Annotated in this window: 202 protein-coding genes and 1 riboswitch (2 of these 203 only partly in view); of the genes, 94 read left to right on the plus strand and 108 right to left on the minus strand. The window is 53.5% G+C overall.

Annotated elements, in window-relative coordinates; translation table 11 throughout:
* Positions 1-309: the final stretch of a 23S rRNA pseudouridine(2605) synthase RluB gene (rluB, locus tag AC2FCQ_RS01670; RefSeq protein WP_490307419.1), read on the plus strand. It extends 588 nt beyond the left edge of the window; 309 of the gene's 897 nt are visible here — the last part of the coding sequence; its start codon lies beyond the left edge, outside the window; its stop codon occupies positions 307-309.
* Between the two features lie 38 nt (positions 310-347).
* Here the strand turns inward: rluB and cobO are convergent, their stop codons facing one another.
* On the minus strand, positions 348-938 hold the full coding sequence (cobO, locus tag AC2FCQ_RS01675; RefSeq protein ID WP_209633826.1) for a cob(I)yrinic acid a,c-diamide adenosyltransferase: 591 nt from the start codon (positions 936-938) through the stop codon (positions 348-350).
* 12 nt (positions 939-950) lie between these two features.
* Positions 951-1,712 (minus strand): YciK family oxidoreductase, encoded by a 762-nt coding sequence (locus AC2FCQ_RS01680; RefSeq protein WP_265553511.1) that lies wholly within the window; start codon positions 1,710-1,712, stop codon positions 951-953.
* 361 nt (positions 1,713-2,073) lie between these two features.
* On the opposite strand from AC2FCQ_RS01680, the gene sohB reads away from it, so the two are divergent.
* On the plus strand, positions 2,074-3,120 hold the full coding sequence (gene sohB, locus AC2FCQ_RS01685) for a protease SohB (RefSeq protein ID WP_209633822.1): 1,047 nt from the start codon (positions 2,074-2,076) through the stop codon (positions 3,118-3,120).
* Between the two features lie 46 nt (positions 3,121-3,166).
* Here the strand turns inward: sohB and AC2FCQ_RS01690 are convergent, their stop codons facing one another.
* A complete protein-coding gene (locus AC2FCQ_RS01690; protein WP_490307420.1) occupies positions 3,167-3,418 on the minus strand; it encodes a YciN family protein in 252 nt (83 codons plus the stop codon).
* 426 nt (positions 3,419-3,844) lie between these two features.
* On the opposite strand from AC2FCQ_RS01690, the gene topA reads away from it, so the two are divergent.
* Together topA and cysB are read left to right on the plus strand one after the other, a co-directional pair.
* Positions 3,845-6,448, plus strand: coding sequence for a type I DNA topoisomerase (gene topA / locus AC2FCQ_RS01695; RefSeq protein ID WP_265553507.1), 2,604 nt, complete (start codon positions 3,845-3,847; stop codon positions 6,446-6,448).
* A 359-nt stretch (positions 6,449-6,807) separates the two neighbouring features.
* On the plus strand, positions 6,808-7,782 hold the full coding sequence (cysB, locus tag AC2FCQ_RS01700) for an HTH-type transcriptional regulator CysB (RefSeq protein WP_209633818.1): 975 nt from the start codon (positions 6,808-6,810) through the stop codon (positions 7,780-7,782).
* A 156-nt stretch (positions 7,783-7,938) separates the two neighbouring features.
* Here the strand turns inward: cysB and AC2FCQ_RS01705 are convergent, their stop codons facing one another.
* Positions 7,939-8,544, minus strand: coding sequence for a hypothetical protein (locus tag AC2FCQ_RS01705; RefSeq protein WP_490307421.1), 606 nt, complete (start codon positions 8,542-8,544; stop codon positions 7,939-7,941).
* A 438-nt stretch (positions 8,545-8,982) separates the two neighbouring features.
* Between AC2FCQ_RS01705 and acnA the strand changes: the two genes are divergently transcribed.
* Positions 8,983-11,655: an aconitate hydratase AcnA gene (gene acnA / locus AC2FCQ_RS01710; protein ID WP_265553505.1), complete on the plus strand. Its 2,673-nt coding sequence runs from the start codon at positions 8,983-8,985 to the stop codon at positions 11,653-11,655.
* A gap of 46 nt (positions 11,656-11,701) precedes the next feature.
* Here the strand turns inward: acnA and ribA are convergent, their stop codons facing one another.
* A complete protein-coding gene (gene ribA, locus AC2FCQ_RS01715) occupies positions 11,702-12,295 on the minus strand; it encodes a GTP cyclohydrolase II (RefSeq protein WP_209633811.1) in 594 nt (197 codons plus the stop codon).
* A gap of 278 nt (positions 12,296-12,573) precedes the next feature.
* On the opposite strand from ribA, the gene pgpB reads away from it, so the two are divergent.
* From pgpB to lapB, 3 genes are all read left to right on the plus strand, one after another.
* Positions 12,574-13,338: a phosphatidylglycerophosphatase B gene (pgpB, locus tag AC2FCQ_RS01720; protein WP_490307422.1), complete on the plus strand. Its 765-nt coding sequence runs from the start codon at positions 12,574-12,576 to the stop codon at positions 13,336-13,338.
* 294 nt (positions 13,339-13,632) lie between these two features.
* Positions 13,633-13,935, plus strand: coding sequence for a LapA family protein (locus tag AC2FCQ_RS01725; protein WP_209633807.1), 303 nt, complete (start codon positions 13,633-13,635; stop codon positions 13,933-13,935).
* Between the two features lie 6 nt (positions 13,936-13,941).
* A complete protein-coding gene (lapB, locus tag AC2FCQ_RS01730; protein ID WP_209633805.1) occupies positions 13,942-15,111 on the plus strand; it encodes a lipopolysaccharide assembly protein LapB in 1,170 nt (389 codons plus the stop codon).
* Between the two features lie 55 nt (positions 15,112-15,166).
* On the opposite strand, the gene AC2FCQ_RS01735 is transcribed toward lapB, so the two are convergent.
* The gene (locus AC2FCQ_RS01735; RefSeq protein WP_209634223.1) at positions 15,167-15,463 is read right to left on the minus strand and encodes an Arc family DNA-binding protein; all 297 of its coding nucleotides are present in this window, start codon (positions 15,461-15,463) and stop codon (positions 15,167-15,169) included.
* Positions 15,464-15,633: 170 nt separating this feature from the next.
* The gene (gene bhsA / locus AC2FCQ_RS01740; protein ID WP_209633803.1) at positions 15,634-15,894 is read right to left on the minus strand and encodes a multiple stress resistance protein BhsA; all 261 of its coding nucleotides are present in this window, start codon (positions 15,892-15,894) and stop codon (positions 15,634-15,636) included.
* 327 nt (positions 15,895-16,221) lie between these two features.
* On the opposite strand from bhsA, the gene pyrF reads away from it, so the two are divergent.
* Together pyrF and yciH are read left to right on the plus strand one after the other, a co-directional pair.
* On the plus strand, positions 16,222-16,950 hold the full coding sequence (pyrF, locus tag AC2FCQ_RS01745; protein WP_265553499.1) for an orotidine-5'-phosphate decarboxylase: 729 nt from the start codon (positions 16,222-16,224) through the stop codon (positions 16,948-16,950).
* A gap of 10 nt (positions 16,951-16,960) precedes the next feature.
* On the plus strand, positions 16,961-17,287 hold the full coding sequence (yciH, locus tag AC2FCQ_RS01750) for a stress response translation initiation inhibitor YciH (RefSeq protein WP_404759457.1): 327 nt from the start codon (positions 16,961-16,963) through the stop codon (positions 17,285-17,287).
* Positions 17,288-17,492: 205 nt separating this feature from the next.
* Here yciH and osmB read toward each other — a convergent pair whose 3' ends face one another.
* Entirely contained in the window at positions 17,493-17,711 is a 219-nt protein-coding gene (osmB, locus tag AC2FCQ_RS01755) for an osmotically-inducible lipoprotein OsmB (protein WP_004945176.1), read from the minus strand.
* A 364-nt stretch (positions 17,712-18,075) separates the two neighbouring features.
* On the opposite strand from osmB, the gene araD reads away from it, so the two are divergent.
* Entirely contained in the window at positions 18,076-18,771 is a 696-nt protein-coding gene (gene araD, locus AC2FCQ_RS01760) for an L-ribulose-5-phosphate 4-epimerase (RefSeq protein WP_404759458.1), read from the plus strand.
* A gap of 47 nt (positions 18,772-18,818) precedes the next feature.
* On the opposite strand, the gene AC2FCQ_RS01765 is transcribed toward araD, so the two are convergent.
* The 3 genes from AC2FCQ_RS01765 to AC2FCQ_RS01775 are packed head-to-tail and all read right to left on the minus strand — an operon-like array spanning position 18,819 to position 22,950.
* Positions 18,819-19,565 carry a DeoR family transcriptional regulator gene (locus AC2FCQ_RS01765; RefSeq protein ID WP_490307423.1) on the minus strand — a complete coding sequence of 249 codons (747 nt, stop codon included), beginning with the start codon at positions 19,563-19,565 and terminating at the stop codon, positions 18,819-18,821.
* Between the two features lie 48 nt (positions 19,566-19,613).
* Complete coding sequence (locus AC2FCQ_RS01770; protein WP_490307424.1) at positions 19,614-22,046, minus strand: formate C-acetyltransferase/glycerol dehydratase family glycyl radical enzyme; 2,433 nt, start codon at positions 22,044-22,046, stop codon at positions 19,614-19,616.
* Between the two features lie 4 nt (positions 22,047-22,050).
* Positions 22,051-22,950, minus strand: a complete 900-nt coding sequence (locus tag AC2FCQ_RS01775; protein WP_490307426.1) for a glycyl-radical enzyme activating protein — start codon at positions 22,948-22,950, stop codon at positions 22,051-22,053.
* 146 nt (positions 22,951-23,096) lie between these two features.
* On the opposite strand from AC2FCQ_RS01775, the gene fsa reads away from it, so the two are divergent.
* On the plus strand, positions 23,097-23,762 hold the full coding sequence (fsa, locus tag AC2FCQ_RS01780) for a fructose-6-phosphate aldolase (RefSeq protein WP_265553487.1): 666 nt from the start codon (positions 23,097-23,099) through the stop codon (positions 23,760-23,762).
* A 59-nt stretch (positions 23,763-23,821) separates the two neighbouring features.
* Here the strand turns inward: fsa and AC2FCQ_RS01785 are convergent, their stop codons facing one another.
* The 4 genes from AC2FCQ_RS01785 to gloA form a co-directional block, all read right to left on the minus strand.
* Positions 23,822-25,879 (minus strand): carbon starvation CstA family protein, encoded by a 2,058-nt coding sequence (locus AC2FCQ_RS01785; RefSeq protein ID WP_265553485.1) that lies wholly within the window; start codon positions 25,877-25,879, stop codon positions 23,822-23,824.
* Between the two features lie 225 nt (positions 25,880-26,104).
* Entirely contained in the window at positions 26,105-26,770 is a 666-nt protein-coding gene (locus tag AC2FCQ_RS01790; protein WP_209633785.1) for a CPBP family intramembrane glutamic endopeptidase, read from the minus strand.
* Positions 26,771-26,942: 172 nt separating this feature from the next.
* Complete coding sequence (locus AC2FCQ_RS01795) at positions 26,943-28,877, minus strand: exoribonuclease II (RefSeq protein WP_490307427.1); 1,935 nt, start codon at positions 28,875-28,877, stop codon at positions 26,943-26,945.
* Positions 28,878-29,061: 184 nt separating this feature from the next.
* Positions 29,062-29,589, minus strand: coding sequence for a lactoylglutathione lyase (gene gloA / locus AC2FCQ_RS01800; protein ID WP_265553482.1), 528 nt, complete (start codon positions 29,587-29,589; stop codon positions 29,062-29,064).
* Positions 29,590-29,688: 99 nt separating this feature from the next.
* Here gloA and AC2FCQ_RS01805 point away from each other — a divergent pair, with 99 nt between their 5' ends.
* On the plus strand, positions 29,689-30,543 hold the full coding sequence (locus AC2FCQ_RS01805) for a LysR family transcriptional regulator (protein WP_209633781.1): 855 nt from the start codon (positions 29,689-29,691) through the stop codon (positions 30,541-30,543).
* Positions 30,544-30,558: 15 nt separating this feature from the next.
* Here the strand turns inward: AC2FCQ_RS01805 and AC2FCQ_RS01810 are convergent, their stop codons facing one another.
* Positions 30,559-32,865, minus strand: a complete 2,307-nt coding sequence (locus AC2FCQ_RS01810) for an FdhF/YdeP family oxidoreductase (protein WP_490307428.1) — start codon at positions 32,863-32,865, stop codon at positions 30,559-30,561.
* Between the two features lie 281 nt (positions 32,866-33,146).
* Between AC2FCQ_RS01810 and dacD the strand changes: the two genes are divergently transcribed.
* Both dacD and AC2FCQ_RS01820 read left to right on the plus strand, forming a co-directional pair.
* Positions 33,147-34,316, plus strand: a complete 1,170-nt coding sequence (gene dacD, locus AC2FCQ_RS01815) for a serine-type D-Ala-D-Ala carboxypeptidase DacD (RefSeq protein ID WP_209633777.1) — start codon at positions 33,147-33,149, stop codon at positions 34,314-34,316.
* A gap of 80 nt (positions 34,317-34,396) precedes the next feature.
* Positions 34,397-35,293 (plus strand): LysR family transcriptional regulator, encoded by an 897-nt coding sequence (locus AC2FCQ_RS01820; RefSeq protein WP_490307429.1) that lies wholly within the window; start codon positions 34,397-34,399, stop codon positions 35,291-35,293.
* Here AC2FCQ_RS01820 and AC2FCQ_RS01825 read toward each other — a convergent pair.
* The 6 genes from AC2FCQ_RS01825 to sapA form a co-directional block, all read right to left on the minus strand.
* Complete coding sequence (locus tag AC2FCQ_RS01825) at positions 35,285-36,484, minus strand: CMD domain-containing protein (RefSeq protein WP_490307430.1); 1,200 nt, start codon at positions 36,482-36,484, stop codon at positions 35,285-35,287. The genes AC2FCQ_RS01820 and AC2FCQ_RS01825 overlap by 9 nt on opposite strands.
* A gap of 427 nt (positions 36,485-36,911) precedes the next feature.
* Positions 36,912-37,724 carry a putrescine export ABC transporter ATP-binding protein SapF gene (gene sapF / locus AC2FCQ_RS01830; protein WP_209633770.1) on the minus strand — a complete coding sequence of 271 codons (813 nt, stop codon included), beginning with the start codon at positions 37,722-37,724 and terminating at the stop codon, positions 36,912-36,914.
* A 1-nt stretch (position 37,725) separates the two neighbouring features.
* Entirely contained in the window at positions 37,726-38,718 is a 993-nt protein-coding gene (gene sapD, locus AC2FCQ_RS01835) for a putrescine export ABC transporter ATP-binding protein SapD (protein ID WP_209633768.1), read from the minus strand.
* A complete protein-coding gene (gene sapC, locus AC2FCQ_RS01840) occupies positions 38,718-39,608 on the minus strand; it encodes a putrescine export ABC transporter permease SapC (RefSeq protein WP_209633765.1) in 891 nt (296 codons plus the stop codon). Before sapC ends, sapD begins: the two co-directional genes overlap by 1 nt.
* Positions 39,595-40,560 carry a putrescine export ABC transporter permease SapB gene (gene sapB, locus AC2FCQ_RS01845; RefSeq protein WP_209633762.1) on the minus strand — a complete coding sequence of 322 codons (966 nt, stop codon included), beginning with the start codon at positions 40,558-40,560 and terminating at the stop codon, positions 39,595-39,597. Before sapB ends, sapC begins: the two co-directional genes overlap by 14 nt.
* Positions 40,557-42,206 (minus strand): ABC transporter substrate-binding protein SapA, encoded by a 1,650-nt coding sequence (gene sapA / locus AC2FCQ_RS01850; protein ID WP_209633760.1) that lies wholly within the window; start codon positions 42,204-42,206, stop codon positions 40,557-40,559. Before sapA ends, sapB begins: the two co-directional genes overlap by 4 nt.
* Before the next feature lie 205 nt (positions 42,207-42,411).
* Between sapA and folE2 the strand changes: the two genes are divergently transcribed.
* From folE2 to zigA, 3 genes are read left to right on the plus strand one after another with little or no spacing between them, the layout of a single operon-like run.
* Positions 42,412-43,341 carry a GTP cyclohydrolase FolE2 gene (gene folE2, locus AC2FCQ_RS01855; RefSeq protein ID WP_209633758.1) on the plus strand — a complete coding sequence of 310 codons (930 nt, stop codon included), beginning with the start codon at positions 42,412-42,414 and terminating at the stop codon, positions 43,339-43,341.
* Positions 43,331-43,891, plus strand: coding sequence for a gamma carbonic anhydrase family protein (locus tag AC2FCQ_RS01860; protein WP_265553463.1), 561 nt, complete (start codon positions 43,331-43,333; stop codon positions 43,889-43,891). Before folE2 ends, AC2FCQ_RS01860 begins: the two co-directional genes overlap by 11 nt.
* A gap of 12 nt (positions 43,892-43,903) precedes the next feature.
* Positions 43,904-45,091: a zinc metallochaperone GTPase ZigA gene (zigA, locus tag AC2FCQ_RS01865; protein ID WP_209633754.1), complete on the plus strand. Its 1,188-nt coding sequence runs from the start codon at positions 43,904-43,906 to the stop codon at positions 45,089-45,091.
* Positions 45,092-45,285: 194 nt separating this feature from the next.
* Here zigA and pspF read toward each other — a convergent pair whose 3' ends face one another.
* Positions 45,286-46,293, minus strand: a complete 1,008-nt coding sequence (pspF, locus tag AC2FCQ_RS01870) for a phage shock protein operon transcriptional activator (protein ID WP_490307431.1) — start codon at positions 46,291-46,293, stop codon at positions 45,286-45,288.
* A gap of 184 nt (positions 46,294-46,477) precedes the next feature.
* On the opposite strand from pspF, the gene pspA reads away from it, so the two are divergent.
* From pspA to tyrR, 7 genes are all read left to right on the plus strand, one after another.
* A complete protein-coding gene (pspA, locus tag AC2FCQ_RS01875) occupies positions 46,478-47,143 on the plus strand; it encodes a phage shock protein PspA (protein ID WP_037415723.1) in 666 nt (221 codons plus the stop codon).
* A 59-nt stretch (positions 47,144-47,202) separates the two neighbouring features.
* Positions 47,203-47,430: an envelope stress response membrane protein PspB gene (pspB, locus tag AC2FCQ_RS01880; protein ID WP_012145351.1), complete on the plus strand. Its 228-nt coding sequence runs from the start codon at positions 47,203-47,205 to the stop codon at positions 47,428-47,430.
* Complete coding sequence (pspC, locus tag AC2FCQ_RS01885; protein ID WP_209633750.1) at positions 47,430-47,789, plus strand: envelope stress response membrane protein PspC; 360 nt, start codon at positions 47,430-47,432, stop codon at positions 47,787-47,789. Before pspB ends, pspC begins: the two co-directional genes overlap by 1 nt.
* 84 nt (positions 47,790-47,873) lie before the next feature.
* Positions 47,874-48,140, plus strand: a complete 267-nt coding sequence (pspD, locus tag AC2FCQ_RS01890; RefSeq protein WP_265553456.1) for a phage shock protein PspD — start codon at positions 47,874-47,876, stop codon at positions 48,138-48,140.
* Positions 48,121-49,518: a YcjX family GTP-binding protein gene (locus AC2FCQ_RS01895; protein WP_209633746.1), complete on the plus strand. Its 1,398-nt coding sequence runs from the start codon at positions 48,121-48,123 to the stop codon at positions 49,516-49,518. The genes pspD and AC2FCQ_RS01895 overlap by 20 nt, the downstream gene beginning before the upstream one ends.
* Positions 49,515-50,576, plus strand: a complete 1,062-nt coding sequence (locus tag AC2FCQ_RS01900; protein ID WP_404759529.1) for a TIGR01620 family protein — start codon at positions 49,515-49,517, stop codon at positions 50,574-50,576. Before AC2FCQ_RS01895 ends, AC2FCQ_RS01900 begins: the two co-directional genes overlap by 4 nt.
* A 329-nt stretch (positions 50,577-50,905) precedes the next feature.
* Entirely contained in the window at positions 50,906-52,477 is a 1,572-nt protein-coding gene (tyrR, locus tag AC2FCQ_RS01905) for a transcriptional regulator TyrR (RefSeq protein WP_490307432.1), read from the plus strand.
* A gap of 64 nt (positions 52,478-52,541) precedes the next feature.
* On the opposite strand, the gene tpx is transcribed toward tyrR, so the two are convergent.
* Positions 52,542-53,045 carry a thiol peroxidase gene (gene tpx / locus AC2FCQ_RS01910; RefSeq protein WP_037415704.1) on the minus strand — a complete coding sequence of 168 codons (504 nt, stop codon included), beginning with the start codon at positions 53,043-53,045 and terminating at the stop codon, positions 52,542-52,544.
* A gap of 224 nt (positions 53,046-53,269) precedes the next feature.
* On the opposite strand from tpx, the gene ycjG reads away from it, so the two are divergent.
* Positions 53,270-54,241 (plus strand): L-Ala-D/L-Glu epimerase, encoded by a 972-nt coding sequence (gene ycjG, locus AC2FCQ_RS01915; RefSeq protein ID WP_490307433.1) that lies wholly within the window; start codon positions 53,270-53,272, stop codon positions 54,239-54,241.
* A 5-nt stretch (positions 54,242-54,246) separates the two neighbouring features.
* On the opposite strand, the gene mpaA is transcribed toward ycjG, so the two are convergent.
* Positions 54,247-54,954, minus strand: a complete 708-nt coding sequence (gene mpaA / locus AC2FCQ_RS01920; protein WP_209633738.1) for a murein tripeptide amidase MpaA — start codon at positions 54,952-54,954, stop codon at positions 54,247-54,249.
* A 332-nt stretch (positions 54,955-55,286) separates the two neighbouring features.
* Between mpaA and AC2FCQ_RS01925 the strand changes: the two genes are divergently transcribed.
* Both AC2FCQ_RS01925 and AC2FCQ_RS01930 read left to right on the plus strand, forming a co-directional pair.
* Positions 55,287-55,637 carry a hypothetical protein gene (locus AC2FCQ_RS01925; protein WP_265553442.1) on the plus strand — a complete coding sequence of 117 codons (351 nt, stop codon included), beginning with the start codon at positions 55,287-55,289 and terminating at the stop codon, positions 55,635-55,637.
* A gap of 159 nt (positions 55,638-55,796) precedes the next feature.
* Positions 55,797-57,431 (plus strand): peptide ABC transporter substrate-binding protein, encoded by a 1,635-nt coding sequence (locus tag AC2FCQ_RS01930; RefSeq protein WP_490307434.1) that lies wholly within the window; start codon positions 55,797-55,799, stop codon positions 57,429-57,431.
* Between the two features lie 171 nt (positions 57,432-57,602).
* On the opposite strand, the gene AC2FCQ_RS01935 is transcribed toward AC2FCQ_RS01930, so the two are convergent.
* Both AC2FCQ_RS01935 and AC2FCQ_RS01940 read right to left on the minus strand, forming a co-directional pair.
* A complete protein-coding gene (locus AC2FCQ_RS01935; protein WP_209633732.1) occupies positions 57,603-57,851 on the minus strand; it encodes a hypothetical protein in 249 nt (82 codons plus the stop codon).
* A 193-nt stretch (positions 57,852-58,044) separates the two neighbouring features.
* Positions 58,045-59,118, minus strand: coding sequence for a hypothetical protein (locus AC2FCQ_RS01940; protein ID WP_245209712.1), 1,074 nt, complete (start codon positions 59,116-59,118; stop codon positions 58,045-58,047).
* A 193-nt stretch (positions 59,119-59,311) separates the two neighbouring features.
* Between AC2FCQ_RS01940 and zntB the strand changes: the two genes are divergently transcribed.
* Positions 59,312-60,295, plus strand: coding sequence for a zinc transporter ZntB (gene zntB, locus AC2FCQ_RS01945; protein WP_209633728.1), 984 nt, complete (start codon positions 59,312-59,314; stop codon positions 60,293-60,295).
* A 217-nt stretch (positions 60,296-60,512) separates the two neighbouring features.
* Here the strand turns inward: zntB and AC2FCQ_RS01950 are convergent, their stop codons facing one another.
* From AC2FCQ_RS01950 to umuD, 4 genes are all read right to left on the minus strand, one after another.
* The gene (locus AC2FCQ_RS01950) at positions 60,513-60,911 is read right to left on the minus strand and encodes a VOC family protein (protein ID WP_209633726.1); all 399 of its coding nucleotides are present in this window, start codon (positions 60,909-60,911) and stop codon (positions 60,513-60,515) included.
* A 139-nt stretch (positions 60,912-61,050) separates the two neighbouring features.
* Complete coding sequence (gene ttcA, locus AC2FCQ_RS01955; protein WP_490307435.1) at positions 61,051-61,983, minus strand: tRNA 2-thiocytidine(32) synthetase TtcA; 933 nt, start codon at positions 61,981-61,983, stop codon at positions 61,051-61,053.
* 127 nt (positions 61,984-62,110) lie between these two features.
* A complete protein-coding gene (gene umuC / locus AC2FCQ_RS01960; protein WP_490307436.1) occupies positions 62,111-63,379 on the minus strand; it encodes a translesion error-prone DNA polymerase V subunit UmuC in 1,269 nt (422 codons plus the stop codon).
* Positions 63,379-63,801 carry a translesion error-prone DNA polymerase V autoproteolytic subunit gene (gene umuD / locus AC2FCQ_RS01965; protein ID WP_209633720.1) on the minus strand — a complete coding sequence of 141 codons (423 nt, stop codon included), beginning with the start codon at positions 63,799-63,801 and terminating at the stop codon, positions 63,379-63,381. Before umuD ends, umuC begins: the two co-directional genes overlap by 1 nt.
* A 263-nt stretch (positions 63,802-64,064) precedes the next feature.
* Here umuD and AC2FCQ_RS01970 point away from each other — a divergent pair, with 263 nt between their 5' ends.
* Complete coding sequence (locus tag AC2FCQ_RS01970; RefSeq protein WP_404760271.1) at positions 64,065-65,309, plus strand: alginate lyase family protein; 1,245 nt, start codon at positions 64,065-64,067, stop codon at positions 65,307-65,309.
* A gap of 1 nt (position 65,310) precedes the next feature.
* Here the strand turns inward: AC2FCQ_RS01970 and nifJ are convergent, their stop codons facing one another.
* Positions 65,311-68,844, minus strand: coding sequence for a pyruvate:ferredoxin (flavodoxin) oxidoreductase (gene nifJ, locus AC2FCQ_RS01975; protein ID WP_404759535.1), 3,534 nt, complete (start codon positions 68,842-68,844; stop codon positions 65,311-65,313).
* Between the two features lie 251 nt (positions 68,845-69,095).
* Between nifJ and AC2FCQ_RS01980 the strand changes: the two genes are divergently transcribed.
* Both AC2FCQ_RS01980 and AC2FCQ_RS01985 read left to right on the plus strand, forming a co-directional pair.
* Entirely contained in the window at positions 69,096-69,428 is a 333-nt protein-coding gene (locus tag AC2FCQ_RS01980) for an SMR family transporter (protein ID WP_209633715.1), read from the plus strand.
* Positions 69,429-69,931: 503 nt separating this feature from the next.
* On the plus strand, positions 69,932-70,192 hold the full coding sequence (locus tag AC2FCQ_RS01985) for a DUF333 domain-containing protein (protein WP_209633713.1): 261 nt from the start codon (positions 69,932-69,934) through the stop codon (positions 70,190-70,192).
* Between the two features lie 43 nt (positions 70,193-70,235).
* Here the strand turns inward: AC2FCQ_RS01985 and hslJ are convergent, their stop codons facing one another.
* A complete protein-coding gene (gene hslJ / locus AC2FCQ_RS01990) occupies positions 70,236-70,664 on the minus strand; it encodes a heat shock protein HslJ (protein WP_490307437.1) in 429 nt (142 codons plus the stop codon).
* 144 nt (positions 70,665-70,808) lie between these two features.
* Positions 70,809-71,801 (minus strand): 2-hydroxyacid dehydrogenase, encoded by a 993-nt coding sequence (locus tag AC2FCQ_RS01995; RefSeq protein ID WP_209633709.1) that lies wholly within the window; start codon positions 71,799-71,801, stop codon positions 70,809-70,811.
* Positions 71,802-72,337: 536 nt separating this feature from the next.
* On the opposite strand from AC2FCQ_RS01995, the gene AC2FCQ_RS02000 reads away from it, so the two are divergent.
* The 3 genes from AC2FCQ_RS02000 to AC2FCQ_RS02010 are packed head-to-tail and all read left to right on the plus strand — an operon-like array spanning position 72,338 to position 75,476.
* Positions 72,338-74,950, plus strand: a complete 2,613-nt coding sequence (locus tag AC2FCQ_RS02000; RefSeq protein ID WP_490307438.1) for a YdbH family protein — start codon at positions 72,338-72,340, stop codon at positions 74,948-74,950.
* Positions 74,947-75,144, plus strand: coding sequence for a YnbE family lipoprotein (locus AC2FCQ_RS02005; protein ID WP_209633704.1), 198 nt, complete (start codon positions 74,947-74,949; stop codon positions 75,142-75,144). Before AC2FCQ_RS02000 ends, AC2FCQ_RS02005 begins: the two co-directional genes overlap by 4 nt.
* A gap of 8 nt (positions 75,145-75,152) precedes the next feature.
* Complete coding sequence (locus AC2FCQ_RS02010; RefSeq protein WP_209633702.1) at positions 75,153-75,476, plus strand: YdbL family probable chaperone protein; 324 nt, start codon at positions 75,153-75,155, stop codon at positions 75,474-75,476.
* 127 nt (positions 75,477-75,603) lie between these two features.
* Here AC2FCQ_RS02010 and azoR read toward each other — a convergent pair whose 3' ends face one another.
* The gene (gene azoR / locus AC2FCQ_RS02015) at positions 75,604-76,209 is read right to left on the minus strand and encodes an FMN-dependent NADH-azoreductase (RefSeq protein ID WP_037415646.1); all 606 of its coding nucleotides are present in this window, start codon (positions 76,207-76,209) and stop codon (positions 75,604-75,606) included.
* Between the two features lie 269 nt (positions 76,210-76,478).
* On the opposite strand from azoR, the gene hrpA reads away from it, so the two are divergent.
* Positions 76,479-80,366 carry an ATP-dependent RNA helicase HrpA gene (gene hrpA / locus AC2FCQ_RS02020; protein ID WP_490307439.1) on the plus strand — a complete coding sequence of 1,296 codons (3,888 nt, stop codon included), beginning with the start codon at positions 76,479-76,481 and terminating at the stop codon, positions 80,364-80,366.
* On the opposite strand, the gene AC2FCQ_RS02025 is transcribed toward hrpA, so the two are convergent.
* Positions 80,344-81,489 (minus strand): MFS transporter, encoded by a 1,146-nt coding sequence (locus AC2FCQ_RS02025; RefSeq protein WP_490307440.1) that lies wholly within the window; start codon positions 81,487-81,489, stop codon positions 80,344-80,346. The two genes, hrpA and AC2FCQ_RS02025, sit on opposite strands and share 23 nt — an antisense overlap.
* A gap of 102 nt (positions 81,490-81,591) precedes the next feature.
* On the opposite strand from AC2FCQ_RS02025, the gene AC2FCQ_RS02030 reads away from it, so the two are divergent.
* Positions 81,592-82,410, plus strand: coding sequence for an AraC family transcriptional regulator (locus AC2FCQ_RS02030; RefSeq protein WP_490307441.1), 819 nt, complete (start codon positions 81,592-81,594; stop codon positions 82,408-82,410).
* A gap of 1 nt (position 82,411) precedes the next feature.
* Here the strand turns inward: AC2FCQ_RS02030 and AC2FCQ_RS02035 are convergent, their stop codons facing one another.
* From AC2FCQ_RS02035 to folM, 7 genes are all read right to left on the minus strand, one after another.
* Entirely contained in the window at positions 82,412-83,233 is an 822-nt protein-coding gene (locus AC2FCQ_RS02035; RefSeq protein WP_061806348.1) for a trypsin-like serine peptidase, read from the minus strand.
* Positions 83,234-83,362: 129 nt separating this feature from the next.
* Positions 83,363-83,443, minus strand: a complete 81-nt coding sequence (ydgU, locus tag AC2FCQ_RS02040; protein ID WP_490307730.1) for a small membrane protein YdgU — start codon at positions 83,441-83,443, stop codon at positions 83,363-83,365.
* 92 nt (positions 83,444-83,535) lie between these two features.
* Positions 83,536-83,826, minus strand: a complete 291-nt coding sequence (gene asr, locus AC2FCQ_RS02045) for an acid resistance repetitive basic protein Asr (RefSeq protein ID WP_265553419.1) — start codon at positions 83,824-83,826, stop codon at positions 83,536-83,538.
* A 382-nt stretch (positions 83,827-84,208) separates the two neighbouring features.
* The gene (locus AC2FCQ_RS02050) at positions 84,209-85,708 is read right to left on the minus strand and encodes a carboxypeptidase M32 (protein ID WP_209633690.1); all 1,500 of its coding nucleotides are present in this window, start codon (positions 85,706-85,708) and stop codon (positions 84,209-84,211) included.
* 67 nt (positions 85,709-85,775) lie between these two features.
* Positions 85,776-87,080 carry a two-component system sensor histidine kinase RstB gene (gene rstB, locus AC2FCQ_RS02055; protein WP_404759541.1) on the minus strand — a complete coding sequence of 435 codons (1,305 nt, stop codon included), beginning with the start codon at positions 87,078-87,080 and terminating at the stop codon, positions 85,776-85,778.
* Entirely contained in the window at positions 87,077-87,802 is a 726-nt protein-coding gene (gene rstA / locus AC2FCQ_RS02060; RefSeq protein WP_037415986.1) for a two-component system response regulator RstA, read from the minus strand. Before rstA ends, rstB begins: the two co-directional genes overlap by 4 nt.
* A 74-nt stretch (positions 87,803-87,876) precedes the next feature.
* Positions 87,877-88,599, minus strand: a complete 723-nt coding sequence (folM, locus tag AC2FCQ_RS02065; protein WP_490307442.1) for a dihydromonapterin reductase — start codon at positions 88,597-88,599, stop codon at positions 87,877-87,879.
* A gap of 126 nt (positions 88,600-88,725) precedes the next feature.
* Here folM and AC2FCQ_RS02070 point away from each other — a divergent pair, with 126 nt between their 5' ends.
* The gene (locus tag AC2FCQ_RS02070; protein ID WP_037415624.1) at positions 88,726-89,142 is read left to right on the plus strand and encodes a hypothetical protein; all 417 of its coding nucleotides are present in this window, start codon (positions 88,726-88,728) and stop codon (positions 89,140-89,142) included.
* A gap of 29 nt (positions 89,143-89,171) precedes the next feature.
* Here AC2FCQ_RS02070 and AC2FCQ_RS02075 read toward each other — a convergent pair whose 3' ends face one another.
* Both AC2FCQ_RS02075 and ydgH read right to left on the minus strand, forming a co-directional pair.
* Positions 89,172-90,563: an amino acid permease gene (locus AC2FCQ_RS02075; protein ID WP_265553413.1), complete on the minus strand. Its 1,392-nt coding sequence runs from the start codon at positions 90,561-90,563 to the stop codon at positions 89,172-89,174.
* A 244-nt stretch (positions 90,564-90,807) separates the two neighbouring features.
* Positions 90,808-91,758: a DUF1471 family protein YdgH gene (gene ydgH, locus AC2FCQ_RS02080; protein WP_209633682.1), complete on the minus strand. Its 951-nt coding sequence runs from the start codon at positions 91,756-91,758 to the stop codon at positions 90,808-90,810.
* A 539-nt stretch (positions 91,759-92,297) separates the two neighbouring features.
* Here ydgH and pntA point away from each other — a divergent pair.
* Both pntA and pntB read left to right on the plus strand, forming a co-directional pair.
* The gene (pntA, locus tag AC2FCQ_RS02085) at positions 92,298-93,827 is read left to right on the plus strand and encodes a Re/Si-specific NAD(P)(+) transhydrogenase subunit alpha (RefSeq protein WP_209633680.1); all 1,530 of its coding nucleotides are present in this window, start codon (positions 92,298-92,300) and stop codon (positions 93,825-93,827) included.
* Positions 93,828-93,837: 10 nt separating this feature from the next.
* A complete protein-coding gene (gene pntB / locus AC2FCQ_RS02090) occupies positions 93,838-95,232 on the plus strand; it encodes a Re/Si-specific NAD(P)(+) transhydrogenase subunit beta (protein WP_209633678.1) in 1,395 nt (464 codons plus the stop codon).
* A gap of 52 nt (positions 95,233-95,284) precedes the next feature.
* Here pntB and uspE read toward each other — a convergent pair whose 3' ends face one another.
* A complete protein-coding gene (gene uspE / locus AC2FCQ_RS02095; protein WP_209633676.1) occupies positions 95,285-96,247 on the minus strand; it encodes a universal stress protein UspE in 963 nt (320 codons plus the stop codon).
* Between the two features lie 127 nt (positions 96,248-96,374).
* Positions 96,375-97,139 (minus strand): fumarate/nitrate reduction transcriptional regulator Fnr, encoded by a 765-nt coding sequence (gene fnr, locus AC2FCQ_RS02100; protein ID WP_012145310.1) that lies wholly within the window; start codon positions 97,137-97,139, stop codon positions 96,375-96,377.
* A 415-nt stretch (positions 97,140-97,554) separates the two neighbouring features.
* Between fnr and AC2FCQ_RS02105 the strand changes: the two genes are divergently transcribed.
* Positions 97,555-97,899 (plus strand): hypothetical protein, encoded by a 345-nt coding sequence (locus AC2FCQ_RS02105; protein WP_490307443.1) that lies wholly within the window; start codon positions 97,555-97,557, stop codon positions 97,897-97,899.
* Between the two features lie 18 nt (positions 97,900-97,917).
* Positions 97,918-98,454, plus strand: a complete 537-nt coding sequence (locus tag AC2FCQ_RS02110; protein WP_404759543.1) for a glycine zipper family protein — start codon at positions 97,918-97,920, stop codon at positions 98,452-98,454.
* Positions 98,455-98,502: 48 nt separating this feature from the next.
* Here AC2FCQ_RS02110 and ogt read toward each other — a convergent pair whose 3' ends face one another.
* The 11 genes from ogt to AC2FCQ_RS02165 form a co-directional block, all read right to left on the minus strand.
* Entirely contained in the window at positions 98,503-99,027 is a 525-nt protein-coding gene (gene ogt, locus AC2FCQ_RS02115; RefSeq protein ID WP_209633670.1) for a methylated-DNA--[protein]-cysteine S-methyltransferase, read from the minus strand.
* Between the two features lie 218 nt (positions 99,028-99,245).
* Entirely contained in the window at positions 99,246-99,557 is a 312-nt protein-coding gene (locus AC2FCQ_RS02120; protein WP_490307444.1) for a hypothetical protein, read from the minus strand.
* Positions 99,558-99,874: 317 nt separating this feature from the next.
* Entirely contained in the window at positions 99,875-100,729 is an 855-nt protein-coding gene (locus AC2FCQ_RS02125; protein WP_209633666.1) for a tagatose bisphosphate family class II aldolase, read from the minus strand.
* Positions 100,730-100,738: 9 nt separating this feature from the next.
* Positions 100,739-101,905, minus strand: coding sequence for an SIS domain-containing protein (locus tag AC2FCQ_RS02130; protein ID WP_490307445.1), 1,167 nt, complete (start codon positions 101,903-101,905; stop codon positions 100,739-100,741).
* A 26-nt stretch (positions 101,906-101,931) separates the two neighbouring features.
* Complete coding sequence (gene agaR / locus AC2FCQ_RS02135) at positions 101,932-102,702, minus strand: transcriptional repressor AgaR (protein WP_209633661.1); 771 nt, start codon at positions 102,700-102,702, stop codon at positions 101,932-101,934.
* Between the two features lie 332 nt (positions 102,703-103,034).
* Complete coding sequence (locus AC2FCQ_RS02140) at positions 103,035-103,943, minus strand: ROK family protein (RefSeq protein WP_209634215.1); 909 nt, start codon at positions 103,941-103,943, stop codon at positions 103,035-103,037.
* Between the two features lie 18 nt (positions 103,944-103,961).
* Positions 103,962-105,245, minus strand: coding sequence for a Gfo/Idh/MocA family protein (locus tag AC2FCQ_RS02145; protein WP_209633659.1), 1,284 nt, complete (start codon positions 105,243-105,245; stop codon positions 103,962-103,964).
* Positions 105,246-105,264: 19 nt separating this feature from the next.
* Positions 105,265-106,377 carry an ABC transporter ATP-binding protein gene (locus AC2FCQ_RS02150; RefSeq protein WP_490307446.1) on the minus strand — a complete coding sequence of 371 codons (1,113 nt, stop codon included), beginning with the start codon at positions 106,375-106,377 and terminating at the stop codon, positions 105,265-105,267.
* A 22-nt stretch (positions 106,378-106,399) separates the two neighbouring features.
* Positions 106,400-107,218 (minus strand): carbohydrate ABC transporter permease, encoded by an 819-nt coding sequence (locus tag AC2FCQ_RS02155; RefSeq protein WP_209633654.1) that lies wholly within the window; start codon positions 107,216-107,218, stop codon positions 106,400-106,402.
* A gap of 12 nt (positions 107,219-107,230) precedes the next feature.
* Positions 107,231-108,172, minus strand: a complete 942-nt coding sequence (locus AC2FCQ_RS02160) for a carbohydrate ABC transporter permease (RefSeq protein ID WP_490307447.1) — start codon at positions 108,170-108,172, stop codon at positions 107,231-107,233.
* An 80-nt stretch (positions 108,173-108,252) separates the two neighbouring features.
* A complete protein-coding gene (locus tag AC2FCQ_RS02165) occupies positions 108,253-109,506 on the minus strand; it encodes an ABC transporter substrate-binding protein (protein WP_490307448.1) in 1,254 nt (417 codons plus the stop codon).
* Between the two features lie 464 nt (positions 109,507-109,970).
* Here AC2FCQ_RS02165 and AC2FCQ_RS02170 point away from each other — a divergent pair, with 464 nt between their 5' ends.
* From AC2FCQ_RS02170 to AC2FCQ_RS02185, 4 genes are all read left to right on the plus strand, one after another.
* Positions 109,971-111,632 carry a DUF4091 domain-containing protein gene (locus tag AC2FCQ_RS02170; RefSeq protein ID WP_490307449.1) on the plus strand — a complete coding sequence of 554 codons (1,662 nt, stop codon included), beginning with the start codon at positions 109,971-109,973 and terminating at the stop codon, positions 111,630-111,632.
* A gap of 172 nt (positions 111,633-111,804) precedes the next feature.
* Positions 111,805-113,526, plus strand: coding sequence for an ornithine lipid synthase OlsF (olsF, locus tag AC2FCQ_RS02175; RefSeq protein WP_209633647.1), 1,722 nt, complete (start codon positions 111,805-111,807; stop codon positions 113,524-113,526).
* A gap of 99 nt (positions 113,527-113,625) precedes the next feature.
* On the plus strand, positions 113,626-114,408 hold the full coding sequence (locus AC2FCQ_RS02180) for an N-formylglutamate amidohydrolase (RefSeq protein ID WP_490307450.1): 783 nt from the start codon (positions 113,626-113,628) through the stop codon (positions 114,406-114,408).
* 74 nt (positions 114,409-114,482) lie between these two features.
* Positions 114,483-115,196 (plus strand): flagellar brake protein, encoded by a 714-nt coding sequence (locus AC2FCQ_RS02185; RefSeq protein WP_209633641.1) that lies wholly within the window; start codon positions 114,483-114,485, stop codon positions 115,194-115,196.
* Positions 115,197-115,236: 40 nt separating this feature from the next.
* Here the strand turns inward: AC2FCQ_RS02185 and AC2FCQ_RS02190 are convergent, their stop codons facing one another.
* From AC2FCQ_RS02190 to AC2FCQ_RS02200, 3 genes are read right to left on the minus strand one after another with little or no spacing between them, the layout of a single operon-like run.
* Complete coding sequence (locus AC2FCQ_RS02190) at positions 115,237-116,076, minus strand: PfkB family carbohydrate kinase (protein ID WP_490307451.1); 840 nt, start codon at positions 116,074-116,076, stop codon at positions 115,237-115,239.
* Complete coding sequence (locus AC2FCQ_RS02195; protein ID WP_490307452.1) at positions 116,077-116,793, minus strand: glutamine amidotransferase; 717 nt, start codon at positions 116,791-116,793, stop codon at positions 116,077-116,079.
* On the minus strand, positions 116,790-117,044 hold the full coding sequence (locus AC2FCQ_RS02200) for a hypothetical protein (RefSeq protein WP_209633635.1): 255 nt from the start codon (positions 117,042-117,044) through the stop codon (positions 116,790-116,792). The genes AC2FCQ_RS02195 and AC2FCQ_RS02200 overlap by 4 nt, the downstream gene beginning before the upstream one ends.
* Positions 117,045-117,112: 68 nt before the next feature.
* Between AC2FCQ_RS02200 and AC2FCQ_RS02205 the strand changes: the two genes are divergently transcribed.
* Positions 117,113-118,417: an aminotransferase class I/II-fold pyridoxal phosphate-dependent enzyme gene (locus tag AC2FCQ_RS02205; protein WP_490307453.1), complete on the plus strand. Its 1,305-nt coding sequence runs from the start codon at positions 117,113-117,115 to the stop codon at positions 118,415-118,417.
* Between the two features lie 8 nt (positions 118,418-118,425).
* On the opposite strand, the gene AC2FCQ_RS02210 is transcribed toward AC2FCQ_RS02205, so the two are convergent.
* The 4 genes from AC2FCQ_RS02210 to AC2FCQ_RS02225 form a co-directional block, all read right to left on the minus strand.
* Positions 118,426-119,397: an LLM class flavin-dependent oxidoreductase gene (locus AC2FCQ_RS02210; protein ID WP_490307454.1), complete on the minus strand. Its 972-nt coding sequence runs from the start codon at positions 119,395-119,397 to the stop codon at positions 118,426-118,428.
* A 155-nt stretch (positions 119,398-119,552) separates the two neighbouring features.
* Positions 119,553-120,386 (minus strand): D-alanyl-D-alanine endopeptidase, encoded by an 834-nt coding sequence (gene pbpG, locus AC2FCQ_RS02215; protein ID WP_404759553.1) that lies wholly within the window; start codon positions 120,384-120,386, stop codon positions 119,553-119,555.
* Between the two features lie 160 nt (positions 120,387-120,546).
* The gene (gene ppk2, locus AC2FCQ_RS02220; protein WP_209633627.1) at positions 120,547-121,461 is read right to left on the minus strand and encodes a polyphosphate kinase 2; all 915 of its coding nucleotides are present in this window, start codon (positions 121,459-121,461) and stop codon (positions 120,547-120,549) included.
* Positions 121,462-121,487: 26 nt separating this feature from the next.
* Positions 121,488-123,098: an inorganic phosphate transporter gene (locus tag AC2FCQ_RS02225; protein WP_490307456.1), complete on the minus strand. Its 1,611-nt coding sequence runs from the start codon at positions 123,096-123,098 to the stop codon at positions 121,488-121,490.
* 204 nt (positions 123,099-123,302) lie between these two features.
* Here AC2FCQ_RS02225 and AC2FCQ_RS02230 point away from each other — a divergent pair, with 204 nt between their 5' ends.
* Entirely contained in the window at positions 123,303-124,331 is a 1,029-nt protein-coding gene (locus AC2FCQ_RS02230; RefSeq protein ID WP_209633623.1) for a transporter, read from the plus strand.
* Here AC2FCQ_RS02230 and AC2FCQ_RS02235 read toward each other — a convergent pair whose 3' ends face one another.
* From AC2FCQ_RS02235 to AC2FCQ_RS02275, 9 genes are all read right to left on the minus strand, one after another.
* Positions 124,332-124,865 carry an SRPBCC family protein gene (locus AC2FCQ_RS02235; RefSeq protein ID WP_490307457.1) on the minus strand — a complete coding sequence of 178 codons (534 nt, stop codon included), beginning with the start codon at positions 124,863-124,865 and terminating at the stop codon, positions 124,332-124,334.
* Between the two features lie 3 nt (positions 124,866-124,868).
* The gene (locus AC2FCQ_RS02240; RefSeq protein WP_209633619.1) at positions 124,869-125,216 is read right to left on the minus strand and encodes an ArsR/SmtB family transcription factor; all 348 of its coding nucleotides are present in this window, start codon (positions 125,214-125,216) and stop codon (positions 124,869-124,871) included.
* Positions 125,217-125,304: 88 nt separating this feature from the next.
* Positions 125,305-126,531, minus strand: a complete 1,227-nt coding sequence (locus AC2FCQ_RS02245) for a Zn-dependent hydrolase (RefSeq protein ID WP_209633617.1) — start codon at positions 126,529-126,531, stop codon at positions 125,305-125,307.
* Entirely contained in the window at positions 126,528-127,019 is a 492-nt protein-coding gene (locus tag AC2FCQ_RS02250; protein ID WP_209633615.1) for an L-2-amino-thiazoline-4-carboxylic acid hydrolase, read from the minus strand. Before AC2FCQ_RS02250 ends, AC2FCQ_RS02245 begins: the two co-directional genes overlap by 4 nt.
* A 30-nt stretch (positions 127,020-127,049) precedes the next feature.
* Positions 127,050-128,210 (minus strand): branched-chain amino acid ABC transporter substrate-binding protein, encoded by a 1,161-nt coding sequence (locus tag AC2FCQ_RS02255; protein ID WP_490307458.1) that lies wholly within the window; start codon positions 128,208-128,210, stop codon positions 127,050-127,052.
* Between the two features lie 33 nt (positions 128,211-128,243).
* The gene (locus tag AC2FCQ_RS02260) at positions 128,244-128,957 is read right to left on the minus strand and encodes an ABC transporter ATP-binding protein (protein WP_404759555.1); all 714 of its coding nucleotides are present in this window, start codon (positions 128,955-128,957) and stop codon (positions 128,244-128,246) included.
* Positions 128,950-129,720 carry an ABC transporter ATP-binding protein gene (locus AC2FCQ_RS02265; RefSeq protein ID WP_490307459.1) on the minus strand — a complete coding sequence of 257 codons (771 nt, stop codon included), beginning with the start codon at positions 129,718-129,720 and terminating at the stop codon, positions 128,950-128,952. The genes AC2FCQ_RS02260 and AC2FCQ_RS02265 overlap by 8 nt, the downstream gene beginning before the upstream one ends.
* Positions 129,717-130,829 (minus strand): ABC transporter permease subunit, encoded by a 1,113-nt coding sequence (locus AC2FCQ_RS02270; protein WP_490307460.1) that lies wholly within the window; start codon positions 130,827-130,829, stop codon positions 129,717-129,719. Before AC2FCQ_RS02270 ends, AC2FCQ_RS02265 begins: the two co-directional genes overlap by 4 nt.
* Before the next feature lie 8 nt (positions 130,830-130,837).
* The gene (locus tag AC2FCQ_RS02275) at positions 130,838-131,788 is read right to left on the minus strand and encodes a branched-chain amino acid ABC transporter permease (protein ID WP_490307461.1); all 951 of its coding nucleotides are present in this window, start codon (positions 131,786-131,788) and stop codon (positions 130,838-130,840) included.
* 172 nt (positions 131,789-131,960) lie between these two features.
* Between AC2FCQ_RS02275 and AC2FCQ_RS02280 the strand changes: the two genes are divergently transcribed.
* The gene (locus AC2FCQ_RS02280) at positions 131,961-132,869 is read left to right on the plus strand and encodes a LysR substrate-binding domain-containing protein (RefSeq protein WP_490307462.1); all 909 of its coding nucleotides are present in this window, start codon (positions 131,961-131,963) and stop codon (positions 132,867-132,869) included.
* 21 nt (positions 132,870-132,890) lie between these two features.
* Here the strand turns inward: AC2FCQ_RS02280 and AC2FCQ_RS02285 are convergent, their stop codons facing one another.
* Complete coding sequence (locus tag AC2FCQ_RS02285; RefSeq protein WP_490307463.1) at positions 132,891-134,207, minus strand: ABC transporter ATP-binding protein; 1,317 nt, start codon at positions 134,205-134,207, stop codon at positions 132,891-132,893.
* 12 nt (positions 134,208-134,219) lie between these two features.
* The gene (locus AC2FCQ_RS02290) at positions 134,220-135,959 is read right to left on the minus strand and encodes an ABC transporter permease (RefSeq protein ID WP_265553357.1); all 1,740 of its coding nucleotides are present in this window, start codon (positions 135,957-135,959) and stop codon (positions 134,220-134,222) included.
* A 253-nt stretch (positions 135,960-136,212) separates the two neighbouring features.
* On the opposite strand from AC2FCQ_RS02290, the gene AC2FCQ_RS02295 reads away from it, so the two are divergent.
* The gene (locus AC2FCQ_RS02295) at positions 136,213-138,093 is read left to right on the plus strand and encodes a potassium transporter Kup (RefSeq protein WP_209633598.1); all 1,881 of its coding nucleotides are present in this window, start codon (positions 136,213-136,215) and stop codon (positions 138,091-138,093) included.
* A gap of 102 nt (positions 138,094-138,195) precedes the next feature.
* Positions 138,196-138,501: a cupin domain-containing protein gene (locus AC2FCQ_RS02300; protein WP_404759561.1), complete on the plus strand. Its 306-nt coding sequence runs from the start codon at positions 138,196-138,198 to the stop codon at positions 138,499-138,501.
* Between the two features lie 180 nt (positions 138,502-138,681).
* On the opposite strand, the gene AC2FCQ_RS02305 is transcribed toward AC2FCQ_RS02300, so the two are convergent.
* Positions 138,682-139,836, minus strand: a complete 1,155-nt coding sequence (locus AC2FCQ_RS02305; protein WP_490307464.1) for an alpha/beta hydrolase — start codon at positions 139,834-139,836, stop codon at positions 138,682-138,684.
* Positions 139,837-139,900: 64 nt separating this feature from the next.
* Between AC2FCQ_RS02305 and AC2FCQ_RS02310 the strand changes: the two genes are divergently transcribed.
* Complete coding sequence (locus tag AC2FCQ_RS02310) at positions 139,901-140,791, plus strand: LysR family transcriptional regulator (protein ID WP_490307465.1); 891 nt, start codon at positions 139,901-139,903, stop codon at positions 140,789-140,791.
* Between the two features lie 8 nt (positions 140,792-140,799).
* Here the strand turns inward: AC2FCQ_RS02310 and AC2FCQ_RS02315 are convergent, their stop codons facing one another.
* Positions 140,800-141,393: a TetR/AcrR family transcriptional regulator gene (locus AC2FCQ_RS02315; protein ID WP_490307466.1), complete on the minus strand. Its 594-nt coding sequence runs from the start codon at positions 141,391-141,393 to the stop codon at positions 140,800-140,802.
* Positions 141,394-141,534: 141 nt separating this feature from the next.
* Here AC2FCQ_RS02315 and AC2FCQ_RS02320 point away from each other — a divergent pair, with 141 nt between their 5' ends.
* The 3 genes from AC2FCQ_RS02320 to AC2FCQ_RS02330 are packed head-to-tail and all read left to right on the plus strand — an operon-like array spanning position 141,535 to position 144,414.
* Positions 141,535-142,590, plus strand: a complete 1,056-nt coding sequence (locus AC2FCQ_RS02320) for a sugar phosphate isomerase/epimerase family protein (RefSeq protein ID WP_490307467.1) — start codon at positions 141,535-141,537, stop codon at positions 142,588-142,590.
* 29 nt (positions 142,591-142,619) lie between these two features.
* Positions 142,620-143,516 carry an alpha/beta fold hydrolase gene (locus tag AC2FCQ_RS02325; protein ID WP_490307468.1) on the plus strand — a complete coding sequence of 299 codons (897 nt, stop codon included), beginning with the start codon at positions 142,620-142,622 and terminating at the stop codon, positions 143,514-143,516.
* Entirely contained in the window at positions 143,506-144,414 is a 909-nt protein-coding gene (locus tag AC2FCQ_RS02330; RefSeq protein ID WP_490307469.1) for an alpha/beta hydrolase, read from the plus strand. Before AC2FCQ_RS02325 ends, AC2FCQ_RS02330 begins: the two co-directional genes overlap by 11 nt.
* A 44-nt stretch (positions 144,415-144,458) precedes the next feature.
* Here the strand turns inward: AC2FCQ_RS02330 and AC2FCQ_RS02335 are convergent, their stop codons facing one another.
* A complete protein-coding gene (locus AC2FCQ_RS02335) occupies positions 144,459-145,892 on the minus strand; it encodes an NAD-dependent succinate-semialdehyde dehydrogenase (RefSeq protein ID WP_404759568.1) in 1,434 nt (477 codons plus the stop codon).
* Between the two features lie 213 nt (positions 145,893-146,105).
* On the opposite strand from AC2FCQ_RS02335, the gene AC2FCQ_RS02340 reads away from it, so the two are divergent.
* The 3 genes from AC2FCQ_RS02340 to AC2FCQ_RS02350 all read left to right on the plus strand — a co-directional run bounded on the left by AC2FCQ_RS02340 (position 146,106) and on the right by AC2FCQ_RS02350 (position 149,661).
* Positions 146,106-146,933: an AraC family transcriptional regulator gene (locus tag AC2FCQ_RS02340; protein ID WP_209634212.1), complete on the plus strand. Its 828-nt coding sequence runs from the start codon at positions 146,106-146,108 to the stop codon at positions 146,931-146,933.
* 376 nt (positions 146,934-147,309) lie between these two features.
* Positions 147,310-148,416 carry an ABC transporter substrate-binding protein gene (locus AC2FCQ_RS02345; RefSeq protein ID WP_490307470.1) on the plus strand — a complete coding sequence of 369 codons (1,107 nt, stop codon included), beginning with the start codon at positions 147,310-147,312 and terminating at the stop codon, positions 148,414-148,416.
* Positions 148,417-148,695: 279 nt separating this feature from the next.
* The gene (locus AC2FCQ_RS02350; RefSeq protein ID WP_209633580.1) at positions 148,696-149,661 is read left to right on the plus strand and encodes a DMT family transporter; all 966 of its coding nucleotides are present in this window, start codon (positions 148,696-148,698) and stop codon (positions 149,659-149,661) included.
* Positions 149,662-149,693: 32 nt separating this feature from the next.
* Here the strand turns inward: AC2FCQ_RS02350 and fusA are convergent, their stop codons facing one another.
* The 4 genes from fusA to AC2FCQ_RS02370 form a co-directional block, all read right to left on the minus strand.
* Positions 149,694-151,799 carry an elongation factor G gene (gene fusA, locus AC2FCQ_RS02355; protein ID WP_209633578.1) on the minus strand — a complete coding sequence of 702 codons (2,106 nt, stop codon included), beginning with the start codon at positions 151,797-151,799 and terminating at the stop codon, positions 149,694-149,696.
* Positions 151,800-152,068: 269 nt separating this feature from the next.
* Positions 152,069-153,106, minus strand: a complete 1,038-nt coding sequence (locus tag AC2FCQ_RS02360; RefSeq protein WP_490307471.1) for an ABC transporter ATP-binding protein — start codon at positions 153,104-153,106, stop codon at positions 152,069-152,071.
* A complete protein-coding gene (locus AC2FCQ_RS02365) occupies positions 153,103-154,686 on the minus strand; it encodes an ABC transporter permease (RefSeq protein WP_490307472.1) in 1,584 nt (527 codons plus the stop codon). The genes AC2FCQ_RS02360 and AC2FCQ_RS02365 overlap by 4 nt, the downstream gene beginning before the upstream one ends.
* 33 nt (positions 154,687-154,719) lie before the next feature.
* The gene (locus AC2FCQ_RS02370; protein WP_490307473.1) at positions 154,720-155,736 is read right to left on the minus strand and encodes an iron ABC transporter substrate-binding protein; all 1,017 of its coding nucleotides are present in this window, start codon (positions 155,734-155,736) and stop codon (positions 154,720-154,722) included.
* 522 nt (positions 155,737-156,258) lie between these two features.
* Here AC2FCQ_RS02370 and AC2FCQ_RS02375 point away from each other — a divergent pair.
* The 7 genes from AC2FCQ_RS02375 (at position 156,259) to AC2FCQ_RS02405 (ending at position 165,331) form a co-directional block, all read left to right on the plus strand.
* On the plus strand, positions 156,259-157,881 hold the full coding sequence (locus AC2FCQ_RS02375; RefSeq protein WP_490307474.1) for an ABC transporter substrate-binding protein: 1,623 nt from the start codon (positions 156,259-156,261) through the stop codon (positions 157,879-157,881).
* Positions 157,882-158,027: 146 nt separating this feature from the next.
* A riboswitch (M-box (ykoK) riboswitch) is annotated at positions 158,028-158,201 on the plus strand.
* A 30-nt stretch (positions 158,202-158,231) separates the two neighbouring features.
* Positions 158,232-159,296, plus strand: coding sequence for a magnesium transporter (mgtE, locus tag AC2FCQ_RS02380; protein WP_209633571.1), 1,065 nt, complete (start codon positions 158,232-158,234; stop codon positions 159,294-159,296).
* 142 nt (positions 159,297-159,438) lie between these two features.
* A complete protein-coding gene (gene mgtS / locus AC2FCQ_RS02385) occupies positions 159,439-159,531 on the plus strand; it encodes a protein MgtS (RefSeq protein ID WP_147284273.1) in 93 nt (30 codons plus the stop codon).
* A 111-nt stretch (positions 159,532-159,642) separates the two neighbouring features.
* A complete protein-coding gene (locus AC2FCQ_RS02390; RefSeq protein ID WP_037415475.1) occupies positions 159,643-159,822 on the plus strand; it encodes a hypothetical protein in 180 nt (59 codons plus the stop codon).
* A 27-nt stretch (positions 159,823-159,849) separates the two neighbouring features.
* Positions 159,850-161,232: a cation diffusion facilitator family transporter gene (locus AC2FCQ_RS02395; protein ID WP_404759571.1), complete on the plus strand. Its 1,383-nt coding sequence runs from the start codon at positions 159,850-159,852 to the stop codon at positions 161,230-161,232.
* Between the two features lie 305 nt (positions 161,233-161,537).
* Positions 161,538-164,642: an efflux RND transporter permease subunit gene (locus AC2FCQ_RS02400; RefSeq protein WP_490307475.1), complete on the plus strand. Its 3,105-nt coding sequence runs from the start codon at positions 161,538-161,540 to the stop codon at positions 164,640-164,642.
* A gap of 41 nt (positions 164,643-164,683) precedes the next feature.
* Positions 164,684-165,331, plus strand: coding sequence for a TetR/AcrR family transcriptional regulator (locus AC2FCQ_RS02405; RefSeq protein ID WP_490307476.1), 648 nt, complete (start codon positions 164,684-164,686; stop codon positions 165,329-165,331).
* On the opposite strand, the gene AC2FCQ_RS02410 is transcribed toward AC2FCQ_RS02405, so the two are convergent.
* Complete coding sequence (locus tag AC2FCQ_RS02410) at positions 165,292-165,744, minus strand: GNAT family N-acetyltransferase (RefSeq protein WP_490307477.1); 453 nt, start codon at positions 165,742-165,744, stop codon at positions 165,292-165,294. The two genes, AC2FCQ_RS02405 and AC2FCQ_RS02410, sit on opposite strands and share 40 nt — an antisense overlap.
* 46 nt (positions 165,745-165,790) lie before the next feature.
* Positions 165,791-167,518, minus strand: coding sequence for an ABC-F family ATP-binding cassette domain-containing protein (locus AC2FCQ_RS02415; protein ID WP_490307478.1), 1,728 nt, complete (start codon positions 167,516-167,518; stop codon positions 165,791-165,793).
* A 501-nt stretch (positions 167,519-168,019) separates the two neighbouring features.
* Between AC2FCQ_RS02415 and AC2FCQ_RS02420 the strand changes: the two genes are divergently transcribed.
* Positions 168,020-170,446 (plus strand): DUF3772 domain-containing protein, encoded by a 2,427-nt coding sequence (locus AC2FCQ_RS02420; protein ID WP_209633567.1) that lies wholly within the window; start codon positions 168,020-168,022, stop codon positions 170,444-170,446.
* Between the two features lie 47 nt (positions 170,447-170,493).
* Here the strand turns inward: AC2FCQ_RS02420 and AC2FCQ_RS02425 are convergent, their stop codons facing one another.
* The gene (locus AC2FCQ_RS02425) at positions 170,494-170,667 is read right to left on the minus strand and encodes a hypothetical protein (RefSeq protein ID WP_490307479.1); all 174 of its coding nucleotides are present in this window, start codon (positions 170,665-170,667) and stop codon (positions 170,494-170,496) included.
* A 175-nt stretch (positions 170,668-170,842) separates the two neighbouring features.
* On the opposite strand from AC2FCQ_RS02425, the gene AC2FCQ_RS02430 reads away from it, so the two are divergent.
* Entirely contained in the window at positions 170,843-171,112 is a 270-nt protein-coding gene (locus AC2FCQ_RS02430; protein WP_490307480.1) for a PTS sugar transporter subunit IIB, read from the plus strand.
* Here AC2FCQ_RS02430 and AC2FCQ_RS02435 read toward each other — a convergent pair whose 3' ends face one another.
* Entirely contained in the window at positions 171,113-172,048 is a 936-nt protein-coding gene (locus AC2FCQ_RS02435; RefSeq protein ID WP_209633562.1) for a LysR family transcriptional regulator, read from the minus strand.
* Positions 172,049-172,297: 249 nt separating this feature from the next.
* On the opposite strand from AC2FCQ_RS02435, the gene AC2FCQ_RS02440 reads away from it, so the two are divergent.
* From AC2FCQ_RS02440 to AC2FCQ_RS02475, 8 genes are all read left to right on the plus strand, one after another.
* Positions 172,298-173,563, plus strand: a complete 1,266-nt coding sequence (locus AC2FCQ_RS02440; protein WP_490307481.1) for an ABC transporter substrate-binding protein — start codon at positions 172,298-172,300, stop codon at positions 173,561-173,563.
* Between the two features lie 38 nt (positions 173,564-173,601).
* Complete coding sequence (locus tag AC2FCQ_RS02445; protein WP_490307482.1) at positions 173,602-174,594, plus strand: carbohydrate ABC transporter permease; 993 nt, start codon at positions 173,602-173,604, stop codon at positions 174,592-174,594.
* Entirely contained in the window at positions 174,591-175,436 is an 846-nt protein-coding gene (locus tag AC2FCQ_RS02450) for a carbohydrate ABC transporter permease (RefSeq protein WP_209633556.1), read from the plus strand. Before AC2FCQ_RS02445 ends, AC2FCQ_RS02450 begins: the two co-directional genes overlap by 4 nt.
* Before the next feature lie 32 nt (positions 175,437-175,468).
* Complete coding sequence (locus AC2FCQ_RS02455) at positions 175,469-176,830, plus strand: family 4 glycosyl hydrolase (RefSeq protein ID WP_490307483.1); 1,362 nt, start codon at positions 175,469-175,471, stop codon at positions 176,828-176,830.
* A gap of 63 nt (positions 176,831-176,893) precedes the next feature.
* Positions 176,894-178,009, plus strand: a complete 1,116-nt coding sequence (locus AC2FCQ_RS02460; protein WP_209633552.1) for an ABC transporter ATP-binding protein — start codon at positions 176,894-176,896, stop codon at positions 178,007-178,009.
* A 20-nt stretch (positions 178,010-178,029) separates the two neighbouring features.
* The gene (locus AC2FCQ_RS02465) at positions 178,030-179,724 is read left to right on the plus strand and encodes a glycoside hydrolase family 13 protein (protein ID WP_490307484.1); all 1,695 of its coding nucleotides are present in this window, start codon (positions 178,030-178,032) and stop codon (positions 179,722-179,724) included.
* A gap of 1,052 nt (positions 179,725-180,776) precedes the next feature.
* The gene (locus AC2FCQ_RS02470; RefSeq protein ID WP_490307485.1) at positions 180,777-182,054 is read left to right on the plus strand and encodes a lysine N(6)-hydroxylase/L-ornithine N(5)-oxygenase family protein; all 1,278 of its coding nucleotides are present in this window, start codon (positions 180,777-180,779) and stop codon (positions 182,052-182,054) included.
* A gap of 69 nt (positions 182,055-182,123) precedes the next feature.
* A complete protein-coding gene (locus AC2FCQ_RS02475; RefSeq protein WP_209633545.1) occupies positions 182,124-183,002 on the plus strand; it encodes an ATP-grasp fold amidoligase family protein in 879 nt (292 codons plus the stop codon).
* 105 nt (positions 183,003-183,107) lie between these two features.
* Here AC2FCQ_RS02475 and AC2FCQ_RS02480 read toward each other — a convergent pair whose 3' ends face one another.
* The gene (locus AC2FCQ_RS02480) at positions 183,108-185,240 is read right to left on the minus strand and encodes a TonB-dependent siderophore receptor (protein WP_490307486.1); all 2,133 of its coding nucleotides are present in this window, start codon (positions 185,238-185,240) and stop codon (positions 183,108-183,110) included.
* Between the two features lie 414 nt (positions 185,241-185,654).
* Between AC2FCQ_RS02480 and AC2FCQ_RS02485 the strand changes: the two genes are divergently transcribed.
* The 4 genes from AC2FCQ_RS02485 (at position 185,655) to dsdA (ending at position 189,591) form a co-directional block, all read left to right on the plus strand.
* Positions 185,655-187,097 (plus strand): GGDEF domain-containing protein, encoded by a 1,443-nt coding sequence (locus AC2FCQ_RS02485; RefSeq protein ID WP_209633541.1) that lies wholly within the window; start codon positions 185,655-185,657, stop codon positions 187,095-187,097.
* Between the two features lie 111 nt (positions 187,098-187,208).
* On the plus strand, positions 187,209-187,562 hold the full coding sequence (locus tag AC2FCQ_RS02490; protein ID WP_209633539.1) for a DUF1428 domain-containing protein: 354 nt from the start codon (positions 187,209-187,211) through the stop codon (positions 187,560-187,562).
* Positions 187,563-187,575: 13 nt separating this feature from the next.
* Positions 187,576-188,046 carry a VOC family protein gene (locus tag AC2FCQ_RS02495; protein ID WP_209633537.1) on the plus strand — a complete coding sequence of 157 codons (471 nt, stop codon included), beginning with the start codon at positions 187,576-187,578 and terminating at the stop codon, positions 188,044-188,046.
* Between the two features lie 207 nt (positions 188,047-188,253).
* Entirely contained in the window at positions 188,254-189,591 is a 1,338-nt protein-coding gene (gene dsdA / locus AC2FCQ_RS02500; RefSeq protein WP_490307487.1) for a D-serine ammonia-lyase, read from the plus strand.
* A 72-nt stretch (positions 189,592-189,663) separates the two neighbouring features.
* On the opposite strand, the gene AC2FCQ_RS02505 is transcribed toward dsdA, so the two are convergent.
* Entirely contained in the window at positions 189,664-190,314 is a 651-nt protein-coding gene (locus AC2FCQ_RS02505) for a TetR/AcrR family transcriptional regulator (protein WP_209634210.1), read from the minus strand.
* A 414-nt stretch (positions 190,315-190,728) separates the two neighbouring features.
* On the opposite strand from AC2FCQ_RS02505, the gene AC2FCQ_RS02510 reads away from it, so the two are divergent.
* Positions 190,729-192,090, plus strand: a complete 1,362-nt coding sequence (locus AC2FCQ_RS02510) for an MFS transporter (RefSeq protein ID WP_490307733.1) — start codon at positions 190,729-190,731, stop codon at positions 192,088-192,090.
* A gap of 102 nt (positions 192,091-192,192) precedes the next feature.
* Here AC2FCQ_RS02510 and AC2FCQ_RS02515 read toward each other — a convergent pair whose 3' ends face one another.
* From AC2FCQ_RS02515 to AC2FCQ_RS02540, 6 genes are all read right to left on the minus strand, one after another.
* Positions 192,193-193,080 carry a PhzF family phenazine biosynthesis protein gene (locus tag AC2FCQ_RS02515; RefSeq protein ID WP_490307488.1) on the minus strand — a complete coding sequence of 296 codons (888 nt, stop codon included), beginning with the start codon at positions 193,078-193,080 and terminating at the stop codon, positions 192,193-192,195.
* Between the two features lie 158 nt (positions 193,081-193,238).
* Positions 193,239-194,675 (minus strand): 6-phospho-beta-glucosidase, encoded by a 1,437-nt coding sequence (locus AC2FCQ_RS02520; protein ID WP_265553306.1) that lies wholly within the window; start codon positions 194,673-194,675, stop codon positions 193,239-193,241.
* A 128-nt stretch (positions 194,676-194,803) separates the two neighbouring features.
* Complete coding sequence (locus AC2FCQ_RS02525; protein ID WP_265553304.1) at positions 194,804-195,538, minus strand: MurR/RpiR family transcriptional regulator; 735 nt, start codon at positions 195,536-195,538, stop codon at positions 194,804-194,806.
* An 87-nt stretch (positions 195,539-195,625) separates the two neighbouring features.
* Entirely contained in the window at positions 195,626-196,933 is a 1,308-nt protein-coding gene (locus tag AC2FCQ_RS02530) for an MFS transporter (RefSeq protein WP_490307489.1), read from the minus strand.
* Between the two features lie 90 nt (positions 196,934-197,023).
* On the minus strand, positions 197,024-197,974 hold the full coding sequence (locus AC2FCQ_RS02535; protein WP_490307490.1) for a 2-hydroxyacid dehydrogenase: 951 nt from the start codon (positions 197,972-197,974) through the stop codon (positions 197,024-197,026).
* A gap of 200 nt (positions 197,975-198,174) precedes the next feature.
* Complete coding sequence (locus AC2FCQ_RS02540) at positions 198,175-199,080, minus strand: DMT family transporter (protein WP_490307491.1); 906 nt, start codon at positions 199,078-199,080, stop codon at positions 198,175-198,177.
* 128 nt (positions 199,081-199,208) lie between these two features.
* On the opposite strand from AC2FCQ_RS02540, the gene AC2FCQ_RS02545 reads away from it, so the two are divergent.
* Positions 199,209-199,778 (plus strand): helix-turn-helix domain-containing protein, encoded by a 570-nt coding sequence (locus tag AC2FCQ_RS02545; protein WP_209633518.1) that lies wholly within the window; start codon positions 199,209-199,211, stop codon positions 199,776-199,778.
* Positions 199,779-199,913: 135 nt separating this feature from the next.
* Positions 199,914-201,851: a DUF3857 domain-containing protein gene (locus AC2FCQ_RS02550; RefSeq protein WP_404759584.1), complete on the plus strand. Its 1,938-nt coding sequence runs from the start codon at positions 199,914-199,916 to the stop codon at positions 201,849-201,851.
* A 67-nt stretch (positions 201,852-201,918) separates the two neighbouring features.
* Here the strand turns inward: AC2FCQ_RS02550 and ggt are convergent, their stop codons facing one another.
* Positions 201,919-203,592 (minus strand): gamma-glutamyltransferase, encoded by a 1,674-nt coding sequence (gene ggt, locus AC2FCQ_RS02555; RefSeq protein ID WP_490307492.1) that lies wholly within the window; start codon positions 203,590-203,592, stop codon positions 201,919-201,921.
* Between the two features lie 152 nt (positions 203,593-203,744).
* Entirely contained in the window at positions 203,745-204,608 is an 864-nt protein-coding gene (locus AC2FCQ_RS02560) for a LysR family transcriptional regulator (RefSeq protein ID WP_490307493.1), read from the minus strand.
* A gap of 148 nt (positions 204,609-204,756) precedes the next feature.
* Between AC2FCQ_RS02560 and AC2FCQ_RS02565 the strand changes: the two genes are divergently transcribed.
* The gene (locus AC2FCQ_RS02565; RefSeq protein WP_209633510.1) at positions 204,757-205,884 is read left to right on the plus strand and encodes an agmatine deiminase family protein; all 1,128 of its coding nucleotides are present in this window, start codon (positions 204,757-204,759) and stop codon (positions 205,882-205,884) included.
* A 95-nt stretch (positions 205,885-205,979) separates the two neighbouring features.
* On the opposite strand, the gene AC2FCQ_RS02570 is transcribed toward AC2FCQ_RS02565, so the two are convergent.
* Complete coding sequence (locus tag AC2FCQ_RS02570) at positions 205,980-206,183, minus strand: hypothetical protein (RefSeq protein WP_490307494.1); 204 nt, start codon at positions 206,181-206,183, stop codon at positions 205,980-205,982.
* Between the two features lie 98 nt (positions 206,184-206,281).
* On the minus strand, positions 206,282-206,980 hold the full coding sequence (locus AC2FCQ_RS02575) for a TetR/AcrR family transcriptional regulator (protein ID WP_404759588.1): 699 nt from the start codon (positions 206,978-206,980) through the stop codon (positions 206,282-206,284).
* Positions 206,981-207,023: 43 nt separating this feature from the next.
* Between AC2FCQ_RS02575 and AC2FCQ_RS02580 the strand changes: the two genes are divergently transcribed.
* The 5 genes from AC2FCQ_RS02580 (at position 207,024) to AC2FCQ_RS02600 (ending at position 215,015) form a co-directional block, all read left to right on the plus strand.
* Positions 207,024-208,538, plus strand: coding sequence for an MDR family MFS transporter (locus AC2FCQ_RS02580; protein ID WP_490307495.1), 1,515 nt, complete (start codon positions 207,024-207,026; stop codon positions 208,536-208,538).
* Positions 208,539-208,684: 146 nt separating this feature from the next.
* Positions 208,685-209,839, plus strand: coding sequence for an efflux RND transporter periplasmic adaptor subunit (locus AC2FCQ_RS02585; protein ID WP_490307496.1), 1,155 nt, complete (start codon positions 208,685-208,687; stop codon positions 209,837-209,839).
* 2 nt (positions 209,840-209,841) lie between these two features.
* Positions 209,842-212,997 (plus strand): efflux RND transporter permease subunit, encoded by a 3,156-nt coding sequence (locus tag AC2FCQ_RS02590; RefSeq protein ID WP_265553286.1) that lies wholly within the window; start codon positions 209,842-209,844, stop codon positions 212,995-212,997.
* A 1-nt stretch (position 212,998) separates the two neighbouring features.
* On the plus strand, positions 212,999-214,453 hold the full coding sequence (locus AC2FCQ_RS02595; protein ID WP_490307497.1) for an efflux transporter outer membrane subunit: 1,455 nt from the start codon (positions 212,999-213,001) through the stop codon (positions 214,451-214,453).
* 184 nt (positions 214,454-214,637) lie between these two features.
* The gene (locus AC2FCQ_RS02600; protein WP_209633498.1) at positions 214,638-215,015 is read left to right on the plus strand and encodes a DUF1493 family protein; all 378 of its coding nucleotides are present in this window, start codon (positions 214,638-214,640) and stop codon (positions 215,013-215,015) included.
* Positions 215,016-215,125: 110 nt separating this feature from the next.
* Here AC2FCQ_RS02600 and AC2FCQ_RS02605 read toward each other — a convergent pair whose 3' ends face one another.
* Positions 215,126-215,695 (minus strand): DJ-1/PfpI family protein, encoded by a 570-nt coding sequence (locus AC2FCQ_RS02605; RefSeq protein WP_265553282.1) that lies wholly within the window; start codon positions 215,693-215,695, stop codon positions 215,126-215,128.
* 215 nt (positions 215,696-215,910) lie between these two features.
* Here AC2FCQ_RS02605 and AC2FCQ_RS02610 point away from each other — a divergent pair, with 215 nt between their 5' ends.
* Positions 215,911-217,449: a long-chain-fatty-acid--CoA ligase gene (locus AC2FCQ_RS02610; protein WP_490307498.1), complete on the plus strand. Its 1,539-nt coding sequence runs from the start codon at positions 215,911-215,913 to the stop codon at positions 217,447-217,449.
* Positions 217,450-217,504: 55 nt separating this feature from the next.
* Here the strand turns inward: AC2FCQ_RS02610 and AC2FCQ_RS02615 are convergent, their stop codons facing one another.
* Positions 217,505-218,779: a Glu/Leu/Phe/Val family dehydrogenase gene (locus AC2FCQ_RS02615; protein WP_209633491.1), complete on the minus strand. Its 1,275-nt coding sequence runs from the start codon at positions 218,777-218,779 to the stop codon at positions 217,505-217,507.
* Between the two features lie 619 nt (positions 218,780-219,398).
* Between AC2FCQ_RS02615 and AC2FCQ_RS02620 the strand changes: the two genes are divergently transcribed.
* The 3 genes from AC2FCQ_RS02620 to AC2FCQ_RS02630 all read left to right on the plus strand — a co-directional run bounded on the left by AC2FCQ_RS02620 (position 219,399) and on the right by AC2FCQ_RS02630 (position 222,775).
* Positions 219,399-220,856 (plus strand): amino acid permease, encoded by a 1,458-nt coding sequence (locus tag AC2FCQ_RS02620; RefSeq protein WP_265553278.1) that lies wholly within the window; start codon positions 219,399-219,401, stop codon positions 220,854-220,856.
* Between the two features lie 131 nt (positions 220,857-220,987).
* Positions 220,988-221,620: a helix-turn-helix transcriptional regulator gene (locus AC2FCQ_RS02625; RefSeq protein ID WP_209633487.1), complete on the plus strand. Its 633-nt coding sequence runs from the start codon at positions 220,988-220,990 to the stop codon at positions 221,618-221,620.
* A gap of 156 nt (positions 221,621-221,776) precedes the next feature.
* Positions 221,777-222,775: a bifunctional helix-turn-helix transcriptional regulator/GNAT family N-acetyltransferase gene (locus AC2FCQ_RS02630; protein ID WP_490307499.1), complete on the plus strand. Its 999-nt coding sequence runs from the start codon at positions 221,777-221,779 to the stop codon at positions 222,773-222,775.
* Here AC2FCQ_RS02630 and AC2FCQ_RS02635 read toward each other — a convergent pair.
* A complete protein-coding gene (locus tag AC2FCQ_RS02635) occupies positions 222,714-223,076 on the minus strand; it encodes a winged helix-turn-helix transcriptional regulator (RefSeq protein ID WP_209633483.1) in 363 nt (120 codons plus the stop codon). The two genes, AC2FCQ_RS02630 and AC2FCQ_RS02635, sit on opposite strands and share 62 nt — an antisense overlap.
* Positions 223,077-223,182: 106 nt before the next feature.
* Between AC2FCQ_RS02635 and AC2FCQ_RS02640 the strand changes: the two genes are divergently transcribed.
* Complete coding sequence (locus AC2FCQ_RS02640; protein ID WP_265553272.1) at positions 223,183-223,737, plus strand: NAD(P)H-dependent oxidoreductase; 555 nt, start codon at positions 223,183-223,185, stop codon at positions 223,735-223,737.
* A 37-nt stretch (positions 223,738-223,774) separates the two neighbouring features.
* Here the strand turns inward: AC2FCQ_RS02640 and AC2FCQ_RS02645 are convergent, their stop codons facing one another.
* Positions 223,775-224,551 carry an NAD(P)H-dependent oxidoreductase gene (locus AC2FCQ_RS02645; RefSeq protein ID WP_490307500.1) on the minus strand — a complete coding sequence of 259 codons (777 nt, stop codon included), beginning with the start codon at positions 224,549-224,551 and terminating at the stop codon, positions 223,775-223,777.
* An 86-nt stretch (positions 224,552-224,637) separates the two neighbouring features.
* Between AC2FCQ_RS02645 and AC2FCQ_RS02650 the strand changes: the two genes are divergently transcribed.
* Complete coding sequence (locus AC2FCQ_RS02650) at positions 224,638-225,534, plus strand: LysR family transcriptional regulator (RefSeq protein WP_490307501.1); 897 nt, start codon at positions 224,638-224,640, stop codon at positions 225,532-225,534.
* Between the two features lie 22 nt (positions 225,535-225,556).
* Here the strand turns inward: AC2FCQ_RS02650 and tehA are convergent, their stop codons facing one another.
* The 5 genes from tehA to AC2FCQ_RS02675 all read right to left on the minus strand — a co-directional run.
* The gene (gene tehA, locus AC2FCQ_RS02655) at positions 225,557-226,540 is read right to left on the minus strand and encodes a dicarboxylate transporter/tellurite-resistance protein TehA (RefSeq protein ID WP_490307502.1); all 984 of its coding nucleotides are present in this window, start codon (positions 226,538-226,540) and stop codon (positions 225,557-225,559) included.
* A gap of 297 nt (positions 226,541-226,837) precedes the next feature.
* The gene (locus AC2FCQ_RS02660) at positions 226,838-227,584 is read right to left on the minus strand and encodes a helix-turn-helix transcriptional regulator (protein ID WP_490307503.1); all 747 of its coding nucleotides are present in this window, start codon (positions 227,582-227,584) and stop codon (positions 226,838-226,840) included.
* A 65-nt stretch (positions 227,585-227,649) separates the two neighbouring features.
* The gene (locus tag AC2FCQ_RS02665) at positions 227,650-228,162 is read right to left on the minus strand and encodes a Csu type fimbrial protein (RefSeq protein WP_265553263.1); all 513 of its coding nucleotides are present in this window, start codon (positions 228,160-228,162) and stop codon (positions 227,650-227,652) included.
* A 50-nt stretch (positions 228,163-228,212) separates the two neighbouring features.
* Positions 228,213-229,226, minus strand: coding sequence for a Csu type fimbrial protein (locus AC2FCQ_RS02670; RefSeq protein WP_490307504.1), 1,014 nt, complete (start codon positions 229,224-229,226; stop codon positions 228,213-228,215).
* 89 nt (positions 229,227-229,315) lie between these two features.
* On the minus strand, positions 229,316-230,686 hold the 3' portion of the coding sequence (locus AC2FCQ_RS02675) for a fimbria/pilus outer membrane usher protein (RefSeq protein ID WP_490307505.1). The gene runs 1,038 nt beyond the window's last position; 1,371 of the gene's 2,409 nt are visible here — the last part of the coding sequence; its start codon lies beyond the right edge, outside the window — the gene reads right to left on this strand; its stop codon occupies positions 229,316-229,318.

Genomic DNA, 230,686 nt, shown 5'->3' on the forward strand with positions numbered 1-230,686 from the left:
CGTCGCCTTTGGGAAGCCGTTGGTGTCCAGGTTAGCCGTTTGATCCGCGTGCGTTATGGTGATATCGATTTGCCGAAGGGCCTGCCTCGTGGCGGTTGGACCGAGCTCGAACTGCCGGCGATTAACTATCTGCGTGAACTGGTTGAGTTGAAGCCGGAAACCGTCAGCAAGATGCCGGTTGAGCGTGAACGCCGCCGAGTGAAGGCCAATCAGATCCGTCGTGCCGTCAAGCGTCACACACAGGTTGCTGGCAGCGGTCGCCGTAGTGCACCGGGCAGCAAACCGGGCAAACCAAGCAAGCGCAGTTAATCAGCACGCCGCAGCCTCCAGGACTGCGGCGTTTTCTATTACCAGTCAATACCCTGTTGTGCTTTGATACCCGCATCAAAGGCGTGTTTTACCGGCCGCATTTCCGTAACCGTATCCGCTAACGCTAAAATATCGCGATGGCAGCCACGTCCGGTGATAATCACCGTTTGGTGCACAGGACGTTGCCGAAGCGCCTCCAGCAGTTCATCCAGCTCAAGATAGCCGTAGCTGACCATATAGGTCAGTTCGTCCAGTAGCACCAGATCCAGGCTGTTGTCGGCCAGCATGCGCTTACCCTGTTGCCATACGGCCTGACAAGCGGCGGTGTCTTCTGCTTTATTCTGCGTTTCCCAAGTAAAGCCGGTCGCCATTACCTGGAATTCAACACCATGCTGTTGCAGCAGGTTTTTTTCTCCGTTTGGCCATTCACCTTTAATGAATTGGATAACGGCGGCTTTCATACCGTGACCAACGGCCCGCGTTACTGTGCCAAATGCCGCAGTGGTTTTGCCTTTACCATTACCGGTGAACACCAGCAGTAAACCCCGAGCGTCCTGCGCAGCAGCAATGCGGGCGTCGACCTGTTCTTTCAAACGTTGTTGCCGTTGTTGGTGACGATCTTCAGCCATGATAAAGCCCCTTTATTCGGCTGCGCCGGGTTTGCGGTTCGGTTGGGCATCGAAGCTCATGCCGGTTTTACGACGGCTGTCATCCCCCATCAGATAGAGATAAAGCGGCATGATATCCGCCGGGGTTTTCAGCTTGCTTTTGTCTTCATTCGGGAAGGCAGATGCACGCATTTGGGTACGAGTTCCGCCAGGATTGATGCAATTTGCCCGCAAGTTGCGATTTTTGTATTCATCGGCGAATACCTGCATCATCCCTTCGGTTGCGAACTTTGAAACGGCATAAGCGCCCCAGTTTGCGCGCCCGGTACGGCCGACGCTGGAGCTGGTAAATACCAGCGAACCCGAATTGGATTTCAGCAGCAGCGGCAAGAGTGCTTGAGTGAGCATAAATGTTGCGTTGACGTTGACCTGCATGACGTCCTCCCACATCGCCATCGACAGGTCCGCCATGGGGGCGATATCGCCGAGCAGGCCTGCATTATGCAGCACGCCGTCTAGCCGCGGGACATGCGTCGCCAGTTCGTCTGCCACCTGTTTGCACTGTTCTTGGTTGGTATGCAACAGGTCAAGTGTGATGATGTAGGTTGGCGCGCTGCTGAATTTGGCAATCTCGGCCTGCACGGCTTGCAGCTTACTTTCGGTACGGCCCAGCAGCACCAATTGCGCGCCAAATCTGGCGTAGGTGAGTGCAGCTTCGCGACCAATACCGTCTCCGGCACCAGTGACTAAAATGATACGGTTTTCCAGTAAATCCTGCTTGGGTTGGTAGTGCACAATAATTCCTCGCGCCTGGGTGGCTGGTCTCCCACTTACATCGGGGAGCGGGTGTGGATTGAGAGGCCATAGCAGGAGCAACGGCTCAACTGCATATATGGGCCCACAGCGAATTTGGCTCATCATGTTGATGAATAATCCGTGTTATATGCCTCAAATGGATCGTATTTTCAATGATTAGGCGGCAGAATCGGCATTCTTTTGTAACAAAAATGGAACTGTGCCGCCTTGGGTAAGCCCAAATGCGCCCACATAGTAAAGAAGCAGCACAAGGAATTTTTATTTAGCCGCGACAGCCACCGCGTCGGTTGGCTAGAATGAATGAAGTCATACTAACAACCTGTTAATAAAGGCGGAATCTGTGGAGTTTATATCTGTTTATGGCCTATTTCTGGCCAAAGTCGCGACGGTAGTGATTGCCATCGCTGCGCTGGCCTTGCTGGCGGTCAGCCTGGGGCAACGTAAGAACCGACAGAAAGGGGAACTGCAGCTTACTGACCTTGGAGAGCAGTACCGCGATATGCAGCGCGACATGCGTCTGGCACGTATGGGCGAGGCGGAACAAAAGGCGTGGCTCAAGCAGTTTAAAAAGCAGACCAAAGCCGACGATAAACTGAAGAAACAGCGGGCTAAAGCTGGGGCCGTTGAAGCCGCCAAACCTTGCCTGTATGTGCTGGATTTCAAAGGCAGCATGGATGCCCATGAAGTCACCTCATTGCGCGAGGAGGTCTCGGCCGTGCTGGCGGTAGCGACACCGAAGGACGAAGTTCTGCTACGACTGGAAAGCCCGGGTGGTGTGGTGCACGGATACGGGTTGGCCTCATCGCAGTTGGCGCGTTTGCGTACCGGCGGGATTCGTCTCACGGTGGCTGTAGATAAGGTCGCGGCCAGTGGCGGCTATATGATGGCATGTGTGGCGGATCGTATTGTGGCCGCACCCTTTGCAATTATCGGTTCAATCGGCGTTGTGGCGCAGATCCCTAACTTCCACCGCTTGTTGAAAAAGAATGATATTGATGTTGAATTGCACACCGCAGGCGAGTTCAAACGCACGCTGACGTTGTTTGGCGAAAATACAGAGCAGGGGCGCGAGAAGTTCCGTGAAGATCTGAACGAAACTCATGTGCTGTTTAAAGAGTTCGTTCACCAGCAGCGCCCATCACTGGATATTGACAGCGTAGCGACCGGTGAGCATTGGTTCGGTACGCAAGCGAAAGAGAAGGGACTCATCGACGCGATTGGTACCAGTGACGATTTGCTGATTGCTGAAATGGAAAACCATGAGGTGATCGGGGTGCGTTATGCACGCCGTAAACGCATGATGGACCGTTTTACCGGCAGTGCGGCGGAAAGTGTCGACCGTCTGTTATTGCGCTGGTGGCAACGGGGCGAAAAGCCGTTGCTTTAAGCGAAACGATTAAACCGCAGGGGGCTTAAAGCCCCCTTTTTTATGACTAATCGACCAGATGATATTTATCAGAGAACATGTGGGCCAAGTGTTTAAACATATTAAATACGGCGGTAGTTTTTGCCGTTGGCAATCCATCTTGGTCCAAAAAGAATTCACCACGGAAAACTAAAACGCTGCCTTTTTGTTCAACCTCAGTGGCAATCATGCCATGCATATAATCATCATGGTGACGAATAAGATTATTTGCTTCTTGCAGTAAGGTTTCGCGATCAATGGGTGAGGTATTAGTGCGCATTTATTACACTCCAATCATAAATTCTGGACATATTCTAACGCCAGTTCGCATTTATCCGCAAACAGACTAAGGTTTATTTGCCGTCTGGATGTCTAGCGGTATCTGTCGATTGGCGAAATCTGCCTTTCCGTGCTAATTAGGTTGCGTGACGCTTTTTATCAGGTACAGTGTGGGATTTTGCGGCGTCAGGTGGAAGGTTTTGTTTACGCCATGAATGAGTCTCACACAGCCATACTTCTGGGGCATGGGTGAATTGCAGGCAGGATCAACAACTTGCGTTCAGGTTGAGCAGTTAAGCAACCAATAGAAAAAAACATGTTGATCTCTTGCCAGACTGCCGCAATATAAAAAAGAGATATGAACCGCTGCGGCACGGCGAGATAAAAGACTTCTTTTTAGAAGAAATAAAATTAGGTAAAGGTAAATATGGGTAAAGCTCTCGTAATAGTTGAGTCCCCGGCAAAAGCCAAAACTATTAATAAATATTTAGGTAATGACTACGTGGTGAAGTCCAGCGTCGGTCATATCCGTGATTTGCCGACCAGTGGCTCAGCCAGCAAAAAGAGCGCTGACTCAACCGAAGACAAAGCCAAGAAGAAAGTTAAAGTTAAAAAGGATGAGAAGGCGGCGCTGGTAAATCGTATGGGCGTCGATCCTTACCATGGTTGGGCTGCGCAATACGAAATCCTGCCGGGTAAAGAAAAAGTTGTCGCCGAGTTAAAGTCGTTAGCGGAAAACGCCGACCACATTTATCTCGCAACGGACCTTGACCGCGAAGGGGAAGCCATTGCCTGGCACCTGCGGGAAGTTATCGGGGGTGACGACAAACGCTTTAGCCGGGTGGTATTTAACGAAATCACCAAGAACGCGATCCAAAACGCGTTCAAACAGCCGGGTGAGCTGAATATTGACCGTGTTAACGCACAGCAGGCGCGCCGCTTTATGGACCGCGTTGTGGGTTATATGGTTTCGCCACTGCTGTGGAAAAAAATTGCCCGTGGCCTGTCTGCCGGGCGAGTGCAATCCGTTGCTGTTCGGTTGGTGGTGGAGCGTGAGCGCGACATCAAAGCCTTCGTACCGGAAGAGTACTGGGAGCTGCACGCAGATCTGTTAGCGAAGGGTGACACCACGTTGCAGATGGAAGTGACGCATGCCCACGACAAACCGTTCAAGCCGGTTAATCGTGAGCAGACGCATGCAGCACTTAAACTGCTGGAAAAAGCCCGCTACACCGTACTGGATCGCGAAGATAAGCCGACCAGCAGCAAACCGGGTGCACCTTACATTACGTCCACGTTGCAGCAAGCGGCCAGTACCCGTTTGAGCTTTGGCGTGAAGAAAACCATGATGATGGCCCAGCGCCTGTATGAAGCAGGTCACATCACCTATATGCGTACCGACTCCACCAACCTGAGCCAGGATGCGCTCAACATGGTGCGTGGTTATATCGGTGATAACTTCGGTGACAAATACTTGCCGAAGGCACCGAACCAGTACAGCAGCAAAGAAAACTCGCAGGAAGCGCATGAGGCCATCCGTCCGTCGGATGTCAATGTGCTGGCTGAACAGTTGAAAGATATGGAAGCGGATGCGCAAAAGCTGTATCAGCTGATTTGGCGGCAGTTTGTGGCCTGTCAGATGACGCCAGCGCAGTACGATTCCACCACGCTGTCGGTAAAAGCCGGTGATTTCCAGCTGCGCGCCAAGGGCCGTACGCTGCGTTTCGACGGTTGGACCAAAGTGATGCCTGCTCTGCGTAAGGGTGATGAAGATCGTACCTTGCCGTTTGTTGAGGTAGGCAGCGAACTTGAACTGCAAAAACTGATCCCAAGTCAGCACTTCACCAAGCCGCCAGCGCGTTACAGCGAAGCGTCATTGGTAAAAGAGTTGGAAAAACGGGGTATCGGTCGTCCATCGACCTACGCGTCAATCATTTCAACCATTCAGGATCGTGGCTATGTGCGTGTTGAAAACCGCCGTTTCTACGCAGAAAAAATGGGCGAGATCGTGACTGACCGTCTGGAAGAAAACTTCCGCGAGCTGATGAACTATGACTTCACCGCCCGCATGGAAGACGGCCTGGATCAGGTAGCGAACAACCACGCAGAATGGAAAGCGGTACTGGATGAGTTCTTTGCCGAGTTCAGCGAGCAGCTAGACACGGCAGAAAAAGATCCTGAAGAAGGCGGCATGCGCCCGAATCAGATGGTAATGACCAGTATTGACTGCCCAACCTGTGGCCGTCAGATGGGTATTCGCACGGCAAGTACGGGCGTGTTCCTGGGGTGTTCTGGTTATGCGTTGCCGCCGAAAGAACGCTGTAAGACCACCATTAACCTGGTGCCGGAAACCGAAGTACTGAACATTCTTGAAGGGGATGACGCGGAAACCAACGCGTTGCGTGCCCGCCGTCGCTGCCAGAAATGTGGCACGGCAATGGACAGCTACCTGATTGATAACCAGCGTAAATTGCATGTGTGCGGTAACAACCCGGCGTGTGATGGTTATGAGATCGAAGAGGGCGAGTTCCGCCTGAAAGGGTATGATGGTCCAGTCGTTGAGTGCGATAAATGTGGCTCTGAAATGCACCTGAAAATGGGGCGTTTTGGTAAGTACATGGGTTGTACCAACGAGACATGCAAAAATACGCGCAAGATCCTGCGTAACGGCGATGTAGCACCACCCAAGGAAGATCCGGTTCCATTACCGGAGCTGCCATGCGAAAAGTCGGATGCTTACTTTGTTCTGCGTGACGGTGCAGCCGGCGTCTTCCTGGCTGCCAACACGTTCCCTAAATCGCGCGAAACCCGTGCGCCTTTGGTCGAAGAGTTGGCCCGCTTCAAGGACCGCTTGCCTGAAAAATTGCGTTATCTGGCCGATGCGCCCGTAGCGGATGCCGAAGGCAACAAGACTATGGTGCGCTTTAGCCGTAAGACCAAGCAACAGTATGTCTCTTCTGAGAAAGACGGAAAAGCCACCGGCTGGTCTGCTTTCTACATAGATGGCAAATGGGTTGAAGGTAAAAAGTAAACTTGCAGCCTGAATGCAATATAAAAACCAGCCCCTGTGGCTGGTTTTTTTTATTGGCTAAAGCTGAGAACGGATCTATCCTTTGCTGTTTTTTCCCTCCTGGGCCGGGGATTTCATATTGATCGCAATGCAAAATAATCGTTACCAGAGTGTGACGCGGATCTATACTTGAAGCTGTGGCATGATATAATGGTTATATAAAAAGTTTTTTTATGATTAAAGCTTATTAATAACGGCGGTTTATTCATCACTTGGATGAGGCACTGTGTTTAAGGCTTGTTACTTTTCAGCATACCGGGGCGACACCGATATACCTGGCTGCGGCTCAACGCAGTGTTTAACCTAGGATGGTATAAGATATGAAATTGCAGCAGCTTCGTTACATCGTGGAAGTGGTTAACCACAACCTGAATGTCTCCTCGACGGCAGAAGGGCTTTATACCTCGCAACCCGGTATCAGCAAGCAGGTGCGGATGCTGGAAGATGAACTGGGCATTCAGATTTTCGCGCGTAGCGGAAAACATCTGACTCAGGTGACGCCAGCAGGCCTGGAAATCATCCGTATTGCACGTGAAGTGTTGTCCAAGGTGGATGCGATTAAAGCCGTCGCCGGCGAGCATACCTACCCGGATAAAGGCTCATTGTACGTTGCGACCACGCATACCCAAGCGCGGTATGCATTGCCTAACGTGATCAAAGGCTTTATTGAACGCTATCCGCGTGTTTCGTTGCATATGCACCAGGGGTCGCCGACGCAAATTGCGGAAGCGGTCTCCAAAGGCACCGCAGACTTTGCCATTGCCACAGAAGCGCTGCATCTTTACGACGATTTAATTATGCTGCCGTGCTACCACTGGAACCGCGCGGTAGTCGTTAAGCCCGATCATCCATTAGCGGGCAAAGGCCATATCACCATTGAAGAACTGGCTGCTTATCCGATTGTCACATATACCTTCGGTTTCACGGGGCGCTCTGAGCTGGATACCGCGTTTAACCGTGCTGGCCTGACGCCACGTATCGTATTCACGGCGACTGACGCCGACGTGATTAAAACCTATGTCCGCCTTGGGTTGGGTGTTGGTGTTATCGCCAGCATGGCAGTTGACCCGGTACAAGATCCTGATCTGGTGACAGTGGATGCGCGCGATATCTTCACCTTCAGTACCACGAAGATTGGCTTCCGCCGGAGTACCTTCCTGCGTAGCTACATGTACGATTTCATCCAGCGTTTTGCGCCACATCTGACGCGTGACGTGGTCGATAATGCAGTTGCGCTACGCTCGAATGAAGAGATCGAAGCGATGTTCAAAGACATCAAGCTGCCGGAAAAGTAAGCCGTTGGGTTAATCACGGGTAATCTGAGAGGGGCCCCCCTCTCAGTGTTACATTCTGCTCTTCGTTCTATGCAGCTTGTTTATCATTCTCTCATTCACTTCTCACGCGTACTGAGCGGTTTTTACCTCTTCTCTTCATCACCCATCGCTAATGTGTCAGGTAGCGGATGTTGCCAGTTTCTGTTGCACACTACGCAGGGTACGTCGCCTTATCCAACCGCTGGCCGGGCGAATGGCTGCCCAATAGCAGGCGAACCGTGCTTTTACCTGGGGTGTCGGGCACCAGACGAAGGTTTCGGTGCTAAGCGTTGCCAAACCTGCACTGTCCTGAGTGACGCTAAAGCGTAATACCAGTTTGGCTGCATCAGGCGCAGTAAAACGGTAAAATTCTTCCGCGGTTTCCAGTTTTTTCACGTCTAACATTGGGCGCCAAAAACGGCCGGTCAACCCCAGTGAAACCTCATGACTGCCATGCTGCAGCAAGGTAAAGGTATCGAAACCAAACGCCGCCGGCTGTTCTGTTTTCTTTATTCTGGTGAGCAACTGCCAGAATTTACCGGGTAACTGACGAAGCATCAGTAAACGACGGATGATGGGATCTTCTGTCATATCCAAGGAAAGTACGGCTTGGATAATAGCTTCAGGGGATGCATGGATAGGTTCTGATTGGTGCTGTTCATAAAAGCTGAACGCGGGAAGATACGGCGAAGCACCTTTCCATTGTTGACACTCCCGTTCACTGACGAACCCGAAAAATGCCACTTACCCCTCCTTAGTTTTAATCTGTTGCCCAGTCATGATTGTATTTTTCATGCCCACATTTATCTGTTGTTTATCTCTGACAAGGTGGCAGAGCGATATTGTTTCACCTGAAAAATTAATAACATAGCAGGTTTCCCATACTGTAGCCCGTGTTTTGTCAGGCCGCTGCATCGGGCATCTGCCTTTCTTTCGCGCGAGTGGAAAGGAAGCGTAACAGATTGCGCTTGATACAGGCGTATTGCCCTCCGGATTTTCTCATACCTTCCCTGGTTAATACCTAACTCTCTGGGAAAAAAAGACTTCTTCATCTTTGATTGCTTCTGCCTATCGTTATGATCAAAACGTGTTGTTATCAAAACGTTACATCGTCTTTGTGTTATCTTTAAATAAGACCTCAGTGATTACCCTGTTTTAGACATAATAAGAAATGGAGGAGCTATGTCGTCCGATCTTCGTGAAACGAGTATGGATAAGCTGGTTGCGCTGAATAGCGAGTATGGCTATTACAGTCTGCCACTGGCGGCGAGACAGTTGGGTGATATCGACCGGCTGCCAAAATCAATGAAAGTGCTGTTGGAAAACCTGCTGCGCCATGTGGATGGTGACACCGTGCAGGTTGACGATCTGAAGGCTATCGTTGGCTGGTTGAAGACCGGCCATGCCGACCGGGAGATTGCCTATCGTCCGGCTCGCGTACTGATGCAGGACTTTACCGGCGTGCCTGCGGTGGTAGATTTAGCTGCAATGCGTGAAGCGGTACAACGCTTGGGCGGCAATGTTGACCAGGTTAACCCGCTTTCACCGGTCGATCTGGTCATTGACCATTCGGTCACCGTCGATGAATTTGGCGATGACGACGCGTTTGAAGAAAACGTGCGTATCGAAATGGCGCGTAACCACGAACGTTATACCTTCCTGCGTTGGGGACAAAAAGCCTTCAACCGTTTCCGTGTCGTTCCACCCGGCACCGGTATCTGCCACCAGGTTAACCTGGAATATCTTGGCCAAACGGTATGGCACACCGACGAAAGCGGCCAGCGTATAGCCTATCCAGATACTCTGGTCGGTACCGACTCCCATACCACCATGATCAACGGCCTGGGTATTCTTGGCTGGGGGGTTGGGGGGATCGAAGCTGAAGCAGCAATGCTTGGACAGCCGGTATCAATGCTAATCCCGGACGTTGTGGGTTTTAAACTTACCGGCAAGCTTAGCGAAGGTATCACCGCCACTGACCTGGTGTTAACCGTAACGCAGATGTTGCGTAAGCACGGTGTCGTGGGCAAGTTCGTTGAATTCTACGGTGACGGCCTTGCCGATCTGCCGCTGGCTGACCGTGCAACCATTGCCAATATGTCGCCAGAGTTTGGTGCCACCTGCGGCTTCTTCCCGGTGGATGAGGTGACGTTGGGCTATATGAAGCTCAGTGGACGCAGTGATGAGCAAATTGCGCTGGTGGAAGCTTACGCCAAAGCGCAGGGCATGTGGCGTAATCCTGGCGACGAGCCGGTGTTTACCAGTACTCTGGCGCTGGATATGTCGACGGTCGTTGCCAGCCTGGCCGGACCGAAGCGTCCACAGGATCGTGTAGCACTGCCCGATGTGCCAAAGGCGTTCAATGCTGCAACTGAACTGGATATTGGCGGCCAGCAGCATGCGTCGGAATTCAAACCCTTTACGCTCAATGGACAGGCGCACGATCTGCATAATGGCGCGGTTGTTATTGCGGCCATTACCTCCTGTACCAACACCTCGAACCCAAGCGTGATGATGGCGGCAGGCCTGTTGGCGAAGAATGCGGTGAAAAAAGGCTTACGCACCAAGCCTTGGGTCAAAACGTCATTAGCCCCGGGCTCCAAAGTGGTAACCGACTATTTTGACAGTGCGAAGCTGACATCATACCTGGAAGAACTGGGCTTTAATTTGGTCGGCTATGGTTGCACAACCTGTATCGGTAACTCCGGGCCCTTACCAGAGCCGATAGAACAGGCTATTAAAGCAGGCGACTTGACCGTGGGCGCGGTGCTGTCAGGCAACCGCAACTTTGAAGGCCGCATACATCCGCTGGTGAAAACCAACTGGTTGGCTTCTCCACCGCTGGTGGTCGCTTACGCGCTCGCGGGCAGCATGAAGATCGACCTTACCAAGGATCCGCTGGGTGAAGGGCACGATGGCAAGCCGGTGTACCTGAGAGATATTTGGCCGAGCAGTAAAGACATTGCCCAAGCGGTGGAAGAGGTTCGTACCGACATGTTCCACAAGGAGTATGGGGCCGTATTTGACGGTGATGCCAACTGGCAGTCGATTCAGGTTGCCGGATCCGCCACCTATCAGTGGCAGGCAGACTCCACCTACATTCGTCATCCGCCGTTCTTTAGTACCATGAAAGTGCAGCCGGATCCGGTGCAGGACATCAAGGACGCGCGTATTTTGGCCATCCTGGCCGACTCCGTGACCACCGACCATATTTCCCCTGCGGGGAATATCAAGCGTGACAGCCCGGCAGGGCGCTACTTGAGTGAGCATGGCGTTGCGCCGCTGGACTTCAACTCGTATGGCTCTCGCCGTGGTAACCATGAGGTGATGATGCGCGGTACCTTTGCCAATATCCGCATCCGCAATGAAATGGTGCCGGGTGTTGAAGGCGGTTACACCCGGCATATTCCGTCACAGAATCAGCTGTCCATCTACGATGCGGCTATGCAGTATCAACAGGAAAATGTACCGCTGGCGGTGATTGCCGGTAAAGAATATGGGTCTGGTTCCAGCCGTGACTGGGCGGCGAAAGGTCCTCGCTTATTGGGCGTTCGGGTTGTGATTGCCGAGTCCTTTGAACGTATTCACCGGTCTAACCTGATTGGCATGGGCATTCTGCCACTGGAGTTCCCTGCTGGTGTGACACGTAAAACCTTGGGCCTGAGCGGGGATGAGCAGATTAGCGTTAGCGGTTTACAAACGCTGAAACCGGGACAGACGGTGCCGGTGTTGATTACGTATGCCGATGGACGCAAGGAAGTGGTTAATACCCGTTGCCGTATCGATACCGGCAATGAGCTGACCTACTATGAAAATGATGGCATTCTGCATTATGTGATCAGGAAAATGCTGTAATAAAAAGGGCGCCTTTCGTGGCGCCCTTATTTTTCCAGAGAAGAAATCACTTTTGGTCCAGTAAATGGCCCATCTTCTCAGCCTTGGTGGCCAGGTAACGCTCGTTTTTCGGGTTACGACCCACGATCAACGGAACACGTTCGGTGATGTTGATACCGGCTTCAGTCAGGATCTCAACCTTTTTAGGGTTATTGGTCAGTAAACGGACCTCATCCACACCCAGCAGTTTGAACATGTCTGCACACAGGGTGAAGTCGCGCTCATCTGCGGCAAAACCCAGCTGGTGGTTGGCTTCGACGGTATCCGCGCCCTTATCCTGCAAGGCGTAAGCCCGAATTTTATTCAGCAAACCGATATTGCGACCTTCCTGGCGGTGGTAGAGCAAAATACCGCGGCCTTCTTCTGCAATATGCTCCAGCGCAGCTTCCAATTGAAAACCACAGTCACAGCGTAAGCTGAACAATGCATCACCGGTCAGGCACTCAGAATGCACGCGTGAGAGTACCGGCTTCGTACCAGAAATATCACCGAAGACCAGAGCCAGGTGATCGTGCCCGGTAGCCAGTTCTTCGAATCCTACCATCAGGAAATCGCCCCAAGGTGTTGGCAATTTGGCCTCTGCCACCCGTTTAAGCTGCATGTTACTCTCCACAAATACTTCCGATTCAATCATGGTTGGGCATCCTACGTCCGGCACAGTGAACTGACCAGGATTAAAATGCGCAACGACGATCGGCATTTCGTTAATTATCGGCTATTTTGCCATAACTTCTTGCCCTGAGGTGCTCAGCAAATCAGCATCCGATGTTTTCAGCCAACTATTATTGCAATAGGTTTTCTATCTGTTTAATTTTTCGAGTGTTATCAATATTGCAAGATTGTTACACTGCCAATTGGCTTAGACAAAGGGCGATTGGAATGTTTGAGATAGCAAAGCGTACGGCAGCAGGGGCGATAATATTGTTGTTGATGCCGTTAGCGGCATGGATTTCCGGGTGGCAATGGTTGCCGGGCGGTGACGGGCGGCTATTGAAAGGCCTGTATTGGATAACTGAAACGGTCACGTCACCGTGGGGCATTCTGACCAGTATTATCCTCGCAGCCTGGTTCTTGTGGTGTCTGCGTTTTCGCATCAAGCCAGCCATCGGCCTGCTGGTTTTGCTGAGTGCGTCGATTTTGATCGGGCAGGGCGTTAAGTCAATTATTAAAGATCGGGTGCAGGAGCCACGTCCCTTTGTGTTATGGCTGGAGTCAGCCCATCAGATTGACGAGAAATACTTTTACTCGCTCAACCGCAAAGAGCGGAGCGCGTTAGTGAAAGAGCAGTTACAAGATCAAACACTTGTGCCTGCATGGTTACGTGAGCATTGGCAATTTGAGACCGGCTTTGCGTTCCCTTCGGGTCATACAATGTTTGCTGCCAGTTGGGCGCTGCTGGGCGTAGGGTTGTTATGGCCACGTCGGCATTATAAGACTGTCGCGGTATTGATGCTGTGGGCAACGGGGGTCATGGGCAGTCGTTTATTGTTGGGTATGCACTGGCCGCGTGATTTGGTGATGGCGACGCTGATCAGTTGGCTGTTGGTGACGATTGCCTGCTGGCTGGCACAGCGCTGGTTTGGGCCTTTGACTCCGCCACCGCAAGAGCAGCATGAAATCGCGGAAAGAACGGCGACAAAATAATTATAAGTGACCATGTCACATAATGCGGTGTCGCACTGACGCCGCATTAACCGCTTACATATACCTTCATTGCAATTCGCATCAATGTCCCCATATCCTTATTAATCCATTATTTTGAGAAGCTTTCTCATTAATTTGTTCGGGAGCGTCGTTTACTGTCGAATATGCCAGCAGATATGTGGTTTTATCGTGCCGCAGGGTTTCCCTGCCACGATGGGAAATGCTAACTTAATGGTTAGGGACGCCACGCATTGGCATAATTCATCCGATTAACTCGGCATCGCGGGAAAGAATGTGAAATATTTGCTGATTTTTTTGTTGGTTCTGGTGATTTTCGTGATTTCTGTCACGTTGGGCGCGCATAACGATCAGGTTGTGAGTTTTAACTACCTGGTTGCGCAGGGCGACTATCGCGTATCGACCCTGTTGGCGGCGTTGTTTGGTGCTGGTTTTGTTCTCGGTTGGGTCATTTGTGGCCTGTTTTATTTGCGCACCCGTATTGCATTGGGGCGGGCCGAACGCAAAATCAAAAGGCTGGAACTGCAGCTTGAACAACCTGCTGAGCCGGTAGCTCAGCCCGTTGTCAGCAAGGAATAATCTTCTATGTTAGAGCTGCTGTTTCTGTTGCTGCCCGTGGCTGCCGCGTACGGTTGGTACATGGGGCGCAGAAGTGCTCAACAGGATAAACAACAGGAAGCCAACCGTCTGTCGCGCGAGTACGTGGCTGGGGTTAACTTCCTGCTCTCCAATCAGCAAGATAAAGCGGTTGATCTGTTCCTTGATATGTTGAAAGAGGACAGTAATACCGTTGAAGCACACCTGACACTGGGTAACCTGTTCCGTTCGCGCGGTGAAGTAGACCGTGCCATCCGTATCCACCAAGCGCTGATGGAAAGCGCCTCTCTCACCTTCGAACAACGCCTGCTGGCTATCCAACAGTTGGGCCGCGACTACATGGCTGCCGGTATGTACGATCGCGCCGAAGACATGTTCGGCCAACTGGTCGGTGAAGAGGATTTTCGCCTCTCTGCGCTGCAGCAGTTGTTGGCGATCCATCAGGCGACCAGCGACTGGCTGAGCGCCATTGACGTGGCGGAAAAACTGGTCAAGTTGGGCAAAGACAAGCAACGTACCGAGATCGCACATTTCTATTGCGAGCTGGCGCTGCAGGCCATGGGCAGCGACGATCTCGATAAAGCGATGGGCTTGCTGAAGCGGGCGGCCTCGGCTGACAAACAGTGTGCTCGCGTATCGATTATGGTTGGCCGCATTTATATGGCGCAGGGTGAATATGCCAAAGCGGTAGAGTCGTTACAGCGGGTGTTGAGCCAGGATAAAGAGCTGGTTAGCGAAACCCTGCCGATGCTGCATGAGTGTTACCAACATTTGGAACAAAAGCAGGATTGGGCGGACTTCCTCAAGCGTTGCGTGGAAGAAAACACCGGCGCCACCGCCGAATTAATGCTGGCAGAGATTATTGAACAGCATGAAGGGCGTGACGTGGTGCAGGTGTATATCAACCGCCAGTTACAGCGCCATCCGACAATGAGAGTATTTTACCGCTTGATGGATTATCACCTGGCGGATGCGGAAGACGGGCGTGCAAAAGAGAGCCTGTTGCTGCTGCGGGATATGGTTGGGGAACAAATACGGACCAAGCCGCGTTACCGCTGCCATAAATGTGGTTTTACTGCACATTCCCTGTATTGGCATTGCCCGTCATGCCGAGCCTGGTCATCGGTTAAGCCTATCCGTGGGTTGGATGGGCAATAATGCACAATAAAAAACGGGGCTATTTAGCCCCGTTTTTTATTGTGCTGGTGCAGCTTTATTTTTTCTTGCTGGCTTTCACGCCACCTTTCAGTAACTGACGCAGTTTTTTCAATTCTTTCTGGTTCAAAGGTTGTTCGATTTCCTCTTCAATCCCCTGATTATCGATTTCGCCATGGTGTAACTCCGGCGATTTCTTAGCGGCTTTTTCTGCTTTAGCCGGTAAGTCGAAGCTGTGTTCAAGGCGTTGACAAACCTCAGCGCTCAAAGAAAGTTGGTTATCGGCGGCAATGGCACGAATTTTTTCTTTGAGTTCCAGAGGGATTTTAATCGTTAGTGTAGATATCTCGCTCATTTTGAAGCCTTTATGCGGGAAGATTGCCTTCAAGCTAAGCCAGTCATGAGTGAGTGTCTAGTGTGTAATAAAAATTTAATATTTCTGTAACACTGAGGAGGGGAAATAACGCGCGATATTGAAGGGATAAAGCGGTAGAGCCCGGTAGACCGGGCCCCATACTGAAGTGCTTATTTATAGATAACCGCAGTGCCACTCAGCATGTTATTACCGCCGGCAGAAATGATGCGATAGCTGCTTGCACCTTGCGCATCGGCTTTAGCGGCCAACTTGGCTTCCAGGCTGCTCAGCGTCGTAGCATGACCGGCAGAGACAACACCGGAAGCGGTCAGGCTGGTTGCCTGTTGCATATCCACCGGCTCAGCGGCCAGAGTGGCAAAAGAGGTCATAGCGACAACTGCGGCTGCTGCAAAATATTTGATGCTTTTCATAAGAGACTCCAGTCTGTTTAATTAGGTTGGAAGGCGTTCGCTTCCGATGTGTTGAATAATAAAGCATCTGATTGGATTTAAAATCTGATAATGCTGAGCATCTTGTTCAAATTATATGAATGACAATTTACGCATCTTTACGGCGGTTTACATCAGCTGGGTTAAGGACGTCGGGGTGATATTGACGCTTGATGACGTATCAACGACTAACATTACTTAACGGCAGGGCGCGCTGTGGCTGGGATTTCTGTCGACTGACATGTAGAATGCGGCGTCAGTTTGGTAGGTTGTTGCCTATTTACGTCCATTTTACAGAAGGTAGAAGAAATGAAGTCTGAAAATAACATTAATAACAATGACTTAAAATCATCTCCAATTATCGTGGCGCTGGACTACGCAGATATTGGTGCTGCGCTGGCATTTGCTGATCGCATCGATCCACGAGACTGCCGGTTAAAAGTGGGCAAGGAAATGTTCACCCTGTTTGGGCCGCAAGTCGTACGCGAGTTGCACGACCGCGGATTCGAGGTATTCCTGGATTTGAAATTCCACGATATTCCGAATACCACAGCCCATGCCGTAGCCGCAGCTGCCGAGCTGGGTGTCTGGATGGTGAATGTCCACGCCAGCGGCGGTGCACGTATGATGACAGCCGCGAAAGAAGCGTTGCTGCCTTACGGTGCCCAGGCACCGTTGTTGATTGCGGTTACTGTACTTACCAGCATGGAAGCAGAAGATCTGCAGGCTATCGGTATCGACCTTTCACCCGCTGAGCACGCGGAACGGCTTGCACGTCTGACCCGTGATTGTGGATTGGACGGCGTAGTGTGTTCGGCACATGAGGCTGAGCGCCTGAAAGCGGCGTGTGGTCAACAGTTCCAATTGGTAACGCCAGGCATTCGCCCGGAGGGCAGTGCCGCGGGCGATCAACGTCGTATCATGACCCCTGTACAGGCGCAGGCGGCTGGTGTCGATTATATGGTTATTGGGCGTCCGATCACCCAATCAGCCGATCCTGCCGCCACATTGAGCGCCATTCGCGCCTCACTGGCTTGAGGAAAAGATCATGAGTGATGATAACAGCCGGCTGGTCTATTCCACCGACACAGGGCGCATCAAGCAGGAAGAGAGTAAACCGCAGCGCGAAAAGGGCGACGGTATCGTGCGTATTCAACGCCAGACCAGCGGGCGAAAAGGTAAGGGTGTGTGTCTTATCTCGGGTGTGGATTTGGACGATGCAGCCTTGGATAAATTAGCCGCCGAGTTGAAGAAAAAGTGCGGTTGCGGCGGGTCAGTCAAGGATGGCGTCATTGAAATCCAAGGCGATAAGCGCGATTTGCTTAAACAGCTGCTGGAAGGCAAAGGAATGAAGGTCAAGCTGGCAGGCGGTTAACTGCATCTGGCGAACGGCCATGCCGCGATACCACACTGCGGCATGGCTTAAGGGTACTGCTGCCGGGCCTGAGCCCGCTGATGGTAATATGCCATCGAATGAAGGTAAAACAGACCTGAAATAATCTTTATTATGGCTAATACGTCAAAGCAAAAATGCTTTTGCCAGCCTGTCGGCAGAGGTATCTGTAGAACGGTCAGTCAGATTATTTACCCACCTGATGACCAATGATCCCCCCAACGGCGGCCCCGCCGAGCGTACCCAGTGCGCTACCATCGGTCAACACTGCACCGCCTACTGCCCCCGCGCCAGCACCAATAGCGGTGTTGCGGTCACGTTTGGACATGTTGGAACAAGCGCTGAGTGAAAACGCTAGCGTAAGCGCCAAAGCGGCGGTGGCGAAACGTTTATTGATAATCATCATAATGACTTCTCCTTAGCATTGGCTATATGGGAGTGCCTCTTAAGTATAGGCATGAACCCCGAATTCGGCCTGCTATTGGCTCCCATAGAGTATCGATATAAAAAATGGCATTTTTTGTTAAAGGCAGAATAATTAAAAGGCCAAATGTACAACTTCTGCCCATATTCACTATAAGCATCTGGTAAGCAATAAACAGGTAAATAGTCTTAAAGTCCGTTCTCCTGTTATGTACAGGCGATTCACCCTTTCTCTCGCAAATATTCGTTTCCAGCAGAAGCCTGCGTGGTCTTTAGCGATTTGCACCATACCTGCCTGAGGCCGGGCTGTTGACAATAGGCTCAACACGCCTAATTGAGAAAGATAAATGCTTAACGAGCTCAAACAGCACGTATTCGAAGCCAACCTAGCACTGCCGCGCCATCACCTGGTGACGTTCACCTGGGGTAATGTCAGCGCTGTCGATCGCCGGGAGGGTCTGATGGTGATCAAACCCTCGGGAGTGGAATATGCGGCGATGACCCGTGACGACATGGTGGTGGTAGAGTTGGAAACGGGGAAAGTGGTGGAGGGTGAAAAAAAACCGTCCTCAGATAGCGATACACACCGCGTGCTTTATCTTGAGTTTGGGTCAGCGGGTGGGATTGTCCACACCCATTCGCGTCATGCGACTATTTGGGCGCAGGCAGGCCTGGATATTCCTGCCTGGGGCACCACACATGCGGATTATTTTTACGGTGACATTCCCTGTACCCGACAGATGCGGGATGCAGAGATTAACGGTCGGTATGAGTGGGAGACTGGCAGGGTGATTGTCGAAACCTTTGGCGACCGTCGGTTGGATCCGGCTAAAGTCCCGGCTGTGCTGGTTCATTCACATGGCCCCTTTACCTGGGGAAGAGATGCGGAGAATGCGGTGCATAACGCGGTGGTGCTTGAAGAGATTGCCTATATGGGGATTTTCTCACGCCAGCTGATGCCGGGGCTGGGGAACATGCAGCAAACGCTGCTGGACAAGCATTACCTGCGCAAGCACGGCAAAAATGCCTACTACGGTCAGTAACATTGAGGAGGGCAGCGAACGGGCGGCCCTCACTGCTGTTTGAACGGCTAATCGTTCACCATATCCAAGCGTATTCCCTGACGTTTCAACTGATGCTGATACTCCAACGCCAATCGTGAGTCGGTGATCACCCGATGAACCTCACCCTGTTGTGCTAATGGGTTGGGCTGGATTTGACCAAACTTGGAGGAGTCTGTCAGAACAATATTCTCGACACCCTTAGCCAACACCGCGTTGACCACATCGGCACGCATCATATCGCGCCCAGTAAACCCGGTCTCTGCGTGGTAACCGTCGATGCCAATAAACGCTTTACTGAAATGAACTTGTTGAATGCACTGACGGGTCAACGGACCGACGACGGTTTCGCTTTTTTTCTGATATAAACCACCCAGCACGATCACTTCGCAGTCGGTTTCTTTCAGCAGATTGGCGATATAATGACTGACGGTGATCAGCGTGATGCGTTTACGCTCGGCGATATAGCGAGCCAACAATGCGTTGGTACTGCCGCTTTCGATAAAGATGGTTTCATCGTCATTCACCAGCGAAGCAGCATACTGCGCCAACTTCTGTTTGAGCGTAAAGTTGGACATCATCCGCGCGTCGACGTCGTCGCTTTCCAATGTCAATGCGGAACCATGTACCCGCTTCAAATAGCTGCGTTTTTCCAGCAAATTCAGATCCTGACGTATCGTCACTTCTGAAACCTGGGTGGCAGCGGCCAAATCGCTGACGCTGATGCGCCGGCGATCGTTAACCAATTGCAATATTGTCTGTTGTCTTGAATTCATATCAACCTGATGTGCGGCCACCAATGTGCAGCCGCTAATATTTATTGTTTAAATAGTATGTTCTGTTCGCGCAATAATATCATCCTGCGCGTCAGGGGATAATGCGGTAAAGAAAGCGGAATATCCAGCAACGCGGACCACTAAATCACGATACTGGTCAGGATGTTGCTTCGCTTCAAGCAAAGTTTCCCGCGACACGATGTTGTACTGAACGTGCCAACCTCGGTATGTCTCAAAGAAGGTGCGCAGCATCAACATCAACTTTTCGCGATCGCGTAGATTTTCCAATGTCGCGGGGTTGAGTTTCTGGTTCAGCAGTACGCCACCAAGGATCGACGCGGTGGGTAATTTGGACAGTGAATTGAACACGGCGGTTGGGCCAAGATGATCGGTGCCGGAGGCAGGGCTGGCACCTTCCGCCAGCGGCGTATGTGCCTTGCGTCCGTCCGGTGTTGCCAGCGTCGCTGCGCCAAACGGCACATTGGCCGAAATGGATGATGTTCCGGCGTAGTAGGTGCCGCCAATCGGGCCACGACCAAAACGGGTGTTGTGGTATTGCTTCAATTCATCAATGTAAGTCTGATAGGCGCGCACCAACAGTTGGTCAACCTCATCCACGTCATTACCATATTTTGGCGCGGCGTTGAGCAGCCGCTGGCGTAGCTGTTCGCCACTCAATCCGTCGAAATCATTCTCTAGCGCCGTCGCTAACTGCTGTTGGCCGATCACGCCCTGTTCGAACACCAGCTTGCGAACCGCCGCCAGGCTATTGCCCAGGTTAGCGATACCGACTTGCAAACCTGAAACCCAATCGTATTTTGCACCGCCTTGCTTGATGCTTTTGCCCCGTTCGATGCAGTCATCCACCAGTGCCGAACAGAGAATATCGTGTGCGTTCTCTTCCAATACGCTATCGACCACGCACTCAATTTCAATCGATTTACGGGTGTAGTAACGAATTTGCTCGTCCCAGGCCCCCAACACCTGATCGAAATGGGTGAAGTTACCCTGCGACAGCGCAAGCGTCTGTGGCAGGAAAACCTTGCCAGAGGTGGCGTCGCGCCCCTGTTCTAACGCTGCCAGTAACACGCGTGCGAAGTTAATAAAACTCATGCCGGTACAGCGGTAACCCCATTTGCCGCCAACGGCAGTTTCGATACAGCCTATCGCCGCATAGTCATAGGCATCCTGCGGTTCTACACCCAACTTGATAAATTCGGGAATAACAATTTCATCGTTGTTGAACGCCGGCATGCCAAAACCACAACGAATCACCTGCACGCAAGCATCGAGAAAATCACGGCTCATTCCCGCGTGGTAACGCACACTGAGGTTCGGCTGGGTCGAGCGCAGCCGACCGCAGGATTCCAGGATGGTGTAAGACAAAGGATTGACGGCATTACAGGGTTTACCGTCGATAAGTTGTTGCCCTCCGATGGTGACGTTTTGATACAGCGGGCTGCCTGCCGAGGCTTTGGAGTGGGTGCCAGAACGGATCTTGTTGATCTCCAGCAGTTTCAGCCAGCAGCTGTGCAGCATTTCAATGGCACGCTCACGCGGCAGAGTCTGCTCCAACTCGACATCGCGGCGATACCAAGGGTACAGATATTGGTCGAGACGGCCAAAGGACACCGAATGGCCGTTGGATTCAATTTGTAGCGTTAACTGAATGAAGTAGCACAACTGCAGGGCCTGCCAGAAAGTCTGCGGTGGTTGGTGGGCGATCAGCTCGCAGTTTTCTGCGATGGTCAGTAGCTCTTCCTGCCGCCAGTGACGGCTTTCTGCCTGTGCCATACTGCGGGCCAGTTCGGCAAAGCGCAGGATGTGGGCGCTCAGCGCCGTCAGGGTCAGGTCGATAGCCTTCAGGAATTGTTCCTGCTGTAACTCATGCCAGTCGGTGAGGTGAATGCGGCTGCGGCGCTCGTCTACCTTGTCACGCAACCCGTCGAGGCCTTTCTCTAACAGCAATGGGAAATTCACCGCCAGGTGGGCATCTCCCGAGGTCATATTGCCTTCGGCTTTGATGATGCCTGTGGCCAACAAGGCTTTTTGCTCATCGGTAAACATGCCATAGCAGCGGTCCTGTACCGTCTGGCCCCGCCACCATGGGCAAATTTGGTGCAGTACAGCCTTGTCCTCCTCACTAACGGAAAAACCGGCGCCGGGGCGATCGGCTAACTGGTCAATCTCGTCTTCGATCCAACTGACGGTATATTCCGGGAAGATCGGCGCGGCGCGCAATTTGCTGGCCTGGTTGCCGATAATCAGCTCATCATTGTCAATGCGCAGGGTACGTTTGGCCAGGTGGTTAGCGAGTGCCAGCGCCCGACGCACCGGCAAGGGTTTATCCAGGTGTTGTTGATAGGCTTCGGTGTAGTGCTGTGCGCGTTCGGTGCAAACAGGCGGTTTAACGATATGTATCAGCGCGTTCTTGTGGGCCAGGGTGCGTTCGGTCAGGGTGGTCAAGTCCAGAGTGGTCATGATGTTATCCTCGCAAAATAGCAGTCAGCCCTTTGGTTTCGGCGTACTGCTCGGCATAGGCCAGCAGTTCGGGGGCATCCAGTGGGGTTCGGGCAGCATGATAGGGTTCGCCGAGCAGGTGATATTTGTTGATGCCCAGTGTGTGGTACGGCAAAAAATGAATCTCTTTGACGCCGGCTTCATCGGCGGCGAAATCGACAATTGCACGGACAGAGTGGCGATCGGCGTTAAACGCCGGGATCAGCGGTACGCGCACGACAGTTTGGGTGCCGTGCTCAGCCAGTCGACAAAAATTGTCCATCACCCGTTTGGCGGATCCGCCAGTCCATTGTTTAAAGCGCCGTTCATCGACGTGTTTCAAATCCGCCAGCATCAGGTCAAGCCAGGGGAGCGAGGGGGCGATGTACGACCAAGGGGTGTGCAAGCAGGACTCCACGGCGGTATGAATACCGGCTTCGCGTCCACGGCGCAGCAGTTCGGCCGCGACTGTCGGTTGCATAAAGGGTTCCCCACCGGACAGCGTCAGGCCGCCACCGGTCCGCAGATAAAAGGGGCGGTCGCGCAACACGTCGGCCATGATCTCGTCGATATTTATCGCGCTTCCGCACTGGCTGAGCGCGCCGGTTGGGCAATGGGCGGCCAATGCGGCATAATCTTCGTGATTGAGTCGTTCGCGTTGGATTACCAGATTGTCGTTTACTCGCTGGATTGCCTGCGGGTTCGCGTCACGGCACAACATGCATCCGCTCAGGCACAGGCGTGGGTCGAACAACAGATCGGCCTGTCGTGCACGGCTTTCCGGGTTTTGGCACCAGCGGCAACTCAGCGAGCAGCCCTTGAGAAAGACTACGCTGCGAATACCTGGGCCATCGTGGGTGGAATAGCGTTGCAGATTGAATATCACGAGTCACCTGTCATTCGGTTGCTTTTCTTATTTCATTAAAGTTGTTTCGAATGAAAGTTGATTTGATTTCGATCAAACATGAACGCACTGTATGTCCTACTATGATGAGAGTTTGAATTCGCCCACAGAAGATTCAGGAGTCCGTAATGGAGCTTTATCTCGATACCGCTGATGTAAATGCAGTCAAACGCCTGGCGCGCATCTTGCCATTGCATGGTGTCACCACCAATCCGAGCATTGTTGCCAAAGAAGGCAAACCCATTTGGGAAGTGTTGCCCGCGCTGCGTGATGCCCTGGGCGGCACCGGCAAGTTGTTTGCGCAAGTGATGGCCAACGATGCCGAGCGTATGGTGGCAGAAGCGGCATTGCTGCATCAGCGAGTCCCAGGGCTGGTGGTGAAAATACCCGCGACCGCAGAGGGGCTGGCAGCGATTAAAAAACTGACGTCCATGTCGATCCCCACGCTAGGGACGGCAGTGTATGGTGCAGGTCAGGGGTTGTTGGCGGCACTGGCTGGCGCCGAGTATGTTGCCCCTTATGTTAACCGTCTGGATGCCCAGGGCGGTGACGGCATCGAGATGGTTCATGAGCTGCAACAGCTGTTAACGCTGCATGCACCGAATGCACGGGTGCTGGCAGCCAGTTTTAAAACGCCGCGTCAGGCGCTGGAATGCTTGCTGGCGGGCTGTCAGGCCATCACGTTACCGGTTGACGTGGCAGAGCAATTTCTTGCGGCCCCAGCGGTGCAGGCGGCGGTAGAGAAATTCGAGCAGGACTGGCAGGGTGCGTTTGGAACAAACTTGTTGAACTGAGCCGTGTGAAATAAGCAAAGAAAAGGGCGCCGCAGCGCCCTGATTAACAAAACATACATTCAGCCGTTCTCACGCAGAACGATCGGCGATTCGTGCGCGGTAGGCTGGTTGGCGTTCAGTGCACGGCGTATCACAAAGAAGGCGGAGACCAGCATGGTGACTGCCACCAGCATAAAGAAAGCGCACAGTGCGGCGTTAATCTGGTTGCTGAAAACGATAGTTTCCATATCCTTCAGCGTTTTCGCGGGCGCAATCAGCGTGCCTTGTTCAATGCCGTTAGAGAATTTCTTCGCCTGTGCCAGGAAGCCGATGCTTGGCTTCTCGTGGAAGATTTTTTGCCAGCCAGCGGTCATCGAGGTGATAAACAGCCAGACTGTCGGCAGGATTGTTACCCAGGCATAGCGCTGCTTTTTCATTTTGAACAGCACGACGGTACCCAGGATCAAGGCCATTGATGCCAGCATTTGGTTGCCGATGCCGAATAAAGGCCACAGCGTGTTGATACCACCGAGTGGGTCGACCACCCCCTGATAGACAAAGAACCCCCAACCCGCGACGGCAACGGTGGTACCGGCCAGGTTGCCGAACCACGAACGGTTGTTGGCCAGCCTTGGGATCGCAACACCCACCAAATCTTGCACCATGAAACGACAGGCACGGGTACCGGCATCGACGGCGGTCAGAATAAACAGCGCTTCGAACAGAATGGCGAAGTGGTACCAGAACGCCATCATTGCGCGGCTGTTAAACACCTCAGTAATGATGTGTGCCATCCCCACGGCAAAGGTCGGTGCGCCACCGGCACGAGACAAGATTGAATGCTCCCCGACGTCTTTGGCAATCAGCGTCAGCGTTTCCGGGGTAATCATAAAGCCCCAGCTATTAATCACCTGCGAGGCATTCTCCACCGTGGTGCCGATCAGCGCTGCCGGGGAGTTCATAGCGAAGTAAACACCGGGGTCGATGACCGAGGCGCAGATCAGCGCCATGATGGCCACGAAAGACTCCATCAGCATTGCGCCGTAGCCGATAAAGCGAATGTGACTTTCGCGCTCTACCAGTTTTGGTGTCGTGCCGCTGGACACCAACGCATGGAAGCCAGAGATTGAACCACAGGCGATGGTGATAAACAGGAATGGGAACAGTGAACCCGCGAACACAGGGCCGCTACCGTCGATAAAGCGTGATACTGCCGGCATTTTCATTTCCGGCATGGCAAAGACGATGCCAACTGCCAGCCCAATGATGACGCCAATCTTCATAAAGGTGGACAGGTAATCACGCGGCGCCAGCAGCAACCATACCGGCAGTACCGAGGCAACGAAGCCATAAACCACCAGCACCCAGGTCAGCGTGGTGCCGTGCAGCGTGAAGAATGGGCCCCAGTAGGGATCTTGTGCCACATTGCCGCCGTAAATAATCGCCAGCAGCATCAGTGCAAAGCCGATCACCGATATTTCGGCGATTTTACCTGGCCGGATGAAACGCATATACACGCCCATAAATAGCGCGATGGGAATCGTCGCGGCGATGGTGAACAAGCCCCATGGGCTGTCTGCCAGGGCTTTTACCACCACCAATGCCAATGCAGACAGGATGATAATCATCACGCCCAGTGCACCGAGCATGGTGATCACCCCCGCGAAGGCCCCAAGTTCTTGCTTGGCCATTTCCCCGAGCGAACGACCGTCGCGGCGGGTAGATATAAACAGAATCAGGAAGTCCTGCACGGCACCGGCCAACATCACCCCGACCAAGATCCAGATGGTTCCGGGCAGAAAGCCCATTTGCGCCGCCAAAATCGGACCCACCAATGGCCCAGCCCCGGCGATAGCAGCAAAGTGGTGACCAAATAGCACCCATTTGTTGGTGGGGACGTAATCGAGTCCGTCGTTATGACGTTCAGCCGGTGTCATGCGGCGATCGTCGAGCTCAAATACTTTCTTGGCAATAAACAGGCTATAGAAGCGATAAGCGATGCTGTAACAGGCGATCGCCGCTACCACCAACCAAACCGCATTGACATGTTCCCCGCGGCTGAGTGCCAGCATGGCGAAGGCAAATGCACCGACCAACGCCACCACCAGCCAGATGATCCCGGACTTGACGTTTTTCATGTTCAACAACTCCTTGGTGTGCAGAAATAAAAGGCGTGTTCTTATGGAGACTAGGTACAGATTAAAAGTAGGAGTTTTGCGCGTGAAGAACAGCAGGTCGGATGAGAAATGTGAGGCAGATTGAGTAATGGCGTAAAAACAATGTGATGAAGTTGTGGCGCGACCCGGTCCTGCAATAAAAAAGGCGATGCCGTAGCATCGCCTGGTAGCTATTTACACCCAGGTTTAAATCATCCAATAACTGACACCCAGCACGATGCCGTTCATGGATATATGTAGACTGATGGGCATTAACAGACCGTTTGATTTGACCCTGGCGACTATCAGCGTCAATGAAACACAAAACAGAATGAGTAGCATGCGCGCATCCGCATATTGTGTATGCAGTAGGGCAAAAAGAATCGATGTCACTATCGCTGCCCCGATTTTACCGCCGGCAAACCAGGTTTGAAACGCGCCATAAAGGCAGCCTCTAAAGACGATTTCTTCATAAATGGGGGCGAGGATGATCAGGGTGAGCTGCACCAAGAAAAACACGTTACCTTGGCGTGAAACCTGTTCAATGACCCAGCTTTCCGTTTTGGTTATGCCAAGTAAAGGTGGTGCAATAAATTGCAATGCCAAAATGATCAATAGAAAACCAAAGAATGAAGCGGGTTTGAAATTACCGGCACCAAAAGAAGGGCGGTTTTTATAAAATTTCAGGTATAGCGGAACGATAACGACAAACTCAATCACCAGTAATATAGGGACCAGCCATCCCTCGGCTTGCAGTTTTTCCCTGTTGGGGAAGAGCAGCGGTAGAAATGTCAGGGCTACCATCAACAAAAACGTGGAAAAGAACCCTTTGGTTTCCCTGTGTCGTGCGATTTCCTTATCCCAATCGGTCATTTTTATAATCCTTTATATTTTAAGTGATAATTGCTGTTATCCATGTGTTATCAGGCTCTGCCCGTGCAGGCAGGTCTACCTGTTCCCGGTCGATGACTGCATCACATGGCAAAAAAAAACACCGGAGGCTTACCTGCCGGTGTTTGTCTTGTGTGAGCGCTATCTCACGAGGTTATGCCGCCGGTCTGGCGATGACGCTGCGGGTTTCCATACGCACTTCGGCAATGGTGACTTGCAGGCTATCACCTTGGCGGTAGACAACTTCACCTTTGATTTGGACCGTGCCGGTTTCCTGGCTGCAGACCATTTCGTCACGCACCGCGTGAATAAACGGTGCTGGGATGAAGGCCACTGCGCCATTGTCCAGCAAACGTACCCGCAGACCGCCACGCGTCACGTCGATGATTTCTGCGTTGAAGCGCTCATCGGTACCGGCTTTGTCTTTCAGGTAACGTGCATACAACCAGTCACCCACGTCACGTTCCGCCATGCGGTTCAGACGACGGCGTTCAGCCAGTTGAATGGTCACTTCATCTTGCGGTTTTTCGGCGGGCTGGCCGGTGATAACCGCTTTCAGCAGACGGTGGTTAACCATGTCACCGTATTTACGAATCGGTGAGGTCCAGGTCGCGTAGGCTTCCAGCCCCAGGCCGAAGTGCGGGCCCGGTGTCGTGCTGATCTCGGCGTAGGTCTGGGAGCGTCGGATACGGCTGTCGAGGAATTGGGTCGGCTGTGCATCCAGATGGCGGCGCAGTTCGCAGAACCCCTCTAACGTCAGCAGCTTCTCGGCTTCAGCTTCTACCCCGTTGGCTTGCAGAACGGTAACCGCTTGTTCAACCAGCAGCGGGTCGAAACCGGTATGCACGTTGTAAATACCGAAGCCCAGACGGTCGCGCAGTACGATAGCGGCGCAGACGTTGGAAGCGATCATGCACTCTTCAACGATACGGTTGGCGCTACGGCGTTGTTCAGTCACGATCTCCAACACTTCGCCTTTCTCGCCTAATACAAAGCGGTAATCAGGGCGATCTTTAAACACCAACGCATGCTGGTGGCGCCATGCGTTACGGGCATCACACACACGCTTGAGCAGCGTGATTTGTTGTGCAATGTCATCGCTTGGCGGCTGCCAGCCGGCAATGCCTTCCAGCCAGTCGGACACTTCGTCGTAAACCAGCTTGGCTTTAGACTCGATCTCAGCGGCAAAGAAGCGCATGTCATCGGCCAACGCGCCGTCGGCACCGATGGTTACGCGGCAAGCCAACACGTGGCGGCGCTGGTTAGGGCGCAGTGAACACAGGTTGTCTGACAGATCGCGCGGCAACATAGGGATGTTGAAGCCCGGAAGATAGTTGGTGAAAGCACGCTTGCGGGCGATTTCATCCAGCTCGCTGCCCTGTTCGACGTAAGCGGTCGGATCGGCAATGGCGATGGTCAACTGCAGCGTGCCGTCGCCGTTGTCCTGCACAAACAACGCATCGTCCATATCTTCGGTGCTGGCGCTGTCAATGGTGACAAAATTCAACGCGGTCAGATCTTCACGTGGCAAAGAGGCGTCCGGCTCGCGGATAGCGATCATTTCCGGTGCTTCTTTTTCCAGATTGTGACGGGCGAGGGTAACCCACCACGGCGCAAGGTGATCTTCGCCATCGGTGATGAATTGGGTCAGATCGGCGTTGAAGCCGCGATCGCCTTTCAGCGGGTGGCGGCACATTTCTGCGACAGCCCAATCGCCAGCCTGGAAGTCGTGGTTCAAACCTCGTACTGGACGACACTGAATCGCGTCTTTCAGCAACGGATGATCGGGCACGATGGACAAACGGTCATCGCGCTTTTGCACACGGCCGACGAAGCGCGACAAGAAAGGCTCGATCAGGGTTTCCGGCTCGGCGATTTCGCGTTCTTTCTCGGTATGCAGCGTCGCGGTCACTCGGTCACCGTGCATCACTTTCTTCATGTACGGGGGTGGAATGAAATAGCTCTTCTGACCGTCTACCTCAAGAAAGCCAAAGCCTTTCTCAGTCCCTTTTACTACGCCTTCAACGCGCGGGGTCTGAGAGTGAAGTTGCTGTTTAAGCTGCGCCAGCAGCGGGTTATCTTGAAACATATCGTCCAGTGAATGGGTTGTGAGTGGCAAGATTTGCGGCTGACAGTTTTACGCGAATCACCCGCTGCGGGCAAGCCTAACGTCACGGTTTTCCTGCGTTGGGGCGCGATTCTGCGGAATATTGAGCATTCAAAAGGCAGGAATAAAACCCCGGCTTGAGACGCCGGGGGAAACGAGGGGCAGATCAGTCCTGTAGCGGTGAGGGCTGCAGAATTTCAATCCAGTAGTCATCGGGATCTTTGATAAAGGCCACGTAATTCATACGACCTTCATGCAGACGTTTCTGGAACGTCACGCCAAGCCGTTCAAAACGGTCGCAGGCAGCACGCACGTCCGGCACGGTCACACAGAGGTGGCCAAAGCCACGCGGCTCGCTGTTGCCGTTGTGGTAATGAAAATCGGCTTGCTGTTCGGTACCGTGGTTATGGGTCAGCTCCAGAATGCCCGGTTGGCTCAGTGCCCAGCGTTTACGGGCATCGTCATCCTGTGGGATCTGGTCACGCGGGCTGCGGGTCAGGTAGCAAATGGTAAACGCAGCTTCGTTGAAGGTTTCCAGATACACCGGGGTAAAGCCCAGCACGCGGGTATAGAAATCCAGCGCTTTGGTTAAGTCCTTCACACGGATCATGGTGTGGTTGAACACGTAGCCGTCGGTGACCGTTTCCGGTTGTGCGGTCACGCCCGGCAGCGTCAGTAAATCATTCAGTGGCATAGGGATCCCTCTTAGGTTGTTGATACGACTCTAGGGTAAATTAATGCTAATCTAAAGTGATTGTTTTTAACCAAAACACTCATTAAAAGTGAATGCTTCATGAAGCTGAGCCAGCTTAAATTTTTCTGCGCCGTGGTTGAACATAAAACCATTGCCGCCGCTGCACGGGAATTGCACTGTGTGCCTTCCAACGTGACATTACGCATCAAAGAGCTGGAGGATTCACTTGGCGGTGAGCTGTTCTTCCGCGATAAAAATCGGCTGTATGTGACACCCAAAGGCCGGTTGTTCTATCAGCAGGCAGGCGAAATTCTGGCTCTGGCGTCACGCAGTCAACATCTGTTCGCCGGCCGGCAGCCGCAGGGTTTGCTGAATCTTGGGGCACTGGACTTTTCGCTGATCAGCCATTTACCTGACCGTATTGCCCACTTGCGCCGCAGCCAACCGCAAATGCAGGTCAATGTGCTGAGCCGGGACTCGTTGGTGCTGGAGCGGATGCTGATTGACAGTGAGCTCGATCTGGCGCTGACAGACGGCCCCATAGAACACCCACTGCTGGCCAGCCGTGTGGCATTTGATGAACGTCTGGTGCTGCTGATACCGGCATCCGTAACGCAGTTAGACGCTGCAACTTTGGCGCAGTTGGAGTTTTATACCTTCAGTCGCGAGTGCTCTTTCCGTCTAAAAATAGATCACTGGCTAGCCTCACGGCAACTGAAGCCGCGTATGACGCTGGAGATGGAGTCATACACGTCGATGGCGGCCTGCGTTAAAGCGGGCTGCGGCGTGGCCTGCATTCCAGGATCGTTGCTGCCGATGATTTTGCCGTCGCAGGCGCTGAACGTTGTGGAGATGGGGGCGGAAGGGGTGAGCAATCTGTACTTTGTATGGCGCCGCCATCAACTCTCTGAGGAGTTGCAGACGGCTATCGATCTATTAGTGCGCCCGGCGTAAACCGGGCGCAGCAGATCAGGCAATGCGTAACGTGGGCTGTGCGACGCAACGACGGATAGCGACCGGTATTGACTTGGACGTCGGTGTGCCGGTGCCATCACCAAAACTGGCCAGCGGTACCAGCGGGTTGGTTTCGGGGTAGTAGGCGGCCAAATTACCGCGCGGGATATCGTAGCTCACCAGCTTGAAACCACTGACCTTGCGGGTTATACCGTCATTCCACAGGGTTTCGATCTCAACTAATTCACCGTCTTGCATATCCAGTGCGGCCAGGTCTTCAGGATGAATAAACAACACCTCTCGCTGGCCATACACGCCACGATAGCGATCATCCAACCCGTAGATGGTGGTGTTGTACTGATCGTGTGAGCGCAAGGTTTGCAGCGTGAAGGGCGCCTGACGGCCATCCAGTTGCGGGAACAGACTGTCCGGTAACGGTGCCGAGCCGAACTCTGCTTTACCACTGGGGGTGGCGAAGCGAAGTTCTGCGGCAGCGTTGCCCAGATAGAAACCGCCGGGCTGATCACAGCGACGATTGAAATCCTCAAAACCAGGGATCGTGGCGGCGATATGATCGCGAATCAATGAGTAGTCATCTGCCAGTTCCAGCCAGTCGAGCTGTTGGTTGCCCAATACAGCATCAGCGATACCGCAGACTATCGCCGTTTCAGAGCGTTGTGTTTCTGCTAGCGGCTTGCCGACGCCTTCAGAGGCATGCACCATGCTGAAGGAGTCTTCGACCGTGATGTATTGCGGGCCGCTGGCCTGCAGGTCCTGTTCGGTACGGCCCAGCGTAGGCAAGATCAGGGCGTCTTTGCCGGTCACCAGATGGCTACGGTTGAGTTTGGTGCTGATATGCACCGTCAGGTCACAACAGCGTAAGGCACGTGCGGTGCGTTCGGTATCGGGTGCCGCAGCGGCTAGATTACCGCCCAGCGCCAACAATACCTTAACGTCGCCGCGCAGCATCGCTTCGATAGCCTCGACGGTGTTATGGCCCTGTTCACGGCGTGGCGAGAAGTTAAAGTGTTTCTCCAGGCTGTCGAGCAGGGCTTTAGGGGATTTCTCATCGATGCCCATCGTCCGGTTGCCTTGCACATTACTGTGACCACGTACTGGACACAGTCCGGCACCGGGTTTGCCCAATTGACCGAACAGCAGCTGCAAGTTGGTGATTTCACGCACCGTTGGCACAGAGTGTTTATGCTGTGTCACGCCCATCGCCCAGGTGCAGATCACGCGCTCAGCCCCCTGATAAATGGCAGCAGCCTGGCGCAACTGCGCCTCGCTCAGGCCGGACTGATGGGTGATCTGATCCCAAGTGGTGGCGTCGACCTGTGCCAAATAGCGCTCTACACCAACACTGTGCTGCTCGATAAAGGCCAAATCGAACAGGCCGGGCTCACCGGCGGCCAAACGCTGGCGGTGACCTTCCAACAGGGCTTTCACCATGCCGCGCACCGCCGCCATATCGCCACCGAGATTAGGCTGGAAGTAGGCAGAACTGATCGGTGATGACTTAGGTGTCAGCATTTGAATGGGGCTTTGCGGGTCGGCAAAGCGTTCAAGCCCACGCTCGCGCAGCGTGTTAAAACTGACGATACGGGCCCCGCGACTGGCGGCGTTTTTCAGGCTGTGCAGCATGCGCGGGTGATTTGTGCCGGGATTTTGACCAAACACGAAAATCGCATCGGCTTTTTCAAAGTCATCCATACGGATGGTGCCTTTACCGACGCCGATGCTCTGTTTTAGCCCCACGCCGCTGGCTTCGTGGCACATATTGGAGCAGTCAGGGAAATTACTGGTGCCGAGCATGCGACCGAACAATTGATACAGATATGAAGCTTCGTTACTGGCACGGCCCGACGTATAGAGTTCAATCTGGTTTGGATTGTCCATGCTGTTGATGTGCTTGGCGATTAACGCCAGCGCATCCGGCCACGCGATCGGTTCATAATGATCGGTTTCGGCGTTATAGCGCATCGGGTGGGTGAGTCGCCCCTGATACTCCAGGAAATAGTCACTTTGCTGGAGCAAGGTACTGACGCTATGAGCAGCGAAAAACTCAGGTTCAACCGCATTACGTGTGGCTTCCCAACTGACGGCCTTCGCGCCATTTTCGCAGAAACTGAAGGTGCTGTGATTGTCGTCGCCCCAGGCGCAGCCCGGGCAGTCGAAACCGCGCGCTTTATTCACACGCATCAGGTTACGCAGGTTTTTCAGCGTCTGTTTGCTGTCGAGTACATAGCGAGTGGTGGCTTCGAGTGAACCCCAGCCGCCCGCCGCGCCGGTATAAGGCTTTATTGACGGTTTGAATTTCATATTGGTCTTCGCAGGTGGTTGTAGCTAAAAAGTGAACGCTTTTTTAAGCGTTTTCAGTGTTTATGTCACAAGTTTAGGAGGGTGAGGCACGGGCGTCTAATCGAATAGGACTATGGCGGCATAGAGCAAGTCTATCGCGTAGAAATGATTAACATACAAATCGTTGCATAATGACACCCGCTGAAAAAGAGTATTGATTCCGCTTTACCTCCGATTAATGCAGTCTATGCCTCAGATTATATTGGTATTTTATTTAGCCCCCAGGGCCTGAGGAACAGTGATTGAAGCATTTAACATTGGCGGTGATAACCGGTATTTTGCTGCCGTTGGCAGCTCAGGCGACAGATGCCCCCCTTAACTTTCCACTCAATACGCCGCCAGCGATAGACGCCGCCTCTTACGTATTGATGGACTATACCACCGGCCAGGTGCTGGCTGAGGCAAACGCAGATGAACGTCGTAATCCGGCCAGTCTGACCAAACTGATGACTGGGTTGGTGATTGATCATGCGCTCGACCAACACAAAATCGGTCTGGATGACGTGGTGACGGTGGGTAAAGACGCTTGGGCGGCGGGGAATCCGGTATTCAAGGGATCATCGCTGATGTTCCTGAAGCCAGGTGACAGGGTCACGGTTCGCGACCTCAGTAGAGGCATTATCATTGACTCCGGCAACGACGCCTGCGTGGCGATGGCCGATTATGTCGCGGGCAGCCAGGCGGCGTTCGTGAAGCTGATGAATGAAAAGAGCACCCAGCTTGGCCTGCAAAATACGCATTTCGAAACGGTCCACGGCTTGGACGCCCCGGGCCAGTTCACCACCGCCGGTGATTTGGCCGTAATTTCACGCGCCATCATCATGAGTGAACCGGCGGAATATCATATGTACAGCGAAAAATCGCTGACCTGGAATGGCATCACCCAGCAGAACCGCAACGGGTTGCTGTGGGATAAAGCATTGCAGGTAGACGGGCTGAAAACCGGTCATACCGAATCTGCCGGTTTTAATATTATTGCTTCAGCGACTGAGGGTGACCGCCGGTTGATTGCGGTGGTGATGGGCGGTAAAAGCGCGAAAGGGCGCGAAGAGCAGGCTCGCAAATTGCTGACCTGGGGCCTGCGTGATTTTGCCACGGTCCATCTTTTCAGCGCTGGGCAACGTTTGGGGCAGGAAAAGGTGTGGTATGGCGATCGCCATGAGGTCGCCGTGGGTAGCGCGCAGGATCAATACATTAGCCTGCCGAAAACGGAGGCGAACAAGCTGAAGGCGCAATATGTGGTGACTGCAACGCGCCTGGATGCACCACTGGAACCAGGGCAGCCTGTGGGTGAAATTCGCATCAGTGACAACGGTAACCTGTTGAAGACGTTACCGCTGGTGGCGTTGCAACAGATCAAACAAGGCGGCATGTTCTCGCGACTGATGGATGCGGTAAAACTGAAAATCTGATGCTTGGGGCGCTGGGCGCGGCGCCCGAAATTCTGTAGCAATGATATACTCAAGCCAGTCGTGACTCACTGAGCCGTTTTATGGATATTAAGCAACTGATCTACCTGTGTAATCTTGAGCGTGAACGCCACTTTGGCCGCGCGGCGGAGGCCAGCTTTGTCAGCCAGCCGACGTTATCTATGCGGCTGAAAAATTTGGAAAAAGAGCTTGGCGTGTCGTTGATCAACCGTGGTAACAACTTCGAAGGTTTCACTGCCGAAGGAGAGCGGGTGCTGTCGTGGGCGCGTGAGATTGTATCGGTTTATCAGGGGTTGAAACTGGAGGTGGAGTCGCTTAAGCACGGCCTGAACGGCACGTTGCGGATCGGTGCTGTACCGCAATGCAGTATATCCTTGGCGCAAATGCTAAAGGCGGTCAGCGAGCGATTTCCCCAATTAGATTACCGGGTCTCGGTGTTGAGCGCCGATCAGCTACTCGAAGCGCTGACGGCGCATACTGTCGATATCGGTATCGGTTTCTTTGAACTGTCCACGTTGCAAGAGCTGCACTTTCAGTCGCAGCCCTTGGCGGACGCTGGCGTTGAGTTGGTTTTCCACCCTGAACACTTTCCCGAATTAGTCGGCGACGCGCCACTGACGTTGGAGGAGGTGGCTGCATTGCCACTGTGCCTGGCGGAACCGACGCGTTACTTCCGTCGTTACCTCGATCAAAACTTTCGCGAGGCCGGTTTGACGCTGCATGTGCGTATGGAAACTACGTCGATATTCCAGTTACTGCAGGGGATTTTTGTCGGGTTGGGCTGTGGGTTATTCCCGCCTGGCAACCTGTTGCCGACCATGATGCCTGAGTTGCATCACCGGCCGGTCGCTATCGCTGCCATGCCGCGCCATGCCGCAGTTGTTGTTGCTGAGCCTGGGCGTGCATCACCGTTGGCGCAGCACTTCTTTGATGCTGCGCGCGGCTGGTTGTTACGATAACGCTTCCGCTTGGCTTTCGCTGACACCCTGTGTGTCGCCAAGGGTTTGGCGTAAACGGTTTTCCCAGGCGTAGAGTGCGCCAGTCAGAATGACGTCCAAGGCCTGTGCCTGGTTCAGGCCGCTGTTAAACAACGGCTGTACGCTGCGTGGAGTGAATTTTTCCGGCGTGCGGGTCAGGTCTGTGACAACACCGATCACCGCATGAGAGACGGGATTATTCACACTTACCAGCCCGTGATGAATGCTGGCAAAGAGCGCATTCGTCAGCGAGTCGTCCTGGATATCCTGTGCCACGGTTGAGGCGCAGTAACGACTGCCGTTAATACGAGAAACCGCCAGTGTTGCCAGCGCTTTCAACCGCCCGGATAAGCCGTACCCGTCAGCATTAATGCTGTTAAAGACGCCATTGCGTTCACGTAGCGCTGGGGCATCGTGGGCCAGCAACAGGTAATATGATTCGCTGCGGGCATCAGGATGGCTCTGATCAAGTACGTCTAATTGCTCCGCGCGAGCGCTGTCCAATTCAACAACCGATAACCGGGACTGCCACCTCAGTTCTTCTTCCGTGAATTCTATCCCTGCTGCATCGTCTATCTTCGGGAAGCCCGGAACCACGCCTGCCGGCCGCCCAGCTAATGCTGCCACACCCGCAACCACTCTTGCCTGATAACTGACAAAACCGATGATTTGCGAAAACGTCACGATATCCGCCGGACTCAGCCCGACGTCACTCAACTGTTGCAGCGCCTTACGGCAAATCAACGTTGGTTGTGTGGCAAGCTGGCGTGCATATTGAGTGATTTGTGCGAGACGGATATTACTTTCACGTGAGGCATCGGGACTGTAAAGCGGGGCAAGGCGGGCCGCGTAATGACTACAAAGAGACTGAACACCGGTGACCTGGGCTACGGTCAACGCGGTACTGAGGCGGTCATAGGGTGACAGTGTCACTGTTCGTGTTAACGCGACCCGATCGGGAAACAACACGTGGTAACTGGCAAGCGAGGCGTTGAATACGCCAGCCCGGGCAGTGAGTGCGGTGTTCAGCGCTTCGTCGGCAAAGGCACCCAGCCCGAGTAAGAACCGGTCGCGAATACCTGCCGCCTGCGGCTCCAGTGGTTGCTCCCCGCGTACGCTGCTTTGGGTTTCGTGATACCACTGGGCATTATGTTGTCGACGTAGTAGTTCCATAGAGGATAATCCTTAATCAAGAGCAACAGCCACCGGTGCGGCAAGCAACGGCGGCAGGGCAAAAGGCAACATGCCCGAAAGCGGGCATGAAATGACAGGATTAGCGCTGGCCATCGCAACACAGTGCGTGACCATAAACAGAGAAACCTGCGGCTAAAGCGAGCAAAAACTGCGCGAGTCGGCGATGGCGTAGGTTGTTCATCAGTGCGATATCCTGTCGTTTAAGAAGCTCAACGTAGGGGATATCCTCACCGATTCGATTGGCGAGATAAAATAATGTTACGTGCTAATCAATAACTGAATGGAATAAAATATAATGATATATAACAAAAATGTAGTTTGTATCTGAGGTTTTTGGCTAAGGGCCGGCCGAATTCCGGCGGTAAAAAACCCGCTCGGGAGCGGGTTGTCTTCGTTAGGCTGGCTGTCAGAACCTACCGCCGTCGCGCCGCCAGGCGTCAGCCGTGAGCGCTTCGCCGAAGTGGCTCGCAATCAGACGTTTGGTCAGATCATGTAACGGCGAAGCCAATACCTCGGCGGTGCTGCCGCGCTCAACGATTTCCCCTTCGTGCATCACCATGACCTGATCGCTGATGTGTTTCATCATCCCCAGATGCTGAGTCACGTAGATATAGGAGATGCCATGCTTCTCTTGTAGCTCGAGCATCAGGTTAATGATTTGCGAGCGCATCGACATATCCAACGAGGCCAATGCTTCATCAGCCACAATCACTTTGGGTTGCAGGATTAGCGCACGGGCCAGCGCCACTCGCTGTTTTTGGCCGGAGGCCAGCATATGCGGGTAATAATTGGCGTGATCGGGCAGCATCCCCACTTGGCGTAATGTCTGGTTGATTTGTTGCTCGCGCTCTGGCGCAGCCATGTCCGTATTAAGCCGTAACGGAGCATCAAGCAGCTGGCCGATACGCTGGCGCGGATTGAGTGAGGTACTCGGATCTTGAAATATCATGCGGATCCGCTGACTGCGATAGCGATAATCGCCGTAGTTAAGTCGATGGTCATCGATCAACAGTTCGCCGGATGATGGCTCTACCATGCCGGACAACATCTTGGCCAATGTTGACTTCCCCGAACCGTTCTCACCGATAATCGCCAGCGTTTGCCGTTCGCGCAGGGTAAAGCTAACCGATTTCACCGCTTCGACATGTTGGCGGCGAAATAGCCCGGTACGATAGCGGTAGGTTTTGCTCAGATTGCGCACTTCCAACAGCGTTTCCATGTTATTGCTCCTCCATGTTCAGCGGGAAGTGGCAGGCGAACAGGTGGTTTTTTACCGGACGCAGACGCGGTGTCTCAATGCACTTTTTCTGCGCATAGGGGCAGCGCGGCCCCAAACGACAACCGATCGGCAAATGCTCCAGCGACGGAATGGCTCCAGGCAGGGTGTTGAGGCGGCTTTTATGCGGCAATGCGCGGCCGAAATCCGGCATTGCGCGGATTAACGCCTGCGTGTAAGGGTGATGCGGTGCAGCCAGCAGATCTTCGCACTGGGCGCTTTCTACCGTTTGGCCGCAGTACAGCACGTTAACCCGATCGGCCCATTTGCTCATCATTTGCAAATCGTGACTGATCAGCAAAATGGTGGTGTTGTTGTTTTGGTTCAGGCGCGCCAGCAAACGGAAAATTTGCGCTTGGGTGGTGGGTTCCATCGCGTTGGTGGGTTCATCGGCAATCAGCAGGCGCGGCTGATTAGCCAGCGCGATGGCGATCATCACTTTCTGGCACTCGCCGTCGGTCAGCTCGTAAGGGAAACTGCCCATGATGTCCTTATGATCCTTGATGCCGACACGGTGCAATAACTCAATAGCGCGACGTTTGCGCCAGTTAATGCGTTGCCACCAGCGGCCTTTATAGGTCCAACCGGGGATTGCCTGTGCCAACTGGCGACCAATGCTTTCAGAAGGATCCAGACAGGACTGTGGCTCCTGGAAAATCATCGAAACATTGTGGCCAACCAGCTTGCGGCGCTCACGTGGCGTTAGCTGCAACAGATCAATATCATCAAAGCGGAAACGGTCAGCGGTGACGCGCCAGTTGTCCTTGGTGACGCCACAGATGGCTTTGGCGATCAGGCTTTTGCCTGAGCCGGATTCGCCCACGAGCCCGCGGACTTCACCTTCGCTCAGCGTCATGCTGACGCGGTCAACCGCTTTGACCGGCCCTTCGGCAGTCATAAATTCAATTGTCAGGTTGCGGATATCAAGTAATGGCATTATTCCACCCCTGTATTGATTGCACGACGCATACCGTCGCCCAGCAGGTTAACCAGCAACACACTGAACAGGATCGCTGCACCTGGCAGCATCACGGTCCAGGGGGCTACGTACACCAGTTCCAACGAATCGCCGAGCATGGCCCCCCATTCCGGGGACGGGAGCTGTGCGCCAAGATCGAGAAAGCCCAGGGCGGCAATGTCCAGAATGGCCATCGACAATGCGCGGGTGAACTCGGTCACCAGCACCGCGACAATATTAGGCATTACGGCGTACCACAGGATTTGCAATGTAGAGGCGCCGTCGAGACGTACGGCCACCACATATTCTTTTTCCAACTCGTCGTGCACTGCGCTGTAGATAGTACGCACCATGCGTGGCAACAGCGCCAGCCAAACGGCTAACATGGCGTGCTCGAGTTTTGGCCCGAGGAAAGCGACCACGACGATCGCCAGCAGCAGCGAAGGAATGGAAAGCAGGGTATCGAGAATATGATTCAGCACCGCAGAACGCAGGCCACGGGTCACCCCGGCGAACACCCCGAGAATCACCCCGACAAGGGCGGCGGCAAGGGTCACCAGTAGCGCCGAGCCAAACGTGGCCGCGGTACCGGTCAGCAGACGACTGAGAATATCGCGGCCAAGATCGTCGGTCCCGAGGAAGAAGGAAACGTTGCCGTAACGCGACCAGGAGGGCGGCAATAACTGATAGCCGAGGAATTGCTGATCAAGCGCATAAGGTGCCAACAGACTGCCAAACAGCGAAAGCAGCAATAACGCTATCACGCCGTAGAAGCCAATCATCGCCAATGCATCACCGTAGAAAATCCGCCAGGTATAGAGTAGCGGGCTTGGCATTTTCTTTTCGCGGTATACGTTATCTAAGGGCATACCATTCCTTATGCTTCAGTGGGTTGGTGGCAGCACCTAAAATATCAGCCAATACGTTAATGGTGATCACTAAGGTACCGACCACCATGACGCCGGCGGAGATTGCCGCATAATCTTGCTGGCGGATGGCGTTGATCATCCAACGCCCGAGGCCTGGCCAACTGAACACCACTTCGGTGATCATCGCCAGCGTCAGCATCGTGGAGAATTGCAGCCCCAGCTTGGGAATGATCGGTGGCAGTGCATTATGCAGCACGTGGCGGCGAATAATGGTGAACCGGGATAAACCCCGGGTGGCCGCGGCCTTTATGTAGTTTTGGCTGAGAACATCGTCGGTGCTGATGCGCATGAGGCGTACCACTTCGGTTGTCGGTGCCACCGCCAGCGCGGCAATCGGCAATATCATATGGCGCAGCGCGCTGCCGATCATTTCAGTGCGATAAGGTGAGTCGGACAGCCAGGCGTCAATTAGGGCGAAACCGGTGATAGGTTTAACCTGATACAGCAGATCAAAGCGGCCGGAAACCGGCAGCCAGCCAAGATGCAATGAGAAAAACAGCATCAACAGCAGCGCCAACCAAAACACGGGCATCGAAAAACCGAGCAATGCAAAGGTGCTGATGGCGGTGTCTTGCCATTTACCACGCATCACGCCGGCAATAATGCCAAGAGGGATGCCGATAAACAGCGCCAGGGTGAAAGCGAGAATGCACAGTTCCATGGTTGCCGGGAACACTTCTCGCAATTGTTCACTGATCGCCTGGCCGTTAATGCTGGAAACGCCAAAATCCCAATGCAGCAGGCTGACAAAGTAGAACTGATAGGCATCCAACAGAGCGGCACCGTTGAGTGGTGCGCGCGGCGTGAAATAGCTCAGGCTAAAGCTGACCAACGTCAGGAAAAACAGCGTGATCAGCAGCAGCAAGAAACGGCGTAAGGTAAAGATAATCACTTTTTCGGCCCCTCCGCAGACTCACGGTACACCCCGGCGAATGACGCATTGCCGAACGGGCTCAATACCAGTCCTTTGATGTCGTAACGGTAGGCCTGCAGACGCAATGAAGACGCCAGCGGCAGCACCGGCAGTTGCTGTTCAAGTATTTTCTGCGCCTTCTGATAGTTTTCGATGCGTTGTGATAATTGCTGTGACAGCAGGGCATTTTGCAGCACTTCATCAAACCCTGGGTCACACCAGTGAGCATAGTTGGTTTGCGAGCGGATTGCTGCGCAGCTCAGCAGCGGGCGGAAGAAACTGTCCGGGTCATTACTGTCAGTGGCCCAGCCGGTGAGGGTCAGATCGTGATTCATTTCCATCAAGCGGGCTTCCTGGAAACGGCCTTCGACAGGCACGATGGTGACTTTAATGCCGACCTGAGCGAGATCCGCCTGGATCAATTCAGCGGTCTTTAACGGGCTGGGGTTATAGGATTGCGATGCCGTTGGCACCCACAGGCGCAGGCTTAGCGACTCAATACCCGCCTGTTTCAGTATTTCGCGTGATTTGGCCGGGTCAAATTCAGTGACATGTGCTTCGTTATCATAGGCCCACGAGGCGCGCGGCAGAATTGAGGCGGCGGTTTCCGCCGTGCCGTAGTAAATCGACTGCATCAGGCGTTGGTTGTTTATCGCCAGTGAAATTGCCTGACGGACTTTCAAATCATTAAGCGGTGGTTTACGGGTGTTGAAGGCCAGATAGGCGATATTCATGCCCGGCCGCAGCGTCAGGCGCAGGCGCGGGTCATCGCGCAGAATCGAAAGCTGACTGGCGGCAGGATAGGCCAGCACGTCACATTCACCGGTCAACAACTTGGATAACCGACCGGTGCCGCCGGCACCCAGATCGATCACCACCTGTGGCATGCGCGGTTTGCCTTTCCAGTAAACATCGTTGCGCGCCAGACGAATATATTGCCCGGAACGGTATTCATTTAACAGGAACGGCCCGGTACCAACAGGTTCACGGTCGATCATTTCTTGGTGGCCTTCACGCGTCAGGTCATCTGCGTATTCTGCCGACAGCACGGGCGCATAATGGGTAGCGATATGCCACAAGAAGGAGGCGTCAGGCGCTTGCAGCCGAATTTCTACCGTATAGTCGTCGAGCTTCTTCACGCTTTGTACCGAGTCGCCAAACTGCAAGCTATCGAAGTACGGATATTCGCCGCCGTTAACGTCGTGATACGGGTGTTTCTGGTTAAACACGCGCTCAAAGCTGAACACCACATCGTCGGCATTCAGTTTTCGGGTCGGTGTGAACCAGGCCGTGGTCTGGAATGGCACATCTTTGCGCAGATGGAAACGGTAAGTTGCGCCGTTATCCAGCACTTCCCAGCTTTGTGCCAGTTCGGGGATCAACCGATAGGTGTAAGGATCGACATCCAACAGGCGATCGTAAAGCTGTGCGGCCAACGTATCGACGGTCAGGCCGCTGCTGGCCATCTGCGGGTTAAAGGTATTGAGTATGCCGCTGACACAATAAACAAAACCGCTCTGGCGGATATCCGGCAACGGCTGCACCGCAGCGGGCGAAGGGGGTGTCGCTGCCAGAGCTGAACTCGTAAGGCACAACGACAAGATCCAAAGGGGTAAACCACGCATAGAGGCTTCATGGGTTAATAAGCAATAGCATTAGTGTATCGCACTCTGGCGAACAGCCCAATCCATTGAGCAAAATGGCTGAGTTTTCTGCTACTTGATTGAACAATTCGCGGTCGTCGGCAAAAAAGTTATATTTGTTATGTTATAACATTACAAATTCATGTTACCGTTCTCTGGCAATGTACCAATAATCGCAAGGGGATGTATGAACAAGGTTGCACTTCCACCCTGCCAGCCGCTGCCGGATGCACAGGCATGGCAGGGCGCAATGAGTGATGTCGGGCTCGATTGGGTCGGGATGCAAGGGATTGCTCTGCCGCTGGAATTGGCAGGTAAGCCGCTGATGGCTCGGGTCAACGTTGGGATCAATCTGCGTGCCAACCAGCAGGGTTCGCGAGGCATACATATGTCGCGTCTTTATCTGGCGTTGGATGAATTAACGCAAGGGGAATTGACGCCGCAACGCATTGCCGACCAGCTGCGGGCTTTTTTGGCATCCCAGCCGGAGAACAGCGATCGCGCAAATTTGAGTATCAGCGGCGAACTGCTGTTGTCACGTCCGGCGTTGTTGTCACCACACCGTGGCTGGAAAGCCTATCCGCTGAAAATTGACGCCACGCTGACAACCCTAATGACGCTGTCGTTGACGGTCGGTGTGCCGTATTCCTCTACTTGCCCAAGTTCGGCGGCGCTGAGTCGGCAACTGGCACAGCAACAGTTTCAGTTTGATTTCGAACAGGCACCGGACGCGGTTGACCAACAGCAGGTTATCGATTGGCTGGGAGAACAGGGAATGCCTGCCACACCTCACAGTCAGCGCAGTTGGGCTTGGGTGACGGTCACATTGAATGACAGTGAAACGGTCTTGCCGGTGATCAATTTAATTGATCGTATCGAGCATGCGTTGGGGACGCCGTTGCAGACGCTGGTGAAACGCCGGGATGAGCAGGCATTTGCCCTGGCCAACGGGCAGAACCTGATGTTTTGTGAGGACGCTGCGCGCCGTTTGTACCGAACATTGCGCAGCCAGTGCAGTCACCGTGCCTTTTCGCTGCGTGTGGAGCATCAAGAGAGCTTGCATGCACACAATGCAGTGGCGGAATTGAGTTGGGGAGAACATCAGGATGCTACGTAAAAACCCGAGTGGCCATTTGCCGCAGGTCTCGCCGAAAGCCTATATCGACCCTACCGCCATTATCTGCGGCCGGGTGATTATTGAAGATTTTGTCTACGTAGGGCCGTACGCGGTGATCCGCGCGGATGAGCTGAATGCAGCAGGCGACATGGATCCGATCATTATCGGTTCCCATTCCAATATTCAGGACGGTGTGGTGATCCATTCGAAAAGCGGCGCGGCGGTTACCATCGGCAGTTTTAGTTCTATTGCCCACCGTGCCATCGTTCATGGCCCGTGCCGTATCGACGATCGGGTGTTTATCGGCTTTAACAGCGTGCTGTTCAATTGCCACATTGGCTCCGGGTGTGTGGTGCGCTACAACGCGGTGGTGGACGGCGTGACGCTCCCGGAAAACCTGTATATCCCCTCAACCGAACGTGTCGGCGCCGACAGCGATCTGTCGTTGTATCCGCAGGTTGATCGCAACGCCCTGCAATTTTCTGAAGAGGTAGCGGCCACCAACGTTGAATTGGTTCGCGGCTACCAGGCATTACGCAATGAGTTTTGAGTGAGGAATTCCATGAATCCATTACCCGTAACCGTGCTTTCCGGTTTTCTCGGCGCCGGTAAGACCACAGTATTGAACCATATCCTGAATAATCGCCAGGGCATGCGTGTGGCGGTGATCGTTAACGACATGAGCGAAGTGAACATCGATGCCGCATTGGTAGAGAACGAAGTTCAGCTTGATCGCCAGCAGGAAAAATTGGTGGAGATGAGCAATGGCTGTATCTGCTGCACATTGCGCGAAGATCTGCTGATTTCGGTGCGTGAATTGGCGCAGGCCGGTCGTTTTGATTATCTGCTGATCGAATCCAGTGGCATTTCCGAACCCTTGCCGGTGGCAGAAACCTTCACCTTTGAAGACGAACAAGGGGAAAGCCTGTCGCAATTCGCCCGGTTGGACACGTTGGTCACCGTGGTGGACGGGGTGAATTTTATCCAGCAATACCAGCAGGCACAAACGCTGCAAGAGGCAGGGCAAAGCCTGGGTGAAGACGATTTACGCAGCGTGGCGGATCTGCTGATAGAACAAATTGAGTTCTGCGATGTGATGCTGGTCAGCAAAACGGATTTGCTGACCCCAGAACAGCAGGGTGAGGTGATGGCGTTGCTCGCCAGTCTGAATCCGGACGCCACTATTATCGCCATCTCCCCCGGCAAGGTGCCATTGGAGGCGGTATTGAACACGGGCAGCTTCAGTTTTGATAAAGCACAGCAGGCACCGGGTTGGCTTAAGGAACTGCGTGGTGAACATCTGCCTGAAACAGAAAACTATGGCATCAGCAGTTTCGTTTACCGGGCCAGGCGGCCTTTTGCACCCGATAAGTTTTACCGCGTGATTAATGGCGATTGGGGCGGTGGCAAGCTGTTACGTTCCAAAGGGTTCTACTGGTTGGCGACACGCCCGCGTCAGGCTGGACAGTGGAGTCAGGCCGGTGGCATCGCTCATTATGGGCTGGCGGGCACGTTCTGGCGTGCGATTGCCCAGGAAAACTGGCCACAAGATGAAGAGACCCGGGCGCATATTATGGACAACTGGGTGGAACCCTTTGGCGATATGCGTCAGGAATTGGTCTTTATCGGACAAAACCTGCAGGAGGCTGAAATAACGCGTTTACTTGACGCTTGCCTGCTGAGTGATGAGGAAATGGCGGCGGGGGTAGATTACTGGCATGAGCTGGCAGATCCCTTCCCTGAGTGGTAATTGCACAATGACAGTGTGGTAATGAGAAAAATTCTCAACAAAGTGCTTTACAGATGATACTGATAACTATTATCATCATTTGGCAGTTCACGGAAGGCCACGTACACGGTGGTTCAGCTGTGAAAGGCACGACATTGCTCACATTGCTTCCAGTGTTTTTTAAGCCAGCTCGGGTGCTGGCTTTTTTTTGCCTGTTATTCTTCGTCCGCCTCACCATTTTGCAATAACGCGTGCTTTTTAAGCATGCCGCGCAACTGGTGATAGGTCAGCCCCAGCAGTTCAGCCGCTTTGCGCTGATTAAATCTCCCCTGTTGCAGCGCCGATTCGATTAACGACTTTTCCTGTGCCAACTGCCACGTTTTTAAATCCATTGGTAGAGAGGGGCCATCCTCACGGGTGACGTGTTCAGAAGGTCGCGGTGAACTTGCCCGTTGGGCAAAGGGATTAATGACAATCTCGTCCAGTTCGCTGGCGCTGGTACCGTGTCGATACACTGAACGCTCCACCACGTTTTTCAATTCGCGCACGTTGCCTGGCCAGTGATAGCCAAGCAAGGTGTCTTTGGCCCGCTCGGTAAAACCAGGAAACAATGACAGCGACAGCTCGCGGCACATTTGAATCGCAAAATGCTCGGCCAGCAACATGATGTCTTGTTGTCGCTGACGCAACGGCGGTAACTGGACTACGTCGAATGCCAGCCGGTCCAGCAGATCGGCACGGAATTTACCCGCCGCAGCCAGTGCAGGCAAATCGTCATTGGTTGCGCACACGAGGCGCACATCAACCTGTAATGGCTGGCTGCCGCCGACGCGTTCCAGATGACCATATTCAATGACCCTTAACAGTTTCTCCTGCACCAACATAGGCGCGGTGGCCAGTTCGTCGAGAAATAGGGTACCGCCGTCGGCACGTTCAAAGCGGCCCAAATGGCGCTTTTGCGCACCGGTAAAGGCTCCCGCCTCGTGGCCGAACAGCTCTGAATCCAGCAGGTTTTCGTTCAATGCGGCGCAGTTAAGTGAAATGAACGGCCCCTGCCAACGATTAGAAAGGTAATGTAATCGGTGAGCAATCAACTCTTTACCTGTCCCGCGCTCACCGATCACCAACACCGGTTTGTTCAGCTTTGCCAGTTTCGAGACTTGCTCCAATACTTCGACAAAGGCGTTTGCTTCGCCCAGCAGGTTTTCTAACTGTTCGCTCATGATGAAATTCGCCAATGTTTGGTGAAAATAATCACTCTACAGTATGTGTGTAGAGAGTCAAAAATAAATAATCGTTTATATTCAACAATATAAAAGTTGGCACGGGTTTTGATTAAGTCTTTGGGCAATCTGTATGACCTAACGCGGCGCTTCAGACGCCATCAGAACCAAGAGGAAGTGAATTATGGGTATTTTTTCTCGTTTTGCCGACATCGTGAACGCCAACATTAATACGCTGCTGGATAAGGCAGAGGATCCGCAAAAGCTCGTGCGTTTGATGATCCAGGAAATGGAAGACACGTTGGTTGAAGTCCGCTCTACCTCAGCACGCGCGCTGGCGGAGAAGAAACAATTGCTGCGCCGCATTGAGCAGGGTGAAAACCAGCTTAGCGACTGGCAGGACAAAGCTGAACTGGCACTGCGTAAAGATAAAGAAGATCTGGCGCGTGCGGCCCTGATCGAAAAACAAAAAGTGGCTGACCTGATCGCTACGTTGACTCATGAAGTCTCTACCGTAGAAGAAACGCTGGCCCGTATGAAAAGCGAAATCGGCGAGCTGGAAAACAAGCTAACCGAAACTCGTGCTCGTCAGCAGGCCCTGACATTACGCCATCAGGCCGCGTCGTCTTCCCGCGACGTACGCCGTCAGCTCGACAGCGGCAAGTTGGATGAGGCAATGGCGCGTTTCGAACAGTTCGAACGCCGCATTGACCATATGGAAGCCGAGGCAGAAAGCGTCATCATCGGCAAAAAGAAGTCTCTGGATCAAGAATTTGCCGAATTAAAAGCTGACGACGCGATCAGTGAGCAACTGGCGGCGCTGAAAGCTAAAATGAACCGCTCTGAGTAAGGCGGCAGCGGCCACGGTGGTGTGGCCGCCAACCCAAGACGCATTGAGAAGGAAAAGAAATGAGTGCTCTATTACTTGCCATTCCGTTGACAATCTTTGTGTTGTTTGTCGCACCGATTTGGCTTTGGCTGCATTACAGCAATCGGCAACAAAACGGCATCCAGCTAAGCCATCAGGAAATGCAGCGGTTGGCGCAGTTGGCCGAAGATGCCAAGCGCATGCGTGAACGCATCCAGGCGTTGGAAGAGATCCTCGATGCAGAACACCCGAACTGGAGACAGTCTTGATGAACACGACTCTGGGCAGCAAAAAGCTTTATCGCGTTCCTGAGGAAGGGATGCTGAAGGGGGTCTGCGCCGGTTTAGCCCATTACTTTGACGTGCCGGTGCGGTTGATCCGCGTGATTGTGGTGTTATCGATGTTCTTCGGGCTGTTTTTCTTCACCTTGATCGCGTATTTCGCGTTGGTGTTTGTGTTGGACGAAGCACCGGCCAGCCGCTTCGAAGGCGAACAGCAAAAATCACCGCGGCAGTTGCTTGACCAGCTTGAATATGAATTGGGCAGTGGCGAACAGCAATTGCGGCAGGTTGAGCGTTATGTGACGTCGGATACCTTTGGCGTGCAGAGTCGTTTCCGCAAGTTATAGCGTGCGAAGGCCTGCGCTTGGCGCAGGTCAGGCATTGCACCCGTGACATCCTTTTGAACCCAACTGTGCCGGAGGGCATTGATAGTGAACAAAATCCATGCCGTAAACACCGTTAAATCCGGTGGATTTAAACAAGGAGCCGGTGCAATGTTGAAGACATTGTCTAAAGTCATCATCATAGCGTTACTGAATTACGGTCCTGCAGGCGCGGCCGGCTGGCTGTTGCGGACCGTCGGTCGCAAACCGATTCGCTTTGTACTGGCGCTGGTTCTGGAACCCTTGTTCCGCAAAGGCCTGAACAAAGTATTTGGGCGTTATGCCAAGGAGAACAATGAAACGACTGCAAAATGAGTTAACGTCGCTGGTCAACCGCGGAATGGATCGCCACCTGCGTCTGGCGGTAACCGGCCTTAGCCGTAGCGGCAAAACGGCTTTTATCACTGCCTTCGTCAATCAATTGCTGCACGTTCACAGCGGTGCGCGCATGCCGCTGTTCTCACCCGTGCGTGAAGAGCGGCTGCTGGGTGTAAAGCGTATCCCGCAGCGCGATCTTGGCATTCAGCGTTTTACGTATGATGAAGGGCTGGCACAGCTTTATGGCACACCGCCAAGTTGGCCAACCCCGACCCGTGGCGTCAGCGAAATTCGTCTGGCGCTACGTTACCGCTCCAATGATTCACTGCTCCGCCATTTCAAAGACACCTCAACGCTGTATCTGGAGATTGTTGATTATCCAGGGGAGTGGTTGTTGGATTTGCCGATGCTGGAACAGGATTACCTGGCCTGGTCGCGTCAAATGGCGGGCTTACTGCAGGGCGATCGTGCCGAGTGGGCCAAACCTTGGCTGGAACTGTGCAAAAGTTGTGATCCGCTCGCCCCGGCTGATGAAAACAAGCTTGCGGCGATCGCCCAAGCCTATACCGACTACCTATTGCGCTGTAAAAGCGAAGGGCTGCATTTTATTCAGCCGGGCCGTTTTGTACTGCCGGGCGATCTGGCAGGCGCACCCGCATTGCAGTTCTTCCCATGGCCAAATGTGGACAGTCTCGGTGAGTCGAAACTGGCACAGGCAGATAAACACAGCAACATCGGCATGCTGCGAGCGCGTTTCAATTATTACTGCCAGACGATCGTCAAAAACTTTTATAAAGAACATTTTGTCCGGTTCGATCGTCAGATCGTGCTGGTGGATTGCCTGCAACCACTCAACAGCGGTCCACAGGCGTTTAACGATATGCGGCTGGCGCTGACCCAATTGATGCAGAGCTTCCACTACGGTAAGCGTACGCTGTTTCGCCGGTTATTTTCACCCACCATCGATAAACTGATGTTCGCTGCCACCAAGGCCGATCACATCACTGCCGACCAACACGCCAATTTGGTGTCGCTGTTGCAACAGTTAGTGCAGGAGGCATGGCAGAATGCCGCGTTTGAGGGGATCAGCATGGATTGCGTCGGGCTGGCTTCGGTGCAGGCCACTGAAAGTGGCATTGTTGACCATCAGGGGCAGCGGATCCCGGCGTTAAAGGGCAACCGCCTGAACGACGGCGCACCGCTGACGGTATTCCCCGGCGAAGTCCCCGCGCGTTTGCCGGGGCCGGCATTTTGGCAGAATCAGGGCTTCCATTTCGATGAGTTTCGTCCACGCGCCATGAGTGTGGACAGTCCATTACCGCATATTCGTCTGGACGCGGTAATGGAGTTTTTACTGGGAGATAAATTGCGATGAGCGAGCCGATAAAACCGCGTATCGATTTTGAAGAACCGCTACAAGCGCCGCAAGAGCCTGTGTTGCGCGCCAATGTGGCGTTTGACGAACAGCAGGCTGAGCACTTTTTCCCTGCGGCACCGGAGTTAGAACAAGAAGAGGAAGAAGGGCGCGCCGAAGGCATTATTAACGCGGCGCTGAAACCCAAACGCAGTCTGTGGCGCAAAATGGTCACCGCTGGGCTGGGGCTGTTTGGCATTAGCGTGGTGGCACAGGGCGTACAGTGGGTGCATACCGCCTGGGTACAGCAGGATTGGATCGCCCTGGGCGGCGGCGTGGCAGGCGGTTTGATCGTCTTTGCCGGTGTGGGCTCGGTCGTGACCGAGTGGCGCCGGTTATATCGGTTGCGCCAGCGTGCAGAAGAACGCGATGTCGCGCGTGAGCTGCTGCATAGCCACGGGCTGGGTAAAGGCCGTGAGTTTTGTGAAAAACTGGCGCGCCAGGCAGGCCTTGATCAAGGGCACCCCGCATTGCAACGTTGGCAGGCATCGCTACATGAAACTCAAAACGATCGTGAAGTTGTCGCGCTCTATGCCAAGTTGGTACAACCGGTACTGGATAACCAGGCGCGGCGTGAAATTAGCCGCTCGGCAGCCGAGTCTACGTTAATGATCGCTGTCAGTCCGCTGGCGGTGGTGGATATGGCGTTTATCGCGTGGCGTAATATTCGTCTTATCAACCGCATTGCGGCGTTGTATGGCATCGAACTGGGTTACTTTAGTCGTCTGCGGTTGTTCCGGTTGGTGTTGTTGAATATTGCCTTTGCCGGCGCGTCAGAATTGGTGCGCGAAGTGGGTATGGATTGGATGTCGCAAGATTTAGCGGCCAGACTCTCTGCCCGTGCGGCGCAGGGGATCGGGGCCGGCTTACTGACTGCCAGACTGGGTATCAAGGCGATGGAACTATGCCGCCCGTTGCCCTGGCTTGAAGGGGAAAAACCAAAGCTGGGTGATTTCCGCAGCCAATTGGTGGGGCAATTGAAAGACACGCTGAAAAAAAGCGACAACAAAGCCAAATAACCGATCGGCGGCGCCTCTTTTGGCGCCGTTGTTTATTTCGCCCTCGATCAGCCCTCGATAACGCCAAGACGTAACCCTCACTTGACGAAAGACGATCCCCCTGCAAATGCATTATATTTATCTGCTAATTTATTGATGGTTGTGATAACACTCTACAGATAAGCTAAAATGACGCCGATGGTGTTATTCACTTGCGTTTAAAATCATCAACAACAGCGATAAATCAGAGTTCTGTCAACTTTTGCTGACAGATTGCTTCTACCGCTTGAGGTGAGAGAGTATCATCATCGCCAGTCATCCCCGCACCTGCTGAGATAAGGCCAATACTGATGCGTTTGGAAGTTTTTTGCGAAGACCGTCTCGGTCTGACTCGAGAGTTGCTCGATCTTTTGGTATTGCGCAGCATCGATTTACGTGGCATCGAAATCGATCCCATTGGCCGCATTTACCTCAACTTTTCCCAATTGGACTTTGACACCTTCCGTGCGCTGATGGCGGAGATCCGCCGTATTGCCGGCGTGACAGATGTCCGTACTGTGAATTTCATGCCGTCTGAGCGTGAACACCGTGCGCTGCGTGCGCTGTTGGAGTCAATGCCGGAGCCGGTATTTTCAATTGATATGAAAGGCAAGGTTGAACTGGCCAACCCGGCAGCGCAGGCATTGTTCGGTTTCAGCGAAGACAAGATCCGTAATCAGACCGCGACTGCATTGATTGGGGGTTATAACTTCAACCGCTGGTTGGAGAGCGAACAGACGACGCCGCAATCTGAACGTGTCGTGATCCGCAGCCAGGATTTCCTGATGGATATCACGCCAATCTATCTGGAAGACGAAAACCAGCAGAGTGCCGCCGTAGGCGCGGTAGTGATGTTGAAATCTACGGCACGTATGGGGCGTCAGCTACAGAATTTGTCGGTGAATGATGATACCGAGTTTGATCATATCGTCGCCGCCAGCCCGAAAATGCGTCACGTGTTGGACCAGGCCCGCAAATTAGCGATGCTGGATGCACCACTGCTGATTGTGGGGGACACCGGTACTGGCAAAGATATTCTGGCCCGTGCTTGTCACCTGCGTAGCCCGCGGGGCAAGCAACCGTTCCTGGCATTGAACTGTGCCGCATTGCCGGATGATGTCGCGGAAAGTGAACTGTTCGGCCATGCCGCGGGTGCGTATCCCAATGCGCTTGAAGGCAAGAAGGGCTTCTTCGAGCAGGCGCACGGTGGTTCGGTGCTGCTGGATGAAATCGGTGAAATGTCCCCGCGCATGCAGACAAAACTTCTGCGCTTTATTAACGATGGCACTTTCCGCCGGGTCGGTGAAGAACACGAAGTGCATGTGGATGTGCGCGTGATCTGCGCGACGCAGAAAAACCTGATTGAGCTGGTGCAGCGCGGTGAGTTCCGCGAGGATCTCTATTACCGTCTTAACGTACTGACCATTACCATTCCGCCGTTACGTGAACGCCCGCAAGACATTATGCCGCTGACCGAGCTGTTTGTGGCGCGCTTTGCCGATGAGCAGGGTGTAGCGCGACCAAAGCTGGCGAACGATCTGGGCAGTTTCCTCAGTAAATATGGCTGGCCGGGCAACGTGCGGCAGTTAAAAAACGCAATCTACCGTGCGTTGACACAAACCGAAGGCTTCGAATTACGCCCACAAGATATTGTATTGCCGGAGTTTGAAGTTGAGATGTCACTGGGTGATGAAGTGTTGGACGGTTCGCTTGACGACATCAGCAAACGTTTTGAACGCTCAGTGCTGACGCGGTTGTACCGTACTTACCCCAGTACGCGAAAACTGGCAAAGCGTTTGGGGGTTTCGCATACCGCGATCGCCAATAAACTGCGGGAGTATGGCTTAAGTAGCCGTAAGCCGGCAGAGGAAAGCGAAGAATAAAAAAACGGGCGCAATAAGCGCCCGTTTCAAGGTAAAAAGGCCGGTGAATTACCGGTCTTTTTTATTAGTTCAGCGCAGCCAGCGCTGCATCGTAGTCTGGCTCGTTGGTGATTTCATTCACCAGTTCGCTGTACAGCACGTTGTCCTGACCATCCAACACCACAACGGCACGGGCAGTCAGACCCGCCAACGGACCCTCAGCGATTTCAACACCGTAAGCCTGTTTGAACTCTGCGCCACGCAGGGTAGACAGAGTGACGACGTTGCTCAGGCCTTCTGCGCCACAGAAACGTGACTGTGCAAATGGCAGATCGGAGGAAATGCACAGCACAACGGTATTATCCAGACCGCTGGCCAGTTGATTGAATTTACGTACTGACGCCGCGCAAACGCCAGTATCAATACTTGGGAAAATGTTCAGGACTTTACGTTGCCCTGCGAAGCTGCTCAGCGCTACGTCTGACAGGTCTTTGGCAACCAGTGAGAAGGCTTTGGCTTGTTCGCCTGACTGTGGCAGGTGTCCTGCAACGCTTACCGGGTTACCTTGAAAATGTACTGTCTGAGTCATTAGCTTGATTCCTTTATTTTGGGTACGTACAAAGGGCATGAGCCTAATAGACGTGCCTTTCGGCCCGTGTTTAACATTAGGTTCACACCCTGGCCTCAGTTTATGTCAACAATTGTGGGTTGGATATATAAAGTTTGCTAAATAGTTGTATATATTAGAGTGTGTTGAAAAAACCGCCCGCGCATCTGTCCGACTTTATGCGCTATTTCCGCCCAGGAGCCGCTATGAGAAGCATGCGTTTTTACCCAGAAGCCTGGCCGTTGCATACTGCCTTTGTTATTGCCCGCGGCAGCCGTACTGAAGCCAACGTGGTGGTGGTCGAAATTGAACAGCAGGGCGTGCGTGGCATCGGTGAATGTACGCCATATCCCCGCTATGGTGAAAGTGAAACTTCGGTGATGGCGCAGCTTGCTGACGTGGCGCCGGCCGTCGAGCAAGGCGTGACGCGTGAGCAACTGCAAGCCCTCATGCCAGCAGGTGCTGCGCGTAATGCTGTTGATTCTGCATTGTGGGATTTGGAATGCCGATTGAATGGTCAGAATCTTTGGCAGCGCAGTGGCGTTGTAGAACCAGAACGTATTTTGATGGCGCAAACCGTCAGTATCGGTTCGCCGGAAGCGATGGCTTTCGCCGCACGGGAGCTTGAGCAGCAGGGCGCGCGATTGCTGAAGATCAAACTGGACAACCATTTGATCAGCGAACGGCTGGTGGCGATCCGTTCGGCAGTGCCGGATGTGACGTTGATCGTCGACGCCAATGAGTCGTGGCAGGTCGAAGGCCTGGCGGCCCGTTGCCAACTGCTCGCGGATTTGGGCGTGGCGATGCTGGAACAACCGCTACCGGCGACGGATGACGGCGCACTAGAAAACTTTATCCATCCGTTACCGATCTGTGCTGATGAGAGTTGCCATACCCGCAGTGATCTCGCCAAATTGGTTGGCCGTTATCAAATGATCAATATCAAGCTGGACAAAACCGGTGGTTTGACGGAAGGGCTTGCGCTGGCTGAGAAGGCACGGGAAGACGGATTTGCCATTATGCTGGGGTGTATGCTGTGCACCTCGCGGGCGATCAATGCCGCGTTGCCGCTGGCGCCGGGGGCGCGTTTTGTCGATCTGGATGGGCCGACCTGGTTGGCGAAGGACGTTGAGCCAGGGCTGGATTTTGAATGTGGGGCGATTAACCTCGCCCCATAACCGGTTTAGTCCGGGTAAGTCAGCAACTCTACCATGGCATCAAGGTAACTTTCGCTGGCGGCATCGGCTGATATCGGTGGGAATTCTGCGGTAATGCAGGGCAGCGACAAATCGGCGCACCAGCTGCCGAATGACCCTGGCGTCTCATAGCCAACGCTGGTTACCAGCGGCAAGGCAAACTTATGTGAAAGCCAAACGCCTAGCCGAGAGCTGGCTGGGTCTTCAATACAGGCCAAGGGCTCGTGGAACGACACGACCCAGTGTGGTTTCAGCCGATGGATCAGATGACACAGTGCCTGAGTTTCAGGTTCGGACCCAGGGCGACCGCCGGTCGAGAGCTTGACATCCCGGGCCTCTGCTGCGCTGTTCCAGCGATAAACCGTGTCGCCTGAACGCCAGTTGGCCGCAGGAAAATTACGGTTGAGATCAACGCCGTTGGCATTGGCACGTAGCCCAAGCTGACAGCCATCGGGATTGACCGCCAGCACAACATGATGACGTAATTGGTTTGGCGCGATGCTGCGCAGTGCACAGGACAAGGTAACGATCGCGGCACCCTCATCACCGTGGGTGCCAGCGATGATCAGCCCGGTTTCTGGGCCACTGATGGCCGCTGGGAAATAGAGGAGCGGCGCGCCCAACAGCGAACTGCCGTAATTCTCTCCTGCAACGGCCAATTGGCCACGTTCACTGCGCGGTCGATGCTGGATCATGCTGTAGTCCCTGATTTAAAGGTCGAGAGTGATTATCATTTTATTCAGTGTATTACGGTTTTGCTTCTCTTTCCCAGAGCATTTGTGCACCCTTTGCGCAATGTGTGAACCGGCTGCAGCGAAAATGCTAATTAAACCGCACCAGGCAGGTTGCTGTTGTTATACCCCAAATAATTGGAGTTGCATCGAGGCGGCAACCGCATAAATCTCGATGAGCTTACTCAAGTCAGTGATTCGGGTGAGTAAGGGCAGCCAACAAAGATGCAGCTTCAAGTATTACGGGTATATACTATCGGCAGAAGCTAAGCCAATAACCAGCAAGGGGATTTAACATGCCAGTAGCCAGAATAGTCGCCAGCTATAGCGAAAATGATAAGGATACCATTACGTTGCTGTGTGGCGTGGACGAGGAAAACCAGATCCGTCAGGGGGAATGGTTTGGCGTGGTGAAGAACGACGACGGGCGTGGAGATGAGTCAAACTATCCGTTTACCCTGCACGTCGACTACCAGAAAAACAGCTTCTATCTCGATTATGGCTATGATGATGCCGAATCGCGCCAGATGCAGAAAACCGATATTTCTGCCAAACCACTGGCTGAAAAAGGTTTCTTCACCATTTTTGATGAAGAAGAGGGTGAAGAGTTCAGCTACCGCATCAATAGCATTCACCTTTACGAGTAAAAACGTCTGAAGTAAAAATGCCCGTATCGACATTGTCGTGCGGGCATTTTTTATTGTCTGGCCCCCAGTTTTTGCATCTTGTCCGTCTCGAACTCTAGGTGAGTCTACTCTTGTGCTATAAGATAAAAAATTCAGATGGTTAACTGGGGATGAATCAGAATGACGAGAAAAAAAATTCAACAGGGTTTTCGTTTGGCATTGTGTGCAGTGGCGATCGGCGCAGGATTGAACAGCGCGCTGGCCGCACAGGTTCCCCCAGGCACCATTCTGGCGGAAAAACAGGAAATTGTTCGTCATATTAAAGATGAGCCGGCCTCACTGGATCCCATCAAAGCGGTGGGGTTGCCGGAAGCGCAGCTAGCGCGCGATTTGTTTGAAGGATTGGTGAATCAGGATGCCAACGGAAAGGTGATCCCTGGTGTTGCCACGCGTTGGCAAACTGCAGATAACCAAACCTATATCTTCACGTTGCGCAAAGATGCTCGCTGGTCCAATGGTGACCCTGTCACGGCAAAGGATTTTGTTTATAGCTGGCAACGGCTGGTTGAGCCCAAAAACTTGTCCCCTTTTGCCTGGTTTGCTCAACTGGCGGGTATCCAGAATGCGGATGAGATCATTGCCGGTAAATTACCTGCCGACAAACTGGGCGTCACGGCGCTGGATGACTACACCTTCAAAGTGCAGTTGAACAAGCCGGTGCCTTATTTTGTCAGCCTGACTGCCAACTTCAGTCTGTTCCCGGTGAACAAGACCGTCGTGGAGAAATTTGGCAACGATTGGACGAAAGTCGGCAATCTGGTCGGTAACGGTGCGTTCAAACTGCAAGAGCGGGTGGTCAACGAGAAGCTGGTATTGACGCCAAATGAACACTATTGGGATCACGCGCATACGGTATTGACGAAAGTGACCTTTGTACCGATCAACCAGGAATCCAACGCCACCAAACGTTATCTGGCCGGCGATATCGATATCACGGAGTCCTTCCCGAAGAATATGTATCAAAAGTTGCTGAAAGATATTCCGGGGCAGGTCTACACGCCGGATCAGCTTGGTACCTACTATTATGCGTTTAACACCCAACGTGCACCCACCAACGATGTACGGGTGCGTAAAGCCTTGTCTTACGCTATCGACCGCAAGATTATCGCCGAGAAGGTGCTGGGTACCGGTGAGAAACCGGCTTACCACTTCACGCCGGACGTCACCGCCGGGTTTAAACCTGAAGTGAGCTTGTTACAACAACAACCGCAGGCGGAGCTGGATGCGCAAGCCAAGGCATTGATGCAGGCCGCAGGTTATGGCCCGAATAATCCATTGAAGCTGACACTGTTGTATAACACCTCGGAAAGTCATCAGAAAATAGCGATTGCCGTGGCCTCAATGTGGAAGAAAACGCTGGGTATCGACGTCAAGCTGCAAAACCAGGAATGGAAAACCTACATTGATAGCCGTAATACCGGCAATTTCGACGTGGTGCGCGCTTCTTGGGTGGGAGATTACAACGAGGCATCGACTTTCCTGTCGTTGTTGAGCTCTACCCACAGCGGCAATATCGCCAAATTCAAAAGTGCGAATTATGACAAACTGTTGGCACAGGCCAGCCGTGAAACCAATCCCGCGTCCCTGACCACAGACTACAACAAGCTGGAACAGATCATCGCCGAACAGGCACCGATTGCGCCAATTTACCAGTACACCAATGGTCGATTAATCAAGCCTTGGGTGAAGGGCTATCCGATCACCAATCCGGAAGACGTGGCCTACAGCCAAACGATGTATATTACCCAACATTAATGACAGTTAATCCGGCCCCGTTAATCGGGGCCGGATTACGTTTACTTGCCGAAGAATAAAATAAGCCTCTGGCGTTTATTTCATCCATGGCAATCATTCAGGCTCAAGCAAAATGGGCTTATTTTTATTTGGACAATTAATCCTGGTACGACGCGTAGCGTTATTTATCGCTTATAAGCTGTCCCGCATGGCATCGACCAGTACGCGACCTGTCATATCTGTTTGGGTAATGCGATAACTGGTTGGATAGGAACGGCGGGTACTCAAATGGTCATGGACTGAGACGTTGCCAACGTGTGCGCCCTGGGCGTTCTTGACGATAAATTCACTGATTTCTTCTTGGCCCTGATTTTGAAAACTGACACTGCGGATTTTTTCCAGCGTATCGCTGTCATCTAATTTTAAATGGTCACGTAACATAACTACCTCCTCGTAGTTAGGGAAGTATATGCCTCTGAAATTTGAGCTGGAACAGCTTTATGTTGATTTTTTATTGTTATTTTGAATTAAAATTGCTGTGAATATGTTAAGTCATAATAATGGCATCATCGCTAGCGCTTTATTCACTCTATTCGCCAAGATTGGAAATGATTTTATTTCATTTCGGTGATTATTAGTCTGCGTCTTGCTTAAATAATGCCTTGCGGCCAAGAGAAGACGGAAATACGCAGGCCACGTCATGCGCACAGCCGGGCACAATCAGTAAGTCATGCTTGGCGTGCGGGGCGATAAATTGCCGATCGTAAGCGGCATAGGCGATACCGCGTTGCAGCCGATAAGGGCCTTGAGCCTGCGCCGCGCAGGATTTATCGAGTATCTTGTAGAACGTGCCTGGTGCATTACCGGTATCTTTCTCGCCTTCAATGTAGGTGATATCTGCCATTGCATAGCGTTGACGTACAGACTCTGGGCTTTGTCCGAGAAAAGGGGGCATAGAATCAATGCCGTATTTCCAACGATTGATGTTCGGGCAAGCGTCCGTATTGCTCACAACCCAATCAAAGCGACAGCGTCCTTTTTGGTTACAGTTGCGCCAGTCGGCAGGGTGTGTGTTCTCTATCGGTTGTGGCCGTTGGCGATCAAAATAGAGCCAGCTGCCTGGGTCAGCGATGACATAACGCAGCGCCACGCCGGCAGGCGGTTTGGCAAATCCAGCATAGTGTTGCACAAATTGCGCACCGGCGGAAAAACCAGCAACGGTGATCGACTGTATTTGCGGCCATTTTATTTTCAGTTCGGCAACCAGACGATCCAGTGCGGTAAATGAGCTGGTTTGCCCCAGAGTGTCGAGGCCTCCCTCGATCCAGGAACTGCAACTCCACAGCGCGTCGCCTGCCTGAGCGGCTGGGACTCCCGGTGAATGGCAGTGCGTGGCCTGGCTGCCACTGACGGGGAACAGTGGGGCGACCAGCAGCGTGTCCCCCGTTCTGGCAGACAGTTGGGCGGCCTTAATGGCGGCCTGCAGTGTTTTACCGGCATCTCGCGGGTGGCCATGAATGACGACCAAAGCAGAGCGTGGGGAGTTAGCCTGCGGTTTAGCCACAAAGTACGGCAGTTGGCCTGACCCCGCCAGTTGTAGCGGGTAAGTTTCAGCATAGTGGTTCAGTGCTGGGCTGGCGTGCAGGCAGAAAGCGTACAAGAGCCCAGACAGGCTCACCAGACGGCAGAGCCGCGTTATTGTTTTCATTATCATCATTCTGCCGTTGCACTACTGTCAAACATGATTCTCTCCCACCGGGTATTCAGTCACTCCTTGGTATGCACAAGTATAGTGAGTTCGGGTCGGAGCGTGGGAGAAACCAACCCTTACAGCTTGGTCTTTGATCTGCATACCAATAACGCTAGACTCTCGGATAACTGAAAAGCAGAGGGGATGAGGAATGGAAGTCATTGAGGGGCGCGAGTTACAGGTTCCTGACGCAGTGTATGCTTACCAGCTTGACGGCAAGGGTGGCGTAACACCGATTGATTACGAAGATAAAGTCACCTGCGACGAACCTTGCTGGCTGCATCTCGATTATGCTCATTCAGCTAGCGCCGAGTGGCTGACCACCACGCCGCTGTTGCCGGATGCGGTAAGGGAGGCGTTATCTGGAGAAAGTTCGCGACCGCGCGTCAGTCGGGTTGGCGATGGCACCATGATCACGCTGCGCAGTATCAATTTCAACACTAACTCGCGGCCGGATCAGTTAGTGACGATCCGTGTTTATATGACCGACAAACTGATCGTGTCTACCCGTCACCGTAAGGTGTACTCCATTGATCAGGTGGTGAACGATCTGCAAAATGGCAGCGGGCCGACCAACAGTGGTAATTGGCTGGTGGAAATATCCGATGCGCTGACAGACCATGCCAGTGAATTTATCGAAGACTTGCACGATAAGATCATCGATCTGGAAGATGCGCTGTTAGAGCAACAAATCCCTGAACGCGGGCAGTTGGCGTTGATCCGCAAACAATTGATTGTACTGCGTCGCTACATGGCGCCGCAGCGTGACGTATTTTCCCGTTTGGCAAGCGATCGCCTGCCCTGGATGAACGATGATGATCGTCGCCGTATGCAGGATATCGCCGACCGGTTGGGGCGAGGGCTGGATGACCTGGACGGCAGCATTGCACGTACCGCGATCCTGTCCGACGAAATCACCACCGTAATGGCCGATGCGATGAATCGCCGTACCTACACAATGTCTTTGTTGGCGATGGTGTTTTTACCGACCACCTTTTTGACCGGGCTGTTTGGTGTCAACCTTGGTGGCATCCCTGGCAATACAGCGCCCTTTGGTTTTGGGTCGTTTTGCCTGATGCTGCTCGCTCTGGTGCTAGGCGTGGGCTGGTGGCTGAAGCGGCGCCGTTGGCTGTAACCAAAAAGCCCTGAAAACCCGGTTAACATTGAGCGATATCAACTTTTCCGGGGGGGAAATGGGGCATGATCTCTCCCGCAGGTGAATGCAACGTCAAGCGATGGGCGTTGTGCTCCATAATTGTCTTACTTTCTTATATTTAGAATTACTGCATAGCACATTGATTCATACGATGCCGGTTTAATCACCGGCATTTTTTTGTCTGTCATTTTCCCCGTCAGGCGGCACTCTCATCCCAAAAACTGGCCTCGATCTTGTGCCCGTCCAGATCGCGCACAAAGCAGCCATAGTAGGCCTCACCATAATGCGGTCGTGAGCCGGGAGCACCTTCATCTTTTGCGCCGGCCTGCAGCGCCTGGCGGTAGAAATCATCAACCTGTTGTTTGCTGGTGGCGAAAAATCCCACATGCAGACCGTTACCGGTTGTCGCCGGTTTACCGTCGATCGGGATCTGCAACCAGAACTCCGGATAATCACGCCCATAGCCAATAGCACCAGGATGTTCTAACACCCGTCGGCAGCCTAATGCGGCAAGCGTGCGATCGTAAAAATCAGCTGCGGCTTCAAAATTATTGCTGCCGAGAGAAACGTGGGATAAGCAGGGGGTGATGTTCATCGGTAATCTCCTGGTTGCTGTATAAAAACACAGTATAGGATAAAAACCGCACTGTCCGACGAATTCTGCTGAAATTGCGAGCGGGATCAAAAACGGGGAAGGAAAGGAACCGCCCGCAGCGTGCGGGCGGTATATCGACTTACTTAATTTCGAGAACGTCTAAACGCACCGGGGTGGCGTCATCCGCATCTTCCGGTTGCCAGCCGATCGGTTGCATGGGGAGGTCTTCGCGGTCAAAGGCCAAATCCCCGCCGTCAACAACCTCACTACCGTGATGAATGCCTTTAAAATCAAACAGGTTAAAGTCACTCAGGTGCGAGGTCACGACGTTCTGCGTTGCGCTGAACATGGTTTCCAGACGGCCCGGGTAACGTTTATCCCAGTCACGCAACATATCGCCAATGACCTGGCGTTGCAGGTTAGGCTGCGAACCACACAGGTTACATGGAATAATCGGGAATGCCTTGGCGATCGAGAAACGCTCAATGTCTTTTTCACGGCAATAAGCCAGCGGGCGAATGACCACGTGCTTGCCATCGTCGCTCATCAGTTTCGGTGGCATGCCTTTCAGCTTACCGCCATAGAACATGTTGAGGAACAACGTTTGCAGAATGTCGTCACGGTGGTGGCCAAGGGCAATTTTGGTCGCGCCCAGTTCGGTGGCGGTGCGGTAAAGGATCCCGCGGCGCAGGCGTGAACACAGCGAACAGGTGGTTTTGCCTTCGGGAATTTTGTCTTTGACGATGCTGTAGGTATTTTCCTCAACGATCTTGTATTCCACACCTAGGCTTTCCAAATAGGCTGGCAGAATATGCTCGGGGAAACCAGGCTGTTTTTGGTCGAGGTTTACCGCAATCAGTGAGAAGTTGACCGGTGCGCTCTGCTGCAGATTACGCAGGATCTCCAGCATGGTGTAGCTGTCTTTGCCACCGGACAGGCAGACCATGATACGGTCACCTTCTTCAATCATGTTGAAATCGGCGATCGCTTGGCCCACGTTACGACGCAGACGCTTTTGCAACTTGTTGAGATTGTACTGCTCTTTTTGACTAATTGTTTGATTATCTGACATTAAATCGTGCTCGTTCTCAATTGGGGGCACTATGGGCATGACGTTTTAGGCAGCGAGTTTAGCATTCTATGGGCTGATTGGGTATTTCATCCATACGCTCTTGGCCGCAAAGGCTGATTGCCGATTTTCAGTACACGCGAGCACGCGGTAAATCTTCCACCCGTGTGGTGTAAGCCGGAGAGAGAAACTCACGCTTCATCGACCATGTTTGCTGGTTTCCTTGTCCGGCAAACCACACCCCTGAATGCCCGGACTGATTGATTTTGTCCAGGGCGGCCATCAAACGTTCGCTGTTGGGGCGTGGCTGATATTCATCGAACAGGTCTAACTGAGCTACGCCTTGCGAGTAAAAGTCTTGCAGCATAACGCCGGCTTTTAGATAGCGGTGGCCGGGCTGCCAAATCTTATCAAGGCACCGAATCGCTGCTGCGATGATGTCGCGCGTATCTTGCGTTGGCGTACTGAGCATGATGCTCGCGGTGTTGCCATAATACTTTTCGTTGGCCGAGAAGGGGCTGGTTTTAACCCATGCGTTGATATTCCGGCAATATTGGTGCTCTGCACGCAGTTTTTCTGCCGCGCGGGAAGCATGCATACAGATTGCCTGATGCATATCACCATATTCGGTGACGCGTTCACCAAATGATCTGCTGCAAATAATCTGCTGTTTGGTTGGGGCAAACTCCTCGAGCGACAAGCAGGGTTCACCGCGCAGTTCACGCACTGTGCGTTCAATTACCACGCTGAAATGCTTGCGGATCATTGTGGTGCTGGCATCCGCCAATTGCAGTGCGGTTTTGATCCCCATATTTTGCAGCTCTTTGGTTAGGCGTCTTCCGATACCCCAGACTTCCATCACCGGCACTTTCGCCATTAATTTTCGTTGCTGTTCCGGGTTGGAAAGATCAACCACACCACGGGTTTGTTCCCATTTTTTCGCTGCGAAGTTCGCCAATTTTGCCAGCGTCTTGGTTTGGGCAATACCGACACCGACGGTGAGGCCGGTACATTGCAAAACGCGGTCGCGAACCTGGTGCCCGAACGTTGTCAAATCGACACAATTTTGTACGCCGGCAAGATCAAGGAAGCTTTCGTCAATGGAGTAAATTTCAACACGGGGGGCCATTTCTTCGAGCACGGCCATCACTCGCATCGACATATCGGCGTACAGCTCATAGTTGCTGCTGAATGCGATACCGCCTGCACGTTCAAAATCATGCTTTATTTTGAAGTAGGGCGCGCCTGTTTTCAGGCCCAGGGCTTTAGCCTCTTTACTCTGCGCTACCACACAGCCGTCGTTGTTAGACAGCACAACCACGGGCCGCCCACGGAGGTCTGGGCGCCACAGTATTTCACAACTCGCATAAAAACTGTTCACGTCGGCCAGGGCGTACATTATTTCAGCCTCGTGATGGTTGAAACGACCACGCCGACGATATTCTGCTCGTCGTTGTCATCCCGCAGCGGTATTGGCCGGAACTTCGGATTCATCGGCTCAAGCTGCGCGACAGGATGCAGACACAGGCGCTTAACGGTGAACTCGCCTGCGATGCTGGCGATCACGATATCGCCGTGGCAGGCGCCAATGCTTCGATCAACCACCAGCATGGATCCGTCGGTGATCCCGGCTTCGATCATGCTTTCTCCGGAAGCGATCAGAAAGTACGTCGCCGAAGGGTGGCTAATGCAGTATTCGTTGAGGTCAATCCGTGCGTGTATGTAGTCTTGCGCGGGACTGGGAAAGCCAGCCGGGACATTATCGGCGTAAAGCGGAATGCGCTGTTTCTCTGGGGTTGGTGTGGGTAAAAAGTGTTTCATGGTGCATTTCTCTATACTGTTTTTATATACAGTATAATCGATTTTTAGCCATTACAACCATAAAGAAAGTCAGGGGCGAGACGATCGTCAGTTATCCCCTTGTTGGGCAAGATGATCCTCTCGGAAAAGTTTTAGGGGGTGGCTCACAAGCTCCAGTGTCCGTGCGTTTTTACGCTCAGAAACGTTTTTTATCTGTCGGGACACACAAAACCGGGCAGGATACTCTCAGTCACTCATGATCATAATGGGGTACCTGCCTGATGATACGTACCTGCCTGCGTGCAGCCCTCTTGCTTTGCCTGACGCCTTTTACCGCTAACGCCGTTGAGTGCTGTATTTTCTTGCAGCAGCCGCAGTTGTCACAGGTAAAAGCACAGACTCAGGGGGATGCCAACTATCAACGCCTGATACGTGATGCTGACAGCGCACTGCGAAAGCCGTTGCTCAGCGTCACTGATAAAGGCCTGACCCCGCCGAGCGGAGACAGGCATGACTACCTGAGCCTGGGGGCCTATTGGTGGCCGGATGCGAGTAAACCCAATGGGTTGCCTTGGGTTCGTCGCGATGGGCAGGTGAACCCGGCCAGTAAAAATGAACAGAGTGATGGCGTGCGGCTGGCAGAGTTCACCCAGCGGGTACAAACACTGGCATTGGCGGGGTATTTCTCCGGCCAGCAACGTTACAGCGATCGGGCGATTAGGCTGATCCGTACCTGGTTCATCGATCCATCAACGCGGATGAACCCAAACCTCAACTACGCTCAGGGTATTCCGGGCCGCGACAGCGGGCGCGGTAATGGCATTCTCGATGGGCGCTATTTTGCCATTCGCATTGTCGACAGCCTGTTATTGCTGCAACAGACTCCGGGGTGGACGGCGCAAGATGAAAGCCAGATGCGGCAATGGTTTGCCCGTTACCTCGACTGGTTGTTACACAGCCCAGCCGGTAAACAGGAGGGCGCCGCAAAGAATAATCATGGCAGTTGGTATACCGTGCAGGTAGCGGGCATTGCTGCCTGGCTCGGGCGTGACGACGTGGTGCGTGATATGGCCGTTTTGATGCAGCATAAGCTGGATGTGCAGCTTGCCGTCAACGGGACGCAACCGCAGGAACTGCTGCGTACTCGTTCGTTTCACTACAGTTACTTTAATCTGCAAGCCTTGGTCCTGATGGCGGGTTTGGCACAGCGACAGGGCATCGATCTCTGGCATTACCCTACAGAACAGGGCAGCTCATTATTGGCTGCGCTGGATTTTATGGCGCCTTATGTTGATGCGGCGCACCCGTGGCCTTATCCGAGTCTGGATCGGGTCGGGGTTCGCCTTGTTCCGCTGCTGATCCAAACCGACAGCATGCTGAAAACCAAACGCTATCAAACGGTGATTGAAAAAGCGCAATTTGACGTCAGGCAATGGCAGGGCAAAAGCAGTTACGTACGCGGTGCGGTGAAAGAGGCGCAGCGGCAAAGCTGGCTGGAAGCGGGGCGCGAACCGGTCGCGCCCCAATGATTTACTCAGCGGAGGTTTTTTCTCCTTTACCGGCCAGTAGACTGAGGAAGTCGTACTTTTCCTTCAGCTCTTTCTCGGCGGCCTGATACAACGCGCTGGCGACTTCCGGCTGCTGTGAGTTCAGGCGGCGGAAGCGCTGCTCTTTGAGCAGGGTTTCGGTCAGGTTGCTGTTGGGTGGCCGTGAGTCCAGTGCCAGTGCTGCTTTACCTTCATCTGCACGACGCGGATCGAAGCGATACAACGGCCAGAAGCCAGTGGCGGTCAACTGCTTCATTTGATCGTGGCTGAGTGCCAGATCGTAACCGTGCTCTTCACAAGGACTGTAGGCGATAATCAGGGACGGGCCCGGATAGGCCTCGGCTTCCTGAATCGCTTTCACCGTCTGGTTGAGCTGCGCACCCAGCGAGATTTGCGCGACATACACGTGGCCGTACATCATCATGCTGACGCCTAAGTCCTTACGTGCCTTACGCTTGCCGTGCTCGCCGAACTTGGTGACGGCGCCCAGTGGGGTGGCCTTCGACTGCTGACCGCCGGTATTGGAATAGCATTGGGTATCCAGCACCAGTACGTTGACGTTCTCGGTCAGGCTGAGGACGTGATCCAACCCACCGAATCCGATGTCGTAAGCCCAGCCATCGCCGCCAATCAGCCAGATAGATTTGTCCACCAGATAATCGGCGTCGGTCGCCAGCTGGCGTGCGTCGTTACCTTCAATCTGCATCAGCAGACTGCGCAGTTCAGCAATCTGCTGGCGGCGAGGTTCCGGAGCGATATCATCCATCTGCAGGGCATTAACCAACTGTGCCGGCAACTGCGGTGCCAGGGTGTTCAACAGACGCAACACGCGGCTGCGATGCTGATCGACCGTCAATCGGAAACCGAGACCAAACTCTGCATTATCCTCAAATAGCGAGTTGGCCCAGGCAGGGCCGCGGCCTTCGGCATTGGTGGTGTAAGGGGTGGTAGGCAAGTTGCCACCGTAAATAGATGAGCAGCCGGTGGCGTTGGCAATCAGTAGTCGATCGCCATAAAGTTGGGTCAAGAGCTTAATGTACGGCGTTTCGCCACAGCCGGAACAGGCACCGGAATATTCGAACAGCGGTGAGATCAGCTGCGACGTGCGAATGTCGATCCGTTCGAGCTGTGCAGGATCGATCTCCGGCAGTTGCAGGAAGAAGTCGTAATGCGCTTTTTCCTCAGCCAAATGCTCCAGGCGCGGCGCCATGTTGATCGCTTTGATGTCCGGGTTCTGGCGATCTTTCGCCGGGCACACCTCAACGCACAGATTACAGCCGGTGCAGTCTTCCGGGGCTACCTGCAGGACGTATTTCTGGCCACGCATATCGCGTGCCTTCACATCTAGCGATTGCAGTGAGGCAGGAGCATGTTCCATCGCTTCCGGTTGTACCACTTTAGCGCGAATCGCGGAGTGCGGGCAGGCGGCCACGCAGTGGTTGCATTGGGTGCACAGATCCGGCTGCCAAATGGGGATATCTTCGGCGATATTGCGTTTTTCCCACTGGGTGGTGCCAACCGGCCAGGTACCGTCAGGCGGGAAGGCCGACACCGGCAGTGCATCACCCAGTCCGGCCAACATCGCGGCAGTCACGGTTTTGACAAAGTCGGGTGCCGCGTCGGAGACCACGGGAGGGCGCATTGGGCTATTGTCGTTAACCGGCTGCAGCGGGATTTCAACCAGTGCGTCGAGCGTGGCGGCTAGCGCCTGCCAGTTACGTTCAACAATGTCCTGACCTTTGCTGCTGTAGCTGCGGGCGATGGCGTCCTGCAATTGCTGCAGCGCGACGTCGCTTGGCAGGATCTGGGTCAGGTGGAAGAACGCCATCTGCATCACGGTATTGATACGCGCACCGAGCCGGCATTCACGCGCCAATTTTGCTGCGTTGATAATGTAAAAACGCGCCTGACGTTGCAGCAGCACCGCCTGCACTTCCTGCGGCAGACGTGACCAGGCCTCTTCGGCACCGTATGGAGTATTGAGCAGGAAGATACCCCCTGGTTTCAAGCGTTCCGCCATCTGGTAGGTATCGATAAATTGCAACTGGTGGCAGCCTACAAAGTCGGCGCGGCTGACCAGATAGGCCGAGTTGATCGGGTGCTCGCTGACGCGCAGGTGTGACACTGTCAGGCCGCCGGCCTTTTTAGAGTCGTAAACGAAATAGCCCTGCGCGTACATCGGTGTGCTGTTGCCGATGATTTTTATGTTGTTCTTGGTGGCGGATACGGAGCCGTCGCTGCCCAAGCCGTAGAACAGTGCCTCCAACGAAGCACGCTGCGGTAGGGGGTCTTCACTGAGTGGCAGAGAAAGGCCGGTGACATCATCGAAAATGCCGACGGTAAAGCGCGGACGCGGTTTTTCCAATGCCAGTTCGTTAAATACCGCCAATGCACAGTCTGGCCCGAACTCCTTTGAGGACAACCCGTAACGACCGCCAATGACCATTGGCATACTGGCACGTTCACCACGGCTGAAGGCTTCGGCCAGCGCGGTCATCACGTCCAGATAGAGCGGCTCCGCTAATGCCCCCGGCTCTTTGGTGCGATCCAGTACGGCGATTTTTTTTGCGCTCTCCGGCAGAACGCTGAGCAGATGCTGCGCGGAAAATGGCCGGAACAACCGGACTTTCAACACGCCGACTTTTTCACCACGGGTCAGCAGGGCGTCGATCGCTTCTTCGCAGGTGCCGATAGCAGAACCCATCAGGATCACCACGCGTTCGGCCTGCGGGTGGCCATAATATTCAAAAGGTTGGTATTTCCGCCCGGTAATTTGGGCGAATGTGTCCATGGCATCAATCACATGCTGACACGCGGCGTTGTACCAAGGGTTGGTGGCTTCACGCGACTGGAAATACGTGTCCGGATTGGCGGAGGTGCCGCGTACCACGGGGTGGTCTGGCGACAGGGCGCGGCTGCGATGTGCATCAATCGCATCCTGTGGCAGCATTTGGCGCAGAACGTCGTCGCTCAGCGGTATGATCTTGTTGATTTCATGCGAGGTACGGAAACCATCAAAAAAATGAATAAATGGCAGGCGGCTGTTGAGGGTGGCGGTTTGAGAAATTAACGCAAAGTCCTGCGCTTCCTGCACATTGCTGGCGCACAGCATGGCGCACCCCGTTTGGCGTACGGCCATGACGTCTGAATGGTCACCGAAAATTGACAGCGCGTGAGTTGCAATCGTCCTGGCGGCGACGTGCAGTACAAAGGGCGTCAGTTCGCCGGCCAATTTGTACAGCGTCGGGATCATCAACAGCAGGCCCTGCGATGAGGTAAACGACGTCGACAGCGCACCGGTTTGTAACGCCCCGTGTACCGTGGCGATAGCGCCGCCTTCGGACTGCATTTCCACCACTCGCGGTACGTCTCCCCAGATATTCTGGCGGCCGTCACCGGACCAGGCATCGGCTTGCTCTGCCATGGTCGAACTGGGGGTGATTGGGTAGATGGCAATCACTTCGCTGGCGCGATAGGCGACGGAAGCGACTGCGTTATTACCATCTGTAGTAATCATCGACTTTACCTTTCATTGCTCAAAAAGCTGCAGGAGTCACCTCTTGCAGTAATTAACAAAAGTCTAGCAGAGGGATATATTGGCTCTTTATCGCGTTTGTGTGGCGGACGATAAATCGACAAAAATCGGTGTAAACGGATATTTCTTGAATTGAGACCGTTCTGTGATGGAGAATTGTCATGCTTGTTTAACGACAATTTATTTCCGGCACGTCATACTGGTAAAACGGCAAACTTACAGAAGAAAAAACGATGAGTGGATTTATGTATTTGGCCATGGCAATTGTTGCAGAAGTGATCGCGACAACCATGCTGAAAGCCTCTGAGGGCTTTACCCGCCTATGGCCGTCACTGGTGGTCGTGATTGGTTACGGTGTGGCTTTCTGGGGGCTGTCAATGGTGGTGAAAACCATGCCATTGGGGATTGTTTATGCTATCTGGTCGGGCATGGGCATTGTTCTGGTGTCGATTGCGGCAGTATTTGTTTATCAACAAAAGCTGGATCTGCCTGCTGTACTTGGCATGGGATTAATTATTGCCGGGGTACTGGTGATTAATTTACTGTCAAAAACTGCCGCGCATTGATCCTTATTCCAACATAAAAATAGCCAGCGTGACATTCAGCGGCGCTGGCTGAAAATTGCAGTAATAAATAACTGAAAATAATGGATTGATTATAATCATTGCTTTTCTCTCGGCAGTGTTTCCCCTGCATTTTCACCTGCATCTGTCAGCAACATCAGCACTGTTTTCTCGCCTGCGTTTTGTGCCATTCGGCGTAGCTGAAATCGCCTGCAGGTCCTCAACCGTCCCCTCAATTCGCCCAAGGTTAACCCGCTCTCGGGCCTCGCACTGAGGGTTCGACATCTGCGCTGCCGACAAGACGGAAAAACCCGGTAACCATAATAATCACTGCGCTGTTCAAATAAACGCCAAATAATTGCAGGAATATATTTTCATTATTTATATATCAGGCTAGATTAAATAGGTTTGCATCAAAGATAACAAAACGCGTCCGCAATAAAGTGATGCGAGTTATCAGCAATGGCGATTTTACACAGCGAAGTTCCGGGTTCAGGAGTGGAATAATGACAACATCTAAATGGGTGCTGGCCAGTGCCGTATTGCTTTTGGCAGCCTGCAGCAGCAAGAATGAAGAACCAGTCCAACAAGGCAACAGTGCAAGAATCAATAGCTTACAGACTAGCGCAAACTGCGCCATCGTTGGCGGCGTCACTACCGTGACCCACAACTTGAACGGCGAGGCGATCAGAATGTGCCAGATGCCGAATGGCAAACAGTGCGAAGAATCCACGTTGGGCCGGGGCGCCTGCGCGAGCGCCGGCTAACGTAAAAGCGCACCAGGCCGCCGGGCAGCCTGGTGCACAGGGATCACTGCACCCAATCGCGCAGTTTATAAATCAGGGTATGGTCACCGCCGCTCAGCGTTAACTGCTGTGCGCTGAGGGTTACTTTTGCCCCGTTGCTCAGCACGTCGCCGATCATTGCGTCCCACTGGTTGAGCTGCGGATCGGTGCACAGCATGCGGGTAGAGGCCAGGCCTTGCACCGTCAATACGCCGTCTTGCAATTGGCCATTGCCGAAGAAGCGGTTACACATGGCACCGGAAACGTGCATTGTTTCACCGAACTCGATATTAGGCCCATTGCCGTGCCCTGGCGTCACCGTTATACCGTCGACACTTTGCAGCACAAAGTGATGATGCAACAGATCGCTTTCTGTCACCGTCTTACTTTTCTGATTCATTCCACACCCGGCTAACAGCAGCACCGTTAACGCCACCAAGATAGGCTTGTTCATCGGCTCTCCTTGCTATACCCGTCATACTTGAAACTGCCTCTTTGTTGGCTGCGTCTGCTCACCCCGGTCACCTGGTTGACCAGGCTCCCGGGGATTTACAGGCTTGCCGCCTCGACGCAACGCCAATTATCCAGGGTATAAAAATCAGGCATTGAGCTGGTTAGGGCAGTTCTCGCCGCGATCCAACAGGTTCACGTTTTGTAACGTGGTTTCCGATATGCTGGTCAGCGCCTCTTCCGTCAGGAAAGCCTGATGACCGGTAAACAGCACGTTGTGGCAGGCTGACAGACGGCGGAAAATATCGTCCTGAATCACGTCATTGGATTTGTCTTCGAAGAACAAGTCACGTTCGTTCTCATACACGTCCATACCGAGAGCGCCGATTTTTTGCTGTTTCAACGCATCAATCGCTGCTGATGAATCAATCAGACCGCCACGGCTGGTGTTGATGATCATCACGCCATCTTTCATGGCTGAAAAAGCGTCGGTGTTCAGCAGGTGGTGATTTTCCGGCGTTAGCGGGCAGTGCAGGGTGATCACGTCAGACTGTGCGTACAGCGTTTTCAGATCGACGTATTCTGCACCCAATTCCAGAGCCTCATCGCTTGGGTATGGGTCATAAGCCAACAGTTTCATGCCGAACCCTTTCAGGATACGCATGGTGGCGACGCCAATTTTACCGGTGCCGATGACCCCGGCAGTGCGGTTATGCATATTGAACCCAATCAGCCCTTCGAGCGAGAAATTGGCATCACGGGTGCGTTGGTAGGCTCGGTGAATACGGCGGTTAAGGCACATCATCATCCCTACCGCATGTTCAGCAACGGCTTCGGGTGAATAGGCCGGTACGCGCACCACCTTGATGCCCAATTCTTTGGCGGCATCCAAATCCACATTGTTGAAGCCCGCACAGCGCAGCGCCAGGATTTCGACGCCTAATGCCGCCAGCTCTTCAAGGACTTCACGGCTACCGTCGTCGTTGACGAAGATGCAGATAGCTTTACAGCCGGCGGCGTTTTTGGCGGTTTTTTTACTAAGCAAGAAGTCAAAGAACTCCAGCTCGAAGCCAAACTGCTGATTCACCAGTTCGAGATATTTACGGTCATACTGTTTGGTGCTGTATATCGCCAATTTCATCGTGGTTTCTCCCGCGTGATTTTGTGATCAATTTAACAGATTTTGGTAAATTCTACAATTGGTTAGCCCATGTCGGTAACGCTAAAAAGTGGTATGGGTCATCAGGTGAAGCTGTATCAATAAAGGTAGCTGGCGACGCTGAAACAGGCAGGATATTCAGTGTGTGCAGGAGGGTAAGGGACGTTGCTGAGCAGAGGATAAAAAAAATCCCCACGGGGGAGTGGGGAATGGCTTCTCTAGTATAGTTAGCTAGCAGCTGACTTTTGTTAGAATGATTGCAAGACTATTAATGATCAAATGTAACGACAATAACAAAAGTCTGAAACAGGTCATATACATGCGGTGAATATGTAACTAAAGCTTACAGGCTCCGTATCAATGCCTGTAAAAGTGCCTGTACGGGGTATCTTCGTCGGCCTCGGCTTCACCCTATGTCAAATTCATGCCATCATTATTGCTAATTCAGGCATAGACTTACCCTAAACGGCCTTGGGTCCGAAAAAGAGTGCCTCACTCAGGAATGAAGCAATCATTTAATGACTAAGCGATTGAAAGTATTCATAGGGATTGTGGTTAGTACGTTGATCCTGCTGCTGGCGCTATGGCAAACATTGCCGCGCTGGCTACCCCGCGTGCTTTCTCACTGGTTGCCGCAAGGTAGCCAGTTGGTTTTGCAGGGCAAACTGCAGTGGCAACAAGGGGCATTGCAGTTGGATGGCACCCGTTTTTTAGTGCAGGACTGCTTACTTGCCGCCGTCGGACCGACACGCTTGGCTTATCATCAAGGGCGTTGGCAACTGGTCAGCGACACGCTGACTATCGATACCGCCTGTTTATCAAAATTGCCTCCCGGTGACGCCAGCAGTGCGCCACTGGCGTTAGATCAATTGCAAAAGCAATTGCCGCTATTGGATATCACCATCAAGAATCTCGCAGTGACCCCATGGCAATACTATGCCGGAAAACTGCAGGTCCATTCCTCCGCAGAGGGCCAGCGTTTACAGTATCAAGGGCCAAACATCAGCGTTGACGCGTTGTTGGACCCGCATCAACAATTGACACTCAACGACCTGACATTGTCTGCACCAAACAGCCCGCAGCCGTTGCATCTAACGGGGAAAATCGCCATTCCGCTGGATTTGGACAGCATCCCGGCTCAGGGGGCCCTGCAGGGTGAAATGCAGACCGGTTACCTGAAAAAGCCGTTGCTGTTGGATATGCGCTGGCAACAGCAGCAGGGTGTGCTGACGCTGACGGAAAAGGGTGAAGACAAACCTTTGGCAACATTGCCGTGGGAAATCAACCCGCAGCAGGTCAGTATTACGCAGGGTGAGTGGCACTGGCCATACAGCCAGCAGCCGCTTAACGGCGGGGTGAGCATTGCACTGCACGATTGGAGCAAAGGGTTTGATGAAACCCAGATCAGCGCTCGTTTGAACGTTATCACCGACGGTCACAATGGCAAAGGCAATGCGGTGCTGACGTTGGGGCCGGGTAAAATTGGGCTGATCGACAGCAATCTGCGCTTCCAACTGACCGGACAGGCGAATCTGGCCGACTTCTCGATGACCGCCTCGATTCCCGGCATTATCAGCGGCACTATCCTCAACCCGACGCTGGTATTACAGCCAGGGGCGTTGCTACGCCTGTGGGGGAGCGCTACGCCAGAAATGAAGCTGGAAGAGGCTCGTTTGCCGCTGGCTGGCGTAAAAGTCACTGCTGCCGGTATTACGGGGCGTTTGCAGGCCATTATTAACGCCAGTGACAGTTACTGGGGCCGTTTCAAGCTGCATCTGGATGGCAAAGCGCAGGACTTTTGGCCAGATCACGGTAACTGGCAATGGCGCTACTGGGGCAATGGGCAATTGCCACCGCTACAAGCCGCCTGGGACGTCGCCGGCAGCGGCAGTTGGCAGGACAGTACACTGACTCTCGATCGCCTTTCTACCGGTTTTGACCAGTTGAAGTACAGCATCGTGACGGTAGATGCGCCGCGCCTGAGTCTCAGTCAGCCGCTGCGATGGCAGCGTGATGAGCAAAATCCCGCGTTCAACGGTGAGCTGCAACTGGTCTCGGGCAAGGTGAACTTCACTCAGGGTGGTTACCTGCCCGCGCCCGTGCTGTCACTGCAACTGCAGGGCAAGACGCCGGACAGTTTCCAGTTACAGGGCAAGTTGCAGGCTGAGCAAATAGGGCCCATCGCGTTACGTGGCCGCTGGGACGGTGAACGTTTACGTGGTGAAGGCTGGTGGCCTAAACAGCCGCTGAACGTGTTCCAGCCACTGATTTCGCCCGATCTGAATATCAAATTGCGCGATGGTGAGTTTTACGCCCAATCTGCATTTTCCGCCGCTCGGGAACAAGGCTTTGAGGCGGGTGGCCATTGGGTGGTGAAAAATGGCGGTATGTGGTTGAAAGACGGTGAGATGAGCGGTCTGGATTTCGTCATGTCGTACCGGCTGAAAAACCATTTGTGGCAGTTGGGTGCCAAGCGACCGGTGATACTGCGCATCAAATCATTCAGTAACCTGTTTGAAGTGCAGAACATCACTGCCGATCTTCAAGGCACCTATCCTTACAGCGATCAAGCCCCTCTGACATTGAGCAATGTCGGCATGGACGCCTTGAATGGGCATATCAGCCTGTCGGCGCTGAGAATGCCGCAGCATGACGCCGCCGTATTGAAACTAGACAAAGTTGACCTCAGCGCGTTGTTTACCGCCCTGAAGCCAAAACAGTTTGCGATGTCCGGGCGGGTTGACGGTGAATTACCGCTGTACCTGAATCACCCCAAATGGTTGGTGCATAACGGTTGGATCGCCAATTCAGGCATGTTGACGCTACGGCTGGACAAAGACATGGCCGATGCGATTGGCAGCAACAATCTGGCGACCGGTGCGGCGATTGATTGGCTGCGCTATATGGAGATCAACCGCTCACAGGCCCGCGTTGATCTCGACAACCTCGGTGAGTTGACGCTGAAAGCCCGAATTGACGGCGTCAATCCGCAAAAAAGCGCCAAGCGGGAGGTTATCCTGAACTATAGCCATCAAGAAAACGTGTTTCAGCTTTGGCGCAGTTTGCGCTTTGGCGACAATTTACAGGAGTGGCTTGAGCAGGCCCTCTCAAAACCAGGGGAACAACCATGAAAATTATTAGCGGACCTTTACTGGTTGCCGTGCTGAGCACGTCTATGCTGAGCGGCTGCGTGCCGCGCATCGAGGTCGCGACACCTAAAGATCCGATCACCATCAACATGAATGTGAAGATCGAACATGAAATTCACATCAAAGTGGATAAAGACGTCGAAAATCTGCTGAAAGACCAAAGCGGTTTATTCTAGGAGCCAACATGAAAAAACGTTACTTAGGCTTGATTGGCGCCGGTTGGTTGTTCAGCAGCATGGCGATGGCACTGACACTGGATGAAGCCAAGCTGCAGGGGCGCGTAGGGGAAACGCTCAGCGGTTATATCGCACCGGTGAAGCAGGATGCCGAAACGCTGACGCTGGTGAAAAGTATCAATGCCGGGCGCACTGAGAAATACCAGCAAGTTGCGGATGGTAACCATATCGCCATCGACGATGTGGCGCGTATGGCCGGGCAGAAACTGGTGTCGCGTGCACCCGCAGGGGAGTATGTACGTGGCATTAACGGTCAGTGGCTGAAGAAATAAAAAAAAGCGCGCCATCAGGCGCGCAATAAAATACAGCATTGGATTTTTATGAGGGTAATGCAGGTGTGACAGGACTTGGGGCTTTCCGTTGCGACTTCGCAGGGGCATAACGCCCCTGTGTGGGTCATCAGGCGGCAACAACCTGTGCCAGTACAGCCTTGGCATCGGCTTGTGCTTTGGTCGCGACGTCTGGGCCGTAGGCGATGCCTTCCGCGAACACGAACTCAACGTCAGTGATACCGATAAAGCCCAGGAACAGACGCAGGTAAGGTTCTACCAGGTCAGTTGGCGTACCTTTGTGAATGCCACCGCGGCTGGTCAGGATGATGGCACGTTTACCTTTTACCAAGCCTTCAGGGCCATTTTCGGTGTAGCGGAAAGTGACGCCGGCACGGGCAATCAGGTCGAAATAGTTTTTCAACTGGGTTGGGATGTTGAAGTTGTACATCGGTGCTGCCATAACGATAGTGTCATTGGCCTGCAACTCAGCGATCAGCTCATCGGACAGCGCCAGTGCTTCGATTTGACGCGGAGTCAACGGCGCATCAGAAGGGCGCAGCGCGCCAACCAGCTCACCGTCCAGCACCGGAATTGGCTGTGCAGCCAAGTCACGCACGGTGATGGTGTCGTTGCCATGGGTATTGGCCCACTGTTCAACGAAGAAATCGGCCAGTTGGTTTGACTGAGAATAGCCCGCCAGGATGCTTGATTTGAGAACCAATACTTTGCTCATCGTTAATTCCTTACGTTATGACAGTGACATCAGGACGAAGCGTCCCTTGCATGCAGTACACTCTATTCACATTTTTTCATCAGTGATAGCGCAATATTTCGAGACCTTTGTTCGATTTTATTGAATAACCTGTTGAGACATAAACAGCGGGATTATGGGGAGAAAGCGGCTTGTGATATTCTGCGCGGCTAACGCTGAAAAATGGCTAAAACATCATTATACCGTTGCTAACGCTTGATACAGCAGCGATGAAACAAGGAATACCGAACGTGAAATCTCCGCTCGCGGCATTGTCTGCCCAACTGGGCGAGCTGATGCTCCGTGATCAACAACGCCTGCAACGTCGCCTGCAAGGCGCACGAAAAATCAAAAATACCGATGCTCAGTTGGCGGCGGCCGTTGAAATCGAAAGTGACATAACCACCGCGCTGCGTAAAGTGCAGTCGCGTGCGGCGACATGCCCGAAAATCACCTACCCGGAAAATCTGCCGGTCAGCCAGAAAAAGCAGGATATTCTGCAGGCCATCCGCGATCATCAAGTGGTGATTGTCGCCGGTGAAACCGGCTCGGGGAAAACCACCCAGTTACCGAAGATCTGTCTGGAACTTGGGCGCGGGGTGAAGGGGTTGATTGGTCACACCCAGCCACGGCGTTTGGCGGCACGTACCGTCGCTAACCGCATTGCCGACGAGCTGGAAACGCCGTTGGGTGGCAGTGTCGGTTATAAGGTGCGTTTTAACGATCAGGTTGGGGAAAATACCCTGGTCAAGCTGATGACCGACGGCATCCTGTTGGCAGAGATCCAACAGGATCGGCTGCTGATGCAGTACGATACGTTGATCATCGATGAGGCGCATGAACGTAGCCTGAATATCGATTTTATCCTCGGTTACTTGCGTGAATTGTTGCCTAAGCGGCCAGATCTTAAAGTTATCATCACCTCCGCCACTATCGATCCGCAGCGATTTTCGCGCCATTTTAATAATGCGCCGATTATCGAAGTCTCCGGCCGTACGTACCCGGTGGAGGTGCGTTATCGTCCCGTCGTGGATGACGCCGATGATACCGATCGCGATCAACTGCAGGCGATTTTCGATGCGGTAGATGAGCTCGGCCGCGAAGGGCCGGGGGATATCCTGATCTTTATGAGCGGTGAGCGCGAAATCCGCGACACCGCCGACGCGCTGAACCGTCTGAATCTGCCACATACCGAAGTCTTGCCCCTCTATGCTCGACTGTCGAACAGCGAACAGAACCGAGTATTTCAGTCGCACCACGGCCGGCGTATTGTGCTGGCGACCAACGTGGCAGAAACCTCACTGACCGTTCCGGGTATCAAGTACGTCATTGATCCGGGTACCGCCCGTATCAGCCGCTACAGTTTCCGCACCAAGGTGCAGCGTTTGCCGATCGAACCGGTGTCGCAAGCGTCGGCTAACCAACGTAAAGGCCGCTGTGGGCGTGTATCGGACGGTATTTGTATTCGCCTGTATGCGGAGCAAGACTTCCTGTCACGGCCTGAGTTTACCGATCCGGAGATCTTACGTACCAACCTGGCGTCGGTCATCCTGCAGATGACCTCACTCGGGTTGGGCGATATCGCCGCTTTCCCGTTCGTGGAGGCCCCGGACAAGCGTAATATTCTGGATGGCGTGCGCCTACTGGAAGAACTGGGGGCGATTAAAACAGCGGAAAACGGCCATTACCAGCTCACCCCGCAAGGGCGTCAATTGGCACAGTTACCCATTGATCCCCGGTTAGCGCGTATGGTTCTGGAGGCACAAAAAAGCGGCAGCGTGCGCGAGGTGATGATCATCACCGCGGCACTGTCTATTCAGGATCCGCGTGAACGGCCAATGGACAAACAGCAGGCGTCGGACGAAAAACATCGCCGCTTCGCTGATAAAGACTCCGACTTCCTGGCCTACGTGAATCTGTGGGACTGGCTGAAAGAGCAGCAAAAAGAACACTCTTCCAGTCAGTTCCGCCGGCTATGCCGCAATGACTTCCTGAACTACCTGCGGGTACGTGAATGGCAAGATATTTACACCCAATTGCGCCAGGTGGTGAAAGAATTGGGGCTGCCGGTGAACAGTGAGCCTTCCGATTATCGCAGCGTACATACCGCGCTGTTGACCGGCTTGCTGTCACATATCGGTCAGAAAGATGCCGACAAACAGGAGTTCACCGGTGCCCGCAACGCACGTTTCTCGATCTTCCCTGGCTCAGGGTTGTTCAAAAAACCACCGAAATGGACCATGGTGGCCGAGCTGGTGGAAACCAGCCGCCTGTGGGGGCGTATTGCCGCGCGGATTGAGCCGGAGTGGATAGAGCCGCTGGCTCAGCATTTGGTGAAGCATAGCTACAGTGAACCGCACTGGTCGAAATCCCAGGGAGCGGTCATGGCCAGTGAGAAAGTGACGCTGTTCGGCTTGCCGATTGTTGCCGCGCGCGCGGTGAACTACAGCACCATCGATCCTTTATTGTGTCGTGAGTTGTTTATCCGTCATGCGCTGGTGGAGGGCGACTGGCAAACGCGCCATGCGTTCTTTAGCGCCAACCTGAAGCTGCGAGCAGAAGTGGAAGAGCTGGAACATAAATCGCGTCGCCGTGACATTCTGGTGGATGACGAAACCCTGTTCAGTTTCTATGACCAGCGCATCCCGAATGATGTGGTGTCCGGGCGCCATTTCGACCATTGGTGGAAAAACGCCAGTAAGCAGAATGCGGATCTGCTCAACTTTGAAAAAGAGATGCTGATCAAGGATGGCGCCAATAAGGTCAGCGCGCTGGATTATCCAAACACGTGGAACCAAGGCAATCTCAAACTGCGTCTGACATACCAGTTTGAGCCGGGTACCGACGCCGACGGCGTTACGGTGCATATTCCGTTGCCCATTTTGAACCAGGTAGAAGAAAAGGGGTTTGAATGGCAAATTCCGGGCGTTCGCCGTGAATTGGTGATTGCCTTGATTAAGTCGTTACCCAAACCCGTCCGCCGCAACTTTGTACCGGCACCCAATTACGCAGAAGCCTTCCTTGGGCGAGTGACTGCGTTGGAGTTGCCGTTGCTTGATGCGTTAGAACGCGAACTCCGTCGCATGACAGGTGTGACGGTGTCACGTGATGATTGGCAATGGGATCAGGTGCCCGATCACCTTAAGATGACGTTCCGGGTGGTGGGTGAAAAACACAAAACCCTGCTCGAAGGAAAAAATCTGACGGCGCTGAAATTACTACTGAAGGACAAAGTGCAAGAGACGCTATCTGCGGTGGCGGACGACGGGTTGGAACAAAGCAATCTGCACATTTGGAGCTTTGGTACATTGCCGGCGTTTTATGAGCAGAAACGCGGCGGCTATTCGATGAAAGCCTATCCCGCGCTGGTGGACGAAAAAGACAGCGTAGCGATCCGCCTGTTCGACAGCGAACAAGAGCAACAGCAAGCAATGTGGCAGGGTACTCGCCGCTTACTGTTACTGAATATTCCTTCACCAATCAAATATCTGCATGAAAAACTGCCTAACAAAGCCAAGTTGGGGTTGTACTTCAACCCCTACGGCAAAGTGTTGGATCTGATCGACGACTGCATTTCGTGTGGCATCGACAAACTGATCGCAGAACATGGCGGGCCAGTGTGGCAGGAGGAAAACTTTGCCCGCCTGCAGGAATTGGTGCGTGGCGAGCTGAATGAAACCGTGGTTGGGGTCGCTAAGCAGGTTGAGCAAATCCTGACGGCGGTGTTTAACATCAACAAAAGGTTGAAAGGCCGGGTGGATATATCGTTGGCACTGGCGCTGTCGGATATTAAAGCTCAGCTCGGTGGCTTGGTGTATCGCGGTTTTGTGACCAACAACGGCTGGAAGCGTTTGCCGGATACGCTGCGTTATCTGCAGGCGATTGAGCGTCGTCTGGAGAAATTGGCTGTCGATCCACACCGCGATCGTGCACAGATGCTGCGGGTGGAACAGGTACAGCAGGCCTGGCAACAGTGGCTGAACAAGCTGCCGCCGAAGCGACAGCAGGATGATGAGGTGAAAGAGGTACGCTGGATGATTGAAGAGCTGCGCGTGAGCTTGTTCGCTCAACAGCTGGGGACACCTTACCCTATCTCTGACAAACGTATTCTGCAGACTATGGAGCAGCTTTCTGGTTAAGCGACGCTAACAGGCAGCCTGCACAGCTCAGACACAGCAGGCTGCACACCAGCAGTGTCGTTGCCAGGTCTTGCCCAAGGGCAGCCAGAGAGAGCCCGGCACCAATCAGCAGGTAGTAGAGCAGGCCAAAAATTGCGCCGGCGGTGCCCAATTGCTGTCGGTAGTTATTCAGCGCCTGGCTCAATACGTTGGGGATCGCCAACCCGAAAGCCAGGGTGATCAACATGCTGGGTAGCAGCATCATCAGGCTGTCTTGCCAGTAACATAAAGCCAGTGCGGCGCCGAATGCTAACAGACTGCCCATCAGGATCTGACGTTCAGCGCCGATGCCCCTGGCTAACAGATGACGGTTCACCAGCGCCCCGAGCAGGCTGCCCAGTGCCAGAACAATGCCCGAGTAACCAAACTGCTGGCTGCTCAGCCCCAATCGTTCGAACATAAAGGGGGCCAGGCTGAAGTAGCTGAACACCATGACATTGAAGCCCGCCACTAATAACGCGCAAGACCAGATATGTCGGTCCCGCAGGATAATCCAGCCGCTGCTTGCCGAAGAAACCGTCGAGGAGTCTGCCGACTGTGTTTCCGGCAGTGCGGCCCAACACCAAATCAACAGCACCAGAGCCAGCACCCATTGAGCGGCGAATATCGCCATACTGCCACCCCAGTTGACCAATATTCCCCCCGCCAACATGCCCAACACCGGACTGACAGAGAGGGCAATACCGAGGGTGGCAAAGATTTTCCCTAGAGCATGCCCCTGGTAAACATCTCGCAACATGGTTTGCGTTACGATGGAACCGACTGCTGCACCAAACGCGATGGTGGCACGGGCGGCCAATAGCAGCGTGAAATCGTTGCTCAACAGCGCCATAACGGCACCGCCAAGATAGAACGACAGCCCTGCAAGCATTGTCATTCTGCGGCCGAGCCGATCGCACATCACCCCCCAGAAGGCAACGCCTAAGGCAAAAGCAAAGAAATAGATCGACAGCGTCTGGCTGGCCTGAGCAGCGCTGACGTTGAAATCGGCACGGATTGCCGTGAGTGCCGGACTATAGAGTGTTTCGAGCACTTGTGGAGCCATTATGGCGGCAACCATTAATGGCAATGGTAAGCGTGACATGGAGATAAACCTTTACGAGTGAATAATCGCGCCAGTATAGGGAAAGGCTACATGCTCGATTACAATCATAAGGACAAAAAACAACGAAAAAGAGACAATTCGATGGCATTCATTACCCAGCAGGATGTGTTTGACCCAGATATTCTGCCGGCCCCGTTGCTGGGGATTGCAGCGGAATTGGCCAAACATGATTCTGAAGAGCATGAACATCGACGTGCGCAGTTGCTGTATGCCGCACGTGGATGCATGACGGTGACGCTGGCCGACCGTTGGCTGATTTTGCCGCCAACGCGTTGCTTGTGGATCCCTGGTGGTATCCGGCATCGGGTTCAACTGCACGGACAGGTAGCTTATCGCTCGATCTATCTGGAGCCTGCGTTAGCGCCCAACATGTCGCATGAGTGTGCAATATTGGCGGCCAATCCTTTGCTGGCCGCGGTGATTGAGCGTATCGCTTACTGGCCACTCAACCAGGTTATTGAATGCCCGTCAGCACGAGATCTGGTGCCGGTACTGGTTAACGAACTGCATATGGCGCGGCTTGAGAATACCGGCCTGATACTGCCATGCGACTCTCGTCTGGCCCTTTGGCTGGAGGATCTCGATAGGCACGATGAATTACCGGGGTTGAGTGTATTGGCACAGCAACTGAATTTGCACGCCAAAACGCTAACGCGTATTTTCCAGCGCGAGACTGGGCTGAGTTATCAACAATGGAGTCAGCAATGGCGGTTGATGCGGGCGATAGCGCTGTTGGCGGAAATGTCGTCGGTCAGTTCAGTGGCGCAGCGTTTGGGTTTTTCCAGCGACAGTGCCTTTATCGCTTTCTTCCGCCAGTTTACCGGCACGACACCCAAGCGGTTTATGAAAGGAGACGAAAGAGAAACAACCGGCGCGGAGACCCACGCCGGAGGGGAATAGCTTACTTTCCGGCTGCCAATGCGTCGAGCGCATCACGAATGCCGGTGACGGCCAGCGCTCGGTTATCGGCACGGTAACGATCTTTAGCCGCCGGTGCGGAGCTTTGAATGGCGATCAACGACCACCCATCGGCCGTTTTCAGCAGTAACGGAGAGCCGCTATCGCCGGGGAGTGTATCGCACTGATGCGACAGAACACCTTGCTGGGCCCAACCTGTCACTTTACAGTTTTGGTGACTATAAAGGTCGTCCAAATGATCTTCCGGATACCCCGCCTGAGTAATTAAGCGTTTGGCTTGTTTCATCGCTTGGGTCAGCGCCTTGCTGTCGCCTTGCCACAGTGGCAGCGGTTTAATCGGCAAGGTATTTTTATCCTTCAAGCGAATAAGCGCAAAATCATAAGCCGCCGCCGCGGGGGGAACAATCCAGCCATCACCGTCAGGTTTGAGCTTTTTGCCCAGCTTGCGGTCAACTAACGTTTCAATATTGCTCGTTTGGTATTTCCACGTTTTATTACCGGCAACAAAACGCAGCGCGATAGCTTTGTCCAGTTGGCCCGGAGGTGCCAGTACACAATGACCGGCAGTAAGTGCCAAATGAGGGGAAATAAGCGTGGCGGTGCACAGGTTACCGCTGGCGGTTTCCACTTGCCCAATCGCCTGCCACGGCCAACCGTCGGTTTCAGTGACCTTAACGCGTTCATCTTTGCCAAAAAATAGGCGGGTTTGCTCAGCAGCCGACGCGTCGGATGGGCTATCAGCCCGAGCTGAGAGGGAAAGTGCGAGCGGAAATGAGCACAGCAACAGCAAAACGGTTATGCGCATAAGTTTCTTGCCTGGAAAATACGGGTCATCCATAAACACACTGAATGGTAACTATAGACTGATTTCGTTGCCGTGTGGATGGGCAGTGATTGATTTTTCAATAATTTCTAATCCAGAAAGGCTGTGCAGCTACAGATAAAAAAAGGCGGCGATCAGTCCGCAGAGGATCAGAGTGGCCAAAATAATTTCAAATAAGTAGCGACGCAGCATGATGAGAACCCCCGATGAAAAAACACCCGGCGAACCGGGTGTTGGAAAACTCAAGCCTGGACTGGTGAGGGGAGCCTCACATCAGATTGCTGTTACGCAGCTTTTTTATGGCTGGATTTTTTGTGGTGTTTTTTGGCTGCCTGTGCTTTCTGAGCAGGGGCTTTTTTGGCTGTGGCTTTGTGGTGCTTTTTAGCCGCCTGCGCTTTTTGTACCGGTGCTTTCTTCGCGTGATGTTTTTTCACGTGAGTTGTTTTGGCCGGTGCAGCCATGGTGGTGGTAGCGGTCGCCGCAGGTGCGGTAGTGGTGGTGGCAGCGTCAGCAGCGAAAGCAACAGAAGACAGACCCATTGCAGCGGCAACAACCAGAGCTAATACTTTTTTCATTGTTGATTCCTCAAGTTACTCATCATGTATCAAGCCCACTGCGGGGCCGGTGTTAAGATAGTAGGCAAACCGCGGAATGCTTTCCGTGAGTGATTGGTTTCGGCGTGTAACCTAATGTACATCGTGGTTTTTGGGGCCCGGATGGCGGGGCGAATATCAACCGGCGTATGCGCTGTCTGGCGCGAATGGCGATGATAAATGAGCGGATATACACCTTTGCGGCGGTTATCACTTAATCTTATTTTAGTTACAACATACATTAAGTGAGTAGCCAACCTCCACTCTGTAACCAAGGTGTCGCAAGTAGGGACAGTGGGTTATGACGCAATGACGGTCAAACAGGGGAAAAAAGGCACGGGGTTAGCCGTGCCTGGGGAATGCATTACAGGTAGCGGCTTTCCAGATGCTTACGGAAGTAGCTTGGATTCAAGGGTTCACCGGTTGCATTGGTGATCAGTGTATCGGTAGGGAAGCGGCTGCCGTGACGCCAAATATTATGCTTCAGCCACTGGAACAGTGGGGTCAGGTTGCCTTCGGCGATATCATTGTTCAGTGTAGGTAGCGCTTTGCCGATGGTCTGGAAAAGCTGCGCTGCATACATGGCACCGAGAGTGTAAGTCGGGAAGTAACCGAAGGCACCGTCGGTCCAGTGGATATCTTGCATACAACCATTCCGATAATTACCGACAGTATCCAAACCAAGGTAGCGGTGCATTTTTTCGCCCCACAGCGCTGGAATGTCTTCCACTTCAATGTCGCCTTCGACCAAGGCTTTCTCGATCTCATAACGCAGGATCACGTGGGCCGGGTAGCTCACCTCATCAGCGTCTACACGAATCAGACCGGGTTTCACGCGTTGGTTGAGGCGGATGAAGTTATTTTCTTCCAGTGCCGGTTGCTCACCGAATTGTTTGATGATCAGTGGACGCAGAATCTTGAGAAAGTCGCTACTGCGCGCCAATTGCATTTCAAACAACAAACTCTGCGATTCATGAATAGCGGTAGAACGCGCTTGTGCTACGGGCTGACCCAGCCATTCACGCGGCAGATTTTGCTCATAACGGGCATGGCCAGTCTCATGCACAATACCGAGCAGGGCCGTCAGAAATTCTTTGTCGTTGTAGCGAGTCGTAATGCGCACATCTTCCGGAACGCCGCCGCAGAATGGGTGTGCACTGACGTCCACGCGGCCACCATCAAAGTTAAAGCCGAGCAGTTTCATCACGCTCAAACTCAGTTGGCGTTGGGTATCGACATTAAACGGGCCTTGCGGAATAAGGCAGGGTTCCTGAGCCTGTTTGGCCACCACTTTTTGCAGCAGGTCAGGCAACCAGGTTTTCAGATCGCCAAAGATGCGGTCGATATCGCTGCTGCGCATACCCGGCTCGTACAGGTTCAGCAAGGCGTCATAACGGCTGGAACCAGCCGCTTCAGCACGGATCTGTGCTTCCTGGCGGCTCAGTTTGACCACTTCACGCAGGTTTTCTGAAAAGCCGTCCCAATCATTGGCCGGACGTTGGGCGCGCCAGGCGTGTTCACAGCGTGCACCCGCCAGCGATTTGGCTTCAACCAATGACTCAGGCACCAGCACTGCGTTGTCATATTGGCGGCGCATTTCTAACAGATTGGCCTGATCGATGTCATCAAGTGTTTCTTGTTGGGCACGTTCAAACAGGCGACCGGTTTTTTCTGCCGTCAAAATTTGATGTTGCAAGACACTCAGTTCCGCCAGTGCTTCTGAGCGCGCTTTACTGCCGCCCGATGGCATCATGGTTTGCATGTCCCAACCGGCAATGGCTGACAGGTGACCGAAACGCGACAACCGGGTGAAAAGGGCGCGTAGCTCGTCATATGAAGGTGAAGGGGTATGTGCAGATGTCATCGTTTAGCTCCATATTATTGTAATCCGGAGAACCCTCCAGGCCTTTCAAGCAATTGCGTAGGCAGGGTTACACCGGGTCTGCTTTTAAATTGAAATTGGGTTTGACCGGCCAACAGAAGCGGAAGCAAGCGCCGCCGAGAGAACTGGCATCGACGTAAACCTGGCCCTGATAGGCGACAGCAATAGAGTGGACAATGGCCAGCCCCAGCCCACAGCCACCCGTGGCGCGATCACGGCTTGGATCCAGACGGACAAAGGGTTCGAATACCCGCTCTCGTTCTTCCGGCGGAATGCCAGGCCCGTCGTCTTCTACCTGGAGACAGGCGTTGTCACCATCAAACCACAAGCCGATACGCAGGCGTTGTTCGGAATAGCGCAGCGCATTGTTTACCAGATTATCCAGCACCCGCTCCATCAACCGCAAATCAACGCCACCAAAATCACCGGTATGGGGGATATCCAGCTCTATTTCGCGTTCAGGGTGGATTAGGCGCAGATCGTCAGCCTTATCTTCTAGCCACTTGGGTAAATCGAGCGGTTCAATATTGAGTGCGACCTGCGGACGGTCAAGCCGTGCATAGGTAAGTAGTTCGTCGATCAGCGACTCCAACTGGCCGATGTCGCGGTTCAGAGCTTGTTGTTCGCTATCTGACAGGTTTTCACTCATTGCCAGTCGGTAGCGCAGACGAACCAGCGGTGTGCGCAATTCATGAGCGATACCGTCGATCAACTGCTTCTTGCTGGCGATCAGGGTATTGACGTTATCCGCCATCTGGTTAAACGCCACCCCCAGCCGGTTCAGACTGGACGTTGGGTCAAAATGGGTGCGCTCGTCAAGATGCCCGGCGCCGAGTCGCTGAGCCGCGTTTTCAAGCTTGAGCAAATCTTGCCAGTGCGGTCGCATCCACAGGAAAACCGGTAACGCCAGCGACATGCCTATAAACACCAGCAGTGCCAAATCCAGCAGCCGCATCTGATGCAGATAGAACAAATAGGGTATGGGACCGACAACCAGCACGTAGTGGCTACGCGGAATGCGTTGCATAAACGTGTATTGATCGTCGAGGGCGATGATCTCCCCAAGACGAAGCCGTTTCTTCAGATCCTCACTCAGATCCTGTTTACCGAGGGGTTCGATGTGCAGCTTGAACGACAGATTTAAGTCCAGCGTCGCGATGGTTTTATTCCAGTCTTTCAGTGGAATTTCCCGCAGTTCACTGCGCATCAGGTATAAGGAGCTCTTCATCAAATCGTCCATCGACTGGCGACCGGCGCGTTCGGCGGTGACTTTGTACACCAGCCCCACCAGCATTGCCATCACCAGGAAGCACACGAAAAGCAAGAGGAAGAATTGGACAAAGAGCTTTCTCATTGCTGCACGAACTCCCAGGCGTTCGGAGCGAACAGGTAGCCTTTGTTGCGCACGGTTTTTACGCGGAATGGCTCAAGGGTATTGTCATAGAGTTTGCGACGCAGGCGCGAAATGGCCACGTCTATACTGCGATCAAGGCCGTCGTAGCTCACGCCGCGCAGGTTCTGCAACAAGGCTTCACGATCCATGATTTGACCTGCGTGAGTGGCTAATTCCCACAGCAGATCAAAATCTGAGGTGGAAAGGGTGATGGTCTCTTCGCCCAGCGTCACTTGACGGTTGACCGGGTCGATGCACAACAGCCCAAAGTGCAACGCATTGTGCTGGGTGATCGGCTGGCTCGACTCTTCCTTGGGTTGATTACTGTGCTGACGCAGGTGCAGTCGCAGCCGAGCCAGTAACACCGCAGGCGGTGTGGTCTTCAAGATGTAATCATTGGCGCCCATTTCCAGGGAGAGGATATGGTTCATGTCGCTGTCGAGTGAGGTAAGCAGGACGATCGGGCCAGGGAAGGTCGGACGCAGATCGCGACACAGCGTCATGCCGTCCTTACCAGGCAACATAATGTCGAGTAGGACCAGATCCGGCTGCTCCAGCTCGATGCGTGCCTGCGCACTGTCGCCACGCGGCTCAATCAACACTTCAATGTCGTGTTTGCCCAGATAGGCGGCAATCAGCTTGCCGACTTCAGGATCGTCTTCTACAAAAACAATTTTATGCATATTCAGCGGTTTTATCAGAATAACGGCGTTCAGCATAACGCGGGGTTCCGCGATACGCCATGCAGATCTTTGTGCTAACGCAGCGGACGTCCGCCATCAACGCCGTGGGTACGGCCTGTGACATAACGACTGCTGAGCAAGTAGTTCACCAGGTTAACCACTTCACTCTCGCCGGGGGCGATTTTCATCAGTGACTTTGCCAGTGCCTGCTGACGATAAGGCTCATCGTCACCTGGATTGAAAATAATCAGCGCCGGCGCGATGGCGTTCACTTTAACTTCTGGTGCCAGCTTGCGGGCAAATGAGCGCGTCATGTTGTCCAATGCAGCCTTACTGGCCGCATAGGCAATGTGTTTATCGCTACCTTTTTCCACCACATAGTCGGTTAGGTGGATAATATCCGCCCCGGCTTGTCCCTGACCCAGCAGGCAGGGTTCCAGCAATTGATTCAGTAGATAAGGCGTGTAAACGTGAATTTGCAACATCGCTGCCATGACTTGCTCTGGCGGTACTTCTGGCGACTCTGCCTGCCAGGCACTGGCGTTGTGGATCACGGCACGCAGTTTAGGCGCGATTAGACGGACTTGCTCGGCAAAAAGGTAGATACCGTCGTGCGTTGAAAAATCCCCCTGAATGCAGATTGCCCCCAGTCCTTTCAGCTCGTTCAACGCCGGGTAGTCACTGCGATAGGCAATGATAACGGGAATATCGCGTTGCAAGAATGACTTGGCCAGTGCCAGACCAATCCGGCGTGCGCCGCCTGTTATCAGCACCGGGGCTAAGTTGTGATGTTCCATTGATTAAAGCTCCTGGACAGACTGGCAAACAATAGGGGAATTATGCCATTATACGGCGGAAATTCGTTAAAGCTTCGCATCGATTATCCATTTCAGGATGTAATACCCAGGCAATGAGAGGAAGGGATGAACAGCAGTCACCTTGCACCCGTCGCCCGCAGTGAAAAAATCTGCTTTGATTACATGGAATTTCTGTCTGCATCGTGCAAGAAGCACTGGCGATTTGTTGATGCAATCTACGGTGTGATGCCATTTTTTGGCATGGTATTGAAGTCTCAGGCAAGTGCCACACAAACGCGGAAAGAGCATTTGAAGGCGTTGGCGTTGCAGGTCGTGTCCACCCAGGTCAGCGACGAAGCCAATATTGTACGCCTGATAGATCTGGCTCAGCAGCAGGGCTTGGCGGTATTTGAGATTAAATTGCCGTATGCATTGGATACGCAGCAATTGGCGACCATTCAACAAGAGTGTGTCGAGGGCGTTATCATTTCTCAGGTTGAAGAACGCATGACGATCAGTCTGCGCATCTCCCAAGGTAATTAACCGGGTGGTCCCACCCGGTCATACACGACTTATTGCAGCATAAACCAGCCCGCCGGCACCGTTGCCACCAGCAACAGTAGAATACTGCCTTTTTCCAGTTGATTCAGCAGCTTGACGTCATCATGCCCACGTCTGGCATAGATGAATACCAATAACCCCGGTGCATATAACAGAACCGACATCAGCAAGTGCATCAATCCTGATGCGTAAAGCAGCCAAATCCCATACAAGCAGGCACCTGTCGCAGCGAACATCAGGCGTTTATCCTGACGACGGATTGCCACCTTGAACAGGAAGGCGCCGACCAGGAAATAGGGCACCAGAATCATTTCTGACGCGATAGTCAGCAAGGAGTTGTAGTTGCTGCCTGTGAGCCAAATCAACACCAGAGCGAACTGTACCGCAATGTTGGTCAGCCAAAGGGACGCTGACGGCGCGTGATTCTTATTTTGCTTACGGAATATTTTGGGGAAGGCACCATGTTGTGCGGCCAGAAGCGGCACTTCGGCGGCCATGATTGTCCAGCTCAGGTAGGCGCCACAGACTGACACGATCAATCCGGCAGCGATGATCACATCACCCCAGGGACCAATCAAATCAACCATCAGGACGGCCATGGACGGGTTGCGCATCTCGGCTAATTCACTGCGTGGCACAACACCCAAGGATAGCAGCGTGACCAGCAAATACACGGCCAACGCAGAAATCACTGCTAGCATGGTGGCACGGCCGACATCCTTTTTATGACGAGCCCGCGCCGAAACCACCACAGCACCTTCTACCCCGATAAATACCCACAGGGTAATCAGCATGGTGTTTTTTACTTGTTCCCACACGGGTTTACCCAGCGCGACACCGTGGAAATCCAGGGTAAACACATCCATGTTGAACGCTATCGCCGCCAAGACGGCGAACATTCCCAGGGGCAACAACTTGGCCAACGTTGCGACCAGATTGATGCTGGCGGCCGTTTGTACGCCGCGTAACACCAATGCATGCACGATCCACAGCAGCACAGACTCGGCCAACAGTGCCTGCCAGGTATTACCGTCACCCAGAATGACCTCGCCGCCGCGATCGGTGAATAAACTCAGTGCAGCGAACACGATCACCAGATAAGAAACGTTGGCAATCACCGCACATAGCCAGTAACCCCAGGCAGAACAGAAACCCACCAGCTCACCGAAACCTTCTTTCGCATAGGTGAAGATACCGCCGTCCAGATCAGGCCGTAAGCGGGTAAGTAACAGCATGGCAAAAGCCAGGAACAGGATGCCCACGCCGGTAATCGCCCAACCCAGCAACAGCGCGGCAGGGCTGGCGACCTGCGCCATGTTTTGCGGCAGGCTGAAAACGCCGGCGCCCAGCATTGAGCTGAGTACCAATGCCGTTAACGCGGTAAGACCTAGTTTTTTTTCCAATGACGGATCCTGAACGCAGAATAAACAACTGGGAGGGAACTGCTTGGCAGTAACAACGTAATGGCAATTACTGAACAAATAGACAATAGCCCTAAAAATTGGCGCAAATTTTACGGATGGATCGGTGTGGATGCAATGATTGAATATGCGAAATTTACAAAAAACTATTCAATTGAGTGAGGGGATATGCAACAAAAAAACGGGCAGCTCAATGGCTGCCCGATGGTAAACCTTAAAGTGGAACTTATTTGAACAAGTCGGCGCTGACGGTCAGGTTGCCGCCGCTCTTGTTCTGCCACTGACGGGTCACGTGATAGTACTTGGCGCCTTTCTCGGCTGCACGTTTCGCCACTTCGGTGGAGACGTCAGTCATGCTGTTGAAGTGGCCAGTGAAGGTCACAGAATCAAACGGCACCATCTGCGCAGCAGTCACGTTGTTCACTTCCTGGATCTTGGTGCCATTTGGCAGCGTGACGGTATAACGTTGACCGGTAGAAGACTGCGTCTCGAAGAAACGGCCTACGTCGCGGCTTGGCGAACCTGAAGATGCCACTCCCGGGATTTCAACCTTGGCAGCAGCAGCACCACCGGCAGCTAACGCGGCTCTACCGGCATCAGAGTCGGCAGGGATCGCATCCGGGCTCTGAACAACACGCTTAGGAGCATCGGCTTTGTAAATGTAAGCCGTGATGAACTGGTTGCCCCCCTGGTTGGCATCAACCTGGCGCACGATAAAGAAGGAGGCTGCGCCTTTCTTTTTCGCTTCTTTGGTGATGGCATCGTTGATGTCTGGCTGGCTGCGGTAGAAGCCGCTGACGCTTACCGTATCGTAAGGCTCCAGCAGGAAGGCTTGCTCTTTCGGCAGTTCAGTGACGCCATTAATAACGCGGTATTTTGGCTCTTTGCTCACTTCTGGCGCATCTTTATGATAAAGGTCTGCGGTGACGCGCCAGTTGCCGCCATTGTTGCTGTTATTGCTATCCTGAATGTAGAAGGCGTCTGCACCCAGCTTGTCTGCACGGCGAGATACGGCATCAACGGCTTCATTGATGGCATTAAAGCGGCCGGTAATCGTGATGCGATCAAACGGCTTCAACGCCGCTGCTTTTTCAGGAGTTAACTCTTGCGCTGCATGAGCAGACAGGGCAGTGAGTGATAACAAGGCTGATGCGATGATCGTGTTCTTCAGCTTCATAAAAAATCCTTTCGCCTAGCGCATTAACGTTTATAACGTGCTGAACTGTTTAGGTGTAATTCAGCCGCCGATTATTACATGTAATCTCGACCAGTGTCTCAGCATTTTATGTCATCCCATGAGACAAATCCCACAAAGGCGAGTGCCGATTATTTTGTGCAGAATCACCATAAGTTTCAATAATAAAGCCTTTGATGTCATAAGTGTTAATTATTCACAATTTTATAACTTTCATGCGTTCCAGCCGCGTGATGCCAGATGTCATCCAGTGAAAGAGAATCACAATGTGCCCGTTAAAACGGCATTCCAGCGGGCTTTGTAACTTTAAATTGCGATTTGTCATAACGTTGCCCAGATTTTTATGTAAAAACAGACCTGAATACGTAAGCAATTATGGATCATCGATCATATTTTCAGTAGGTTATAGATGACGCCTTAATTTGCTGCCGACAAGGTTAAGAAAAAACCTGTCAGCCGGCGCCATCGCTATGGGGTAGAAGATAATAAACATCATCAAAGACAGGTGAGAAGGGAACATTATGCGTATTGGTGTACCAAGAGAACGGTTGGCCAATGAAGCTCGGGTTGCAGCAACGCCGAAAACGGTGGAACAACTGCTGAAGCTGGGCTTTACCGTCGCGATCGAAAGCGGGGCGGGTAAACTGGCAAGCTTTGACGATGTCGCTTATGAAGCGGCAGGGGCGACGATTACCGATACTGCCGATGTCTGGCAGTCAGATCTGATTTTGAAAGTTAACGCGCCGCTTGAGGACGAAATCGCGTTAATGCGTGAGGGCAGCACCCTGGTCAGCTTTATTTGGCCAGCGCAAAATCCTGAATTGATCGCGAAGCTGGCTGCACGCAATGTCACAGCGATGGCGATGGATTCGGTACCGCGTATCTCACGTGCGCAATCTATGGATGCATTAAGCTCAATGGCCAATATCGCGGGCTACCGGGCAATTGTTGAAGCCGCACACGAATTTGGCCGCTTCTTCACCGGCCAGATTACCGCTGCCGGTAAGGTTCCACCGGCCAAGGTGATGATCATCGGTGCTGGCGTAGCGGGTCTGGCGGCCATTGGCGCGGCAGGTAGTCTGGGGGCGATTGTTCGCGCCTTTGATACCCGTCCGGAAGTAAAAGAGCAAGTGCAGAGCATGGGCGCGGAATTCCTCGAGTTAGATTTTGAGGAAGAAGCGGGCAGTGGCGACGGCTATGCCAAAGTGATGTCCGAGGCCTTCATCAAGGCCGAGATGGCCTTGTTTGCTGCACAGGCAGCCGAGGTCGACATTATTGTGACCACCGCCTTGATCCCAGGTAAACCTGCGCCGAAGTTGATCACCAAAGAGATGGTGGCGTCGATGAAGCCAGGCAGCGTGATTGTCGATCTGGCTGCGCAAAACGGCGGTAACTGTGAGCTAACCGTCGCCGATCGCGTCACCGTGACTGACAACGGCGTGAAAATCATAGGTTATACCGATCTGCCAAGCCGCCTGCCGACCCAATCCTCACAGCTTTATGGCACCAACCTGGTCAACCTGCTGAAGCTGCTGTCGAAAGAGAAAAACGGAGAAATCGATGTCGACTTCGACGATACCGTTATCCGCGGCGTTACCGTGGTGCGCAGTGGCGAAGTCACCTGGCCGGCCCCGCCAATCCAGGTCTCCGCCCAGCCTAAACAGGCACAGGCAGCGGCCCCGATCGCCAAACCAGTGGAAAAACCGGTTTCACCTTGGCTGAAGTACGGCCTGATGGCGCTGGCGATTATTCTGTTTGGCTGGTTGGCTGACGCCGCACCGAAAGAGTTCCTGTCTCACTTTACCGTGTTTGCGCTGGCCTGCGTGGTGGGTTACTACGTGGTGTGGAACGTCAGCCATGCATTGCATACCCCGTTGATGTCGGTCACCAATGCGATCTCAGGGATTATCGTGGTCGGTGCGTTATTACAGATTGGTCACGGTGGCTGGGTGAGTTTCCTCTCCTTTATCGCCGTACTGATCGCCAGCATCAATATTTTTGGTGGATTCACCGTCACTCAGCGCATGCTGAAGATGTTCCGCAAGAACTAAGGGGTAACACATGTCTGGAGGATTAGTTACAGCTGCATACATTGTTGCCGCTATTTTGTTTATTTGCAGTCTGGCAGGCCTGTCGCGCCATGAAACGTCGAAACGGGGCAACCTGTTCGGCGTTGCCGGGATGGCCATTGCGCTGATCGCCACCATCCTGGGGCCGGATTCCGGCAACGTAGGCTGGATAATCATCGCGATGATTATCGGTGGTTCTATCGGTGTCTATCTGGCGAAAAAGGTCGAAATGACCGAAATGCCAGAGTTGGTGGCAGTGTTGCATAGCTTTGTTGGCCTGGCGGCGGTGCTGGTGGGTTTAAATAGCTACCTGGATCACGGCGCACCGATGGAGCCGGTGATGGAAAATATCCATCTGACCGAAGTCTTCCTCGGGATCTTTATCGGTGCGGTGACCTTCACCGGTTCGATTGTCGCGTTCGGTAAACTGCGCGGCATTATCTCGTCCAAACCGCTGGCGCTGCCAAATCGTCATAAAATGAACCTGGCTGCACTGGTCGTATCCTTCCTGTTGCTGGTGGTGTTCGTTCGTGCCGACAGCGTGGGCTGGCAGGCTGTGGCATTGGTGCTGATGACTGCCATTGCACTGGCGTTTGGCTGGCATCTGGTGGCCTCCATCGGCGGTGCCGATATGCCCGTGGTGGTGTCGATGCTCAACTCCTATTCTGGCTGGGCGGCGGCGGCGGCGGGCTTCATGCTGAGCAACGATCTGCTGATCGTGACCGGTGCGTTGGTGGGGTCTTCAGGGGCCATTCTGTCTTACATTATGTGCAAGGCGATGAACCGTTCGTTTATCAGCGTGATTGCCGGTGGTTTCGGGACTGACGGCTCGTCGACCGGTAATGCGGAAGAAATGGGCGAGTATCGCGAAACCACGGCGGAAGACGTGGCCGAGCAGTTGAAGAACTCCACGTCGGTGATCATCACCCCAGGCTACGGTATGGCTGTCGCGCAGGCACAATACCCGGTGGCGGAGATTACCGAGAAACTGCGTGCACGTGGTGTCAAGGTGCGCTTCGGTATTCATCCCGTCGCTGGGCGCTTGCCGGGGCACATGAATGTGCTGTTGGCGGAAGCCAAGGTGCCGTACGACGTGGTGCTGGAGATGGACGAAATCAACGACGATTTCGCCGATACCGATACCGTGTTGGTGATCGGGGCTAATGACACGGTGAACCCAGCCGCGCTGGAAGATCCGCGCAGCCCAATTGCCGGTATGCCAGTGCTTGAAGTGTGGAAAGCGCAGAACGTCATCGCCTTTAAACGTTCAATGAACACCGGCTATGCCGGCGTGCAGAACCCGCTGTTCTTTAAAGAGAACACTCAAATGCTGTTTGGCGATGCCAAAGAGAGTGTGGAAGCGATTCTGCGTGCGCTGCAGGCGTAACGGAAGCAAATAAAAACGGGCCTATCAGGCCCGTTTTTTTATGCGGCAAACATCAATCTTCGTCGTCGTGCTCGTCGTCTTCGTCAGCTTCGATCGGGCAATTGAAGTTATCCGGTTTAATGACCAACAGATCGCATTTTAGATGATCGATCACGTGTTCTGCCGTGTTACCGATAAAGGCTGCAGAAATGCCGGTACGGCCTAGCGTACCCAACACCACCACACCCGCCTGTAAATGTTCCGCTAAATCGGGAATGACCTCTTCAGGCAGGCCTTTTTCAACGTGGGTAAATTCTTCGTTAATGCAGAACTTTTGTCTTAGCGCCTTCATGGCGATCAGATGTTGCCCACGGATGGCGTCGTTGTAAACACTGGGGTCAAAATCGGGCAATTCAATGGCGATATTGATCGGGGTAACCGGGTAGGCGCCGACCAGATGAACTTCCGTTTGGTTAACATTGTGCGCCAGCTCAACCGTTTCTTGGACGAGCTTGATGTTCAACGGATCGTGGTAGGGCTCTTCACTGGCCAGGTTGACGGCAACCACGGCTTTGCTGCCGTCCTGCCAGGGTTGATCTTTAACCATCCACACTGGGCAAGGGCATTTGCGTAACAGATGCCAGTCGGTTGGGGTGAAAATGACGGATTCGAGGCGGTCATGTTGGTGCGCCATTTTCAGCAGCAAATCGTGCTTGCCGGCGATCACTTCCTGAATAATCGCCTCATAAGGGCGGTTATGCCAGACCACTTTGATTTCAATAGGGACGCCTTCGTCGAGGTAAAAACGGCATTGCTCGTTGATCCATGCGGCACGTTGGCTAATAACGCCTTGCCGCATCGCCGTTCTTTCGTCTGGGGAGAGCAGGGTCGTCATCTCGTAAGAGAAGTCGTAAATAGGCAGGAAGGCCTTAATCCGCCCGCCATTGCGTTTTATCAGGTACACCGCGCGACGCAATGCCGGCTGGTCATCCTGATTGGGGTCAATAGCCACCAGAAGATTCTGATACTTCGCCATAGGGCCTCCTTACAGCTGAAAATCAACAGTCTGTCAATTTACAGAGTAACCCAACATTGAAAAACAGAACAGCAGCAGAGGTTGTGCTGGGTCAATAATTCTGTGGAATTACTAACCCAGCATAGGATCAGGCGTTTACGGTCACGTTAATACGTGGCGTACCGGCCAGCACCGACAGGGCGTCGACGTTTTCGATGGTAATGTATTTGCCTTTAACGCTCAGGATCTCGCTTTTCTGGAAGCGCCCAAGCAGGCGGCTGATGGTTTCTACCGTCAGGCCAAGGTAGTTGCCGATATCGCCACGGGTCATGGTCAGGCGAAACTCGCGTGGTGAGAAGCCGCGTTCAGCAAAACGACGTGACAGGTTGTAGACAAACGCCGCCAGGCGCTCTTCGGCATTTTTCTTCGACAGCAGCAAGATCATGTCTTGATCGCCTTTAATCTCGCCGCTCATCAGACGCATGATTTGTTGGCGAAGATTCGGCATTTTACCCGAGAGATCATCCAGCGTTTCGAAAGGGATCTCACACACCATGGACGTTTCCAACGCCTGAGCAAAGCTCGGGTGTTTTAATCCGCCAATGGCATCAAAACCCACCAGATCGCCCGCCAGATGGAAGCCGGTGATTTGCTCATCGCCTTGTTCGGTGATGGTGTAGCTCTTGATTGTCCCGGAGCGGATAGCGTACAGCGATTTCAGTTCATCGCCGGCCTTGAACAGGGTCTGGCCCTTCTGGATAGGCTTTTTCCTTTCGATAATGTTGTCGAGCTGGTCTAGCTCATGGGCATTAAGAGTAAAAGGAATACACAGCTGGCTGATACTGCAATCCTGACAATGGATCGCACAACCACCAGACTGGATACGACGAATCACGCGTTTTTCCGGGATCATAGATTACGCTCATTCAATAATTGATATGCGTCAATTTTAACATCTTTTCCGGCAGGTGATAAGGGTGGCATTAATAAGAACGGGGGCATTCTGTGCGAATTTCACGCGACCATGCCGCCGATTATTCTGTAGTTACCTGAAATGTTTTGATTTATTTGTTACTTACACCGGCAGATTGCCGATGCGCTGGTGACCGCAGGTGAAAGAGAAAGTCAGGCCCATACCGCGGATTTTTAGGTAAGCAATATTTAACCCTGCTCATCCAAGGTGCTTTCCGCCGTATCAAGTCAATATTTGTACACATTTGCTGGCGAAAACCGATCGCATTCATCCCAATCGCTGCCGCAGATAAAACGCTCCGTGGCGTTATCTTGCTCACTATGGGTGTGGTGACAATCAGATTCAGGAGTGAATGATGAAAAAGGTCATGTTATTGATGCTGGCGGCCGGAGCATTAATGTCGGCCAGCGCTGCCTCGTTTGCACACGGCTACTATGGGCATGGCTATTACGGTCATGGTTATTATGGCCACGGATACTACGGTCCCAACGTGGTGATTGGTATCCCCTGGGGACCCCCTCCGGTTTATTATGCGCCACCGCCGGTGGTGTATGTAGCACCGCCGCCGCCACAGAACTACATAGAAAAGGCACCCAATTACGCGTACTACTGCCGACGTCCCGCGGGCTATTACCCGCAAGTAGCACGTTGCCCTGACGGTTGGATGAAAGTGGTAACAGATGGCCCGACATCTCGGTGACTCTAAGGCGGATCAGTGATGAAATTATTTCCTGTTTTTACGTTACTGGCTTTGGCTACCGGGCTGTGTGGTTGCGTTTCGCCGCCGACCGGTCCGGATGTGATGGCTTTACCGGGCACCGGCAAAAGCTATGAACAATTTAATCGCGATGAGGCGATGTGCCGCGGCTATGCGCAAAATAGCGTGAATGGCGGTGCCCAGAGCGCGTCTAATAATGCGGCGGGTACTGCCGCAGCGGGTACGCTGGTTGGTGCGGCCGCGGGGGCATTAATCGGTGCGGCATCGGGTAATGCGGGGCCAGGGGCGCTTATTGGTGCCGGCGGTGGATTATTGGTAGGCAGTTCAATGGCCAGCGGCAGCGCGTCGGAGAGTTCTGGGGATTTGCAAGATCGCTACGATACGGTCTACAGCCAATGTATGTATGCCAAAGGCAATAAAGTACCGGTGGCCTATGGCTACGGCAGCGCGGATATGCAACAAGCCTCACCGGTTCCGCCGGACTATTACCCCCCGCCAACGGATCGCGGGGCACCGCCGGATTACGTCCCACGCTAATAGCGCCGGGATATCGCACTTTTCCTGCGATATCCCGCCAATGGCTGATTAAAGCAGATCGTTTTGCAAATACCCTTCATGTTTCAACAGCCACGCTTTGCGCTGAACACCGCCGGCATAGCCGGTCAAGGCACCTTGTGAACCAATCACACGATGACAAGGCACCACGATGCTGATTGGGTTAGAGCCGTTTGCCATGCCGACCGCCCGTGAGGCCGTTGGGCGACCGATGCGCTTTGCCAATTCTCCGTAAGTAATGATCTCACCGCACGGGATCTGGCGCAGCTGCTGCCACACCGTGCGCTGGAATTCTGTGCCTGCTGTCATTACCGGCACGCTGTTGATCACGTCCAACTCACCGGAGAAATACCGCTGCATGATGTCAGTCAGGCCGCCAGGATTGTGCTTGTCTACCAGTTGAAAACGATCGGCCCGGTAATGTGTGTTCAGCAGCTTCATCAGGCGAACTTCGTGTTCGGTCCAGTCGATAGCGCGCAAGCGGTCCTGCTCATCGGCAATCAAAACCAGCTCGCCCACTGGCGTCGCCATACGATCAATAAAAAAAGTCTGCATTTTGATCACTCCTCTCGTTTGATGGGCAGATTATTACATGAAATGCAGCGGAGCGATGGCGGATTTCGGACATGAAGATGGGCAACCGGGGGTTGCCCATTTCAACGTAATGATGTGAACAGAGCATAGTTCAGGGTGCGAAGTGGTAAAATAAATTTATAAAATACAAATATTATTTTATCAGTTAAAACAGTGTTAACAATAAACATCACTACGAGTTACTTGTAGCTTATCGTGATGTTCTTTAATCGATGGTCATTATTTACTGATTCGGTGGTTACATTAGAAACCAATTCAGATGGCATATTGTTTAATGACGTTGTGACAATGCCGTTGCCGTTTGTTGAACCTGTGCCGAAGCAATTGGAAACGAGTTCTTCATTTCTCTGTTTAATGTTACAGGCTGGCGACGTGATTTCGCCGACAAAGCGAATGGTGCCTGAGGCTACAGGGTGGCTGGAGCCTGTGGCGGCCTGTAAGGTGGCGGGAATAAGGGCCAGAAGTGCGAGTGCGATAAGAGAACGCTTCATTATTAACTCCTCTTCTAAAATGAAAAACAAATAAGTGGTGCCAATTAAATAAAAACAAAATAGGTGTTAATGACGATTCTCGAACAAGTTTACGCAGCGCAATTGCGAATGGTTTATATACTATTCTTAATTCTTCGTGTTGCGGATTTAATAATAGGGAGGGGGTGTGGCTAAAACCATGATTTAGATCATAGTGAAGGCGGCTTAATGATTAGCAGGCGAACGTGGCGGATGTACTGTGAACTGTGTCACGGTAAAAACGCCCCTGGCCGCAGTTGCCAATGCCACTGCGGCCAAACATAAAGCACTATTCTGGGTTACAGCATACCGCTGCTACCGCAAATGCGGATCTTCTCTGCGACCACCTCTTTCATTGCCAGCTTGCCGGGTACGATGTATTTGCGTGGATCGTTGGCGTCCGGATGCTGAGCGAAATAGCTCTTCACGGCATCAGCAAAGGCGATTTTCAGTTCAGTGGCCACGTTGACCTTGCATACACCCAGGGAAATCGCGCGTTTCACCATGGCTTCAGGAATTCCGGATGCGCCGTGCAACACCAGGGGAATGTCGACGTGCTCACGGATCAGCGCCAAGCGTTCGAAATCCAGTTTGGGTTCACCCTGGTATAGCCCATGGGCAGAACCAATGGCTACCGCGAGCGAGTCTATGCCGGTAGCGGTGACAAACTCTCGCGCGGCGGCGGGATCGGTAAAGAAACTGTCTGCGGAGTCGACAATCAAGTCATCCTCCTGGCCACCCAGGCGACCCAGTTCTGCTTCCACACTGGCCCCATAGCGGTGACATAAGGCGACGGCTTCGGCGACTTTGGCGATGTTCTGTGCGAAGGGCAAGTGCGATCCGTCAATCATCACTGAGCGGATGCCGTTTTTGACCTTGAACTCGATATCATCCATTTCTTCATGATGATCAAGGTGCAGCGCAAAGGGCAGATCGTAACGGTGCGCTGCCGCCTGACAGATGCCGATCAAATAGTCGGTACCGGCATAGCTGAAAGTGCCGGGCGTTCCTGCCATGATCACCGGGGATCCCAGCTCTGCGGCGGTTTCCGCCACCACTTGTACAGTTTCCAGGTTATGCACGTTGAACGCGGGTACGGCATAACCCTGGCGCTGCGCTTTTAACAGCATTTCGCGATTGGATATCAGGTACATAGGGGCTCCTTACGCCACAGAAGACGGATAGCGGTAAATGGTAACGCCTTTCACCACGCGGTTAACTTCACCGGTCGGGCACGGATTATCCGGCGTCAGGCCCAGCGCCAGCGAGCTTTCAAATGCCAGCATCTGAGTGAATAACAAGTAGGGGAACAGTAACCAGACGTCATCCTCGGCATGGTGCAGATTCAGTATCATGTCGCTGAGTGGTTGTGTGCTGCCGGTCAAGCCGACCATCTGCATCGCCAAACCGTCACGCTGCAGTTCGTTCCACAAATCGCGATCGTATTGACGGGCATAGTCGCCACTGGAGAACATCAGAAGGACTAACGTCTGGCTATCGACCATAAATTTGGGCCCGTGACGCAAACCGAGCGGGGAGTCGTAGCGGGTAACAATCTGACCGGCTGTCAGTTCCAGCATCTTTAACGATGCCTCTTCCGCAAGCCCGGTAAAACAGCTGCCACCCAGCGTGATGTAGCGCCTGAACCCACTGGCAGCCAAGGTTTTCACCTGAGGTTGCAGTGTCTCGCGAAGTTCACGACAGCGTTCCACCATGGCGGTCAGTGGCCGTTGTGCGTCGGCAAGGGAATAGGGGCCCAGCAACAGCGCTGCGGACAGCATCATGCAGCTAAAGCTGGAGGTCATGGCGAAGCTCTGATCGTTTGAGCCTTGCGGCATCACCAGCGAACAAACGTTATCGCGTTGGTGTGCGTACTGCGCTAGCCTGCTGTCCGGGTTGCACACCAGCATCAGGTGATAGCTTTCGGGCAGCAACTGATCGGCCAATTCCACCGTCGCCACGCTTTCTGGGCTGTTGCCGGAGCGGGCGAAAGAAACCAGCAGCGTAGGGCGCGTCAAGTCGAGGTATTGGTGCGGGTTAGCGACAATATCGGTGGTGCCATAAGCCACCACATCACGGCCCGTTTTCTCGCGTAGCCATGGCGCCAGCGCGCGACCGGCGAAGGCGGAGCTGCCCGCACCGCAAAGCACAATCTGCAAACGGGGATTCGACAGTAACGGGGCAAGGAAAGGTTGCCACTGCGCCTGTTGCGCGTGTAGTTGCTGGTGCAGGGCGGCCCAGAGGTCCGGCTGCTGCCAGATTTCACGTGCGGTATGCAACGCATGCCGTTGCTCCAGCCAGCCCGCATCGTAAGCAAAATAACCATTCATGTTGAAAACTCCTTAAGAAACGTCTGTTAACGGTCGGCGATAATGACGTCGACCCCTAAATGCTTCAGCGCATGCAGGTAGCTTTCCGGAATGCGGCTGTCAGTGACCAAACGTTGGATTTGGCCGATTTCACGGATCATGCAAAAGCTGGTGCGGCCAAATTTGCTGGCGTCTGCGACGGCGATCACTTCGCGTGCGACATCGCACATAGCGCGGTTGAGTTGCGCTTCTCCGGGGTCTGGTGTGGTGATACCACTGAGCAGATCAAAGCCGTCAACGCCGAGAAACAGCTTGTCGAACCGGAACTGGCGCATGTGCTGCTCTGCTGCCGGTCCATACAGCGACCAGGATTTACGCCGTACGCTGCCGCCGACCACCATCAAATCCACCTGTTCGTTGTTGGCCAGTTCGAAAGCGATATTCAATGCATTGGTCATCACCACCAGATCTTTCTTGCCGGCTAACTGCTGTGCCATTTGGCTGGTGGTGGAGCCGGAATCGAGAATGATGGCATCGCCGTCATTGACCAATTCGGCTGCCGCACAGGCAATGGCGAATTTCACATCGCGATTGATACGGCCCTTGTCCTGCAACGGGCGATCGAAGGCGAACTGCTTATTGAGCATTGCGCCCCCATAGGCACGTACGGCGCAGCCGCTTTTTTCCAACTGGCGCAGATCGCTGCGGATAGTGACGCTGGAAACCGAAAACTGGGCGCTGAGTTGTTCGACGCGCACCGAGCCTTCGCGACAAAGCTGGTCGATAATTAATTCCCGTCGTTTTACGGTATTGATCATTAACGCGTGACTCCTGATTTAGCTGTAGTCATACCCGGCCGCGGCGCAATGCGTCGCAGCTAATCTGGCAGGAGTGCTTTCAGTTGTTCGTGTCGAATTACAGCAAACGAAACAGCGAAATGCAATCGGTTATTTTATAAAAAATCATATGTATCAATTGCTTATGTTGATTTTATCTTTCGATTGCGGTCAAACCGAAAGCAGCGAATAAATAAAGTGAAAATGGGTAATCCGTTATTAATCAGGCGAAAACTCATCGCTTGCTGTCATTTACCAAAAGCAGGGTGAAAGCTGCGTCATTCATTTCTTGTTGTTCGCCTTTTCATTGTTTTTTATTGCCAGCTTTGACGTAATAGCGCAGCACCGCGTACGCCACTGCTGTCGCCGTGCACTGGCGGGTAGACTGCCGCCGGTTCCGTGCCGGGCAACAACCACTGGCCCATGGCCGGCGGCAGGAGGGAATACAACTCCTTGACGTTCGACAGCCCACCGCCGAGCACGAAGGCGTCCACGTCCAGTAACAGCTGCAGACTTGCCAACGCGCTGGCCAGAATATCGACGTACATCACCATCAGGTGCTGTGCCATTGGCTGTCCCTGCCGGTAACTGGCGATCAGTGCCGGTACCGTATCGGCAGGGTGGCCAAAATGGCGGCTTAACGCCAGCAACCCACTGCCGGATACGTAGCGCTCAAAGCAGGCGGTCAGGCCGCAATTACAGGTGAATAGCGGCAAATCGTAACGTTGTGCCAACTGAGCAGAGATCGGCGTGTGGCCCCATTCACCGGCCAGACCGTTGCGGCCCTTATGCAACTGTTTGTTCATGACCAGGCCACCGCCGGCACCGGTACCGATAATCGCGCCGAACACCAGCGCCAGATGCTCTGTCTGTGGCGTGCTGGCTTCGGAAAGGGCGAAGCAACGGCAGTCGTTTTCAATCTCAACCGGCCGCGACAATGCTTGGGCCAGATCGTCAGCCAGACAGTGACCGGTCAGGCAAGGCACGTTGACGGCCAGTTGCCGGCGGCTGCGAGGATCGGTTACGCCGGGTAAGCCGATGCCGATACTGCCTTGGGTATGCAATTCGCGGTCGGCACGATCCACCAATTGGTGGATACAGGACAGAAATTCGCGGTAATTGCCCGTAGGGGTACTGACGCGTTGGCAAAAAACCTGCGTAAGCTGTTGGTCATAGGCTGCCATTTCGATCTTGGTTCCCCCAATGTCGAAGCCGTAGCGCATCTGTGATACCTCCACGTTTCAGGCTCCGCTCAGGGTGATGACGGCAGATTCACGGCGAGCACGTTCAGCCGCAAACACCATCAAATGGCTTTCCAACGTTTCCGCTGGGCCTGACAGCACCTGTGAAGGATCGTTCGTGCGAATAGCGTCGATAAAATGCTGCATCAGATAATAATCGCCGCCGCCGTGACCGGACATGGTATGCAGATCTTCAGCCTCATCAACGTCGTAGACCTTTTCACTGTCGTCAACGAACGAAGTGATACGGATGAAGCGTCCGTCGCCCTCGAGACAACCGTGGCTGCCGAAAATGCGGGTTTTGCGATCTTCAAGGCGGGTGAACGCCGTCATGGTGAAGGACGCGGTGCGTCCACCGGCAAATTGCATGTTGACCACCTGATGATCAACGACGTTGTTGTCGCAACGGTAGACACAGCGGCCATACTGCCCCTCGCGCAGGGCCGCCAACAGGTGTGGCTGACTGACCTCTGGCGTTAACACCCGCAGGAAGCCCGGTGTCGCTTTGTGGTCGTCGCCCAGATAGATACGTTTAGCGGAATAAGGGCAATGGGCTTCCACTGAACAGTCCAGGCAATTGTCCGCCGCGCCCGCAGGTTGATTTTCCTGGCGAAAGTGACGCAAACCACCGAACGAGCTGATCTGCTCGCAGGGCAGCTCCATGATGTAGCGGATCCAGTCGATGTCGTGGCAGGATTTTTGTAGCAGCATAAAGGCGGCTTCACCGTCATTGCGCCAGTTACCGCGGACGAAGGAATGAGCTTGGTGCCAGTAACCGACCGGTTCCAGGTGCTGCAGGCTGACAATGTCACCAATCACGTTATCACGCAGCAGCTGCTTCAGTTTCTGGGTATAGCGCGTATAGCGCAACACATGGCCAACCGAGAAAATCAGCTTTTGACGTATCACTTCTTCAACGATGGTGCGGCATTCACTGGCATCCGGTGACAGCGGTTTTTCCAGCAGCATGGCGTAACCCTGCCTGGCGAAGGCCAGCGCGGGCTCGAGGTGTAACGTGTCTTGGGTACAGATCAGCACCGCATCGGCCAGTTTTCCTGCGTTGGCAGCCTGCTGCCAGTCAGTGAATACCTTATCTGCCGCTATGCCATGTTGTTCGACAAACTGTTGCCGATAAACATCACGCGGCTCTGCCACGGCGACCACCTGCATTAAATCCGGGTGTGCCAACGCGTAACGTGAATAAATTTCCCCACGCGCTCCGGCGCCAATAACCAGTACCTTCACCGGGCGACCGGCATAACCATTTTGTTGAGATGACGACATTGCACATTCTCCGATCTTGTTATTTGAGGTTTTGGCCGCTGATTTCATCAAACAGGTGTGCGCGGGACAGATCGAAAGCCAGGTGGATCTGTTCTCCCAAACGCGGTTCCCAGTCTGGTTGTGACGCCATACGAAGCACAAACCGCAGCTCAGCCAGCTCGCAGTGCAGCAATTCTTCGTTGCCCATGCGTTCGATGGTGACGATCTTTGCCGGGAAGCAGTTGGCACTGCCGGGAGCGCACAACCGCAAGGACTCTGGACGAATGCCGAGGCATACGCGCGGGTGCGGGTATTTTTCTAATTGCTGTTGCAGCGCCGGTGGCAGTTCGAGTGGATATTCGCTACCGATGCGTAGCCCAATTCCCTGAGCGGTGCGGGTAATCGCCATATCGTGCAGGTTCATCGATGGGCTGCCGATGAACTCGGCGACAAAGCGGTTAGCGGGTTGGTGATACAGGTTGATCGGTTTGTCTACCTGCATGATGGTGCCACGGTTCATCACACAGATACGGTCTCCCATGGTCATCGCCTCTACCTGATCGTGCGTGACATAGACCATGGTGGCAGCCGCACCTTCCTGTTTCAGCTGGTTATGCAATTCAATCAACTGCACGCGCATCGAGACGCGTAGCTTGGCATCCAAATTCGACAGGGGTTCATCGAACAAAAACACCTTGGGTTTACGCACGATAGCGCGGCCGACCGCCACACGCTGGCACTGGCCACCCGACAACTGACCTGGCTTACGCTGTAGCAGATTGGTGATTTCCAATTTTTCGGCCGCATCCCGCACACGGCGATCAATTTCGGCTTTGCTTTCTTTGCCGATCAAACCGAACGCCATGTTCTTGTAGACGGTCATATGGGGATAGAGCGCATAGTTCTGGAAAACCATCGCGATGCCGCGATCTTTCGGCATGGTGTCGTTGACGCAGTGGTCGTGAATCAGGATCTGGCCTTCGCTGACGCTTTCCAGGCCGGCGATCATTCGCAGCAGGGTGGATTTTGCGCAGCCGGAGGGGCCAACAAATACCATAAATTCGCCGTCTTTGATGTCCAGATCGACCCCATGCAAAGCATTGAACCCATTGGGATAGACCTTCTTCACATTGTTTAACTGTATACCGGCCATGTTAGTTACCTTGTATTCGCGGTTAGCCTTTTACCCCAGCGCTGGCGATGCCCTGGATGAAGTAGCGTTGGAAAAGAATGAACAGCATCAGCATGGGGATGACCGCCATCAGCGCGCCGGCCATCAGTAACGGATATTCCACCCCGGCACGGCTTGACAGTGATGCCAGTCCAACGGGCAGCGTCAGTTTCTCGGTGGTGGTGTTGACGATCAGCGGCCACATCAGGTTGTTCCAGCTCCACAGGCCATTAATAATGATGCAGGCGATGATGCCGGGGCGAATCAGGGGCAGCATGATGCGCCAGAAAATAGCGAAGTAGCTGTAGCCGTCAATCAACGCCGCTTCTTCCATCTCCTTTGGCACCGCCAGGAAGAACTGACGCAACAGGAAAGTGGCATAAATACTGAAAATGCCTGGCAACACCAGCCCGGTGATGCTGTTTACCAAGCCCAACTTCTGCACTACCAGGAATTGCGGGATCAGAAACGCCTGACCAGGCACCATCAGAATGGAAATACAGACCAGGAACACCGCGTCGCGGCCGCGAAAATGCAAGCGCGAGAAACCGTAAGCGGCCATGGTGGCGATGACCATTTGTAGTGTGACGGTAAAGAATGTCGCCAGCAGCGAGTTCACATAAAAATCAGTAAACGGAATTTCATGCATGATCTTGCCGTAGGCCTGCAGGCTGGGGTGCGTCGGCAGCAGTGTTAGCGGGATCTGAATACTCTCGGCCTGCGTTTTCAGTGAGGTAACCAGCATCCAGATAAAAGGGACGACAGAGGCGAGCGCCGCCAGGGCCATAAACAGATAAACCAGTGTTTTTTTACTTATGCTCATCGTCATGGCTCCTCAGCTGACTTTCAGGCGTTTGCCAATCACCATTTGAATCAGGGTGATCAGCAGGGTGACGGCGAACAGCACCACGGTTATGGCAGAGGCGTAGCCTTTCTCCTGCAGATAGAAGGCATATTTGTAGAACAGGTTGGTGACAGTCATCACGTCACTTTCCACCAATGCGCGGTCAAACATCAGGAACACCACGTCAAAGACTTGCAGGATCTCGATAAAGCTCATTACTGAGACGAAAAACAGCGTCGGTACCATCATCGGCAGAGTGATACAGAAAAATCGGCGCAGGGTGCTGATGCCGTCAATGTCTGCGGCCTCATACAGTTGGCGTGGAATACTTTGTAACCCGGCCAGCAAAATGATGATTTTCAGCGCCAGTGACGACCAGATAATGATGATGGAAACGCTGATCCGCACCACGTCCGGATCGGACAGCCAGGCCACCGGCGAAATACCCAAGAAACCCATCGCCTGGTTAATCAGGCCAAAGTCTTTGTTAAACAGCCATTGCCAAACCATCGCCACCGCGGCAGGCATGGTGACTGCAGGCAGGAACAGTAACGTGCGCAACACCGCTTTGCCGCGGATGTTCTGGTTCAAGCCAATCGCCAGCAACAGGGAAAGGCTCAGGCTGACAGGGACGCAGACCACCACGTAGAACAGCGTGTTACCGGCGGCGGTATAAAAATCGTCGTCCTCAAACAGATTGACGTAGTTATCAACGCTGAACGTAGTCCAGCGCATAAACTGATTAAGATCGGTGAAGCTGTAAAAGATGTTCTGCAAAAAAGGGATGAAATAGAAAACCATCAACCCAATCAGCAGCGGTAAAATCATTACCCATCCCCAAAAGCGCTCGGCGCGCTCCAGGCGGCTGAGTGCCGGTCGAGGGACACTTTTTTGTTGTTTTAGGGTGACCGTAGCCGTTTCTGCCAGCGACATGTTGCCATTCCTCACCTGTAACTGCTCTGCGGTGTCCGCAGCCGGTGCGCCCTCGGGCAGGCGCTACCGGCACGGGGTGATTACTGCTCCATGACGCGTTCGATCTTCTTGACCGATTTGTCCATTTCAGACTTGGCATCCGCGCCCATGAAGATTTTCTTCAGGCTGGCAATCCACATATTCTGCCACTTTGGCGTGTTGGTCCCGGCGGTTGGGTAAGCCTCGGTCACGTTGAGGGTTTGAATGTACGGCGTGACATCGACTTTTTTAATCTCCGCAGCCCAGACTTTGGCAGCCACCTTGTTGGCTGGGATCACCACCTTCGCCAGCTCGGCTTGCGAGGCTTCGGAGCTCATAAATTCGATGTATTTCCAGGCTTCCTGTTTGTGGGCGCTGTTGGCGGACATGGCGAATGCCAGGCTGTGTGCGACGCCAGACTGACGCTCGATTTTTGGCATCATCACTACGCCGATATGGTCGTTAATCAGCGGGTTATTGGCGAAGGGCGCGGCCAACCATGAGCCGGCATACACCATTGCTGCACGGTTGGACTGGAAGATATTTTCGGTTTTGACTTCGCTCATTTGTTGAGCGCTTGGCATCAGCCCGTCTTTCATCATGGTTTGCAACTGCTGATACACCCAGATCGACTTATCGTTGGCAATATCGGTTGGCTGGCCGTCTTTCGGCACAATATGGTTGCCGTTCTGGAACAGCAGATTCATATAGCTGTCCTGGCCGTCAATGCTCAGATCCATCACCAGGGGGAAGGCGCTGCCTTTCAAGCCGGTTTTCAACGCTGCCGCTTTGCTTTTCAGCGTGTCCCAATCCCAGTCGTTGGTGGGGTAGCTGACGCCAGCCTGGTCAAACAGCTTTTTGTTGTACCAAACTGCGATGGAGTCTACGTCGCGGGGGATAGCCATCTGCTGACCGTCATACTGATAAGCCTTCACCGAACTGGCGACGATGTTATTTACGTTAACGCTGCTGCCGGTCATATAAGGTGTTAAGGGTTGCAATATGCCATTCTTGGCATATTGCACAAAATAGGGCATGTTTATCCAGAATATATCAGGGGCAACGCCGCCAGCCGCTGCTGAATCTAATTTTACAAAGTATTGCGCTGATGGGGTTAATTCTATCGCTATTTTGATGTTAGGGTTTTCTTTTTCAAATCGTTTGGCAATTTCTTGTTCGGCAGGTAATTGGTTTCTGTCCCATACGGCATAGCGCAAAGTTATTTGATCTGCGGCATATAACATGGTTGGTAATAATAACGCAGCCGCGATGGCAGAGTGCACAAGAAGACGGCCGGTATTTTTTATCGGTGACATTGCTTTCCCCTCGGTGAACGACGAATAAATATTTTCGTAACGTGAATTCTTTCTATCCCTTAACTTTCAATGTGTCAATACACCCCGATCTGCCCAAAAATGGGGCGGGAATGTTTCGTTGTTGTTAAAATCGAAAGGGTTTAGGGTCAAACCGAAAGCGCCATTCGTTTACAAGTCATTAACCTTTTGGGGTGATTTTAGCCCTGCCGCACGCCATTTACGGACTGTGGCGGTCATAGGAATAAGTGATAACCCTTGCACCATAATGGGGATTAAAAACATTATTATTGTGCAGGCTTGGCTATCTTTCATTTTTGTGATGCAAATAAACAAAAAAATTGTATATCGCAACGCCTGAACAGGCTTGTCGTCGATTTTTGATTGTCGCTATTGTTTGCCGCGATAAAAGGGTTTAGCCTGAAAATCACTCATCGGTATTTAACAATTAAAGAGAGATTAATGTTATGCGCCTTTCATTAACCTTTACCCATTGTCTGGAAAAAGTATTTCATAGCCGCAATGCACCACAGATTTCACAGATAAATACACTCAGTGGGCTGAGTAACGAAATAGTTTCCTGGCAAGGGGTCTATTGTTTACATCCGACGGGTAATGAAACGCGGCGAGAATTAAGGTACCGCCTCGAAGGGCCGCTGGCAGAGTATATCAGCGTGCGTCAGGTTCAGTCTGTACCCAGTCATTTTCCCTGTTATGCCGAGACCGATGAGAACTACCTGCGGACTGAACCGGGGTTATTTCCCGATCCGTTGGCCCCGGTGACTGATTGTCGTTTCTTTGCCGCCACCCATTATTATGGCAGCCTGTGGCTGACCTTTACGCCACCATCGACGCCGGTTGCCGCTGGGGACTCTCCGTTAACCCTCACGCTGTCTGATGTTGCGACTGATGAAGTGCTGGCCAGCGCGACGCTGACGCTGCATATCGTCCCCGCGGTGCTGCCCCCGCAAACCCTGTTGCACACCGAATGGCTGCATTCTGATTGCCTGGCGGACTATTACCGTCTCGAGGTATTCAGTCCCGAATACTGGCTGGCGGTGCGTAATTTTGTCCGCAGCGCCGTCAACAGTGGGGTCAACATGCTGTTGACGCCAATCTTCACGCCACCGCTGGATACCGCCATCGGTGGGGAACGAACCACCGTGCAACTGGTGGGGGTGCAGCAGTCAACACAAGGGTATCGGTTTGATTTCCAACGCCTGGCCCAGTGGGTAGACCTGGCTCAGGAAGAAGGTATTGAACACTTTGAGATTGCGCCGTTGTTTACCCAATGGGGCGCCGCGCATGCGCCGAAAATTATGGTGGAGGTTGAAGGGCAACTGCGTCCGTTGTTTGGCTGGCATACCGACGCACATGCGCAAGAGTATCAACAGTTCCTGCAGGCGTTGTTGCCGGCGCTGACTGGCTGGTTCCGCGATAGGCAGTTGCAGCAGCGCGTGTGGTTCCATATTTCTGACGAACCGACGCTGGAAAACATCGCCGCTTACCAACGCGCCAGTATGACGTTACGTCCGCTACTGGCGGGATTCCGTACGTTTGATGCCCTGTCAGACTATGCGTTTTACCAGCAGGGGTTGGTGGAGACACCGGTTGCGGCGACCGATCATATAGAACCTTTTATTGAAAACCGGGTGCCGGGGTTATGGGCTTATTACTGCTGCGTACAAAAAACGGAGGTAGCCAACCGTTTCTTCGCCCAGCCCTCGGCACGCAACCGTATTTTGGGTATCCAGCTTTATTTGTACGACATCACGGGTTTTCTGCATTGGGGCTTCAACTTCTATAACAGCGGCCATTCACGAGAAAAACTCAATCCCTATGCCGTGACGGACTGCCGGAACGCGTTTCCGTCTGGCGATGCCTTTGTGGTCTATCCCGGCGATAATCGGGAGCCCGTGGAGTCGTTACGCCTGCGGGTGTTGCATCAAGGGTTGCAGGACATGCGCGCTCTGCAACTGTTGGAAAGCCTGACCGATCGTGCAGCGGTAGAGGCGCTGATTGAACAGGAATTGGGGATGCGCATCACCTTTAAACACTACCCGCATCAGGCGGATCCACTGCTGCGATTACGCGAAGCGGTCAACAAACGTATCGAAGCCTTGCTGTAGGGAGCGGCATAAAATGCGACGCAGGTGGCGAGGGACACACCCTTGCCACCAAGTTTTCAATTATTTGCTATACCTGATAGGTCGAGGGATTTCATTTTTTTGTCATGATACTGACATGTTAGGGTCATAGCGCTGGCTTAAGTTTGCAGCGACTAAGCCAGGAGATAACGCGATGTTTAGCTTGGACTCTCTGTTGCATGATGCATTTCCACACCGCAAAACCCCTGCCTGGCAGCGTAGCCTGCTGAGATCATTACTCTTCGAAAAAGAGTTCAAACAGTTTGCCGCCGACTATCCACACCTTAAAGGGCTGGATTTGATCGAGCAGGTGGTGGACTACTTCAACCTCAGTTGTGAATTAGTGGATGGCGATCTGGAAAATATTCCCAGCCAAGGTCCGGTAGTGTTAGTCGCGAACCATCCGATCGGCTCGCTTGATGGGCTGGTGCTGCTGCGTGCGGTGGCGGCGGTACGTCCGGATGTCAAAGTGGTCGCCAGCCAATTGTTGACCTACATTGAACCGCTGCGCAGCCTGTTCGTGCCGGTAGACAATGTGGGGTATAAGACCAGCCGCAAGCAAATTGAAGGCATGCAGGCGCAGCTGGATAAACAGGGCGCATTGATCCTGTTCCCCGCCGGAGAGGTATCACGTATGAGCCCGAAAGGCATACGTGATGGTCACTGGCATACCGGCTTCTTGCGCCTGGCGGCCAAGGCACGTGCGCCTATTGTGCCCATTCACATCAGTGCGCGGAACAGCAACCTGTTTTATTTCACGTCGATGGTTTATCGCCCTCTGTCGACGCTCTTGCTGGTGCGGGAAATGTTCCAACAGCAAGGGGGTCGTATCAAAATCCGTGTTGGAGGGCGTATCCCGTTCGCCAACTGGCACGATGGGCACACCAGTGCTAAAGATCTGGCGGAACGCTTCCGTCGTCACGTATACCGACTGGGTCAGGGGAAAGAAGGACTGTTTGCCAGTGAATCGCCGATTGCCTTGCCGGAAGACCGGTTGGAACTGAAAAAGGCGCTGGCAAACTGTGAGCGGTTAGGGGTAACGCCGGACGGCAAAGAGATCTTCCTGTATCGCCGTCAGGATGAGGCGCGTACGCCCATCCTGCGTGAACTGGGTCGGCTGCGTGAAATCGCCTTCCGGGCCGTTGGTGAAGGGTCAGGACGTCGTCGGGATTTGGATAGCTATGACGACGACTATTACCACTTGGTGTTGTGGGATGCGGACGAGTTGGAAATCGTCGGTGCTTACCGTTTTATTCCAACCGCCGAGCAGCTAGAACGCAAAGGGCTGGAAAGCATCTACAGTAACAGCCTCTTCCATTATGACCGCGATATGGCACCCATACTGGCGCAGGGCATTGAGTTGGGCCGCAGCTTCATTCAGCCGGCCTATTGGGGCAAGCGCGGGCTGGACTATCTGTGGCTTGGCATTGGCGCTTATCTGGCAAAATACCCACAGTACCGCTATCTCTTTGGCCCGGTTTCCATTTCCGGCGGTATGCCGGTAACGGCGCGTGACCTGTTGATTGCCTTCTACCGATTGTACTTCTCGCCCAATCATGCGTTGGCGCAGTCTCGTCAACCTTATCCTGCCTCATTGCCGCAGGTGTTGGCGCAGTTTGCCGGCGATAACTATCAGGAAGACCTGGTCAGACTGAAAAGCCTGCTGAGCAACATTGGTTGCTCTATCCCAACGCTATACAAGCAATATACCGAGTTGTGTGAACCGGGCGGGGTACAGTTTATTGATTTTGGTACCGACCCGGCATTCAATAACTGCATTGATGGTCTGGTATTGGTCGATCTGACCCGGCTTAAACCGGCGCGTTTCCAGCGTTACATTGCGGTACATCAGCCCCAGGATGCGTGCATAGAATGATTAGCTTCTCATTCATGCATTTTTGATCTAATCCGAGCCTTGGCGCCGGCGGTGGGATATAGCCTAAGATAAGGCTTTGTTCCAGCGTCGGAGTCTTTCATGCCACAGTCGTTTGTCCCGTCTTTATTAACCCTGGATGACCCCGCCGCCGTGGCGGTTGAAACAGCAAAGGGTATCGCTCCCTTTTTATTGCTGTGCGATCACGCAGGCCAGGCAATCCCCCAACGTTTGGGTGATCTGGGCTTGCCGGCGGGGGAGATTGACCGCCATATCGGATGGGACATTGGCGCACTAGGCGTTTCACGTCACCTCAGCCGCCAACTGGATACCACACTGATTCACCAGCGTTACTCACGATTAGTGATTGACTGTAACCGTACGCCCGGCATTGCCAGCTCGATACCACAAGTGTCCGAGCTGACGCCAATTCCCGGCAATGTCGGTATTCCTGCTGAACAAAGTTTAGCCCGTGAACATGAGATTTTTCTGCCTTATCACCGCACCATTGCCGATACCTTGGACGAGCGTCAACGTGCCGGTTTACCGACGGCGGTTATTGCGATGCACAGTTTCACGCCGGTATTTAAAGGGAGTACGCGGCCATGGCAGGTGGGGCTGCTGTTTAATCGCCACCCGGAATTCGCCTTGCTGTTGGCTGAACTGTTGCGAGAAGAAGGGGATTTGGACGTGGGGATCAACGAACCCTACGCCATGACCGACGCCACGGATTACACGCTGCCGGTACATGCAGAGCGGCGGCAGCTTCCCTATGTCGGCATTGAGATCCGCCAGGATCTGATCGCCGATCAACAAGGCCAGCAGAACTGGGCAAAACGCTTCGCCAGACTGCTGCCACAGGCTTGGCATCGTTGGCAAATTTGACTTTAGGAATATTCCCAGAGATGATAACTGTAAGGAATATGTAAATCGTCATTGGGAAGAGTCAGGAGCGACGAGTGGAGCAAAATGATAACGGATTGTTTATCAAGCAGGAGCGCTTTGAAGTGCTGGCGATTTTGCGCGAAATTTGTAAACAGCGCACGCCACTGCGAGTCGTCAATGAACGACAGCAGTTTCAGAGTCTGTTGCTGAGTGTCGGGCCGGATAACATCGTGTTCAGTGGCGATGAGGCGGAGACGGTTGTCGACGGCGAATGTACCATTGTGATCGAAAGCCATGATGCGAAGATCGAGTTCTCTGTCGGTAAGGCGGAAACCACTCATCATCAGGGCGTTAATGCATGTTCAACTCAATTGCCGAAGGAACTGGTCTACATTCAGCGCCGTCGTCAGTTCCGCGTGACGACGCCACACTGGCGTGAATTTCTCTGCAGCGGCGAATATGCCGACGGCAGCGAGTACCAACTGAGGATCCACGATCTCTCTGCGGGTGGCGTCGGTTTGCGCGTGGATGGCCCATTGCCGGAAAACCTTCAGCCTGGCTTCCAGTTCAAAAAGGCGTTATTGGATCTTGGCAGCTACGGCAGCTTCAAGGTCAATATGGAACTGGTGGTGATCAACGAAGATCAAGAGCTGGATGACGACGACAAATTAGTGCATTTTTCGCGCCTGTCATGCCGTTTTATGAAGTTGGGTTTGGCAATGGAAAGAAAAATTCAGAGCGCAGTGTTTGCATTCGAATTGGACTTCAATAAAAAGAAAAAGCGTTAAGCAGACGAGTGGGGCAGCCAGCTGCCCCGTCACCCCCGGCCTATTTCAAGGCACGCAAACTGCCAATTTCCTCCCAACCAAAATGCTCCGCTTCTGCCAACACGTCGCATACCTCGCCACTTGCCGTGACAATGGCCTCGTTGAGGTTTTTACCCTGTAGAAGGTGGCTTACGAGCAAAGCTGTGAACATATCCCCGGTGCCTTTGACCTTCGATTGGATTTTAGGGTGGGTATAGCTTTGCACTTCGTGGCGGCTGACCAGCAGCAACCCTACTTCGTCGTCGTTTTCTGCTACCCCCGGCGCACTGGTTACCAACACCCACTCGGTGGTGTCATTCAACAATGCCCCTGCGGCACGCTGGGTTTGTTCGCGGCTGAGTAATGGGTGCCCGCACAGTTGCTCCAGCTCGAACCCGTTAGGGGTGAGACCATTGGCTAACGTCAGGAAGGGGGAGCGGTAGCAGCCGACGATGCGTTCATCGACATAAATGCCTTCGCCATAATCGCCCATCACCGGATCGATATAAATTTTTATCTGCGGATTGATAGTGCGTACACGCTGTAACCAGTTTTCCAGTATGTGGCACTGACGGACATCGCCCAGATAGCCAACAATGACGGCTCGGGTGCGCAACATGACACCGCGGGTCAACAAATCCTCCAGAAAACCGCTGAACCATTCCGCGGAAATGACACCTCCACTGGGGGCGCCATAGTAAGGCGGGCAACCAAAGAGCACGCTGGGTACCTGCAAGGCTTCCAGCCCTTTTTTCAGTAAGGTGCGGTAGGCGATACCGTTGCCGACGCTACCGTACACCACTTGGGATTGAATGCTGATCACATCAATCTGCGGTGGTTGTAGTTGAGAAATCTGATGCATCTAGGACTTCCTTGGTTCAATTTTATCCAACCACTGTGCAAACACCTGCCGAGCGCGTTGTTCTAACTCTGTGCCGTAACGCGCGGCCTGCTGGCGTAAACGCTGCGGAATGACCCCCGCCAACCCCAACTCACAGGCATGGCCCACCAGCCAGCGTTCAATGTCGCGATGATCGGCTTCCAAATGAAACTGTAGCCCAAGGGCAAAATCCTGGTATTCGAATGCCTGATTAGGGCAAATCTCGGTCCCTGCCAGACAGGTTGCCCCTTCCGGGATCATAAACATGTCGCCGTGCCAGTGCAGCACTGGCGTTGCGCCCAAGGGGGCCAGCATGGAGTCTTCATGTGTCGTTAAGGTCAGGGGGGCGAAGCCAATTTCTTTCACGCCGAGCGAGATGACATCAGCTCCCAAGGCCTGAGCCATCACCTGTGCACCAAGGCAGATGCCGAGTGTAGGCCGTTTTTGCTGCAACCGCTGTGTGACCAGCGCCAGCTCGTCATTAAGAAACGGATAGTGCTGTTGGCCGGCAAAATGCTGTGCGGCACTGATCGGCCCGCCAAGCACCACCAACAAATCGGTTTCCTCATTATCGATGGCGCGGATGTCGTCACGACCGGCATCGTAATAATCAATCTGATAGCCACGTAATGAAAGCAGTGAACCCAAAATACCGAGATTTTCGAAATTGACATGTCTGATAGCGACCACTTTTTTCATTGTTGTCCCTCTGTGGTGTTGGGGTAAGGGGCAAGTTCCAGGGTATCGCCCAAAATTGTGATGCCGCCGATACCGCTTTGATAAACTATCCGGCGTTCTTTGACCTGGTTTACCTGCAACTGATAACCCTGTTCGGCGGGAAACAGCGCCTGAGCCTGTTGCAGATGAGCCTCTGCCCAAGGTGTGAGCATCTGCAGACGGGCGAAGGCTTTTCCGTCATGTTGAATATCGAGTACGTAATGTTTTTCCATCTTTACCCCTTAACTTTTACGTTCGAAACAGGTAATCTTGTTTGAACTAATACAAAAAGGTTTTATGTATGGGTTCATTGTATGCAAAAGGCGGCAGTGCTGTCCAGATTGCTGAACAGTTCAGCACGCAGATAAAGCAGGGTGATTTGCAACCGGGTGATTTGCTGCCGCCTGTGCGCCAACTGGCTGTGGAATTGGGGGTCAATCCCAATACGGTCGCCAGTGCTTACGCCAAGCTACGAGATGCCGGTTTGGTCGCTACCCGCGGCCGTGCAGGGACACAAGTGCTTGAGCAACCCTTGATGGCTGCGCGAAATGTCAGGCAAGTGCCTGAAGGTATGCGTGATTTGGCCAGCGGCAACCTGGACGCCACACTGTTACCGGCCCTGTCGCTCGGTGCAGAAGATGTCTTCCCACAGCAGAACGGCTATGACGTTAGCGGCGATTTGCTGGCGCTGTGTCAACGTGCAGGCGAATGGCTAACCCAACAAGGGGCATCGTCAGGTGAGATGTCGGTGTTTTCCGGCGCGCTTGATGCCATTGAGAAGGCACTGCGTAGCCATGCTACGCCGGGAGCCTCGGTGTGGGTGGAAGACCCTTGCTGGCCGCCATTACTGACGCTGTTGCGGCATCTTCGCCTCAAACCGCTGCCCTTGCCGATAGACGATCAAGGGTGCCGCTTGCCCGAGAAAGAGGCCGGCCCGCAAGGGTGCGCGGTGATACTGACGCCGCGAGCACAGAACCCGACAGGCATGTCGCTAAGCGCCGCTCGCGCCAAAAGTTGGCGTGAATTTTTAGCGGCCAATCCTGCGTGTTTGGCGATCGTTGACGATTTCTGGGGGCCGTTGTCACAGCAGCCTTTGTATTTGCCCTGTGACATGGATAACGGTTTGTATGTGTTGTCCTTGAGTAAATTTCTCAGCCCGGACCTGCGTATTGCACTGGCCTGCGGCAAGCCGCCACTGTTGCAAGCGATGCGTGCGGATCAATACATTCGCGAGCGTTGGGTCAGCCATATCTTGCAGCAGATTGCCGTTAAACTATGGGCGCAAGCGCAGCGCGATGGTTTGCTGGTGCGGGCGCAACATGCCTATCAGCAACGGCGCGATACGTTGACGGAACGGTTACATGCGTTGAGTGGTATCCCCTTGCCGCCGGGCGAAGGCGTCCATATTTGGTTGCCGGTACGTTCAGAGGCCGCAGCCAGTCAAATCATGGCGCAGCGCGGATGGTTAGTACAAAGCGGTGAGCCGTTCCGCCTGAAAAGCGGCCCGGCGATCCGTGTCAGTTTGGCTAACCTGATCCCAGCACAGCTGGAAACACTGGCGCAGGATCTGATTGTCGCTATCGGTGCGGGTACTCTGGTGAACTAACCCCGGAATCAAACCTGCGCCAGCAGCCGTAAAGAGGCCAGACGGGCGGCGGGCAGGATGATGGGGGTATCAATCACAAACTCTTCCACGCCATATTGCTGGTGCAATTGGTCCAGCTGCTGGCGTACTTGCTGAGCGGTGCCCCGCAGGATGTGGCTTTCGCGGGGTTCAATGCGGTAATCGGTCGCGCCAGCTTGTTGCACAAAACTCTCCGCCTGTTCCAGGCTGCCGACCGTCACGCTTTGGCCACCGGTTACGTGCACTCGGTATTGCTGGATCCCTGACGCCAGTGCGTTGGCCTGTTCGGCACTGTCGGCGACGATCACCGCGACAGCCAGCAGGGCGTTGCGGCCACCGCTTTGCGTGGCGTAATGGACTAGCGCCCGTTTAATGTCGTCCTGATTGCCATTGAGGTGAGCAGCAAAGACAAAGGCCCAGCCGTGTTCGGCAGCCAACTGAGCACTTTCTTCGCTGGCACCCAGCAGAAAGCGTTGTGCCGGTTGTGACGGCTGCGGCGTGGCGCTCAGGCCCGGTTGCGCGTCATCATTCAGATAGGCATTGAGCTGCGCGAGTTGCTGAGGAAAATCCGGTTTATTCTGTTGGTCATGAGCGGCCTGTAGCGCTTGGGTCGACAGTGGCAGCCCCCCCGGCGCTTTGCCCACCCCCAGATCGACCCGGCCTGGCGCCAGAGTCGCCAAGAGATTGAAGTTTTCCGCCACTTTATAGGCACTGTAGTGTTGCAGCATGACGCCGCCAGAGCCAATGCGGATCTGTGACGTTTGCCCAAGTAAATAGGCAATCAGCACTTCGGGCGAAGGACAGGCAAGCTGCGCAGTGTTGTGATGTTCTGCCAGCCAGAAACGGCGGTAACCCCAAATTTCAGCCTGCTGCGCCAGGTGCAGCGTGCGTGTGAGCGCCTGTGCTGCGCTTTCTCCTTCGGCTATCGGACTTTTTTCCAACACGCTCAGGGCATAAGCCATTTTTCCGCTCCTTTATCATCAATTATTCATGACAAATACCATGCCGTATGCTCCGGGCGTAATACTGATTGGGGATAGGATATTCCATTGATAAAAAACGAATTTAGATATGCACAGAACGGAAAAAGGCGCGTCATTAGCGCGCCCGAATCGGATCAGGATTCCAGCCAGGTTTTCAGGCGAATGGCGTCGCTATAGTGACCGTAGCGCTGCTGGGAACCGAGCAGGATCATGACCACCGGCTGCCCTTTGATGAGGGTCCGCATGACCAGACAATGGCCTGCTTCGTCGGTGAACCCGGTCTTTTGCAACTGGATTTTCCAGGCGGGATTGTTGATTAACCCATTGGAGCTACGATAAACCAACTGGCCTCGGCCAGGGTGTACGATTTGCTGTTTGTCAGTACTAAAACGCCGAATGGTCTGATAACGGTAGGCATGATTAACCATTTTCAGCAGATCGTTGGCACTGGCGACATTTCTTGGGGTCAGTCCGGTCGGATCGTAAAAGTGTGAATGCTTCATGCCGATGGCACGTGCTTTCTGGTTCATTTTTGCCACAAAGGCTTTACGACCGCCGGGGTAATTGCGGCTCAGCGCCGACGCGGCACGGTTTTCCGATGACATCAACGCGATGTGCAACATATCCCGGCGGCTGAGCGTTGAGCCGATGGTCAGGCGCGAGTGGGTTTTCTTTAACAGATCGCGGTCCGATGGCGTGACCTGCATTCTGTTACCCAGTGGACGTTTGCTGTCCAGCGTAACCATGGCTGTCATCAACTTGGTCAGCGAGGCAATGGGTTGCACGCGGTTTGCCTTCTTCTGATACAGGACTTTACCGGTTCGTTGATTGACGACCAACACGGATGTCGAGTGCAGCGCCAGCGGCGCAGCGGCTTGTGCGGCAGGCAGCAGGAAGAGCAGAGCAAGAACCAAAAGGGCGCCGAAGCGGCATGCGTGAACGCGAACAGTGGAATTAAATAAAGACATGGCAACCGTAACTATGATCCTGACTGATGAATGAGTATCAGAAAGAGTCTGCACAGCAAATGTGGAGAAAATAGGGTGTTGATACAACGGGTCAGGAATCTTGGAGGGGTATTGTAGCGAGAAAAACGCAGGGAGACGGCGTACCGCCTCCCTATAGACATCAATACACTTCTGGAACCACCATAGTGTCCGGAACCGGATGACGGTTGTAATCCGGGCTGCGTTTGCGTGGTGGCAGGGTGATCACGTTGCCCTCCGCTTCTTCATAGGGCAGTTGCTCAAGCAGGTGACTGATGCAATTTAGCCGCGCCTTTTTCTTGTCGACACCCTGAACTACCCACCAGGGGGCTTCAGGAATGTTAGTGCGTGCTAACATGACTTCTTTGGCCTCGGTATAGTCTTCCCAGCGGCGGCGACTCTCCAGATCCATCGGGCTGAGTTTCCATTGCTTCAATGGGTCGTGGATGCGGCTGAGAAAACGCAACTCTTGCTCGTCGTCGGTGATTGAGAACCAGTATTTCACTATCTGAATGCCACTGCGCGTCAGCATTTTCTCGAACTCTGGCACGCTGCGGAAGAACTCTTCATATTCTTCGTCGCTGCAAAAGCCCATCACTTTCTCCACCCCGGCACGGTTGTACCAGCTGCGATCGAACAGTACCATTTCGCCTGCGGCCGGCAGATGGGCAATAAAACGCTGGAAATACCACTGGGTACGTTCGCGATCGTTAGGGGCCGGCAGTGCAGCCACACGGCAGGTGCGCGGGTTCAGGCGCTGAGTGATGCGTTTGATCACCCCACCTTTGCCCGCAGCGTCACGGCCTTCAAAAATGATCACCAGCCGATGGCCGGTACGCATAACCCAGTCCTGCAGTTTGACCAGTTCCCCCTGTAAGCGCAGCAATTCGCGGAAGTACTGTTTGCGCCACGCCTTTTTCGAGTCGCTGTCCACTTCGGTATCGTCAAAGCGCAGATCGTCCAGTTCCATTTCCAGCTCTTCGTCATAGCTGTCGTAAAATTCTTGCAGCAAGCGCTGGTTGAAGCTCTCGTCGCGGTTAAATTCATGCATAGACATGGTTAATTCTCCGTGTTAGCCCGGTTTTAGAAATGGTTGAAAATCCAGTACAGCCCAGCGGAAAGCAGCACCGAGGCCGGTAACGTCAAGACCCAGGCCATCAGCAGGTTACGCAGGGTAGACATTTGCAGACCGGAGCGGTTGGCTGCCATGGTGCCGGCGATGCCGGATGACAGCACATGCGTGGTGGAAACCGGCAGCCCAAAGATGTCCGCAGCCCCGATGGTGGTCATCGCCACCAGCTCGGCGCTGGCCCCCTGGGCATAGGTGAGATGGCTTTTACCGATCTTCTCGCCCACGGTCACGACGATACGTCGCCAGCCCACCATGGTGCCCAGCCCGAGGGCAATGGCCACGACCACTTTGACCCAGAACGGGATAAAGCGGGTGGCGCTATCCAGATCGCTTTTCAAGGCATCCAGATTGCGCTGCGAGTCGGCGGATAGGTGAAGTTGTTTTTCCGACTTCAGGTGTTTAATGACTTCCGATGCCAGATACATATCGTTACGGGTATTAGACACGGCCTGAGCGGGGATCTTGTCGACCGAACCGTACTGGCGGATTTGATCGCCAATGGCGCCGGTCAATTGGGCCAGTGCAGGCACGACGTCGGGGGAAAGTTCGCTGGTCCGCACATAGCCGGTCAGCACGTCGCGCGGTTGTGCCTGGTTGACGGCCGGAAACTGACTCAGCAATTGGTTTTTGGTGACTTCTGCCAGTGCGGCGACCCGCGGGATTTGCTCGGGTGGCATTGAGCGGTTGAGCGCATAGGCAATGGGCATGGTGCCGACCAGGATCAGCATGATCAAACCCATTCCTTTTTGCCCATCGTTGGACCCATGAGCAAAGGAAACCCCCGTACAGGTCAGGATCAGTAAACCGCGGATCCACAACGGCGGCGGCGAGTCGTTTTTAGGGGCGGTATACAGCTGGCGGTTTTTGACAAAGACTTTCAGCGCCAGCAGCAATAATGCGGCAAACACAAAGCCGATCACCGGCGAAAGCAACAGAGCGTAGCCCACTTTGATTGCCTGTCCCCAATCTACGCCGCTGGTGCCGGTGCGGCCGTGAATCAGCGCATTGGCCACCCCAACGCCGATGATTGAGCCAATCAGCGTATGAGATGACGAGGCAGGTAACCCGAGCCACCAGGTACCGAGGTTCCAGATAATCGCCGAGAACAACAGCGCATAAACCATAGCGAAGCCGTTACCGGTGCCAGCCTGTAAGATCAGCTCGACGGGAAGCAGCGAAATGATACCGAACGCCACCACGCCGCTGGAAAGCAGCACGCCGAGAAAATTAAAGAAGCCTGACCAGACAACCGCCACCATCGGCGACAATGAGTGGGTATAAATCACCGTGGCAACGGCATTGGCCGTGTCATGAAAACCATTAACGAATTCAAAGCCCAATGCAATCAGTAGCGCTAATCCTAATAAAAGGAACGGGAGGTAACTGGTATATACCGCACCCGCATCACTCACGTCGTTAAATAAATTAACCCTGGCAAAAGCTATCCCCAGTACTAATAAAAACACAAAAAAAAGAACAGTGAGTCGACTGTTCTTTTGGTAGATTTTTGGCAGGCTGGATGCAGATGGTGCACCTGCTTGAACGGCGCTGTTTTCGCTCATAAAGGACCTTCCCGATAAACTTCATTTAGAATACTGACGGAGCCGTACGCTGTTGCCATCAAAGTATTGGGAAACAATGTGACTTTTTTATGACGGTAATATTAATCATCGGGAAAAGTGAAAATAATTAACGTTGGCATTTAAAGATTGATATAAATGCTGGAGCTGATTATTAATTGGTGTGGTTATTCAGGATAAAGATTTATGGCTCAAACGGTTGCGGAAAAATTGCACAAACTTGATTTTGATGATGAGGTCACCGGGCTGATTTATGGCCACGTATTCCGCACGGCAGAGCCGCCGCTACGCGTTTCATCGCAGCAGGCTTGTCAGGCTTATCAGACATTGTCACCGGGTGAGGGTTTTATCTGGTTACATCTCAATTTGAACCATGCAGCCGCTGAGAAATGGCTGAAAAATCACTTCGCTATTTCCGACTTTTTCTTCGATGAGATCCGTCATGGTTCACATACCACGCGTATTGAACGTCAGGGCGACGATCTGTTTGCCGTGCTCAACGACGTGATTTTTCACCCTAAAGAAAACAATCCAGAGATCGCGACGTTATGGCTGTATTGCCGTAGCGGGCTGGTGGTCACGGTACGGCACAAGCCGCTGCGTTTAATCGAACGGTTGCTGAGCCGGTTGGGGCCGCTACAACTGACATCCTCGACCGAACTGCTGGCGCATCTGCTGGAAGAACAGGAAGATGTGCTTGAGCAGGTGGTGCGACAGGCCAACCAGTATGTCGATACCATCGAAGACCGCCTATTGAGTAATCACGTTAAACGAAACCGTACAGAACTGGGGCGTATGCGCCGTATGCTGCTGCGTTTTCAGCGTTTACTGGCACCGGAACCTGCGGCGCTGTTCCGTTTGCTCAACCGGCCACCGGCCTGGTTGAGCCGCGACGTGGTACAAGATCTGCGCCAATTCACGGAAGAATTTACCGTGGTGTTGAACGATCTCGCCAGTCTTACCGAGCGCATTCGTCTGTTGCAGGAGGAGATTGGCGCCAAGCAGATGGAACAGAATAACCGTACGCTCTATACCCTGACAGTGATCACCGTGTTGGCGCTGCCGATCAATATCGTTGCGGGTTTCTTCGGGATGAACGTGGGAGGGATCCCGCTGGCCAGCAACCACCACGGCTTTATTTTGCTGGTGTTGCTGGTCGGCGGTTTTACGCTGGTGACCGGCTATCTGGCGTTCAGACGCCGGGATGAAAGCTGACTAGAGTCTGGCCCGGTACTCTTCTTCCAACTTGGCGTGGGTGCTCCAGAACGGCTGTGGCTGACGATCATGCAGGCGATCGACCAGGATATCCAAATGCGTGTGCCAGCCTCCGGCGACGCTGAGCATTTCGTCGCGGTTAGCCAAGCGGCGATGGGTCACCGTCAACAGCACGGCATTTCCCTGTTCAGTCAGTTCAAAGGTCACTTCGGAAGGGCGACTCTGTCCTTGTTCCGCCCAGGTAAAGCTCAGCAGGCGTGGGGGGAAAAGGCAGGTGATGTGACCGATATTGCTGACGCTGCAGCCAAGGTTTTTATATTTGGCCGGTGTTTGTTCATGCTCGCCGGTGAGGTCAGAATTGTGGAACACCAGCTCAACCTGGGCACCATTTTCCAGTTTCATATCGCCGGCGGCCAGCCAGGTGGCGCGTTTGTCGGATTCCGTCAGATAGGCCCATACTCGCTCGATCGGGCCGGGAAGCAGCCGCTGAATGCGCAGCGTGCCGGTTTCAATAATCATGCCGTAGTCGTTCATGGTTCACTCCTTGGGAGGATTCGGTTCGGGCTGCAGCAGCGCGATTTCCAGCGCATCCAGCCGCTCTGTCCAGAAATGCTCGTAGGTTTGCAGCCATTGCATGGCTTGTGCCATTGGCTCGGGTTCAAGCCGGCAGATATGGTTTCTTCCCTGCACGGTGCGTTGCACCAGCCCAGCAAGCTCCAGTGCTTTGATATGCTTGGAGGCGCCGGCAAACGACATCTGCAACGGCGCGGCCAGTTCACCAATGCTGTGCTCTCCATCGGCCAACGTACGCAGTATCGCGCGACGCGTTGGATCAGAAAGCGCTCGGAAAATGGCGTCCAGCTGTGAGGAAGATAATTTAACCATATGGTTGAATATAGAACAGGCAGGCGAATATTCAACCAGTTTGTTGAATATTTTTTATTGCCCCGACCAAAGGGCCGGGGCAATGTGTTCAGGCATGGGTTTGCGCCAGTAATGCGTTAAGCAGTACGTTGGCACCGGCTGTCGACCATTCGCGGGAAATATTTTCCAGTTCGTTGTGGCTGATGCCTTCCACGCAGGGAATGAAGATCATCGCCGTCGGCGCAACCCGGCTCAGATAGCAGGCGTCATGACCCGCGCCGGAAACCATATCGCGGTGGGAATAGCCCAGTGACCGTGCGGCTTGCCGAATGCTGTCGATGCAACCTTGATCAAAGCGTATCGGTTGATACTGGAAAATACGTTCGGCGTGGGCGCTCAGACCCTTGGTACCAACCTCGGCTACGGCCGCTAACAGCCGCTGTTCCATCTGTTCCAGTACCCTCTCTTGCGGATGGCGGAATTCGACGCTGAAAAACACCTTACCGGGTACCACATTGCGCGAATTGGGGCTAATTTGTGCCATGCCCACCGTGGCGCGGGCGTCGGGCATGAAATCCGTACCGATGTTATTGACGGCAATAACCATGGCGGCAAAACCGAGCAGGGCATCGCGACGGCGATCCATCGGTGTGGTACCTGCATGGGCGCTAAAACCGGTGATTTCCAGTTCATACCAACGTTGCCCTTGCGCCGTTGTCACCACGCCAATCTCAATGTTTTCTGCTTCAAGAATCGGCCCTTGCTCAATGTGCAGTTCAAAGGCGGCGTGAATCGGCATTCCGCCTACCGCATGTTCACCCGCATAACCGATTTGCTGCAATGCCTCACCGATGCTGACACCCTGATCGTCGCGACGCGACAGGCCGTACGCCAAGTCAAATACGCCAGCAAACACCCCCGAGGAGATCATCGCCGGGGCGAAGCGTGCGCCTTCCTCGTTAGTCCAGTTAACGACCTCAACGGCACGTTCCGTGGTGATCTGGCGATCGTTGAGAGTACGGATCACCTCCAGACCGGCGAGCACGCCATAAATGCCGTCAAAACGTCCTCCGTTGGGTTGAGAGTCAACGTGGGAACCGGTGATCACCGGCGCCAGTTCTGGGCGAGAACCTTCACGGCGCAGAAACATATTACCCATGCGATCGACCCGCACGCTGCAACCGGCTTCCAGTGCCCAGTCACGCAACTGGTCGCGTGCCAGGCGATCTTCTTCGCTCAACGCCAGCCGGGTGACGCCGTCTTTCGGGATGGCGCCAAACTGTGCCATATCACGCAGGCTTTGCCACAGGCGCTCACCATTCACCCGTTGTGTCATTCCTTCTCTCCCTGCGGTTTGGTCGCATAGCGGAAATCACAGCAGGACGCACCGGACATAATGGTTTGGGTACGTTGCAGCTCGACATCCGGCGCATAGCCAACGATAAACTGGCTGTCGCGCGCGCAAGACAACAAATGGCCGATTTCGCCCAATCCCATTTGATGGTACATCTCGGCATAGCGGCAGCGGGTAACGTTATAGTCGAAATGTTGTTCGTCCTGATAGATCACCTTTACCTGCAGCGCATCGTCTTTTTCCCACAGGTATTGCAAGGCGGCGAAACTCTGCAAATCAGCGCCATTCGGCTCCTGCGCAGCAAAGTTTTTGCCCGCCTCAATGGCGGCGTTTTCGATGGCTTCGCCGATCACCGCCTGTGCGCGTTCCTTGCCTATCTCACGCACCAGAATCTGATAGATCGGTTTAATGATTTCCGCCTCTATGCGTCGCCGGGCCAGAATACCCAATTCGTTTTTTGCATCGCTCATCGCCTTGCTCCTCATTGCCTTGCGGATTTCTTATTGTGTTTTTGCGCCGCCCAGTACGCTCTGCGGCTGCCATTTGCCATCAACGACCCGATAAAGGGTGAAGCTCGGCTGTTGCAGGTTGCCCTGCGAATCGAATGCAATGGTGCCTGTAACACCTTGATAATGAAGGGTGCGTAATGCCGGCAGGTAATCGGCTGGATCGGCAGATCCCGCTTGCTCCATGGCAGCAATCAATACCCGGGTGGCGTCGTAGGCGAACGGTGCATGCAGTTCGATATGGGTTTTGTAGCGGTCGCGGTAGGCCTGCTCAAAGGCCTTGCCGCCTGGCATCTGTTCCAGCGGCAAACCGGGCTCCAGTGCGACGACGCCTTCACCTTCTTTTTGCGCCAGCGTCAGGAACGTCTGGCTGACAAAACCACCGGCACCCATTAATTGGGTGTTCATCCCCAGTTGTTTGATGCGACGGGCCAGAGGAGCGGCCTGAGAATCAACACCGCCGAAGAAGATCAGATCAACGTTCTTGCTGCGCAGGGTGGTTAATACCGCACTGAAATCGACAGTCTTGTCGTCGACATATTCACGCGCTACCGGCTGAATTCCTTGCGCCGCCAGTGACTTGATAAACTCATCTGCCAACCCTTGTCCGAAGGCGGTACGGTCATCTATTACCGCAATACGCTTGGCCTTGAGTACCTTGGTCGCATATTCACCCGCGTAATTGCCACCGTCATCGTCATGGCCCATCACGCGGAAGCTGGTATCGAACCCTTGTTGAGTATAGCCGTGGCCGGTGGCGACGGGCGCGACCTGGGCAATGCCGGCATCGTGGTAAATGCGTGCTGCCGGTATGCTGGTACCGGTGTTCCAGTGGCCCACCACACCCGCGACGCCTTCGTCCACCAAGCGTTGGGCTACGGCAACCGCAGTACGTGGGTCGGACTGATCGTCCTCTGACAGCAGTTTAAAGACGACCGGTTTGCCTTTCAGCGTGGGTTTTTGGGCATTGGCATCGGCGATCGCCAGCTGCGCGCCGTTCTCTAAATCTTTGCCGATGCGCGCGGAAGGGCCCGTCAACGGACCCGCCAGGCCGATCAGAATAGTTTCATCGGCCAGAGCCGGTGATGCCGCACTCAGGCTAACCAAAACGGCGGCGGCAAGTGCCAGCGGCTTCAAGCGAGTTATCTGGTTCATGTAAAGCTCCCGGTGTGATTAAAAATAAAAAGGTTATTCACCCAAATAGGCTTGTTTGATTTTTTCATCATCCAACATGTCGGCAGAGCGTCCACAGTGGCTCACACTGCCGCTGTCCAGCACATAGGCGCGGTCGGTTGATGCCAGCGCCAGCCGGGCATTTTGTTCTACTAAAAGTAGCGTGACACCGTCACCAGAAAGGCGTTTGATGACCTCAAAAATGGCTTCGACCACAATGGGTGCCAAACCCATCGAGGGTTCATCCAACACCAACAGCCGGGGGCGGCTGAGCAAGGCGCGGCCCATTGCCACCATTTGCTGCTCGCCGCCGGAAAGCAGCCCGGCCTGCTGTTGCAACCGTTCGCGCAGACGTGGGAAAAGGGTGCAAACCTGTTCCAGGTCCTGACGTACTGCCGCTTTATCACGTCGCAAATAACTACCGAGCTGCAAGTTTTCCAGTACCGTCATGCGGGCAAAAATACCGCGTCCTTCCGGCACCATGACCAGCCCTTGTTGCAATAACTGATGTGTCGGTACGCCGCGAATAGAGCGTCCCTCAAACAGGATCTCGCCCCCGAAGGGCTGCAGGCCCGTTAGTGCTCGCAGGCTGGAGGTTTTTCCGGCACCGTTGGCACCGATCAATGTCACCTGTTCGCCGCTGTTCACCGAAAAATCGATGCCTTTAACGGCATGAATACCGCCGTAGGACACTTTTAGTTGTTTGACTGCCAGTAACGGTTCAGACATGGGCAGCCCCTCCCAGATAGGCACGGATCACGGCAGGTTCGCGTCGTACCTGAGCAGGTTCGCCTTCGGCAATAACTTTGCCGTAGTCGAGTACCGTCAGGCGGTCGCACAATCCCATCACCAGCTTGACGTCATGTTCGATCAACAGCAGGGTTTTGCCGCTTTCGCGGATACGTTGCAGCAGATCGCGCAACGCCACTTTCTCGGCAGCATTCATGCCTGCCGCCGGTTCGTCCAGGGCCAGCAATTTGGGTTCGGTGGCCAATGCGCGGGCAATTTCCAACCGACGCTGATGGCCATAGGACAAATCGCCGGCGCGGTAATCGGCAAATTGACTGATGCCGACGTACTCCAGCAGCGCGTAGGACTTCTCCCGCGTTGCCTGTTCTTCTTGCCGCGCGCGACGGTGGCGTGAAATTGCCGCCCAGAGCCCATTGCGGGTACGCAGATGACAGCCGACCATCACGTTTTCCAACACGCTCATTTCATTGAACAACCGCAGATTCTGGAAGGTACGCGCAATACCGGCTTGCGCCACTTTATCTATCGCCTGTGGTTTGTAGCGGCGTTCCTGTAAACGGAATTCGCCGCTGTCGGCGCGATACAGGCCGGTGATCAGGTTAAAACTGGTGGTTTTTCCTGCACCGTTCGGCCCAATCAGACCGTAAATCTCCCCCTGACGAATACTGATGCTGACGTCATCGACAGCGGTGAGCCCGCCAAAGCGTTTACTGACGTTACTGAGCGTGAGGAGTGGCGTCATGACGTTGCCCCTTGTGGGTGGCGTGCCGGCCACAAGCCCGCAGGGCGATAGAGCATCACGAGAATCAACGCCAGCCCGTAAAACAGTTGGCGGATAATTTCCGGATCGATCCAGACCTGCCCAAATAACGCCTGTTGCAGTGGCCCCATGGTACTGCGCAGCAATTCTGGCAGCGCGGCCAGTAGCAAAGCGCCGAGGATCACGCCGGGTATGTGGCCCATTCCGCCTAAAACCACCATGGCCAAGACGGCGATAGACTCTTGCAAGGTGAAGGACTCTGGCGAGACAAACCCCTGAAACGCGGCAAACAGCGCCCCGGCAATACCGCCAAAGGTGGCACCAATGGCAAATGCCAGCAGCTTGAAGTTACGCGTATTGATGCCCATGGCGCGTGCAGCGTCTTCATCCTCGCGAATGGCGGTCCAGGCGCGGCCAACTCGCGAATGTTGCAGGCGGAGACAGATAAACAGGATCAGCAACAGCAATGCGGCGAACAGATAGTAATAGAGGTAGAGCGACGAAAAACGCAGGCCAAACCATTGGTGCATGCCGGAAAACGTCAGGCCAAACAATGAGACGGGATCGATGCCGGAAATCCCCTTCGGGCCATTGGTTATGTTGAGGGGGCGATCCAGATTACGCATTAGAATACGCACGATCTCGCCGAAACCCAGTGTGACGATGGCCAAATAGTCACCGCGAAGCCGCAGCGTGGGTGCCCCCAGCAAAATGCCGCACAGCGCTGCCAGCAGTGCAGACAAGGGGATCAGTAACAAAATCGACAGATGCAGGCCATTCGGGAACCAGTGCAATAGCAGCGGGAACTGTTCGGTCAAATGTGGAGATGATAACAGCGCGGTCAGATAGGCGCCTACCGCGTAAAAAGCGATAAACCCCATATCCAGCAGGCCAGTGAGGCCGACCACGATGTTCAGCCCCAGTGCCAACATCAGGTACAGCAGTGCGAAATCGATCACCCGTACCCAATAGTTGCCGCCTGCGGCACCGGCCACCCAGGGGGCCAGCACCAGGCCGAGCATAAACAAGACTACGCCGAGTCTGGCGCGGTGTGGGCTGTCGGTATGTATCATGGTGGTCAGAATAGTCATTTTTGTCCTCAGGCGCGGGTAGCGACGCGTTCGCCTAGCAGCCCGGATGGGCGGAACACCAACACGGCAATCAAAATCAGGAAGGCAAACACATCCTGATAGTTGCTGCCGAAAGTCCCGCCGGTCAGTTCGCCGAGATAACCGGTGCCCAGTGATTCAAACAGCCCTAGCAGTAATCCGCCGAGCATCGCGCCACGCAGATTGCCGATCCCACCCAGTACGGCAGCCGTAAAGGCCTTGATGCCGGGCAGGAAGCCCATGGAGAAACCGGCATTGCCGTAGTTACTGGCCATCATGATGCCTGCCACGGCTGCGAGAGCACCGCCAAGGGCAAAGGTCAGAATGATGATGCGGTTGGGATCAATACCCATCAGGCTGGCGACCTGGGGGTTTTCAGCCGTGGCGCGCATGGCGCGGCCAAAGCGTGAGTGTTCGACCAAGAACAACAGCCCGACCATCACCAGTACGGCAACGACCAGTGTGGCGATGCCCGTCCCGGTGATCACCGCCGGTGCGTGTTCAGCGCTGCCTTGAGTTAGCGCGATAGGGGACATGGGTAACAGTTGCGGGAACATCAACGGATTGCGCGACCAGATAAGCATGGCCAACGTTTGTAGCAGCAGCGAAACGCCAATCCCGCTGATCAGGGGCGCTAGGCGCGGCGCATTGCGCAGGCGGCGATAGGCCAGACGCTCGATACTCATCGATACCAGGGCGCAGACCGCCATGGCGATAAGTGCCGCCAGCAGCAGCACGGCATACGGCGACAGCGCAGGAAAATGGTGCTGTAACACGCCGATGGCGGACAGTGCGCTGAGTGTGCCAACCATCAACACATCACCGTGGGCAAAATTGATGATGCGCAGGATGCCGTAAACCATGGTGTAGCCCAGGGCGATCAACGCATAAATGCTGCCGAGCATCAGGCCGTTGACGGTCTGCTGTATCAGCGTATCCATAGGGGAGAGTCCCGAAAAATAATGATTCAGGACGCTCACACTAGAGAATTAAAAAAAATTGTAAAATACGGAAAAATAATTTCTTATACAAAAAACGCGTGTTTTTAATAGGTTGATTTATCTGTATATTAATTTTAAACCTTCGCTGTATTTTCACAAAAATAGCCAATATATGAAAAAAACAGAACAATACGCAGTGCCGTTACCCAACGATCCGCCGCTTCGTGCTGTACGGGCATTTGAGGCTATTGCCCGCTTGGGCAGCGTTACCGGCGCAGCGAAAGAACTGGGGATTTCACCCTCGGCGGTGAGCCATCAGCTCAAAACCCTGGAGGCATTTCTGCAGATGCCGCTGACCGAACGCCAAGGGCGTAAGCTGATCCTGCGTAATGAAGGGCGGGACTATTACCGTTCGATACGCTCGGCGTTTAACGTACTGCGTCAGGCGACGGAGCAGGTGAGAGAGCAATCAGCATCCCGACAGGTGACCATCAGTCTGATCCCGCTGTTTGGCATGGGGTGGTTTATTCCACGGCTACAGGGTTTTCTACGTGAGAACCCCGAGACCGACATTAACGTGGTGTACGCTAATCACCGTAACTATCTCAGTGACGCTGCGGATATTTCGATTCGTTTTGGTGCCGGGCAATGGACAGGTTATCGCAGTGAAAAACTGATGTCCGGTAAAATGGTGCCCGTGTGCAGCCGGGATTTTATCAAGCTACACGGGGTGTTCGATACGCCAGATCAACTCTCGCCGCTGCCGCTGTTGCATGATGAAGAACGCACGACCTGGATGCAGTGGTTTCAGCTAGCCGGGGCGCGGCGCCCCTTACGCAGCACTGGCCCGATGTTTGAAGACGGTTTATTGACCTTGGCGGCAGTGCAGGCCGGGCTGGGGTGCGCCCTGATGCGCGAGCCATTGATCACGCCTTACCTGAACAGTGGTGAACTGGTTAAGCTGTTCGATCTGGCGATCGACGACGGCCGTGATTATTACCTGTGCGTGCGGCAAGACAGTGAACTGTCGCCGGAGGGACTGGATCTGCAACGCTGGTTGTTGAAAGAGGCCGGGGTTTGAACACCCCGCGCCAAATTTGATTCAGAATTCGACGTCTTCCAGGCTGAAAAACTCGGTCTGATCGTTATAGGAAAAGATTTCCGCATAACGTCCCCAGTTAATGACGGTGTCCAGTGTCTCCTTCGCCGCGGCGTCAGACAGCGAGTCCTCCAGTTCCTGCTCAAAGCGCATACGCGGCGCACGGTGGCCCGGACGTTCGTCCAGCACAGTTTTGATCAGCGCGGCCAGCGGCAGGTAGCGCAGTAAATGCTCGGCGAACATGACTTTACGTGCCTGGACATCGTAGTCGGCAAAGGTTCGCGCTGAGGGTGTCAGAAAAATATCCCCTTCACGGACATCTGCGAAACCCAAAAATTGCAGCACTTCGGCGATCGGGAATAGATCATCCACTTCCAGGTGGAGCGAATGAGCGATGTCCGGCATGTCGGCGCGGCCGAAATAAGGCGCGGCAGCCAACGTTTCTATCAGACCGGCAATCAGGTTGGTGGAAACATGCGGTAAACGCGTGCCAAGCTTCAGGCCTTTTTTAACGCTCTCATCCACCGGTCTGACGGTCATTTTGGCGTAAACGTCATCCACCAGGCGGCGGAATAACGGATCCAGCCGATTACGTGGGTGGCTGAACGGCACCTTGATTTCAGCAACGACCCGTCCGGGGTTGGAGGACAGCACCAAAATTCGGTCACACATAAACACCGCTTCTTCAATGTTATGCGTCACGATCAACACGGACTTAATCGGCATACGGCCCTGGTTCCATAAATCGAGCAGGTCGGTACGCAGTGTTTCCGCCGTCAGCACATCCAGCGCGGAGAAGGGCTCATCCATTAACAGCAGCGTTGGGTCCACCACCAAGGCCCGGGCAAAGCCGACCCGTTGGCGCATGCCGCCTGAAAGCTCACGCGGGTAGGCGTTTTCAAAGCCGTCCAGACCGATCAGGTCAATCGCGGCCAGCGCACGCTCACGCCGTTGATTGGCGGCAACACCCAAGGCTTCCAGTCCCGCCTCCACGTTTTGCAATACGGTGAGCCAGGGGAAAAGGGCGAAGGTCTGAAACACCATGGCAATGCCTTTGGCCGGGCCGCTTAACGGTTGGCCAAGATAGTCAACCGTGCCTGATGTGGGCTCGATCAACCCGGCAATGATCCGCAGCAACGTTGATTTACCGGAACCAGACCGCCCCAGCAACCCGACAATCTCCCCGGCCCGTAAAGACAGATTAACGTCATTGAGGATCAGCAGTTCGCTGTGCGTCGTGTTAAAGCCGTGGTCGATGTGCTTTACCGCTAAAATTTCCGTGCCGGCGAGCGGCGCTACCCTGTTTTCTGGATCTGACATCTGAACGCTTCCTTAATCGATGCGGAATCGGGATTCGGCGTAGGCATACAGCGGACGCCACAGCAGGCGATTGAACAGAGTGACAAATAGCGACATCACGGCGATGCCCAAAATGATTTTAGGGAAGTCGCCCGCGGTGGTGGTTTGTGCGATGTAGGCGCCCAGTCCATGTGCCGTGACCTGCGTGCTGCCCCACTGTACGAACTCTGCCACGATGCTGGCGTTCCAGGCGCCACCTGAGGCGGTAATGGCACCGGTGATGTAATAAGGGAAAATGCCGGGCAGCATGACCTGACGCCACCATTGCCAACCACGAATATGGAAGTTGGCAGCGGCTTCTCGGTAGTCGTTGGGGAAGGCGCTGGTGCCCGCGACCACGTTGAACAGGATGTACCATTGGGTACCGAGCACGATCAGTGGCGACAGCCAAATATCCGGATTGAGGTGGAAGTGCACAATGGTGATGACGAATACGGGAAACAACAGGTTGGCTGGGAAGGCGGCCAGAAATTGGGCAATAGGCTGAATTTTGCCGGCCAACGCAGGGCGCAGCCCAATCAGCACCCCGAGCGGCACCCAGATCAGCGATGAAATAGCGATCAGTACGGTGACGCGCAACAACGTAATGAGACCCAGTACCAACACATGGCCAACGTCCGCCAGCGTCACCCCGGTTTGCACATAAAGGATCACGTGATAAGCAATGGCGATCGTCAGCAGGATCAGCAGGCCGCTCCAGCACAGGTCGATCAGGCGCGAGCGTTTTTGCCGTTGCACGTTGCTGGCTCGGCGGCGTCTTATTGTCGGCAGATTGAGCCGCAGGCGTGCGGTCTTGGCCAGAAGTGCACCCAAAGGCGTCAATAACAGGTGAATGAGTCGCGTGCGGCGCATCAGGTTCAGCACCCACGAGTTTGGCGCATGGGCTGAGCGGGTGGTTTCCATGCGAAATTTGTCTGCCCACGCCACCAATGGGCGGAACAACAACTGGTCATAAGCCAAAATCACCACGGTCATGGTGAGCAATACCCAACCGACCGCGTGCAGATCTTTACTCAGTATCGCCTGTGCGAGGTAGGCGCCAATACCGGGTAGCGTAAAGGTGTTATTACCGACCGTAATGGCTTCAGACGCCACGATAAAGAACCAGCCGCCAGACATCGACATCATCATGTTCCAGATCAGGCCCGGCATTGAAAACGGCACATCCAGCTTCCAAAAACGCTGCCAGGGGCTCAAATGAAAACCGCGCGACACCTCCAGTAAATCACGTGGCACGGTGCGCAGTGATTGATAAAAACTGAAGGTCATATTCCAGGCTTGGCTGGTGAAAATCGCGAAGATGGCGGCGAGTTCGACGCCTAACACCCTGCCGGGAAACAGTGCGATAAAGAAGGTCACGGTAAAGGAAATATAACCGAGTACCGGCACCGACTGAAGAATATCGAGAATAGGCACCAGCACTTTTTCCGCACGGCGGCTCTTGGCTGCCAGCGTGCCGTAAACCAAGGAAAATATCAGCGCTGCCACCATGGCGATAAGCATGCGCAAGGTGGTGCGCAGGGCATATTCAGGCAGGTTAGCGGGATCAAGAGAGATGGCCTGGGTTTTTAGCGTCATGATTGGCTGCATCGTTTGATGCAGGCCAACAGCCATCATCGCGATAGTGCCGATAATCATCGGGAAGGCGATAACATCCCACCCGTTGGGCAGTAAACGCCGGGCGGAGGCGTGTATATTGAGCCTGACGTTCATCTAACCTCTCTTTAAACCAAAATTGGTCGAGTTTTGAGGGTAATGGCAGCACAACGACTATAGACCATTACCAACCGGCATTTTTAAACCGTTACTCAGCAGACGTCGTTTCAGTGGCTGTTATGCCACAGTGTACCGATGGCGGATGACAATTCAGATTATCGTGATCGTGCAGTAGCTTTGCTGGGGGGAAGCGATAATAATTCATAGACTAAGACAGGATGACCGTTCGATTTTCAAAGAGGATTACGTTATGTCTGCCGGCAGTGACACGGAACAACCCAACAAGTCGAGCTTAACTCTGTTGGCAGGTGGCGCACTGGGTGTGGTGTTTGGTGATATTGGTACCAGCCCCTTGTATACCTTCAAAACGGTGCTGTTTCTCTCTGGCGATACCCCCTCGGTACCCGTGATTCTTGGGTTGTTGTCGCTTATTTTCTGGACACTGGTGATCGTTACGTCGTTGAAATACGCAATGTTCGCGATGCGTATTGATAACCGTGGCGAAGGCGGCATCATGGCCTTGATGTCGCTGTTGGTCAGTAAGACCAGCTCCCGCCCAATGGTGCTGTTTGCCGGCCTGTTTGGTGCGGCATTGATCTACGGCGATGGGGCGATCACCCCGGCGATCTCCGTACTGTCGGCGCTGGAAGGGTTGAACATTGTTCTGCCCGAATCGCAGCCCTATATTTTGCCGGCGGCGGTGGCCATCTTGGTCAGCCTGTTCGCTATTCAACCGCTCGGCACTGCACGCATCGGTAGGGTGTTTGGGCCGATTATGGCGCTGTGGTTTTTTTCCATCGCGGCCTTGGGCATTTGGGGGATTATCCAGCATCCTGCGGTGCTGATGGCGTTGAATCCTTTGTACGGCGTTAACTTCCTGTTCTCTAATGGGGTGACCAGCTTTCTGGTGCTCGGTGGCGTTTTCCTCTGTGTCACTGGTGCAGAGGCGCTGTACGCCGATATGGGGCATTTTGGCAAAAAGCCGATCTGGCTCGCGTGGTTTGGCATCGTTTTCCCCAGCCTATTGCTGAACTATGCCGGGCAGGCTGCGCTCATTCTGTCTGGCGCCGACGTGACCCAAAATATCTTCTTCCGCCTGTGTCCGCCGGTGCTGCAAATCCCTCTGGTTATCCTGGCGACGTTGGCCACCATCATCGCAAGCCAGGCTATCATCAGCGGGGCTTTCTCCATGACCCGTCAGGCGATCCAGCTTGGCTGGCTGCCACGCCTGCAGGTGAAACAGACCACGGAGGAAAGCTACGGGCAAATCTACATCGGTGCCATCAACTGGTTGCTGATGGCGGTCACCGTCTTCCTGACGGTGTTCTTCAAGTCATCCGATAATTTGGCTGCCGCTTACGGCATCGCCGTGTCGCTTACCATGATCATGACCACCGGGCTGCTGTTTGTGGCGATGCGAGAGGTATGGCGATGGGGAGTGGTCACCAGTTTATTGGTGGCAGGCGGCTTTTTTATCGTCGATCTCAGTTTCCTGTTGGCCAACCTCAGCAAGGTAATGCAGGGTGGTTATGTCCCGTTGCTGTTGGCCACTCTGGTGTACGGCGTAATGCTAATCTGGCATCGCGGGGTGATCGCGGCTTCCCGTACCTTGGGGGAAAAAAGCGTGCCGTTGACGGATTTCCTGGCACACCTTGAAGAGCAAAAAATTCCCCGTGTACCCGGCACTGCAATATTTCTTACTCGTACGCTAAATGGCACGCCGCCGGTGATGAAGTGGCACGTTAAGCGTAACGGTTCGCTGCACGCCACCGTGTTGACACTGAATATTATGATCGTCAACGAACCCCGCGTAGCGAATGCCGAGCGGTTGGTCATCCGACAACAGTCACCGGGGTTCTGGTGCGGAATCGCCAGCTACGGTTTTATGGAGCGGCCCCATATTCCCCGCTTATTACGCCATGCAGAGGCGCAGAAAACCGGGCTGAATTTTGATGACGCGACCTATTACCTGGGGCATGAAACCGTGGTACGCCGCGAGGCCAATGACCGATTACCGGCGTGGCAGCGCAACATTTTTGCATTGATGGTGCGCAACGGTATGCACGTAACCGATTATTACTATTTGCCCAGCGATCAGGTTGTTGAAATTAGCCGCCGGGTGCCGGTTTGAGGCGCTTGGCTATAGGTTAAAAGCATTGGTTATTTAACTGTCTGCGCGGGAGAGGGTACATTGCGGTAGCGCGATGGGCGCTGCTTGTGAGTGAAAGGGTTTATGTCATTGTTCGATCTTACCGCGTTGGCAGCCGGTCTTCCGCAGGCATGGCGTTCCCGCGTATTGGGACATGTCGGCTCGGCCAACATCAAAGTGCTGCGCATGGACTCGCGTAGCAGTGAGGAAGAAGTGCATGATTACAACGAAGGCCTCCTGGTGATCAGCGGCCAACTGCGGTTGCAGGTGGCGGGGGACGAAATTGTGGTGAGGGCCGGCCAGCTATATCAGGCTTCTGCTGGCGTGCCACACCGCGTATTACCGGGCAGCGAGGGCACGCTGGTGATCTTCGATCTGCCGGAAGATTGAGTACCGTCGTTTCTGTCGAAGGGGACGCCTGCTGCCTAAGGCTGGTCACTTAAGGTGTTTTTAGCGAGTTCAAGACTATTTCGGTCATTCAATGAGCAAAGCACCATGAGGCTCATGTGCCTCTACCGAGCAGGGGAACCAGGGCGGAGTCCCTCTAGGCAGAGGGGCCCCACTTACCGATCAATGCGGTTGCGCCAGAAATGTGACAACGCCCTCGAGAAAGCGTTTTCTACCGGCGTTATCCCGATCAAGATGGACAAAATGTGTGGCTTCAGGAATGGCCAGCATCTCTGCCAGGGGGGCATCTTTCATGATGGCCGCAGCATCTTCGGGCCGGCTCCAGAAGTCCCGCTCAGAGCGGATAACCAACACCGGAACGTTAGTTAATGCTGTTGCGGACCACTGTTTTTTGCCCGTGGCCAGTTCAAAGCTGTCAGCCATTGCACCTGTTGGCGCCCTGAAACTTTGCGGTGTTCTGCGTTGTGACGTTTTGTCCGATGCCAGAGCCGCATCACCGTAAGCGCGTTTAACCGTTTCATCTCGCCACTGAGTTTTATCCAGCATGGGAATGCTTTTATCCCAGACAACAAACAGACTGTCTCGCGTGCTCAGGCTCCATCCGCCAAATTTTGCCGTGTTGAAATGCCCGGGATTCCGCGGGTCTTCCAGTGGCGAGCCATATCCCAGTGACGGGTGATGGGCGCTTCCGCCATAAAGCGTATTATAAAGAACCAGTCGTTCAACATTCTGGGGGTACTGCGACGCGTAAGCGCCTGCCCAGTGACCCCCGGTTGCCCATCCCAGGAGACTAATGCGGGGGGAACCATTCCATGTTTGAATAGCACGTACGGCGTGGGCGATATCGTTTACGGCATCTGCAGTGCGTATCAACGGCATTGACTGGTCAGGCGGTGCATCCATTTCAACTGGCCGACTTGATAACCCATACCCCCGCAGATCAAGGATATACACCTGAAGCCCTGTCTGTGCCAGGTCTGCTGCCAGAGAGCCGCCCTTAACGGGCAGATCAAAAGAGGCGATACCGGGAACACGGGCACCATGAATCAGTAGAACCGGCGAAAGTGGTGTCGTACTGCTTGATTTCAGTCTGACTTCCCTAATGTGGAGCCGTTCTCCATTCTCAAGTGCAACATACCTCTCTGTGCGGCTGATCGGGTTGGATAGGTCATTTTCTTCTGACGCGCCTAGCGCGCATGATGCCGACATCATCAGGAAGGCTGCCAGCATATTTATGCTTCGGTAAGGCAGTGATAATGATCTGAGTATGTTCATTGTCCTTTCTGCTCCACGAATATATACAGGGAGTATATTCATGTGGCTTCCATGATGTGTCTAATACTATTGTGGTGCTTTCTTAATACATTAAAGGTATCGCGATATGCTCACCCTGCGTCAGTTGCGCCAATTTCTGGTTGTTGCGGAAACAATGAATATGCGGAAAGCAGCAGAGCGTTTACATATGGCTCAACCCCCGCTGACAAAAGCGATCCGTCATATGGAAGAGACGCTGGGTACCCGGCTTTTTGAGCGAACAAATCGAATCACGGCACTGACCCCAGCAGGAAAGGTGTTGCAGAAGGAAGCGGTAGCGACGCTCATGCAGATGGAAAGGGCGATGTTGTTGGCCCGACGTGCTGGCGAGGGAATGACAGGGACTTTGCGTATCGGTTTTGTGGCCACTGCCATCAGACATTTGCTTCCTGACATGATTGCTCGTTTTCACGTCTCCTGCCCGAAGGTTGTTCTTGAGTTGAAAGAAATGACAACCGCACGTCAGGTGGCAGGCATTCTGGATGATTCGCTTGACGTTGGCATTGTGGTGTTACCCGTTCCTGAATACGCAATACAGAAACTCTCTTATCACCGATTTTTTAGCTGTCCGTTGGTTGCCGTTTTGCCAAAAAAACACCCGGATAACGCAAGCGGTGCTCTGCCGCTTGCTGCTCTGGCGGGGGAACCCTGGGTATTATTCCCGGAGCAGGAAGGGCCTGGCCTCTATCGTTCTATTACGGAGGCCTGTGAAAAGGAAGGGTTTATTCCAGAGGTTGTCCAGCGAGCATTGCAGATGGAAACGATTGTCGGCCTGGTTGCTTCGGGGTTAGGGGTCAGTCTTGTCCCGGAGTTTATGCAAAAAAATGGATGGGCAAATGTTTCTTTTTGCAAACTTATTGGGGAGCCGATCCTGTATCAGGTTGCCTTGACTCATAAGCCAGAAAATACCAATCCTTATATTGCGGATTTTGTAAAGAACGCGACGCACCCGCAGTAATCAGAAGGTTATTCGCCGTTGCCAAGCGCGGTGAGCGCCACGTTCACCGCCGCCAGCAGACGTGCCTCCGTGACGCCGTCGCGAGCCTGCACCGACAAGCCGTGCAGGAAGACGGCAAAATAATCACCGAGGCTTTCGGCATCGGTTTCGGGTGGCAGTTCGCCCGCGATTACCGCAGCCTTCAGGCGCTCAATAATGCCCTGAGTGCGCAACCGGCGGTGTTCTGCCAACCAGGTTTTGATACTGGCGTTTTCGTCGCTGACACTGGTTGCAGAGGAAACCACCATGCAGCCTTGGGGTGCATCAGCGCGGCTATAGAGTGCCACGGCGTCGTATAACATGCGTTTTATTGCCGTATGCACACTGCTTTCTTCACTGAATGCGCGATCGGCAAACCCACCTTCATGGCTTTCATAACAGGCAATGGCTTCACGGAACAAAAGCTCTTTTGAACCAAACGCCTTGTAAATACGTGCGGAGGCAATGCCCAGCTCGGCAACCAAATCCGACATCGACGTACCTTCATAACCCTGTCGCCAAAAGAGGTCACGTGCCTTCACTAATGCCTGTTCGCGGTCGAATTCGCGTGGTCTGCCTGCCATTCATCTACCCTTATTTGCCGATCTTTCAGTGAAATAGGATCGCTTAAATCCACCTTAATACCAACGATTTTTTAAAATTCGCTTGCTGAGGAATGTATTTAAGCATATTGTTTGTCGATCGACAAACAATAGGAGTTTACGATGAAAACCCTGAAAGGTCCAAGCCTGCACCTCGCACAATTCAGCGACGACGCTGCCCCCTTTAACAGCCTGCCGGCGATAGCCGACTGGGCCGCGAAAACCGGTTTTAAAGCCCTGCAAATCCCCGCGTGGGATAGCCGCCTGTTTGACTTGGCAACGGCCGCAGAAAGCCAGACGTATTGCGACGATCTGGTCGGTATGTTGGCAGAACATGGGCTGGAGGTCAGCGAACTGACCACCCACATTTTTGGTCAGCTGATGGCGGTACATCCGGCTTATGACGCGTTATGTGACAGCTTTGCGCCACCGGCTTTACACGGCAATCCGAAGGCACGCGGTGAGTGGGCGCACCAGCAGCTCCTGTTGGCGGCCAAAGCCTCTGCACGACTGGGGCTGACTGAGATGGGCACGTTTTCAGGTTCACTGGCCTGGCCCTATTTGTTCCCGTTCCCACAGAGACCGGCGGGGCTGATTGAAACGGCCTTCGATGAGTTGGCCAAGCGCTGGCTGCCGATACTCAATGCCTGTGACGAGCAAGGGGTGAACCTGTGCTATGAAATTCATCCCAGCGAAGATTTGCACGATGGCGTGACCTTCGAAATGTTCCATCAGCGCGTTGGCGGCCATCCGCGCTGTCAGATACTGTTCGACCCGAGTCACTTCGTGCTGCAACAACTTAACTATCTGGATTATATTGATATTTATAAGGATTTTATTCGCATGTTCCACGTCAAGGACGCGGAGTTTAATCCGACCGGTCGGCAGGGGATCTACGGCGGTTATCAGTCCTGGACTGAACGCGCAGGGCGTTTCCGCTCGCTGGGCGATGGGCAGGTGGATTTCAAGGGCATATTTTCACGGCTGACGCAGCACGGTTATCAAGGCTGGGCAACGCTGGAATGGGAATGCTGCCTGAAACACCCGCAAGACGGTGCCCGTGAAGGCGCAGCCTTTATTCGTGACCATATCATCAACGTCACCGACAAGGTGTTTGATGATTTTGCCGGCGCACCGGTTGACCAACAACAAATCAATGCTTTGCTTGGCCTGCGCTGAGCCACCTTAATCCTTCACGGAGAACACCGATGACACTGCAAAATAACGGGTCCACGCAACATGGACCTGAGCCAGAACACGTCTATGCGCGGGTAAATGGCAACCGAATTCACTGTGTAACGCTTGGCGAAGGTCGCCCGGTGCTGTTGATTCCTGGGTGGCCACAAACCTGGTACACCTGGCGGCATGTTATGCAAGCGCTGGCGGCAGCCGGTTTTAAAGCCATCGCGGTAGATCCACCGGGTATCGGGGATTCAGACAAGCCTGTGGGCGGCTATGACACCGGCAGTGTCGCCGCCACGCTGCACCAGACCATGCTGCAGCTTGGGTACCCGAGTTATCAATTGGTCGGTCATGATATAGGGATGTGGATCGGGTACGCGATGGCCAGTGACTTCCCACAGGCGGTCACGGGGGTGGTACTGACGGAGGCGGTGATCCCTGGGCTTGCACCGGCACCGCCGATTTTTGTGCCCGCCGACCAGAACATTTTCCTGTGGCACTTCATGTTCAACCAACTGACGGACCTGCCGGAGGCATTGACGTTGGGCCGTGAGCGAGAGTACCTCAGCTATATATTTAATCGTTGGTCTTATCGCCGCGATCGGGTCGCGGCGGAAACGTATATCACGGCCTATTCGGCACCGGGTAGCCTGCGGGCCGGTTTTGATTACTACCGCGCCATTCCGGAAACCATACGGCAAAATCAGCGTCGGGCTGAAACCCGCCTGACCATGCCGGTGATGACCATTGGGGCCGAGCACGCCACCGGAGATGCGCCTTTTGTCACCTTGCGCGATAACGCAACTAACCTGCGTGGTGAAACGGTTGCCGGGTGCGGGCATTTCATTACCGAAGAGTCCCATGAGGCGTTTATTGCGTTGGTGGTACCTTTCTTGCTGGAGGGTCAGACTGATGCCGCTTAATCCGCAGATTGCCCACTTCCTGGCGGACGCGGCGCAGGCAACCGCATCGGAATCTCTGTCTGAGATGCGTGCGGCAGCAGAAAACGGGCTGTTGCAGTTGCAAGGTGAGCCCGAGGCCAGTGGCGGGATCAAGAACGGATGGGTCACCGCCAGCGACGGGCACAATATTGCTATTCGTGCTTACACGCCATTGGGCGTGGATGCGGGCGCCCCCATACCGGCAATGTTGTACGCCCACGGTGGCGGCTGGTGTCTGGGCTCACTGGCGCTGTATGACCAGCCTTGCCAGGCACTGGCCAATGCCACAGGCCGCATGATCCTGTCGGTTGATTATCGCTTGGCACCGGAACATCCCTATCCACGGCCGTTGGATGACGTGTATCAGGCATTGTGCGGCGTGATTGAACAGGCGGATGCGTGGGGATTCGATGCCACACGTATCGCGGTTGGTGGTGACAGCGCGGGGGGGAATCTGGTCGCGGCCGTTGCGCTATTGGCTCGCGACTGGGATGGCCCGCAGATTGAACATCAGCTGTTGCTGTACCCGGCCTTGAGCCGGGCTATGGATACGGCCAGCTACGTCGACTACGCACAAGGCTATTTTCTGACGCGGGAAGTGATGGAATTTTGCTGGCGTCAGTATCTGCCTGAAGAGCGCGATCACCCAGAGCCTTACGCAGAACCCTTGCATGCAGCAACGTTAAGCCGGTTGCCCCCGGCAACCATATTGAGCTGCGAGTATGATCCGTTGCGCGATGAGGCGGAGGATTATGCCCGGCGTCTGCGGGAGGACGGGGTTGCGGTGCGCTGTGAACGGCTGCCGGGCATGGTACATGCCTGCATCCATATGCTGGGTTTAACCCCGGCGGCACGGGAACTGTTCGACAAGGCCCGATGATAAAATGCCCCGTGAGAACGGGGCATTTTTTTCGCTTAGGTTAATTAACGGCCCGCGACGGTGACAAAGCGGGTTTCCAGGTAAGATTCGATCGCTTCGCTGCCGCCTTCGGTGCCGTGACCAGAGTCTTTCACCCCGCCAAACGGCGTTTCAGGCAGGCCAAAACCAATGTGGTTAATGCTGAGCATGCCGCTTTCCACATCGCGTCCCAACGCGTTCACGGTCGCGATGCTACGGCTGTACGCGTAGGCTGCCAAACCGTAAGGCAGGCGATTGGCCTCGGCGATAGCCTCCTCATAGGTTGCAAATGGCCGCAGCAGGGCGACCGGGCCAAACGGCTCTTCAGACATCGCACGAGCACTCAAGGGGACGTCGCGCAACACCGTCGGCTCAAAGAAATTGCCAGGGCCTGCTACACGTTTTCCGCCGGTGGTGGCTTTGGCTCCCTCGGTAATGGCATCTTTCACGAAGGCTTCTATGGCATCTACGCTGCGTTGCAGCACCATTGGCCCCATGGTCACACCGTCCTGCTGACCGTTGCCCAGCTTGATATCGCGTACTGCTGCGGTGAATTTCTCGACAAAGGCTTCATAAACGCCTTGCTGGATCAGGAAACGGGTCGGTGCAATGCAGACCTGTCCGGCATTACGGAACTTGGCCAGTGCCAGCTCTTTCGCCGCGGTGTCGAGATCGGCATCGTCAAAAATCAGCACTGGGGCATGACCGCCCAGCTCCATGGTGGCCTTTTTCATGTGCTGACCCGCCAGCGCCGCCAGGTGTTTGCCCACGCGGGTGGAACCGGTGAACGAGATTTTGCGAATGCCAGGGTGCGGGATCAGGTATTCGGAAATCTCTGCTGGGGTGCCGTAAACCAACGCGATCACGCCAGCGGGAATGCCGGCATCGGCAAAGGCGCGAATCAACTCTGCCGGCGAGGCCGGGGTTTCTTCCGGCCCTTTAATGATGATTGAACACCCGGCTGCCAGAGCGGCGGACAGCTTGCGCACAATCTGGTTAATCGGGAAGTTCCACGGCGTGAACGCAGCAACCGGGCCTACCGGCAGCTTCAGCGTTTGCTGTTGAACATCCTGACTGCGGGATGGAATAATCTGGCCATAAGTGCGGCTGGCTTCGCCGGCAAACCAGTCAATCACGTCTGCCGAGTTCAGGATCTCAACCTTGGCCTGCGCCACCGGTTTACCCTGTTCCTGGCTCATGGTCAGGGCAATTTTCTCGGCACGTTCACGCAACAATGCTGCGGCTTTACGCATCAGGTTGGCCCGCTGATAGGCAGAGGTTTCACGCCAAATTTTGAAGCCGCGCTCGGTTGCGGTCAGCGCCAGATCGAGATCGGCTGCTGTGGCGTGAGCCACGTTGCCAATAACCTCATCGGTGGCGGGATTCGTGACCGGCGTGGTTTTGCCAGCAACTGCGTTGCGCCATTGTCCGTCAATATAGAGTTGGGTATCTGGATACATTGTTGCCTCTTACTTTCAGGGGATTAAAGACCGTGTTCCCACTCTGCGGCGGGATAATCGATAGCCCGGCGCTGAATTGCAGGTACCGGACACTGGGTAAAATACCCTACGCTGAATGAGCCGCAGCGTCCAGAGTACCGGGCATTGCACTACTCAAAACCCGTTGTGTTGACTATCATATCGGCATCAGCAACATTGAAGCAGGACGGTACGGTGCAGGGTGTTCCATTAGCGTTTCCCTTTGAAAAGGACAGCGCACAGTTTCGGCGTTTGCCGCAGGTGCCGGGTGTAGAACTTTATCATGCCCATATTGAACGCTATGCCTTTGAACCGCATTCGCATGACGCTTTTGCCATCGGGACCGTCGATTTTGGTGCTGAGCGTTTCCGTTACCGTGGCGCGCAACATGTGGCGGCGCCGGGTTCACTGGTGTTGATGAACCCCGACGAACTGCATACCGGCCAGGCGGAAACCGTCGGTGGCTGGAATTACCGCATGCTGTATCTGGAGCCGGCGACGCTGGAGCTATTGTCAGGTGAGCAGGGGTTTTGGTTTACCGATGCGGTCCGCCAGGATCCGTTAGCGGCGCGGCAACTGTCCGCCATGCTGGCCGCCCTGTGGCAAACTGATGACCCGCTTACGATTGACAGTTTGTTATTGCAGATCGTCGCCGTTTTTCGCCCTCATATCCAGGTATCAAGATCGTTGAAGGCCGAGTCGACGCACCGTTTTGATATCGTCAAAAGTTACCTGCACGATAACTTCTCCGCTGCGATTACATTGGGCCAACTGGCATCGTTGGTGTCTCTCAGTCCCTATCATTTTCTGCGTAAATTCAAAGCCGAATACCATGTATCTCCCCAGCAGATGCTGATGGCAATCCGTTTGTCGCAGGCCAAACAGATGTTGGGGCGCGGTATACCTGCGGCACAGGTCGCGGCGGCAACGGGATTAACCGATCAGGCGCATTTGACGCGGGCTTTTGCTAATCGTTACGGTGTCACTCCTGTCCGCTATCAAAAACAAGTTGGAGGCCGCTGAAAAGAGGGGCCACAAGATGCGTCAGATGAAGGGCACCGAATAACGCGCAATAAATAGGGGCAATGCGTGGCCTAATACCCTTTCCGTCATTACCACCGACATTAAGCTAAGTAGGCGAATGCTGATTGTTCTCTGTCCAAAATGTATTTTCCGTTAACGTTATAATTCTTTTTTTTATGCTGCATTAGCAAAATTATCTGGCGAGTCATGCTGAAGGGGTTGTCACGCGCAGAATTTTACCTCTAACCGTGAATAGACACAGCGATTCTGGTTGATATAAAGCTTAATGGAAATTATTATCATTTGCGTTTTTGCATTCAGAATAATGAAATGAAAAATTATTAGAACAACCCCAACTCCTGAGGATTGCTATTTTATGGGCGTTCGAAACTTCATAAGCTGTACGTTCTTTACCCTTTTGTTAACCCTGTCTGGCACCACAAATGCTGCCACCACGACATTAACGGATGTCCTGGGGCGGCAAGTTACGCTTGAGACCCCCGTCAAAAGGGCGATCTTGGGGTTTTACTTTGAAGACTACATGGCTGTCGGCGGGGAAGCCGCGTACGAACGCGTCATTGGTATTTCTCGTGAGGCCTGGCGAGGGAAAGTCCCTGCGAATTGGAATATGTATGTTAAGCATATGCCATCGCTGGCCCGTATCGCCGATATTGGCGAAGTGGACCTGCATAATATTTCGCTCGAAAATATAATATCATTGAAACCCGACGTTATTATTTTGGCAGAGTGGCAATACGTTGCTCTTAAACATGAAGTCTCTCGCCTTGAAGAATTAAACATTCCGGTCGTCGTGGTAGACTACAATGCGCAAACTGTAGAAAGACATGTCAGCTCAACAAAAATATTTGGCATACTGACAGGGCAAGAAAAACGCGCTCAGGAATTGTCAGCGTTATACGCTAATAACATTGCCGATGTACAACGTAGAGTGGCTGCGTCAGGATTAAAGAAACCCAAAGTTTATATCGAGTTTGGCAATAAAGGTCCTGATGATTACTCCTTCACTTACGGTAAGAATATGTGGGGAGCGATGCTGAAGCTTGCGGGGGCAGACAATATCGCTGAACCGCTTTTTGAGTGGTGGGGCGTGATTAATCCAGAACAACTTCTCGTTTCGAAGCCTGATGCTATTTTCATCTCAGGAAGAGAAAACAACAAGATTGCCTCAGCGCTTTCGATGGGTGTGGGTGTTGATAAAAACATATCAATTCAACAACTTATTGGGTTCTCTACACGCCAGGGGTGGAGTTCTTTGCCAGCCATTAAAAATAAGCAACTCTTCGGTGTGTATCAAGGTGCATCAAGAACGCTCTCTGATTTTGCCATGATTCAGTTTATTGCAAAGTCACTTTATCCAGAACAGTTTAAAGATGTTGATCCGGTTAAGAATTACCTAAGTTACTATGAAAAGTATTTGCCAGTGAAACCTGAGGGAACCTTTGCTATCAGCGCGTGGGAGTAAAAACATTGACTCAGGCGTGACGCACTGATTTCTGCCAGCACCAAAGGAAAGCCTGCATACAATGCAGGCTTTTTAAATGGGCCGTGTTTTTATGCAATTAAATGGCAAGAGTGGACTTAAGTTGCAGACGTTCAACGTTGCAGCAGAATTTCCCCATCCCTACGAAAAGTGAGTAAAACAGCAATTTGCTACAATATTCCCCCTGACGGGTCGATTAGGCTGACACCCAATATCATTCACGGGTTCAGGCTGCTGTACCTGGTTGTTGACGGAGTCACTATGTTTGTTGGTGTGTTATTTGCCTTGTCTGCTGGGCTGATGTGGGGGCTGATTTTTGTCGGCCCCGTGTTAATTCCTGAGTATCCTGCGGCATTGCAGTCCACCGGGCGTTACCTGGCTTTTGGCCTGATTGCGTTACCTCTGGCCTGGTTTGATCGTCGTCGATTGAAAAAGTTACACCGTAATGATTGGTGGGAAGCATTAAAACTGACGGCGATAGGTAACTTGTTGTATTACCTGTGCCTGGCCAGTGCGATACAACGTACCGGAGCACCGGTTTCCACCATGATTATCGGCACGTTGCCGGTGGTGATTTCGGTCACTGCCAATCTGTTTTACAGCCAACAGGATGGGCGACTTTCATGGCGTAAACTCACGCCAGCCTTGCTGTTGATCGCCTGCGGGTTGGCACTGGTTAACGTTGCCGAGCTGCAAGGCAATAAGGCACCTGTCGATGTCTGGCGCTATACCAGTGGCCTGGGGCTGGCATTAGTGGCGGTAGCATGTTGGACCTGGTTCCCGCTGCGCAATGCCCGCTGGTTACGAGAAAACCCAAATCAAAGGCCTGCAACCTGGGCGACGGCGCAGGGGCTGGTGACGTTACCGCTGGCGTTAGTGGGCTACGTGTTGGTTTGCGGCCAGTTGGCGATGACCCAACCGGCGTTTGCATTGCCGTTTGGGCCAAGGCCGGAACTGTTTATTCCTTTGATGCTTGTTATTGGCATATTCTGCTCGTGGATTGGCGCACTGTGCTGGAATGAAGCGAGCCAGCGTCTGCCGACGGTGTTGGTGGGGCCGCTGATCGTATTCGAAATTCTGGCAGGGCTCGCCTATACCTTTATGCTGCGTCAGGCGTGGCCGCCGTTATTGACCGTCGGTGGCATTGCCTGCCTGATGATTGGCGTGGTGTACGCGATGCGGATTAAGCCGCAGCCGGTGGTGGTGTCACTGGCTGCGAAGGAGTAACACCTGCCGTGGGGACACGACAGGTGCGGATTTTAGCGTTTGCTGTGGTGGATGATCTCTTCGGCCACATTATGGGGGGCTTCAGCGTAGTGGCTGAACTCCATCGTGTAAGTCGCGCGGCCCTGCGACATTGAGCGCAGGGTAGTTGAATAACCAAACATCTCGGACAGCGGCACCTTGGCGTGAATTTCCTTGCCGCCGCCGCCCGGGAGGTCCTCCATCCCTTGCACCAAACCGCGCCGAGACGACAGATCGCCCATCACGCTGCCGGCGTAGTCCTCTGGCGTTTCTACTTCTACCGACATAATCGGCTCGAGGATTACCGGGTCTGCCTGACGGCAGGCTTCTTTGAAGCCAAAGATCGCCGCCATGCGGAACGCTTGTTCTGAAGAGTCAACGTCGTGGTATGAACCGAAGGTCAGGTGCACCTTAACATCGACCACCTGATAACCGGCCAACACGCCATTATTCAGTGCTTCCAGTACGCCTTTTTTTACCGCCGGAATGAATTCCCCCGGAATAACGCCGCCTTTTATCTCATCAATGAACTCAAAACCTTTACCCGGTTCATTGGGTTCCACCGTCAACACCACGTGGCCGTACTGCCCCTTGCCGCCAGATTGACGCACGAATTTACCTTCTACGTCGGTCACGCGTTTGCGTATCGTCTCACGGTAAGACACTTGCGGTTTGCCGGTGGTGGTTGCCACGCCAAATTCGCGCCGCATGCGATCGACGATAATTTCCAGGTGCAATTCGCCCATGCCGTAAATAATGGTCTGGCCGGAGTCTTCATCCGTGCGCACGCGGAAAGAGGGATCCTCGGAGGAGAGCCGCTGAAGCGCAATCCCCATTCGCTCCTGATCGGCCTTGGTTTTTGGCTCAATGGCTTGTGCGATCACCGGCTCTGGGAACACTATTTTTTCCAGCGTGATGATGGCGTTAGGATCGCACAGGGTGTCACCGGTCGTGACGTCTTTGAGTCCCACACAGGCGGCAATATCACCGGCGTGCAGCTCTTCGACATCTTTGCGATCGTTGGCGTGCATTTGCACGATGCGACCAATACGCTCTTTCTTGCCTTTGATCGGGTTATAAACGCTGCTGCCCTTGGTGAGTACACCGGAGTAAACCCGCACAAAGGTGAGTTGGCCAACAAAAGGATCGGTCATCAGTTTAAACGCCAGCGCGGAAAACTTTTCGTCATCGGACGCTCGGCGGATAACAATCTTGTCGTGCTCATCGTGGCCTTCCATGGGCGGAACGTCGAGCGGCGAAGGCATCAGTTCGATCACCGCGTCGAGCATGCGTTGCACGCCCTTGTTGCGGAAGGCTGAACCACACAGCATGGGCTGGATTTCACCCGCCACCGTGCGCAGACGCAGGCCACGAACGATCTCCTCTTCGCTCAACGGCACCTGATTAAGGTATTTATCCATCAGTTCTTCCGAACCTTCGGCGGCGGCTTCGATCATTTTATCTCGCCACTCTTGGGCAATGTCGCGCAGTTCTGCGGGGATCTCTTCAAAGCTGAAGCTCATGCCTTGCGTCGCTTCGTCCCACACAATGGCCTTCATGCGTACCAGGTCCACCACGCCGGTGAAGTGGTCCTCGGCGCCAATAGGAATGACAATCGGCACGGGATTGGCCTTCAGACGTTCGATCATCATTTTACGTACGCGGAAAAAGTCCGCACCGACGCGGTCCATTTTGTTGACGAACGCCAGACGTGGCACTTTGTATTTATTGGCTTGACGCCAAACGGTCTCTGATTGCGGTTGTACACCGCCCACCGAGTCATAAACCATGACCGCGCCGTCCAGCACGCGCATGGAACGTTCGACCTCAATGGTAAAGTCCACGTGGCCTGGGGTGTCGATGATATTGATACGATGCTGCGGATAATTATGCTGCATGCCGTTCCAGAAACAGGTTGTTGCTGCCGAGGTAATGGTAATACCGCGTTCCTGTTCCTGTGCCATCCAGTCCATGGTGGCTGCGCCGTCGTGCACTTCGCCCAGCTTGTGACTGACCCCGGTGTAAAACAGAATTCGCTCGGTCGTGGTGGTTTTGCCGGCATCAATATGCGCCGAAATGCCGATGTTGCGGTAGCGTTCGAGGGGGGTAGTACGTGCCATAATTAACCTTTCTTAGCCGCGTTAAAGAGAAGCGGCTCAAACAGCATGAATAATTATGATAATCCTCTGTGGGTTATCTCCGGACGGATGAATGATTACACCGGTCACAGATTAATCGTAGTTGATAGAAGGGGTTTTACTAAGTGATGGCTGCGATAGGTTTTTCCGTATTGGCCTGCGTGCCGACATTGCTGCGGGCAGAGCAGAAGATCATTGAGACGACTCAAATGGCCAGCAGGGTAGCGGGCGATAACTCGCCCACTACGGCATCACTCGGCAAAGATGTGCGCCTGACCGATGATACTCAGGCTGACGTGGGAACCGGCACGAATGCCTTCTCGGCTGACGGTTTTAATCTCGATAGCCGTGTCATTGCCGGTCATGCGCAGATTTAAGGTCGAGACAAAACCGGCAAAATCAATGCTGGTCACGATCGCCTGGCTCTGCTGTTGTGACACAGACTGGCTAATTTGGATCTGTTCTGGGCGCAGCATAATGCGCGCAGGCCCGCGGCGCTGACAATCGTCCACGGCAATTCGGCCCAGAGCGCAATCGGCCCAGCCTTGTTCAAGCTCTGCGGACAACACCAGCGTTTCCCCTAAAAAGGTGGCTGTCGGCTCGTCCACCGGTCGCAGATAGAGATCTTGTGGTGGGCCGACCTGCGCCAAACGCCCATTACGCATCACCGCGACCTGATCGGCAAATGACAGGGCTTCGGTTTGATCGTGGGTCACCAGAATCGACGCAACCTTGGCTTCGGCCAGCAGCTCGGCCACGGCTTTGCGGGTCGCGGCGCGCAGGCCGGTATCGAGCGCGGAAAAGGGCTCATCGAGCAACATCAGTTTGGGTTGCTGAGACAATGCACGTGCCAAGGCCACCCGCTGTTGCTGTCCGCCGGACAGCTCGTGCGGCCACAGTGCTCCAAGGCGGCGATCCAGCGCCACCATCTCCATCAATGCATCAATGCGCAACTGTTTGTCGCGTTTGCTTCCCTTTAGACCGAATCCAATATTGCCTGCCACGGTAAAGTGTGGGAATAACGCGCCGTCCTGTGGCACAAAGCCAATGCCACGCAGGTGTGCCGGTACCCAACCGTTGCCGTTGGCCATCGCCTGGCCTTGTAACATCACTTGGCCGTTATCCGGAACTTCAAAACCCGCGATGATGCGCAGCAACGTGGTTTTCCCAGAGCCCGAAGGGCCGACAATCGCGGTACGGCTGCCTTCTTCGACCTGTAAATCAATATGCTCCAGCACCTTAACTGCGTTATAGGACTTACTGATGCCGTGTAGTTCAAGCGTACTCATAATCCCGCCGTGCGTTTGGATTGAGAATAAAGAAGCCAGGTCAATGGCAGAGACAGCCCCACCATAATCAAAGCGTAAGGGGCTGCCGCCACATAGTCGATCTCGCTGGTCAATGCCCAGAAACCGGTCGCCAACGTGCGCGTCCCGTTGGGTGCCAGTAGCAGAGTGGCGGTTAACTCATTGGAGATGGCCAGAAACACCAGCGCCGCCCCGGCGGCTGCACCCGGGGCCGCCAGGCGCAGCGTGGTACTCCATAACGCTTGAGCCGGTGAGCGCCCGAGGCTGCGTGCCACGTTTTCCAGCTCGACCGGCGCCTGAGCAATACCGGCGCGCAGGTTGATCAAGGCCCGTGGCATAAACATCAATAAATAGGCCAGCAGCAAGGTAATTTCTGTTTGGTAAATGGGGCGGAAGCTGTGAATGGTGATGGTCACCAACGCCAGCGCGACCACAATGCCGGGCAGTGAACTGGTGACATAGTTGCAGCCTTCCAGCACGCGATAGAGCCGCGCCGGGTAGCGTACCGACAACCAGGCCATAGGAATGGCGCACAAGGTGATCAGTAATGCGCCGCTGGCGGCCAGCGACAATGTTTGCAGCAAGGCCGGCAATAACTCGGCGTTACGCCACACGTCAAGCCCACCGAGAGCCAGCCATCGGGCTAGCGTAATAAAGGGAACGCCCAGTGCCAGCGCCGTGAGGCACACTGGCAGTAGCAGGCCGAATAGGGTGGCCATTTTGCCAAGTCGATACGCAGTCTGGCTGCGGGCACTGCCAGAACCGACGCGGGCATAACGCGCCCGACCACGGCTGGCGGCCTCCAGCAGCAGCAGCCCCAGACAGCACAGCACCAGCACACCCGCCAACATGTTGGCGGCCGGGCCGTTAAAGGTAGACTGGAATTGATCGAAAATGGCGGTGGTAAAGGTATCAAAACGGATCATGGCGTACAGGCCGTATTCCGCCAGTAAATGCAGTGCGATCAGCAGTGATCCGCCCCAAATGGCCAGTTTTAGCTGCGGTAACACCACGCGGAAAAAGACAGCCAATGGCCGACTACCCAACGAGGTGGCGACGTCTTCAATACCGGGATCCAAGCGGCGCAAAACCGCGGCGGCCGGCAGATAAATAAACGGGAAGTAGGCGAGCACAGAAATAAAGACACCCGCGCCCAGTCCGTGCATTGAAGGCACCAAACTGATCCAGGCATAACTTTGCACGAAGGCGGGTACTGCCAGCGGTGCTGTCGCCAATAAAGACCAGATGCGGCGCCCCGGCAACGTCGAACGTTCAGTCAGCCAGGCTAGCGTCACCCCAAGAAGTGCACAGATGGGTAAGGTGAAGATCACCAACAGCAGAGTGTTGAGTAGCAATTCGCCCACGCGGGGGCGAAATACCAGAGCTTTAACCGTTTGCCAGCCGGTTTCAAACGCCACACTAATGACAAACCCCAGCGGCAATAGCGCCAACAGGGAAAGTAAAATGGCCGTTGCCACGATAAACAGCCCGGGCCGATGATGACGCCGGGTCGAAGCGTACCGCGGGGCTGAGCCCGTGGCGTTGAAACCTATATTCGACATAGGGTTGAAAGCTCTCTGTACTGATAAACCGGCTTACAGTAGCCCGGCTTCGGTCATCAACTCGACCACTTTTTTGCCATTCAGCGACGAAGCGTCAACTTTTGGTGCATCCAGTTCTTTCAGCGGTACCAGTTTTGGATTGGAGGCAGAATTAACACCGACGGCATACTCGAAGGCGTTGTTCGTACGCAGAATCTCTTGGCCATTTTTACCGGTGATCCACTTAACGAACTCCTGTGCCTGTTTTTGGTGCTTGCTGGATGCCAGCACACCGCCACCAGAGATGCTGACGAACGCGCCTGGATCCTGGTGTTTGAAATAGTAAAGCTTGATGTTTTTACTGTTTTCGCCCGTTTTTGCACCATCGACGAACGGATAATAGTGATAGATAACCCCGCTGTCGATTTGGCCGGCATTGACCGCTTTCATCACGGTGCTGTTACCTTTATAGGCGGTGGCGTTGGTCTTCATCGCTTTCAGCCATTCCAGCGTGGCTTTTTCGCCTTTGAGCTCCAGCAATGCACTGACGATAGCCTGGAAGTCAGCACCTGAAGGTGACGCGGCCCAGCGGCCTTTCCATTCCGGCTTGGCCAGATCCAGCAGGGACTTAGGCAGCTGTGCCTCTGTCAGTTTCGCCGGATTGTAAACGAACACCGTTGAGCGGGCGGCAATGCCAACCCAGCGGCCGTGCTGCGGACGGTACTGCGGTTCAACCTGCGCCAGTGTTGCTGCGTCCAGCGGAGCGAACAGCTTGGCGTTGTCTACCAGCACCATCGCAGGGGAGTTTTCCGTCAGAAATACGTCGGCAGGGGATGCGGTGCCTTCTTGCACCAGTTGGTTGCCCAATTCGCTGTCGCCGCCGTTACGCAAGGTCACTTTTATGCCGGTGTCTTTGGTAAAGCCGTCAACCCAGGATTTCACCAGGTTTTCGTGTTGCGCGTTATAAATAACGATACCGTCATCCTGGGATGCCGCATTGGCCGAGAACGCCAGCATCATGGACGATGCCAACAAGGCAATCGGGCCGAGAGAAGAGAAACGCAGCTTCATACAGTCATCCTTATTAAGAGAGTGCAGAGAATAAAAGCGAAATGTGCCTAACGGGCGTTGGGCTGCCCTGATTGTATATAAGAACATTAATAATGATAGTGAAAACGATTCGTATTAATTTATTTTTAGATTTTGCTCACTAATTATCTCATCCTAAGGAAAAATTAAGTTTCAGCCTGAATAATCTGCCTTGATACCTGATTCTCATCAGTATTTATTATGTTCAAACCCTCATCTTCAATTCGTGCGCGACGTATTCGTTAGCTGAAGAACGCGCCGGAAGCCACGCTGTTCTTTTCGTTGATCACAATGATCCCCGCTGCCATGGGGAAGCGCCAACCGCCGTCTCGACCAGTATCAAACAGGCTCACCAGCGCAGCAGATATTCGATTGATTGTGAAAGAAATTCATGTTGTTCGGTACGCGCTTATTTGGTTATGAGTCATAGCGTTTAATCATTTAATTTATTCAACTGCTTCACTGTATATATACGTCGACAAAACACCAATAAGGGATATCGACGTGAAGTATTCATTCAAACTTAACGGATTAGCCGGTCTAATCATCTTGTCTTTACAGGCGATGGTGCCGGTTAACGCCGCCGACGTGCCTGCAGGGGCTCAACTGGCCACCGTACAGGAACTGGTCCGGGCCAATGGTTATGAGCCGGCAACGCTTGATCCGAATTTGGCAGAAAGTAACGTAGAGTTTTATATCTTCAATGACGTTTTTGAAGGTTTGCTGCGGGTGGGTAAAAACGGTGAAGTGATCCCCGCGCTGGCGACAAAATGGGTGCAGCAGGGCAATGTCTGGACATTCTATTTGCGGCCGGAAGCCAAATGGTCAAACGGCGATCCGGTGACGGCCGATGACTTCGTCTACAGCTGGCGGCGCCTCACCGATCCCAAAACAGCATCCCCCTATGGTAGCTATTTGGCGTCGGCCTATGTGCTAAACGCGGCAGAGATTAACGCCGGCAGCAAACCGCCAACCGAGCTGGGTGTGAAAGCGTTGGATGCACACAGGCTACAAGTCACATTGGTTGAGCCAAACTCCTATCTGCTTAAGCAGTTAGTGCATTTTCCTGTGCTGCCGGTGAATCGAAACGTGGTGGAGAAATACGGCAAAAATTGGACTCAACCGCAGAACTTTGTTGGCAACGGGGCGTTCCGCCTGACGCAGTGGGTCGTGAATGAGAAAGTGGTGGTGGAACGCAACAGCCAGTATTGGGATAACGCCCGCACGGTGCTCAATAAAGTGACGTTCCTGCCGTTACAGGGGTTCCCTGAAGTGGCACGTTTCCGAGCCGGCGAAATTGAATTGGGCTACAGTGCGCCGCCGGAATTGTACCAGCAGTTAAAAAATAGCCTGGGTGATGAACAGTTGATCACCTATCCACTGCTGTCGACCAGTTACTTTGCCTTTAACAACCGGCAGGCTCCCTTCAATGATGTCCGCGTGCGTCAGGCATTAAATCTGGCGCTGTATAAAGAGATCATAGCCACCAAAGTGCTGGGCTATGGCCAACAGCCGGCCTGGACGTTTACGCCAACCGGTGCCGGTGGTTTTACGCTGCAAGCGGGCCAAGAGGCCGGGTGGCCACGCGAACAGCGTATCGCACAGGCGAAAAAGCTATTGGCGGAAGCGGGCTTTGATGCGGCACATCCGTTAAGTTTCACGCTGCTGTACAGCAACGATGCCACCATCAAGAAAATAGTGATCGCCAGCAGTGCGATGTGGAAAAAGAACCTGGGTGTGGACGTCACCTTGCAGAGCCAGGAACGGAAGGTGGTGCTGGACAATATCAACAATGGGCAGTACAGCGTGGCTTTCAGCCGTTGGTTGGCAGACTACAATGATCCGTCTACGTTCCTGAACGTGTTCCGCGCTACCAGCAGTGAAAATTCAGCCAAATATGCCAACGAAAATTACGATCGTTTGTTACACCAGGCGACCGCGGCGCAGACGCCACAGCAGGTACAACGCTATTTCCAACAGGCTGAAGACGTGCTGGCGGTAGACACGCCAGTGGCACCGGTTTACTACGAAGCGAACGCCACTCTGGTCAAACCCTATGTGAAAGGTATCGACTTTACCCGGCAGGGGCCGCTGTACGACAAGAATGTGTATATTCTCGCTCATTAACGACAGAATAACGCGTGGGCCGGGAGGGTACTGGCCCGCATTTATTATTTTGTCGCGAAACTTTTTTCTAAATGTTTCATAAACGGTTAGCCAACTTTTTCCTCATCGATAAAAAACCGCGCCTATACTGCCCCCGTAGTTTATATGCAGTATCTCGTTTGGCGAGGCTCCTATACAAACACAGGTTACTGATCTGACGACATCGAGAGATGCCCAAGGTTAAGACAGGCTTTATCGGATTAAGGTTCAGCCCAAGGTAACTTCTGATGAATACATCAGATACGTTGTATAGTGCTAAAACCTGGACGCGGAGATAGGCTGTCTGCACTCCCTCTGTGGTTAACGCCCCTATGCGATTCGCTGTTGAAGTTCAAACAGAAATAGGGACTAACATAATGAAGTTACATCAAAATCACCCATCCTCGGCGCTTGCCTCTGCTGAAACTCATGATGAGTCTTCGGTCGCGGGCTATATGAATGCCGATTTTATTACTATCCCCGGCAATATGACGGTTAATAACGCAAAAGATTATTTTCTTTCGCAACTTAAAACCGAAGAAATTCCGACGCAGTTGTTTGTTACCGCCGACGATTATCATTTACGTGGCACATTGTCGGTAAAAAAACTCCTGCAGTGCGACGATCATGATAAAGCCGTTGGGGTGATGATCAACCAAAGCTATTTCCAGGTTTCCCCCGATGACGATCGTAATGATGTCGCTCATTTACTGGCTAAGGGCGGCTTGGATGTGGTACCGGTGGTGGCGAATAATACGCTGGTGGGCGTGCTGGGCGAACGAGAAATTGCCCGGCTGATCGAAGATGAAAATACCGAGGATGCACAGCGTCAGGGTGCCAGTCTGCCACTGGACAAACCTTATCTGGAAACCAGCCCTTGGGCGTTATGGCGCAAGCGTTCGGTATGGTTGCTGATGCTGTTTGTCGCAGAAGCCTATACCGGTAATGTATTAAAGGCGTTTGAAGAGCAGTTGGAAGCCGCTATCGCATTGGCGTTTTTCATCCCATTACTGATCGGCACCGGCGGTAACAGCGGTACTCAAATCACGTCTACATTGGTACGGGCCATGGCGTTGGGCGAGGTGAGCCTGCGCAATCTGGGGGCGGTAATCCGCAAGGAGGTATCCACCTCGCTGCTGATCGCCATCACCATTGGCGTGGCTGCCTGGGTGCGGGCCTGGATTATGGGCGTAGGGATGGACGTGACATTGGTGGTCAGTCTGTCATTGGTCGCCATCACCGTCTGGAGCGCCATTGTTTCCTCGATTATCCCCATGCTGCTCAAACGCCTGGGTATTGATCCCGCGGTGGTCTCTGCGCCGTTTATTGCCACCTTTATTGATGGCACCGGTTTGATTATTTATTTCAAAATCGCCCAGTACATTCTGGAGATTTAAACACGTATCCGCTCCGTGTCTCTGCCGGAGCGGGAATTTTATCTGACAAAACAGGAGGCGCGTAAATATCCATGAGCAATGACCCCATCCGCTTTTTAATTAAAGAGGCATTTATCGATAATAACTAACCGAGGAAGAAATAATGGGAAACATGACAATCTTTGTAGGATTCCTGAGTGTTATCAGCTCGCTGGGCTTGCTAGCTGCCTATATGAGCACTAAATGGGATGATTAATGAACGCTAAAGATCCGCCTGGATGCATCCTCCTCGACGTGCTTTATTTACGACGGGGAGGATGCGCTTAAATGCTGACCGCAGGATGCGGCTTTATGGAGTATAACGATAATGATTATTTCTATTCTTGGCTTACTTTATGCCATTTTGATGATCTCTGTTGGTGTGAATGAGATTTATTTTTATTCAACCGGAAAATCAGAATTCCTTTCTAGTTTAATGCTGACATTCTCGGGTACTATGCTGCTGGTTGCTTTTGTCTGGCAATGGTCTACTAAAATAAAAAAATGAATTACCCATTTGAATGTGAGTCGTAATATGCAAAATGAAAAGCAATCCGTTGCCAGAAACTCCATGATAGCGAGCGGGCTATTGGCCGTCGGTAAATTTACTGCCGGTATTTTTACCGGGAGTATTGGCCTTATTTCAGAAGGGATCCACTCTCTCACCGATTTTGTTGCCACCAGCATTACCTGGCTGGCGGTACGTATCAGCGATAAACCTGCCGACGATGATCACCATTTTGGCCACGGCAAGGTCGAAAACCTGGCGGCATTGTTTGAAGTGCTGCTGCTACTGGGGGCGGCAGGCTGGATTGTTTATGAAGCGGGCAAAAGCCTGCTGGGCGACGCCCATGAAATCGTCGCAGCGCCCGTGGTGATCGCCGTGCTGTTGATCTCTATCCTGGTCGATTTTTTCCGTGTTAAGGCATTGAACCGTGTGGCAAAAGCCACTGACAGTGCGGCATTGGAAGCCGATGCGCTGCATTTTTTCTCCGATATGCTGGCTTCCGCCGTTGTGCTGTTGGGGATGGTTTTTGTTCTGTTGGGTTTCAACCGTGCAGATGCCATTGCAGCCTTGATCGTCGCCTGTTTTATTGTGGTCGCGGCGCTGAAACTGGGAAAACGCTCTTTCGATTCGTTAATGGACACGGCACCCGCCGGCGCCAAGGAAGAAATCAGCGCATTGCTCGACACCTTCCCAGCAATATTGGCAACCGAGAGTATTCGTATTCGTAACGCAGGGGCCAGCTTGTTCATTGAAGTCACTGTCGCCGTCTGTCGTACTTTGCCGTTAGAGCGCATTAACGCGTTAAAACAGTCTATTGCAGAACGCCTGGAACAGCAGTACGCACATGCCGAAGCCACGGTGATTGCCAACCCACAAACCCGCAGTGACGAAGACATGGCGACCCGCATCCGGGTGATTGCTGCCAACCACGGTGCCGTGGTGCAAAATCTGGCGCTACAACAACTGCCCGAACGGATGTCGATCAGCATGGATCTGGCGGTCCCGGCCAGCGCCAGTGTGGCGCAGGCACACGACATCGCCAGCGAAATCGAAACGCTGCTACGACAGGCGATTGGTGAAGAGACAGAGATTGAAACGCACCTGGAGCCCCAAACCCATCACTGGATTGCCAGCGAGGACGTGGCACCGGATGAACTGGCCGATATTCGTCAGATACTGCAAACGGTAGTGGAGGGTGGAGACATGGTGCAGGACGTGCATAATATTCGCGCCCGTAAAACCACCGGCGGTATCATCGTCAATTTCCATTGTCGGGTATCCCCGGCGGCCTCCATTGTGTCAGCTCATGCAGCGGTAGACAGCATCGAGCGCCAACTGCGCGCACGCTATCCGACGATTTCTCGGGCAGTAGGGCACGTGGAACCCATTAAGCCAAAACCCGGTATTTGAGGCCGCGTTCCCCTGGCGTATACACGCCATTGGCTGCTTCCCGGTGAGTGCTCGGCAGCAGCCTGCATCATTTGTTTAAGTGACATTGTCACGAAGATCTCTTCTGTAAAGTAGAACGTTTTACCGCCGATTATATTGTTGGGTCTATTGTTCATTCAATTTATTTACTTTACAGTAAAGTAAATAAATTGAATGAAACGGTGGTGCGTGTGATGAAGATCCCTTCTCAGTTATCCATACCGCGTTACCTCCCGAAACAGCACCAAATGCCGTTTATCCGTTTAATCCTGAGAGGAGATTAAGCCATGCTGGCGCATTTCTTTGTTTTTCGGCCTGTATTTGCCGCCGTTCTGGCTATTTGCATTATGGCTGCGGGCATTCTGGCATTGCTGACGCTGCCGGTGGAACAATACCCGGATATCGCTCCACCAGGTGTTACCGTGACGGCCAACTATCCCGGGGCGTCTGCTAAAACGGTGGAAGACAGTGTGACTCAGGTGATAGAGCAGCAAATCAAGGGGATTGATGGGCTGCTCTATTTTTCCTCAACCAGCAGTTCCGCCGGACAGGCACGCATCAGCCTGAGTTTTGATCAGCAAACCAATCCGGATATAGCGCAGGTTCAGGTACAAAATGCGGTGAACCAGGCTAATTCACGTTTACCTCAGGAAGTGCAACAGCAGGGGATCACCGTTACCAAGTCACAAGGCGACAGTTTGATGGTGGTGGCGTTGTACGATACCAGTGGGCAAATGGATAACGTCGATATCAATGACTATCTTGTCAGTGCATTGCAGGATCCGCTGAGTCGGGTGGATGGAGTGGGTGAGACGACGGTGTTCGGTGCGCAATATGCCATGCGCATTTGGTTGGATCCGCTCCGGTTAAGCAGTTACGGACTGATGCCCTCAGACGTTCAAACAGCCGTAGAGGCGCAGAATGCTCAGGTCACTAGCGGTGAGCTGGGGTCGCTCCCAACACTCCCTGGCCAGGCAATGAACGCCACCGTTACGGCACAATCCAGGCTGCAAACGCCAGAACAGTTCAGCAACATTATTTTGCGTACCAACACAGACGGTTCGGCGGTTTATCTACGGGACGTTGCACGGGTTGAAATAGGCGCAGAGAATTATCAGAACCAAACCCGCTTAAACGGCTATCCGGCCGCCGGTATTTCCATTCAGTTGGCATCGGGTGCTAACGCGCTGACCGTGGCGGAAAGCGTGCGTGCCGACGTTGAACGCATGACTCCGCAGTTTCCTGCCGGACTGAAAGTCGCTTATCCGCGCGACAGTACACCTTTTGTCACTGTTTCGATCGAAGGTGTGGTGCAGACGTTGATCGAGGCCATCATCTTGGTTGTGGTCGTTATGTACCTGTTTTTACAGAACTGGCGCGCCACGTTGATTCCGGCGATCACCGTGCCAGTCGTCTTGCTAGGGACATTCGGCATTCTGGCGCTGCTAGGTTACAGCATTAATACCCTGACATTGTTTGCCATGGTGTTGGCGATCGGCTTGTTGGTTGATGATGCAATCGTGGTTGTCGAAAACGTAGAGCGGGTGATGGAAGAGGACGCATTACCTCCGCAGCAGGCGACGCTGCGTTCGATGGGTGAGATCAACAGTGCGTTGATCGGCATTGCACTGGTCCTGTCTGCGGTGTTTATTCCTATGGCGTTTTTGGGTGGCTCCACCGGGATTATTTACCGCCAGTTTTCGATTACCATCGTTTCCTCCATGGTGTTATCCGTGTTGGTCGCGTTGACGCTAACGCCCGCCTTGTGCGCCGGTTTACTGCGTCCAGCCTCCCATGACAAGCGCGGTTGGTTTTTCACGCGTTTTAACCGTGTCGTCGATCGTAGCCAACAGGGGTATGGTCGTGGGTTGACGCATATTTTGGCACATAAAGGGCTTTACAGCCTGGTGGCGTTACTGATTGCCGGTGTGATGATATGGCAGTACTTCCGCATGCCCACGGGATTCCTGCCGGTCGAGGATCAGGGCTCTGTCATGATACAATTTACGTTACCACCCGGTACGCCAATGGCGCGAACACAGCAAGCTGCAGATAGCATTGCCGACTATTTTATGACCGAAGAAAAAGACAACCTGAACGTTATTTTTATGGTGGTCGGGCGTAACAACGCGGGGAGTGGCCAGAATGTCGGCATGGCGTTTGCGGAGTTAAAAAATTGGGATTTGCGTAATGGCAACGAGAACACCGCCCAAGCGATCATTGCGCGAGCCAACCAGCATTTTAAAGGCGCCCGGGATGTACAGGTCAATGTTCTGTCTCCGCCAGCGGTACGCGGTCTGGGGCAATCCAGTGGCTTTGAGTTATGGCTACAAGATCAAAGCAATGCGGGCCATGATGAACTGCAATTGGCGCAGCAGCAGGTAATTACCGCTGCCAGTGATAATCCCTTATTGACCGCGGTGCGGGTGAATGGTCTGGAAGATAAAGCACAGCTCCAGGTAGATGTCGATCAGCAAAAGGCGAGCGCACAGGGGTTGCAGCAGGCGGATATAAACAACACTTTGTCTGCAGCCTGGGGCGGCACCTATATCAATGATTTTATCGATCGTGGGCGGGTGAAGCGCGTCTATATGCAAGGTCAGGCCAGTTCTCGTTCTGCACCTGATGACATTAATCAGTGGTTTGTGCGCGGTAGCAGCGGCAGCATGGCGTCATTTGCCAGTTTTGCTAACACGCGCTGGCTCTCCGGTCCGCAAATGCTACAACGCTTCAATGGGCTATCAGCGACTCAACTCCAGGGTTCCTCTGTATTAGGCGAAAGCTCGGGCACGGCCATGGCTCAGATGCAGGGTATTATTGCCAGTGTAACGGGGTTTGGACTGGAGTGGAGTGGTTTATCCTACCAAGAACAGGTGGCTGCGGGCCAAACGCTGTGGATTTACCTGGCGTCTGTACTGTTTATCTTCCTGTGTCTGGCAGCGCTGTATGAAAGCTGGTCAATTCCAATTGCTGTAATGTTGATTATCCCCTTGGGTATTGTCGGTGCTGTGCTCGCCACACGGCTGGCAGGCTATGAAAATGACATCTATTTTCAGGTGGGCATGTTGACCACTATCGGATTGTCGGCAAAGAATGCGATTCTGATTATTGAGTTTGCGGAAGCGCAGATGAAATCGGGGCAAACACTGCTGGCAGCGATACTTGAAGGCGCGCGTCTGCGATTACGTCCTATCGTTATGACGTCACTGGCGTTTGTCGCAGGGGTCATTCCGTTGGCCTTGTCGGTCGGTGCCGGAGCGTCAAGCCGTCGTGAAATAGGCATTGCGGTGATCGGTGGCATGATTTCTGGCACACTGTTGGCGTTGTTATTCGTGCCGTTGTTTTTTGTGCTGGTGAAACAAGGGCTAGCACGCATAAAAAGTAAAAAATAATCCTTTCGTAACGATATCTGCGGGGCAGGAGTAAATTCACCATGAACAACCGCCAACCAGGGCGCCCGATGAAGGCTAAACCGCGAATATTAGCCGCTGCCAGCGAGTTGTTTCTGACACAGGGGTTGGATATTTCGCTGGATGTGATCGCCACCGAGGCCGGTACCACGCGGCAAACGTTGTATAACCATTTCCCCGGAAAAGATGCACTGGTACTGGAGACCTTCAATTACATGAAGGACATGATGCATCCTCCAATCAATGCAATTCTGGCAGGCGATACGCAAGATCTTCACTTGGTCCTGATGCGTTTTGCGACGGTGGTGCAGGATCACTTTTTCCAAACCAAAAACATCCACTTTCATCGGTTGTTGATCCAACTGTTACAACAGCGGCCGGAATTATACGCGACGTTGCAGCAACGCGATTCTGGGCGCGTACTGCAAGGATTGGTCACATTATTACAACAGGCTCAACAGCGAGGAGCCATAGAAGTTAAAAACGTTGAACTTCAGGCCAAAGCGTTTTTGGGAGCGGTGATGGGGTACCCATTACCTGCGGCGTTGCTGACTGATGACATACCGGATAAAGCGCATTTGCACGTATTGGCGACGACCACGATTGATCTATTCTTGCGTGCCTGGGGTTATCAGGGCGTCATACCTACCGAGAATGTCAGCCGCCAATGAGGCCGATTACTCGGTTGCTCAATCCACGCGCGGTAGGCTGTCGGGGGGACCACCGACAGCCAAAATGCGAGGCCACCGGGATTATCTGCCAGCACTGACAACTGCCAGTGACCCGGATGCAACCTGAACAAGGTTTGCACAACCGTTTTACCCATACCGTATTTGCGGCAGGGTTTGGTGATGTAGAACTCTGCCATTTCCATTGTCGGGATGGGATCCAGCGTGCGGACCAACGCAAACCCCACTGGCTGCGACTGATTTAAAATCAAATACGGGTACCGGCCGCTTTCGCGCCAATAATGTGACAAATGCGGGTAGTCCACATCGGCGCCCAACTCTCGCAGGTAGTCGGGCAGCATGGCCGCCAGCAGTGGCCGTTCCTCACGGGTTGCCAGCCGGAGATTAAGATTCATATCACCACCGAAAAGAAAAAGGCCGCCGATAGGCGGCCTGTGAAGGTTAGTCCAGATTCAACCGGGCGGTGAGGATGGCGATTTCCTCGCGCCACTGTTGCTGCAAGTGCGTTTTTTGATGCTTTGGCTTACGCGCCAGATCCTCCTGCAGTTTGTTTTCCACTTCAAACAACGTCGCAAGAAGCATTTCTTCGTCATCATGGCGTAACTCACTGGCGGTGAGAACCCGGTCTGGCGCTGCCATTGGCTGAGCGTCACGTTCTTCGGCCATTCGTGCGTAGACCGGCTCCAGATCGTGCCATTCTTCCAACTGCTGGTTATCAATCAGCCAGAAACGGTTACAGCTGTTTTCGATCAACATCCGGTCGTGAGTGACCAGCATCACAGCGCCTTCAAATTGGCGCAGGGTATCGGCCAGCTCTTCCTTACCTTCCATATCCAAATGGTTGGTCGGTTCGTCGAGCAACAATAAAGAATGGTTAGCCAGTGTCAGCCCGACAAACAGCAGGCGCGATCGCTCACCGCCGCTCAGCGTGCTGATACGTTGCTGATGGCGCAGATAAGGGAAGCCGGCACCAATCAGGGCCATTTTCCGCTGTTCTTCGGTTAGCGGCGCGAAATGCGTCAATGCTTCGCTCAGCGTGTCGTCATCGCGCAGCTGTTGCAGGCTTTGATCGTAATAGCCGATGCGTACCCGAGGATGGAAAACCGCGTCCTGGCTGGCCGCGCCTTGGTATTCCCGCCACAGGTGCTGCAGCAGTGAAGACTTGCCGCAGCCGTTACGCCCGACGATGGCAATACGGTCACCGCTTTTGACCCGCAGCTGCGCCAGGTGAAACAGCACCGGCGCATCAGCGGCCGGACGGACGTCCAACTGCGGCAAAGCCAGCAGGCGATCGGCATCCAGCGCCTCACCGTTAAGCTTAAGCCGCCATTGGCTGCCCGCCGTCAACGTGGTTTGCTCTTCTTTCATCCGATCAACGCGTTTTTCCATTTGTTTAGCCTTGCGAGCCAGGTCTTCATTATCGTAAACCTTGCCCCAAACGGCCAACCGATGGGCGCTTTTGGCGACCCGGTCGATCTCTTTCTGTTCCGCCTGACGGCGATGCGCATCTGCAGCATCCTGTTCCTCTAACGCCTTGCGCGCTGCAGTACATGGCAAGCGGAAGAATTGCAGTGTTTTGTCACGCAAGATCCAGGTGCAGTTGGTGACCTGATCCAACAGGTAGCGATCGTGAGATACCAGAACAAAACTGCCAGACCAGTTTTGCAAAAAACGCTCTAACCACAACAAGGTGGGAAGATCCAGATGGTTACTGGGTTCATCCAGCAGGAGCAGATCCGGTTGGCGGATTAACGCGCGTGCCAGCAGCAGACGAGTATGCTGCCCACCGCTCAAGGTGCCGGCGGTTAGCGTCCATGACGGTGGCGCAAAACCCAGGCTGGTGAGCAGGACTTCTCCCTGCCAACTTTCGCTGACGCGCTGACTTTCTGGCAATCGCGCCAGTACTGCCTCGAGCAGGGTGCAGCTGTGCAGTTCATCAGGCAGGTGTTGTTCTACCCGTGCCATCAGGCACTGATGGGCAGGCGTCACGCTGCCGGTACTGGCAGACAGATCACCGCTAAGGATTTTCAACAGGGTACTTTTGCCGCAGCCGTTATGGCCGATTAAACCAATGCGGTCGCCTTTTTTCAGGCTGAAGGAGACCTCAACCAACAGAGGGCCGAACGCGTTGTCGAAACCGACAGATTGTGCAGATAATAATGTGCTCATTGCTTACTCAAGAGTTACAGGCATGCAAATGCCTATCGTCAAACATCGCTGACGATAACCCGGTAAGCCGGAGGGAAGGGACTCAAATTTTAGTAAGCTTCGCTCAAGCCTGGGTTATCGCAGCACGATACCGGTAATGCTTGAGCAGCGGCAATTACTATAGAAGTGTGAGTAAAAAAACAATTCACACATCGGCATAGTAATCCTCCTTTTTATAATGTTGGTAAATGGGTGCGCTGAGTATAAAGCGCTTTGGTCGGTTATGCCACTGTGAGTCACGCTACTGATCGGTTATGTCAGGGGAAAGTGTACCGTAATTCAACCGGTTGCAAGCCGAGTGATAGGGCGGCATCAATAATCGTGCTGAATGGGAGTAATACTGATATTTAAGCGGAGATTAAGCAGTTATCATAACTACAGTTTATGATTAGCCAGGCGGGTCGGTGTATATCGACCCGCCTGCGTCGTCTGTCTATCATGCAAATGCCGAGCAATGAATTTATGTTAAAGCCCCGTCAAATTCTTCTTTTCCTGTTCCTGCTGTTTGGCTTGCAGTTGGCACCGCTGACCAGCGTCGCTGCACAGGATGATACCCCTGCCGCCGAAGTCCAGCTGGATCCTGCTACCGCGCTAAAGAACTACCAGAAACAGTTGGATAGCATTAAACAGCAGGTTTCCAAGGCGGATAATGATAACCAACTCAGCAAGCTGAAGCTGGTCACCGACGATCTGGCCGCTGGGCTGGACAAGCTCGCGACCGAACTGCAACCGGCGCAGGAAAAATTGCAGGCGCAACTCGATGTATTAGGCCCACCGCCGGCCGCTGGGGCGATGGCAGAAACCGCAGCCGTGGTGCAGCAGCGCAATGGTTTGAACAACAGCAAAAAGCAACTCGACGATGCGGTAAAACGGGCGCAGGCCATGAAAGCCAGCGTGCTCGACCTTGGGCAACAAATCAGCGATCTGCGTCGTGTGGCGTTCAAAACACAGTTGGCGTTGAACACCGGCAGCGTGCTGGGCGCCAAGTTTTGGTCGCCGGTGGTGCAGCCTTCCGACAGTGACATGCAGCGATTGGATGAATTTAATGCTGCGATGAAACAGGCCTGGGACGCCAGTTGGCAAGAGGACTCGCGTTACGGCACTCTCGGTTTGCTGGTACTGGCCGTGGTTATCTGGTCGTGGGGGCGTTACTTCTCCGAGCGTTTTCTGGCTTGGGCAAGTATTCGTTTTCTGCCGGACGGGCGCTTGCGCCGCAGCTTTATGGCGCTGATGACCGTCACCGTCACCGTGATCACCACCAGTATTGCGTTAAATCTGCTGTATATCTCCTTTACCCGCGTGCAACCGCTGCCGGTAATGCTCGAGGACTTCGCCGAAGGCTTTAACCGGTTGGGGATCTTCTGTGCGCTGATTGCCGGGCTGGGACGTGCGACACTGTCGCTCAATCGGCCATCATGGCGCCTGGCCTCGATGGATGATGCCGTTGCTTCCGGGCTGCGTTATTTTTCACCGCTATTGGCTGGGTTGGCACTGGCGTTTGGTACCGTGGAACTGATCAATAACGTGGTCAGCGCCAGCCTGAGCACCACCATTTTCGGCAATGGCTTGGTCGCTGGCTTGATCGGCATGGTATTGCTGGCGATGCCGCTACGTTCTCAGCGTATCCGCCGTAAGCTGGAACAGCAGGGCGAGCATGTAGAGAAACGCTCAACCATCAGCGGATTGCTGCACATGGGCACGTTGGTATGCTCAGTAGTGATCTTATTCTCGTTGTTGGTGGGGTATATCGCGTTCGCCCGTTTCCTGACCTATCAGGTGATCTGGATAGCTCTGGTATTGATGGCGTTTTATTTTCTGCTGCTGTTTGCGACCGATCTGTGTGGCGCAATCTTTTCGCCGCAGACCGCCAGTGGCAAGATGCTCAAAAAGTCCTTTAACTTTAAAGACCGTCATCTGGAACAAATGGCCATCATCTTCACCGCCATTGCCAAATGTTCTCTGCTGTTGTTGATGATCGTCTCGCTGTTTAACGGTTCTTTTGGTACCACCACGCCGAACTCGTTGCTCGAAAAAATTATTGCCATCCTGAGTGGTGAAGGATTACAGCGGCTGAATATTGTGCCGGGTAACCTGATTAATGCGGTTATTTGCCTGGCCATTGGCATCTACATTCTGCGAGTGACGCAGCGTTGGCTCAGTCAGGAATTACTGCCGAAAACCATTTCAGATATCGGTATTCGTGCCTCGTTGGTCACGTTATTCAGTAACGTTGGTTATGTGTTACTGATTTTGATCACCCTGGCTGCGTTGGGTATTCAGTGGAACAATCTGGCGTGGATCGTGAGTGCGCTATCGGTCGGTATCGGTTTTGGTTTGCAGGAGATCGTGAAGAACTTTATTTCCGGTTTGATCCTGCTGACCGAACGGCCAGTGAAAGTCGGCGATATGATCGGTATTGGCGGTGTCGAAGGGGATGTGCGCCGTATTAACGTGCGTGCTACCGAGATTCAACTCAGTGACCGTTCGACAATGATTGTCCCTAACTCCCAGTTAATCTCACAAAACGTCCGTAACGCGACGATGGGCAACGCACAGGGGGTAGTGACGATTGCGCTGACCTTCCCAACGGACATCGATCCGGAACAGGTACGTAATATTTTGTTGAGTGCCTACCAAGAGTATGACGCTATTCTCGAGGCACCTGCGCCCTATGTGCGTTTCAGCCAGCTCGGCCCGGATGGCATCATCCTTAGTGTGACCGGGTATGTGGCAAGTCCGCGCATGGTTGGGGCCACCAAAAGCGAGCTGTTGTTCAATATTCTCAAACTGCTGCGCGCGCAACGGGTCAATATGTCCAGCCCGCAGGAAGTGGTATTTATGAAGCAGCAGGCGAGAAATATGGCTAACGACGAAGAGCAGTCGTCGTAAGCTGCCGGTGGCACAAAGGCCCACCGTGAAAGGTGGGCCGAGGTCACTTAATGCATCGCGGGCACCACAGATTGGGAGCAATCGCTGTTGGCGCTGGCGCCGGTATTATTGCAGGTCTGTGGATCATTATGCACCGGCGGTGGCGGCACGTCCTGTGGGCCACCTTTACCGATACAGCCAGAAAGCATCAGGATCAAAAACAGGGGGAGCATTGCCTTCATCTCAGTTACCTCCGATCTGAACACATTCTTAAGTATATGCACTGCAAGGCGCCGAGAGCGTCCGATCATGCGTTATAGAACTTATCTATATCACTCCGGAATAAACCAATTTCACTTCGGCCGCTCAGCGGCCCTATGCTGCGGTGGCATAGGGCAATTTTTTTGAGGAGGCATCATGGAAAAACAACAGTTGGCGATAGCGGTACTTGCCGCCTTGGGCGGCGCAGAAAACCTGACCAAACTGCGTTACTGTGCCAGCCGTGTCAGGGCAGAACTGTGTGATAGCACAAGGTTAGAGCGGCAAAGCATAACGCAGTTGACAGGCGTTAAAGTATTGCTGGAGGTAGAAACGCCACAGCGGACCACCGAGTATCAGTTGGTGGTAGGACCGGGGAATGCCCGGCCGTTATATCAGGCACTGGTCGCATTGAGCGGCGAAAAGTAATTACACCAACAAAGGGCGGATCTGCTCCAGATGCTGCTGCATTAACGCCTGCATTTGCATCAGATGGGGGGCATCCGCTTTTTCGCGCATCAGGTAAATACCGACGGTGCAGCGTTGGCCCTGTTGAATCAACGTCAGCGGCTCAATACCATAATCGGCAAAGTAGCCCGCCATACAGGAGGGATACGCTAACAAAATTGCATCGGAATCATTGATCATATCTACGGCCGACATCATCGAGTTGGTTGAGCAAATCACCCGTTCCGCCAGGTGCAGACGGTTACGTGCCAGCTTTTTCGGCTGCATATCCTCCACGATATGATGATAGCGACTTTCATCTGGCGTCAACTCAACGCAGGGATAATCCAGCAACGCATCCGGGCTTACCGGTTTACCGAGCAGCGGGTGCCCGCGTCGTACAAACATACTGTCGGTGGTGCTAAATAACGGCAAAAAACTGATGCCGGCCTTGGGATTCAATCCCTGAATTTCATGGCCGATGAACAAGTCAATATCGCCCCCCAACAGCAGATCCATCAAACGCAGATGGTTGCCCAGATCAATATGAATATTCACCAGCGGATGTAACTTACGGTAAGCATTGAAGCTGTCACGCACGAACATGTACCACCACGCATGGCCTGTGCCCATGCGCAGGCTTTGCTCTTGACGTGCTTTGATAAACGCCATTTTAATCAATGTATTATCGTAAATTCGCTGCATCATTTGCGCCTGCTCCAGCAGCAAGTCACCGTATTCGGTGGTTTTCACGCCCGTTGAGGTGCGCTCCAGCAGCTGTACTCCCAGGTTCTCTTCCAGCTTCTTCATGTTGTGGGTCAATGTCGGCTGACTCAAACAAAGTTTGTTTGCTGCATGACTCACATTTTTGAACATTGCCACTTCGATAAACTGCCGCAGAATTTTGTCCACGATCATATTTTCCACTGGTGATATAGAAAGTTTCTATATCGTAGCGATGAAAAACGATTTCCGCCAATGACCCGCTTTCGATAGTTTTGCTGCTATACCCAAAATAATTGGCGTTGCATCAAGGCGGCAAGGGCGTAAATCCCCAGGCGCTTAGTCAACTACGTGACTGGAGTGCGCGGGTGCAGCCAACACAGATGCAGCTTCAAGTATGACGGGGATATGCCGGTATTCCCAGCCGCCACCAGAGAGGACGCAATGAGAAGACTGATACCGAGTATGGTTGCCGCCACACTGGCGCTGATGTCCGGTCAAACGCTGGCCGATACGCTGCGTATGCAGTGTGCGCCCAGCAAAGAAGGGCGTCAGTATTGTAATGAGATCAAGCAACGTTTTGAGGCTCAGACCGGCCATACCCTGGAATTTATCGATCTTCCCCCGGCCTCCGATGAAAAGCTGTCGTTATTTCAGCAGCTGTTTGCCGCCAAAGATTCCAGCGCTATCGATCTGTTCCAGGCCGATACCGTGTGGATAGGCGTGCTGAACAAACATCTGTTGGATCTGACCGACAGCGTGAGCGACATCAAGCAGGATTTCTTCCCCGCCGCCTGGCAAAACAATGTGGTTAATGGCCGGGTTAAAGCGGTACCGGCCTATCTGGACAGTGGCGCACTCTATTACCGCAAGGACTTGCTGGAAAAATACGACGAGCAGCCCCCGGCGACCTGGGCCGACTTGACCCGCATCGCGACGCGTATTCAACAGGGGGAGCGTGCCGCCGGCCATAAGAATTTTTGGGGACTCGTGTTCCAGGGGAAATCCTACGAAGGTCTGACGTGCAACGCACTCGAGTGGGTGGCGTCGCAAAACGGCGGCAGTTTTATTGATGCCCAGGGCAATATCACCATCAACAATCCACAGGCCGCACAGGCATTAAATATGGCCGCCGGATGGATAGGCAAAATTATGCCAAAGGGCACACTCGGCTACATGGAAGAAGAGTCGCGGGCGGTGTTTCAAAACGGCGATGCGTTATTTATGCGCAATTGGCCCTACGCCTACGTATTGGCGCAGGACAGCAGCAGTGCAATACGTGGCAAGGTCGGCGTAACGCCGCTGCCGAAGGGCGCTGAAGGTGAGTCCGTCAGTGCATTAGGCGGCTGGCAGTGGGCAATCAACGGTTATACCAAGCACCCTCAGTCGGCGATCGCGCTGCTGAAAATTGTCAGCGATGCCGAATCGCAAAAACGGGCGCTGGCATTAATGGGCCTGGCACCGTCACGGATGGCATTGTACGACGATCCCCAGGTCCTGGCACAGGCACCGTATTTAGCCGATTTCAAAGGCATCTTCGCGCAGGCAATGCCACGCCCGGCAACCCAAACCAAAAGGCAGTACGCGCAGGTTTCGAAAGCGATCTACAACGCCACGTTTAACGTATTGCGCGGAGACAGTGACGGTGTCACTGCTGTGGCGGATTTACAACAGCGACTGGAACGGATTAAAGCCAGAGGATGGCGTTGAAGGCAGTGCAATCCCCATTAACCGTTGGAGTCAGACGCATGAAACGCGAGACGCACGCTTTATCCCTAACGGCGGCCCCGGCACCGAAGGCAGAACGTTCCGCCAGGCGCCGCACGTTGAATCATCAGCAACGGCGTAGTCGCATCGCCTGGCTCTTGGTGGCACCGGCAATGCTGTTGCTGGCAGTCGTCGCGGGTTGGCCGCTGCTGCGTACGCTGTTTTACAGCTTTACCGACGCCATGCTGGATGCGCCAGATGACTACCGGTTTGTCGGTTTTGCCAATTATCTGGACCTGACCGAGGGCGGGCATCATTACGGCGTGCTGGCGGATCCACTGTGGTGGTTGGCCGTAGGCAATACTCTGCGGTTTAGCCTGCTGTCGGTGTCATTGGAGCTGGTGTTTGGCATGTTGCTGGCGTTGCTGATGCATCAGAAATTCCGCGGCCAGGGGCTCGTGCGCACTGCGATTTTGGTGCCCTGGGCCATTCCGACCATCGTGTCCGCCAAAATGTGGGGCTGGATGTTTCACGATCAGTACGGTGTGGTCAATGACCTGCTGCTCAAGACCGGCATCATCTCGACCCCATTGGCCTGGGTGGCGGAGCCGGGGTTGTCGATGTGGGTGGTGGTGATTGCCGATGTCTGGAAAACCACACCCTTCATGGCCTTGATGCTGCTGGCCGCGCTGCAACTGATCCCGGGGGATTTATACGAGGCGGCACGGGTCGATGGTGCCAATGCCTGGCAACGGTTTCGCCGCATCACCTTGCCGCTGATCATGCCGGCGATGATCGTCGCGCTGATTTTCCGGGTCATGGACGCATTGCGGGTGTTTGATCTGATCTATGTGCTGACCTCCAACAGCGAGGCCACGGTATCCGTGTCCGGCTATGCGCGCGATCGCATGGTCAGCTATCAGGAAATGGGATCCGGCTCGGCAGCTTCCGTGTTGGTATTCATGATGGTTGCGGGCATCGCTGCGTGTTTCCTCACGCTGAGTCGCCTGAATGACAAGGGGAAACAGGCATGAAACTGAGCCGCCAACAGCAACAAAAGGGTCATAAGATACTGATATTCGCCAGCGCCGCGTTGGCCAGCATCATCTGTCTGTTTCCGTTCTACTACGCGCTGATCACCTCATTGCGTTCGGGGCAGGACCTGTTCCAGGTTGCCTATCTGCCGAGCCACCTGAATTGGGGCAATTATCTGACAGCCTTGATGGATAACGGCATTGCTCGCAGCTTGTTGAACTCTATCGTGGTGGCAACGCTGACGGTCGGCATCTGTCTGCTGGTATCGATTACCGCCGCGTTTGCCCTGGCGCGCATTCGTTTTCGCGGTCGCAAATATCTGCTGTTCACCATTTTGTGCGTCTCAATGTTCCCGCAGGTGGCGGTACTGTCCGGCATGTTCGAGTTGGTGCGCTTTATGGGGCTGTATGACTCCCTCGGGGCGTTGGTGTTGTCCTATACCACCTTCTCATTGCCCTTTACCGTCTGGGTACTGACCACCTTTATGAAAGCGATCCCGGCAGAATTGGAAGAGGCGGCGATTGTCGACGGCGCAAGCACCTGGACCATCATCACCCGTATCTTTGCACCCATTATGGGGCCGTCGCTAGTGACCACCGGACTGCTGGCATTTATCGGCGCATGGAATGAATTCATGTTTGCCCTGACGTTTGTCATCTCCAGCGGCAAGCGCACCGTCCCTGTGGCGATCGGCATGTTGCAGGGTGCCTCTCAATTCGAACTCCCCTGGGGCACCATCATGGCGGCCTCGGTCATCGTCACACTGCCGATCATCGCACTGGTTCTGATTTTCCAGCGCCGAATCGTCAGCGGATTAACCAACGGCGCAGTAAAAGGCTGATTTTCGATTAACCCTGAAGCAGGAGAAAAGTAATGGCTACAAAAATCGTTTTAGTGGGAGCAGGCAGTGCGCAATTCGGTTACGGCACGCTGGGGGATATCTTCCAGAGCAAAACGCTGTACGGCAGTGAGATTGTGCTGCACGACATCAACCCGGCCGCACTGGCGGTGACCGAGAAAACGGCCCGGGACTTTTTGGCCGCTGAAGATCTGCCCTTTACGGTGAGCGCCACGACCGATCGTAAAACCGCGCTGCGGGGCGCAGAGTTTGTGATTATCTCCATCGAAGTGGGCGATCGCTTTGCGCTGTGGGATCTCGACTGGCAAATTCCGCAGCAGTATGGCATTCAGCAGGTGTACGGTGAAAATGGCGGCCCTGGCGGTTTGTTCCACTCGCTGCGGATTATTCCACCGATCCTCGACATTTGCGCTGACGTTGCCGACATTTGCCCCAATGCCTGGGTATTTAACTACTCAAATCCGATGAGTCGCATTTGTACTACCGTGTATCGCCGCTTCCCGCAGCTCAATTTTGTCGGTATGTGTCACGAAATTGCGTCGCTTGAGCGCTATCTGCCGGAAATGCTCGGAACGTCATTCGACAATCTCACGCTGCGTGCCGCCGGGCTCAATCACTTTAGCGTCTTGCTGGAGGCCAGCTACAAAGACAGTGGTCAAGATGCTTATGGCGACGTGCGAGCCAAGGCGCCGGACTATTTTTCCCGTTTGCCAGGCTACAGCGACATCCTGGACTACACCCGTACTCACGGCACATGGGTTCAGACAGAAGGCAGCACCGAGCGAGAGGCGCTGGGTGGCAAAGACAGTGCCTATTCTTGGGCCGATCGCACCCTGTTTAAAGAGATTCTGGAGAAATTCCATCACTTGCCAATCACCGGCGACAGCCACTTTGGCGAGTATATTCGTTGGGCGAATGAGGTCAGCGATCATCGCGGCATCCTCGATTTCTACACCTTCTATCGCAATTACCTGGGCCATGTGCAGCCGAAAATCGAATTGAAACTGAAAGAACGCGTGGTGCCGATCATGGAAGGGATCTTGACGGATTCCGGCTATGAAGAGTCGGCGGTGAATATCCCCAACCTGGGGTTTATTAAACAGTTGCCGGCGTTCATTGCCGTCGAGGTGCCGGCCATTATCGATCGCAAAGGGGTGCATGGCATAAAAGTGGATATGCCTGCAGGCATTGGTGGCTTGCTCAGTAACCAGATTGCTATCCACGATCTGACCGCCGATGCAGTGATTGAAGGCTCGCGCGATTTGGTGATCCAGGCACTGCTGGTGGATTCGGTCAACGACAAATGCCGGGCAATCCCTGAACTGGTCGATGTGATGATCTCACGCCAGAGCCCGTGGCTCGATTATTTGAAATAAGCCGGATAACGGGGCGTGAACTCGCGCCCCGTTAATGCCAACTGCGATGCGAACGGGAGGAATATGGCGCAACTCACGCTGGAAAAACTGCAAAAACGCTATGGCGCTAACGCAGAGGTCATTAAGTCATTGGATTTGCACATCAACAGTGGGGAATTTGTGGTGATTGTTGGCCCCTCCGGCTGCGGAAAATCCACCTTGTTGCGGATGATCGCTGGGCTGGAGGAGATCAGCAGCGGCGGCATGTATATCGATGGTCACTACGTCAACGACGATACGCCGGCAGAACGCGGCATTGGCATGGTATTTCAATCTTATGCGCTTTATCCGCACATGAGTGTCTATAAAAACATGGCGTTTGCACTGGAGTTGGCGGGCCATTCGGCCGAAGAGATCGACCGACGCGTGCGCGACAGCGCCCGTATTTTGCAACTTGAACCCTTGTTGGAACGCCGACCGAAAGATCTTTCCGGTGGGCAACGGCAACGGGTTGCTATTGGTCGCGCCATTGTCCGCGAGCCCAAATTATTTTTGTTCGATGAACCGCTTTCCAACCTGGACGCATCGCTGCGGGTACAAATGCGTATGGAAGTGGCTTCACTGCATAAGCGGCTGGGGTCGACCATTATTTATGTTACCCACGATCAGGTGGAAGCCATGACGCTGGCAGACCGCATTGTGGTGTTGAACCAAGGCCATGTTGAACAGGTGGGCACGCCGCTGGAACTTTATGACCAGCCGGCCAACGAGTTTGTCGCACAGTTTATCGGGTCGCCAAAGATGAATCTGATCCCGGCGATTTTACGGCGCGCCGGTGAAAGCCAAAGCGTGGTCGAGCTGGATAACGGCAAGGCACTGGTGCTGCCGATTGCTACACCCGCTGAGGCAGAAGGCCAGAGCGTAAACGTCGGCATTCGTCCGGAACATATTCGCGGTGGGGAGCATGCGGAGTGCGAGTTTCAAGGCGAAGTGATGTTTGTTGAACACATGGGCAATGAAACCTACCTCTATCTGGATAACGGCAATGCCGGCGAACCCTGGGTGTTGCGCAACCCTGAACGCTCGGCTATTGAGGCCGGTGATACCGTGGGCGTTCGCCTGCCAGTGGAGTGTTGTTATCTGTTCGATCGTCAGGGGCGGGCGTTTCAGCGCATTCTGGCGTCGGAAAAGACGCATTAATTGAGTAAAGGAAACGGGATATGGGCGGCGGACAAAAGGTTCGGTGGTGGAAACAGGCGGTGGTTTATCAAATCTACCCGCGCAGCTTTATGGATTCCAACGGGGACGGTATTGGCGATCTGAATGGCATTACGGCCAAGCTGGATTATTTGCAGTGGCTGGGCATAGACGTGATTTGGATCTGTCCGATGTATCGTTCGCCAAACGACGACAATGGCTACGATATCAGTGATTATCAGGCCATAATGACGGAATTTGGCACCATGGAGGATTTTGACCGTCTGCTGTCAGAGGTGCATGCGCGGGGGATGCGGTTGATACTTGATTTGGTGGTGAACCACACGTCTGACGAACACCCGTGGTTTATTGAGTCACGATCATCCCAATCGAGCGCCAAACGTGACTGGTATATCTGGCGCGACGGTAAAAAAGGGGCGGAACCCAACAACTGGGAGAGCATTTTTAACGGTTCGGCCTGGAAGTATGATCCTGGCAGTGAACAATACTTTTTGCACCTGTTCTCTGAACGTCAACCTGACCTGAATTGGGAGAACCCAGAGGTGCGTACGGCGCTGTACGACATGATGCGTTGGTGGCTGGATAAGGGCATTGATGGATTCCGTATCGACGCCATCTGCCATATGAAAAAGCAGCCGGGGCTGACGGATATGCCCAACCCGCTGGGCCTGCGTTACGTGCCGTCGTTCGAACGTCACCTGAATTATGACGGCCTGCTCGATTATGTCGATGACCTGTGTGAACAGGTGTTCAACCGTTATGACATCATGACCGTGGGGGAAATGAACGGTGCTTCGGCAGAGCAGGGCGAAGATTGGGTGGGTGAACAGCATCACCGGTTGAATATGATTTTCCAGTTTGAGCACGTCAAGCTGTGGGAAACACGGCATCAGCAGGCGCCGGATGCAGGCATGGACGTGATGGGGCTAAAAAGCATCTTTACCCGCTGGCAGACATTGCTGGAAGGGAAAGGATGGAATGCACTGTATGTCGAAAATCACGATATTCCCCGCGTGGTGTCGAAATGGGGCGACGATAAGCAGTATTGGCGCGAAAGTGCTACCGCCATCGCCACGATGTATTTTTTAATGCAGGGAACCCCCTTTATTTATCAGGGACAGGAGCTGGGGATGACCAACACCCGCTTCGACGGCCTGGCTGATTTTAACGATGTTGCTGCCAGAAACCGCTTTGCCATGTTGCGCGAGCAAGGGATGGACGAGGCACACATCCTGGCGTTTCTGGGCCGCAGTGGGCGCGATAATTCGCGTACGCCGATGCAATGGGACGACGGTCCCAATGCCGGTTTCAGCCGTGCCGAACCCTGGTTTAGGGTGAATGCCAACTACGCGCAAATCAACGTGGCGCGTCAGCGAGAAGAACCTGATTCAGTGCTGAACTTTTACCGGGCGTTAATTCGGCTGCGTAAACGGGATCCCGTGTGGGTCTACGGCCGATACCAATTACTCCTGGCGGCACACCCGCAAATATATGCTTACACCCGCACCCTGGATGAGCGGCAGGTATTGGTGTTGTGCAATTTGAGTCGCGAATCTTTGCAGATAGATCCGCACGTGTTGGCCTTGGATAAGGGGCAACGGTTATTGGGCAATTATTGTCATCATGATGAGCAACAATGCCTACGCCCTTATGAGGCTCGGATATACCAATGGCCTGACGCCTCCAGTTTTGATTAAACCATCACGCATTTTCCCGAATACAGCGATTGTGTTCGGGGAATGCCCTTCAGATATTTACCCATAATTCATGGCCACTCTGCAATACGCACCGAATCACAACACACTCTCACCATTGCTTCTTACACCAAAGATTAAAATACGGTCTGGTTATCCAGCAAGATCTGGAACTATGTTAGCAAGGAAACTACTGGAAATTAAAAATCCTACGCCTGAGTGATGGATAAAAAATCGCACGAAATGTTCCTTTTGTATTCTTAGTCGTTGCTCTTTTTTAGCGGAACAGGCTTCGCTCGTTTATTTCCGTCAATTAAGTATCTACATCGCATCGCAGCAAGAGAAAATTTTGCAAAATGTGCAAGACAAGGCGTAAGTGAGCGGAATCTGTACAGATCTCGCCGTGTCAGGGACCGAAGGTCTCCTGATTCATTTGTTTTTCATTGCAAATCATTGATAATAAATGAATGTTTGTATTTTGTGATGCATGCCATTAATGGGGCATATCTACAATGAAGCTTAAACAAAAGTGAAGTTTTATGATTTTTTTACGATTTCACTTTTAATTTTACATTAACAACGCTCGGAAGGGCGTTGATATTATCTTTTTTCACATGCCAGGCAGCCGCTTTAGCGCTAGTCTGGTTAGGCAATGTCTCATTAAGGATGATGCTATGTGGAATAGGGAGATTAACATAGGGACATGTTATGAAATCCTTTGTTAACCTGTTTTTTATTTCCTCAAGATCATTTCCCTAAGCATTCTTTTTTCATGACTCTGCAACGTCTATTTAAAATGAAAGTGAGTTATCAAAAGTAAGATATGTTGGCTCTTTTGTGAGCGTGAGATGACGGGATGCTATGACCATTATAATACCCTGCCCAATGACCGTTATGGTATGACGCGTGGGGAAAAGGGTAATGGTGTCGATTTTAATTAAGACTTTCGCCTTGATGGGTAATTATCCTAATGCCATGCATGATGATAGTTGCGTTATTTCCAAGGCCACAAATAGAGCGCTATAAATCTAATTATTCACTCAGGAGCACACTCAATGAACCAGTGTTTGGACTTTATCGGTATTGGCATCGGTCCGTCCAACCTCAGCATTGCGGCACTTGGAAGCGAAATCGCAGGGTTTAATTGCAAATTCCTCGAGCGTAAACCGCATTTTTCTTGGCATCCAGGCATGATCCTGGCGGACTGCAGTATGCAGACCAACTTTTTGAAGGATTTGGTGACGGCCGTTGCGCCCACCAACCCTTACAGTTTTCTCAACTATCTGGTGAAAAGAAAGAAATTTTACCGTTTCCTCAATACAGAGCAACACACCGTTTCGCGCGAAGAGTTTGCCGATTATCTCAGTTGGGCGGCAACGGGCCTGCCGTCGCTGGCATTCAACCAGGACGTCCAGACCGTGAGTTTTGATGAGAATCAGCGGCATTTTGTTGTCACCACCCAGAATGATGTGTTTTACGCGAAGCATGTCTGTGTCGGTATTGGCAAAAAAATCAAATTGCCAGACTGTGTGACCCAGCAAAATGATCGGTGTTTCCACGCGAGTGAAATGATGTTCCGCAAACCCAATCTGAAGGGGAAGCGTGTGGCAATTGTCGGCGGGGGGCAAAGCGGGGCCGATCTGTTCCTCAATATTTTTCAGGGGGAATGGGGCCAACCAGAACAATTAAGTTGGATATCTCGGCGTAACAACTACAACGCGCTGGACGAAGCTGCCTTTGCTAACGAGTACTTTACGCCTGATTACGTTGAGAATTTCTACACGCTCGGCAGTTCAGCCAAACAACACATGCTGCGCGAACAAAAAATGACGTCTGATGGGATCACCAGCGAGTCGCTTTTGGCCATTTATCGCGCCATGTATCACCAGTTTGATGTCCTTCAGAATAATCGATGGGTACGCCTGCTTCCCAGCCGTTCAGTGACGGCCCTTAACACCAAAGATAATTTTTATCAGTTAGAGACGGAACACCATCTGGATCAGGGGCGGGAAGCCTTTGATGTGGACGTGGTGATCTTTGCTACTGGCTATGAACAGGCCCGCCCCGTGTTTCTTGACGCCTTGTCCGAACGTTTTTCAACCACGGATGACGGGCAGTACCGTATTGCCCCAGATTTTACCCTTGAGCAGGAAGGGGCGCATGAGAACTGTTTGTTTGCCGTCAATGCGAGCATGCATCACCACGGTATTGCCGATCCCCAGCTCAGCCTGATGGCCTGGCGAGCCGCCCGCATTCTTAACCGGGTTCTCGGCCAAAACCAATTTGATTTGAGTACGGCCCCGGCGATCATTCAATGGCGCAGTGAGCCATAACGGCCAATCACGATGACGTTATTGAGTTCTTGTAGGGCACCGCGTTTACCCCATGATGAGACAAGTTGTATGAGAAAACACATTAATAAATTTATCATGAATCAACTGGCAACATTCTCGCCGACCTTTAAAGCGAAATACATATATAAAAAGGCCTTCGGGAAGACATTAAACTTAAACCCTCCAGCCACGTGGAACGAAAAGATAAATTATCTGAAGCTTAACGATTACAGTAACAATGCATTAATCACGCAATGTGCAGACAAATATGCAGTGAGGGAGTATATAAAAGAGAAAGGCTGTGAGGAGATCCTTAATGAACTCTATTTCGCCTGTGACTCTGTTCATGAAATCCCATGGGCGTCTTTGCCGGAAAAGTTTGTGATTAAAGGTAATCACGGTTCTGGTTACAATTTGATTTGCCAGGACAAAGGCTCGCTAGACATTGCACAAGCAGCTAAAACCATTGAAAATTGGATGGAAAGTGACTACTGGAAGGTCTATGCAGAGTTAAACTATAAGAATATTAACAAAAAAATCATTGGTGAAAAGTTCATCGCGTCATCGAGTGGTCAGGGGCCTGATGACTATAAAATATACTGCTTCCACGGTGTTCCTTACTGCACGTTGCTGTGTGTCGGCAGGGAAACCGGCACGCCGAAATATTACTTTTTTGATAAAGACTTCAAATTCTTGTGTTATAGCCAAGACTGTTTGGCACTTAGCCAGGAAGAGATTGACGCCTTTGTGAAACCTGAGGGGTATGACGCGCTCTTTGAGTACGCCAGAATATTATCTGAACCCTTTGAGTTTGTCCGCGTTGATTTCTATATCTCCAACGGCAAAGCTATTTTTGGTGAGTTGACCTTCACACCCTCCGCAGGTATTGATACGGACATGCTCGAATCAACAGATATTTTACTCGGGAAGATGCTTAACCTGAAATAACACCGTACCCACAGAGGATATGTTGTCACCCTGTGAACCCACAGGGTGTTTTTTTATCTTCTGCCGGCAGACACAACTCCCCGGACGGCATCCGGGGAGTCACGATCAGAAATCTACCGTTGCCTGCAGGCTCAGGCTGCGCGGTTCCCCCTCAATGACCCGCAGGTTACCTGCACTGGACGCATAATATTCGCGGTTGAACAGGTTTTTGACGTTCAGCTTGATCTGGGTGTGTTTGCCAACCAGCTTACTGTCCCAAGCGATAAACGCATCTGCCACCGTGTAGGCAGGCATGGTAAAACTGTTTTCCGGATCGCCTGCGCGACGGCCCACATAGCGGCCCCCTCCGCCCAGCCGTACATCACCCGGTACCGCAGGTAGCGTCATGCGGTGGCTGAGATAGAGACTCCCCATGTTGGTTGGGGCGTTCACCAGGCGGTTACCGACGTTATCCGGGTTGAGGTTATCTTCGACAATCTCGGTTTTGTCGTAACTGTAATTGGCGGTCAGATCCCAATTGCGGGCGAGTTCTCCGTTTAGCTCCAGTTCAACGCCGCTAGAGCGCGCTTTTGGAATGCTGCGAGTGACGCCGTTGATAAAGATCGACATATTGTTTTCGTCTATACGGTACAGCGCCAGCATAGCATCGACCACTGGGGTCACTTGCCATTTACCGCCAACCTCGTAGGTAGTGCCGGTTTCAGGCGTAGCAACGTTCCCGTTGTCATCCACGGCCGTGGACGGAGTGAAAGAGCGGCTGTAGTTGGCATACAGTGAAATAGCCGGCGTGAGCTTGTACACCACACCGGCCTGCGGCAGGAATTTGTCATCCTTGTCGTTCAGCGTGTTTTTGGGTTTCAGGAAGCCATTACTGTTGTTTTGGTAATAAGACTGGTAGCGGGCGCCGAGGACGGCAATCCACTGGTCGGTTAAATGAATACTGTCTTTGGCGTAGACCGAACGACTGTACAAGGTGCTGCGTAGATTACTCAGGGCATCATTGTAAGTACTGCTGTTGGTCACCGGCGTTTCACCGTAGGCAGGATCATACATATTGAAGGTTTTTGACACCTTGCCGCGGTAGGAGTAGGCCTTGTAGGTCTCATTTTTCTCATAGTCGACGCCCACCAACAGGTCATGTTGCATGCCAAGTGCGATCGGCGACCCGATCACATCCCAGGAATAATAGTCTGTCTGGTGGTTGAAGCCGCGGTTGGCATCCGCACGGCGTGAAACAATTCCCGTGGCGGTGTCGATCGCCGTGGCACGCACTTCGTTGCTGTCGTAGCGACGTTGCATCCAGGCATAGTTGAAACGGGTGGTCCAGGTGCTGTCCAGTGCGTAGTCATAATGTGCGTTGAGGCGTTTGTTTTTGCCCCATGCGTGGTTGGCATAATCGTCCAGCCGGCGGTTATAAGGAATATCGACAGGCTTGCCATTGATAAAGGCGGTGCCACGGTCATAAGGAATATCGTATTTGTATTCGCTGTAGGCAATGTTGAATGATGCTTTATCGCCAAACCAACTGAGTGACGGTGCAATCAGCGTATGCTCATCGGTGCCAAAATTGCGCCAGTAATCTTCGTGTTGACGCTCGGCAATAAAACGAAAAGCAAAACCGTTGCCGAGTGGCCCGGTGACGTCGACCGTGCCGCTGCCGCCACCAAAACTGTTAGTGGCACCGCTGAGGCGGGTGTTCCAGTCGTATTGCGGTTTTTTACTGATGAGGTTAATGATGCCGCCAGGGCTGAGAATGCCATACAGCAACGACGCCGAGCCTTTAAGCACCTCAACGCGGTCAGTGGTGGCGTCCATGCTCAAGCCCTGATTACTACGAACGCCGTCGATGAATACTGAACCGTCCGAGTTAACACCAAAACCACGTTTGACAAACCCGTCTTCAGTGCCGCCCAGCGTATTACCCTGTGTCACGCCACTGACGAATTTCATGGCATCGTTGACGCTTTTGACCTGGAAGTCGTTAATGACGTCAGGTGTGACAACGCTGACAGATTGCGGCACTTCGCTGAGTGGGGTGTTGGTTTTGCTGGCGGTGGACGCGCTATCCGTGCTGTAGCCCGCTGCCGGCAAGGAGCTGGTTGTGACGGTGAGCGACTCGTCCTCTGCCTGGGCGGCGGCCACAGGCAGTGCCGGTAAGACGCTGACAAGCAGGGGAATTGAACGAAAAACCTGACATTTTTTTGTTTTATTCAGACGATGACTTTCTACCTGGTGCATACAATTCCATATCAAATTAATAAATAATAACAATTATCATTTTTATTATAATTTGCATATGCACGATTTGAATAGTGAATGTTTGTCTGATTGGGGGAAACGCGATCCTGGAGCTTTGCAGCCAAAACCGCGCGCTACGCTTTTGCGCTGTGGTGAAGCGCAATTTGGCCTCGTTTAACACGACGCGCCACAGGCGAGGGAGCATGGGAATTCGGCAACCACATAACGCTACAGATTGATACATAATAGTATTTTTAAAGCGTTAATTAACGGGTGCCAACCCCGCTAAAAGTGGCAATAATATGAGTCTGGCTGCGCGTTTTACGTGCACCGTCAGGCATGGCAGACGGGCTATCCGTTGCCATTATGCAGGCTAGATTTTATCCGTATTCTTCGCAAGCCTCTGGAAGCAAGATGCACACCACCGAGTTATCTGGCGCGACAAAATTACAGCATGCAGTGATCGTTCTTTTGCTGGTGTTTGCAACCTGTATCTTTGGCATTGAAAGCCGACCTACCGGCCTTTTGGCGACATTTTGGCCGACCAATGCCGTGTTGCTGGCCGTTCTGGTGCGTTACCCTAAACTCGCCAGCCCTGTGGGGTGGGCGATGGCCATGCTGGGTTATTTGGCAGCCGATTTACTCACCGGCAGTACGCTGGGCAAAGCCCTATTGCTCAATGGGGCCAATATGGCGGGTGTGGCGGTCGGATATTATCTGTTTATGCTTTTGCCGCCTCAAATTCGAGCCCTGGAACGTACCTCGTCCAGTATTTATCTGTTTGCTATCTGCCTGGCGAGTGCGACCGCAACGGGGTTACTGGGTGCAGGGGCTTCAGTGTTGCTGTTCGGTCGTCAATATCTGCCTTCATTGGCGCTGTGGTTGTCTTCTGAGTTCACCAATTATATTACGTTAATGCCGTTTATTCTGGCTTTACCGGCAGACTGGAAAGGGTATTTGCGCAGCATTACGCAGGCAGTGACCTTGCGCAGTCAGTGGTACAACATCTGCACAAAGGTCGCCGTGTTAATCCTGCTGACGATGGCCTGTATCTGCAGCGTCGTGATTGGCGGCCCCGGCGCGGTGATTTTCCCCATGCCAATCCTGCTGTGGCTGGCGATGACGTTTTCGCTGTTCAGTACGATGATTGCCGTGTTGGCCTATGTATTGTGGTGCCATCTGGCGATTGATCTGGGGCTGATCGCTATTAATCTCGACATGACGATATTGCAAAATACGGTGTCGATGCGGTTGGGCGTGGCGCTTTTGGCGCTGGGGCCGATCGCTGTCGCCAGCATGAATTTTGCCCGAAATGCACTGCTGCGCAGGTTAGAGCACGTAGCGAACCACGATGCGCTGACCCACGTATTAACCCGCAACGCCTTTATGCAGCGTGGCACGCGCCTGGTTAGCCAAAAAGGGGAACGGGTCTGCATTATGATGCTGGATATCGACTATTTTAAATCGATCAATGACCGTTTTGGCCACGCTGGCGGCGATGTGGCGTTGTTGTCCTTTACCCGCGCCATCATGGGGGACCTACGCGAGCACGATCTCTTTGGCCGTATGGGGGGAGAGGAGTTCGCGATCGTGGCGCCGATCGAACAACCGCAAGATGCGATGTCGCTGGCTGAGCGCTTACGTCGACGAATTGAAATTGAATCTATCACCATGCCAGCCGGTAACCATTTGCAAATCACGGTGAGCATCGGCATGGTTACCTGCATTGGCGGTTCCGAACAGAATCTTGACAACCTGTTGAAAATCGCGGACTTAGCAGTATACAAAGCCAAAAACAGTGGCCGGAACCGGGTCGCAACGCCAGAGTTACTCCCTCGAAACACCCCCGACCTTTGAGCCCTCTGCGGTGTAAATGGTTGCCCCCGCCAATGGCGTCTAAAATGGAAGAGGGCGTAGGCAGCTCCGTCTGCGCCACACCGACTGTCGAACAGACAAGAGGAATCTCCGATGAAATATGTTGAAGGTTTTGTGGTGGCGGTACCCGCCGCCAATAAGGAGGCGTACCAAAAACTGGCCGCCGCAACGGCCCCCCTGTTTAAAGAGTTCGGTGCCACGCGGATCGTCGAATGCTGGGGTAATGATATCCCCGATGGCAAACTCACCGATTTTCGTGGTGCGGTTAAGGCTGAAGCTGATGAAGTTGTGGTATTCAGTTGGATCGAATACCCGTCTAAGGCCGTACGCGATGAGGCGAATCAGAAGATGATGACCGACCCGCGTATGAAAGCGTTGGGCGAAAAAATGCCGTTTGACGGCAAGCGAATGATCTTCGGCGGCTTCGAATCTATCCTGGACCAATAGCGGAGGGGATATTGTGAAAATAACCCAACACTTGTGGTTTGAGAAAGACATGGATGCAGCACTACGCTGTTACATCGATCTGATCCCCGGTTCTTCCCTAACCTGGCACTCCACATTGCCTGCCGACACCCCCAGCGGCCCGGCAGGCAGCGTAAAACTGGCGGCTTTTACGCTGGGTGACCAGCGGTATGCAGCGATTGAAGCGGGCCCTTTGGATCCGTTCAACCACAGTTTCTCCATTATGGTCGAATGTGCAGATCAGGCGGAGGTTGATCGCCTGTGGGATGCGTTGAGCGACGGCGGTCGTGTTGAGCAATGCGGTTGGTTGCGCGATCGCTGGGGGTTGAGTTGGCAGATTGTTCCCAAGCGACTGACAGAGCTGATGAACGATCCCGATGCCATGAAGGTAAGAAGGGTAACCGAGGCGATGCTGCAGATGGTCAAACTGGATGTTGCGGCGTTAGAGGCGGCAGCTCGCGGATAACATCGCAGCTAACTGCCCCGCAGTCATATTGGCTGTGGGGCAGTTAGATGATTCAGTGTAATGCAAGGCATCACTGTGGGGTGTAAATTGACACAAATCACCTTTTTGCATCAACCCTGCTCACGCAGGGCTGAATTTTTATCATTTGTCAGCGTCGACGAATCGCTGCACCCTAGAGCTAACCTTTGTGCAGCGTAGAGAACAAAAATGGAAAAGACACAGATTCAGCAATGGGTTACCCAATTCCCGCTGGTGCAGGCACTGATCGACCTTAAACCGGTGACCTGGTTCAACCCACGAGCGACCACGTTGAACGCGGGGCTGCCCTTTGTCGGTCTTGGCGCTGCCGACGTGACCGATGCGGAACAACGGTTAATGCGTTTTGCCCCTTATCTGAGCGCCGCCTTCCCGGAAACGCGCATCACCAACGGGGTGATTGAATCTGATGTCGTCGCGATTCCTGCCATGCAAACGGCGCTCGATCGGCGCTATAGCCTGCCGTTAGGCGGGCGTTTATGGCTGAAAAAAGACAGCCACCTGCCAATCTCCGGGTCGATCAAGGCCCGCGGGGGCATTTACGAGGTGCTGACACATGCAGAGAAACTGGCTCTGGAAGCAGGGAAACTGCAGTTAACGGACGATTATTCCAGGTTGTTCTCGGCGGAGTTCCGCGAATTTTTCAGCAACTACCGCATTGCGGTGGGCTCAACCGGTAACCTGGGTATGTCGATCGGCATTATCAGTGCCAGACTGGGTTTCAGCGTCAGCGTGCACATGTCGGCAGATGCCCGTGAATGGAAAAAGCAGAAGCTGCGTGATAATGGCGTCAACGTAGTTGAATATGCACAAGATTATGGCGTCGCCGTGGAACAGGGCCGTTTGCAGGCCGCGCAGGATCCACACTGTTTCTTTATTGATGATGAAAACTCACAGACGTTATTCCTGGGCTATGCCGTTGCCGGTGGGCGTTTGAAGCGTCAGTTTGACGAGAAAGGCATTCAGGTTGATGCCCAACATCCGCTGTTCGTTTATTTGCCCTGTGGTGTCGGCGGTGGCCCCGGCGGGGTCGCTTTTGGGCTGAAACTGGCTTTTGGTGACCATGTGCACTGCATTTTTGCCGAGCCGACGCACTCACCTTGTATGCTGCTGGGTGTACATACCGGACTGCACGATGGCATTGCCGTTCAGGATTTGGGCATTGATAACCACACCGCGGCAGACGGCCTGGCGGTTGGACGCGCATCCGGCTTCGTTGGGCGCGCCATGGAGCGCCTGCTTTCCGGTTTTTACACGCTCAGCGATGATGAGATGTTTGCGCTTCTGGGGTTGCTGGATCGTCATGAGCACATTCAGCTTGAGCCTTCTGCCTTGGCCGGTATGCCGGGGCCATGGCGTGTCACGGCAGATACCGAGTGGCTGGCAAGTCAGGGGCTGAATGAGGCGCAGATGAAGAGTGCTACCCATCTGGTATGGGCAACGGGCGGTGGTATGGTGCCTGAAGCGGAAATGGCCAAATATTTAGCTAACGCACAACAGGTTGATTAGTGCGACAACAGCCTAAGATCTGGTGCACTTTTACCCCGCAGGATACGTTCTTTCTGAGCGTATCCTTGGTCATCACCGTCCCAACGCCAGGTAACGCAGGGTCGCCACAACCGCCAACTGACGGTTATGAATCACCTGATCTTCGGGCGGTTCATGGCTTTCAAACAGGGTATTAAAAGTATACTGGTTGGCGACATAGTGGAAACACAGGCTGCTGATCAACCGATGCACGTCTGCGGCACTGGCGTCTGGGGTGAACAGCCGCTCTTGTTTACCGCGCTGCAATATCGCCTCCAGAAGTGTCAGTGCGCTCTGATTCAAGGCCTTAATACGTGGTGACTGGCGGATATACTGACCGCGCATCATGTTTTCCATGCAGATCACGCGGATGAAGTCAGGGTGTTCTGCGTGGTAATTAAAGCTTTCTTCTACCAGCCGGGTCATGGCCTCTACCGGGGCCAGTGCTTGCAAATCCAACCCCGTTTCGTGAGCGCGTATATGCAGATATACGTGCTCAAGCACGTCCAGGTAGAGCGATTCTTTATTCTTGAAGTGATAAACCACCATACGTTTGGTGGTCGCAGCCTGCTCTGCAATGTTCTCCATGCGAGCGCCTTTTAGGCCCGCTTCGGCAAACTCAGCCAGTGCCGCAGCGAAAATGCGTTGCTTAAGGCCGACGGGGTCGTTTTTGCGCTTGGTGGCAGGGATCTCATCATTCTTCAAAACATCAGTCACTTATCTTTGTGGGGACACCGGTTAAGAGTAACCGGGGTGACCCGTCAATACAATCCGCCGCCTCTTCACTTTTGAGAAGGGCATCATGTTGCGGAAATGTAAACGAACAGCAATGATAGACGTCTCAACAGCCATTAAACAAGACTATTTTCCACTTTATAACGGCGAGTTTTACGGATGTTAAGGGCAATGACTGGGCAAACGTGCAGCCTAATGTCCTGCTTGGTGCTGACGGGGTGATATCTCTTACTGTTGAAAATGTACCTTTCGGTTCGAAAAACCTCGGATTATCGATAATCTCCGTTGCCGACCCGTGCAGGAATTCTTACAGTAGCAGCACGATAATTCACGGTTTGTTCGATGGTTGAACATGGGCATGCTGAGCGTTTGTGCGAAGGAAAAATTGTGGTTTCAAACGAAATTGATGTTCGAACGCTGATCAACGATCGTCCGATATGTGCCTACCAGAAACTGATCATCTTGCTGGGATTCATTGTTATCGCCCTGGATGGATTCGACATTACCCTGATGGGGTTTATCGCACCGGAGCTGAAAAACGAATGGGGTGTGGGTAATCATCAGTTGGGTATGGTGATCAGTGCGGCGCTGATAGGCCTGACAATAGGGGCATTACTGTCCGGTCCGTTGGCAGACTGGTTGGGTCGCAAAGTGATCATTATCAATAGCGTGTTCTTTTTTGGCGTATGGACGCTGGCCACCGCATTCTCACACAATATTGATCAAATGATTTTCTTCCGCTTTATGACCGGACTGGGGCTGGGAGCGGCGATGCCAAATGTGGGCACGTTGATCTCTGAATATGCACCGGAAAAGAAACGCTCTTTTGTTATCACCGTGGTGTTCTGCGGCTTTACTTTCGGTGCTGCGCTGGGGGGATTTGCCGCATCGTGGATCATTCCGCACAGGGGCTGGCATGCACTTTTATTACTGGGCGGCATACTGCCACTGGTGTGCGTACCGCTGTTAATCGCCAAGCTGCCGGAGTCGGTGCGATTTTTGGTGGCCAAACGTGCCAGCCAGCAACGCATTGGCAAAATTGTGGAAAAACTGGCCCCCGGTAGCACAAATCCCCATACGCGTTACAGGTTGCCGACACAGGTGGAACCCGGCAAAGGCGCAATGCAGATTGTGGTCTCACGACAGTATTGGTTCGGTAGCCTGATGCTGTGGTTGGGCTATTTTATGGCGCTGTTTCTGGTCTATCTGCTGGGCAGCTGGTTACCGACGTTGGTTAAAGGTATCGGCATGAGTGTGGCGCAGGCTGCGGTGATTACCGCTCTGTATCAGGCAGGTGGCACCTTCGGTTCGCTGATTACCGGTTGGCTAATGGATCGGGTTAATCCGCACCGGGCGTTGGGCGTAATCTATTTGTTGGGCGCGTGTTTCACGTTATTGATCGGGCTGGTGGCCCATAGCACGGTCATGCTTGGCATGGTAGCTTTGGCCTGCGGTTTTTGCCTGAACGGCGCGAATACCGGCATGAATGCGCTGTCTGCGCATTATTATCCTACAGAAGCACGGGCTACCGGCTCCAGCTGGATGCACGGCGTTGGGCGTATTGGTGCCATTCTGAGCGCCTTCGCCGGAGCTGAAATGCTGGCGCTGGGGTGGGGGTTCGACCGCATTTTTGCCATTATCGCCATTCCGGCGTTAATCACCGCTTGCGCCATCTTTGTAAAGGGTGCCAAGGGGTATAACCGCCAGGCGCAATTGGCTACCCGCGGCATTGCCAAAGGCCTTTGATCTGCCCAGACCCAGGCACTGCGGTGGTCTCAAGCTTCACTAAATTTAACCCGGCAAAATAGGATGCCGGGCAGGCCACACCCCTGTGCTTATGTGGACGTTTTAAAGCCCCACCGTTTTTGTGCCGATCATAATGGCTTGCCCACCGACGCTAACGCGGCTAATGGTCCGCGCCTGTGTATCAATCGTCACCTGGATCAGAGACGAGCAACCCATGGCTCGCCCTTGCTCGAACAGAAAATGGGTATCGTCGGGCAGGACATGATTGACCAGATAGCATCCCAGAGCGCCACTGGCACTGCCGGTGGCGGACTCTTCACTGATACCGTAGAGCGGTGCGAAATTCCGGCAGTGGGCGGTGATGGGGGCTTGGCGACTCAGTTCAAATACGTGGAAACCGATAGCATCGAATTGGCGGCTCAGGTTGGCGATCGCTTCATCGTCGGGCTGCAGGCTGTCTAACTGGCCAGGCTGTACGGGGACAATGATGTCCGGCAATCCCGTTGAGACCACAGCGATGGGCAAACCGGTCCCCACAATGACCTCGGGGTGAATGCCGAGGGCAAGCGCAACAGATTCAACATCAGGCCCTGGCCGGGTGATAGGGAGAGTCTGCTCCATAACGACATCGTGGGGGCTGACGGCGACACTCAGAATACCGGCTTTGGTTTTTTGGCTATACTGGCCCGGCTTAAGCAGATGGAGCGAAACCAGCGTAGAGAAAACGGCTACCGTCGCATGCCCGCAAAAATCCACCTCGCCTTCAGGCGTAAAAAACTCCACCTTAAAATCTGTGTCGTCACCGGTATAGACGAATGCGGTCTCGGAAAAACCGACCTGCCGCGCAATAGCGATTTTTTGCGTAACGTTCAGGTCGGGCGGGTAGAGAACGACCCCAGCAGGGTTGCCGCCAGAATTCTCCCGGGTAAAGGCGTTCACAAGGTACAGGTTGACGCTGTGTCCAACCGAGTGCGTTGTTGCGTTTTGCATCTGTGGTTCCTGCATTATGGTTTGGTGAATGCTTTCACTCATCATCGATCCTTCTCTTTTAAATGCAGACGGTTGGAGGGAGTAATATGTGACTGCGCCATGACTATGCCACAATAAAAAAGAGCCACAAAATGTGGCTCACAGGGGGAACGGGCGTATTACAGCTGTTCGCCGTTGCTGGCGATAACCCTTCGGTACCAGTCAAAACTCTTTTTGCGCGAACGCTCGAGCGTGCCGGTACCGTCGTCGTGTTTGTCGACGTAGATAAAACCGTAGCGTTTGCCGTATTCCCCGGTGGTGAAGGAGACACAGTCGATACAGCCCCAAGGGGTGTAACCGATCAAATCAACCCCGTCGTCGATCACGGCTTTTTTCATCTGTTCGATATGTGCGCTTAGGTAGTCGATGCGATAATCATCGTTGATTTTACCGTCAGCTTCGACCTTGTCGAAGGCGCCAAAGCCATTTTCAACGATAAACAACGGCTTCTGGTAGCGTTCGTACAACACGTTCAACGAGTAACGCAGCCCAACGGGATCAATCTGCCATCCCCAGTCGGACGCTTTTACATGCGGGTTTGGTACGTTACCGGGGAAGTCGAACATCGCATCGCCAGTGCTTACCGCATCGGCCTTCAGAGCATTGCTCATGTAGTAGCTGAAACCGATGTAATCCGCGCAGCCTTCGCGCAGGGTTTGTTCGTCCTGCGGCTGCATCTCAATCTTGAAGCCTTTGCGTTCCCAGTCTCGCAGCAGGTACGACGGATAGTAGCCGCGCACTTGCACGTCGGTGAACAGGTAGCGCGAATGCATCGCTTCTACGCTGTACATGACGTCGTCTGGCTTGCAGGAGAACGGGTAGAAGGGCACGCAGGCCAGCATGCAGCCAATGTTGAATTCCGGGTTAATCTGGTGACCGAGTTTAACCACCTGAGCACTGGCGACAAACTGGTGGTGCAATACCTGATACAGCGTCTGCTCTGGGTTCTCTTCTTGGGTATACACCACGCCGGAACAGCAATAGCCAAACAATGGGTACTGGTAGTTGCTCTGGTTGTTGATCTCGTTAAAGGTCATCCAGTACTTCACTTTATGCTGATAACGACGCAGTACCACCTCGCTGAAACGCACGAAGAAATCGACCACCTGACGGTTCTTCCAACCGCCATACTCTTTCACCAGGTGATAGGGCATCTCAAAGTGCGACAGGGTGATCACCGGTTGGATATTGTATTTCAACAACTCATCAAACAGATCATCGTAGAATTGCAGGCCGGCTTCATTCGGCTCAAGCTCATCACCCTTAGGGAAAATGCGGGTCCAGGCGATCGAGGTACGGAAACATTTGAACCCCATTTCTGCGAACAGCGCGATATCCTGTTTATAGCGACCGTAGAAATCCACCGCTTCGTGGTTGGGGTAGCGATAGCCTTCCAGCACACCGTCGGTCATCACGCGGTCCACGCCGTGTGCACCGCCCGACAATACGTCTGCGATGCTAGGGCCTTTGCCCCCTTGATCCCAACCGCCTTCAACCTGGTGCGCAGCGACGGCGCCACCCCACAGAAAATCTTTCGGTAACTGTTGTTGTTTCATCGTTGGTTTCTCATTCCATTATTCATGAAAGGTCACGGATGAGAATATAGTAGCAAGCTGGAATTGAATGTCACGATATAACAAACCGCCCCTTAGGGTGACTTGTTACATTAAAAAAACAGGCTGTTTTATTTCGCGGCGCTAATATGACCCAATCGCTTGCCGATGGTTTCAATAATGTAAATAACCGGGATTTGGGTCGTGATATTATGGTGCCCGGCGATCAGCTGCGGTGGCACGTGGTAGGAGAGGTTGAAGTCTGCCATGCGCGCCAGCGATGAGGTTTCATTGTTGGTGATGCTGACAATCTTGCAGTTATGCAGGCTGAACTGGCTGGCCAGACGCAGGATCTCTTCCGTCTCGCCAGACACGGAAAGCATAATGGCGACAGCGCTTTTATACATGTCACTGTTGATAGGGTAATAAGGGTCATCAATATGGGTGCTGAATTTACCTACATTGGAAAAGAAACGCGCACCGTATTTCCCTAATGCGCCCGATGTGCTTACGCCAACAAAAATAATACGTTCTGCGGCGGCAATATATTGTACCGCCTGGTCAATAAGCTGGTTGAATTCGTCGTTGTTAATACTTTTAAAGAAACTGATTATTTCACTGGTGCCGAAATCTATCGGTGGCGCTTCGGTCTGTTCAAGATACAACTTAAAGCGAATGCGGAATTCAGAATAACCCTCACAGCCCATTTTTTTGCAAAAACGCAGTACCGTGGTGGTAGATACCCCGACGGCCTCCGCCAGCTCGCGAATGGTCATGTATATCACGGGGTTCTTATTCTTGATGACGTAGTTATAAACCATCAACTCCAGTGCATTGAGTTCGGCAATTGCTTTATGGGTAAACATAGACCTATCCAACGAGTAACAACAGACCTTAATCAGCGGGCTAACATAGCAAATTTTGCCGTTGCCCGCTTGTGGTTTTGTTGTCGCTCAGGCCCGTTTGGCCTTGTCCAGCAGCGCGTCATGCGCCGATTCGCTGTCGGTCAGGTCACACTCTTTTGGCAAGCGCCATGCGATGATCCCGGCAATGATCAGCGACACCGCCAATCCGCACACCGCGACGTTTTGCCCATAGAGATAAATCATCACGCCCACCAGATAAGGTCCGCAGAATCCCCCCAGATTGCCCAAGCCATTAATGACGCCACGTGCGCCACCGGCCACTTCTGCAGAGGCAATACGCCCGGGCATTGACCAGAATGGGCTGGTTGCCGCTTTCAGGAAGAAACCACAAACCACCAACGCGATATAGGCGGCCACCACGTTATGGCGTAACACCACCGATGCCAGCAAGGCGGCAGCGAAGCAGAACAATGACACCATCACCCACAGCCGACGCTTGCCGGTTTTGTCGGTAAGGACAGAAATCAGGTAAATCCCCAACAAGGTTGCCACGAAAGGTAAAATGGCCAGGAAGCCCACAGAGGCCATATTGCCGCCTGTGAGGTTCTTCAGAATAGTAGGCAGCCACAGGGTGTAACCGTAGTCACCGGTTTGATAAAAGAAGTTCAGCAGCACCAGCTTCATTAGCCCTTTATTGCGGAATACGTCTTTCAGCGGGGCATTGCTGACCGGTTGTGTTCTGCTGCGGGCCTGACGTTCCCGCGTGAGTTCAGCCACCAGATATTCTCGCTCGCGGGCCGGTAACCAACGCGCCTCTTGTGGCCGATCGCTGATCAATAGCCACCAGACGGCTAAAACCACTAACGACAGCACACCTTCGAGGATAAACAACCAGCGCCAATCGAGTTGGTTAATGATGGCACCAGAAATCGGTGCGGTCAGCATGCCCCCCAACGGCGCAAACATCATGACAAAGGCATTGGCTCGGCCCAGCTCTTTTTCTGGAAACCAATTGCTGATCATCGTCAGTACTACCGGCAACATGCCGCCTTCAGAAATACCCAAGACAAAGCGCAGCACCAGCAGTTGATAGTGATTGGTGACAAAACCGGTCGCTACAGACACCACGGCCCAGGCGCACAATGACCAGGCGATAAAGCGTTTACCGCTGCCGTTAACCGCGATGCGGCCGCCGGGAACCTGCAAAAACAGATAGCCGATAAAAAAGATGCCGCTGGCTAAACCGGCCATTTGGCTGGTGATCCCTAGATCACTTTCCATACCGCCGGGCAGCGCAAAACTGATATTAACGCGGTCCATAAAGGAAATGATGCAGGCAATCAGGATCGGGGCAATGACCCGCAGCCAGCGGGTGTTGGGTATTTTATTATCCATGGCGATCTCTCTTTACAGGACGCAGGGAGAACCTCCAGAGCGCGAGGTTCTGTTATTCGGCGGTAATAAAATCGAAAGAAAACGCGTTATTTATTCGATGGCGTGGGGCAGTGGCGCATAGTTAAAAAAGGCTTCAACGTTGGTAAACACGATGTCGCTCATTTTTTGCCGCGTTTCTTGGGTGGCGCTGGCAATATGCGGTTGCAGTACGACATTATCCATGGCGATCAGCGCGGCGGGCACCTGCGGTTCGTGGGCATAAACGTCGAGCCCGGCACCGGCAATGGCGCCGCTTTGCAGTGCCGCGATCAGATCGGTTTCATTGACGATGCTGCCGCGGGCAATGTTGATCACCAGTGCATGTGATGGCAGGGCATCGAATACCGCTTTATCCACCAGGCCTGCACTGTCCTTGCCGCCGGAAATGGCGATCACAAAGAAGTCACTTTCCCGCGCCAATGCCAGCAGATCCGCGTAATAGGTGTAGGGCAGTGAGCTGTCCTGTTGGTGACTGGCGTACTGGATGCGCATGTTGAACCCGGCGGCGCGCTGAGCGATAGCACGGCCGATATTCCCCATGCCAAAAATGCCCAGTCGTTTACCGCTCACCTGCACTGACAGGCCTGGTGCCTCGTGTAACCAGCGGCCATCGCGGACAAAGCGGTCGTTGTGACACAGTTGACGCGCGGTAGCCAGTAGCAGCCCAAGAGCCATATCGGCCACGTCCTCAGTCAGTGCGCCGGAGGTGATGGTGACCTTAATACCGTGCTGACGGGTGTAGCTCAGGTCAATGGCGTCTGTTCCTACGCCAAACACGGCAATCAGCCCTAACTGCGGTAACTGTTCGAGAACCGCCGTTGTGACGCCGATATCGCCACGGGTGACAATGGCACGCAAGGAACGCCCTTTGGCCGCCAGGAAAGCAACCGGATCCGCGTGTTCATATAAGCGGTGCACGACAAAGGTCGCCTCAAGGCGAGCAAGCAGATTTTCCATTACTGGGGCAATTAACAGCACTTCATCGGGCGTATGGGTCGTCATGGTTTCACCTGTTCAAAAATAGCGTAACGTCGTTATTGCTATAAAAGCGGTTTTCCACAGACGGTTTTGCGACAGATATCACGCTGAAGGATGTTAAAAAAGGGTGTTACCGGTAATGTGACCAAGGGGGTAAAACCGGTAACAGCGCGCCGTAACATGCGGTTCTCCGGGGAATAACGCCTCTGTTGAGGGGTAACCCGTTAGCGATCTCCGGCCTGAGGAGCGGCTTTACTCGCCTGCAACAGCTGCCAACCAAAGTTCATGCCGGCCGCCGACAACAAGATGGCCGCAGCGCCCAGTAATTGCATCAGGCTAAGGCGATGTCCGAATACGGCCCAGTCGACCAGAATCGCCATTAATGGGTAGATGAACGATAAAGCCCCGATCAGAGTGGTGGGGATTTTCTGGATCGCACTGTACAACAGCGAAGACATCAAGCCGGTATGCAGCAAGCCGAGAGTGGCCAGCAGCAACCAGGTATGGGCTGTTGGTGGCAAGGAAGCCAGACCGGCGAAGGGGGCCAGCAGCACCATGCCAACGGTGAGCTGAATGAGTACGAGCAGATGCGGCGGTACGCCTTTCAACTGCTTGACGATAGCGGCTGCTACCGCATACATAAAGGCCGCGCCCAGCGCCAGTAACACCCCGGTAAGGTAATGGGCATTGGAACTGCCTGTATCCTGTTTACCTGTAATGATCAGCAACATGCCACCAAAGGCCAGCACCAGCCAACCGAGTTTATTCGCCGTCATTTTTTCACCAAAAAACAACACGCCCAACCCGACCAACATAAAAGGCTGGACGTGATAGGTGACGGTTGCCACGGCAATTGACGCGTAGGAATAAGCGCCGAAAAGCAGCGTCCAATTCAACACCAGTGCTAGACCACCGAGTACCGCAATGGCCGCCTGACGGCGAGTTAACACGCCTTTTCTTAACTGACCCAGCAAGGCACAAACGATCAACATTGCCAGCGCACCAAACGCACAGCGCCAGAAAACCACCGTGGGTGCCGGCTGCCCCAGTAAAACGACCGGCCAGCCCACGGTGCCGGAAATTACCATCGCGAGGCTCATCTGCAGCACACCGCTGGTTTTTATTTTCATTCATTTTCTCCCTGATGTGATAAGCGCTTGTCGCCGTGAATGTAAGACATTAAAATGAACAACTGAACATTATGATGAACACCTACTAGGTGTTCGTCAAGTCGAACAAACGGATGATATGGTGAACAATGAGCGATAATGCCAGCAACAGCGCCACACCCATTGGCCTGCTTTCTGCCGCAATCCGCCGAGAGCGTGAGCGGATTGGGTTAACGGTTACCGAATTGGCACGCCGGGCGGGCATTGCCAAATCAACGCTCTCGCAACTGGAAACCGGTAGCGGTAATCCCAGCCTGGAAACATTGTGGGCGTTGGCCATGGCCCTGGATGTGCCGGTAAGCCGGTTAATCTCCCAACCCCGTCAGCACGTTCAGGTGATCCGCGCCAATGAAGGGGTTACTACCGTTTCTGAACACGCCAATTATGCCGCCACGCTGTTGGCAACCTGCCCGCCGGGGGCACAAAGAGATATTTACCGCCTGCGTGTACAGCCGGGGGAGTCGCGCATTTCACGGCCGCATATGCCAGGTACCATTGAACATGTGATTATCAGCAGTGGCAGAGCGCGAATTGGGCCGACAGAACAGCCAGTGGAGCTGGGCGCGGGGGACTACATCCGTTATTCCGCCGATCGAGAGCACATCTTTGAAGCCCTGGAAGCGGATACCACGGCGGTCATGCTGATAGAACAAGGCTAGTCGTGGGGGCATTGAGGCAATAACGCATCAGTGCGCTCCTGGGTTTGTTGCACCTGAATCATTGTCATAGTGTTGTGCTAGCGTTTTATGGATGCGGTGCTTTACGGCCGGTTACTCTTTGTCAAAGGAATGAAAATGAAAATAGCGATCCCTTCAATACTGCTACTCACCAGTTTGGCGGCGGTACATCCTGTCACGTTGCTGGCCGCCGACGCGGCCTTACCCGCAGGGCAAGAGGCGGCAGTCAGCAATGACTTCAGCTTTGTTCGTTACCGCGCTGACTATCAGGTTCTTGCCAATGCCCATAGCGTGAAGACCGAAAGTTATGAAGTCCTGCTCAAAACCAAGGCTGCGGTCGAGAAATTCAGCCAGATTCGATTGGGTTACAGTGAAAAAATGGAAACGCTGGAGGTGGTTTCTGCCTATACGCTGACGGCTGACGGTCAACGCCATGATGTTGCCCCCGACCGAATTTATACCCAGGAAAGCTACTCCAGCGCGTCAGCGGCCGTGTATGCCGACCGTAAAGTGAAGGTGATCGTCTTCCCCAACCTGGCACCGGGTTCTCGTATCCTCTATCAGCTGCGCCAAACCCAAAATGTGCCTTACTTCCCGGATTATTTTGGCCTGTGGGAAACCTTTAGCGTATTCGATCAATTTGATGATGCCGAGGTCAATTTGCAGGCACCGGCAGATTTGCCCATGCATATTTATACCCGGGATGTGGAAGGCAGTGATAAGCCGCAGATCCGTGATGGGCAGGCTTACTGGCGTTGGCATTACCAACGACGCGTACCGCTGAAGACGCAGAATTGGGCGGCGGACCGCTGGACTTTCAGCCCAACCATTATGGCCAGTACCTACCGCGAATGGCCACAGTTGGCAAAAGCCTATCAGTTGAAGGCCAGTGAAGCGGCCAAGGTGACGCCGGCAGTGCAGGCAATGGCAGATCACATCACAGCCGGCATTGACGATCGTCGTGAACAGGCCGCGGCGATGTATCGCTGGGTGGCACAGAATATCCGTTATGTTGCTGTGTACCTGGGTAACGGCGGGCTGGAGCCTAATTCTGCACAAAGTATTCTCGACAACCATTATGGCGATTGTAAGGATCATGTGGTGCTGTTAGAGGCGTTGTTGGCGGCCAAGGGGATAGAGAGTTCGCCCGTGTTGATTGGCATGATGAAAGGGCCGATCCTGCCTGAAGTGCCGCTGCTGGGCCGCTTTAACCATGCCATCACTTACGTGCCCGAATTTGACCTGTATCTGGATTCCACCAGTCCTTGGGCGCGCTTCGGTCAACTGCCGGAGGGCGACCTGGGCGTTCCGGTGTTATTGACGCGTGACGCGACATTGGCACATACCCCGAACAATGATGCACAACGGACGGAAAGCCCACTCAACGTGGACGTGGTGTTCGATAAGTCGGGCACGATGCGTGGGCAAACCGAACGAAAATTGAGTGAAGTTGATGAGATTAACCTGCGGGGTTATTTCTCGAAAATCAACCCGCATAATCGGACGCGAACCGAGGAGTCCATCATGTCTTCTTCCGGCATCGACGGACGTGGCCAGGTAGCGATGAGCGGCGATCCGCTGGATCTTAACAAGCCGTTTGGTTACAGCTTCCGTTTCAAGGCCGATGACTATGTCGATTTTGGCGTAGTGGGTGGGATGACGGTGCCCAATCCGCCGGGCGGCAAGTCTTTCCGCACACTGTATACGACCACGGCCGCGTTGACGAACGAAACGCCATTCTATTGCAACGCGCAACGCTTTGATGAAACCTATCGTCTGCAATTGCCTGCGAATGTTCCCATTATTGCTATTCCAAAGGATCAGCAATTCCGCAATACCGCGGGTAACTATCAGGTTAAATGGCAGCGAGAGGGGCAACAGGTCACCGTCAATCACACATTACAGCTGAATGCCATTCACGGTGAGGCTACCCTTTGTCAGGCGCAGGATTATCCGGCGTTCCGTGAATTATTCCAGCAGGTGCGCCGTGGTTTCCGCGGGCAGGTGGTTTACGGTGAGTTGGCGAAGGGTGCAGTGGATAAAACCGGCGGGTAATTAACCCGCAAGCTGAAACGCAATGATGGCCGACCCACGATGCGACCTGTTGGTCGGCCATGTTAGATTACTTTTCTACCACCCGTCCCATGCCGCGGCCCCGGGGATCAGAGGCCGTTTCCGGTGTGTTTCCGTTAACGCGTATTACCTGAATATCCCCCATATACCAGCCTTGATCCTCCAATTTATAGCCCATCGCATTCAGCTGTTCGGCCACGTTGCCCGTCAGTGGGGCAAAACCGTCGTAGAAAATGGTGTCTTTCGGCAACAGTTGATGATGAACGCGCTGCGCAGCCACCGCTTTTTCTAACGGCAATTGGTAATCGTAGATATTGTTTATTACCTGGAAAATCGAGGTGAAGATGCGTGAGCCACCCGGCGTCCCAATGACCAGACTCACGTCGCCGTCACGTGTGATGATGGTCGGGCTCATGGAAGAAAGCATGCGTTTGCCTGGCTCAATGGCGTTGGCGTCACTGCCGACAACGCCGAAGGCGTTGGCCACCCCTGGCTTGGCGCTGAAATCGTCCATTTCGTCATTCAGCAGGAAGCCGGCGCCTTTCACCACCACGCCGCTGCCGAAGTCCCAGTTCAGCGTGTAGGTGTTGCTGACCGCATTACCCTGAGAATCTACAATCGAAAAATGGGTGGTCTGATGGGGTTCAAGCCCAGGGCGCACCTTTTCGGTCGGGGAGATCGCGACGGGATTGATCTCCGCCGCCCGTTTTTGCAGGTAGTCCGGGGCGACCAACTTGTCGACGGGCACATGCGTGAAGTCGGGATCGCCGAGATAGTCTGCGCGATCGGCAAAGACACGCTTCTCAATTTCCGACAGCAGGTGAATGTAACGTGCGGAATTCAGCGCGACACCTTTGAAATCAGCGGCACGGTCCTCTTTTATCCCCAATAACTGTGCCAGCGCGATCCCCCCGGAACTGGGGAGCGGAGCGGTATAGATGATGTTACCACGCCAGGCGATTTGCATCGGATCGCGCCATTTCACCCGGTAGTCCGTCAGGTCAGACTGTGTAATAAGGCCGCCATCACGCTGCATCTGCGCCACCAGCAGTTTGGCTGTTTCACCTTGATAGAAGTCTTCAGCCCCTTTATTGGCGATGCGCTCCAGCGTTTTGGCCAGCTCAGGTTGTTTAAACACGGCACCGGGCTTCATGTTGCCAAAGTAATCACCAAAGTTGGTTTGACCGGCAAACAGCTTATTGGCGTCTTCACGGTACTGATATTGCTGATCGGCCACTTTAAACCCTTGCTGCGCGTAGCCGATAGCAGGGGTCAGTAACTCTGCCCACGGCAGTTTGCCAAAGCGTTTGTGTGCCTCCCACAGGCCTAACACCGTGCCGGGCACCCCGGCTGCCTTGGTGCCCACCAGGCTAAGGTTTTCAATGACGTCACCGTTTTTATTCAGGTACATGGTCTTGGTTGCCGCTTTTGGCGCAATTTCCCGGTAATCGAGGAAATAGGGTTTACCGTCGACGTACAGCGTCATAAAGCCGCCGCCGCCAATATTACCGGCTTCAGGGTAAGTCACTGCGAGAGTAAATGCGGTGGCTACTGCAGCATCTACGGCATTGCCACCCGCCTGCAAAATTTGTGCGGCCACTTTTGCACCGTATTGATCCGGTGCTGCCACGGCACCGGCGCTCAGATTCGCGGCCAATACCCCGGGGCTGAAGGTGGCAAGCGCCACGCTAAGTGCTAATGTTTTCAAGATGACAGAATGCATAGCGGTTCCTTTTCGAATTGAACGATGACAGGTGAATTCAATCTCAACAATCACTTAGCGCCATTGTGTTTGCGTGTTTGGGCGCTTGATTGAAAGTAGCACTGCACAAACTGGCGTGCTGTATTCACCGTCTGGAACCGTGAGCTAAAACGTTAAACTGCGGAAGGCAATTGGGTTAGCAGCCACTCACAAAAATGTTGGGTAAACGGGTTGTTTTCACTGTCGCGGTGAATAAGCCATGCCCAATTGGGGCCGCGCACCTTTTGCTCCGTCAACGGCATCAGCAGCCCTCTGTCGTGCGCGTGCTGTGCCAGGAGTTGGCTGACCAACGCGACGCCAAGGCCGTCGCAGGCGGCATCCAGCAACAGCCCTGGGTCTGAGAAATTCAGCCCATGGCTGCTTTGCCCGATGTTGACGCCGCCCTGAATGGCCCAATGGCTCCAGTCCATTTCGCGTTCGCCGTGCAAAGTGGTGCGCTCTGCGGCTACGACGTTCAGCACGTCAGGGTGGCATGCCGGATAGAGCCGATCCTGAAGCAATATTTTGAAGCTGCATTCCGCCTGGGCACTGAGATCGTCGCGGATCGCCAGATCGACGGTTTCTGTCGCCATATCCGGCGGGTCAAAGGTCGTAAATAGCCAGAGATCGATATCGGGATGCAGGCGATTGAAACTCTTCAGGTGCGGTACCAACCAGTGGCGGGCAAACGCCGGGGTTGTGTTGACGATCAGCTGATTGGGTTTACGGTACTGATCCAAACGACGGATACCGATGGCCAGTTGCTGAAGCATCACCTGCGCGGTGCTATAGAGATCGTGACCGGCGTCGGTAAGGCTGACGCTGCGGCCGCTGCGAAAGAACAGAGGTTGTTCAAGAAAGGCCTCCAGGCTGCGTATCTGTTGGCTGATAGCAGACTGGGTGAGGTGCAGTTCATCTGCGGCCTGGTGGAAGCTGCCTAGCCGGGCGGCGGCTTCAAACCCGCGTAGTGCGTTCATGGGGGGCCAGTGTTTTAACATTATCGATAAGCCTATCTAATCAGGTGTCTGCTAAATGTATCGTTTGTTCCGGCCGTATTGGAAGCCTTAACATGTACTACATCGAAATCACGCCGTTTTCAACTGAACAGAATATCTTATTTTAATGACGGCAATACAGGAGCAAACCATGTCAACGCGTCGCGAATTTATTAAGCAGGCATCCCTGATTGCCGGCATGAGCCTAACGGCCTCTATGGGGCTGTCGCTACCCGCCCATGCTGCGCAGGCTATACCTGGAGAGGGCTGGCGTATGCCTGATGAAGGAGAGGTGCAGCAGCGCGCGTTTATCTCCTTCGGTGCGCAGCGGGCAATTTGGGCCGACTACACGTCGGGCGTACAGGATGCTTTAGGGCGAGTTGCCCGTGCCATCGCGCAATATCAGCCCTTAACGGTATTTTGCCGGGAGAAAGAACGGCAACTGGCAGAAGAGAAATGCGGTACCCACAATGTGACCTTCATTATCACTGAGCTTGATGATATTTGGATGCGCGACATTGGCGCCAACTTTGTGGTTAACAATCAAGGCAAGCTGGGGGCCGTGGACTTTAACTTTAACGGTTGGGGCAACAAACAGCAGCATACTTATGATTCGCGCCTGGCGGCGTTTGAAGCGAAACATTACGGCGTCGCCAATATACGGCGTAGCGGACTGGTGGGAGAAGGCGGCGGCATCGAGGTGGATGGCCATGGCACCGGGATCATGACCGAAAGCAGTTGGGTCAATGCTAACCGCAACCCTGGCTGGAGCCGTGACCGGGTTGAGCAAGAGTTAAAAGAGATGCTCGGCCTGCGCAAAATTATCTGGCTGCCGGGAATTAAAGGTAAGGATATTACGGATGCCCACGTCGATTTTTATGCCCGCTTTGCCAGCCCAGGGGTGGTGGTGGCTAATTTAGATACCGATCCTGACTCTTACGATCACAAGGTGACGCAGGCCCATTTGGCTATCCTCAAACAAGCAACCGATGCCGATGGTCGCAAGTTAAAGGTGCATACGATGTCGCCCCCGATGGATCCACGCCGCAGCCGTTTCAGCAAGGGCAATCCGGATTTTGCTGCGGGATATATCAATTATTTTGTGATCAACGGTGCGGTTATCGCCCCGGAGTTTGGCGACGCTGAGGCGGATGCCGCCGCGTTGAATTTGTTAACAGAGCTTTACCCCGATCGTGACGTGGTGCAGCTGAATATTGACGCCATTGCCGCTGGCGGTGGGGGGATTCACTGCGTGACCAACCAACTGCCGGCAGTGTAAACGGCACATCGTCAAGCAGGGTCATTTTTGGCCCTGCGGTTATTATGCCGATGGTGCATAAACGTATTTTTCACGCCTGTTAGCCAAAGGGTAACTTATTGATAATCCTTTAGCTTCAGAACATGCTTTTTCCAGAAGTGGCTTGAAAGGAATGCGTAAAGCAGGGTGACAATGATTGAAGCAAGGCAGGCTTTAGCCAGGGAAAGGGGGAAATCAAACTCGCCAATATGCGTTATCAAATAAATGGCAAAAGCGACAGCAGCGACCAGTGCCAATCTCTTACGCCTTTCCTGTGTCATCGTTAATCCCTTCAATCTTAAAGCGGTGATGTAACACTCTCTCATCTGTAGGCTTTACCGCACAATCATTAATTCCAGTTTTTCAATCGCGCTCATCTTTAGCGCTGTGGCCCCAGCCCTTGAGTCAGCAGCGTAATGGCGTGACGGGCGATAACATCGGCGTTCAACGGATTATCATCGTCATTACGGTGCCATTTTGGCGCAGTGGCTAGGGGCAACAACGTCATGCCAAACAGGGTAATAAACATCAGCGACGGCTCCAGGCTTGCATTGAGCTTGCCCTCTGCTTGCCAGCGAATGATCGATTGCAGCGCTGTTTTGCGTTGCGTATCCCCAAATCGCTCGTTCATGCGTTGTTTCAAAATGCCGTTGTCACTCATCACTTCACGTAACCACAGTGGTGCAAACCATGGGTGATCGGTCGAGATGTCGATAAATCGCTGTGCCAGTTGGGTGAAGGCGGCCACGGGATCGTCTGTATTGGCGTCAAACACGCTGCCGGCAGCAAGCCTAACCGGCAGAAAACGCTCGTCTATCAGCACATCCAGCAACTGTTCGCGGTTGTGAAAATAGTAGTGCAGCATGGCAGGGGTTACGCCGGCCTCACGGGCAATGGCATTCAGCGACGTATCGGCAATGCCTTGACGGGCAAACATATTCAGCGCGGTGTCGAGTAAATGCTCGCGTTTTTCTGCGCCATTAGCACTGCCGCTAGGGCGACCGGGGCGCCGTGGTTTTTGAACGTTTTGTGCTGTCATCGCGGTGAGATCCATTGACCGGAGAAAAGAATAGTTCATATATTAATTACTCAATTAATTAATTACAAGCGGGCTCACTTACATGGGTACGGATAACGTAGCAGGCAACGAAGAAAACGGCAGGGTGCATGAACAGGCCCCCTCGATCCGTTTGTTGTTCTCAGCACTGCTGCTGGTCATGTTACTGGCGGCGCTCGATCAGACGATTGTGTCTACTGCGTTGCCGACTATCGTCGGCGAATTCGGTGGTCTGGAGAACCTGTCGTGGGTGGTGACCGCCTATCTGCTGGCGTCGACCATTGTGGTGCCACTGTATGGCAAGTTCGGCGATCTGTTCGGACGCAAGATCGTGTTACAGATAGCCATTGTGGTCTTCTTGCTCGGTTCCGTGCTGTGCGGGTTAGCGCAGAATATGACGGAGCTTATCCTGATGCGTGCGTTGCAAGGGCTGGGTGGGGGTGGTTTGTTGGTCGTGACCATGGCCGTGGTGGGTGATGTGATCCCACCGGCCGATCGTGGGCGCTATCAAGGGTTATTTGGTGGGGTCTTTGGTTTGGCGACGGTGGTTGGGCCGCTGATCGGTGGGGTGTTGGTGCAACATTTCTCTTGGCGTTGGATTTTCTATATCAACCTGCCACTGGGGATCTTCGCACTGTTAGTGATTGGTGCGGTGTTCCAGTCCAAGGTTAACCGGGTCAAACATGAGATTGATTTCCTGGGTGCCAGCTATCTCGCGGCAGCGTTGACCTGCATCATCCTGTTTACCAGCCAGGGTGGCACGGTAATGGCCTGGTCTGACGGCCAATTGTGGTGCATTTTGGCGTTTGGTCTGGTGTCGATAGGCGGATTTATCTACGAAGAGCGGCTGGCGAGCGAGCCGATCATTCCGTTAGGGCTGTTCCGTAATCGCACCTTTGTGTTGTGTGCATTGATAGGCTTTATCGTCGGTATGTCGCTATTTGGGTCGGTGACCTTCCTGCCGTTGTATCTGCAGGTGGTGAAGGATTCCACACCGACCCAGGCGGGTATGCAATTATTGCCGCTCATGGGGGGGATTATGATCAGCTCCATCATCAGCGGACGGTTGATCAGCAAACACGGTAAATACCGCATCTTTCCGATCATCGGCACGCTGTGTGCGTTGGCGGGGATGATACTGCTGGGTACGTTGAAAAACTCGACCCCGGTGCATTTGCTGTATCTCTACATCAGCCTGTTGGGGTTAGGCTTGGGTATGGTGATGCAGGTGATGATCCTCGCAGCACAAAACAGCGTAGAGCCGAAACACATGGGGGTCGCCACGTCCAGTGCTACGCTATTCCGTTCCATCGGGGGGTCTATTGGCGTCGCCGTATTTGGCGCGATTTTTACCAATGTGCTGCACAGCCGTCTGGCCGCTTTGCTGCCTGAAGGCACTGAGTTGCCACGTTCACTGGGGGCAAGTGCCGTGCATCATCTGCCCACGGCGCTGCAACAGGACTACCTGCAGGCATTCGGTGGTGCGATTCACTCGGTGTACCAAATTGCCGCCGTGGTGATGGCACTGGCATTTGCGTTAACCTGGTTGCTGAAAGATATCCCGCTTCGAAAGAAATAGTTCGCTTGCCAGTGCGTAGCACGTACGCACCGGCTCTCTTCATGCTCTGCGATGCAATTTTACTGAATCCTTACGTAACCCTGTCAGACTAAAAACGTCGCTTTCTATATATTGAGAATAAACGTTCTCAATAGGATAGAAAGTCGATGCAAAGGAAAAAGGTTCTTCTTGTCAGCCTGTCGTTGTTACTGGCCGCTTGTGATGGCCAAAGTGGCAGCGCCCCCACAGGCGCCCGTGGCGTACAGGAGGTGGGGGTGGCGACACTGCATGGCCAATCTGTAACGCTGAGCAGCGATCTGACCGGTCGAGTGAACGCCACCATGACGTCGGACGTCCGTCCTCAGGTGGAAGGCATTATCCAGCGTCGCCTCTTTACCGAAGGCGCAGAAGTCAACGCCGGCCAGGTGCTGTATCAAATCGACCCTGCAACCTATCAGGCCAGTTATGATCAAGCGGCCGCACAGGTAAAAAGTGCCCAAGCCACGGTGAACGCCAGTCGCCTGAAAGCACAACGCTATGCTGTTTTGGTCAAAGAGAACGGTGTGTCCAAGCAAGACGCAGATGATGCAATGGCGACCTACCGGGAGGCCGTTGCCGCGGTGGCACAGTACAAGGCGACGCTGGAAACGGCCAAAATCAATCTTGCCTATACGCAGGTACGCGCGCCTATCTCCGGCCGTATTGGTATTTCGTCGGTGACACCCGGTGCGCTGGTGACTGCCAGCCAAACGGATGCGCTGGCAACCATTCGGGCGCTCGATCCTGTCTATGTCGATCTCACACAGTCCAGCACTCAACTGCTGAAATTACGCAAACAGCAGGCTTCGTTACAACGTGACGATGTCACGCCGGTAACCCTCAATCTCGAAGACGGTACGCCTTATTCTCATGCAGGCAAGCTCGAACTGACAGAAGTGTCGGTAGATGAGTCTACGGGCTCTGTCACGCTGCGTGCCGTGTTCCCCAATCCAGAACACGAATTATTACCCGGCATGTATGTTCACGCCAAAGTCGATAACGGTGTTGATCCCAAGGGGATCCTGGCGCCACAGCAGGGTATAACCCGCAACGCTAAGGGTGAGGCGACTGCGCTGGTGGTTAACGCCCAAAACAAGGTTGAACAGCGCACCGTCACCACCGAGCGCGTTATTGGCAGCAGTTGGCTGGTCAGTCAGGGGCTTAATGAGGGGGACCGGTTAATCGTCGAGGGCACGAACAAGGTGGCTGTCGGTACGGAGGTCAAGGCGGTTGAGGTGCAAAAACCGGCGGGTACCGCTGTGGCTAACGGCGGGGATCAATAACCATGGCCCAATTCTTTATTCGCAGGCCCGTGTTTGCCTGGGTGATTGCGATCATCATCATGTTGTGCGGACTGATGTCGATCAACTCGCTGCCCATTTCGCAATACCCTGACGTATCACCACCGCAGATTTCCATTTCCGCTACGTATCCGGGCGCAGATGCGGAAACCCTGGAAAACAGCGTTACCCAGGTGATTGAACAGCAGCTAACCGGCCTGGATGGGCTGCTGTATTTTTCGGCGACCAGCAGTTCCGACGGTTCAGTGAGCATTAACGTCACCTTCGATCAAGGCACTGACCCCGACATCGCTCAGGTTCAGGTGCAGAACAAGGTACAACAGGCGGAAAGCCGCTTGCCGGCCGAGGTCACCGCCCAAGGGGTGACGGTGAAGAAATCCCAGAGCAGCTTTTTGCTGATCGTCGGCCTGTATGACGAGACGGACAAGGCCAGCATGGCGGATATTTCTGACTACCTGGTGAGTAACATTCAGGATCCCTTGTCACGTATCGACGGCGTCGGCGACGTGCAGGTGTTCGGTTCAGAATACGCGATGCGCATTTGGCTAAACCCCACCAAGCTGGCGTCCTATTCACTGATGCCATCCGATGTAGAAACGGCTATTGAAGCGCAAAACACCCAGGTTTCCGCCGGTAAGATCGGCGATTTACCCTCGGGTGCCGATCAGCAACTGACCGCCACCGTGAAGGCGCAATCACGCCTGCAAACGCCGGAGCAGTTCCGCAATATCATCTTGAAAAGTGACAGCAGCGGGGCGCTGGTGCGTCTGGGCGACGTAGCGCGGGTTGAGCTGGGTAACGAGGATTACTCTTCCAGCGCTCGGTTGAATGGTCACCCGGCATCCGGCATTGCGGTTAAATTGGCTGCCGGGGCCAACGCGCTTAACACCGCCAAATTGGTGAAGGCAAAGGTGGCGGAATACCAAACGTCCATGCCGAATGGCTACAAGGTCGCCTATCCGAAAGACAGCACCGACTTTATCAACATTTCGATCGAAGAAGTGGTGAAAACGCTGTTCGAGGCGGTGGTGCTGGTCGTGATCGTGATGTTTGTATTCTTGCAGAACTTACGCACTACGCTGATCCCCACCATTACCGTGCCGGTGGTGTTGCTGGGGACCTTTGGTGTGCTCGCCGCTTTCGGGTATTCGATCAACACGCTGACGCTGTTTGGCATGGTGTTGGCGATCGGCCTGTTGGTCGATGACGCCATCGTGGTGGTAGAGAACGTCGAACGTGTGATGCGGGAAGAAAAACTGCCGCCGCGTGAGGCGACGGAAAAATCGATGTCGGAAATCACTGGCGCACTGGTGGGTATTGCCATGGTGCTGTCAGCGGTATTCCTGCCGATGGCGTTCTTTGGTGGTTCGACCGGGGTGATCTATCGCCAGTTCTCCGTCACCATTGTGGCTTCTATGGTGCTATCGGTGATCCTGGCATTGACGCTGGCACCGGCCCTCTGCGCAACCTTGCTGAAACCCACCCACGAGGATTTGACCAACAAAGGCCTGCTTGGCAAGTTCAACCGCGGCTATAACCGTCTGCAAGCGAAGTACGCCGACAAGGTGGGCCGGGTGATCCACAGCCCAATGCGGTATCTGCTGCTTTACGGCCTGCTGTTGATTGCCGCCGCAGTGATGTATATGCGATTGCCGACCGGCTTTTTGCCCAACGAAGATCAGGGCGTGGTGATGGTGCAGTATACCTTGCCGGCTGGGGCAACCAATGCCCGTACATCCGCAGTCAGCGACGTGGTGAAGGATTATTTCCTGAACGATGAGAAGGCCAATGTCAGCACTATTTTCACCATTAATGGTTTTGGGTTCAGCGGCAGCGGGCAAAATGCCGGTATGGCTTTTGTCAGCCTGAAAGACTGGAGCCAACGCACCGGCGCTGCGAATACCGCCGACGCGATAGCCAAACGTGCAATGGCGCACTTCGCCACGATTCGCGACGCTCAGGTCTTCTCAATGAGTCCACCGGCAATTGACGGCTTTGGGCAGTCTGACGGCTTTACCTTCGAGTTGCAGGCCAAAGGGGCAACTACCCGCGCAGAATTGCAGGGGATGCGCGATCAGATCATCGCCGCCGCGGGGAAAAACCCAAACCTGAGCGCCGTGCGTGCCAATACGTTGCCGGATACGCCGCAATTGCAGGTGGAGATCGACAATGACAAATTGCAGGCGTTGGGCCTTAGCGCCAGCGACGTGAGCAGTACCCTGACCAGCGCGTTCGGCAGCACCTACGTCAACGACTTTATCGATCGCAACCGGGTGAAAAAAGTCTATATGCAAGGGGATGTGGAATACCGCGCCAAACCGGAAGACCTCGATAAATGGTTTGTGCGCGGGACATCCAGTACAAGTACCACCAGCATGACACCGTTTTCGGCCTTTGCCGCCTCCCATTGGATCTACGGACCGGAAAACTTATCACGCTACAACGGCCTGTCGTCCTTTGAAATTACCGGTGAGGGCGCACCTGGCGTCAGTTCTGGCACGGCGATGGATGAAATGGAAGCGCTGGCCGCGAAATTCTCCTCCGCCAGCAGTTTCTCGTGGAGCGGCCTTTCTTACCAGGAACGCCTGACCAGTGGGCAAGCGGCATCGCTGTATGCCATCTCGCTGGTTGTTGTGTTTCTGTGCCTCGCTGCGCTGTATGAGAGTTGGTCCATTCCGTTTGCTGTGATGATGGTGGTACCGATGGGCGTGGTTGGCTCGCTGTTGGCGATCACGCTGCGCGGTCTGGAAAATGACATTTACTTCCAGGTGGCGCTGTTGACCATTATCGGTTTGTCTGCCAAGAACGCGATTCTGATCGTTGAATTTGCCGAAGAGAAATACCAACGGGGTGAAACCTTAATCGCCGCAGCGATAGAAGCCTCCCGCATGCGTTTGCGCCCCATCCTAATGACCTCCCTGGCATTTACCGCCGGTGTCTTGCCGTTGGCGGTTTCCAGCGGTGCAGGGGCCAACAGCCGGATCGCCATTGGCACGGGGATCATTGGCGGCACCCTCACGGCGACGTTGCTGGCTATCTTCTTCGTTCCTTTGTTCTACGTATTGGTGCGACGGATGTTTTCACGCAAAACGACCCACGCCACACCAGTAAAAAATAGTGCGCCACAGGCAGGAGAATAATGTGCTGCAACGTTTAATCATTCTGACACTTCCGCTGTTCCTGGCGGGGTGTCTCTCGCTGGATCCTGACTACCAGCGCCCGCAAGCGCCGGTCCCGGCCAATTTACCGCAGGGGGCGGCTTATACAGCGCCTTCCGGTAAATTGTCATTGAGCTACCCGGATATCCCTTGGCGTGACTATGTGGTCGATGCCAAGTTACGGCAGGTGGTGGCGATGGGGCTGAGCAGCAGCCGCGACCTGCGTGAAGCCATTGCCAATATCGAATCGGCGCGGGCGCTGTACGGCGAACAACGTTCCGATTTGTTCCCAACCGTTAATGCCGGTGTGGACGGTAGCCGGGGTCGTGCGCTGACCGGCAACGGTAATGCGACAGCGATAAGCCAGAGCTATGAAGCGACGGCAGGCACCAGTGCATTTGAACTGGATTTATTCGGCAAAAATCGCAGCCTGTCACGTTCCACCTTTGAAACCTATCTGGCGGAGTCAGAAGCCGCGAAAAGTACCCGGCTGACGTTGATCGCCGATATTGTCACTGACTGGGTGAATGTTGCGGCTGCGCGCAGTAACCTGGCCGTCGCTAAGAGCACCATGGAAAGCGCCAGCGCATCCTTGGCGGTGACGCGCAAAAACCAACAAAACGGCATTCTGTCGATGGTCGACGTCGCTTCGGCGGACACGGTGTATCAGCAGGCACGATCGGACGTGGCCAGTTACACCACCAGTGCCGCCCAGGCAAAAAATGCCCTGGACCTGGTCGTGGGGCAAAGCGTGCCAGAAAACCTGCTGCCAACGGGGATCGAAGCACTGTCAAACATCATGAAAGAGGTACCGGCCAGTGTGTCATCGCAGGTGTTGCTGAACCGGCCTGACGTATTGGAGGCCGAGCATAATCTGAAGACTGCCAATGCCAATATCGGCTCTGCCCGCGCGGCGTTCTTCCCGTCGATCAGCCTGACCGCCAGCGGTGGCGTGGGCAGCGGGGAGTTGTCATCACTGTTTAGCAAGGGCGTCGGCGTTTGGTCCTTTGCGCCGAGCATCAGTTTGCCGATCTTCACCGGGGGCTATAACACGGCGCAGTTGAACTACACCAAAGCGCAGAAAGACCTGTATGTCGCTACCTATGAAAAAGCGGTACAGACTGCCTTCCAGGAAACGGCCGATGCGTTAGCACGTAAAGGGACCCTTCAGGAACAGTTGGCGGCGCAAACGGGCTATGTGGCGGCGTCGCAAGAGTATTACCGCCTTGCGGAGCTGCGTTATCGACACGGTGTGGATACGTATCTCACGATGCTGGATGCGCAACGGACATTGTATACCGCCCGTCAGTCGTTGATTACAGCACGGCAAACCGAGTACCAGAACCTGATTACGCTGTATAAGGTGTTGGGGGGCGGTATTACGGCAGAGAAACACAGTGACGCTGTCATTGCCAATAATGCCTCGCTAACCCAATAAACTTTGTCGACAGCAGTAACGCTATTACGCAGGGTGGAGTGACGCCGCTCTGCGTATTTTTATACCCATTCTGTGGTGAAAGTGTAAAGAAAAGGAAAATAACCTCGTTGTAAAGAACTCGTCACAATCAACAGAGTCTGAATGATATTGCATCATTCGCGCAGCCAAATACATTGAGGTTGAAATGGAAAGTGATATTCAGCAACAGGTGATCTCGGTAATTGAGCGGTATAATCCATCCGGCCTCCTTAAACGGGGGGTAGCCATTACTCTGAATACGGAAATAAACAAAGAGCTAAACCTGTCGTTACCGGTATCGGAGACCTTGATGCGCGGCTACTTCGACGCTTTTCTCATCGACAGCAGCAATTACAGCCATGAGTTATATTTCAGGCCGGCATCAAAATCAGCCCTGTTATTTTCTTCATCAACGCGTCGCAGTCATCACTGGGATCTTGAAATAGAACGGATCCGGCCGTTGTATGTTTATATGCTGGTGCGTTCAGCTCGGGCCAAGCGCTGGCTTTATGATATCCATTTTCTGATTGAGCAATTAAAGTAACGTGGCGACATTCAGGATAAAATAGTGTGCTCTTGGAGAAATTCATTGCGGGGCATTTATCGCATAAAATAAAAAAGCCCGAGTATTAATACCGGGCCTTTCTTGTGGTGCTATTCAGCCAGCAATTCCGCGAATTTCGCCAACCATTGCGGATGTGCAGGCCATGCCGGGGCAGTGACCAGATTACCGTCAACATGAGCCTGATCGATTCCGATATCCGCATAGTGACCGCCGGCCAACTGCACTTCTGGGGCGCAGGCCGGGTAGGCACTACAGGTTCTCCCTTTTAAAACGCCGGCAGCGGCCAACAGCTGGGGGCCGTGGCAAACGGCGGCGATCGGTTTACGTGCCGCATCAAAGGCCTGCACCAGTTTGATAACCTGCGGGTTCAAGCGCAGATACTCAGGGGCTCTGCCGCCGGGGATCAACAAGGCGTCATAGTTTTCTTCTTTCGCGGCTGAAAAGTCTGCATTCAAAGTAAAGCGATGGCCGGGTTTTTCACTGTAGGTTTGCGCACCGTCAAAATCATGGATCGCCGTCATGATGTAGTCGCCTTTAACTTTGTCGGGGCAAACCGCATCAACCTGGTGGCCAATCATCTGTAATGCCTGAAACGGCACCATAGTTTCATAATCTTCGGCATAGTCGCCGACCAGCATCAGGATCTTTTTCTTACTCATGGGGGCAGTCCTCTGGGAGGGGAAGAATGCCTAACATATAGACTATTGGGCAGGGGAACGCGAACCTGTACAGAGGTATGACCTTGTCTATACTTTTGGTGCCGTGGCTTTTTCCGCCGTAGGCTGTTCAGGGAGAGCAACCTCAGCGAGGTGGCGCAGTATCTCATCCATTGGCTTGCCGGGCGATCCCCGGTCTCTGCTTGCGAGTACATCACATGCTAAATCTGGCCACATTGCTTGAAGAGAGTGCGCGTTCATTTCCGGATCGTTTGGCACTGATACAAGACCCATTCCAACTCACCTATGCCGAGCTTAATCATCGGGCTAATCAGGTTGCCAATCTGCTGGTCACCCTGGGTGTGCAACCCGGAGAAAGGGTGGCGCTGGCCTGTCCAAACATATGGGAGTTCCCGGCCATATATTATGGCGTGCTCAAAGTCGGTGCGGTGATCGTGCCCTTGAACACGTTGTTGAAAGCCGGCGAATTTGAGTATTACCTGCAAGACTCGCAGGCGGTGGCCTTCTTTTGTTTCGAAGGGAGCGAGGGATTGGCGCTGGGGGCAGAAGCACGGCGCGCATTCGAAACCGCAGAAAACTGCCGTGAGTTTATTATTATCGGCGATAGCCTACCGCTTGCAGGTGAGCGTTTCAGCCAAGCGACTGGCACACAGCCCACCCAGTATGACAGTGCTACCACGGTGGAATCGGACACCGCGGTAATTCTCTATACCAGTGGCACCACGGGCCGCGCTAAAGGGGCAGAATTGACACACGCCAATCTGGTGTTAAACGCACTGGGATCGGTACAACTGTTCAATAGTTCCGTGGAGCGGCCCGATCGCCATTTGGTGACGTTGCCGCTGTTCCATACTTTTGGCTCTACGGTGCAGATGAATGCCGGTTTTGCCTTGGCCGCAACGCTGGTGTTAGTGCCACGTTTTGATGCAAAACAGGCTATCGGGCTGATGCAACAGCATGCCATCACCTTTTTTGCCGGCGTCCCCACAATGTACTGGGCATTATTGAACGCGTTGGACGATACGGCGGACCTCCCACGATTACGTAAAAATTTGCGCATGGCGGTGTCCGGCGGGGCCAGTTTGCCCGTCCAAATCATTGAGGATTTCGCCTGGCGTTTTGGCGTCAATATTCTGGAAGGATATGGGCTATCGGAAACCAGCCCGGTTGCCACTTTTAACCATCCGGGCCGGGTCAACAAAGTGGGATCTATTGGCCAGCCTATCTGGGGGATAGAAGTGCGGCTGGTTGATGTCACCGGTAAAGCGATAGAAGGCATAGATCAGGTGGGTGAAATTGCGGTGCGTGGACACAACGTGATGAAGGGCTACCTTAACCGCCCAGAAGCGACGGCAGAGGTGTTGGAAAACGGGTGGTTTAGAACCGGTGATTTGGCACGGCGTGACGCCGATGGCTTCTATTTCGTTGTCGACAGGTCAAAAGATGTGATTATTCGCGGCGGCTTCAATGTCTACCCACGAGAAGTTGAAGAACTGATGATTCGCCATCCGGCAGTGTCATTTGTGGCAGTCATTGGCGTGCCGCATCCCTCTCTTGGCGAAGAGATTAAAGCCGTAGTGGTGATGAAGGATGTGGACGAGCCGGTGAGTGAAGACGCGCTGATCGCATGGACCAAAGAACGGTTGGCGGCGTTTAAATACCCGCGCATCGTCGAGTTTGTTGAACGGTTGCCGATGACCAGTACCGGGAAAGTGCTAAAACGACTGCTGCGTTGAAGGGAGGCTCATGAAAGAATCCCGGCCTGCAAAGCAAGCCGGGATGAATAATGCATTAACCTGGGTAAATGCCACGCTCTTTACGTGCGGTCAGGATGCGCTCACAAGCGACGATATAAGCCGCGGTGCGCAGGCTACACTCTTTCTCTTCTGACTTGTTCCAAACGTGGACCATAGCGTCGGTCATGATTTTGTCCATACGCTCGTTGATCTCGCTCTCGCTCCAGAAGTAGCTGGCCATGTCCTGTACCCACTCGAAGTAACTCACGGTTACGCCGCCGGCGTTACAGATAACGTCAGGTACAACGGTAATGTTGCGTGAACGCAGAACGTCGTCCGCATCTGGGTAGGTTGGGCCGTTAGCGCCTTCCAGAACCAGCTTGGCAGTGAGAATTTCTGCACGTTGACGGGTAATCTGACCTTCCAGCGCCGCGGGGATCAGAATGTCCATATCAACAGACCAGAATGCTTCGCTTTCGATCTCGCTCGCGCCAGGGAAACCGGCGATCTGCTTGTTCTTGGCTTGCCATTCGGTCAATGCAGCCAGATCGATGCCGTTAGCGTTGAACAGCGTTGCCGAGTGGTCCTGAATAACCACCACACGCGCGCCGATACCAACAAACAGGCGGGCTGCTTCGCTACCTACGTTACCAAAGCCTTGAACCGCAACTTTGGCACCTTCGATTTGCACGCCCAAACGCTTGGCCACTTCACAACCTGTCACGAACACACCGCGACCCGTCGCTTTTTCACGCCCCAGAGACCCGCCCAGATGGATAGGTTTGCCGGTGACTACGCCGGTGATAGTGGTGCCGTGGTTCATGGAGTAGGTATCCATCATCCAGGCCATCACTTTAGAGTTGGTACCCACGTCTGGTGCAGGGATATCTTTCTGTGGACCGATGATAAAGCCGATTTCGCTGGTGTAGCGGCGGGTCAATCTTTCCAGCTCGCCTTCAGACAGTTTGAAAGGATCGACGCGGATCCCCCCCTTGGCACCACCGTATGGCAGGTTGACCGCCGCACATTTGATGGTCATCCAGGCTGACAGCGCCATAACTTCATCGAGGTCAACGTCTGGATGGTAGCGGATCCCGCCTTTACCCGGGCCGCGCGACAGGTTGTGCTGAACGCGGAAACCTTCGAAGTGGCGGATTGAACCGTCGTCCATCTGCAGAGGGATGTCGACAATCAGCGCACGCTTAGGGTGACGCAGGGTATCGACCCAACGCGACAGATCACCGAGGTAAGGCGCAACGCGGTCGATTTGTTGCAGATAGGTGGCCCAGGCCGTTGTGCTGCTTTCTGAAGCGTAGGATAGCTTTTCCATAACCAACCTTTTTTATATAGAGGTATTTATTTTGTTTAACCGTGGATTACTAAGTGCATAACACTTTTGCGACGCTAAATTTACCATTAAAAATGCCGCTTGTTAGCCCCCCCTCATCGGGCTGGAAGCCGGTTGCCAGCGGGTTTTGAGCCGTAAAAATGAATAGTTAATTACTTTTTCAGAAGCGGTTAGCTGACTACGCATACTTTATGCATAAAAAATGCATAAAACCCGTTTTTATCTATTTTTCAGAACCTTGAATGTGATCAAAAAGTTTCATTTTATTTAAGTGTCGTGTTGACAATGCCGTTTCCTGACGCCAGAGTTAAATTCATGTTAAATCGGCGCTTGCAGCGTTTTTTTTCTGAGCGAGAATATTTATAACAATCTGATAGTAAAGCAATTACCCGCCACGCTCATGCCTCGCATGCTAAATGTGGGCGACAGCGCAGTTCCAATAGCCGTTTTCAGATGTGCACAGATATTTACTTCCCTTTAACAAAAGGGCGGGCTTCGTTTTGCCTGAATTTCTTTTTTGCCGGTAAAACGCCCGGTGCGTTTCACTCCTGATGCAGCGGTACAAGCTGCTTAATCGCCTTAATGACGGACAGGTAACACCATGACAAAAAGTAAGCAACATCGGTTGAATGCCATTTCAACCGAGGGGACAGACTGCGCCCAAACTTTGCACCGCGGTTTAAGCGAACGCCATATTCAACTTATTTCCATTGGCGGCGCCATTGGCACCGGTTTGTTTATGGGGTCAGGCAAAACCATTGCGCTCTCTGGGACGTCTATCGTTTTGACTTATGTCATCGTCGGCTTCTTCATGTTTATGGTCATGCGGGCAATGGGTGAAGTGTTGCTGACCAAGCTCGACTATCGTTCGTTTGCTGATTTTGTTTCCGAATACCTGGGGCCCAAAGCCAGTTTCTTTCTCGGTTGGTCCTATTGGTTGAGTTGGGTGGTGACGTGCATTGCCGACGTGGTGGTATGCGGTGGCTACGTGCAGTATTGGTATCCGGAGGTCTCTCCCTGGTTGCCTGCCTTACTGACGCTGGGGCTGTTGTGCCTGTTTAATATGTTGTCAGTGAAGATGTTTGGTGAAGCAGAGTTCTGGTTTGCCATTATCAAAGTGATCGCCATTATTGCGTTGATCGTTACCGGAGCCTGGATGGTCTTCATTGGCTGGACTTCGCCGGACGGCGTTAAAGCGTCGGTGAATAACATCACGGATCCCGCTATTTTTATGCCTCACGGTATTTTCGGCTTCTTTGCCGGCTTCCAGATTGCCATTTTCTCCTGCACCGGCATCGAATTGCTGGGCACCATGTCGGCAGAGACTAAAAACCCGCAAAAGGTGCTGCCTAAGGCGATCAATGTCATCCCGGTGCGCATCATCATCTTCTATGTGTTCTCCATGTTGGCGATCATCGCTGTGACCTCATGGGGCCATATTTCGCCGGACACCAGCCCGTTCGTTATGCTGTTCGATCAGGCCGGTTTACCTGCCGCCGCTGCGGTGATTAACTTTGTGGCCCTGACATCGGCCATGTCTTCGGCTAACAGCGGTGTGTATTCCAGTACGCGTATGCTGTACGGCCTGTCGATGGAAAAGCATGCACACGGTCAGTTCAAAATACTTTCGCGCAATACCGCCATTCCGATCCGCAGTCTGATGTTCTCGTGTTTTTGCATGGTAGTGGGGACAATGCTGCTCATTTTGATGCCAAATGTGATGACGCTTTTTACCGTTGTCTCTACCGTGGCGGCGATACTGGTGGTGTATAGCTGGGGCATGATCCTGGTGGCCTATCTGGTTTACCGCAAAAAGCGACCTGAGCTGCACGCTCGTTCTAGCTTTAAGATGCCTGGCGGGGTGATCATGACGTGGCTGACGCTGGCGTTTTTTGCTTTCACGCTGGTACTGATGATATTTGACCGTGACACCTTGATTGCTCTGTGCAGTATGCCGCTGTGGTTTATCACTCTGGCGCTCGTCTGGCGTTTCAGAATCAAAAACAGCGTGGCTCGGGAAGGTTACGTGTTTTATCAACGCAGCAGAGAGGCAGAGTAAACCTGGCCAGAGGGTTGAATGCCGTTCTCTTACTCGGCATTCAATGGCAACTAAGGTATGCTAAGCGGCTGACCGGATGATAGAAATTGACCACTGTCATCATGGCATAATCGCTACGGAGAAAGAGCAACGTGTTGAAATCCACGTCCCAACTTGAATTATTGCAGTCAGTCGCTGACGGCATCGCTGCACTGTTTTTTCCTAACGTGGAAGTGGTGATACACGATGTCTCAACCAACAAAATTGCCTACCTTGCCAATAATCTGTCAAAACGCAAACCAGGCGATGACGCCGGTCTGGAAGATTTTGAACTCGACAGTGATGGTCAGGTCACAGGCCCATACGAAAAGCTCAATTGGGACGGCAAGAAAATGCGCTCGGTGAGTATTGCCGCCCGGGATGAGCACGGATCCCCCCGTTATCTCTTGTGCATCAATCTGAGCACCGCCATGTTTGAAGACGCCAGGAATGCACTGGATATGTTTTTGTCGGTCACGCGCTTGCAGCCTCAGCCGCAACAGTTGTTCAAAGATGACTGGCAGGAGAAGATCAATACCTTCCTGCACGAGTGGATTCGTCAACAAAACACATCGCTGGGGTCTTTAACCCGCGAGCAGAAAAAGCAGCTGGTGATCGATTTATATAAAGAAGGCGCCTTTAAAGCCAAAAGTGCCGCCGATTATATCGCCAACGTGTTATCCCTCGGCCGTGCGACAGTATACAAATACCTGAAAGAGCTAAAAAAAGGCGATGGCGCCGCCTAATATTTAGGGGGGATTGCGCCTGAATCAGCGTCTTTACCCCTGTCCTCAGCGCCAGAATAACTGCGTGTGTATTTTTTTCTCCGGCCGTAGCGGCTGTTTGAATTCCTGAATAACTCTGATATGGTTGTATAATACAACTATATCAGAGTGCCAATCATGTCGATAACGCAATCCAGTCCGTATTTACACCCCATCAGGGATGCATCCCGCCACTTAGTGCGTGAATTGGGTTTTATGGGCAGTACCCTTGCAGGGACAGATCTGCCGCCTTCAGCCGTGCATGCATTGATTGAAATCGGGGATCGGCATGTAGATACTGCGGCAGAACTGTGTAGCGTACTCAATCTGGAGAAATCCAGCGTCAGCCGCATGTTGAACAAGTTGATCAAAACCGGAGAACTGGTCACACAGCCCAGTGAGCGGGACGCACGAGAAAAGATACTGCGGTTAACGGAAAAAGGGCGCAAGACCCTGGCAGGGATCAATAGATTTGCCGAACATCAGGTACTTAACGCCCTGGAAAAGCTACCGGTTGGGGCCAGTGCCGGCATTGCCGAGGGTTTACAGCATTATGCCGCTGCATTGCGGGCACATCGCTTGGGTGAAGCATCGGTTGCTGTTCCGCCTATCGAGATCGTGAGCGGTTATCTGCCCGGATTTGTCGGCAGAGCGCTGGAAATGCACATGCAATATTATTCACGTGCGGTGGGGTTCGGTGCCTTCTTTGAAGCTACCGTCGGTTCGATGCTGTCCGAGCTCGCGAACCGACTGTCACATCCACAGAACCAAACCTGGTCCGCATTGAGCGGGGATCGTATCGTTGGTTCTGTTTCCATTGATGGTGAAAGCTTGGGGGATAACCGCGCTCATTTGCGCGCTTTCATTATTGATGACAGTTTACGCGGTCGTGGTGTTGGCCGTCAGCTTTTGAACCATGCCGTTAGTTTTTGTGACGAGCAAGGCTTTGATGAAACACACCTTTGGACGTTCAAAGGACTGGATGCTGCCCGGCACCTGTATGAAGGCGTCGGTTTTGTGCTTGCAGATGAACAACCGGGTACGCAATGGGGGCAACGGATGACGGAACAGCGATTTATTCGCCGTTCTTCGGAGGCTCGCGGTGTTCCTCTCCCCAAGCACAGAGTAGATCGATGATAGGGATCAATGAGCGCCCACGCGCTGAAAGGCTGTACTCAACTTTGGGGGGGATCTGCGGATATTCCTTTCTGGAGATAATACCGTCTTTTTCCATCTCTTTTAGCGTCGCACTGAGCGTTTTATACGAAATAGTGCCAATACAGCGTTGGAGCTCATTGAACCTGAGAACCGGCTTATACTGCGCAAGCCAATACATAATTATCATTTTATATTTCCCGCTGATCACCGACAGCGTATAGCCATATCCGGTCTCTTCAAGGCTAACGCCTGTCGGGCTGCATATTTCGTTATTTGGCATTTGATACTATCCTGCGGGTTAGTATATATCGTTAAGGTGCGTACTTTACATTAAAAAAGCATAACATATGATACCCCCAGTGAACTAATCCAAAGGAATAAATCAAATGAAAACGCTGGTGGTGGTTGCACATCCTGATATAGAGAGTTCAGTGATAAATAAGGCCTGGCTGACGGAGTTACGTAAATATCCTGAACTCTATACCGTTCATGAATTATATAATGCTTACCCCGACTGGAAGATTAACGTTGAGAAAGAACAGCAACTTATTGAAGCACATGAAAAAATCGTGTTGCAGTTTCCGGTTTACTGGTTCAGCTCACCGCCGTTGCTGAAGAAGTGGCTTGACGATGTGCTCACCTACGGCTGGGCCTATGGATCCGGCAGCGGTTATAAAATGAAGGATCGTAAAGTCGCATTAGCAGTGACCGCCGGTATCAGGGAGCAGGACTATTCAACCTCGGGGCGCTATAAATACGCACTGGACGACGTCTTACGGCCATTTGAAATAACCATTAACTATGTAAGTGCGAAATATAGTGCGTATTATGCGTTCTACGGAACAGAGTCGGCATCGGATGTTGCTGCGGATAAATTGAATAATAACGACATTACCCGCAGCGCTACGGGCTATCGGTCATTTATTGCTCATATGGCGTAATATACGATGCACAGTACCCTAAATAGGGTGCACGTCATCACGATTCGATGTGCGCACTAAACCCCACCCGCTCAGGGGCAATGTCGGGTTTCAGCGTTAATGCCGGGATATCATATTCACCGGCATTCTGACGGCGGAAAGGAATGGGAGCGGTTTGCCCTAAGTTGTCCAGACGTTGCCCCAGCGCGTAGCTAATCTGGGCAAATCGCGCCTCGTCGATTCGGCCGGTACGATAAATGACGAAGGGGGGCAACACGTCGAAGCCCGGGTAATGCAAAATCCCATGCTGAATAGGGAACAGAATGTCATCGATCGGGCCGTTGATACCCCGAGCCGCGTAATGAGACTCCCATCCCCCAGTCGTCACAATCAACATTGCGCGTTTGCCAGCCAGGGTTCCTTCACCGTAACGATCTCCCCAACGTGAGTCGGAGTGTTCTCCCACGCCATAGGCAAATCCATACGCATAGACGCGCTCAACCCAGCCTTTAAGGATCGCCGGCATTGAGAACCACCACAGTGGAAACTGCAGGATAACGGTATCTGCCCAGCGCAGTTTCTCCTGCTCAAGTGTGATGTCCATACTCTGCAGGCCTTGAGCAAACGCATGTTGAGAATCCCTGGAGGGATCAAAACGCGCACCGGGTTCTGCTGTACTGTCGTCTGCGTCAAGCGTGGCTTTCCACTGCATGGCGTACAGATCAGACACCTTAACTTCGTGGCCTGCGGCCTTGAGATGTTGGATTGAAAACGTTTTGAGTGAACCATTCAGTGACTGCGGTTCAGGGTGAGCATAGACGAGTAAGACGTTCATTGTAGGACCTCCAGTAATTGATGGAGGCCAGAGTAGGTTGTTGTCAGCTATATTAGAAATGAATTTCTAATATTACAGGTATTACCATGGATAATATCAGACGGCTGGATCTTAATCTGCTGGTCACGCTGGATACTTTGCTTGCTGAACATAATGTGACCCGTGCGGCGCTGCGACTGAACCTTTCCCAACCTTCTGTCAGCGTTCATCTTGCCAGGCTTAGGGATATTTTTAACGATCCTTTGCTGCTGCCTGGGCCACGCGGAATGCGACCGACCGCGCGTGGCGATGCATTGCGCGAACCCTTGCGTCTGGCGCTTGAAGCCCTGGACCGCGCGGTATCACCTGCGAAACCCTTTGATCCTCAGGTTGCGGACAACATCTGGCGCGTGGCCGCTTTTGATTACGGTGAGTCGACCATTGTTCAACCGTCGTTGCTTGGCTTACGCAGCGCGGCGCCGCATAGCCGCTTGGCTGTGATTGAAACGGCACCGTCACGCATTGCGAAACAGGCAGAACTGGGGGCGATTGATTTGGCTTTCCATACGCGTGAAGGCTCACCGCCTAATCTGCGTCAGCGGATCCTGTTTAGTGAACGTTATGTGCTGGTCGGTCGTGCGGGGCACCCAGGCTTGCAAAAAACGCCGTCACTGGCCCAGTTTTGCATGCTGGAGCATGTCATGGTGTCGCCGGACGGCGGGGGGTTTTTCGGTGTGACGGATAACGTGCTGGCAGACGCCGGGTTAAGCCGAAGAGTCGTGCTCTCTGTGCCACACTTCCTGTTTGTGATGTCGGTGTTGGCAAGCTCAGAGCTGGTGGCGATGCTGCCTTCACGCCTGGTGCGTAATAATAGCGCCTTGCAGGTCGTTGAACCGCCCGTTGAGATTCCGGGGTTCGAAATGGCAATGCTGTGGCATGAGCGTTCCCACCGTGACCCGGCACACCAATGGTTGCGCGAACATATTGTCGCGTCGGTAAGCTGAGAGCCTTCTCCTTGCCTTGCCTTTAGGGATGTTTAGCGTATTTCAGTAAGTCACCCTGAAACAGCAAAATCAGTGTACGAACGAATAACAGGCCGATCAGAACATTGCTGAAGATGAAAAGGGGCAAGGCGAGGGTGGGTAATATCCCCCCGTGACTGGCATGCCCCAAATGCAGGGCGGTTGTGGCGAGCGCAGAAAGCCCGAATGAAAAGCTCCAGAATGCGGGATTAAAGGGGCCTTTCAGATACCAGGGGAACAGGCGGACCATAAACAACAGCTGCAGCAGACCGTAGCCAAAAAGCATTTTGGCCAGTACGTCCGCCTCACCGCCATTAACCGCCAGCCAGGCGCTACAGGCGACCAACGCCGGTGCCAATTGAATACCAAGAGAAAGCCGTACCGGTTCCGGCATTTCCCCGTGACTGCGCAGGCGCTGTAAAATAGCCGGTTCCAGGCTCAGCCAGGAAAGGACACCCGCCCCGAGGAACAGCAGACCCAGATCCTGGAACCCCAGTGCTCCGCAAGCCATGCAACTGATAAAGTTATTGGCGACCGTGGGTAAGTAGAGCCCAGGGGTAGTGGCTTCAGCAGGGTGTGTTCCTCGCCACAGGCCGGCACTTTGCCAGGCGGCATAGCTCAGCTGCGCCACGGCCCCCACCGTGAACATAGCGACGGCGAGTGAACGCCACCAGGGCACAATGCCAATGGCGACCAGAATAGTCGTGGCGGGGAATAAACTGACATAGCTGCTCATGAGGGGATGTTTAATCTCGGCTTTCACGCTGAGAGGAAAACGCCATAACCGGTATATAAAAGCGCAGCTCAACAGAAACCAGATGAGGGTAGCGATGATCACCAGCCCTTCGCCGACAAAAGCGGGGACAGGCAGAATAGTGGCGGCATAACGCCACCCAAAGCCTGCACCAATGATACCCAAAACCATGCCAAAATAGCCCGCGGGTAAATTCAGGAAACGGGCATCTGGGGTCGACTCAGATTTATTCATTTTGTTTAATATTTAAAATTTATTTTAAGTGATCTTAGCGAGTTTAGGGATTGGAAGCAATAACACTTAGGGAGGGAGTATGCCCTTCAGCAAGGCGCGGTGGGAACAATGTTGGGGCGAGTGGCTTTGACGCTAACCCCGGTGTTGGCATGTGTAGTCGCTGCCCCAACATTGTAATCTCAAAGACGTTAATTCAATGTAATTTTGCTTTGGCCACGGGCTCCCGTTATCCACTTTCAAACGGGGGGCACGGATGCCTTGTTGAGGCTGGTTAATTCACCGTATATCCTTGCTCGCTCACCAATTTGGCCGCTTCTGCTTTGAACGCGGCCGAGTGATTCTTCTGGATGCCGTATTGCTCAAAGAAGCATCGCTGCTGATGGCTTCGGTCGGTTCGCTGAGCGTCAACCATTCTGGATCTAACAGCAGTAGCTGCATTTTATTATCAATGCCCAGTTTTCTCATGGCGCTGTACTTACGGCTGGCAATGGTTTTTTTGGGTGATTGCCGTTTCTGGGCAATAGCCTCCAACTGCATCCCCATCAAAAAGTCATACATAACCGCTTTCTCTCTATCATTGAGATATTGCACCCGTGCTTTTAACGGAGGCTGAATCTCCATTTCATTGATTTTGTTGATTAATGGGCTGTGTACATACCTATTGCAACAGCCTTGCATCAGATAATAGGCAAGAATGGGGGTCGGCTCATCCTTGTGCAGCAACACGTACGGCAGGGAGGTAATAAGATTTCGAATGATCAAAGTGTCGCCACCAGAGATGATAAAGCCCGTCTGTCTTGGGTTGAGCATTCGAAAATCGCTTATCACACTTTTTTCCCTATCAAGATTACTGAGACGATCGGAAAGGTAAAAAATGATAATGCTTTTACTGTGGTGTTGATAATCATGCGTGAAATCAGTCAGATTCTTCTCTGAGAAATAGTGGGTCATTTTTATGGGCATAGGGACAGTTTCCAAAAACTGAGGAAATATGTGCTTCATGCTCGCGGTGAAATCAACCAATGTTGCTGATATTTGTGTCATTGCTTCTTTCCTAACCAAAACCGTTCTTTTTCACCGCCCCAGGGGGCTGAGGCGGTGAAAATATCTTAGTAAGTCACTGTCAGAGTCACTGTGTCCAGATAGTTTCCTGGACTTGGTAGCGCGGTGCCTGCCGGGATTCGGCCATAGATATTGATGTTTTGCGACAGACCATTACCCGTTCCGCTAGCGAAGGTGGTGCCATTGGCAATTTGCGTGCTGCGCGCGTTATCTGAGAACAGGTTGTACGGCAGGCGATTGCTGCCATTCGCCATTTGACGTTGCTGGTCGTCGGCATTGCTGCCAAGGTTTGCCGCAACGTCATAAGTGGTACCGTTAGTGCAAATGATCGACAGGGCCGAACCGGCCGTGGTCGCCTCGGCATCGACATTATTTTCCAGATTGGAAAGGGTGCCGAAATCGAGCAGGGCATTGCCCAGGGTCGAGCCCGCGTTAGAATCCAGATAGCAGGAAGACTGAACGACTGCCTGTACGGTAAGTGTTGCCGTTGTCGTGGCGGCCATAACCGGCGTAGCAACCAGACTGGACAGAATGGCGAAAGGTACGAATGTATTGCGCATGGAAAACTCCCTTTGAGTATTGATAAATAACGAACCGCAGAAGCGGCTGTTCAGTAGGCTACGGTGACCATCACCGTGTCCGAATAAGTCCCGACGTTACCAGGCACCGGGGTCCCCGCCGGAATAAGTCCATAGATCGTTAGCGTTTGGCTGGCACCGTTGCCTGCACCACTGAGACCGCCTATCCCGCCGGTTTGCGTTGTGCCGCCTGTTTCATCCCAAACTCGGGTGTGGGCACTGTCCTGGTAGAGTTGATAGGGAAGCTGCGCCTGTGCGTTGGCCATTCGCCGGTATCCATCAGAGGCAGGATTGTTACCACTCCCCAGGTAGAGGGTATAAGGCTTGCCTGAACTGCACTGTACGGTTACCGCCCCTTCAGCGAAGCGCGCCGTTTTAAGCTGGCCAACGTCATCGAGGGTGCCAAAATTGACGCCACGCGTACTGAGGCTGCAGCTATCCGTGACCTGTGTAATGATTTGGATACCGCCAGAGGTGGTGGTGGACGAGCCGCCGTCACAGGTTGCGGGCGGAGTCCCACCGCTTACGGCCTGAAAACGCAGGGTAAACGGGGGGTTATAGCTGTGGTAAATGTTGGCCGGCAAGGCACCCTGGCCGCTGGCAATCCGTGCATAAATGGGGATACTGCCATTGTTGCTGACATAGGTGCTGCCGTTCCCGGCAGACAGCGTAAAGTCGACGACCAGAGGCGTTCCGGCATTCTCGGGCATCAGGATTTGCGAGTGCGCGCTGTCGGCATACAGGTTATAGGCCAGATACGCTTCACCGGTGCCGGTCACGTTATTGTTCTTCAGATAGCGCCAGGGCTGGTAACCTGCCTGGTTTCCCGGATCTTCCCCCATCGTCAGGCACAACCTGAAGGTTGCACGCGGATCGGGATCGCCCCATGAGAAACCTACTGCGCAGCTAAACCCAATTGTCTGGGCACTGTCGACCGCAGCCGTGGAGGAATAGGTTCCAAGGTTCATTTGGCCGCCGGTGAACTGACAGGATGGCGATGAAATCTCGGCCTGAACGGAGGTGGGCACGACCAGTGAGCTGCTCACCAGCAAGATCCCCAGGCTGTAACTCCAAAGCGTTTTCCCCGTGCCGGGCCGCAACCTGCAAGTTACAACGGGGGAAGATAACGGCATTTTCATTCACACCTCACTGGGCCAATCATGGGTTGAACCGGACCCTTAAGGTCATAATCAAAGCGAGCGGAACACTGACCGGCAGCACCGAGATCGACGGTCACGCGGTTGTGTGCCACTAAGCCTTTTACATAGAGTTGCCCTTCATAGCCGACCAGACTAACGTCGCCGTTATCCTGACGCGCCGGGTAGCCCGGCGGGATAGGCTGCCCATGGCGATCCTGCAGAAGGACGATTGCGGCATGGTTGATTCGGGTTCCGAAGTCAACCACCGCGCCTTGGCGATAGCCTGACAGCGCCGTACGCTCGGTGGCGGCAGCTTCCCAACCGTCCGGTAAGGTCGCAGGATCGATAGACACACTTTGGTTGTAATAAGGGCGGGTATCGGGCAGCAGTGCACTGCCATTACTGTTCGTGGTCGCCATACGCACGCCACCCTGAAGTACGTCGACATGTGGGCCGGCATTTTTCACAATGGTGTAGGCATCGCCAATTTTGTTGGTGGCAAACATACCGCTGTCACTGGCCAGCAATGCCCCTTCGGCCGAAAACTCACTGCTGGTGGCAGAACCGTACTGATTGATCTGGGCGCGTAACTGAGCCAGAGCTGCGCGATAGCTCATGTAAGCGTTCCGCTGATCGTCTTTGCCTTGATACGTCGTATTGGCGACACCCCAACCAACGGCTCCCTGACGCTGATCGGCCACCCCGGAAATGCGTTGACTAAAGCCGGTCACCCCGTTGTCACGACTGATCCCCGCCGCGGCGTTGATATTGCCGCCAAGAAAGATATTGAGCGTCAGAAAGGCGCCATACCGGCCGCTGTGATTAAGATCCGAATAGAGGTTGGCGGACAACGTGCTGCTTTGGCTCAACGCCCGCGATACAGACAAATTGAGCGTGCGTGTTTCGTCGCTCTGGCTGACGATGCGGTTGTAGCTCATGTTGGTTGAAAGCCGATCGAACGGCGTCATATTGACACCGAGGCGGTCGATAACGCTGGCTTGGGCCGTATTGGCCAGCCAGTAATCCGTCTTGTCTGCCACTCTGTTTAGGGTGTTTCTGCGTGCCAGGCGGGTGTTGGATACCCGCGCGAGGTCAAAATAGTCCTCAAAGGTACGCACCGTACCGGCATACATCTGCACGCCTGCAATACGGCCTTCAATACTCACGCTGGTTTTTTGGCCGGTATAGTCTTCATAACGGCTGGCTGACCAGGAACTGCTGATCACGCCGTAACCACCCAGTCCGTGAGATACCGCGCCCCCCAGGTTAGCCAGCCCGTCAGCGGAGAATTCGCTGTGACTCTCCAGTGTGACTGATCGGCTTAAGCCATAACGCAGGGAGTTGGCAGCAAACAGCGTGTTGTCATA

It is taken from the genome of Serratia sp. CoH_134_PS_4, assembly GCF_058190535.1.

Excerpts from the sequence above, each read along its gene's own strand:
- cobO (WP_209633826.1), bottom strand. The coding sequence starts at position 938 with ATGGCTGAAGATCGTCACCAACAACGGCAACAACGTTTGAAAGAACAG.
- AC2FCQ_RS01690 (WP_490307420.1), bottom strand. The coding sequence starts at position 3,418 with ATGCGCACTAATACCTCACCCATTGATCGCGAAACCTTACTGCAAGAA.
- topA (WP_265553507.1), top strand. The coding sequence starts at position 3,845 with ATGGGTAAAGCTCTCGTAATAGTTGAGTCCCCGGCAAAAGCCAAAACT.
- cysB (WP_209633818.1), top strand. The coding sequence starts at position 6,808 with ATGAAATTGCAGCAGCTTCGTTACATCGTGGAAGTGGTTAACCACAAC.
- acnA (WP_265553505.1), top strand. The coding sequence starts at position 8,983 with ATGTCGTCCGATCTTCGTGAAACGAGTATGGATAAGCTGGTTGCGCTG.
- ribA (WP_209633811.1), bottom strand. The coding sequence starts at position 12,295 with ATGCAGCTTAAACGGGTGGCAGAGGCCAAATTGCCAACACCTTGGGGC.
- pgpB (WP_490307422.1), top strand. The coding sequence starts at position 12,574 with ATGTTTGAGATAGCAAAGCGTACGGCAGCAGGGGCGATAATATTGTTG.
- lapB (WP_209633805.1), top strand. The coding sequence starts at position 13,942 with ATGTTAGAGCTGCTGTTTCTGTTGCTGCCCGTGGCTGCCGCGTACGGT.
- AC2FCQ_RS01735 (WP_209634223.1), bottom strand. The coding sequence starts at position 15,463 with ATGAGCGAGATATCTACACTAACGATTAAAATCCCTCTGGAACTCAAA.
- bhsA (WP_209633803.1), bottom strand. The coding sequence starts at position 15,894 with ATGAAAAGCATCAAATATTTTGCAGCAGCCGCAGTTGTCGCTATGACC.
- pyrF (WP_265553499.1), top strand. The coding sequence starts at position 16,222 with ATGAAGTCTGAAAATAACATTAATAACAATGACTTAAAATCATCTCCA.
- yciH (WP_404759457.1), top strand. The coding sequence starts at position 16,961 with ATGAGTGATGATAACAGCCGGCTGGTCTATTCCACCGACACAGGGCGC.
- osmB (WP_004945176.1), bottom strand. The coding sequence starts at position 17,711 with ATGATGATTATCAATAAACGTTTCGCCACCGCCGCTTTGGCGCTTACG.
- araD (WP_404759458.1), top strand. The coding sequence starts at position 18,076 with ATGCTTAACGAGCTCAAACAGCACGTATTCGAAGCCAACCTAGCACTG.
- AC2FCQ_RS01765 (WP_490307423.1), bottom strand. The coding sequence starts at position 19,565 with ATGAATTCAAGACAACAGACAATATTGCAATTGGTTAACGATCGCCGG.
- AC2FCQ_RS01770 (WP_490307424.1), bottom strand. The coding sequence starts at position 22,046 with ATGACCACTCTGGACTTGACCACCCTGACCGAACGCACCCTGGCCCAC.
- fsa (WP_265553487.1), top strand. The coding sequence starts at position 23,097 with ATGGAGCTTTATCTCGATACCGCTGATGTAAATGCAGTCAAACGCCTG.
- AC2FCQ_RS01785 (WP_265553485.1), bottom strand. The coding sequence starts at position 25,879 with ATGAAAAACGTCAAGTCCGGGATCATCTGGCTGGTGGTGGCGTTGGTC.
- AC2FCQ_RS01790 (WP_209633785.1), bottom strand. The coding sequence starts at position 26,770 with ATGACCGATTGGGATAAGGAAATCGCACGACACAGGGAAACCAAAGGG.
- AC2FCQ_RS01795 (WP_490307427.1), bottom strand. The coding sequence starts at position 28,877 with ATGTTTCAAGATAACCCGCTGCTGGCGCAGCTTAAACAGCAACTTCAC.
- gloA (WP_265553482.1), bottom strand. The coding sequence starts at position 29,589 with ATGCCACTGAATGATTTACTGACGCTGCCGGGCGTGACCGCACAACCG.
- AC2FCQ_RS01805 (WP_209633781.1), top strand. The coding sequence starts at position 29,689 with ATGAAGCTGAGCCAGCTTAAATTTTTCTGCGCCGTGGTTGAACATAAA.
- AC2FCQ_RS01810 (WP_490307428.1), bottom strand. The coding sequence starts at position 32,865 with ATGAAATTCAAACCGTCAATAAAGCCTTATACCGGCGCGGCGGGCGGC.
- AC2FCQ_RS01820 (WP_490307429.1), top strand. The coding sequence starts at position 34,397 with ATGGATATTAAGCAACTGATCTACCTGTGTAATCTTGAGCGTGAACGC.
- AC2FCQ_RS01825 (WP_490307430.1), bottom strand. The coding sequence starts at position 36,484 with ATGGAACTACTACGTCGACAACATAATGCCCAGTGGTATCACGAAACC.
- sapF (WP_209633770.1), bottom strand. The coding sequence starts at position 37,724 with ATGGAAACGCTGTTGGAAGTGCGCAATCTGAGCAAAACCTACCGCTAT.
- sapD (WP_209633768.1), bottom strand. The coding sequence starts at position 38,718 with ATGCCATTACTTGATATCCGCAACCTGACAATTGAATTTATGACTGCC.
- sapC (WP_209633765.1), bottom strand. The coding sequence starts at position 39,608 with ATGCCCTTAGATAACGTATACCGCGAAAAGAAAATGCCAAGCCCGCTA.
- sapA (WP_209633760.1), bottom strand. The coding sequence starts at position 42,206 with ATGCGTGGTTTACCCCTTTGGATCTTGTCGTTGTGCCTTACGAGTTCA.
- folE2 (WP_209633758.1), top strand. The coding sequence starts at position 42,412 with ATGAACAAGGTTGCACTTCCACCCTGCCAGCCGCTGCCGGATGCACAG.
- AC2FCQ_RS01860 (WP_265553463.1), top strand. The coding sequence starts at position 43,331 with ATGCTACGTAAAAACCCGAGTGGCCATTTGCCGCAGGTCTCGCCGAAA.
- zigA (WP_209633754.1), top strand. The coding sequence starts at position 43,904 with ATGAATCCATTACCCGTAACCGTGCTTTCCGGTTTTCTCGGCGCCGGT.
- pspF (WP_490307431.1), bottom strand. The coding sequence starts at position 46,293 with ATGAGCGAACAGTTAGAAAACCTGCTGGGCGAAGCAAACGCCTTTGTC.
- pspA (WP_037415723.1), top strand. The coding sequence starts at position 46,478 with ATGGGTATTTTTTCTCGTTTTGCCGACATCGTGAACGCCAACATTAAT.
- pspB (WP_012145351.1), top strand. The coding sequence starts at position 47,203 with ATGAGTGCTCTATTACTTGCCATTCCGTTGACAATCTTTGTGTTGTTT.
- pspC (WP_209633750.1), top strand. The coding sequence starts at position 47,430 with ATGAACACGACTCTGGGCAGCAAAAAGCTTTATCGCGTTCCTGAGGAA.
- AC2FCQ_RS01895 (WP_209633746.1), top strand. The coding sequence starts at position 48,121 with ATGAAACGACTGCAAAATGAGTTAACGTCGCTGGTCAACCGCGGAATG.
- AC2FCQ_RS01900 (WP_404759529.1), top strand. The coding sequence starts at position 49,515 with ATGAGCGAGCCGATAAAACCGCGTATCGATTTTGAAGAACCGCTACAA.
- tyrR (WP_490307432.1), top strand. The coding sequence starts at position 50,906 with ATGCGTTTGGAAGTTTTTTGCGAAGACCGTCTCGGTCTGACTCGAGAG.
- tpx (WP_037415704.1), bottom strand. The coding sequence starts at position 53,045 with ATGACTCAGACAGTACATTTTCAAGGTAACCCGGTAAGCGTTGCAGGA.
- ycjG (WP_490307433.1), top strand. The coding sequence starts at position 53,270 with ATGAGAAGCATGCGTTTTTACCCAGAAGCCTGGCCGTTGCATACTGCC.
- mpaA (WP_209633738.1), bottom strand. The coding sequence starts at position 54,954 with ATGATCCAGCATCGACCGCGCAGTGAACGTGGCCAATTGGCCGTTGCA.
- AC2FCQ_RS01925 (WP_265553442.1), top strand. The coding sequence starts at position 55,287 with ATGCCAGTAGCCAGAATAGTCGCCAGCTATAGCGAAAATGATAAGGAT.
- AC2FCQ_RS01930 (WP_490307434.1), top strand. The coding sequence starts at position 55,797 with ATGACGAGAAAAAAAATTCAACAGGGTTTTCGTTTGGCATTGTGTGCA.
- AC2FCQ_RS01935 (WP_209633732.1), bottom strand. The coding sequence starts at position 57,851 with ATGTTACGTGACCATTTAAAATTAGATGACAGCGATACGCTGGAAAAA.
- AC2FCQ_RS01940 (WP_245209712.1), bottom strand. The coding sequence starts at position 59,118 with ATGAAAACAATAACGCGGCTCTGCCGTCTGGTGAGCCTGTCTGGGCTC.
- zntB (WP_209633728.1), top strand. The coding sequence starts at position 59,312 with ATGGAAGTCATTGAGGGGCGCGAGTTACAGGTTCCTGACGCAGTGTAT.
- AC2FCQ_RS01950 (WP_209633726.1), bottom strand. The coding sequence starts at position 60,911 with ATGAACATCACCCCCTGCTTATCCCACGTTTCTCTCGGCAGCAATAAT.
- ttcA (WP_490307435.1), bottom strand. The coding sequence starts at position 61,983 with ATGTCAGATAATCAAACAATTAGTCAAAAAGAGCAGTACAATCTCAAC.
- umuC (WP_490307436.1), bottom strand. The coding sequence starts at position 63,379 with ATGTACGCCCTGGCCGACGTGAACAGTTTTTATGCGAGTTGTGAAATA.
- umuD (WP_209633720.1), bottom strand. The coding sequence starts at position 63,801 with ATGAAACACTTTTTACCCACACCAACCCCAGAGAAACAGCGCATTCCG.
- nifJ (WP_404759535.1), bottom strand. The coding sequence starts at position 68,844 with ATGATTACTACAGATGGTAATAACGCAGTCGCTTCCGTCGCCTATCGC.
- AC2FCQ_RS01980 (WP_209633715.1), top strand. The coding sequence starts at position 69,096 with ATGAGTGGATTTATGTATTTGGCCATGGCAATTGTTGCAGAAGTGATC.
- AC2FCQ_RS01985 (WP_209633713.1), top strand. The coding sequence starts at position 69,932 with ATGACAACATCTAAATGGGTGCTGGCCAGTGCCGTATTGCTTTTGGCA.
- hslJ (WP_490307437.1), bottom strand. The coding sequence starts at position 70,664 with ATGAACAAGCCTATCTTGGTGGCGTTAACGGTGCTGCTGTTAGCCGGG.
- AC2FCQ_RS01995 (WP_209633709.1), bottom strand. The coding sequence starts at position 71,801 with ATGAAATTGGCGATATACAGCACCAAACAGTATGACCGTAAATATCTC.
- AC2FCQ_RS02000 (WP_490307438.1), top strand. The coding sequence starts at position 72,338 with ATGACTAAGCGATTGAAAGTATTCATAGGGATTGTGGTTAGTACGTTG.
- AC2FCQ_RS02005 (WP_209633704.1), top strand. The coding sequence starts at position 74,947 with ATGAAAATTATTAGCGGACCTTTACTGGTTGCCGTGCTGAGCACGTCT.
- AC2FCQ_RS02010 (WP_209633702.1), top strand. The coding sequence starts at position 75,153 with ATGAAAAAACGTTACTTAGGCTTGATTGGCGCCGGTTGGTTGTTCAGC.
- azoR (WP_037415646.1), bottom strand. The coding sequence starts at position 76,209 with ATGAGCAAAGTATTGGTTCTCAAATCAAGCATCCTGGCGGGCTATTCT.
- AC2FCQ_RS02025 (WP_490307440.1), bottom strand. The coding sequence starts at position 81,489 with ATGTCACGCTTACCATTGCCATTAATGGTTGCCGCCATAATGGCTCCA.
- AC2FCQ_RS02030 (WP_490307441.1), top strand. The coding sequence starts at position 81,592 with ATGGCATTCATTACCCAGCAGGATGTGTTTGACCCAGATATTCTGCCG.
- AC2FCQ_RS02035 (WP_061806348.1), bottom strand. The coding sequence starts at position 83,233 with ATGCGCATAACCGTTTTGCTGTTGCTGTGCTCATTTCCGCTCGCACTT.
- ydgU (WP_490307730.1), bottom strand. The coding sequence starts at position 83,443 with ATGCTGCGTCGCTACTTATTTGAAATTATTTTGGCCACTCTGATCCTC.
- asr (WP_265553419.1), bottom strand. The coding sequence starts at position 83,826 with ATGAAAAAAGTATTAGCTCTGGTTGTTGCCGCTGCAATGGGTCTGTCT.
- AC2FCQ_RS02050 (WP_209633690.1), bottom strand. The coding sequence starts at position 85,708 with ATGACATCTGCACATACCCCTTCACCTTCATATGACGAGCTACGCGCC.
- rstB (WP_404759541.1), bottom strand. The coding sequence starts at position 87,080 with ATGAGAAAGCTCTTTGTCCAATTCTTCCTCTTGCTTTTCGTGTGCTTC.
- rstA (WP_037415986.1), bottom strand. The coding sequence starts at position 87,802 with ATGCATAAAATTGTTTTTGTAGAAGACGATCCTGAAGTCGGCAAGCTG.
- folM (WP_490307442.1), bottom strand. The coding sequence starts at position 88,599 with ATGGAACATCACAACTTAGCCCCGGTGCTGATAACAGGCGGCGCACGC.
- AC2FCQ_RS02070 (WP_037415624.1), top strand. The coding sequence starts at position 88,726 with ATGAACAGCAGTCACCTTGCACCCGTCGCCCGCAGTGAAAAAATCTGC.
- ydgH (WP_209633682.1), bottom strand. The coding sequence starts at position 91,758 with ATGAAGCTGAAGAACACGATCATCGCATCAGCCTTGTTATCACTCACT.
- pntA (WP_209633680.1), top strand. The coding sequence starts at position 92,298 with ATGCGTATTGGTGTACCAAGAGAACGGTTGGCCAATGAAGCTCGGGTT.
- pntB (WP_209633678.1), top strand. The coding sequence starts at position 93,838 with ATGTCTGGAGGATTAGTTACAGCTGCATACATTGTTGCCGCTATTTTG.
- uspE (WP_209633676.1), bottom strand. The coding sequence starts at position 96,247 with ATGGCGAAGTATCAGAATCTTCTGGTGGCTATTGACCCCAATCAGGAT.
- fnr (WP_012145310.1), bottom strand. The coding sequence starts at position 97,139 with ATGATCCCGGAAAAACGCGTGATTCGTCGTATCCAGTCTGGTGGTTGT.
- AC2FCQ_RS02105 (WP_490307443.1), top strand. The coding sequence starts at position 97,555 with ATGAAAAAGGTCATGTTATTGATGCTGGCGGCCGGAGCATTAATGTCG.
- AC2FCQ_RS02110 (WP_404759543.1), top strand. The coding sequence starts at position 97,918 with ATGAAATTATTTCCTGTTTTTACGTTACTGGCTTTGGCTACCGGGCTG.
- ogt (WP_209633670.1), bottom strand. The coding sequence starts at position 99,027 with ATGCAGACTTTTTTTATTGATCGTATGGCGACGCCAGTGGGCGAGCTG.
- AC2FCQ_RS02120 (WP_490307444.1), bottom strand. The coding sequence starts at position 99,557 with ATGAAGCGTTCTCTTATCGCACTCGCACTTCTGGCCCTTATTCCCGCC.
- AC2FCQ_RS02125 (WP_209633666.1), bottom strand. The coding sequence starts at position 100,729 with ATGTACCTGATATCCAATCGCGAAATGCTGTTAAAAGCGCAGCGCCAG.
- AC2FCQ_RS02130 (WP_490307445.1), bottom strand. The coding sequence starts at position 101,905 with ATGAATGGTTATTTTGCTTACGATGCGGGCTGGCTGGAGCAACGGCAT.
- agaR (WP_209633661.1), bottom strand. The coding sequence starts at position 102,702 with ATGATCAATACCGTAAAACGACGGGAATTAATTATCGACCAGCTTTGT.
- AC2FCQ_RS02140 (WP_209634215.1), bottom strand. The coding sequence starts at position 103,943 with ATGCGCTACGGCTTCGACATTGGGGGAACCAAGATCGAAATGGCAGCC.
- AC2FCQ_RS02145 (WP_209633659.1), bottom strand. The coding sequence starts at position 105,245 with ATGTCGTCATCTCAACAAAATGGTTATGCCGGTCGCCCGGTGAAGGTA.
- AC2FCQ_RS02150 (WP_490307446.1), bottom strand. The coding sequence starts at position 106,377 with ATGGCCGGTATACAGTTAAACAATGTGAAGAAGGTCTATCCCAATGGG.
- AC2FCQ_RS02155 (WP_209633654.1), bottom strand. The coding sequence starts at position 107,218 with ATGAGCATAAGTAAAAAAACACTGGTTTATCTGTTTATGGCCCTGGCG.
- AC2FCQ_RS02160 (WP_490307447.1), bottom strand. The coding sequence starts at position 108,172 with ATGTCGCTGGCAGAAACGGCTACGGTCACCCTAAAACAACAAAAAAGT.
- AC2FCQ_RS02165 (WP_490307448.1), bottom strand. The coding sequence starts at position 109,506 with ATGTCACCGATAAAAAATACCGGCCGTCTTCTTGTGCACTCTGCCATC.
- AC2FCQ_RS02170 (WP_490307449.1), top strand. The coding sequence starts at position 109,971 with ATGCGCCTTTCATTAACCTTTACCCATTGTCTGGAAAAAGTATTTCAT.
- olsF (WP_209633647.1), top strand. The coding sequence starts at position 111,805 with ATGTTTAGCTTGGACTCTCTGTTGCATGATGCATTTCCACACCGCAAA.
- AC2FCQ_RS02180 (WP_490307450.1), top strand. The coding sequence starts at position 113,626 with ATGCCACAGTCGTTTGTCCCGTCTTTATTAACCCTGGATGACCCCGCC.
- AC2FCQ_RS02190 (WP_490307451.1), bottom strand. The coding sequence starts at position 116,076 with ATGCATCAGATTTCTCAACTACAACCACCGCAGATTGATGTGATCAGC.
- AC2FCQ_RS02195 (WP_490307452.1), bottom strand. The coding sequence starts at position 116,793 with ATGAAAAAAGTGGTCGCTATCAGACATGTCAATTTCGAAAATCTCGGT.
- AC2FCQ_RS02200 (WP_209633635.1), bottom strand. The coding sequence starts at position 117,044 with ATGGAAAAACATTACGTACTCGATATTCAACATGACGGAAAAGCCTTC.
- AC2FCQ_RS02205 (WP_490307453.1), top strand. The coding sequence starts at position 117,113 with ATGGGTTCATTGTATGCAAAAGGCGGCAGTGCTGTCCAGATTGCTGAA.
- AC2FCQ_RS02210 (WP_490307454.1), bottom strand. The coding sequence starts at position 119,397 with ATGGCTTATGCCCTGAGCGTGTTGGAAAAAAGTCCGATAGCCGAAGGA.
- pbpG (WP_404759553.1), bottom strand. The coding sequence starts at position 120,386 with ATGTCTTTATTTAATTCCACTGTTCGCGTTCACGCATGCCGCTTCGGC.
- ppk2 (WP_209633627.1), bottom strand. The coding sequence starts at position 121,461 with ATGTCTATGCATGAATTTAACCGCGACGAGAGCTTCAACCAGCGCTTG.
- AC2FCQ_RS02225 (WP_490307456.1), bottom strand. The coding sequence starts at position 123,098 with ATGAGCGAAAACAGCGCCGTTCAAGCAGGTGCACCATCTGCATCCAGC.
- AC2FCQ_RS02230 (WP_209633623.1), top strand. The coding sequence starts at position 123,303 with ATGGCTCAAACGGTTGCGGAAAAATTGCACAAACTTGATTTTGATGAT.
- AC2FCQ_RS02235 (WP_490307457.1), bottom strand. The coding sequence starts at position 124,865 with ATGAACGACTACGGCATGATTATTGAAACCGGCACGCTGCGCATTCAG.
- AC2FCQ_RS02240 (WP_209633619.1), bottom strand. The coding sequence starts at position 125,216 with ATGGTTAAATTATCTTCCTCACAGCTGGACGCCATTTTCCGAGCGCTT.
- AC2FCQ_RS02245 (WP_209633617.1), bottom strand. The coding sequence starts at position 126,531 with ATGACACAACGGGTGAATGGTGAGCGCCTGTGGCAAAGCCTGCGTGAT.
- AC2FCQ_RS02250 (WP_209633615.1), bottom strand. The coding sequence starts at position 127,019 with ATGAGCGATGCAAAAAACGAATTGGGTATTCTGGCCCGGCGACGCATA.
- AC2FCQ_RS02255 (WP_490307458.1), bottom strand. The coding sequence starts at position 128,210 with ATGAACCAGATAACTCGCTTGAAGCCGCTGGCACTTGCCGCCGCCGTT.
- AC2FCQ_RS02260 (WP_404759555.1), bottom strand. The coding sequence starts at position 128,957 with ATGTCTGAACCGTTACTGGCAGTCAAACAACTAAAAGTGTCCTACGGC.
- AC2FCQ_RS02265 (WP_490307459.1), bottom strand. The coding sequence starts at position 129,720 with ATGACGCCACTCCTCACGCTCAGTAACGTCAGTAAACGCTTTGGCGGG.
- AC2FCQ_RS02270 (WP_490307460.1), bottom strand. The coding sequence starts at position 130,829 with ATGACTATTCTGACCACCATGATACATACCGACAGCCCACACCGCGCC.
- AC2FCQ_RS02275 (WP_490307461.1), bottom strand. The coding sequence starts at position 131,788 with ATGGATACGCTGATACAGCAGACCGTCAACGGCCTGATGCTCGGCAGC.
- AC2FCQ_RS02280 (WP_490307462.1), top strand. The coding sequence starts at position 131,961 with ATGAAAAAAACAGAACAATACGCAGTGCCGTTACCCAACGATCCGCCG.
- AC2FCQ_RS02285 (WP_490307463.1), bottom strand. The coding sequence starts at position 134,207 with ATGTCAGATCCAGAAAACAGGGTAGCGCCGCTCGCCGGCACGGAAATT.
- AC2FCQ_RS02290 (WP_265553357.1), bottom strand. The coding sequence starts at position 135,959 with ATGAACGTCAGGCTCAATATACACGCCTCCGCCCGGCGTTTACTGCCC.
- AC2FCQ_RS02295 (WP_209633598.1), top strand. The coding sequence starts at position 136,213 with ATGTCTGCCGGCAGTGACACGGAACAACCCAACAAGTCGAGCTTAACT.
- AC2FCQ_RS02300 (WP_404759561.1), top strand. The coding sequence starts at position 138,196 with ATGTCATTGTTCGATCTTACCGCGTTGGCAGCCGGTCTTCCGCAGGCA.
- AC2FCQ_RS02305 (WP_490307464.1), bottom strand. The coding sequence starts at position 139,836 with ATGAATATACTCCCTGTATATATTCGTGGAGCAGAAAGGACAATGAAC.
- AC2FCQ_RS02310 (WP_490307465.1), top strand. The coding sequence starts at position 139,901 with ATGCTCACCCTGCGTCAGTTGCGCCAATTTCTGGTTGTTGCGGAAACA.
- AC2FCQ_RS02315 (WP_490307466.1), bottom strand. The coding sequence starts at position 141,393 with ATGGCAGGCAGACCACGCGAATTCGACCGCGAACAGGCATTAGTGAAG.
- AC2FCQ_RS02320 (WP_490307467.1), top strand. The coding sequence starts at position 141,535 with ATGAAAACCCTGAAAGGTCCAAGCCTGCACCTCGCACAATTCAGCGAC.
- AC2FCQ_RS02325 (WP_490307468.1), top strand. The coding sequence starts at position 142,620 with ATGACACTGCAAAATAACGGGTCCACGCAACATGGACCTGAGCCAGAA.
- AC2FCQ_RS02330 (WP_490307469.1), top strand. The coding sequence starts at position 143,506 with ATGCCGCTTAATCCGCAGATTGCCCACTTCCTGGCGGACGCGGCGCAG.
- AC2FCQ_RS02335 (WP_404759568.1), bottom strand. The coding sequence starts at position 145,892 with ATGTATCCAGATACCCAACTCTATATTGACGGACAATGGCGCAACGCA.
- AC2FCQ_RS02345 (WP_490307470.1), top strand. The coding sequence starts at position 147,310 with ATGGGCGTTCGAAACTTCATAAGCTGTACGTTCTTTACCCTTTTGTTA.
- AC2FCQ_RS02350 (WP_209633580.1), top strand. The coding sequence starts at position 148,696 with ATGTTTGTTGGTGTGTTATTTGCCTTGTCTGCTGGGCTGATGTGGGGG.
- fusA (WP_209633578.1), bottom strand. The coding sequence starts at position 151,799 with ATGGCACGTACTACCCCCCTCGAACGCTACCGCAACATCGGCATTTCG.
- AC2FCQ_RS02360 (WP_490307471.1), bottom strand. The coding sequence starts at position 153,106 with ATGAGTACGCTTGAACTACACGGCATCAGTAAGTCCTATAACGCAGTT.
- AC2FCQ_RS02365 (WP_490307472.1), bottom strand. The coding sequence starts at position 154,686 with ATGTCGAATATAGGTTTCAACGCCACGGGCTCAGCCCCGCGGTACGCT.
- AC2FCQ_RS02370 (WP_490307473.1), bottom strand. The coding sequence starts at position 155,736 with ATGAAGCTGCGTTTCTCTTCTCTCGGCCCGATTGCCTTGTTGGCATCG.
- mgtE (WP_209633571.1), top strand. The coding sequence starts at position 158,232 with ATGCGATTCGCTGTTGAAGTTCAAACAGAAATAGGGACTAACATAATG.
- mgtS (WP_147284273.1), top strand. The coding sequence starts at position 159,439 with ATGGGAAACATGACAATCTTTGTAGGATTCCTGAGTGTTATCAGCTCG.
- AC2FCQ_RS02390 (WP_037415475.1), top strand. The coding sequence starts at position 159,643 with ATGATTATTTCTATTCTTGGCTTACTTTATGCCATTTTGATGATCTCT.
- AC2FCQ_RS02395 (WP_404759571.1), top strand. The coding sequence starts at position 159,850 with ATGCAAAATGAAAAGCAATCCGTTGCCAGAAACTCCATGATAGCGAGC.
- AC2FCQ_RS02400 (WP_490307475.1), top strand. The coding sequence starts at position 161,538 with ATGCTGGCGCATTTCTTTGTTTTTCGGCCTGTATTTGCCGCCGTTCTG.
- AC2FCQ_RS02405 (WP_490307476.1), top strand. The coding sequence starts at position 164,684 with ATGAACAACCGCCAACCAGGGCGCCCGATGAAGGCTAAACCGCGAATA.
- AC2FCQ_RS02410 (WP_490307477.1), bottom strand. The coding sequence starts at position 165,744 with ATGAATCTTAATCTCCGGCTGGCAACCCGTGAGGAACGGCCACTGCTG.
- AC2FCQ_RS02415 (WP_490307478.1), bottom strand. The coding sequence starts at position 167,518 with ATGAGCACATTATTATCTGCACAATCTGTCGGTTTCGACAACGCGTTC.
- AC2FCQ_RS02420 (WP_209633567.1), top strand. The coding sequence starts at position 168,020 with ATGTTAAAGCCCCGTCAAATTCTTCTTTTCCTGTTCCTGCTGTTTGGC.
- AC2FCQ_RS02425 (WP_490307479.1), bottom strand. The coding sequence starts at position 170,667 with ATGAAGGCAATGCTCCCCCTGTTTTTGATCCTGATGCTTTCTGGCTGT.
- AC2FCQ_RS02430 (WP_490307480.1), top strand. The coding sequence starts at position 170,843 with ATGGAAAAACAACAGTTGGCGATAGCGGTACTTGCCGCCTTGGGCGGC.
- AC2FCQ_RS02435 (WP_209633562.1), bottom strand. The coding sequence starts at position 172,048 with ATGATCGTGGACAAAATTCTGCGGCAGTTTATCGAAGTGGCAATGTTC.
- AC2FCQ_RS02440 (WP_490307481.1), top strand. The coding sequence starts at position 172,298 with ATGAGAAGACTGATACCGAGTATGGTTGCCGCCACACTGGCGCTGATG.
- AC2FCQ_RS02445 (WP_490307482.1), top strand. The coding sequence starts at position 173,602 with ATGAAACGCGAGACGCACGCTTTATCCCTAACGGCGGCCCCGGCACCG.
- AC2FCQ_RS02450 (WP_209633556.1), top strand. The coding sequence starts at position 174,591 with ATGAAACTGAGCCGCCAACAGCAACAAAAGGGTCATAAGATACTGATA.
- AC2FCQ_RS02455 (WP_490307483.1), top strand. The coding sequence starts at position 175,469 with ATGGCTACAAAAATCGTTTTAGTGGGAGCAGGCAGTGCGCAATTCGGT.
- AC2FCQ_RS02460 (WP_209633552.1), top strand. The coding sequence starts at position 176,894 with ATGGCGCAACTCACGCTGGAAAAACTGCAAAAACGCTATGGCGCTAAC.
- AC2FCQ_RS02465 (WP_490307484.1), top strand. The coding sequence starts at position 178,030 with ATGGGCGGCGGACAAAAGGTTCGGTGGTGGAAACAGGCGGTGGTTTAT.
- AC2FCQ_RS02470 (WP_490307485.1), top strand. The coding sequence starts at position 180,777 with ATGAACCAGTGTTTGGACTTTATCGGTATTGGCATCGGTCCGTCCAAC.
- AC2FCQ_RS02475 (WP_209633545.1), top strand. The coding sequence starts at position 182,124 with ATGAGAAAACACATTAATAAATTTATCATGAATCAACTGGCAACATTC.
- AC2FCQ_RS02480 (WP_490307486.1), bottom strand. The coding sequence starts at position 185,240 with ATGCACCAGGTAGAAAGTCATCGTCTGAATAAAACAAAAAAATGTCAG.
- AC2FCQ_RS02485 (WP_209633541.1), top strand. The coding sequence starts at position 185,655 with ATGCACACCACCGAGTTATCTGGCGCGACAAAATTACAGCATGCAGTG.
- AC2FCQ_RS02490 (WP_209633539.1), top strand. The coding sequence starts at position 187,209 with ATGAAATATGTTGAAGGTTTTGTGGTGGCGGTACCCGCCGCCAATAAG.
- dsdA (WP_490307487.1), top strand. The coding sequence starts at position 188,254 with ATGGAAAAGACACAGATTCAGCAATGGGTTACCCAATTCCCGCTGGTG.
- AC2FCQ_RS02515 (WP_490307488.1), bottom strand. The coding sequence starts at position 193,080 with ATGCAAAACGCAACAACGCACTCGGTTGGACACAGCGTCAACCTGTAC.
- AC2FCQ_RS02520 (WP_265553306.1), bottom strand. The coding sequence starts at position 194,675 with ATGAAACAACAACAGTTACCGAAAGATTTTCTGTGGGGTGGCGCCGTC.
- AC2FCQ_RS02525 (WP_265553304.1), bottom strand. The coding sequence starts at position 195,538 with ATGTTTACCCATAAAGCAATTGCCGAACTCAATGCACTGGAGTTGATG.
- AC2FCQ_RS02530 (WP_490307489.1), bottom strand. The coding sequence starts at position 196,933 with ATGGATAATAAAATACCCAACACCCGCTGGCTGCGGGTCATTGCCCCG.
- AC2FCQ_RS02535 (WP_490307490.1), bottom strand. The coding sequence starts at position 197,974 with ATGACGACCCATACGCCCGATGAAGTGCTGTTAATTGCCCCAGTAATG.
- AC2FCQ_RS02540 (WP_490307491.1), bottom strand. The coding sequence starts at position 199,080 with ATGAAAATAAAAACCAGCGGTGTGCTGCAGATGAGCCTCGCGATGGTA.
- AC2FCQ_RS02545 (WP_209633518.1), top strand. The coding sequence starts at position 199,209 with ATGAGCGATAATGCCAGCAACAGCGCCACACCCATTGGCCTGCTTTCT.
- AC2FCQ_RS02550 (WP_404759584.1), top strand. The coding sequence starts at position 199,914 with ATGAAAATAGCGATCCCTTCAATACTGCTACTCACCAGTTTGGCGGCG.
- ggt (WP_490307492.1), bottom strand. The coding sequence starts at position 203,592 with ATGCATTCTGTCATCTTGAAAACATTAGCACTTAGCGTGGCGCTTGCC.
- AC2FCQ_RS02560 (WP_490307493.1), bottom strand. The coding sequence starts at position 204,608 with ATGTTAAAACACTGGCCCCCCATGAACGCACTACGCGGGTTTGAAGCC.
- AC2FCQ_RS02565 (WP_209633510.1), top strand. The coding sequence starts at position 204,757 with ATGTCAACGCGTCGCGAATTTATTAAGCAGGCATCCCTGATTGCCGGC.
- AC2FCQ_RS02570 (WP_490307494.1), bottom strand. The coding sequence starts at position 206,183 with ATGACACAGGAAAGGCGTAAGAGATTGGCACTGGTCGCTGCTGTCGCT.
- AC2FCQ_RS02575 (WP_404759588.1), bottom strand. The coding sequence starts at position 206,980 with ATGAACTATTCTTTTCTCCGGTCAATGGATCTCACCGCGATGACAGCA.
- AC2FCQ_RS02580 (WP_490307495.1), top strand. The coding sequence starts at position 207,024 with ATGGGTACGGATAACGTAGCAGGCAACGAAGAAAACGGCAGGGTGCAT.
- AC2FCQ_RS02585 (WP_490307496.1), top strand. The coding sequence starts at position 208,685 with ATGCAAAGGAAAAAGGTTCTTCTTGTCAGCCTGTCGTTGTTACTGGCC.
- AC2FCQ_RS02590 (WP_265553286.1), top strand. The coding sequence starts at position 209,842 with ATGGCCCAATTCTTTATTCGCAGGCCCGTGTTTGCCTGGGTGATTGCG.
- AC2FCQ_RS02600 (WP_209633498.1), top strand. The coding sequence starts at position 214,638 with ATGGAAAGTGATATTCAGCAACAGGTGATCTCGGTAATTGAGCGGTAT.
- AC2FCQ_RS02605 (WP_265553282.1), bottom strand. The coding sequence starts at position 215,695 with ATGAGTAAGAAAAAGATCCTGATGCTGGTCGGCGACTATGCCGAAGAT.
- AC2FCQ_RS02610 (WP_490307498.1), top strand. The coding sequence starts at position 215,911 with ATGCTAAATCTGGCCACATTGCTTGAAGAGAGTGCGCGTTCATTTCCG.
- AC2FCQ_RS02615 (WP_209633491.1), bottom strand. The coding sequence starts at position 218,779 with ATGGAAAAGCTATCCTACGCTTCAGAAAGCAGCACAACGGCCTGGGCC.
- AC2FCQ_RS02620 (WP_265553278.1), top strand. The coding sequence starts at position 219,399 with ATGACAAAAAGTAAGCAACATCGGTTGAATGCCATTTCAACCGAGGGG.
- AC2FCQ_RS02630 (WP_490307499.1), top strand. The coding sequence starts at position 221,777 with ATGTCGATAACGCAATCCAGTCCGTATTTACACCCCATCAGGGATGCA.
- AC2FCQ_RS02635 (WP_209633483.1), bottom strand. The coding sequence starts at position 223,076 with ATGCCAAATAACGAAATATGCAGCCCGACAGGCGTTAGCCTTGAAGAG.
- AC2FCQ_RS02640 (WP_265553272.1), top strand. The coding sequence starts at position 223,183 with ATGAAAACGCTGGTGGTGGTTGCACATCCTGATATAGAGAGTTCAGTG.
- AC2FCQ_RS02645 (WP_490307500.1), bottom strand. The coding sequence starts at position 224,551 with ATGAACGTCTTACTCGTCTATGCTCACCCTGAACCGCAGTCACTGAAT.
- AC2FCQ_RS02650 (WP_490307501.1), top strand. The coding sequence starts at position 224,638 with ATGGATAATATCAGACGGCTGGATCTTAATCTGCTGGTCACGCTGGAT.
- tehA (WP_490307502.1), bottom strand. The coding sequence starts at position 226,540 with ATGAATAAATCTGAGTCGACCCCAGATGCCCGTTTCCTGAATTTACCC.
- AC2FCQ_RS02660 (WP_490307503.1), bottom strand. The coding sequence starts at position 227,584 with ATGACACAAATATCAGCAACATTGGTTGATTTCACCGCGAGCATGAAG.
- AC2FCQ_RS02665 (WP_265553263.1), bottom strand. The coding sequence starts at position 228,162 with ATGCGCAATACATTCGTACCTTTCGCCATTCTGTCCAGTCTGGTTGCT.